The 230,686-nt window shown below is 55.6% G+C and carries 187 protein-coding genes, 2 tRNA genes and 1 rRNA gene (1 of these 190 cut by a window edge); 114 read left to right on the top strand and 76 right to left on the bottom strand.

What is annotated here, in order from left to right; genetic code table 11:
• A protein-coding gene (locus FBR45_RS14200; protein ID WP_138503447.1) for an FAD-binding and (Fe-S)-binding domain-containing protein crosses the window boundary here: on the top strand, positions 1 to 157 show its 3' portion. It extends 2,804 nt beyond the left edge of the window; only the last 157 of its 2,961 coding nucleotides appear in the window; its start codon lies off the left edge, out of view; the stop codon is at positions 155 to 157.
• 65 nt (positions 158 to 222) lie between these two features.
• On the opposite strand, the gene FBR45_RS14195 is transcribed toward FBR45_RS14200, so the two are convergent.
• The 3 genes from FBR45_RS14195 to FBR45_RS14185 all read right to left on the bottom strand — a co-directional run bounded on the left by FBR45_RS14195 (position 223) and on the right by FBR45_RS14185 (position 6,340).
• Positions 223 to 1,377: an efflux RND transporter periplasmic adaptor subunit gene (locus FBR45_RS14195; protein WP_138503445.1), complete on the bottom strand. Its 1,155-nt coding sequence runs from the start codon at positions 1,375 to 1,377 to the stop codon at positions 223 to 225.
• A gap of 11 nt (positions 1,378 to 1,388) precedes the next feature.
• On the bottom strand, positions 1,389 to 5,789 hold the full coding sequence (locus FBR45_RS14190; protein WP_138503443.1) for a CusA/CzcA family heavy metal efflux RND transporter: 4,401 nt from the start codon (positions 5,787 to 5,789) through the stop codon (positions 1,389 to 1,391).
• Between the two features lie 155 nt (positions 5,790 to 5,944).
• Entirely contained in the window at positions 5,945 to 6,340 is a 396-nt protein-coding gene (locus FBR45_RS14185; RefSeq protein ID WP_138503441.1) for a hypothetical protein, read from the bottom strand.
• A 71-nt stretch (positions 6,341 to 6,411) separates the two neighbouring features.
• Here FBR45_RS14185 and FBR45_RS14180 point away from each other — a divergent pair, with 71 nt between their 5' ends.
• Positions 6,412 to 6,966 (top strand): hypothetical protein, encoded by a 555-nt coding sequence (locus tag FBR45_RS14180; protein ID WP_138503439.1) that lies wholly within the window; start codon positions 6,412 to 6,414, stop codon positions 6,964 to 6,966.
• Between the two features lie 231 nt (positions 6,967 to 7,197).
• On the opposite strand, the gene FBR45_RS14170 is transcribed toward FBR45_RS14180, so the two are convergent.
• Positions 7,198 to 8,610, bottom strand: a complete 1,413-nt coding sequence (locus FBR45_RS14170) for an APC family permease (RefSeq protein ID WP_246082240.1) — start codon at positions 8,608 to 8,610, stop codon at positions 7,198 to 7,200.
• Positions 8,611 to 8,801: 191 nt separating this feature from the next.
• Between FBR45_RS14170 and FBR45_RS14165 the strand changes: the two genes are divergently transcribed.
• Positions 8,802 to 9,449 (top strand): hypothetical protein, encoded by a 648-nt coding sequence (locus FBR45_RS14165; protein ID WP_138503435.1) that lies wholly within the window; start codon positions 8,802 to 8,804, stop codon positions 9,447 to 9,449.
• Between the two features lie 62 nt (positions 9,450 to 9,511).
• Here the strand turns inward: FBR45_RS14165 and FBR45_RS14160 are convergent, their stop codons facing one another.
• Positions 9,512 to 12,526, bottom strand: coding sequence for a carboxypeptidase-like regulatory domain-containing protein (locus FBR45_RS14160; protein WP_138503424.1), 3,015 nt, complete (start codon positions 12,524 to 12,526; stop codon positions 9,512 to 9,514).
• Positions 12,527 to 13,243: 717 nt separating this feature from the next.
• Between FBR45_RS14160 and FBR45_RS14155 the strand changes: the two genes are divergently transcribed.
• Positions 13,244 to 14,590, top strand: coding sequence for a Gfo/Idh/MocA family protein (locus tag FBR45_RS14155; protein WP_138503422.1), 1,347 nt, complete (start codon positions 13,244 to 13,246; stop codon positions 14,588 to 14,590).
• A gap of 79 nt (positions 14,591 to 14,669) precedes the next feature.
• Here the strand turns inward: FBR45_RS14155 and FBR45_RS14150 are convergent, their stop codons facing one another.
• Genes FBR45_RS14150 through FBR45_RS14140 form a run of 3 tightly spaced genes read right to left on the bottom strand, consistent with a single transcriptional unit; the run spans position 14,670 to position 16,960 of the window.
• Entirely contained in the window at positions 14,670 to 15,512 is an 843-nt protein-coding gene (locus FBR45_RS14150; protein ID WP_138503420.1) for a hypothetical protein, read from the bottom strand.
• A gap of 16 nt (positions 15,513 to 15,528) precedes the next feature.
• Complete coding sequence (locus FBR45_RS26505; RefSeq protein ID WP_212748629.1) at positions 15,529 to 16,392, bottom strand: hypothetical protein; 864 nt, start codon at positions 16,390 to 16,392, stop codon at positions 15,529 to 15,531.
• Between the two features lie 4 nt (positions 16,393 to 16,396).
• A complete protein-coding gene (locus FBR45_RS14140) occupies positions 16,397 to 16,960 on the bottom strand; it encodes a hypothetical protein (protein WP_246082239.1) in 564 nt (187 codons plus the stop codon).
• Between the two features lie 1,129 nt (positions 16,961 to 18,089).
• Here FBR45_RS14140 and FBR45_RS14135 point away from each other — a divergent pair.
• The 3 genes from FBR45_RS14135 (at position 18,090) to FBR45_RS14125 (ending at position 22,698) form a co-directional block, all read left to right on the top strand.
• Positions 18,090 to 18,827: a LytR/AlgR family response regulator transcription factor gene (locus FBR45_RS14135; RefSeq protein WP_138503417.1), complete on the top strand. Its 738-nt coding sequence runs from the start codon at positions 18,090 to 18,092 to the stop codon at positions 18,825 to 18,827.
• 47 nt (positions 18,828 to 18,874) lie between these two features.
• The gene (locus FBR45_RS14130; RefSeq protein WP_138503415.1) at positions 18,875 to 20,950 is read left to right on the top strand and encodes a tetratricopeptide repeat-containing sensor histidine kinase; all 2,076 of its coding nucleotides are present in this window, start codon (positions 18,875 to 18,877) and stop codon (positions 20,948 to 20,950) included.
• Between the two features lie 389 nt (positions 20,951 to 21,339).
• Positions 21,340 to 22,698, top strand: coding sequence for a sensor histidine kinase (locus tag FBR45_RS14125; RefSeq protein ID WP_138503413.1), 1,359 nt, complete (start codon positions 21,340 to 21,342; stop codon positions 22,696 to 22,698).
• Here FBR45_RS14125 and FBR45_RS14120 read toward each other — a convergent pair.
• Positions 22,691 to 23,671: an FAD:protein FMN transferase gene (locus FBR45_RS14120; RefSeq protein WP_246082238.1), complete on the bottom strand. Its 981-nt coding sequence runs from the start codon at positions 23,669 to 23,671 to the stop codon at positions 22,691 to 22,693. The genes FBR45_RS14125 and FBR45_RS14120 overlap by 8 nt on opposite strands.
• A gap of 86 nt (positions 23,672 to 23,757) precedes the next feature.
• Here FBR45_RS14120 and FBR45_RS14115 point away from each other — a divergent pair, with 86 nt between their 5' ends.
• A complete protein-coding gene (locus tag FBR45_RS14115; RefSeq protein WP_138503411.1) occupies positions 23,758 to 23,964 on the top strand; it encodes a hypothetical protein in 207 nt (68 codons plus the stop codon).
• A gap of 18 nt (positions 23,965 to 23,982) precedes the next feature.
• Here the strand turns inward: FBR45_RS14115 and aroC are convergent, their stop codons facing one another.
• Positions 23,983 to 25,062, bottom strand: coding sequence for a chorismate synthase (gene aroC, locus FBR45_RS14110; protein WP_138503409.1), 1,080 nt, complete (start codon positions 25,060 to 25,062; stop codon positions 23,983 to 23,985).
• Positions 25,059 to 26,378, bottom strand: coding sequence for a BatD family protein (locus FBR45_RS14105; protein WP_246082237.1), 1,320 nt, complete (start codon positions 26,376 to 26,378; stop codon positions 25,059 to 25,061). The genes aroC and FBR45_RS14105 overlap by 4 nt, the downstream gene beginning before the upstream one ends.
• Positions 26,379 to 26,597: 219 nt before the next feature.
• Here FBR45_RS14105 and FBR45_RS14100 point away from each other — a divergent pair, with 219 nt between their 5' ends.
• Positions 26,598 to 26,801, top strand: coding sequence for a hypothetical protein (locus FBR45_RS14100; RefSeq protein ID WP_077923087.1), 204 nt, complete (start codon positions 26,598 to 26,600; stop codon positions 26,799 to 26,801).
• A gap of 74 nt (positions 26,802 to 26,875) precedes the next feature.
• On the opposite strand, the gene FBR45_RS14095 is transcribed toward FBR45_RS14100, so the two are convergent.
• Complete coding sequence (locus tag FBR45_RS14095; RefSeq protein WP_138503405.1) at positions 26,876 to 28,270, bottom strand: MBL fold metallo-hydrolase RNA specificity domain-containing protein; 1,395 nt, start codon at positions 28,268 to 28,270, stop codon at positions 26,876 to 26,878.
• Positions 28,271 to 28,429: 159 nt separating this feature from the next.
• Here FBR45_RS14095 and pbpC point away from each other — a divergent pair, with 159 nt between their 5' ends.
• The 9 genes from pbpC (at position 28,430) to FBR45_RS14050 (ending at position 44,744) form a co-directional block, all read left to right on the top strand.
• On the top strand, positions 28,430 to 30,685 hold the full coding sequence (pbpC, locus tag FBR45_RS14090) for a penicillin-binding protein 1C (protein ID WP_246082264.1): 2,256 nt from the start codon (positions 28,430 to 28,432) through the stop codon (positions 30,683 to 30,685).
• Between the two features lie 67 nt (positions 30,686 to 30,752).
• Positions 30,753 to 31,190, top strand: coding sequence for a nuclear transport factor 2 family protein (locus FBR45_RS14085; RefSeq protein WP_138503401.1), 438 nt, complete (start codon positions 30,753 to 30,755; stop codon positions 31,188 to 31,190).
• A gap of 117 nt (positions 31,191 to 31,307) precedes the next feature.
• The gene (locus FBR45_RS14080; RefSeq protein WP_138503399.1) at positions 31,308 to 36,824 is read left to right on the top strand and encodes an alpha-2-macroglobulin family protein; all 5,517 of its coding nucleotides are present in this window, start codon (positions 31,308 to 31,310) and stop codon (positions 36,822 to 36,824) included.
• 226 nt (positions 36,825 to 37,050) lie between these two features.
• Positions 37,051 to 38,415, top strand: coding sequence for a sll1863 family stress response protein (locus FBR45_RS14075; protein WP_138503397.1), 1,365 nt, complete (start codon positions 37,051 to 37,053; stop codon positions 38,413 to 38,415).
• Positions 38,416 to 38,490: 75 nt separating this feature from the next.
• The gene (locus tag FBR45_RS14070; protein ID WP_138503395.1) at positions 38,491 to 39,000 is read left to right on the top strand and encodes a gamma carbonic anhydrase family protein; all 510 of its coding nucleotides are present in this window, start codon (positions 38,491 to 38,493) and stop codon (positions 38,998 to 39,000) included.
• A 2-nt stretch (positions 39,001 to 39,002) separates the two neighbouring features.
• Positions 39,003 to 39,614, top strand: coding sequence for a HupE/UreJ family protein (locus FBR45_RS14065; protein WP_138503393.1), 612 nt, complete (start codon positions 39,003 to 39,005; stop codon positions 39,612 to 39,614).
• Between the two features lie 116 nt (positions 39,615 to 39,730).
• A complete protein-coding gene (locus FBR45_RS14060) occupies positions 39,731 to 42,148 on the top strand; it encodes a M1 family metallopeptidase (protein WP_138503391.1) in 2,418 nt (805 codons plus the stop codon).
• A gap of 23 nt (positions 42,149 to 42,171) precedes the next feature.
• Positions 42,172 to 44,574 (top strand): M1 family metallopeptidase, encoded by a 2,403-nt coding sequence (locus FBR45_RS14055; RefSeq protein ID WP_138503388.1) that lies wholly within the window; start codon positions 42,172 to 42,174, stop codon positions 44,572 to 44,574.
• Positions 44,575 to 44,670: 96 nt separating this feature from the next.
• Positions 44,671 to 44,744, top strand: a tRNA-Pro gene (locus FBR45_RS14050).
• A gap of 136 nt (positions 44,745 to 44,880) precedes the next feature.
• Here the strand turns inward: FBR45_RS14050 and FBR45_RS14045 are convergent.
• A complete protein-coding gene (locus tag FBR45_RS14045) occupies positions 44,881 to 45,105 on the bottom strand; it encodes a hypothetical protein (RefSeq protein WP_171044894.1) in 225 nt (74 codons plus the stop codon).
• 680 nt (positions 45,106 to 45,785) lie between these two features.
• Between FBR45_RS14045 and FBR45_RS14040 the strand changes: the two genes are divergently transcribed.
• The 21 genes from FBR45_RS14040 (at position 45,786) to FBR45_RS13935 (ending at position 69,198) form a co-directional block, all read left to right on the top strand.
• Entirely contained in the window at positions 45,786 to 46,619 is an 834-nt protein-coding gene (locus tag FBR45_RS14040; RefSeq protein WP_077923076.1) for a MotA/TolQ/ExbB proton channel family protein, read from the top strand.
• Positions 46,620 to 46,689: 70 nt separating this feature from the next.
• Positions 46,690 to 47,316 (top strand): ExbD/TolR family protein, encoded by a 627-nt coding sequence (locus FBR45_RS14035; RefSeq protein WP_138503385.1) that lies wholly within the window; start codon positions 46,690 to 46,692, stop codon positions 47,314 to 47,316.
• Between the two features lie 75 nt (positions 47,317 to 47,391).
• Complete coding sequence (locus tag FBR45_RS14030; protein ID WP_138503383.1) at positions 47,392 to 47,925, top strand: ExbD/TolR family protein; 534 nt, start codon at positions 47,392 to 47,394, stop codon at positions 47,923 to 47,925.
• Between the two features lie 4 nt (positions 47,926 to 47,929).
• Positions 47,930 to 48,754, top strand: coding sequence for an energy transducer TonB (locus tag FBR45_RS14025; protein WP_077923073.1), 825 nt, complete (start codon positions 47,930 to 47,932; stop codon positions 48,752 to 48,754).
• Positions 48,755 to 48,974: 220 nt separating this feature from the next.
• Complete coding sequence (locus FBR45_RS14015; RefSeq protein ID WP_138503381.1) at positions 48,975 to 49,910, top strand: PstS family phosphate ABC transporter substrate-binding protein; 936 nt, start codon at positions 48,975 to 48,977, stop codon at positions 49,908 to 49,910.
• 329 nt (positions 49,911 to 50,239) lie between these two features.
• Positions 50,240 to 52,060, top strand: coding sequence for a tetratricopeptide repeat protein (locus FBR45_RS14010; RefSeq protein ID WP_394344379.1), 1,821 nt, complete (start codon positions 50,240 to 50,242; stop codon positions 52,058 to 52,060).
• A gap of 170 nt (positions 52,061 to 52,230) precedes the next feature.
• Positions 52,231 to 52,818 carry an adenylate kinase gene (locus FBR45_RS14005; RefSeq protein ID WP_138503379.1) on the top strand — a complete coding sequence of 196 codons (588 nt, stop codon included), beginning with the start codon at positions 52,231 to 52,233 and terminating at the stop codon, positions 52,816 to 52,818.
• Between the two features lie 43 nt (positions 52,819 to 52,861).
• Complete coding sequence (gene obgE, locus FBR45_RS14000) at positions 52,862 to 53,872, top strand: GTPase ObgE (protein WP_138503998.1); 1,011 nt, start codon at positions 52,862 to 52,864, stop codon at positions 53,870 to 53,872.
• Between the two features lie 50 nt (positions 53,873 to 53,922).
• Positions 53,923 to 56,892, top strand: a complete 2,970-nt coding sequence (locus tag FBR45_RS13995) for a T9SS type A sorting domain-containing protein (protein WP_138503377.1) — start codon at positions 53,923 to 53,925, stop codon at positions 56,890 to 56,892.
• 224 nt (positions 56,893 to 57,116) lie between these two features.
• The gene (locus FBR45_RS13990; RefSeq protein ID WP_246082263.1) at positions 57,117 to 59,222 is read left to right on the top strand and encodes a T9SS type A sorting domain-containing protein; all 2,106 of its coding nucleotides are present in this window, start codon (positions 57,117 to 57,119) and stop codon (positions 59,220 to 59,222) included.
• A gap of 205 nt (positions 59,223 to 59,427) precedes the next feature.
• A complete protein-coding gene (locus FBR45_RS13985) occupies positions 59,428 to 59,799 on the top strand; it encodes an NADH-quinone oxidoreductase subunit A (RefSeq protein WP_077923066.1) in 372 nt (123 codons plus the stop codon).
• A 64-nt stretch (positions 59,800 to 59,863) separates the two neighbouring features.
• Positions 59,864 to 60,409: an NADH-quinone oxidoreductase subunit B gene (locus FBR45_RS13980; RefSeq protein WP_077923065.1), complete on the top strand. Its 546-nt coding sequence runs from the start codon at positions 59,864 to 59,866 to the stop codon at positions 60,407 to 60,409.
• A gap of 98 nt (positions 60,410 to 60,507) precedes the next feature.
• Entirely contained in the window at positions 60,508 to 61,008 is a 501-nt protein-coding gene (locus FBR45_RS13975; protein WP_138503373.1) for an NADH-quinone oxidoreductase subunit C, read from the top strand.
• Between the two features lie 82 nt (positions 61,009 to 61,090).
• A complete protein-coding gene (gene nuoD, locus FBR45_RS13970; RefSeq protein WP_138503371.1) occupies positions 61,091 to 62,323 on the top strand; it encodes an NADH dehydrogenase (quinone) subunit D in 1,233 nt (410 codons plus the stop codon).
• Positions 62,324 to 62,336: 13 nt separating this feature from the next.
• On the top strand, positions 62,337 to 62,837 hold the full coding sequence (gene nuoE / locus FBR45_RS13965; protein WP_129603173.1) for an NADH-quinone oxidoreductase subunit NuoE: 501 nt from the start codon (positions 62,337 to 62,339) through the stop codon (positions 62,835 to 62,837).
• A 9-nt stretch (positions 62,838 to 62,846) separates the two neighbouring features.
• A complete protein-coding gene (gene nuoF / locus FBR45_RS13960) occupies positions 62,847 to 64,187 on the top strand; it encodes an NADH-quinone oxidoreductase subunit NuoF (RefSeq protein WP_138503369.1) in 1,341 nt (446 codons plus the stop codon).
• 65 nt (positions 64,188 to 64,252) lie between these two features.
• Positions 64,253 to 65,326, top strand: coding sequence for a 2Fe-2S iron-sulfur cluster-binding protein (locus FBR45_RS13955; RefSeq protein WP_138503367.1), 1,074 nt, complete (start codon positions 64,253 to 64,255; stop codon positions 65,324 to 65,326).
• Between the two features lie 92 nt (positions 65,327 to 65,418).
• Entirely contained in the window at positions 65,419 to 66,588 is a 1,170-nt protein-coding gene (nuoH, locus tag FBR45_RS13950) for an NADH-quinone oxidoreductase subunit NuoH (RefSeq protein ID WP_138503365.1), read from the top strand.
• Positions 66,589 to 66,591: 3 nt separating this feature from the next.
• Entirely contained in the window at positions 66,592 to 67,158 is a 567-nt protein-coding gene (locus tag FBR45_RS13945) for a NuoI/complex I 23 kDa subunit family protein (RefSeq protein ID WP_077923058.1), read from the top strand.
• Positions 67,159 to 67,263: 105 nt separating this feature from the next.
• The gene (locus FBR45_RS13940) at positions 67,264 to 67,818 is read left to right on the top strand and encodes an NADH-quinone oxidoreductase subunit J family protein (protein WP_077923057.1); all 555 of its coding nucleotides are present in this window, start codon (positions 67,264 to 67,266) and stop codon (positions 67,816 to 67,818) included.
• 201 nt (positions 67,819 to 68,019) lie between these two features.
• Positions 68,020 to 69,198, top strand: coding sequence for an acetyl-CoA C-acyltransferase (locus tag FBR45_RS13935; protein WP_077923056.1), 1,179 nt, complete (start codon positions 68,020 to 68,022; stop codon positions 69,196 to 69,198).
• Positions 69,199 to 69,305: 107 nt separating this feature from the next.
• On the opposite strand, the gene FBR45_RS13930 is transcribed toward FBR45_RS13935, so the two are convergent.
• A complete protein-coding gene (locus tag FBR45_RS13930; RefSeq protein WP_138503363.1) occupies positions 69,306 to 71,225 on the bottom strand; it encodes a LysM peptidoglycan-binding domain-containing protein in 1,920 nt (639 codons plus the stop codon).
• 273 nt (positions 71,226 to 71,498) lie between these two features.
• On the opposite strand from FBR45_RS13930, the gene FBR45_RS13925 reads away from it, so the two are divergent.
• From FBR45_RS13925 to FBR45_RS13900, 6 genes are all read left to right on the top strand, one after another.
• Positions 71,499 to 73,313, top strand: coding sequence for an acyl-CoA dehydrogenase family protein (locus FBR45_RS13925; protein ID WP_138503361.1), 1,815 nt, complete (start codon positions 71,499 to 71,501; stop codon positions 73,311 to 73,313).
• 166 nt (positions 73,314 to 73,479) lie between these two features.
• Positions 73,480 to 73,974: a GyrI-like domain-containing protein gene (locus FBR45_RS13920; protein ID WP_138503359.1), complete on the top strand. Its 495-nt coding sequence runs from the start codon at positions 73,480 to 73,482 to the stop codon at positions 73,972 to 73,974.
• A 77-nt stretch (positions 73,975 to 74,051) separates the two neighbouring features.
• Positions 74,052 to 75,170 (top strand): Gfo/Idh/MocA family protein, encoded by a 1,119-nt coding sequence (locus FBR45_RS13915; RefSeq protein WP_138503357.1) that lies wholly within the window; start codon positions 74,052 to 74,054, stop codon positions 75,168 to 75,170.
• A gap of 112 nt (positions 75,171 to 75,282) precedes the next feature.
• Positions 75,283 to 76,479 (top strand): L-2-hydroxyglutarate oxidase, encoded by a 1,197-nt coding sequence (lhgO, locus tag FBR45_RS13910; protein ID WP_138503355.1) that lies wholly within the window; start codon positions 75,283 to 75,285, stop codon positions 76,477 to 76,479.
• Positions 76,480 to 76,540: 61 nt separating this feature from the next.
• Positions 76,541 to 77,047, top strand: a complete 507-nt coding sequence (locus tag FBR45_RS13905; RefSeq protein WP_077923051.1) for a Dps family protein — start codon at positions 76,541 to 76,543, stop codon at positions 77,045 to 77,047.
• A gap of 102 nt (positions 77,048 to 77,149) precedes the next feature.
• Positions 77,150 to 77,602: an NUDIX hydrolase gene (locus tag FBR45_RS13900; protein WP_138503353.1), complete on the top strand. Its 453-nt coding sequence runs from the start codon at positions 77,150 to 77,152 to the stop codon at positions 77,600 to 77,602.
• Here the strand turns inward: FBR45_RS13900 and FBR45_RS13895 are convergent.
• From FBR45_RS13895 to FBR45_RS13855, 9 genes are all read right to left on the bottom strand, one after another.
• Entirely contained in the window at positions 77,544 to 78,953 is a 1,410-nt protein-coding gene (locus tag FBR45_RS13895) for a sodium:solute symporter family protein (RefSeq protein ID WP_138503351.1), read from the bottom strand. The two genes, FBR45_RS13900 and FBR45_RS13895, sit on opposite strands and share 59 nt — an antisense overlap.
• A gap of 84 nt (positions 78,954 to 79,037) precedes the next feature.
• A complete protein-coding gene (locus FBR45_RS13890) occupies positions 79,038 to 79,904 on the bottom strand; it encodes an inositol oxygenase family protein (protein ID WP_138503349.1) in 867 nt (288 codons plus the stop codon).
• A gap of 119 nt (positions 79,905 to 80,023) precedes the next feature.
• A complete protein-coding gene (accC, locus tag FBR45_RS13885) occupies positions 80,024 to 81,370 on the bottom strand; it encodes an acetyl-CoA carboxylase biotin carboxylase subunit (RefSeq protein WP_138503347.1) in 1,347 nt (448 codons plus the stop codon).
• A gap of 82 nt (positions 81,371 to 81,452) precedes the next feature.
• Positions 81,453 to 81,944, bottom strand: coding sequence for an acetyl-CoA carboxylase biotin carboxyl carrier protein (gene accB, locus FBR45_RS13880; protein ID WP_138503344.1), 492 nt, complete (start codon positions 81,942 to 81,944; stop codon positions 81,453 to 81,455).
• Between the two features lie 110 nt (positions 81,945 to 82,054).
• On the bottom strand, positions 82,055 to 82,618 hold the full coding sequence (efp, locus tag FBR45_RS13875; RefSeq protein ID WP_077923045.1) for an elongation factor P: 564 nt from the start codon (positions 82,616 to 82,618) through the stop codon (positions 82,055 to 82,057).
• A gap of 92 nt (positions 82,619 to 82,710) precedes the next feature.
• Positions 82,711 to 83,694, bottom strand: a complete 984-nt coding sequence (locus FBR45_RS13870; RefSeq protein ID WP_138503342.1) for a beta-ketoacyl-ACP synthase III — start codon at positions 83,692 to 83,694, stop codon at positions 82,711 to 82,713.
• 74 nt (positions 83,695 to 83,768) lie between these two features.
• A complete protein-coding gene (gene plsX / locus FBR45_RS13865; protein ID WP_138503340.1) occupies positions 83,769 to 84,710 on the bottom strand; it encodes a phosphate acyltransferase PlsX in 942 nt (313 codons plus the stop codon).
• Positions 84,711 to 84,855: 145 nt separating this feature from the next.
• Positions 84,856 to 85,050, bottom strand: coding sequence for a 50S ribosomal protein L32 (gene rpmF, locus FBR45_RS13860; RefSeq protein WP_077923042.1), 195 nt, complete (start codon positions 85,048 to 85,050; stop codon positions 84,856 to 84,858).
• Positions 85,051 to 85,153: 103 nt separating this feature from the next.
• Entirely contained in the window at positions 85,154 to 85,699 is a 546-nt protein-coding gene (locus FBR45_RS13855; RefSeq protein ID WP_138503338.1) for a YceD family protein, read from the bottom strand.
• Between the two features lie 233 nt (positions 85,700 to 85,932).
• Between FBR45_RS13855 and FBR45_RS13850 the strand changes: the two genes are divergently transcribed.
• The 4 genes from FBR45_RS13850 to FBR45_RS26745 all read left to right on the top strand — a co-directional run bounded on the left by FBR45_RS13850 (position 85,933) and on the right by FBR45_RS26745 (position 88,834).
• Positions 85,933 to 86,163, top strand: coding sequence for a hypothetical protein (locus FBR45_RS13850; RefSeq protein WP_138503336.1), 231 nt, complete (start codon positions 85,933 to 85,935; stop codon positions 86,161 to 86,163).
• Positions 86,164 to 86,252: 89 nt separating this feature from the next.
• Positions 86,253 to 87,497, top strand: a complete 1,245-nt coding sequence (locus FBR45_RS13845; protein WP_138503334.1) for an acyl-CoA dehydrogenase family protein — start codon at positions 86,253 to 86,255, stop codon at positions 87,495 to 87,497.
• Between the two features lie 18 nt (positions 87,498 to 87,515).
• Positions 87,516 to 88,604: a phosphotransferase family protein gene (locus FBR45_RS13840; protein WP_138503332.1), complete on the top strand. Its 1,089-nt coding sequence runs from the start codon at positions 87,516 to 87,518 to the stop codon at positions 88,602 to 88,604.
• 98 nt (positions 88,605 to 88,702) lie between these two features.
• Complete coding sequence (locus tag FBR45_RS26745; protein WP_262709527.1) at positions 88,703 to 88,834, top strand: hypothetical protein; 132 nt, start codon at positions 88,703 to 88,705, stop codon at positions 88,832 to 88,834.
• A gap of 134 nt (positions 88,835 to 88,968) precedes the next feature.
• On the opposite strand, the gene FBR45_RS13835 is transcribed toward FBR45_RS26745, so the two are convergent.
• The 4 genes from FBR45_RS13835 to FBR45_RS13820 form a co-directional block, all read right to left on the bottom strand.
• Positions 88,969 to 89,859, bottom strand: coding sequence for a DUF4249 domain-containing protein (locus FBR45_RS13835; protein ID WP_138503330.1), 891 nt, complete (start codon positions 89,857 to 89,859; stop codon positions 88,969 to 88,971).
• Between the two features lie 77 nt (positions 89,860 to 89,936).
• Positions 89,937 to 92,366: a TonB-dependent receptor gene (locus tag FBR45_RS13830; RefSeq protein ID WP_138503328.1), complete on the bottom strand. Its 2,430-nt coding sequence runs from the start codon at positions 92,364 to 92,366 to the stop codon at positions 89,937 to 89,939.
• A gap of 177 nt (positions 92,367 to 92,543) precedes the next feature.
• The gene (locus FBR45_RS13825) at positions 92,544 to 93,425 is read right to left on the bottom strand and encodes a PPK2 family polyphosphate kinase (protein WP_138503325.1); all 882 of its coding nucleotides are present in this window, start codon (positions 93,423 to 93,425) and stop codon (positions 92,544 to 92,546) included.
• Positions 93,426 to 93,463: 38 nt separating this feature from the next.
• A complete protein-coding gene (locus FBR45_RS13820) occupies positions 93,464 to 94,345 on the bottom strand; it encodes a PPK2 family polyphosphate kinase (protein ID WP_138503323.1) in 882 nt (293 codons plus the stop codon).
• Between the two features lie 192 nt (positions 94,346 to 94,537).
• Here FBR45_RS13820 and msrA point away from each other — a divergent pair, with 192 nt between their 5' ends.
• Positions 94,538 to 95,104, top strand: a complete 567-nt coding sequence (gene msrA, locus FBR45_RS13815) for a peptide-methionine (S)-S-oxide reductase MsrA (protein ID WP_077923034.1) — start codon at positions 94,538 to 94,540, stop codon at positions 95,102 to 95,104.
• A 319-nt stretch (positions 95,105 to 95,423) separates the two neighbouring features.
• Here msrA and FBR45_RS13810 read toward each other — a convergent pair whose 3' ends face one another.
• On the bottom strand, positions 95,424 to 97,061 hold the full coding sequence (locus FBR45_RS13810; protein WP_138503321.1) for an ATP-binding protein: 1,638 nt from the start codon (positions 97,059 to 97,061) through the stop codon (positions 95,424 to 95,426).
• Between the two features lie 122 nt (positions 97,062 to 97,183).
• A complete protein-coding gene (locus FBR45_RS26865) occupies positions 97,184 to 97,336 on the bottom strand; it encodes an ATP-binding protein (protein ID WP_394344376.1) in 153 nt (50 codons plus the stop codon).
• Between the two features lie 476 nt (positions 97,337 to 97,812).
• On the opposite strand from FBR45_RS26865, the gene FBR45_RS26380 reads away from it, so the two are divergent.
• The 6 genes from FBR45_RS26380 (at position 97,813) to FBR45_RS26615 (ending at position 101,385) form a co-directional block, all read left to right on the top strand.
• Positions 97,813 to 97,986 (top strand): hypothetical protein, encoded by a 174-nt coding sequence (locus FBR45_RS26380; protein ID WP_171044893.1) that lies wholly within the window; start codon positions 97,813 to 97,815, stop codon positions 97,984 to 97,986.
• A 354-nt stretch (positions 97,987 to 98,340) separates the two neighbouring features.
• On the top strand, positions 98,341 to 98,568 hold the full coding sequence (locus FBR45_RS13800; protein ID WP_138503319.1) for a hypothetical protein: 228 nt from the start codon (positions 98,341 to 98,343) through the stop codon (positions 98,566 to 98,568).
• A gap of 58 nt (positions 98,569 to 98,626) precedes the next feature.
• Positions 98,627 to 99,661 (top strand): HipA domain-containing protein, encoded by a 1,035-nt coding sequence (locus FBR45_RS13795; protein ID WP_138503318.1) that lies wholly within the window; start codon positions 98,627 to 98,629, stop codon positions 99,659 to 99,661.
• A complete protein-coding gene (locus FBR45_RS13790) occupies positions 99,658 to 100,320 on the top strand; it encodes a hypothetical protein (protein ID WP_138503316.1) in 663 nt (220 codons plus the stop codon). The genes FBR45_RS13795 and FBR45_RS13790 overlap by 4 nt, the downstream gene beginning before the upstream one ends.
• 182 nt (positions 100,321 to 100,502) lie before the next feature.
• Entirely contained in the window at positions 100,503 to 100,976 is a 474-nt protein-coding gene (locus FBR45_RS26620; protein WP_246082236.1) for a winged helix-turn-helix domain-containing protein, read from the top strand.
• Positions 100,977 to 101,028: 52 nt separating this feature from the next.
• Entirely contained in the window at positions 101,029 to 101,385 is a 357-nt protein-coding gene (locus FBR45_RS26615) for a transposase (RefSeq protein WP_246082262.1), read from the top strand.
• 173 nt (positions 101,386 to 101,558) lie between these two features.
• Here FBR45_RS26615 and FBR45_RS13780 read toward each other — a convergent pair whose 3' ends face one another.
• A complete protein-coding gene (locus FBR45_RS13780; RefSeq protein ID WP_138503314.1) occupies positions 101,559 to 103,583 on the bottom strand; it encodes a PAS domain-containing sensor histidine kinase in 2,025 nt (674 codons plus the stop codon).
• Positions 103,584 to 104,256: 673 nt separating this feature from the next.
• On the opposite strand from FBR45_RS13780, the gene FBR45_RS13775 reads away from it, so the two are divergent.
• Positions 104,257 to 104,775: a hypothetical protein gene (locus FBR45_RS13775; protein WP_138503312.1), complete on the top strand. Its 519-nt coding sequence runs from the start codon at positions 104,257 to 104,259 to the stop codon at positions 104,773 to 104,775.
• Between the two features lie 66 nt (positions 104,776 to 104,841).
• Here the strand turns inward: FBR45_RS13775 and FBR45_RS13770 are convergent, their stop codons facing one another.
• Positions 104,842 to 106,974, bottom strand: coding sequence for a prolyl oligopeptidase family serine peptidase (locus FBR45_RS13770; protein WP_138503310.1), 2,133 nt, complete (start codon positions 106,972 to 106,974; stop codon positions 104,842 to 104,844).
• A gap of 162 nt (positions 106,975 to 107,136) precedes the next feature.
• Here FBR45_RS13770 and FBR45_RS13765 point away from each other — a divergent pair, with 162 nt between their 5' ends.
• Positions 107,137 to 110,367 carry a sensor histidine kinase gene (locus FBR45_RS13765; protein ID WP_246082235.1) on the top strand — a complete coding sequence of 1,077 codons (3,231 nt, stop codon included), beginning with the start codon at positions 107,137 to 107,139 and terminating at the stop codon, positions 110,365 to 110,367.
• A 2-nt stretch (positions 110,368 to 110,369) separates the two neighbouring features.
• On the opposite strand, the gene FBR45_RS13760 is transcribed toward FBR45_RS13765, so the two are convergent.
• The 3 genes from FBR45_RS13760 to FBR45_RS13750 all read right to left on the bottom strand — a co-directional run bounded on the left by FBR45_RS13760 (position 110,370) and on the right by FBR45_RS13750 (position 113,037).
• Positions 110,370 to 110,891, bottom strand: a complete 522-nt coding sequence (locus tag FBR45_RS13760) for a 3'-5' exonuclease (protein ID WP_138503308.1) — start codon at positions 110,889 to 110,891, stop codon at positions 110,370 to 110,372.
• Between the two features lie 72 nt (positions 110,892 to 110,963).
• Positions 110,964 to 112,475, bottom strand: coding sequence for a S41 family peptidase (locus FBR45_RS13755; RefSeq protein ID WP_138503306.1), 1,512 nt, complete (start codon positions 112,473 to 112,475; stop codon positions 110,964 to 110,966).
• Between the two features lie 106 nt (positions 112,476 to 112,581).
• Positions 112,582 to 113,037, bottom strand: a complete 456-nt coding sequence (locus FBR45_RS13750; RefSeq protein WP_138503304.1) for an ABA4-like family protein — start codon at positions 113,035 to 113,037, stop codon at positions 112,582 to 112,584.
• A 72-nt stretch (positions 113,038 to 113,109) separates the two neighbouring features.
• Between FBR45_RS13750 and FBR45_RS13745 the strand changes: the two genes are divergently transcribed.
• Positions 113,110 to 114,816, top strand: a complete 1,707-nt coding sequence (locus FBR45_RS13745; protein WP_138503302.1) for an FAD-binding domain-containing protein — start codon at positions 113,110 to 113,112, stop codon at positions 114,814 to 114,816.
• Here FBR45_RS13745 and FBR45_RS13740 read toward each other — a convergent pair.
• Positions 114,761 to 115,828, bottom strand: coding sequence for a serine hydrolase (locus FBR45_RS13740; RefSeq protein WP_171044892.1), 1,068 nt, complete (start codon positions 115,826 to 115,828; stop codon positions 114,761 to 114,763). The genes FBR45_RS13745 and FBR45_RS13740 overlap by 56 nt on opposite strands.
• A 241-nt stretch (positions 115,829 to 116,069) precedes the next feature.
• On the opposite strand from FBR45_RS13740, the gene prmA reads away from it, so the two are divergent.
• Positions 116,070 to 116,900: a 50S ribosomal protein L11 methyltransferase gene (gene prmA, locus FBR45_RS13735; protein WP_138503298.1), complete on the top strand. Its 831-nt coding sequence runs from the start codon at positions 116,070 to 116,072 to the stop codon at positions 116,898 to 116,900.
• Positions 116,901 to 117,014: 114 nt separating this feature from the next.
• Positions 117,015 to 122,054, top strand: a complete 5,040-nt coding sequence (locus FBR45_RS13730; protein ID WP_171044891.1) for a hypothetical protein — start codon at positions 117,015 to 117,017, stop codon at positions 122,052 to 122,054.
• A 104-nt stretch (positions 122,055 to 122,158) separates the two neighbouring features.
• Here the strand turns inward: FBR45_RS13730 and FBR45_RS13725 are convergent, their stop codons facing one another.
• The 11 genes from FBR45_RS13725 to FBR45_RS13675 all read right to left on the bottom strand — a co-directional run bounded on the left by FBR45_RS13725 (position 122,159) and on the right by FBR45_RS13675 (position 129,692).
• On the bottom strand, positions 122,159 to 122,560 hold the full coding sequence (locus FBR45_RS13725; RefSeq protein ID WP_138503294.1) for a T9SS type A sorting domain-containing protein: 402 nt from the start codon (positions 122,558 to 122,560) through the stop codon (positions 122,159 to 122,161).
• 205 nt (positions 122,561 to 122,765) lie between these two features.
• Positions 122,766 to 123,440 (bottom strand): outer membrane beta-barrel protein, encoded by a 675-nt coding sequence (locus tag FBR45_RS13720; RefSeq protein WP_138503292.1) that lies wholly within the window; start codon positions 123,438 to 123,440, stop codon positions 122,766 to 122,768.
• A 150-nt stretch (positions 123,441 to 123,590) separates the two neighbouring features.
• Positions 123,591 to 124,184, bottom strand: a complete 594-nt coding sequence (locus FBR45_RS13715) for a hypothetical protein (protein WP_138503289.1) — start codon at positions 124,182 to 124,184, stop codon at positions 123,591 to 123,593.
• A 231-nt stretch (positions 124,185 to 124,415) separates the two neighbouring features.
• Positions 124,416 to 124,817, bottom strand: coding sequence for a T9SS type A sorting domain-containing protein (locus tag FBR45_RS13710; RefSeq protein ID WP_138503287.1), 402 nt, complete (start codon positions 124,815 to 124,817; stop codon positions 124,416 to 124,418).
• A gap of 266 nt (positions 124,818 to 125,083) precedes the next feature.
• Entirely contained in the window at positions 125,084 to 125,470 is a 387-nt protein-coding gene (locus FBR45_RS13705) for a DUF983 domain-containing protein (protein ID WP_138503285.1), read from the bottom strand.
• Between the two features lie 127 nt (positions 125,471 to 125,597).
• Positions 125,598 to 126,467 carry a helix-turn-helix domain-containing protein gene (locus tag FBR45_RS13700; RefSeq protein WP_138503283.1) on the bottom strand — a complete coding sequence of 290 codons (870 nt, stop codon included), beginning with the start codon at positions 126,465 to 126,467 and terminating at the stop codon, positions 125,598 to 125,600.
• A 22-nt stretch (positions 126,468 to 126,489) separates the two neighbouring features.
• Positions 126,490 to 127,365 carry a hypothetical protein gene (locus tag FBR45_RS13695; protein ID WP_138503281.1) on the bottom strand — a complete coding sequence of 292 codons (876 nt, stop codon included), beginning with the start codon at positions 127,363 to 127,365 and terminating at the stop codon, positions 126,490 to 126,492.
• 237 nt (positions 127,366 to 127,602) lie between these two features.
• Positions 127,603 to 128,004 (bottom strand): T9SS type A sorting domain-containing protein, encoded by a 402-nt coding sequence (locus FBR45_RS13690; RefSeq protein ID WP_138503279.1) that lies wholly within the window; start codon positions 128,002 to 128,004, stop codon positions 127,603 to 127,605.
• Between the two features lie 259 nt (positions 128,005 to 128,263).
• A complete protein-coding gene (locus FBR45_RS13685; RefSeq protein ID WP_138503277.1) occupies positions 128,264 to 128,692 on the bottom strand; it encodes a MarR family winged helix-turn-helix transcriptional regulator in 429 nt (142 codons plus the stop codon).
• Between the two features lie 91 nt (positions 128,693 to 128,783).
• Entirely contained in the window at positions 128,784 to 129,215 is a 432-nt protein-coding gene (locus tag FBR45_RS13680; protein WP_138503275.1) for a DoxX family protein, read from the bottom strand.
• Positions 129,216 to 129,275: 60 nt separating this feature from the next.
• Complete coding sequence (locus FBR45_RS13675) at positions 129,276 to 129,692, bottom strand: organic hydroperoxide resistance protein (protein WP_138503273.1); 417 nt, start codon at positions 129,690 to 129,692, stop codon at positions 129,276 to 129,278.
• 166 nt (positions 129,693 to 129,858) lie between these two features.
• Between FBR45_RS13675 and FBR45_RS13670 the strand changes: the two genes are divergently transcribed.
• Complete coding sequence (locus FBR45_RS13670; RefSeq protein ID WP_138503271.1) at positions 129,859 to 130,797, top strand: CPBP family intramembrane glutamic endopeptidase; 939 nt, start codon at positions 129,859 to 129,861, stop codon at positions 130,795 to 130,797.
• 17 nt (positions 130,798 to 130,814) lie between these two features.
• Here the strand turns inward: FBR45_RS13670 and FBR45_RS13665 are convergent, their stop codons facing one another.
• On the bottom strand, positions 130,815 to 131,837 hold the full coding sequence (locus FBR45_RS13665) for an LLM class flavin-dependent oxidoreductase (RefSeq protein ID WP_138503269.1): 1,023 nt from the start codon (positions 131,835 to 131,837) through the stop codon (positions 130,815 to 130,817).
• A 111-nt stretch (positions 131,838 to 131,948) separates the two neighbouring features.
• Here FBR45_RS13665 and FBR45_RS13660 point away from each other — a divergent pair, with 111 nt between their 5' ends.
• Entirely contained in the window at positions 131,949 to 132,863 is a 915-nt protein-coding gene (locus FBR45_RS13660) for a pirin family protein (RefSeq protein WP_138503267.1), read from the top strand.
• 36 nt (positions 132,864 to 132,899) lie between these two features.
• Here the strand turns inward: FBR45_RS13660 and FBR45_RS13655 are convergent, their stop codons facing one another.
• Positions 132,900 to 133,535 (bottom strand): NAD(P)-dependent oxidoreductase, encoded by a 636-nt coding sequence (locus tag FBR45_RS13655; RefSeq protein ID WP_138503265.1) that lies wholly within the window; start codon positions 133,533 to 133,535, stop codon positions 132,900 to 132,902.
• A gap of 72 nt (positions 133,536 to 133,607) precedes the next feature.
• Between FBR45_RS13655 and FBR45_RS13650 the strand changes: the two genes are divergently transcribed.
• Entirely contained in the window at positions 133,608 to 134,246 is a 639-nt protein-coding gene (locus FBR45_RS13650) for a MarR family winged helix-turn-helix transcriptional regulator (RefSeq protein ID WP_138503263.1), read from the top strand.
• A gap of 24 nt (positions 134,247 to 134,270) precedes the next feature.
• Here FBR45_RS13650 and FBR45_RS13645 read toward each other — a convergent pair whose 3' ends face one another.
• Complete coding sequence (locus tag FBR45_RS13645) at positions 134,271 to 135,770, bottom strand: helix-turn-helix domain-containing protein (RefSeq protein WP_138503261.1); 1,500 nt, start codon at positions 135,768 to 135,770, stop codon at positions 134,271 to 134,273.
• A gap of 155 nt (positions 135,771 to 135,925) precedes the next feature.
• On the opposite strand from FBR45_RS13645, the gene pckA reads away from it, so the two are divergent.
• Complete coding sequence (gene pckA, locus FBR45_RS13640; RefSeq protein WP_138503259.1) at positions 135,926 to 137,503, top strand: phosphoenolpyruvate carboxykinase (ATP); 1,578 nt, start codon at positions 135,926 to 135,928, stop codon at positions 137,501 to 137,503.
• 111 nt (positions 137,504 to 137,614) lie between these two features.
• Complete coding sequence (fbp, locus tag FBR45_RS13635) at positions 137,615 to 138,679, top strand: class 1 fructose-bisphosphatase (protein ID WP_138503257.1); 1,065 nt, start codon at positions 137,615 to 137,617, stop codon at positions 138,677 to 138,679.
• Here the strand turns inward: fbp and FBR45_RS13630 are convergent.
• Together FBR45_RS13630 and msrB are read right to left on the bottom strand one after the other, a co-directional pair.
• Positions 138,623 to 141,310 carry a T9SS type A sorting domain-containing protein gene (locus FBR45_RS13630; protein ID WP_138503253.1) on the bottom strand — a complete coding sequence of 896 codons (2,688 nt, stop codon included), beginning with the start codon at positions 141,308 to 141,310 and terminating at the stop codon, positions 138,623 to 138,625. The genes fbp and FBR45_RS13630 overlap by 57 nt on opposite strands.
• A gap of 94 nt (positions 141,311 to 141,404) precedes the next feature.
• Positions 141,405 to 141,812, bottom strand: coding sequence for a peptide-methionine (R)-S-oxide reductase MsrB (msrB, locus tag FBR45_RS13625; RefSeq protein ID WP_138503250.1), 408 nt, complete (start codon positions 141,810 to 141,812; stop codon positions 141,405 to 141,407).
• A gap of 94 nt (positions 141,813 to 141,906) precedes the next feature.
• On the opposite strand from msrB, the gene FBR45_RS13620 reads away from it, so the two are divergent.
• The 20 genes from FBR45_RS13620 (at position 141,907) to FBR45_RS13530 (ending at position 161,017) form a co-directional block, all read left to right on the top strand.
• Positions 141,907 to 143,820 carry a RecQ family ATP-dependent DNA helicase gene (locus tag FBR45_RS13620; RefSeq protein ID WP_138503248.1) on the top strand — a complete coding sequence of 638 codons (1,914 nt, stop codon included), beginning with the start codon at positions 141,907 to 141,909 and terminating at the stop codon, positions 143,818 to 143,820.
• A gap of 328 nt (positions 143,821 to 144,148) precedes the next feature.
• Positions 144,149 to 144,874, top strand: a complete 726-nt coding sequence (locus FBR45_RS13615; protein ID WP_317128616.1) for a M48 family metallopeptidase — start codon at positions 144,149 to 144,151, stop codon at positions 144,872 to 144,874.
• A 159-nt stretch (positions 144,875 to 145,033) separates the two neighbouring features.
• Positions 145,034 to 145,900, top strand: coding sequence for an SDR family oxidoreductase (locus FBR45_RS13610; RefSeq protein ID WP_138503243.1), 867 nt, complete (start codon positions 145,034 to 145,036; stop codon positions 145,898 to 145,900).
• A 23-nt stretch (positions 145,901 to 145,923) separates the two neighbouring features.
• Entirely contained in the window at positions 145,924 to 146,526 is a 603-nt protein-coding gene (locus FBR45_RS13605) for a gluconate 2-dehydrogenase subunit 3 family protein (protein WP_138503241.1), read from the top strand.
• Positions 146,527 to 146,666: 140 nt separating this feature from the next.
• Positions 146,667 to 148,214 carry a GMC family oxidoreductase gene (locus FBR45_RS13600; RefSeq protein WP_138503239.1) on the top strand — a complete coding sequence of 516 codons (1,548 nt, stop codon included), beginning with the start codon at positions 146,667 to 146,669 and terminating at the stop codon, positions 148,212 to 148,214.
• A 38-nt stretch (positions 148,215 to 148,252) separates the two neighbouring features.
• On the top strand, positions 148,253 to 149,584 hold the full coding sequence (locus tag FBR45_RS13595; protein ID WP_138503237.1) for a family 1 glycosylhydrolase: 1,332 nt from the start codon (positions 148,253 to 148,255) through the stop codon (positions 149,582 to 149,584).
• Positions 149,584 to 150,354: an alpha/beta fold hydrolase gene (locus FBR45_RS13590; protein WP_138503235.1), complete on the top strand. Its 771-nt coding sequence runs from the start codon at positions 149,584 to 149,586 to the stop codon at positions 150,352 to 150,354. Before FBR45_RS13595 ends, FBR45_RS13590 begins: the two co-directional genes overlap by 1 nt.
• 42 nt (positions 150,355 to 150,396) lie before the next feature.
• Positions 150,397 to 150,470: transfer RNA gene (locus FBR45_RS13585), tRNA-Pro, on the top strand.
• A gap of 326 nt (positions 150,471 to 150,796) precedes the next feature.
• Complete coding sequence (locus FBR45_RS13580; protein WP_138503233.1) at positions 150,797 to 152,239, top strand: anthranilate synthase component I family protein; 1,443 nt, start codon at positions 150,797 to 150,799, stop codon at positions 152,237 to 152,239.
• Positions 152,236 to 152,802 carry an anthranilate synthase component II gene (locus tag FBR45_RS13575; protein ID WP_138503231.1) on the top strand — a complete coding sequence of 189 codons (567 nt, stop codon included), beginning with the start codon at positions 152,236 to 152,238 and terminating at the stop codon, positions 152,800 to 152,802. Before FBR45_RS13580 ends, FBR45_RS13575 begins: the two co-directional genes overlap by 4 nt.
• Before the next feature lie 66 nt (positions 152,803 to 152,868).
• A complete protein-coding gene (gene trpD / locus FBR45_RS13570; RefSeq protein WP_138503229.1) occupies positions 152,869 to 153,855 on the top strand; it encodes an anthranilate phosphoribosyltransferase in 987 nt (328 codons plus the stop codon).
• A gap of 137 nt (positions 153,856 to 153,992) precedes the next feature.
• A complete protein-coding gene (gene trpC / locus FBR45_RS13565) occupies positions 153,993 to 154,802 on the top strand; it encodes an indole-3-glycerol phosphate synthase TrpC (RefSeq protein WP_077924171.1) in 810 nt (269 codons plus the stop codon).
• Between the two features lie 12 nt (positions 154,803 to 154,814).
• On the top strand, positions 154,815 to 155,453 hold the full coding sequence (locus FBR45_RS13560; protein WP_077924172.1) for a phosphoribosylanthranilate isomerase: 639 nt from the start codon (positions 154,815 to 154,817) through the stop codon (positions 155,451 to 155,453).
• A gap of 35 nt (positions 155,454 to 155,488) precedes the next feature.
• A complete protein-coding gene (locus FBR45_RS13555) occupies positions 155,489 to 155,929 on the top strand; it encodes a DUF6934 family protein (protein ID WP_138503227.1) in 441 nt (146 codons plus the stop codon).
• A 4-nt stretch (positions 155,930 to 155,933) separates the two neighbouring features.
• Complete coding sequence (locus FBR45_RS26375; RefSeq protein WP_171044890.1) at positions 155,934 to 156,104, top strand: hypothetical protein; 171 nt, start codon at positions 155,934 to 155,936, stop codon at positions 156,102 to 156,104.
• Between the two features lie 97 nt (positions 156,105 to 156,201).
• Positions 156,202 to 157,401: a tryptophan synthase subunit beta gene (gene trpB / locus FBR45_RS13550; RefSeq protein WP_138503225.1), complete on the top strand. Its 1,200-nt coding sequence runs from the start codon at positions 156,202 to 156,204 to the stop codon at positions 157,399 to 157,401.
• Between the two features lie 172 nt (positions 157,402 to 157,573).
• Positions 157,574 to 158,365 carry a tryptophan synthase subunit alpha gene (gene trpA / locus FBR45_RS13545; protein WP_138503223.1) on the top strand — a complete coding sequence of 264 codons (792 nt, stop codon included), beginning with the start codon at positions 157,574 to 157,576 and terminating at the stop codon, positions 158,363 to 158,365.
• Between the two features lie 17 nt (positions 158,366 to 158,382).
• The gene (gene hisIE / locus FBR45_RS13540; RefSeq protein ID WP_138503221.1) at positions 158,383 to 158,991 is read left to right on the top strand and encodes a bifunctional phosphoribosyl-AMP cyclohydrolase/phosphoribosyl-ATP diphosphatase HisIE; all 609 of its coding nucleotides are present in this window, start codon (positions 158,383 to 158,385) and stop codon (positions 158,989 to 158,991) included.
• Between the two features lie 73 nt (positions 158,992 to 159,064).
• Positions 159,065 to 159,400 carry a phage holin family protein gene (locus FBR45_RS13535; protein WP_138503219.1) on the top strand — a complete coding sequence of 112 codons (336 nt, stop codon included), beginning with the start codon at positions 159,065 to 159,067 and terminating at the stop codon, positions 159,398 to 159,400.
• A 264-nt stretch (positions 159,401 to 159,664) separates the two neighbouring features.
• The gene (locus tag FBR45_RS13530) at positions 159,665 to 161,017 is read left to right on the top strand and encodes a flavin monoamine oxidase family protein (RefSeq protein ID WP_138503216.1); all 1,353 of its coding nucleotides are present in this window, start codon (positions 159,665 to 159,667) and stop codon (positions 161,015 to 161,017) included.
• Between the two features lie 18 nt (positions 161,018 to 161,035).
• Here FBR45_RS13530 and FBR45_RS13525 read toward each other — a convergent pair whose 3' ends face one another.
• From FBR45_RS13525 to FBR45_RS13500, 6 genes are all read right to left on the bottom strand, one after another.
• Positions 161,036 to 161,617 carry a DUF4082 domain-containing protein gene (locus tag FBR45_RS13525; RefSeq protein ID WP_138503215.1) on the bottom strand — a complete coding sequence of 194 codons (582 nt, stop codon included), beginning with the start codon at positions 161,615 to 161,617 and terminating at the stop codon, positions 161,036 to 161,038.
• A gap of 95 nt (positions 161,618 to 161,712) precedes the next feature.
• Positions 161,713 to 162,807, bottom strand: a complete 1,095-nt coding sequence (gene dinB / locus FBR45_RS13520; protein WP_138503213.1) for a DNA polymerase IV — start codon at positions 162,805 to 162,807, stop codon at positions 161,713 to 161,715.
• Between the two features lie 118 nt (positions 162,808 to 162,925).
• Positions 162,926 to 169,066 (bottom strand): alpha-2-macroglobulin family protein, encoded by a 6,141-nt coding sequence (locus tag FBR45_RS13515; protein WP_138503211.1) that lies wholly within the window; start codon positions 169,064 to 169,066, stop codon positions 162,926 to 162,928.
• 104 nt (positions 169,067 to 169,170) lie between these two features.
• Positions 169,171 to 172,482 (bottom strand): T9SS type A sorting domain-containing protein, encoded by a 3,312-nt coding sequence (locus tag FBR45_RS13510; RefSeq protein WP_138503209.1) that lies wholly within the window; start codon positions 172,480 to 172,482, stop codon positions 169,171 to 169,173.
• A gap of 207 nt (positions 172,483 to 172,689) precedes the next feature.
• The gene (locus tag FBR45_RS13505) at positions 172,690 to 175,725 is read right to left on the bottom strand and encodes a PVC-type heme-binding CxxCH protein (protein ID WP_138503207.1); all 3,036 of its coding nucleotides are present in this window, start codon (positions 175,723 to 175,725) and stop codon (positions 172,690 to 172,692) included.
• 167 nt (positions 175,726 to 175,892) lie between these two features.
• The gene (locus FBR45_RS13500) at positions 175,893 to 176,744 is read right to left on the bottom strand and encodes a sugar phosphate isomerase/epimerase family protein (protein WP_138503205.1); all 852 of its coding nucleotides are present in this window, start codon (positions 176,742 to 176,744) and stop codon (positions 175,893 to 175,895) included.
• A gap of 203 nt (positions 176,745 to 176,947) precedes the next feature.
• Here FBR45_RS13500 and FBR45_RS13495 point away from each other — a divergent pair, with 203 nt between their 5' ends.
• The 10 genes from FBR45_RS13495 to FBR45_RS13450 all read left to right on the top strand — a co-directional run bounded on the left by FBR45_RS13495 (position 176,948) and on the right by FBR45_RS13450 (position 184,646).
• Complete coding sequence (locus FBR45_RS13495) at positions 176,948 to 177,502, top strand: RNA polymerase sigma factor (protein WP_138503994.1); 555 nt, start codon at positions 176,948 to 176,950, stop codon at positions 177,500 to 177,502.
• A gap of 19 nt (positions 177,503 to 177,521) precedes the next feature.
• Positions 177,522 to 179,177 (top strand): hypothetical protein, encoded by a 1,656-nt coding sequence (locus FBR45_RS13490; RefSeq protein WP_138503203.1) that lies wholly within the window; start codon positions 177,522 to 177,524, stop codon positions 179,175 to 179,177.
• 8 nt (positions 179,178 to 179,185) lie between these two features.
• Positions 179,186 to 179,665, top strand: a complete 480-nt coding sequence (locus FBR45_RS13485) for a hypothetical protein (protein WP_138503201.1) — start codon at positions 179,186 to 179,188, stop codon at positions 179,663 to 179,665.
• Positions 179,666 to 179,733: 68 nt separating this feature from the next.
• Positions 179,734 to 180,975: a serpin family protein gene (locus tag FBR45_RS13480; protein WP_138503200.1), complete on the top strand. Its 1,242-nt coding sequence runs from the start codon at positions 179,734 to 179,736 to the stop codon at positions 180,973 to 180,975.
• A 15-nt stretch (positions 180,976 to 180,990) separates the two neighbouring features.
• Entirely contained in the window at positions 180,991 to 181,431 is a 441-nt protein-coding gene (locus FBR45_RS13475; RefSeq protein ID WP_138503198.1) for an META domain-containing protein, read from the top strand.
• 2 nt (positions 181,432 to 181,433) lie between these two features.
• Positions 181,434 to 181,886: an META domain-containing protein gene (locus FBR45_RS13470; RefSeq protein ID WP_138503196.1), complete on the top strand. Its 453-nt coding sequence runs from the start codon at positions 181,434 to 181,436 to the stop codon at positions 181,884 to 181,886.
• A gap of 5 nt (positions 181,887 to 181,891) precedes the next feature.
• Positions 181,892 to 182,320 (top strand): hypothetical protein, encoded by a 429-nt coding sequence (locus FBR45_RS13465; protein ID WP_138503194.1) that lies wholly within the window; start codon positions 181,892 to 181,894, stop codon positions 182,318 to 182,320.
• Positions 182,321 to 182,456: 136 nt separating this feature from the next.
• On the top strand, positions 182,457 to 183,770 hold the full coding sequence (locus tag FBR45_RS13460; RefSeq protein WP_138503192.1) for an LVIVD repeat-containing protein: 1,314 nt from the start codon (positions 182,457 to 182,459) through the stop codon (positions 183,768 to 183,770).
• Positions 183,771 to 183,782: 12 nt separating this feature from the next.
• Positions 183,783 to 184,382 carry a hypothetical protein gene (locus FBR45_RS13455; protein ID WP_138503190.1) on the top strand — a complete coding sequence of 200 codons (600 nt, stop codon included), beginning with the start codon at positions 183,783 to 183,785 and terminating at the stop codon, positions 184,380 to 184,382.
• A gap of 69 nt (positions 184,383 to 184,451) precedes the next feature.
• The gene (locus FBR45_RS13450) at positions 184,452 to 184,646 is read left to right on the top strand and encodes a hypothetical protein (protein ID WP_138503188.1); all 195 of its coding nucleotides are present in this window, start codon (positions 184,452 to 184,454) and stop codon (positions 184,644 to 184,646) included.
• Positions 184,647 to 184,898: 252 nt separating this feature from the next.
• On the opposite strand, the gene typA is transcribed toward FBR45_RS13450, so the two are convergent.
• The 3 genes from typA to FBR45_RS26370 form a co-directional block, all read right to left on the bottom strand.
• Complete coding sequence (gene typA / locus FBR45_RS13445; protein WP_138503186.1) at positions 184,899 to 186,713, bottom strand: translational GTPase TypA; 1,815 nt, start codon at positions 186,711 to 186,713, stop codon at positions 184,899 to 184,901.
• A gap of 291 nt (positions 186,714 to 187,004) precedes the next feature.
• Positions 187,005 to 187,301: a PqqD family peptide modification chaperone gene (locus FBR45_RS13440; RefSeq protein ID WP_138503184.1), complete on the bottom strand. Its 297-nt coding sequence runs from the start codon at positions 187,299 to 187,301 to the stop codon at positions 187,005 to 187,007.
• A 49-nt stretch (positions 187,302 to 187,350) separates the two neighbouring features.
• Positions 187,351 to 187,491: a hypothetical protein gene (locus FBR45_RS26370; RefSeq protein WP_171044889.1), complete on the bottom strand. Its 141-nt coding sequence runs from the start codon at positions 187,489 to 187,491 to the stop codon at positions 187,351 to 187,353.
• Positions 187,492 to 188,059: 568 nt separating this feature from the next.
• On the opposite strand from FBR45_RS26370, the gene FBR45_RS13435 reads away from it, so the two are divergent.
• Positions 188,060 to 188,548: a GtrA family protein gene (locus FBR45_RS13435; protein ID WP_077924194.1), complete on the top strand. Its 489-nt coding sequence runs from the start codon at positions 188,060 to 188,062 to the stop codon at positions 188,546 to 188,548.
• 38 nt (positions 188,549 to 188,586) lie between these two features.
• Here FBR45_RS13435 and FBR45_RS13430 read toward each other — a convergent pair whose 3' ends face one another.
• Both FBR45_RS13430 and FBR45_RS13425 read right to left on the bottom strand, forming a co-directional pair.
• The gene (locus FBR45_RS13430) at positions 188,587 to 189,870 is read right to left on the bottom strand and encodes an Hsp70 family protein (protein ID WP_138503182.1); all 1,284 of its coding nucleotides are present in this window, start codon (positions 189,868 to 189,870) and stop codon (positions 188,587 to 188,589) included.
• 359 nt (positions 189,871 to 190,229) lie between these two features.
• On the bottom strand, positions 190,230 to 190,436 hold the full coding sequence (locus FBR45_RS13425) for a hypothetical protein (protein WP_138503180.1): 207 nt from the start codon (positions 190,434 to 190,436) through the stop codon (positions 190,230 to 190,232).
• A gap of 82 nt (positions 190,437 to 190,518) precedes the next feature.
• On the opposite strand from FBR45_RS13425, the gene FBR45_RS13420 reads away from it, so the two are divergent.
• Complete coding sequence (locus FBR45_RS13420; protein ID WP_138503178.1) at positions 190,519 to 190,917, top strand: gamma-glutamylcyclotransferase family protein; 399 nt, start codon at positions 190,519 to 190,521, stop codon at positions 190,915 to 190,917.
• On the opposite strand, the gene FBR45_RS13415 is transcribed toward FBR45_RS13420, so the two are convergent.
• The 6 genes from FBR45_RS13415 to FBR45_RS13390 form a co-directional block, all read right to left on the bottom strand.
• Positions 190,899 to 191,660, bottom strand: a complete 762-nt coding sequence (locus FBR45_RS13415) for a cytidine/deoxycytidylate deaminase family protein (RefSeq protein ID WP_138503176.1) — start codon at positions 191,658 to 191,660, stop codon at positions 190,899 to 190,901. The genes FBR45_RS13420 and FBR45_RS13415 overlap by 19 nt on opposite strands.
• A gap of 71 nt (positions 191,661 to 191,731) precedes the next feature.
• Entirely contained in the window at positions 191,732 to 192,067 is a 336-nt protein-coding gene (locus tag FBR45_RS13410; RefSeq protein ID WP_212748628.1) for a hypothetical protein, read from the bottom strand.
• A 131-nt stretch (positions 192,068 to 192,198) separates the two neighbouring features.
• Positions 192,199 to 193,053, bottom strand: a complete 855-nt coding sequence (locus FBR45_RS13405) for a dienelactone hydrolase family protein (protein ID WP_138503174.1) — start codon at positions 193,051 to 193,053, stop codon at positions 192,199 to 192,201.
• Positions 193,054 to 193,116: 63 nt separating this feature from the next.
• Positions 193,117 to 194,397, bottom strand: a complete 1,281-nt coding sequence (locus FBR45_RS13400) for a metallophosphoesterase (protein ID WP_138503172.1) — start codon at positions 194,395 to 194,397, stop codon at positions 193,117 to 193,119.
• Between the two features lie 328 nt (positions 194,398 to 194,725).
• A complete protein-coding gene (locus FBR45_RS13395; protein WP_138503170.1) occupies positions 194,726 to 196,051 on the bottom strand; it encodes a hypothetical protein in 1,326 nt (441 codons plus the stop codon).
• Between the two features lie 115 nt (positions 196,052 to 196,166).
• Complete coding sequence (locus FBR45_RS13390; RefSeq protein ID WP_138503168.1) at positions 196,167 to 197,387, bottom strand: S8 family peptidase; 1,221 nt, start codon at positions 197,385 to 197,387, stop codon at positions 196,167 to 196,169.
• Between the two features lie 172 nt (positions 197,388 to 197,559).
• Here FBR45_RS13390 and FBR45_RS13385 point away from each other — a divergent pair, with 172 nt between their 5' ends.
• A complete protein-coding gene (locus tag FBR45_RS13385) occupies positions 197,560 to 198,354 on the top strand; it encodes a carbohydrate-binding family 9-like protein (protein ID WP_138503166.1) in 795 nt (264 codons plus the stop codon).
• 172 nt (positions 198,355 to 198,526) lie between these two features.
• A complete protein-coding gene (locus tag FBR45_RS13380) occupies positions 198,527 to 198,793 on the top strand; it encodes a hypothetical protein (protein ID WP_138503164.1) in 267 nt (88 codons plus the stop codon).
• A gap of 151 nt (positions 198,794 to 198,944) precedes the next feature.
• Here the strand turns inward: FBR45_RS13380 and FBR45_RS13375 are convergent, their stop codons facing one another.
• The 6 genes from FBR45_RS13375 to recF form a co-directional block, all read right to left on the bottom strand.
• Entirely contained in the window at positions 198,945 to 202,391 is a 3,447-nt protein-coding gene (locus FBR45_RS13375; RefSeq protein ID WP_138503162.1) for an efflux RND transporter permease subunit, read from the bottom strand.
• A gap of 69 nt (positions 202,392 to 202,460) precedes the next feature.
• Positions 202,461 to 203,591, bottom strand: a complete 1,131-nt coding sequence (locus FBR45_RS13370; protein WP_138503160.1) for an efflux RND transporter periplasmic adaptor subunit — start codon at positions 203,589 to 203,591, stop codon at positions 202,461 to 202,463.
• Between the two features lie 19 nt (positions 203,592 to 203,610).
• A complete protein-coding gene (locus FBR45_RS13365) occupies positions 203,611 to 205,038 on the bottom strand; it encodes a TolC family protein (protein ID WP_246082234.1) in 1,428 nt (475 codons plus the stop codon).
• Complete coding sequence (locus tag FBR45_RS13360; RefSeq protein ID WP_138503157.1) at positions 204,962 to 205,621, bottom strand: TetR/AcrR family transcriptional regulator; 660 nt, start codon at positions 205,619 to 205,621, stop codon at positions 204,962 to 204,964. The genes FBR45_RS13365 and FBR45_RS13360 overlap by 77 nt, the downstream gene beginning before the upstream one ends.
• A 170-nt stretch (positions 205,622 to 205,791) precedes the next feature.
• Positions 205,792 to 207,162: a glycoside hydrolase family 140 protein gene (locus tag FBR45_RS13355; protein ID WP_138503155.1), complete on the bottom strand. Its 1,371-nt coding sequence runs from the start codon at positions 207,160 to 207,162 to the stop codon at positions 205,792 to 205,794.
• Positions 207,163 to 207,360: 198 nt separating this feature from the next.
• On the bottom strand, positions 207,361 to 208,461 hold the full coding sequence (recF, locus tag FBR45_RS13350) for a DNA replication/repair protein RecF (RefSeq protein WP_138503153.1): 1,101 nt from the start codon (positions 208,459 to 208,461) through the stop codon (positions 207,361 to 207,363).
• A 166-nt stretch (positions 208,462 to 208,627) separates the two neighbouring features.
• On the opposite strand from recF, the gene pdhA reads away from it, so the two are divergent.
• The 7 genes from pdhA to FBR45_RS13315 all read left to right on the top strand — a co-directional run bounded on the left by pdhA (position 208,628) and on the right by FBR45_RS13315 (position 217,214).
• Positions 208,628 to 209,689, top strand: coding sequence for a pyruvate dehydrogenase (acetyl-transferring) E1 component subunit alpha (pdhA, locus tag FBR45_RS13345; RefSeq protein WP_138503151.1), 1,062 nt, complete (start codon positions 208,628 to 208,630; stop codon positions 209,687 to 209,689).
• A 140-nt stretch (positions 209,690 to 209,829) separates the two neighbouring features.
• Positions 209,830 to 210,771 carry a ring-cleaving dioxygenase gene (locus FBR45_RS13340; RefSeq protein WP_138503149.1) on the top strand — a complete coding sequence of 314 codons (942 nt, stop codon included), beginning with the start codon at positions 209,830 to 209,832 and terminating at the stop codon, positions 210,769 to 210,771.
• Between the two features lie 70 nt (positions 210,772 to 210,841).
• Complete coding sequence (locus FBR45_RS13335; protein WP_138503147.1) at positions 210,842 to 211,474, top strand: alpha/beta hydrolase; 633 nt, start codon at positions 210,842 to 210,844, stop codon at positions 211,472 to 211,474.
• A 42-nt stretch (positions 211,475 to 211,516) separates the two neighbouring features.
• Positions 211,517 to 211,813, top strand: coding sequence for a muconolactone Delta-isomerase family protein (locus FBR45_RS13330; protein ID WP_077924232.1), 297 nt, complete (start codon positions 211,517 to 211,519; stop codon positions 211,811 to 211,813).
• 191 nt (positions 211,814 to 212,004) lie between these two features.
• A complete protein-coding gene (locus tag FBR45_RS13325) occupies positions 212,005 to 212,451 on the top strand; it encodes a barstar family protein (RefSeq protein ID WP_138503145.1) in 447 nt (148 codons plus the stop codon).
• A gap of 104 nt (positions 212,452 to 212,555) precedes the next feature.
• Positions 212,556 to 215,909 (top strand): transcription-repair coupling factor, encoded by a 3,354-nt coding sequence (mfd, locus tag FBR45_RS13320; RefSeq protein WP_138503142.1) that lies wholly within the window; start codon positions 212,556 to 212,558, stop codon positions 215,907 to 215,909.
• Positions 215,910 to 215,948: 39 nt separating this feature from the next.
• The gene (locus tag FBR45_RS13315; protein WP_138503140.1) at positions 215,949 to 217,214 is read left to right on the top strand and encodes an SUMF1/EgtB/PvdO family nonheme iron enzyme; all 1,266 of its coding nucleotides are present in this window, start codon (positions 215,949 to 215,951) and stop codon (positions 217,212 to 217,214) included.
• A 55-nt stretch (positions 217,215 to 217,269) separates the two neighbouring features.
• Here FBR45_RS13315 and FBR45_RS13310 read toward each other — a convergent pair whose 3' ends face one another.
• Positions 217,270 to 217,977, bottom strand: coding sequence for a ComF family protein (locus FBR45_RS13310; RefSeq protein ID WP_138503138.1), 708 nt, complete (start codon positions 217,975 to 217,977; stop codon positions 217,270 to 217,272).
• Between the two features lie 65 nt (positions 217,978 to 218,042).
• Here FBR45_RS13310 and FBR45_RS13305 point away from each other — a divergent pair, with 65 nt between their 5' ends.
• The 5 genes from FBR45_RS13305 (at position 218,043) to FBR45_RS13285 (ending at position 226,975) form a co-directional block, all read left to right on the top strand.
• Positions 218,043 to 218,387, top strand: a complete 345-nt coding sequence (locus tag FBR45_RS13305; protein WP_138503136.1) for a hypothetical protein — start codon at positions 218,043 to 218,045, stop codon at positions 218,385 to 218,387.
• A 19-nt stretch (positions 218,388 to 218,406) separates the two neighbouring features.
• Positions 218,407 to 221,718, top strand: coding sequence for a DUF4175 family protein (locus FBR45_RS13300; RefSeq protein ID WP_138503134.1), 3,312 nt, complete (start codon positions 218,407 to 218,409; stop codon positions 221,716 to 221,718).
• Between the two features lie 154 nt (positions 221,719 to 221,872).
• The gene (gene mnmG / locus FBR45_RS13295; RefSeq protein ID WP_138503132.1) at positions 221,873 to 223,732 is read left to right on the top strand and encodes a tRNA uridine-5-carboxymethylaminomethyl(34) synthesis enzyme MnmG; all 1,860 of its coding nucleotides are present in this window, start codon (positions 221,873 to 221,875) and stop codon (positions 223,730 to 223,732) included.
• 68 nt (positions 223,733 to 223,800) lie between these two features.
• The gene (locus tag FBR45_RS13290) at positions 223,801 to 224,679 is read left to right on the top strand and encodes a class I SAM-dependent methyltransferase (RefSeq protein WP_246082233.1); all 879 of its coding nucleotides are present in this window, start codon (positions 223,801 to 223,803) and stop codon (positions 224,677 to 224,679) included.
• 490 nt (positions 224,680 to 225,169) lie between these two features.
• Entirely contained in the window at positions 225,170 to 226,975 is a 1,806-nt protein-coding gene (locus FBR45_RS13285) for a tetratricopeptide repeat protein (RefSeq protein WP_138503130.1), read from the top strand.
• On the opposite strand, the gene thrC is transcribed toward FBR45_RS13285, so the two are convergent.
• Positions 226,972 to 228,279: a threonine synthase gene (thrC, locus tag FBR45_RS13280; protein WP_138503128.1), complete on the bottom strand. Its 1,308-nt coding sequence runs from the start codon at positions 228,277 to 228,279 to the stop codon at positions 226,972 to 226,974. The two genes, FBR45_RS13285 and thrC, sit on opposite strands and share 4 nt — an antisense overlap.
• Before the next feature lie 198 nt (positions 228,280 to 228,477).
• Here thrC and pruA point away from each other — a divergent pair, with 198 nt between their 5' ends.
• Positions 228,478 to 230,106, top strand: coding sequence for an L-glutamate gamma-semialdehyde dehydrogenase (gene pruA / locus FBR45_RS13275; RefSeq protein WP_138503126.1), 1,629 nt, complete (start codon positions 228,478 to 228,480; stop codon positions 230,104 to 230,106).
• 213 nt (positions 230,107 to 230,319) lie between these two features.
• A 16S ribosomal RNA gene (locus FBR45_RS13270) occupies positions 230,320 to 230,686 on the top strand; the annotation flags it as partial.

Genomic DNA, 230,686 nt, shown 5'->3' with positions numbered 1-230,686 from the left:
GAAGATCGGGGAGCTGGTGCTGTTCCCGACGGTTCGTCAGCAACCCGACGAGGTCATCATTGCCGCGCCGGGCACTTCCTGCCGCCACCAGATCCACGACGGCACCGGCCGAACCGCCCAACACCCCGCCGAAATTCTCTTCGACGCGCTGAAATAAAAAAGGTAGTGGTGGTACGACTTGCGGGTCATGCCATCACTACCGTCTTCAGTAAGCACCAGACTCTATTCCTCTTCTTCGCCTTCACCTTTCATCAGCTCGGCTTCGAGCAGGTAGGCTCCTTTAATCACGACTTTTGACAGATCGGCCGGCGTTATGACTTCGAGTCGGCCATTTTCGGCAATGCCCAGCCGTACCGGAATCCGTTTATAGGTTCGGGGTTCGCTGGTAGCTACGAAAACAAAACCGTTCTGCCCTTTCCGGACAACGGCATCTTCGGGCAGGGTCGTGGCCAGGCGCGCGCCCGTCAGGATACGGGCGTTCAGGAACATGCCGGGAATGAGCCGGGCCTCCTGCGCTTCGTTGTCGACATGCCCATGTACGGTAATGGTTCGGGCCTCGCCTTCGAACGCCTTTCCAACCAGATACACCCGACCGCGGAGGGTTCCCGACCCCAGTTTCGGATCGGCAAGCTCGATCACCTGTCCGTTCTTCACCTTGTAGGCATCGGCTTCGTAGACACTCAGTTCGAGGTGCTTGTGCGACTGGTCCATGACCTGAAACAACACATCGGCCGTAGCTACCTGCTGACCCAGATGCACGGAAGACACGGTGACGTATCCCGCCACCGGCGACGTTATCCGCATCACCGGCGACAACTTCCCCGACTGCAACGACTCGACCGACGTGCCCAGCGTGCGGAGCTTGAGCGCCAGCGAGCTGACCAGCGCCCGGTTGCTGCCGTAGTCGGCTTCGACCTGCTCCAGTCGCTTACGGGCGCCCACGTCTTCGCTGATCAGCGTCTGCTGCCGTTTCAGCTCGGCCTGCTGATAGGCTAACTGACTGACCGCCTGGAGGTAGTCCTGCTGCATTTGAATATAGTCGAGACTTTGCAGGGTGGCCAGGGTAGCCCCTTTCCCGACGCGCTGACCGGGTAATACATTTACGCTCTTGATCACCCCGCCAATCAGCGGACTGATCGACGCCATGTACTGCGGAGGCACGTCAACGGTTCCCGTCGTTTTCACCTCGTCGTTTATGGTTGTCTGGCTGGCCGGCCCCAGCTGCAGCCCTATGGCCTTCAGCTGGCCGGGGGTAAGCGTGATCTGGTCGGCGGGCCCGGCGGCAGGCGTTTCTTCGGCCGCACCCTCTTCGTTTTTTTGCGGGGTATTACAGGCCAGCAGGGCCAGGGTCGTATAGAAAATCAGGCTATATTTCATCAATATGGTCGTTAGTCGATGCCCAGCAGCTGCTCAGCCTGGATCACCACGGTGGTATAGTTAAACAAGGCGCTGAGGTACTGCTCTTCAATGGCAAACGCCTGCTGAATCGCCTGAAAAAACTCAACGTAATCGATTTCGCCCGCGCGGTAGCTGCGCAGGGCCGTCGATTGGATCAGCCGGGCCTGGGGCAGCGCGGCTTCGTCGAAATAAGCGAGCGAGGCCCGCAGCGTTTCGGCATTGCGCTGCAGAATAGCCAGCTGGCCCGTCAGCTGCGTTTGCGCGTACTGAAAGTTAGCGTCGGTCAGCTGCTCGTTGATGCGGGCGGCTGCAATCCGGGCTTTGGTGGCCTGTGCGAACAGTGGAAACGACAGCCCGGCCTGCAGCACGTTGAAACTCAGCTCCCGGTTGATCGACTGGTTGTAATAGCCGACCAGCAGATCGGGCTTGAGCCGCTGCCGCTCCAGGTAGGTCTGGTTGCGGCTGATGGTCCGCTCCTGTTGCAGAACTGCCAGCGCCGGGTTGGTATCGGCCACCGGCCCGGCATCGGCCGTAGCCAGTGGTGTTCCGGCGGGCAGGTCGCGCCGGAGGGCTATTGTCGTATCGATCGTTACCGGGTCGGGCGTGTTGATCAGCAGCTGCAATGCCCGGGCGTGGGCCTCTATGTCGGCCCGGAGGGTAAGCTGGCGCAGCCGCACGCTTTGCAGGCGCGTATCGGCCGATACCTGCTCGAGCCGATTGGTTTCGCCAGTTTTATACCGTACACCAGCCGCCCGGGCCGCATTCTGGAACAGGCTGTCCTGCCGGCGCAGCAGCGTGGCAAGCTGGTTATCGAACAGCAGCTGATAATAGGCCTGCTTCACACTGGCGGCCAGTTGCAGCCGCCGGAGAGCCAGCCGCCGTTCGGCCGCCGTGGCGGTGCTCTGGTACAACTGCCGCTGCGCCCGGTAGAACGACGGCAGCGCGAACGACTGCGTAACCCCCACAATGTAATCGGTTGGCTGAGCCTGGGTTTGCCCGACCTGAACCTCAACGCCGGTTTTGGCCGGGTCGAAGGCCGATCCGATCAGGGCCCGCTGGCTCTCGGCTTCGAGCGCACTACCGCGCAGCAGCAAACTCTGCCGACTGGCCGTCTCTACGGCCTGCCCCAGGTTGAGCCGGTTTGTCTGGCCGCTGGCCGAGGTAGCCAGGCCCAGGAGCAGCACCAGTCCCAGGGCGGTGGGCAAAGGTTTGGATAACGGATTCTGGCGTTTTCTTGTCCAACCCGCAACCAGGCTGTATAATACCGGCAGCACCACCAGCGTCAGCAGCGTAGCGGTAATCAGGCCACCGATCACGACCGTAGCCAGTGGCTTCTGCACCTCCGCCCCGGCCGATGTCGACAGCGCCATCGGCAGAAATCCCAGCGACGCTACGGCCGCCGTCATGATCACCGGCCGGAACCGGACCCGCAGCCCGTGCAGTATCCGGTCGTAGACGGTTTGGTCTCCCTGCTTTTCGAGCTCGTTCAGATAACCGATCAGCACGATTCCGTTCAGCACGGCCACCCCGAACAGCGCAATGAAGCCAACCCCCGCCGAAATGCTGAACGGCATATCGCGCAGCCACAACGCCAGCACGCCCCCCACAGCCGCCAGCGGAATGGAGCTAAAGATCAGCAGCGCATACGTCAGCGAGTTGAACGTGGCGAAAAGCAGCACAAAAATCAGGAACAGGGCCACAGGAACGGCAATGCTGAGCCGTTCTTTGGCTTTCTCAAGGTTTTCGAATGCCCCGCCATAGGTGTAGTAATAGCCGGGCGGGAGTTTGATTCGGGGTTCGATCTGGCTGCGGATGTCGTTGACCACGCTCTCCACATCACGGCCCCGGATACTGACCCCAATCGTGATGCGTCGTTTGGTGCCGTCGTGCGAAATCTGCGCCGGGGCCTGAATGTAGCTCACCGTGGCCACCTCACTCAACGGAACGCTTCCGCCCTGCGGCAGAGGAACGTACAGCCCGCTCAGGTCGGTCAGGCCCTGTCGGCTGGTGCTGGCCAGCCGCACCACCATATCGTACCGGCGCTCGCCTTCGTAAACCGGGCCAGTAATTTCGCCCGCAAAACCCGCCTTGATCAGCCGGTTCACGTCGGCCACCGCCAATCCGTACTGCACCAGCCGCGCGCGGTCGTACTGCACGTTGATCTGCGGCAGACCAACCGTCTGCTCGACCCGCAGCCCGGCCACGCCCGGCACCGCTTCGATGAGTCGACCGGCCGCGCTGGCCCGCTCGAACAGCGTTTGCAGATCGTCGCCGAAGATTTTGACGACAATGTCGGACTTAACGCCCGTAATCATTTCGTTGAAGCGCATCTGAATCGGTTGGGTAAACTCAACACTGGCCCCCGGCACTTCCTGCGCCAGCACCGCGCCCATTTTTTCGGCCATATCGTCGCGGTCGGTCGCGTTGGTCCAGTCGGCCCGGTCTTTCATCGTGAGCATGAGGTCTACCTGTTCAACGGGCATCGGGTCGGTCGGGATTTCGGAGGCTCCGATGCGTCCTACAATCTGTTTCAGTTCGTGAAAATGGGTACGGAGGGCTTTCTGCGCTTTGAGCGACGCGTCGATGGTAGCCGAGAGCGACGTGCCCGACGGCATCCGAAAGTCGATGGCCATATCGCCCTCGTCGAGCTGCGGGATAAACTCACCCCCCAGCTGCCCAAACAGCAGCATCACCCCGGCCAGCATCGCCAGCGCCACCGCTACCGTCGTTTTCCGCCAGCGCAGGGCCAGTCTGGCCAGAGGCTCATACTGTCGGTAGAGCCAGTCCATCAGCCGGTCCGACAGGGTACGGCGGGTGTCGAGCGTTTTGGGCAGCAGCAGGGCCGACATCATTGGCACATACGTCAGCGACAGCACCAGCGCAGCCAGGATGGCAAACCCTACCGTTTCGGCCATCGGGCGGAACATCTTACCCTCAATACCCGTCAGCGACAAAATCGGCAGGTATACGATCAGGATGATAATCTCGCCGAAGGCAGCCGACCGCCGAATAGCCGACGCCGACTCGAACACCGCTTCGTCCATTTCTAATTGCGTGAATGAGCGATTGGGTGACTGAGTGAGTGAAGAAGAGCTACCGGCCGAGCCAAGCTTTGAAAAGTGGTGAAGTACGGCTTCGACGATGATAATTGACCCGTCGACAATCAGGCCGAAGTCAATAGCGCCCAGGCTCATCAGGTTAGCCGACAAACCCAGCGTTTTCATCATGCCAAGCGTGAAGAGCATGGCCAGCGGAATAACCGACGCCACGATGAGCCCCGCCCGCCAGCTGCCCATTAGCAGCAGCAGCACCGTTACCACGATCAGCCCCCCTTCAACCAGGTTGCGGGTAACGGTAGTGATGGTTTTACCGATCAGTTTGGTCCGGTCGATGAACGGCACAATTTTGACGCCTTCCGGCAACGACGCCTGGATACGCCCGATGCGCTCTTTTACGCCCCGGATCGTCGTTTCGGAGTCGGCTCCTTTCAGCATCAGCACGATACCACCCACAGCCTCGCCGTTGCCGTTGCGGGTCAGCGCCCCGAACCGGACCGCATGCCCGAACCGAACCGTGGCCACGTTCCCGATCCGCACCGGCACCGATGTGCTGCCGGGGCCATCGTGGCTGGTACGGACAATGATGTTTTCTATGTCTTTCAGCGACGAGACGGCCCCTTCGCCCCGGATAAAATAGGCCTGGCTGTTGCGTTCGATGTACGACCCACCCGTGTTGGCGTTGTTGCGGGCCATGGCGTCGGCCAGTTCGGTGAGGGTGATGCCCGCAGCCCGCAGCCGGTCGGGATCAACGGCCACCTCGTACTGCTTCAGAAAGCCGCCGAAACTGCTGATCTCGATCACGCCCGGAATACCCGCCAGCTGGCGCTTTACGATCCAGTCCTGAATACTACGCAGCTCCGTCAGCGAATATTTGCCTTCGTAGCCCGGCTGCGGCACCAGCGTATACTGATAAATTTCGCCCAGCCCCGTAGTGATCGGCGCCAGGAACGGCCGCCCATAATCGGCCGGAATGTCTTTGAGCGCATTCTGCATCTGCTCCGACACCAGTTGCCGGGCTTCGAGCATGTCGGTTTCTTCGGTAAAAACGACCGTCAGCACCGACAGGCCGAGCTTGGACACTGACCGGATTTCCTCGACGTTCTGGAGGTTAGCCATGGCCAGTTCCAGCGGGGTGGTCACAAACCGCTCGGCCTCCTGAGCGGCCAGGGCCGGCGTTTGGGTGATAACAACGACCTGGTTGTTGGTTATATCGGGAACGGCGTCGATAGGCAGGTTCCAGGCCGAATAGCCGCCCCAGCCCACAAGCGCCAGCACGAAGGCGCCAATGACAAGTTTGTTCCGAATACTGAATCGGATGATAGCATCAAACATGAATACAGGAAAGACACAGACCGGCAGAACGGCCTGATGAACAAGCAGTACAGGTACGCAGGGAGACACAGCCATCGGTCAATACCGAGCGCCATGGCAACGACCGGCCGCATCAACACGACCGAAACCAAAGAAGCAGGATAAACAATACGGAGTCAGGCCAGCGCGCGTGGGGGCTGAAGCAGCGACGTAAACACCTGACGGGCATTCATCAGCCGCAGCCGGAACATCGCCACCGACAATCGTTCCAGTACAAACGGCTCGCTACAGGTCAGGAAAACGACGGGTACAAAATCGTAGGCCGATGCGCTCCCATCGAACGATGGCAGGCGGTTGTGGCTATGTTTAGGTGCTTTGCAGTGCTGCGAATCCGGCAGGTAGTGCTCGGTCAGGAACGACCAGAACGTCAGCGGTTGTCCTTCTTCCCGTTCGTGCTGATGATAATGAGTAAGCAATTCGGGCAGTCGAACCACCTGCTCGGCGCTCATTGGCGGCAGTAAACTCCCGGCAAAGAGCATGAGGGCCAGCGCAACTGACAAAAACTGCTTCATAGACAACGGCTTTTTATTCGCTGATTTTACGGCTAATTTAGCAAAGTTCTGTCCCGATAACGCCATTGATTATGAAATCGTTGTTCGTCCGGATGCTAGCCACGCTATTTGGAATAGGTCTATGGCTCTCGTTTCCGGGCTCAGCCGGGGCGCAGGACTTTCCGCAATCGTGGTACGGCCAGTGGCGCGGGCCGCTGCTCATCCGATCGGCCCAGGGCACCACCCAAACCGTAGCCATGCAGCTCGACATTGGTCCCATAGACGCCGATCGGGCTAGCTTTGTCATTACCTATACAACCGGTAACCAGATCGACACCCGCGCCTACGAGCTCATCACGATAGACGCCAAACGGGGCCAGTACGTAATCGATGAGAAAAATGGGGTTCGGATCAACCAATACCGGCTCGGCAATCGGCTGCTCTGCCAGTTCGACCTGGCAACCAACCGCCTGAAAACCGCCTACGAGCTGACCGGCCCCAACACGCTCACGTTCGAGGTGATGACCAGCGGCCCGTTATCCGGCAGCTCCGCCAGTGGGCCAGTACCGAGAGGGCAAGCTGCACCTTCGTCAGTTTCTAGCTATCCGGCCAACGGGTTTCAGCGGGCCGTGCTGCAACGGCAGTAGCGTTTGTCAGCTCAGAAGTGGTACGGAATCTGCGGACTCGGATGCGGCATCCGCCAATGGTCCGGATCTTCGTACTGGTACGCCTGATCGACCTGATTCAGCCGAACGGCGTATACAACTCTAATGCGTTTGTGGAGTGTTCAGGGCCACAGTCCTCAGTAGTCATACGGAGTAAAGGTAGCCCGGCTACAGTCGTCGACCAGTGTAAATAGAAGTTATGCTACAACATAATCACGTAATTGAAGGAACGTCTGTTTTTGCGAATGGCCATTCCTTCCGGAAGCGCGTCGACAGCAGAAAGGCCACTACACCCAACCCCATAACGATCAGCCCCGAACGCATGAAGGCCCAGCCGGTTGAATAGAAAATAAACAGCCAGACACCGATTGCCAGGAGTACCGGCAACGGGTAGAGCGGCATTCGAAACGGAAAATCCGCGGCCCGGCGCCCCCGTCTGCGGTGCAGCAGCAGCAACCCCACGGCCTGCCCCACGAACTGCACCACAATACGCATGGCCAGAATAGCTGTGATGACATCGCCCAGTCGGAACAGCAGGCTGAACACGAAACCCAGCCCCCCCAGCAACAAGAGCGACACGTAGGGAAACTGCCGCGTAGGATGCAGCCGGGCGAAGATTCGGAAAAACTGCCCATCGACGGCGGCCGCGTAGGGCACCCGCGAATACCCCAGCAGCACGGCAAACAGCGACGAAAACGCCACTATCAGCACCAGCACCGTAGCCAGCCGGGCCGCTCCGGACCCGTAAATTGTTTCAACGAAGGTACTCACGATGAAGGTGCTCTCCTGCGCCTGCCGCCAGGGCACCACGCTCACTACGCTGATGTTCATGAGCAGATACAGCAGAGCGATACCCACTACCGAAATAAACATACTGGCCGGAATATTTCGGGCTGGGCGCTGGATCTCACCACCGAGGTGACAGATATTGTAGTACCCCAGATAACAGTAGATGGTTTTGACCGAAGCCTGCCCCAGTCCGGCCGCCAGCAGCCCGCCACTCAGCGACCCCATGGCTCCGAACGTTTCGCTGAGTGGCACCCGGATATGGGTCAGCCCCCCCACAATGATCCAGCCAAGAGTGAGCAGCACAGCCCCCCACATAACCAGCCCGATCCGACCGACGGAGTCGATCTTGCGGTACAGCAGCGCAATGATCAGCAGCACGACGCCACCCGACACCACCCGATGCTGCCACTCGTTGAGCGGCACCAGATAGGATGCGTACTGCGCAAACCCGATGGCGCCGGACGCCACCACCAGCGGAGCCTGAATAAGCGTTTGCCAGACGTACAGGAACGAGAGCAGACGGCCCCAGCGCCGTTCGCCGTACGAAATCTTCAGGAAGTTATAGCTGCCACCCGCCTGGGGGAAGGCCGCACCCAGCTCGGCCCAGACAAAGGCATCGATCAGCGAAACGACCGCTCCCAGTACCCAGGCCCATAAAAACAGCGGACCGCCCAGCGTTTTTATGACCAGCGGCAGCACCACAAACGGTCCGATACCAACCATGTCGATCATGTTCAGCGCGGTACCCTGTACGAGCGTCAGCTGCCGGGGCAGCGCCCCCCCCGAATCGGGAGTAGGTATGGGACGAGAAGATTCAGAAGGCGTAGAATCGATCAATCCGGTAACGGATAAAAGAAGACAAAAGGATATCTACCGACCAACGGCTAAACCCGCCCCAAAAGTTCGCCGGTGGCGAGGCCGCTACCTCACTCGACTCCAGGCAGCCTGTTGATTAAAGAACAAATACTATAGACTAAGGTTAAATTAGATGAAACAGGTGTTTACGGTTTCGTTCTAACTCAATCGGTATGAAAAAGGCAATCATTCTCAGCGCAGCTCTGGCCATGGGCATAGCCCTCGACTCGGCCGGACAAAGCAAGTCTGGTAAAACGAGCAACGGCGGCATTGTATCGCAACAGGGCGGGGCCACCAAGCAGAGCAGCCAGTCGACTACGGCAACGGCAACGCCCGTTGAGGGTCTGGAGCGTCGGGGCAGTGGCAAAATGTCTTCGGGGGTCAGTCGCAACGGCAACACCAACTTATCGCCCAACCAACCCACCAATGCGCAGGGCAGTACCTCACAGGGCTCAGCCAGTGTACCATCGGGGGGCGGAGCGAAAGGTACGCGCGTAGCCGAATCGAAATTGAAAAGTTCGGCAACAGAAGCCAAGAGTACGAAAAACGGTACCGCTACCGATGGTGGACTAACCAGCGGAGGCACACCTACTTACGGCGGGGCTAAAGCCAGTTCAGCGTCGACCTCGGGGTCTACGGGCGGCTCGCAGCGGCCAACCTCGGCCGCTGGTGTGCAGAAAGAGGCCAAAACCAGCGATAAGAACGTCAGCACGAACGGGCCACAGCCCACCGGCGCAGGCAAACCCGGTACCCCCGCCGGTGCTGCCGCGGGTAAGAAAGCGGGTGGCAACAGCTACCCACAGGGCGGTAAAAATCAATAGACATTCTATTAAAAAAGCCGCTTCCCAGATTGGGAAGCGGCTTTTTTTAGTGTTTGAACAGCTTAGTTGAGCAGCTCGTCGAACGTCAGGCTCAGGTAGTAGGTCGACCCAACGTAGGGGTTACCATAGGCCTGGAAGTACGGCTTGCCGAACAGGTTGGTAGCTCCCAGTTTCACAATCGACTTGATCCGCTGTACTTTATAGTTCACCTGCGCATCGAGGTTGCTGATGGCTGGCACAATGGTGTTGGTATAGAGTGGAATACCGGTTTCCGATGGCTGCGCAAAGCCTTCCCAGGTAAACGAATCCTGGTGCTTGAAGGCTACTGCAAAGCCGATGTTCGAGCCACCGACCGGGCGTTTGTTGAAGCCAACGTTCCAGCGATATTTTGGCGTATTGAACGCAGCCGTCTGCAACTCGGGTGAGGGGGTAAAGTTATTGAGGGTGTTGTTCGCAATGTTACCCGTCAGGCCGTAGCCTTTCGGCAGGGAGTAGTTCAGCCCAATAGCCCAGCCAGACGCGGTAATTTTTTCACTGCTGTTGGCAGGCAGCGAATAGGCCTGCCGTGTGCCACCCCCTAATATGCCCGAAGCCGGAATAAGTCCGTTGGCAAACGCAGCCGTGGGTTGAACCAATATAACACTTCCAATAAAGTTGGTGTACACACTGTAGTAGTAATAAGCATCCACAAAAAGACGCTTGTTAAACACCCCCCGATACCCAATCTCGTAATTAGCCACACGCTCGGGCTTGAATTCCTTCCGCTGGTACGGCTTCAGATTACCAACTACCGTGTTTATAGCCTGGCCCTGTATGGCATTCTGAGCATTGGCAGTTACCTGAGCAGTCACTGCCTGCTGAATAATTGCCGGAGCTGCTGAAGCAGGGATCTGTCCAGCCGCTACACTAGCCGACACAGCAGCCGTAACCAGCGGCAAAATCTGGGCGGTCAGTGCGTTGATTACCTGATTCTGAAAATCCCTGTTTGTGGCCAGCGTTGTTATATCGCTGCTCAGTGTTCCTAAGTCAGAACGCGAGTAGGCGTTTTGCAGACCGTAGCGCGTATAGAACTCGGGCAGACCGCCAATCAGGCGGGCGTTAGGTACCAGCAGATCGATGTACTGATTCTGGGTAGTGGGAATCCGGAAACCGGTCTGGTACGACAGCCGGAAATTGTGCTCCCCAAACGTTGCCACGGCCGATACGCGGGGCGTAAACTGACCGGCAAAGTTCTGGTTCTTGTCGTAACGCAGCGATCCGGTCAGTTTCAGGTGCTCGCTGAACAACGATTTGCTCACCTGCGCGAACCCACCAAACTCCGTAATACCGATCCGACCCGTGCGGCCTTCTACGTTGTCGGCAAACAGGGTTCCTTCCGACCCCAGACTATACTGCCGCAGGTTACCCCCAATCAGCACATCGGCAAATTTGATCTGGTTTTTGAAGTTGTATAATCCTTCAACGTGGTACAGGTTCGACTTGTCCTGAAAGGCACCACCACCCTGGTTGATGGGCGTGTTGCGCACCCGCTCGTAGAGGGTGTTGTAGGCATCGGTACCCGGTAGCGGCCGCCCCTGATCAGCCACGCCCCGCGCCGTCAGGTGAGCCGCGTCATCGGCCTGACCCGCCGAACGAGCCTGCACGTACGCGCCAACGTACTGACCAAACCAGGTTGTGCTTGGCTTCCAGGCTTCGTTGAGGAAGATACTGGCCAGTCCGGCCGTATACGACTTACCCGACCGCTCCTGGGTAGTGTAGGCCCGCAGGGTAAAGTTGTCGCCCCGCAGTTCGAGTTTACCCTGCGCCAGGCTAAAATCACGCAGCGAGTACCGGCCGGTACCCGTATACACCGTTGTGCCGAAGCCGTAATTCACCTGCCCGATCAGCTCTACTTTATCGGTAAGGCGGTAATGAACAGCGCCGTTCACTTTCAGGCTTTTGGTGTTGTAGTCGACCAGATTTACCTCCGGATACCCCGTACGGCTCACGTTCCGGTCGGGCAACAGACCGAGGGCAGCGGCTGGCAATAGCCGAGCCGTCACCAGCGACTGTCCTACCGAACGCAGGTTAGCCTGGGCTTCGTCGCCGTAGGTGTTTGTACCGTCGTAGTTGATAGCCGTTCCGGGACCGCGGTTCGGGTCGGCATTGCCTTCTACTCCATTGAGCGGGTTCAGGTTAGTGTAGTTGTTGGCCTGCCAGTCCTGCGCTTTCAGGTAGGCCAGGTTTACCTTGAACGCCAGCTTGTTGTTAAAGGCTTTGGCGTACCGGATCGACGCGTCGTAGAAGCCGGTGTTCTGCGTTGTGCGGTTCGAGGCACTCATGATTCCGGTCTTTACGTTAGCGCTCAGGCCCTGATACAGGAACGGGCTTTTACTGTTCAGCAGAATCAGCCCCTGAATGGCATTAGGCCCATAGAGCGCCGAGGCCGCACCCGGCAAAATCTCGACACTCTCGATGTCCTGCTCCGGAATACCGGCAATATTGTCGACCGGGAAGTTCAGACCGGGGGCCGAGTTATCCATTCCATCAATCATCTGCACCGTACGCGGGTTACCCGTTGCGCCAAAACCGCGCATGTTGATTGATTTGAACAGCAGCCCCTGGGTAGCGATATCGACGCCTTTTACGTTGGACAGACCGTCGTAGAAGTTTGCCGAAGGGGTGCTCTGAATAGCCCGCAGATCCATTTTTTCGACCGATACCGGCGATTTCAACACGCTCTCCTCAACCCGCGATGCCGATACAACGACCTCCTGGCCCACCAGCACCTGCTCTTTCAGCGTGATGTTCAGGTTGGTTCGGTTCTCACTGATCGTGAACTCCTGCGACTGAAATCCGACGCCGGTGACCTGAATGACAAACGGGCGTTCGGTGTTGGTGGTCAGCGAGAAGTTTCCTTTTGTATCGGTAATTGTGCCGATTACCTTTCCTTTAACGGCGATGCTGATACCAGCAAGCGGTTCTTTCTGGGCGTCATCTGTTATTTTACCAGTAATCGTGCCCTGCGCCAGGGCGGCAATACTGGCTGAACAGATTACCCAAAGCACAAGCAATGAGTGGGCAATAAATTTGCTCATAGGAATTATAAAATAGACGTGGTTTATGAGATAACTGGCTAGTTTGTGCCGATAAAATTAAACATTAGCCTGAGTTTAGTACTAATTTTTCTTGCCATTTATAAATTTTTTCCCTGCTTTTGGCCGATTTGTCGTCATTTATCGATTTTAATTCACTAATTAGTCTACCATGAGTTACATATTTTCCAACTTAGATTGTTTATGGTTTTTAATTCACAGTAACTTAACAACCACACACCACGACTGGCGTAACACCGGACAGCAAACGCTCCGTATTAGTTTATGCATGGATTTAACGCCTGTTTCGGCTAGTCCGCCCCCCCCCATTTACGGCCAATGCCTTCCCACTCACCCTACTATCTATACGTATTATACGGACCGCTTTATACGCACTAACAGGATCAGGTAATTTATAACCATGGTCTGTGAGGACCCAGACCACCAAGGCGACAGCAACAAACCATCCGGATAAAAGACCTAGTACCATCCGGATAAAAGACGCAAAGGGTTGCGTCTCTACAACATGCCCATCACCGTGGTCCGTGGGGGCATGGACCACTACGCGTCAGCAACAAACCCTCCGGGCAGGAACCGCAACCGTCTGCCGAACCGGGCTTTGAGACCAGGGATGTGTAGCCTCATTCTTTGGGGCGGAAAAGTATAATACCCAACCGGTTGCCTTTTCGAATCAGGAATTTTTTCTCCCAGCCAATTGCTATGACAAACGAATCGAACCAGGACCGGCGTGGTTTCCTGAAAACATCGGGGCTACTGACAGGTGGCGCCCTGTTAAGCAGCCTTCCTTTTGGTGCTACGGCAGGTCCGGGCTACCATTTTTCAGTGAACGATACCATTAAGATTGCCCTGATCGGTTGCGGGGGCCGTGGTACCGGAGCAGCTCAACAGGCCCTGAGCACGAAACAGAACGTAAAAATCGTGGCCATGGCCGACGCCTATCGCGATCGGATCGACGACGCGTATAAGTCGCTTATGGAGCGGGGTGCCAAAGCCGCCGATGGTTCTCCTAGGGTAGAGGTGCCCGAGGATCATAAGTTTGTCGGCTTCGAGGCCTACAAGCAGGCGATCGCGCTGGCCGATGTGGTTATTCTGGCAACGCCACCGGGTTTCCGGCCCAGTCATTTCGAAGAAGCCGTTCGGCAGGGCAAGCACGTATTCATGGAGAAACCGGTAGCGACCGATGCGCCCGGAGTCCGGAAAGTGCTGGCCGCAGCGGAAGAGGCCAAGAAGAAAAAACTAAACGTTGTGGTTGGTCTACAGCGCCACTACCAGCCCGTTTACCGCGAAATGATCAAGCGTATTCACGACGGGGCGCTGGGCGACATTGTTGGTGGGCAGGTGTATTGGGTAAGTGGGGGCGTCTGGCAAAAGCCGCGTAAACCGAATCAGACCGAGATGGACTACCAGATGCGGAACTGGTATTACTTCAACTGGCTCTGTGGCGACCATATCAATGAGCAGCACATTCATAACATCGACGTAGCAAACTGGGTCAAACAGGGCTATCCGGTGTCGTGTCAGGGAACAGGCGGGCGGCAGGTTCGAAACGGGAAGGACTATGGCGAAATTTTCGACCATCACATCGTCGACTTCACCTATGCCGACGGCACCACCATCAACAGCCAGTGCCGTCATTACGAGGGCACCTACAGCATCGTTGACGAGAAATTCCTCGGCACCAAAGGAAAAATCGACACGTTTGGCCAAAAGAGCGCACTGCTACCCTACAAAGGAGCCCCCCTCTACGTTCATAACAGCAAAGCCGACGGCAACCCCTACCAGATCGAGCATGACGAACTGTTCGATGCCATTGCCAGGGGACAATACAAGTTTGCGGATGCCGAGAATGGCGCCAAAAGCACGATGACGGCCATCATGGGTCGCATGGCTACCTATTCGGGCAAGGTCGTGAAGTGGGACGAAGCGCTGAACTCGCAGATCGACCTCTTCCCGGCTACGCTTGCCTGGGACGCCATGCCGAAGAGCCTGCCCGATAAAGATGGGCTCTATCCCATTGCCGTACCGGGTAAGACGATTGCGGTCTAGGCCAACGGCCCGACGGCCGAAAACAGAAACGCCCGCTGCTGAATTACTTCGGCAGCGGGCGTTTTCGCAGGTATAAAATTTACTCGCCGATGAGAACCTTCTGGCTGAACTGCTGCCGAAAAGCCGGGCGGTTTACGGTCACGATAAAAAAGGCATCTTCGGTAGTCGGCGCGTTGATTTCGCGGCCGGCCAGCGTCTCTACTTTTTCATCGAACGACTGAAACGGCTTGCCAGACCGGCTGGTCATCTCAACCCGAACCACTTCATCGCGCGGGAAGCCCTTCAGGTACAACCGGAACTTGCCAATGGCGCTCGGGTTCGGATAGGCTACCACCCGAATCGACTTACCGGCCTCGTCGGCATCCAGCGCCAGACCCTCTGCGGTGTTTTTCACCAACAGCGGAACCAGCTGGCTGTTAACCCGCAGGTAGTCATTACCCCGTTGGTCGGCCATATAGCTCTGAAAATCGCCCCCCTTCATACCGGGTGCGCCCGAATTGGGGTCCGTGAGGTTGTCGAACAGGCGAACGTTGGCCACGTAGCCACTCTTCAGGATAAAATCGAACAGCACAAACTCTTCGCCAGCTACCAGGTCAACCTTACCACCCGGACTTGTAACGCCGTGAAAATCGAGCGCCTTTGCCGATTCAGGGCCACAAACGACCGAGTTATCGGCCCAGTCGCCCACATTAGTACTGCGCACCGCCAGCGGTTCGTTGGCGACCTCGGCCGGTAGTACCACCGATACCTGCGACGGCCCCCAGACAAAATTCTTTGCCGAAAAATCGGGCTTGGCCAGCACCTCGTAGCGATTCGACTCGGTGTTGAAGGCCAGTCGCAACTGCACCTGTGGCTGGGCCTCGGCGGCAATCATGGGGCCAGCCAGGCAAAAACTAGTGATCAGTGAATATAATGTTTTCATGTCTTTTCGAACGGGTTTATCGTAAACGACTTACCACCACCGGTACGCAGACAGCTGGCGGACAGCCACAAACCGTTATTGAAACGGCCGACGACCTTACCAGACAGCTGGCGGTTACCTGGTTGAGTGTGTTCACGCCATTAGCGACCAGATTAGCGATGCTCGCATCGTCGGTATAGGTTAATGCGTAGGCCATGTACGTACCGGCTGCCAGATCAGAGCTGTTAAACGAAGGCGAACTGGCCACTTTTACCAACTTCCCCCCCGCATCGGTCAAGACATAGCTGGTCTTGATGCCGGCGCCACTGCTGCCACCGGCTGCCTGCAGCGTGATGGTTTGCCCAACCTGATAATCGCAGGTAACCGGTCCCTGCACACAGGCTTTGAACACCAGTGCGTTTGACCAGTCCAGGCAACTCGCCGTTACAGCGCTCAGCGCGCTACCTACAGTCAGGTTGGTGGCAGCTCCCTCGAAGGTTACGGCCAGCGCCATGTAGGTAGCCGTACCGCTCAGACCCGTAAAGGTGGCGGTTGGGTTGATCTGCAAAATAGTACCATTGTTGCTGGCCAGCACATAACGCGTACTCACCGTGCCACCGCTGCTACCACCCGTACTAACCAGCATGACCGTAGAGGTAGTATAGTCGCAACTGGCTACGTCGGTCGGGCAGCCGTAGGTGTTGACGGGCGTACCGGCAGGCGTGCCTGGACATAGGTCATTGGCATCGTCTACCCCATCCGCGTCTGAATCTGCGATCCAGGTTCTGGTCAGTGACTCATTATCGTTCTCTAAACCGGAGGCCGTCACACGCTGACCGAGTGGCAGCACCACAACGGCCATGACGCTTAGCAGCCAGATATAAACTTGTTTCCTGAACATACATTTATTTGCTTAGGGTGGGTGCTGTCAACGTACAATTAGTACAGACCGTACCTCCATTGGCATAGTTCTGTATATAGAGGTTATTGGCCCCCAGTATATCGTTGGCCGAGTACATGGTATTGGCAAAATCGCCCCCCAGCATACCGGGCACGCTCGAATTCGGATCGACACCGTTGATGTAGAGCCGCAGGCCTGGCAAACAAACGCCCCCCGGCAGGGTAAAGTGAAACAGTAGTGTTTCCTGGTTCGCTGTCAGATCTACTTTCAGACCGGTAGAGCCAACACCGTGAAAATCGGACCCCTGTACATCGTAGGCCTGCGAGTTGTCTGTCCAGCCACCGGCGGCTACACTAGTGACAGTAAATGCCGCGTTGGCCAGGGACGAGGGCGTAACCACCGATACCTGCGCACTACCCCAGTTATACTGACTCTGGGTGAAATTGGGCCGGGCGTACACCTCGTAGCGGGCTTTGGGAATGTCGTACCGCAGTGTGTAATCAACCGTCTGGGCCATTCCGACTAAAGACAGGCTCAGCAGACAGATAGTCAGGAGAACTTTTTTCATGATCGTAAACAACAAATTGAGAGGTATAGGGAGCGTAGCTAAACGCTACGCTCCCGTTTATTGGAATTACGGAATCTGTTCCAGCATGAAATCGAAGTTGTACAACTGTCCGCTATTCATCTGGGCAGGGCTCTGACTGGGAGTTTCGGGGATATTGACCACCTGGTTTCGCTGTAAACTGACCAGGCGTTCCAATGCAAAATGACCAGGATATACGGCTGTAAATCAGTCCGTTGTTACCAATGCTTCTTTTATGTCCCTTGGTCAGTTATTCGCGAAATGCAGTGCTCTCAATGACTGAAATTACCACGCCATAGGCCCAACCAGATACCGATACTGGTTGAGACATGAGCAGAAGAGCTAAACAGCCATAGACACAGTAGGTCCAAAGTGCCATATGTCCATTTTGTAAAACGTCAGTAACCATGTTCATTTCTATGCTGTGTTTATACTTTTCACGTTTTCACTACCTGATGGGACTGGCTTGCCGGCTACCGAAGCCGCAGGGTTTATCTCTCCCGGATAACGGCTAAAAAAGCAGGCACTCGAAAAGGCCCGCTTCCTTCCTAACCCCACCTGACCAGATCTAACGGTATAGCATATACGCATCTCGCCCAATCCCAAAACTTTTCTGCTTTGAGTCTGTATGAACATAATGTTGTGGGGGTTACCCAGTCTGCTGGCTAATAGCTACGCCACTACCGGCATGGACGGAGTTAACATGAAAGAATGTTCATAAAAACCAGGTATTAACCCCAAGCGATCCTTATAAACTTGTTTGTCTTCTTTCCGCACATACAGTAAGCTAAACTATTGCCAACTGTGGCCTGAAGGGGGTTACAGCACTCATATGGGCACAAATACTATCTGAATAGCTTATTTTTTTATCCGAATATTAATTTTCTATGGATGAACATTCATCAGATCAGCTGCCAATCTGTAACCAATAAATACTTACGCCCAATTCCAGTATTTTTACACCAAATAATCTTTTACTAACTATGTAATTCAAATTACGGCTGTCGTAATTAAGTAGTTTTACTTGCCCATTTAGCACTATGCCATGATTTTTGCTAGCTCATGATTAACTAATCGTATTGTAGTCACATATCCGTAACCTGACTCACCCATGTACTGCTGCCTAATCGTTGACGATGACCCGGCTTTTTCTGAGCAGCTCATTACGTATCTGGCAAGAACAGCCCTTTTTTCAGCGCCCCTGGTTTGTCGTACAGCGGAAGAAGCCTTTTCTTTACTGAACACGAATCCGATCAACCTGCTTCTGCTGGATTATGAACTCCCAGACATGAATGGTCTCGACCTGCTGGCTTGCCTGCCGCAGCCTCCGCAGGTCATTATCACAACGGTTCATGTACAGCCGGCGGTGGCCTGTTTCGATATTGATGCGGTGGCCGATTTTATTACTAAACCGTACAGCTACCCACGATTCCTGCGCGCTATCCGTCGTGCGCTGGGGAGCCAGATTCAACCGTTAGCTACTACGACACCTGACAAACCGGCCGCTATCAACGACGACCGGTATATTTACTTCAAGTCCGGTCGGAAACTGAACCGCTTCGTGCTGGACGATATCGTGTATGCCGAAGCATACGGTGCCTATACAAAAATTCATACCCTGACGGGTTCGGTAGCCATTAACCAGCGGTTGGCCACGCTCCAGAATGAGCTGCCCGCCAACCGATTTCTGCGCGTTCATAAGTCGTTCATCATTAACGCCCTGCATCTGAGCAATCTGGAAACCCACCGCCTGCATGTTCTATCGCACAAAATTCCGATTGGTATCACCTACCGGCCGGCCGTGCTCCAGTTTATGCAGCAAGCCGGTATTACAGAAGCTATCAGCTAAGTTCGCCCCACCGCACCGACGACTATCCTCTCCTCTCTCCACCGACCATGAAACTGCTGTTCACGGGCATCGCCCTGCTCGTATTTCAGACTACCTGGGCGCAGTCTTACTCGATTGCCCAACTCCGCCAGCAGCTGACAGAGGCCAGGCACGATACCGTACGCATAAGACTGTATAACGAATTGGCCCAACTGTTCAATCAGCAAAAAACGCCCGACAGCGCCTATGTCATGGCTATGGCAGGCATTAAGCTAGCCCATCAACATAAACTGGCTCTAGAGGAAAGTCGGTTATACATGCATCTGGGTAACTATTATAAACGGTTGAATCAGTACAGGGAAGCCCGGGGCGCTTTTGCAACGGCGATTCAAATAGGGAAACAGACCGGCATCACCCCTCTCCAGTGTAAACTACTGTACCGGCTGGCCTGCGTATATGGTGATCTTGGGGAGTATCATAAACTTGTCGAAACCATTTCGGCTTCCCGTGATATGGCCGAGCAACTCAATGACAGCATTCAATTATTTTATGCCTATGATTTGCTCGCGTCAGTCAATTGGGATATAAACAATCGTCCGCTTGCTCTGCAGTATGTGCGCAAGCTTCACCAGCTAGCCAGACAAATGGTGGCTAATGATCCGGGCAAACAGAAATACATGTTGTTCGCCGAAGAAGTCTTAGCCGATTTATACGAAAAAAACGGACAGTATGCCAGAGCCTACCTTTACCGTAAGCGGGCCTTTTCTTACTACATCGCTCACAAAAGCGTTACGAATTTACCCGTGAGTGTTGTCATGGTTGCCAACAACCTGGTCAGGCAGCAACGGTCCAGAGAAGCAATTGCCCACCTGGATGAGTCGTTTCGGCGCGGGTATATTTCTCCTACTACGTCAACAAACGTCTTTGAGATTTATGCCCTGGCTTACCAGCAACTTGGCCAGTTTGACAAATCTCTATTCTATGCCCGGAAAGCCTATAAACTAGCTCTTCAAAAAAAGCATTCGAAGCACACCATATCCGCCCTGACGACACTCATCGAGCTGGAAGAATATAGGAAGCTGTACACCGATGCGCTAACGCACCTGCGCCAGCTCCATGAGATCAGGGATAGTTTGTTTACGCTTGAGAAAAGTAAGGCGATAGCGCAGGTCGAGGCCCGGTATCAACTCACTGAGCAGAAACAAACCATTGAGCTTCTGCGTAAAGATTCCGCCCTGCGAAAAATCAGTCTGGCCAAAAGTGAAAGTGAATTAACGAATCAGCAGCAGCGGCAAACCATACTGACCCTGTTTGCCTTGTTGTTGGTGGTGAGTGTGGCCTTCCTGTTCACTACCCTCCGGCGCGAAAAGACTAACGCTCGCCTGCTGGCGGCCCAGAAAGAGGATATTGAGGACAAGGCTAATCAGCTACAGGCCGCCAACGCGCTCAAAGATAACCTGTTCACGATTATTGGTCACGACCTGCGCAGCCCCATTGCCTCGCTAAAAGCCCAGCTTACGGGTATCAAAGAAGGATTCGTTTCGCCCGACGCGTTTAGCGCGCGCGTCAGCCTGCTCTCCCAGAAAGTGGACAGTGTCTATACTACCCTCGATAACCTGCTTCATTTTTCACTACTCCAGCAGAAAGGTCTGCATTCTAGGCTGACACAGGTCGAGCTGGCCGAAACCATCGAGTCGGTCGTTCAACTGTACGACGCCGAGATCAGAGCCAAACAACTGATTGTGCATAAAACATACAGCCCAGTGGTAGTCTGGGCCGATGAGCATCAGTTGCATATCATAGGGCGCAATATTCTGCAGAACGCTATTAAGTTTACCCCCGCTGGCGGGTCTATCCAGCTGATCACCCGGCGCCAGAACGACTACGCCGTACTGCTTATTAAAGACTCGGGTGTAGGTATGGAAACCAGCCAACCGGCCGACCAGGCCAACCGGCACCTCTCCAGGCGGGGTACGGCCGGCGAGCACGGTACGGGCCTGGGCCTACAAATCTGCCGGGAACTGGTTCAGCTTAACAAGGGCCAGCTTCACTTCGAAAGCACACCCGGCCAGGGCACCACGGTAACCGTTGGGTTTCCGGAATACCAGCAGGCTACTGTACCAACAGCCGTCCTTCTACAATAGCCAGCCTATATATTTAACTGGACAAATGGCCGACTGACGTTTTCTCCGTTATGGTACTTTTCTTGTCATACTGGCGAAGGCAGCCCCCCGATTACTCACCCATGCGATGCTTCCTTCGTCGGCATGACAAAAAAAAACAGGAGGAGCCGACAAACATAGCAGACCAGAGAACCAGCCACTCGAAAGACTGGTTTGACGCTGTCTGAGCGCCTTAACGACCCATACCCAGCTAACTACCGACCGCCTTGCGAGACAAGGGGCGGCTGTCTTTTTGCGTACATACTGGCCTATCCGCTCCATAGATGAGTTACGTAATGGCCCGGCTAACGTCTACAGTACCTTAAACGAGACCACCTTGTCGGGAAAGGCGTTTACGTTACTCTTTGTACATGCAAAACCAGCTCAATCAGGCTATGCCCTGGCCGTTCAGGCTTCCCCGCCGGATGCTTCTAAACGGTAACTTCTCGTCTTTATCTCCGTTCGACCAGCTCCGGCTGATCACCCTGCTGCATATTGGCTGGTACGGCATGGTCCTGCTCGGGCTCATCGTGTCAGTCAGCATGGCAAACGGCCAGTATGATCGGGCTCAGTATAACCTGATTGCCGTTCCAGCTTTTCTGGTGCCTACGCTCTGGCTGGCGTACCGACACAAGGTGCAACTAGCCTCCTGGTATCTGCTCATCGCCATGTACGTGACCACGATCTGGGGTATTTATGTTCGACTGATCGACAAAGCCGATGTACACGTCGAACTGCTCTTTATCATGATCGGTATTTTTTCGATCATCCTGATCAACAGCCGGGCGTCGCTGATTCTCTGCACTATACTGACCATAAGCTACTTAGCCGCCAGACTGATTACCTTTCAGCAGCTGCAACAACCGGTCGAAATGGGCCAGCTCATTACGGGTGTGGCCACCTTTATAGCGCTTATTTACGTTAGCTATACCGTCAAAAAAACGGCCATCCAGATTCAGCGAACCATAGCGGTTCAGAACCAGGCGCTCAGTGAGTTGAATACGATGAAAGATAACCTCTTCGCTATCATCGGTCATGACCTGCGGAGCCCGGTGGCCGGTCTGAAAACCCAGCTCATGGCCGTGAAGGCGGGCTACACCTCCGGCAATCAGTTTGCGCAACGCATCGATCAGCTGGCCCAGTCGGTCGATAGTGTTTACCTGACCCTCGATAACCTGCTCCACTGGGCCATGCTGCAGCGCGAACGGATCAACCCCAATCCCGTTTCCCTCGATCTGTCGAAAATTGCCGACCCCATACTGCTGTTGTATGTATCGGATATTCAGCGTAAGCAGCTTACGGTAACTACCCACCTCGATGCCGCTCCGGCGGCCGTTGACGAACACCAGCTCTCGATCGTTGTTCGAAACCTGATTCATAATGCCATCAAATTTACCCCCCCGGCCGGCTCTATTCACCTCTCGACGTCGACGAACAACGGGCAGGTCTCGCTGACGGTTCAGGATTCGGGCATTGGTATGCCCATACCGGACCAGGCCGAGTCCAGCGGGTCGGTCGTACAGAGTCGCGGCACATCGGGCGAACGGGGAACCGGGCTGGGCCTCCAAATCTGTCGGGAATTCATACGGCTCAACCAGGGCAACCTTCATATTCAGAGCGAACCCGGCAAGGGCTCAACGATAACGATTTCGTTCCGGCTAGATAAAAGCAAAAAGTCTGCCAATCGATCAAATTCGATAACCAAATTTGACCCGGTAGAATCTATCTGACCGGAAACCCGGCCGAACGCCAGTGCCGCTGCTGCCCATTCTTCATGTCGATCCGGTACAACTCCGTATCCGGAAACCGCTTCAGTAACCGACGGCTCCGGCGCCGACCGGCAACGCTGAATACTTTTGTGAGCGCATCGGCCCGCCAGCCGTCGGGCGCCAGCACGGTAGCCCGCACCGACTGCCGAATACCCAGCCCCGAGCGTGGGTTCATGATGTGGGAGTAGCGCCGGCCCCGGTAGTCGAAATGGCGATACAGGTCACCGGAGGTGGTAATGGCGGCCCGGCGTAGATCTATGGTTGTGGAGTCGACCCCAACCCGCCACGACCCCTCACCTGCTAGCACGTCGCCCCCCAGATCGAGCAGAAAAGCGGTCAGGCCCAGCCGACGCAGCAGCCCGGCGGCTTCGTCGATGGCAAACCCCTGCCCAATACCGCCCACGTCGAGCCGCATACCGGATCGGGTCAGGCGCACCGCCCGACGCCCACTATCCAGCTCCATATACCGATACCCCACCGCCCGGCGCGCCCGCCGGCGTTCAGCCCGGTTCGGCAGCGCCCGTTGCCGGACGGCCCGTCGCCAGAGCTGCGACAGTGGCCCGATGGTGGGGTCGTAGCGCCCGCCAGAGAGCCGGGCAATCAGCCGGGCTTTCCACAACACCCGAAACAGATCAGGCGATACGGGAACCCACTGGCCCGAGCCACTGGTACCGGACAGCCGGTTGATCTCCGACCCGTCGAGGTAATCGCTCATTACCTGATTCAGCGTATCCATCCGGGCACTCACGGCTGCGTTGGCGCGTTGTGCGGTCAGGCTGTCGGGCGCGTAAACAGTAAGCGTAAATTGCGTCCCCATCAGCCCCCGCCGAAACGTAAACCGCTCCGAACGAACTGGCTGGGCTAGCGAAGTATTAGCCAGAAACAGAACGAGCAAACCAAACAACCGCACCGAAAAAACCATTATTCTTAACATGAGGTCATAGCATAGCGTGAGCGGTAGGCAGTGGTGCCACCATTACCTACCGCTCACGCTATACTTACCCCTAATTACGATGTCGCATGATCACGATCCGCAATAAATTTATTCTGCTGGCCGCTGGCTTCTGGCTGGTCGGCATTTTGCTGGTGTTGCTGGGGGCCTACGGCAAAAGCGCGGGCTGGGAAGCCACTGGCCTCCTGCTCACGATTGGCGTCACGGCGCAGGCCATCGGATTCGGTTTCCTGGGCTATGTGCTGATGCAGGCCGTCTTCACCCGAAAGAAGTAACCCAAACATCCAAAATATTTACACCCGGGCGGCTTTGTTGCGGAGCATCATGTCGGCCAGCACCAGCGCAGCCATCGACTCAACGATAGGAACCGCCCGCGGCACGACGCAGGGGTCATGCCGACCTTTTCCCGATACCGTTACCGGCTGACCATGTACGTCTACACTGTCCTGGTCCTGCATAATCGTGGCAACGGGTTTGAAGGCCGTCCGGAAAAAGATATCCTCGCCGTTGCTGATTCCGCCCTGAACCCCGCCCGAATGGTTGGTTCGGGTGCGTACTGCGCCCCGGGCATCGGTATAAAATTCGTCATTATGCTGCGAACCGTATAGCTCGGCCCCGGCAAATCCGCTTCCGTATTCAAAGCCTTTCACGGCGTTGATGCTGAGCATGGCTTTTCCCAGTTCGGCATGAAGTTTGTCGAAGACCGGCTCACCCCAGCCCGCCGGAACACCCGTTACCACACAGTCGACCACGCCCCCGATCGAGTCGCCCCGCTTCCGGGTTTCGTCGATGTACTGAAACATCTGCTCCGCCACGGCCGGATCGGGGCAGCGCACGGCGTTCTCTTCGGCCAGCGCCAGGGTTAGCTCCTGATACGGCTTGTCGAGCTTCAGCGTACCGACCTGCGATACGTACGCCTGGATCTGCACCCCCTGCTGAGCAAGCAGCAGCTTGGCTACCGCACCGGCGGCTACGCGGGCGGCCGTTTCGCGGGCCGACGACCGCCCCCCCCCCCGATAATCGCGGGAGCCGTACTTGGTCTGGTAGGTGTAGTCGGCATGCGACGGCCGGAACTGTTCGGCAATATGCCCATAGTCTTTACTCCGCTGGTCGGTATTGCGAATGATCAGCGCAATGGGCGTTCCCTGCGTCTGTCCGTCAAATACGCCCGACAGCACCTCGAACTCATCGGCCTCGCGCCGTTGGGTCGTGATGCGCGACTGCCCGGGTTTGCGCCGGTCCAGTTCGTGCTGAATGAAATCGGTGTCGAAAGCCAGACCAGCCGGGCAGCCGTCGATAACGACGCCGATGGCGGGTCCGTGCGATTCGCCGAAAGTAGAAATCTTGAATAGGGTTCCGTAGGTACTGCTCATTTTCTAAAAAAGACAAAAATCATTCCCAGGAGCATCAACACAATCAACACGTTGGCGATGGCCCTGATCAACGCTGAGACCTGAATGGGTTGCTCTGTACTATCCAATACATCGATGCCCGCATATAACGACCGCTCACTGCTGTCATCCGTCGGCTGGTTAGCCGTGAGCGTGTCCATAGCCGCATTGGCCGTCGTGTTCAGCGACGCCTGCCCACCCACCAGCAACTGCAGTCGGGAGCGCAGGGTATCATAACGAGCCCGTTGCGGGTCGAAATATATCCATTGAAATTGGTTTGCCAGCGTAACGGACCCGTTTCGGTGGGGCACCAGAAAGTACGAGAACGATTTTCGGCCCGTAATCCGGTCGCCGGTCCGGTTGATGACATGCCGCGATTCGGGTGGAAACACCTCCAGCTCGGTCGGATTACCTGTCGTTGTCGGGTTGGGCAAGGTCGCTATGTTGCCTTCGCCGGCTATGGCAAAAGAATAGCGGACGCTCTGCCCCAGTCCAACCCGCTGTCGGCTCAACCCTTCTTCGAGCCGAAACAGACCAACCGGCACACGCCCCCGCAGCGGATGCGCCGGCAACGCCCGCACCTCTACCGCAACGGGTCGGCTGGTAAAAGAAACCGGCTCGGGCTGGGTAGTGGCCGGGCGAGTCTGCGTGAGCTGGAGGGTAACGGCAGGCACACGCAGCGGCCGGACAGCCAGCGGAAAAAACTCGGCCCGGTATAGCTGATATTGCCGGTATTTTTTCCCGGCTACCAGCACGGGCGAGGGCTTCAGGTCGGTTATGTTCCAGTTCTCCTCCCAGGCATTAACGGGTCTGATCTGCTTAATGATTGTCTGAAGCTGCTTGTCGAGGGCGGTGAAGCTCAACTCGTAGGGGTAGTTGTCAGCTACGAAAAACGACAATGTCATGCCGACCCCTTCGCCCGCGTAGATTGCCGATTTGCTGGTCTGGAGTTGCAGAAAAGCCGCGTTGCCCGAAGGCACCACTGGCGGGGGCAGCGGGTTCTGGAGCGATGACGAAACCACGAGTTCGGCCCCCTCCGATCGAACCGGCGTACCGTTTATGACAATCACAAACGGCGGCAGGCGATAGCGGCCGGGGGCGCGGGCCTGGTAATTCTGGGTAATAATCTGATTGGTAACGGACTTACCCCCCACTTCGGTCGTGGTTACGCTGGCCGAGGTTCCTTTTTTAACGAAACCCGCAATATCCGGAAACGTTAGTATCGGCCGGGTGTCGCTATTGGTAATAGTTACCGTGATGACAAATGGCCGTTCAATCGGAAAATTGGGTTGGCCCAATTCTATAACTGCTGCATTATCAATTTGTTGCCCAAACGACACTATTCGTAAACAAAAATATAATCCAAGAAATTTGCGGAATATTGCAAAGGACATAGCTATTTTTGGGCAACAAATTCGCGAACAAGCCGTTCCATTTTTAGTTAGATACGCGTACCAAGAACCTACAAACCTCTTTTTTCATTCATCGGCTCCTCTAACCAGAAAACGTTTAAACGTATGCTTTCCATGCTCGAGTACATCAAGACGATCCTTCAGAAGGTGAGTTTTGACAAAGCCCTGTTCGAGAAAGAGTTGGCGAAAGCCATTCAGATGCTGATTCCAGATGAAGTCAAACAGCTCAAACGCTGGTGTTATGCCCAATTTGGCAAAGTCTATCGCGCTGTACTGAATCGTTGCTTCGCCCGGGTTCGCTTTACCTGACGACTCTTTCTTTTTCCTGACCGCTCTTAGCCCCCGGCCACCAGGCCGGGGGTTTTTCATGTGTATCCAGTGCCTTACAAATCGACCTTATCCATCATGTCGGGTATCTGCACATCGGCAAACCCGGCGGCTTCGAGCTTTTCTTTCCAGACCAGCTGTTTGTCATACTCGCCATGGACCAGAAAAACGGTTTTGACCCGACCTGGGTCCTGGCAGCCCAGGAAGTCGAGCATCTCCCGGTAGTCGCCATGGGCCGAAAACGAGTCCATCACCTCAACCCGCGCGTTTACGGGGTAGCGTTCGCCGAAGATCGTTACCTCAGCATCGCCCCGCTTCAGCGCGCCACCCAGGCTGTTGGGCGATGCGTACCCAACCAGCAGAATGGTCGTATTCGGGTTCTCGATGTTGTTTTTGATGTGGTGTTTGATGCGCCCGGCTTCGGCCATACCCGAGGGAGCAATAATGATACACGGTTCCCGCTGGTCGTTGATGGCTTTCGATTCGTTGACGTCCGACACGTAATGCAGGTTTGGAAACTCAAACGCATCGCCGTCTTTCTTGATGTAAGCCAGAATCTCGGGGTTGAAATCGTCTTCGTGATTACGCATGACCTCGGTTGCTTTCACCGACATGGGACTATCGATGTAGACCGGCAGCCGCGGCAGCAGGCCTTCGCTCGATAGCTGGTCGAGGGCGTAAATCAACTCCTGCGTCCGGTCAACGGCGAAGGCCGGAATCAGAAGTTTACCCCGTTTTTTTACGCAGGTATCCTCTACAATGCGCAGCAGATGCGCTTTCATATCGGGCTCGGCTTCGTGAATGCGGTCGCCGTAGGTCGATTCGCAGAGGATGTAATCGGCCTGCGGAAACGGATCGGGCCGACGCAGGATTTTATCGTCAGGACGGCCAATGTCGCCACTGAAGAACAGGCGCTTTTCCTGTCCCTGCTCCCGAATGGTCAGGCTTACGGCCGCGCTGCCCAGCAGGTGGGCCGCATCGGTCAGCAGCCCCGTTACGGTATCGCCGATGGCAAAGGGCTGGCCGTACCGAACCGGCTGCATCTGGCTCAGGGACTGCTCAACGTCCTGCTCGTCGTAGAGGGCTTCGAGTTCGGGTTGCCCCCGCCGGGACCGACGTTTGTTGACCCGGTCGAGGTCGCGCTCCTGAATGCGGGCGCTGTCCATGAGCATCACATTGCAGAGATCGATGGTTGAGGCCGTCGTATAGATCGGTCCCCGGAAGCCCTGCTTAACGAGCCTGGGAATAAGACCGGTATGATCGATGTGGGCATGCGACAGGACCATATAATCGACGCGGGCGGGATCGAAGCCAAAAGTCTGGTTCAGCTCGTCGGTATTGATGCCCTGAAACAACCCGCAGTCGAGCAGAATCTGCACGCCACGGTCGGTCGTAATGAGATGTTTGCTGCCCGTCACAGTGCGGGCGGCACCGAAAAATTGAATGGTCATTGGCAGAACAGCCGGGTTTAGGTATCTTTCTTCGTGAATATGTCAAGGCTTAACGAAGCAGATCGACGCCCTAAGTTACGCCGTTGGGTGCAGGAAACAGCAAGACCCTGGCTGAAACGAGTCTGGCAACAGAGCTGGGTTCGGGTTGTGGTGGCTGGTATGCTGCTGGCTACCGGGCTCGACCTGGCCTTCCCGATCCGGACTACGGTTCCGTACGCCACCCTGATTACGGCCCGCGACGGGCAGATTCTGCACGCGTTCCTGAGTCGCGACGACAAGTGGCGGATGTATGCTGAACTGAACGAGATAACGCCCGCCCTGCGCGACGCCATCCTGTTCAAGGAAGACAATTACTTCCGGTTCCACCCGGGCTTTAACCCGGTTTCTATGCTGCGGGCGGCCGGGCGGAATCTTCTCAACGGCCGACGCACCTCCGGGGCTTCGACCATCACGATGCAGACCGTACGGCTGCTCGAGCCCCGCCCGCGCACCTACATTAGCAAGCTGATTGAGCTGTTAAGGGCCGTACAGCTGGAAATTCATTTGTCGAAAGACGAGATTCTGCAACTGTATCTGAACCTGATTCCCTACGGCGGCAACATCGAAGGGCTCAAATCGGCCTCGCTGCTGTACTTCGGCAAGCCGCCCGCCCTGCTGAGTCTGGCCGAACTGACCACGCTGACCATCATTCCGAACCGACCGTCGAGTCTGCGGCTCGGCCAGAATAACGCCCGGATCGTGCAGGAACGCAATCGCTGGCTGGGGCGCTTCCGGTCGGCGGGTCTGTACGATGACGCAACCATTGCCGATGCGCTGGCCGAACCACTCACGGCCTACCGGCGAGCCGCGCCCCAGCTGGCTCCGCATCTGGCGCGACGGCTCCGGGCCGAGTATCCGGAAATTCCTATTATTCGATCGAGCCTCCATCCGGCGGCCCAGGCTACGGCGGAGCGGATTGTTGCCAACTACGCCAACCGCATTCGGGCGCTGAATATTCATAACGCAGCCGTGCTGGTACTCGACAACCGAACCCACGAAACGGTAGCCTATATCGGCTCGGCCGACTTCGCCAATACCCTCGACGGGGGGCAGGTCGATGGGGTGCGGGCCGTACGGTCGCCGGGAAGCGCCCTCAAGCCGCTCCTGTACGGATTGGCCTTCGACGGGGGGCTAATCACACCCAAAACTAAACTAGCCGACGTGCCGACCAATTTTGGCGGCTATGCCCCCAGCAACTATGACCAGCGGTTCAACGGCCCCGTTACGGCCGAGTTTGCGCTGGCCAACTCGCTCAACATACCGGCCGTGGCGCTGCTGAATGACATCGGCACATCGACACTGGTAGCGACCATGCGCAAGGCAGGCTTCTCGACGGTGAAGAAGCAGGCCCGGGACCTTGGCCTGTCTATGATTCTGGGCGGCTGTGGCGTTACGCTCGACGAAATGACCCGGTTGTATGCGGGCTTTGCCAACGGGGGCGTGGTGACCGATGGGCGGCTAACCCCGGCCGTTGCGGGTCAGCAAACGGCCGGATCGCGGATTCTATCGGCCGAAGCGGCTTACCTGATTGGCCACACGCTTACCCAGATCACCCGGCCCGACCTGCCTAATAACTTCGACAACAGCTACCATCTGCCGCGGATTGCCTGGAAAACCGGCACCAGCTACGGCCGACGCGACGCCTGGAGTATCGGCTACAACCAGCGGTATACGATCGGCGTGTGGGTCGGTAACTTCTCGGGGGTGGGCGTTGCCGAACTGAGCGGGGCCAATACCGCTACTCCGCTGCTGTTTCAGCTCTTCAACGCCCTGGACTATAACGCCCCGAGCGGCTGGATACGGCCACCCCGTACGCTGGCCATGCGGCTGATCTGCCCCGAAACCGGCGATATTCCCGGCGACTCCTGCCTGAACCCCATTACCGACTATTACCTCATGGGGGTATCGCGGCACCGGTACTGCCAGCATCGCAAGCCAATCTGGACCAACCCGACGGGTACGCTGGCCTACTGTGCCCACTGCCGCCCCGACAGCGGAGCCGTTCGCCGGATGTATCCCAACCTGGCTCCGAACGTACTGGCTTTCTACCAGGCCCAGCGCATACCGGTGGCCCGTATACCGTCCCATAATCCGGCCTGCGAGCGGGTATTCGGGTCGGGTGGTCCGCTGATTACCAGCCCCAGCGAAGGCAGTGAATACTACATCAACCCCCGCCAGCCCGCCGAACTCGAGCTAAGCTGTCAGGCCCCCAACGATGTGGAAACCATTTTCTGGTACCTGAACGATAAGCTGTACCGCAAAGCCAGTCCGCAGGAAGCCGTATTTTTCAAACCCCGGCCGGGTGCGCTGAAGATTTCCTGCGCCGACGACCGCGGCCGACATACCGACCTGCGCATCCTGGTCAGGGCCGAATGAGGATTTATTCATTTTGCGTTTCCACAAATTCTTCACACTTTTCCGCCCTAAAAGCCAATATCTTCCTATGAAATCCCTTTTATCCGTTCTACTGGCGCTGCTACTGACTAGCGCTGCCTTTGCCCAAACCACCGCTACTGACCCGTTGCAGGACCCAACTGCCTTGACCAATGCGTTCTTCAAAGCCATGCTCGACGAAGACGGTACCATCAGTAAATACATGACTTCTGACTTCACCATTACTAGCTTCGACGGCGCAACGGTAGACGGTGATCTGCTGGCCCAGGGCGTGGGCGGGGGGTATGTCATCATCGAAACCGGTACGCTATCCAACCCCCGGACCCGCCAGTACAACAGCGATGCGGCCGTAACGACCGGCAGCTGGAAAGCCAAAGGCAGCATTCAGGGTCAGAACTTCGAGAATACCGTCTCATTCTCGGTCACGAGCGTAAAGCAGGGATCGACCTGGAAAATTGCCAACGTTCAGTTCACGGCCGCCAAATAGTGACTATCCCTGTTTGCCGGATACTCAATACCTGCGGCAACTTCTTTGAATTCAGTACCCACTCCGCGTAGTTAGAGTGGGTTTTTTCGTTCCCCATCGTACTCTTGTCCTGACTCCATGAAAATTCGTCGGTTACTCCCCGTTCCTTTTTTCTGTCTTCTTCTTGTTCAGTGCGCCCGGCTTTCGTTCAACGAGGTCAGCGTAGTAGGCCGCAACTTCGACGATGAAGTACAACAGACGCAGAACCTGACGTTTACCTTCAATAAAAACGTTGGCCCCACGGCCGCCCTCGACGAATGGGACTCAACCCAGTACGTGCGGTTCATTCCGGCCGTTCGGGGTAAGTTCAAGTGGGTGGCTCCCAACGAATTGATCTTCTCACCCGCTACCGCCTTCGACGCAGCCACCGACTACCGGGCCGAACTGACCGACCAGCTGCTAAACCAGGCGACCGACAAGGACCTGAAAGTCTCGGGCGAGGCCATGGCTTTTCATACGCCTTATCTGCAGCTGACCAGCACCGAAACCTGGTGGGCCAAAGCGCGCGAAACCGGACAGCCCGTTGCCCGTACCCGACTGAACTTCAACTACCCCGTTAGTGCAGGCGAAGTAGCCGGTAAAGTAACCGTCAGCACCGACAACAAAGCCCTCCCGACGCAGCTCAACGCCAGCGACGCCGGCAGCAGCGTTGTTATGACCCTCATGAACGCGCCCGCCGTCCGGAACGAGCAGCCGCTTCAACTGAAAGTCGACAAGGGGCTGAAAGTAGCCAGCACGGCTTATGTCAGTAAAGATGTTATTGACGAAACGGCCTCGTTGCCCGCCCAGACAAGCGTTGATGTGGTGGATGTTCAAACGCGTTTCGAAGCCAGCCGAACGGGCGGCCCGACAGGAGTTGTTCGGGTCATTACCACCCAGGAACTGCAACCGGCCGATGCGGGATCGGGCGGGCTGAGCCAATACTATACCATTCAGCCGCAGGTCGAAACAACGGCTGAACTGACTGAGAACGGCTTCGTTATCCGGGGCAATTTTACCGAAACCGACACGTATGTACTGACGCTGACCGATCAGATCCGCGGCACCCTGGGCACCCGGCTCAGCGAACCCGTTACCAAGGATCTGTTTTTCGGGAAGATGCCCGCCAGCATTGCGTTTGCCAGTCAGAAAGCGCTGTATTTGTCCTCGAAAGGGTCGCGAAACGTTGGACTGAATATCGTTAACGTGCCGAAGGTGCAGGTTAAAATTGCCAAACTGTACGAGAACAACCTGCTCAACTATTTCCGGTCGTACCGCTACGAACAATACGCCGAGAAAGGCGATGGCTCCTGGGGGCCAACCGGCAGTTACAGCTACAACGGCGACGACGAAAACGACCTCAGCCAGGTGCTGGTCAGCAAGACCATCGATACCGAAGACCTGCCCAAAGTGCGGGGCGTTTCGGCGCTGAACATTGCCCTGCCCGATCAGAACAACAACTTCAAGGGTGTTTATCTGGTATCGGTCGGCTCCAAAGACGAAGCCTATCTGCAAAGCACACAACTAGTTTCGGTATCGGATATTGGCCTGGTCGCTCACCAGACCGATACCGACGTGCTGGTATGGGCCAACTCTATCCGAACGACCGAACCGCTGCAGAATGTAGAAGTAACCCTTGTCAGCAGCAACAACCAGTCGGTCTACACACTCAATACCGACGGCAGCGGCTTTGCCCGGTTTGAGAAGGTAGACGAGAAAGCCCCCGGCTTCACGATCCGGATGATCACGGCCCGAACCGACAGCAAAGCAACTGACGGGGGCGATTTCAATTTCCTGTTCCTGCCCGATGCCCAGGTAGAAACGTCGCGCTTCGAAGTAGAAGGCAAACGCGACAACCCCTCGGGTTTCGACGCCTTCGTCTACGGCGACCGCGACATTTACCGCCCCGGCGAAACGATTCATATCAATACCCTGGTTCGGTCGCTGGCGTGGCAGAGCGTGGGCGAGATTCCGGTGCTGATCCGGCTGCTAGCGCCCAATGGCCGCGAGGTACGGGCGTTCCGTAAAACGACCAACGCCCAGGGCGCGGTGTCGACCGATATACCCCTCGACCCGGCCGCCGTCACGGGCAGCTATACCATCGAGATTCTAAACGCCAATAACGTACTGCTGACCGCCCAGCCCATCAGCGTCGAAGAGTTTGTACCCGACCGCATCAAGGTTGACGTGCTGACCGACCGCACCAACTATCAGTCAGGCCAGACCATTACGCTCTCGGCCACGGCCATGAACCTCTTTGGCCCGCCCGCCAGCGACCGATCGTACGAGATAGAACTTCAGCTCAAACGAAAAACCTTCGCGCCCAAAGGCTTCGACGATTATTCGTTTGCTATTCCCAGCGGGCAGGCGGGGGCGCCCGGCACGTTCCCGAAAGAGGTACGGCAGGGCAAAACCAACGCCAACGGGCAGGCCACCGAACGCTTTCAGATTCCGGCCACCTACCAGGATATTGGTCTGCTGGAGGGCAAGCTCTTCGTAACGGTATTCGACGAAAACGGGCGCCCCGTGAACCGGCTCCGGCGGTTCGAGGTACAGACCCAGCCGGTTCTTTTCGGCATTCGCCTGGCCGACTCGTACGTGACTACGAACACGCCCATGGCCGCCGAACTGGTAGCAGTCGATGCCAGCGGGTCGCTGCGTCCGTCGGTGTCGGCCAGCGTGGAAGTCGTTCGGTTCGATTACCAGACTGTTATCGAAAAGCAGGAAAACGATCAGATCAAATACACAACCAAAAAGCGCGAGAAGACGGTCTACACCAACACCCTGCTGTTCAAAGGGGGCAAAGCGTCGTTCCGCTATGTGCCAACGGTATCGGGCGAGTACGAGATACGAGTCCGACGACCGGGTGCGTCGGCCAGCGGGTACGCAGCCACGCCGGTCTACGCCTATGGCTATGGCAGCACCTCGGCCTCGTCGTTTGAGGTCAGTCAGGAAGGGCAGGTGCTAATGACCCTCGACAAACCCGCCTACCAGACCGGCGACAAAGCCAAAATTCTGTTCAAAGCCCCCTTCGACGGGAAGCTGCTGGTGACTATCGAGCGCAACCGGGTCATGGAGCAGCAGTGGTTGACAACCAAAGACAAATCAGCCGAGTGGAGCTTCTCCGTTGGTGCCGACCACCTGCCCAACGTGTACGTAACGGCCACGCTGATCCGGGCCATGGACAACACGAACTTACCGCTCACCGTAGCCCACGGCTTTGCACCGATCCCCGTAACAGACAACAGCACCCAGCTACCCGTTGCGATAACGGCCGCTACCCGGTCGCGCTCCAAAACGAAGCAGACCATCCGAATCAAAACAGCCCGCAACGCGCAGGTAACAGTAGCCGTTGTGGACGAAGGCATCCTGCAGCTGAAGAACTTTAAAACCCCCGATCCGCACGGGTTTTTCTACCAGAAACGCGCCCTTGAAGTCAGCAGCCACGACCTGTACGCCCTGCTCTACCCCGAATTATCCCTACGCTCGGCATCAAGCGTAGGGGGCGACGGCTACGATCTCGAACGGCGGGTCAACCCACTCAGCAACGGCCGGGTCAGGCTGGTGGCGCTCTGGAGCGGTATTCTGGAGACCGGCCTTGATGGTGAAGCCGAGTTTACGGTCGATGTACCCCAGTTTTCGGGCGATCTGCGGGTGATGGCCGTAGCGTACAAAGACAACGCCTTTGGCTCGGCCAATACCAACATGAAAGTGGCCGATCCGATCGTTATCAGCACCGGCTTACCGCGCTTTCTGACCCCCGGCGATCAGCTCGACCTGTCGGTCAACCTCAGCAACACGACCACGCAGCCCGCCGTCGTGACGGCCCGGCTCGGCCTGAGCGGCCCGCTCTCGGCCGACAGCCTCACCACCCGAAAACTGACTATTGCGCCGGGTCGCGAGAGCCGTCTGACGTTCGGGATCGCGGCTAAGCAGGCCATCGGTGCCGGAGCCGTAACGATTACCGTTACCGGGGTGGGGGCATCATTACGGGGAGAAACTTTTACCGAGAAAACCGACGTGACCGTACGGCCGGGCGCTTCGTTGCAGAAAACAAGCACGTCGGGGGCCATAGCCGCCGGCAAAACAGCCACCCTCAACCTGGCCGGCACCAATTTTCTGCCCGGTACGGCTCGGGCTAGCCTGACCCTGAGCCGGTCGCCGGTGGCGCAGTATGGCCGTGAACTGTCGTTCCTGCTGGGCTACCCGCATGGCTGTCTGGAACAAACCGTTTCAAAGGCCTTTCCGCAGCTTTACTTCGCTGACCTGACCAGGCAGGTAGCAACCAACACCTATTTTGTCCGCAACGGCGACAGCGACCTGAACCCGGCCACCAACGTACAGCAGGCGATTCAAAAGATCGGGAGTTTACAGGCCGCCAGCGGTGGGTTTTCGATGTGGCCCGGTATGGAAGGCACCAACGTAGACGCCTGGGCCACAGCCTATGCGCTGCATTTTCTGGTCGAAGCAGGTCAGGCGGGGTACGAAGTGCCGCCAGCGGTGACCAGCAAAGCTATCGACTACCTCACCAACCTGGCCAACCAGCCAGCCAAAGAAGAGCAGGTAACCTACGACGAAACCGGCGGCCGGACGGTTCGGTCGGTAACCAGCCGAACCAGTTTGTACAGCCTGTACGTACTGGCGCTGGCCGGCAAGCCCAACCGGTCGGCCATGAACTACCACAAACAGAACGCTGCTGCCCTCACTACCGACAGCCGCTACCTGCTGGCTTCGGCCTTCGTTCGTACCGGCGACACCCGATCAGCAGGGGCTCTGCTCCCCAAACGGTATACGGATACCATGACCGGCCGCGAAACCGGTGGCAGCTACGCATCTCCCCTGCGCAATCTGGCCCTGTCGCTCGATGCGCTCGTGGCTACGGATCGGGATAACCTTCAGATTCCGGCCCTGGCCCGTCAGCTGACAACAGCCCTCCGCCAAAGTCAGTACCTGAACACCCAGGAAGCGGCCTTTGCTTTTCTGGCGCTCGGCAAGCTGGCCCGGCAGAACGCGGGCAGTACCGCCACGGCTACCGTATCGGCAGGGGGTAACTCGCTGGGTACGTTAGCGGCCGACTACCTGAACCTCAAACGGGTACCGGTTGGTCGGCCTATCACCCTGAACGCCAAAGGTACCGGCAACGTATACTACTTCGCGGCCAGCGAAGGCGTACCGGCCTCGGGGCAGGTAACCGAAGAAGATAACGGTCTGCGCGTTCGGCGGACGTACCTCAACCGCGACGGCGCCCCTATCAGCGAAGTCCGGCAGAACGATCTGGTTGTTGTGCGGGTATCGGTGGCGAGTACCAGCGGGCTGGCCGTTGACAATGTAGTTGTGACCGACCTGCTGCCGGCCGGGCTGGAGGTAGAGAACCCGCGCTTGACCGAGCAGCGCGACCTGAGCTGGGTAAAAGGCGCCAGTACCCCGCAGCATTTCGACCTGCGCGACGACCGCATCAATTTCTACACAAAAGCAACCGGTACCGAACAGGTCTTCTATTACCTGGCCCGCGCCGTATCGAAAGGCCGGTTTGTGGTGGGTCCGGTTTCGGCAGATGCCATGTATAACCATGAGTATCGGAGCTATAACGGTGCGGGTACCCTAACCGTCAAATAAGCGCATTTCAGTTGACGAAACCCTTGGTTTGTGTACTGACTAGGGGGCTGCCGGTTGTGTTCGGTAGCCCCCGCTACAGTCGACGCCACGGGAACATACTCTACGTTTACCGTAGAGAAAAATCCTAACATTTATGTATGTGTGGGGGTTTATAGGTCTGCAAGCGGGTTGGTATGTTTTTTGACCTGTGTAGACTGATCTTACCAACAAAACTCAACGCAACGATATGAAACGAAGGACATGGGTAGTTGCCTCCCTGCTGGCTGCTACCGTAGGTTTATCTTCCTGCGCCACCGTAGAAGGGTGGCTTTATGGTGACTCGAACGCCAGCCGGCAGGAAATGGTACGCAATGACCGCAACGCCCGCGGCCGAACCGCCGACTACCGTCGGGACGAGGACGATCGCAACGATCGGCAAGCCGCCTACAACGACCGCAACCGTTCTAACCGTGACCGCGACGATGATCGCGACAACGACCGGGGCGAAGGTATCTTTAGTCGCAACCGGAACAACCGGAATGACGATCGGCTGAGCCAGAACGACTTCCGCAACAGCCGTTCGTACAACAACCGGTACCGCGATGCTGATAGTGACTACGACCGCCCGAGCCGTATGTCGGGAGGCAGCTCGTATAACAACCGCTATTCATCGGATGATCGGGACGATCGCAACAGTCAGTATAACGACCGCAACGACAGCCGATACGACAGCCGATACGACGACCGGGATGACGATCGGTATAACGATCGCAGCAGTCGGTACGATGATCGCGATAGCCGCCGGGATGATCGTGACCGATACAGCAGCCGTTCAGATAACGACAGCTACCGCTCGCGCGATGATCGGAACGCTTATAGCGACCGAGATCGTAGCCGGTATGATGACCGTGACCAGTACAGCGACCGCCGTTCAGACGATCGCTACGACGACCAGCGCAGTCGCGACCGTTACGATGACCGGGATAACCGCCGGGACGACCGCAACAACGATCGTTATAGCCGCCGGGATGACGAGCGAGATAATCGTCGGGACGATCGCGACAACCGTCGGGATGACGAACGTGACAGCCGCCGGGATGAGCGCGACAACGATCGGGATAACCGCGACGACCGGGATAGCCGCACTGGTATAGCCGGTATTTTCAGCGGTCGCAACGACCGTAACGACGCCGGAGATCGCGACGACAGCCGGACCAACAACCGCCGGGACGATCGCAATAACCGCGACCGGATGGACGATCGTTCGGACCGGGATACCGACCGCAACAGCCGCCGGAATCGCGACAACGACAGCGATTTTGAACGCGAACGGCGCGACCTGGCCAACCGAATTGACGAGCAGATGGACAAACTGGACGACCAGCTCGATGAAGCCAAAGAAGAAGTAAAAGGCGAAAGCAAGAAAGCGCGCAAGGAGCGGGAAGACCGCGTAAAAGACCTCGAAGACAAGCGCCGTCAACTAACCGATTCGTATTATAAAGTGCAGCGGGCGGGCGAAGACGACTTCAAGAAAGTAAAACGCGAGGTGAACCGCTCTGTCGACGACGTTGAAGAAGCGCTCGAAAAGCTGGTCGATAAAATGAAGAAGTAATCAACCAGAAACAACTCCGGAAGAAGCCGGCTCGCAGGAGTCGGCTTTTTTCGTTACAGGAACTACCTTTGCCGCATGGCTTTGATTAAACCTGTACGCGGTATAGAGCCGCAGGTCGGCAACAACTGCTGGTTTGCCGACAACGCCACCCTGATTGGTGACGTAACCATGGGAGATGACTGTACAGTCTGGTTCAACGCCGTTGTGCGGGGCGATGTCAACAGCATCCGCATTGGCAACCGGACCAATATTCAGGATGGAGCCGTCATCCACTGCACCTACCAGAAATACGCCACCACCATTGGTAACTCGGTCAGTATTGCCCATAACGCCGTTGTACACGGCTGCACGATCGAAGACCGGGTCCTGATCGGCATGGGAGCTATCGTCATGGACGGTGCGGTGGTCGGAACGGGCAGTATCATTGCGGCTGGTGCCATCGTCACCCAGCACACGGTTATTCCGCCCGGCTCCATTTATGCTGGTAATCCTGCCCGTTTTCTGAAAGCAGTTTCTACAGAACAGGCCGAGATTTTTGATCGCACCGCCAACAATTACGTCATGTACGCCGAGTGGTTTAAGTAAGTATGGACGAATTTTTCATCTACCTGCGCCTGGGTTTTGACCACATCACCGATCCCGGTGGTTATGACCACATTCTGTTCGTGATTGCACTCTGTACGGTTTATACCCTCCAGCAATGGCGGCAGGTACTGGTGCTGGTTACCGCCTTCACCATTGGTCACTCCATTACGCTGGCCCTGGCCACCTTACAGCTGATCGACTACAGCACGGCACTCATCGAGCTGCTGATTCCGGTTACGATCCTGATTACGGCTCTAACCAATCTATTTTATCAGGAACCCCGCTCCCGACTGCAGCCCACTGCCCAGTCGCCCAATCGCTACTGGCGGTATGGCCTGGCTCTGGTCTTTGGACTGATCCACGGCATGGGCTTCTCCAACTACCTGCGCAGCCTGCTCGGCCGCGAAGCCAGCATTGTTCAGCCGCTGCTGGCGTTTAACATCGGGCTGGAGCTTGGCCAGTTGCTCATCGTAACGCTCGTACTCGCCATTGCCTTTGTGGTGCTGGATATCCTTCGCCGGAGCCGACTCCGGTGGGTACTGGTCGTTTCAGGAATCGTGGCCGGCATGGCTATTTCGCTGATTCTGAACAATGAGTTAGTGGCGGGCAAGTAGTTGCGCGGCTGCTGAACGCCGTGATTATATACGGCTATATAGAAAAAGCGCAATGGGCATATTGCGCTTTTTCTATAATTTTACTCTCCTAATTCAAATTCTGATAAACTCACTTCATGCAAAAGATAATTTTGCTGGCGATCGGTGTTTCCATCGGATTCACAACGGCGCAGGCACAGGCGCCATCAGCGCCAACTCAGAACGCCAACACCCGTTTTGAGCAACTTGGGCCTATGCTGCCCACCCCCAATACCTTCCGTACCGCTTCAGGCGCTCCCGGCAAAGACTACTTCCAGAACCGCGCCGACTATGACATCAAAGCCGAACTCGACGACACCAAACAACGGATAACGGCTTCGGAGAACATCACGTATCAGAACAACTCGTCCGACGCTCTTCGCTACCTCTGGCTGCAGCTCGACCAGAACCTGTTCAAGCCCGATGCCGACGGCAACACCACTGAAACCAACAGCATCAACGCCGAACGGGGGGCGTCGCCCGGCCAGCTGGACCCCAGCGCTGCGCTGCGGAATAAAGAATACGGCTATAAAATCACATCGGTACGCGATGCGGCTGGTAAACCGCTGAAGTATACGATCAACCAGACCATGATGCGCATCGATCTGCCCACGCCCCTGGCGCCCGGCAAGTCGGTTTCGTTCGCAATCGACTGGAATTTCAACATCGTTGACGCCAAATCCGTTGGAGCCCGTTCGGGCTATGAGTTCTTCCCGAAAGACGGCAACTACGTATACGAGATAGCGCAATGGTTTCCGCGGCTTTGCGCTTACGACGACGCGAACGGCTGGCAGAACAAACAGTTTCTGGGGCAGGGTGAGTTTACCCTCATCTTCGGCAATTACAAAGTCGCCATCACCGTTCCGAACGATCACGTGGTGGGCGCCAGCGGTGAACTTCAGAACCCCTCGCAGGTACTGACCGCTACGCAGCTGAACCGATGGAACAGTGCCAAAGCCAAAGGTGACAAGCCCGGCGAAAATCCGGTACAAATCGTGACCCAGGCCGAAGCCGAAGCCGCCGAAAAAGCCGGGGTCGCGCACGACAAACCAACCGGTAAGAAAACCTGGATCTACAAAGCCAATAACGTACGCGATTTCGCCTTCGCAACCAGCCGTAAGTTCATCTGGGACGCCCTCCAGCCCAACGTAGGTGGCAAGCGCGTGTGGGCCATGTCGCTCTACCCCAAAGAAGCCAATCCGCTCTGGGGCCAGTACTCGACCCGGCTGGTGGCGCATACCCTGCGCTCCTACTCGCGCCGTACGTTCGACTATCCCTATCCCGTAGCCTACTCCGTACACGGCCCCATCGGCGGTATGGAGTACCCCATGATTTCGTTCAACGGCGCCCGTCCGCTGGCCGATGGTACCTACTCGCAGGGTACCAAAAACTTCCTGATTTCGGTGGTTATCCACGAAGTGGGACACAACTTCTTCCCCATGATCGTCAACTCCGACGAGCGCCAGTGGTCCTGGATGGATGAAGGGCTGAACAGCTTCCTCGAAGGGCTGGCGTGTCTGGAGTGGGACCCCGATTTTCCGGCCCGGGGTATCGAACCGCAGTACATTGTCCCCTACATGCAGCTCGACTCTACCCAACAGGTGCCCATCATGAGCAGCTCCGACAATATTCTGCCCAACACCTTTGGTCCCAACGCCTACAGCAAACCCGCCACGGCGCTTAACATCCTACGCGAGACGGTCATGGGCCGCGAACTCTTCGACTACGCCTTCAAGGAATATTCACGCCGATGGATGTTCAAATCGCCCACGCCCGCCGATTTTTTCCGGACCATGGAAGATGCCTCAGGTGTTGACCTCGACTGGTTCTGGAAAGGCTGGTTCTACGGCGTTCAGCCCGTCGATCAGTCGCTGGTGAAGGTAGACTGGTTTCAGCCCGCCAGCCAGAACCCCGAAGTGGCGAAGGCCGAAGCACGGGCGGCTGCCCAGCGCCGGGCCAATACCATCAGCAAACAGCGCGATGCGGCTACCAAAGACCAGACCGTGGTGGCTCAGGACAGCACCATGAGGGATTTCTACAACTCCTACGACCCCTACGCCGTTACCGACGAAGACAAGAAGAAGTATCAGGATTACCTGGCCACCCTCACCCCCGACGAGCAGAAACTGGCCGAAGCGGGCACCAACTTTTATACGCTCTCGCTGAAAAACAAGGGGGGCGTGCCCATGCCCGTGATCGTACGGATGCAGTTCGAAGACGGAACCGACTCGGTGGCCCGTTTCCCGGCCGAGATCTGGCGCTTCAACGATGTACAGATCAAAAAGGTCATTACCACCAGCAAAAAAGTGACCCAGTGGACGCTGGACCCTTATCGGGAAATTGCCGACATCAATACCGACGACAATAGCTTCCCGGCCCTGGCCGAGCCGAGCCGTTTCCAGCTGTTCAAGCAACAGCGGGGAGGGGGCGCAACCGCGCCGAACCCTATGCAGCAACAGCGCCAAAGCCAGTCGACACCCCCGCGTCCTGCCGTTCAGGGAAGCGGCCGAAACTAGAACCAAACAACCTGCAGCAAACTATGAGAAAAATCCTTCTTTCCTGCCTGGCCCTCTGGTCGGCAACCGTACTGGCGCAGCAACCCGCTCCGACACAGAACGCTAACTCGCGTTTTGAGCAGCTCGGGCCCATGCTCCCAACACCCAACACCTTCCGTACGGCAGCGGGCGCTCCCGGCAAAGATTACTTCCAGAACCGCGCCGACTACGACATCAAGGTCGAACTGGACGATGCGAATCAGAAGATCATCGGCTCTGAAACAGTTACGTATCACAACAACTCGACCGACGTACTGCCTTACATCTGGCTTCAGCTCGATCAGAACCTGTTTGCCAAAGGTTCGACCGGCAGCGTAACCCGCACCGGTGGCGTGAGCGAAAACGGCATGAGTTTCGCCCAGTTACAGAACCTGACCTCGGTGCGTGAGCGGAGCAACACCCAGGCCACCGACAAGTACGGCTACAAGATCACGGCCGTTACCGATGCCAAATCACGCACGCCCCTGAAGTACACGATCAACCAGACCATGATGCGTATCGACCTGCCGGCCCCCCTCAAGCCAGGCACGAGTTACTCATTCAACATTGACTGGAACTACTTCATTACGGAGTACTACGGCCGCAGTGGCTACGAGTTTTTCCCGAAAGACGGCAACTCTAACTACTTCATTGCCCACTGGTTTCCGCGTTTGTGCGCCTACAGCGACGTAAATGGCTGGCAGAACAAGCAGTTTCTAGGCCAGGGTGAGTTTACCCTCATCTTCGGGAACTACAAAGTAGCCATCACCGCCCCGGCCGATCACATCGTCGGCTCGACCGGCGAATGCCAGAACTACAAGCAAGTCCTGACGGCGGCTCAGCAAAAACGCATGGCCCAGGCCGCAAACTCGAAAACGCCGGTTGTCATCGTAACCCAGGCCGAAGCCGAAGCCGCCGAAAAAGCGAAACCAACCGACGTAAAAGCGAAGAAGACCTGGATTTACAAAGCCGACAACGTACGTGATTTTGCGTTTGCCAGCAGCCGTAAATTCATCTGGGACGCCATGCAAACCGACGTCTATGGCGACGGTCGTAAAATCTGGAGCATGTCGTTCTATTCGAAAGAAGGAAACCCGCTCTGGGGTCAGTACTCAACCCGCGTCGTAGAACATACGCTCAAATCGTACGGTAATCGCACGATCAAGTATCCGTACCCGGTGGCAATCTCGTGTCATGCTACGGCAGGTGGCGGCATGGAATACCCCATGATCTCGTTCAACGGCGGTCGGCCCGAGCCCGATGGCACGTACTCCGAGCGCACCAAAGCCGGTATGATTGGCGTAATTATTCACGAAGTGGGGCATAACTTCTTCCCCATGATCGTCAACTCCGACGAGCGCCAGTGGACCTGGATGGACGAAGGGTTGAACACGTTCTGTCAGTATCTGGCCGAAAAAGAATGGGATTATAACTTCCCGACAAGCCGGGGTGAGCCGCAACAGATCGTCGACTACATGAAGTCTGACAAGTCGGTACTGTCGCCCATCATGACCAGTTCCGACAACGTTATCAGCCTCGGGCCCAACGCCTATGCCAAGCCAGCTACGGCGCTCAACATCCTGCGCGAGACGGTCATGGGCCGCGAACTCTTCGACTACGCCTTCAAGGAATACGCACGCCGGTGGGCCTTCAAGAGCCCTGAGCCAGCTGATTTTTTCCGGACTATGGAAGATGCCTCGGGTGTTGACCTCGACTGGTTCTGGAAAGGCTGGTTCTACGGCGTTGAACCGGTTGATCAGGATTTGGTAGAGGTAGACTGGTTCCAGGTCGATAATCAGGACCCGGTTGTAGCCAAAGCAGCCGCTCGTGAAGCCGCCCAGCGCCGGGCCAACACCATCAGCAAACAGCGCGATGCGGCTACCAAAGACCAGACCGTGGTAGCTCAGGACAGCACCATGAAGGATTTCTACAACTCCTATGACCCCTACGCCGTTACCGATGCTGACAAAAAGAAGTATCAGGATTACCTGGCTACGCTGAGCGAGGACGAGCGCAAAACGCTCGAAACCAATACGAAGACCAACTTCTATACACTCTCGCTGAAAAACAAGGGGGGCGTGCCCATGCCTGTGATCGTACGGATGCAGTTCGAGGACGGCACCGACTCGGTGGCCCGTTTCCCGGCCGAGATCTGGCGCTTCAACGATGTACAAATCCGGAAAGTCGTTGCTACCAGCAAGAAAGTGACCCAGTGGACGCTGGACCCCTATCAGGAGATCGCCGACATTGATACCGAAAACAACTCGTTTCCGCGTTCGTCGCAACCGACCCGCTTTCAGCTGTTTAAGCAACAGCAACGGGGTGGAGGAGCGCCCCCGAACCCCATGCAGCAGCAACGGCGTACTACGCCACCACCTGCCGTACAGGGTACCGGTCGGAATGAGTAAAGCCTGAATAAAGCCAAATGCGCAATGGATATTGATGAGTATCGCTCAATATCCATTGCGCATTTGGCTTTATTAATTACCTTTGCAGACCTCATTCGGGATGTGGCGCAGCCTGGTAGCGTGCTTGCATGGGGTGCAAGAGGTCGTGGGTTCGAATCCCGCCATCCCGACTTAGTCAAAAGCCAATCGATCCGATTGGCTTTTTTTGTGTCCAGCCCCGTTCCGCCTTCTGCGTAACGTTCTCTAAGGTCAAAAAAAGGCACCCGTAGGTGCCTCTTTCACAATCTATAATAAACTTGACCAGGCTTACTCGGTACGCCCTGCCTGCACCGGTTCGTAATCGATCAGGTCGGTAGCCAGATTGGTCCCCTGCCATAACGACAACGCGGCATGAGCTACCAGCACAACCGACAGAAGTACGGCTACCAGTTTACCAATCAACGGTATAGACAGCCCCGGCAGTAGTGCCAAACCCATCAAGCCGGCAAAAACAATAAAAACAGTAATGGTGGTGGTGCGATAGCTGCTCATGGTCGTTTCCAATGAATGGTTTGGGAATGATGGGGAGAGTGAAACTCCTGTTTCTTTTGACGATACAAACATCTCGTTACCAGATTAAGATGACGTTTAGTTCGGGTTAAAGTAGGGTTAAAGTTGTTAGACTGCGCCGTTTGCAATTCGTCATCTGAGCCGGAGAGAATATCCACTTTTTACAGTCACAAACCTGCCTCCGGGCCATTGTGCCCGTTACAGACAACGCTTCTGCAAAAAAATATAGGGTACACCGTATGGATTCTGATACCAATACGCATCTAAAAGGCATAGCTCTGGCTGGACAAACGAGTAGGGAGCAGCAACCTTAACAATTATTTTATGAAGAGAGCCCCGCCCAAACCCGTTGAATGTAGCTCACTCATAGCCATACAATCGTACTTCGGACGGTTGAAAAACAAGGCTTTACCGCAGGAGAGGGTCATTCAGGAGCATTTGTAGTCAGTCGAATATATCCAAGTATTTGTTGATGGATTGCCATTAAAATGAAAATTTTGGATAATAGGAATGCGTTGTATTCATCGGAAAAACTATAGTTTTGTGGAGGTTTCGATCGCTTGCGGTCAAATTTTTGACTGACAAAACCCAAACAATCTAAAATTTTCACTTTTTTTACCGGGCAAACCAACTTTCAATTTTAACCCTACAGTCCAGTTCCAATGAAAACACAAACACCCTCTCCAGCACCAGCCAAAGCAGCTGCACCTAAGAAGAAGTCGGGCGGTCTGAATCCAGCACTCGTGATTCCGGTTCTGCTGTTGATCGGTATCCTGACGTACATGTTTGTCTTCGGCGATGGTAGCCACTTCCAGGAAGGCGACAATACGAAAGAGCCGCTCCCAGGCGATTACTTCGGGACCGTGTACAAAGGAGGCTTTATCGTGCCAATCCTGTTCACATGTTTCCTGACGGTGTTGGTGTTCTCGATTGAGCGCTTCATTACTATCGGCCGTGCCAATGGCTCAGGTTCGATTGATGACTTCGTTCGGAAGGTGAAGAGCCAACTCGACCGCAACGACGTATCGGGCGCTATTGCCGAGTGCGATCGTCAAAAAGGTTCGATCGGTAACGTAGTAAAAACTGCCCTGCTGAAATACCAGCAGCTGTCGACCGATACCGAACTGAACAAAGAACAAAAACTGGTTGCCCTGCAAAAAGAAGTAGAAGAAGCTACGACGCTTGAACTGCCCATGCTCGAGAAGAACCTGACGATCATTGCCACGCTGGCTTCGGTTTCGACGCTGATCGCCCTGCTCGGTACGGTACTTGGTATGATCCGCGCTTTCGCAGCTATGGGTGCTACCGGCCAGCCTGATACGGCCGCTCTGTCGACGGGTATCTCGGAAGCCCTTGTAAACACGGCTCTGGGTATCGGTACGGCGGCTATCGCTACGATCATGTACTCGTACTTCACCAGCCGGATCGACGTACTGACCTACAACATCGACGAGATCGGTCTGAGCATCCAACAGAATTTTGCAGCTCACTACTAGGCCATACGCGCTTAAGGTGACGTTTTCATTAGCCAGTCTGCCCAGCAGATTCGCAGAAACAGATTAAAACATGCCAGCAGTTAAAATCAAACGTGCTAGTTCTTCGGTGGACATGACGGCGATGACTGATGTGGCGTTCCTGTTGCTGACGTTCTTTATTCTGACTGCCCAGTTCCGGGCCCAGGATGCCGCCAGCATTGAAACCCCTTCGTCGATCTCCGGGATCAAAGTCCCTGATAAGAATATCATGACCATCGGCCTGGGTAAAGACGGCAAGGTTTATTTCGGTATCGACAACCAGCAGGAACGCATGGAAATGCTGGAGAATGTCGCGGCTGCCAAAGGCATTACCTTCTCGCCAAATGAGAAAAAAGAGTTTGCTCTGATGTCAAACTTCGGTATGCCCATCGCGCAGTTGAAGCAGTATCTGAACCTGTCGAAAGAACAGCAGGCAAAGATCAAGCAGCCAGGTATTCCGACCGATTCGACCGGTGCCGGTGCAAACAATGAACTGAAAGATTGGGTGTTCAACTCAAGAAAGGCCAATAACGACCTGCGGATCGCTCTGAAGGGGGATAACCTCGCCAAGTTTCCGGAGTTCAAGAATGTGTTGGCTACGCTCCAGGCGCAGAATATCAACAAATTCAACCTGATCACGGGCACGGAAGCGCCCCCGGCTGGTTGGAAGGCAGACTAACAACGTCTACAGTTTACGGTACCTGGCACATCGATAGCCAGGGCCGTAAGCTGTAAACCGAAAACCAAATAAGCCATGGCAGAAATTAACACTGGCGGTGGTGGTGGACATGATGGTGGTAAGGTACGGTCCAAGAAACAGTCGACCCGCGTTGATATGACGCCGATGGTTGACCTGGGCTTCCTGCTGATCACATTCTTCATCCTGGCTACCACCCTGAGCAAGCCATCTTCGATGACGCTCAACGTGCCAGATAAAACCAAACAAGAGGAAACGGAGCCTATCAAGGCTTCTAACGTAATGACCGTTTTCCTGGGCAAAGACAATAAGGCGCATTACATTTTCGGTAAAGCGGCTAACGAAGAACCAGAAGTAAAAACGGTTGGCTACGGGTATGAATTCCGGCAGGCCATTCAGGAAAATGCCCGCAAAGTAGGTGGAGACAAATTTGTCGTGGTTATCAAGCCAACCAAAGAGTCGACCTACAAAAACATGGTCGACGTACTGGATGAGATGGCCATTACGAAAACCAAACGGTATGCCCTGGTTGACCAGTTGACTCCGGATGAGAAAACCCTTCTCAAAGACAAAGTTAAAATAGACGCATAACACCATGGCAGAAACTCCCAAAAACGCAACACTGGATGATATAGTGTTTGCCAACCGGAACCAGGCGTATGGTGCGTACGATCTGCGGAAAGCATATCCGAAGACCGTTACCCGTGCGTTAATTATCGGTGGTGTGCTGTTTACGCTTGGCGTACTGGCCCCAACGATTATTACAGCCCTGACTCCGGAAGTTGAAGAACAGGCAATGGTTGAGGTGGACCTGATGAAGCTCCCCCCCCCACCCATTGACCCTAACGAACCTCCGCCACCGCCACCACCGCCGGTAGAAGTGCCGAAGGTGAACACGGTTAAATTCCTGCCGCCGGAAGTTAAGCCCGACGAGGAAGTCCCCGAAGAAACGCCACCGCCGGCCGTTGAAGAGCTGAAAGAAGCCGTAGCTGCCGAAAAAACCCAGGAAGGTGATCCCAACGCTGAAGAGGTAATTGCTGCCCCCGAAGCGAGTGCCGGTCCAACCAAGGTAGAGGTAGCCGTTGAAGCAGCCCCCAAAGAAGAAGAAATCTTTACGGTGGTTGAACAGCAGCCCGAATTTCAGGGTGGTATGGCCGCTCTTGGTCAGTTCCTGCAGAAAAACCTGCGATATCCGGCCGCGGCTCAGCGTGCAAACGTATCGGGTCGGGTATTCGTAAGCTTCGTTGTTAACACCGACGGTAGTATTCAGGATGTTCAGGTGCTGAAAGGGTTGGGCTTCGGTACCGACGAGGAAGCAACCCGCGTGGTAAAAAGCATGCCGAAATGGCGTCCCGGTAAACAGTCGGGTCGTCCGGTTCGGGTAAAGTATAACCTACCGATCAACTTCACGCTGGAATAAACCAACATGCGCGGACGAAATCGTGGTCTGGCGCAGCTAACACTGTACATCGCAGTGCTGGCTTCGCTGGCATACATGGGAGGAGGCATCGCACTGATAGCCTCCTCTCAGTCTTTTGGCGTGTTCCCCGAGCCGGGCCCTCTCCGGTACGGAATGGCCACACTGTTGCTTATCTATGGTATTTTCAGAGCCTATCGCGCCTATCAACGTTTTCAGGGACATGATTAAGCACCTTCTTTGGCTGGGCGGTTTCCTGACGATGCTGTTCGGCTGTACGAACGAAGCCACCAAGCTCGACAATCCGGCACGGGGCACCATTACCGTGGCGGCTGACGAATCGTTTCGCCCACTGGTTACGCAGCTTACTTCCGCCTACTCCGGAATCTACCCCGACGCGCATTTCAAAATCGTTTTCAGACCAGAGCAGGAAGCGATCAACATGATGCTCCGCGACAGCGCCCGGATTGCTTTTACCACCCGGACGCTAAAACCGAACGAGCGGGGCGTACTCAACCAACTAAAGATCAAGGGCAGTACGACCAAGATTGCCACCGACGGCGTAGCGCTAATCATCAACCGGGCCAATACCGATAGCCTGATAACCATGAACGAACTGCAACGTCTTTTCCTGGGTCAGATAAAAGATTGGTCGCAGCTGAAAGGCGGAAACCAGTCCAGCCCGATTACGCTGGTATTTGACAATAATAACTCCAGCAACCTGGCATCGGTACTGGCTAAATTTAACATAAGCGACGTAAGCAAACTGCGCATCTTTACGACCCGATCGAACCGGGAGGTCATCGATTTTGTTCGTAAAAATCCGTCGGCACTCGGTTTTATCGGTGTGAACTGGATCAGCGACGGCGACGAGCCCCTTACGGCCGAGTTATCGCGCGATCTGCGGGTTGTAGGAGTTTCTGACAAACCCAATCCTACGCAGCGGTCTGATTATTATCAGCCGTTTCAGGAAGATCTGGGTATGTTGCGCTACCCTCTCCGTCGGCCGGTTTACGTACTTAGCCGGGAAGCACATCCGGGTTTGGGCGGAGGCCTGATAAACTACGTGGCGCGGGATGCCGGTTCGCTGATCATTTACAAACTCGGACTTTGGCCTACGATCCCGTATAACCGCGAGATAAATCTGAAAAAGTCATAGTCGGAAAGCCTAAGGCGGGATGGCCTCAGGGGGCCCAGGTTGTAGGTTGAGAGATCGGCTTCTGGCGGGTCGATGTGGAAAATCACCCTTTTTATCATCAGCTGAAATAGTAGGTTTCACGAAAATGAAGCCAGTAAAAAACCAGCTGACCGGCACAGCTGCTCTGCACCTAAAAAGTGGATTTCTGGCTTCTGAGGCTATTGTTCTTAACGTTTAATCGGTAAGTAAAACCTTTTGCTCGGAAAACAGTCTATTGTTTGGCAACTCAACTAAATAGACAAACTAAGTCTAAGTTTTTCGGTTTGTGTGCAATTTTTTAGTTTTGCCTTATGTTAACTAAACACGAAGTACTTTTTCCCATTACCAACCTGAAATACATGATGAACACCCCAAAGAAACTGCTGTTCACCATCTTGTTCGCAGGAGCGTCCTTAACTGCTCCGGTGGTAGCGCAGGATGTTCAGACAGCGCTAAAGGACATAGAAGCTGACCGTTTTCCGAAGGCGGAACAAACGCTGACCCAACTGGCATCGAGTGCCCCTACGGCCGATAACCAGTTTTACCTCGGCTATTTTTACCTGCGTACCGGTCAGATTGATAAAGCAAAAGCTGCTTTCGAGAAAGGCGCAGCGGCCGACGGTAAAAACCAGCTCAATAATATTGGTCTGGCCGGGGTCGCGCTGGCGAAGAAAGACCGGGCAACGGCCAAAACGCTGATCGATAACGCTGTTTCGCAAACCAAAAGCAAGAACCAGGATGTTCTGATTCGTGCCGGCGAAATGTATACGCTTTCTGAAACCAATGATCCAGCCGAGGCTCTGCGTCTGCTGACCATTGCTGATGAGAAAGACAAAAAGAATGAGAACGCCGAGATCGAAATGCTGCTTGGCGACGCGTATTTCCTGAAAAATGACGGTGGTAACGCCATCACGAAATACGAGAACGCGTTGGCCGTTAGCCCCAACCTGGCTGAAGCCAACTACAAGATTGGTCGGCTTTACCTGCGCGGCAAAAACTATACCAAAGCTCAAGAGTATTTCAAACTGGCCATCCAGAATGATCCAGAGTTTGCGCCAACCTATCTGGCATATGCCGATGCGCTGGCTAACTCACGGGCCTATAAGAGTGCAGCCCAAAACTATGAGCTGTACGTACAGAAAAGCGGCACGAACGATCCCGAGCGCTTACTCGACGTAGCTCGTTACCGCTTCCTGGCTCAGGATTATCAGGGAGCTACCACCTACCTCGATCAGCTGAAGGGGAAAGTAAACAACCCGATCGCTGACCGGATGTACGGTTGGGCTTACTACGGTCTGAACCAGCCTCAGCAGTCGGTAGACGCGCTGAACCGGTTTATTTCGTCGGCTCCCAACAAAGTAATCTACGACGATTACAAATATCTGGGTCGTTCGTATGGCTTGCTGAACACTCCGGAAGCTGACTCGCTTAGCATTGTAAACCTGGAAAAAGCAGCTACTCAGGATACCACTGAGAACCTATACCGCGATATCGCCAAGAAATATTACGATATGAAGCGGTATGACAAAGCAGCTGATTACTACACCAAGACGATCCAGAACGACAAAAAGCCGCAGAACAATGATTACCTGTGGCTGGGTCTGGCTAACTACCAGTATGCTCCGCGCGTAGGTCGGGATAGCCTGGCAGCCCCGGTCGATTCGGCTGCTATTCCGCAGGTAAAACAGTCGTATTACCTGCGTGCTGATTCAGCCTTTGCTCAGATGTCGCAGAAGATCGAAGCAGACGGTAAGAAGTATCCGCTGGCTTATTACTACCGCGCTCAGTCGCTTTACTACGCCAACGCTTCCGATCCGATCAAGGCTGGCGAAGCAGCTACGCCGATCTACCAGAAGTTCATCGAGCAAGCCACTGCGCCTGACTCAACGGACAAAACGGATTACAAGCGTTACCTGATCACCGCCTACAAAGCACTGGCAGGCTTCAACATTGCCAAGAAGGATGATGCTAAAGCAAAAGAATATTTCGACAAGGTACTGGAGCTGAATCCGAATGATGCAGATGTTAAGAAGGCGCTGGAAGGACCTAAAGTAGCTCCGACGCCAACGACCCGACCGGGTGCAAAACCGGCTACGAAAGCACCGGCCAAGAAGAGTTCGGCCAGTAAGTAGTCCGCTTTCATACACAAAGAAAAAGGCGCAGGCAAGTTGTCTGCGCCTTTTTCTTTATCCAGAAAATAAATACCCTTAGCGCTGAAGCCTGTAGGTTATTATTTTCTAAGGGGCTATCGTAACTTTGCGGGCGCAATTTTTTACAGAACGACACTACCCCGTAAGGCCGTATGCTTAACCTTGTACTGTTTGGCCCACCGGGTGCCGGAAAAGGTACCCAAAGTGAGAAGTTAATTCAGAAATACAACTTAGTACATCTGTCTACAGGAGATCTTCTCCGCTCGCAGATTGCAGCCGGTACGGAGCTGGGCATGCGGGCCAAGCAGTTGATGGACCAGGGCCTGTTAGTACCAGACGAAGTGGTGATCGGCATGATCGACTATAAACTCCGGGAGAACCAGGAGGCCGCTGGCTTTATTTTCGACGGTTTTCCGAGAACGGTGCCGCAGGCGCAGGCACTTGACCAGTTACTGGCTCAGTACAATACGCAGATCACTACCATGATTGCGCTGGTCGTTGACGATGCCGAACTGATTCGTCGACTGCTGAAACGGGGCGAAACGTCAGGCAGACCCGACGATCGGGACGAAACAACCGCTCGCCGACGCGTTAGCGTATACAACAGCGAAACCGCACCCGTAGCCGATTATTATAATCAGCAACAGAAATACATAGCCGTTGACGGCATTGGTGAGATCGGCGAGATTTTCGAACTGATCTGCCAGAATATTGAAACAGCTGTTACAAAAACAGCGTGACCCCGCCAACCTGATCGGTCTTAAGTTCAGGAAAGCAATTCGTATGGCTTCATCAAACTTCATTGACTACGTTAAAATAAACTGCCGTTCAGGAGCAGGCGGTGCTGGTTCAGTTCATTTTCGGCGCGAAAAGCACGTTCCTAAAGGTGGTCCTGACGGGGGCGATGGGGGCCGTGGCGGGCACATTATCCTGAAAGGCAATGCACAACTCTGGACGTTGCTTCACCTTAAATACCGGAAACACGTCAAAGCCGAGAACGGCACAGCCGGCGAAGGTGGCCGTCGGAGCGGCCAGCAGGGCGAAGATGTTTTTCTGGAAGTACCGCTGGGTACCATTGCCCGCGATCCGGACACCGGCGAAAAGTTGGCCGAGATAACTGAAGATAGTCAGGAACTAATTCTGCTGCCGGGCGGCCGGGGTGGGTTGGGTAACGACCACTTTAAATCAGCTACCCAGCAAGCTCCGCACTATGCCCAGCCGGGCGAGGCCGGGCAGGAAGCCTGGGTGGTACTGGAACTGAAACTCCTGGCCGACGTAGGACTGGTAGGCTTTCCTAACGCCGGTAAGTCTACCCTTTTATCCGCTGTTTCGGCAGCCCGACCCGAAATTGCCGACTATCCATTTACAACGCTTGTCCCCAATTTGGGGGTCGTAGCATATAGAGACTTCAAATCATTCGTAATGGCCGACATTCCGGGCATTATTGAAGGAGCCTCACAGGGTAAAGGGCTGGGGCTGCGTTTCCTGCGTCACATCGAGCGAAACTCGATCCTGCTGTTTCTGGTACCGGCTACCAGCGACAACATTCGACAGGAGTATAATACGCTGCTCGATGAGCTACACGCCTACAATCCGGAGTTAATGGATAAAAAGCGGCTGCTGGCCATCACCAAAATTGATTTATTGGAAAATGAAGAAGCCCTGGCGCTTCTGAAAGAAGATTTACCGAAAAAAGTGCCGGTCACGTTCATATCCTCGGTTAGTCAGCGTGGCCTCACGGAGTTGAAAGATCTTATCTGGCAAAATCTGACAACGACAGCTGAAGCAACCTGATTTACTCTCAATCGATGTGGCGGGCTGCCAACCTGTCATTTAAACTACTTATGAAGAACTTATCCGTAGCGTTTGTTCTGACGGTTTGCCTGTTTATTCCGCTTGCAACGATAGCTCAGATTCAGATTTCGTTTCCGACCACACGGGCGGTGTTTCAGCGTAGTAACGCGAACCAGGCTACCATTCGGGTCTCAGGCTACTATACCGCTCCCATCACACGGGTAGAAGCCCGGCTGATTGCGCGGGATGGCGTTGGCAGCTCTACCGACTGGCGTATCATTCAGGGAAACCCAACGGGTGGCGTCTTTGCCGGTGATCTGTCCGGACAGGGGGGCTGGTACAACCTGGAAGTGCGCGGCATGAGTGGCGATCAGCAGGTAGGTACTGCGCAGGTTGAACGGGTAGGGATTGGAGAAGTATTTGTGATTGCGGGCCAGTCAAACGCGCAGGGGGTTCACCAGAGCGCCCCAAACCCCGGTAATGATCTGGTCAACTGTGTCAACTACCGCTATCCGGACAATGGCTTTCCGAACGACCCGCCTAAACCCGAATTCACGCGGCTGGATAACTCGCCAGGTTTTACCATTGCTCCGCGTGGTACGGGTAGCTGGTGCTGGGGCCAGCTGGGTGATATTCTGGTGAAACGGCTTCGGGTGCCGGTTATGTTCTTCAACGCAGCCTTTACCGGAACCGCCGTGCAGAATTGGAGCCAGAGCGCTCCCGACGGGGGTATCGCCTACGGTGTTTACAACGGTGATCCCTACCCGAACCGCCAGCCATATATTAACCTGAAAATTGCGCTTCAGTACTACGCCAACACGCTGGGTTGCCGGGCAGTACTATGGCATCAGGGCGAAGCTGACAACCTGATTAAGTCGCAGCAGAGCTTCTACGTGAGTCAGCTACAGATTGTGATTAGTCAGAGCCGTCAGGATTTTGGCCGAAACGTGCCCTGGATGGTGGCCCGGGCTACGTATGGCGATTACATCGGCTTGAGCAATCCGACCATCATTGGGGCTCAGAATCAGGTGATCGCATCAACAGCCAACGTATTTGCCGGACCCAACACGGATAACATTCAGGTACCTCGTCTGCGGCCCCCGCTTAACGACATCGAAGGTGTTCACTTCGACAATGACGGCCTGGTTGAGGTAGCCAATGCCTGGAATAATAGCATGACCGATGCGTTCTTTCAGCAGGCCAATCCCATCGGACCGGCCGCAGCCCCTACCCTGTCAGTAGCCTGCGCGTCGAACAACAATTTGACCGTAACGGTCAATGGCGATTTCCCGACTGTTCAGTGGACGTCGGGCGAAACCGGGCGTAGCATTACCCGGGGTGCGGGTCTGTATCAGGCAAAAATCAAAGACGCCCTGGGCAATACATTCTTTTCCGGACAGGTGCGCATATCCGATGCTCCCGTCGCAGCCGTTGCGGATAACCGACCGCCGTCCATCTGTATTGGCAGTAGTCTGGCGCTGACTTCCAATTACGACAATGTTACCTGGTTCAGAGGAGGAGACAATACCGGAACCACCAGCCGTACCTTCAGCACATCGACAGCCGGGGCATACTCGGTTCGCTATGCCGATGTGAGTGGCTGTACTTTTACCTCCAATACCATCAACCTGTCGGTTAATCCGCTCCCGGCAACGCCTACGGTAGCTAACGAACGACCTACCACGTTCTGTCAGGGCGACAATACCGTATTGCGGGCCAGCAGCGATAATGTTCAGTACAACTGGAGCTCCGGCCAGCGGGATAAAGCCATTACGGTAGGCACATCAGGCAACTATTTCCTGACCGTTACTGACCAGAACGGCTGTACCTCCTTCGCGTCGAATACCGTAGCGGTAACCGCCAATCCGGTACCTGCCAAACCGACCGTTGCAACCAACGGCCCGACCACGTTCTGCGCCGACCGAAACGTAACGCTGACGGCTCAGGAAAACACCGCCTATACCTGGAGCAACGGCCAGACAACCCGCGCCATTACGGTGAACCAGTCCGGCAATTACTCGCTACAGGTACGCAATCAGTTTGGCTGTGCTTCGGTCAACTCAGATGTGATCACCGTATCGGTTAACCCGCTACCGCCCACCCCAACGGTTACGGCGGCCGGCCCAACTACCTTCTGCGAAGGCAACCGGGTAACGCTAAACTCGACCAGCCCCTTCGACGTGGTATGGGCCAGCGGGCAAACCACTAAATCGATCACGGTCAATTCGAGTGGTAATTATGCCGTACAGGCCCGCGATCAGAACGGTTGCCTGTCGCCCTATTCGCCCATTATCGTTGTACGGGCCAACCCATTACCTGCTACGCCAACCATCCTGACCAATAAACCATCAACCATCTGCGAAGGTGACCGGATCACCCTGCGCGTCGATGGTCCTTTCACCGTTTTCTGGAGCACCGGCGATTCTACAGCCAGCATCACGACCAGCCAGCCCGGTGGTTATTCGGCTCGCGTACGGGACGTAAACGGCTGTGTATCGGCTCAGGCGGGTAGTCTGACCGTGGCTACCCGTCCGTTACCACCGGCGCCATCCGTCAATCAGATTGGTACCTACACCCTCGAAGCCGTAAGCTCGACCAACGGGACGGAGTTCCGCTGGCGCCGGAACGCTGATTCGCTGGCCGTACAGACGGGCATCATCAAAGCCAATCAGGCCGGCAACTACACCGCGCGGGCGTCGATCGTTTACTCAAACTCGCTAACCTGTTTCTCTGCACCGTCGGCTCCGCTATCGTTCACCATCGACCTCAGCAACGGGGGAGTTAGCATTTATCCTAACCCCAGCCCTGATAAGAGGGTGGTGCTCGAAACGCTGGAAAATCACTCCAACGTGTCAGTAACGGTGTACTCACTAACGGGGCAGATTATTTCGACGTATAGGGTTCCCCTGTTCGACGAGCGGAAGCAGCTCGAATTAACAGGTGTTCCATCGGGTAGCTACGTATTGCGCCTGCAGGCAGCCGACTTCGACATTTCAAAACGAATTATTCTGGGCTTGTAATATTATTGCCAAACTGACCGTTCAATCATTGAAATTAGCCTTATTTTTGCATTTTACCGGGATACGTATTTCCCGGAAGGCCATAGATTGAACAGGGTCTGATTTTTGCTGTGAATTGGCTGGTAAGTATATAGTCTAGCAAGTGAATAGCAGAAATGGCCGCTTACAGGCATCGAATGAACAAGCATTATTTTCTACAGAGATTACTAGTGAGGGGCAGTTTGATGCTGGCACTGGCGGGGCTACAGTGGATACCCACCTTTGGGCAGAGTATCAAAATCACCTATCCTGAGAGCCGGGCCGTTTTCCAGCGGGAGAACGATAACACAAGCACTATTTTTCTGTCGGGTAACTATTACCAGCCCGTCGACAGCGTTCAGGCGCGGGTTCAGGCCGAAGCGGCCGGGCAGGGGGTAAACACCGACTGGGTAACGATTCAACGAAACGTTCAGGGGGGACTGTTCCAGGGGGCTATCCGGGTGCGGGGCGGCTGGTACCGGCTCGAAGCGCAGGCTTTCTACAGAGGGGTGCTGGTTGGCTCCGACGTGGTTCGGAAGGTCGGCGTGGGCGAGGTGTTTATCATCACCGGCCAATCCAACGCCCAGGGCTTCCAGAACTTTGGCGCTACCGGCGCTTCAGACGACCGGGTTAACTGCGTTACCTACGATAACACAACGGCCAACTCGCTCAACGATCCGCCAGCGCCGACCTTTCAGCAATTGAGCGCCACCTCCCTTATCGGTCCCCGCGGCCAAAGTGCCTGGTGCTGGGGCGTACTCGGCGACCTGATTGCCCGACAGTATCAGGTTCCGGTCCTGTTCATCAATACTGCCTGGCAGGCTACCGTCATCAAAAACTGGCGCGAAAGTGCCGACGGGCAGATTACCAAAAACATTTTCGCGCTCGGAACACCCAACGAGAATTTTCCGCCGGGTATGCCCTATGCTAACCTGGTAATTGCTCTTCGTTATTACTGTTCGCTACAGGGCCTGCGGGCTGTACTCTGGCAGCAGGGCGAAAATGACAACGTGCCCCTGAACTCGACCCGACAGGCCTACGGTCGCGACATGCAGTATCTGGTCAACAAGACCCGCTCCGATACCGAGCGTTATCCGGCCTGGGTACTGGCCCGGTCTTCGTACAATACGGGTAAAGTCAGCCAGGACATTATCCAGGCGCAGAACGACGTTATCAACACCTTCAACAACAACGTATTTGCCGGGCCTTTTACAGATAATATTCAGGTCCCCCGGTACGAGGGCGAAGTACACTTCGGGGGCGATGGGCTCCGGCAACTGGGTCAGGCCTGGTTTGAAAGTCTGAACTCCGTATTCTTCGCCAGTTCAAGACCCCTCCCGCCACTCCCTCCGCCGGCCGCTACAGTCACCTGCGCCAGTAGCAACAACGCCCTGACCGTAACGCTGCCCAATCTATACCAGTCGTACAGCTGGAATACCGGCCAAACCGGCCGAACCATCAACGTGACGCAGCCGGGTCGCTATCGGGCAACGCTCAAAGACCGTAACGGCAATACCTACCTCTCACCGGTTATCGATGTGCAGGGAACCATCCAGCCGGGCACCCCAACCATCTCGGTGTCGGGGCAGGAAGGGCGGCCCGCCAGCAGTCAGCTGCAAGTCTGTACCGACTCGTCGTTAACACTCGTGGCCAATACCGCCACCAACAGCATGGCCGTCTGGAGCAATGGAGCCACCACCCCGACTATCCGTCTGACTCAGGCCGGCAACTATTCGCTACAGGCCGTCAACGTCTACGGCTGCCGCTCCGGCCAGTCGTCGTCCGTCAGCCTGACCGTACGGCAGAAGCCGGCCGTGCCTACCATCGAGCAAGTGGGGGCCTATACTCTGCAGGCAATATTGCCCGCGCCCACGGGGGGGCAGTCAGATCTGTTCGACTGGCGACGGGCCAACCAGCTTCTTCCTCAGAATACAGCGACCGTTAAAGTCGTTGTGTCGGCCGACTACGCTGTGCGGGCCCGGACCAACTACGTTCTGGGAACCAGTAATCTGACCTGCACTTCGGATTTCAGCGCGCCCAAGCCTTTTGTATTCGACCTGTCGAACGGCGGACTGACCGTTTACCCGAACCCATCGAGCGACGGTAAGGTAACGATCGAAACGGCCGAAAACCTGCGCAATGCAGATGTTCAGGTCTTCTCGCTGATGGGCCGTCGAATCTTCGGCACGGTTGTTCCTATACTCGATGAACGGAAATCCGTCGACTTATCGAGCCTGTCGCAGGGGGTTTATATCATCCGGGTCCGATCGGCGGGTTTCGACGTGTCGCAGCGGGTAATCATCAATCGATAAGCTGATCCTGTACAAATGCCGAAACGCCTTCCCTGACCGGAGGGCGTTTCGTGTTTCTTCACCGATCAGCGAAGCGCTGTAATTGCGTAAACAACGCTGGTGTCGTATCTTTGGAAGACTATTCGCTGCGGTTGTTGGCGGTTGTGAAGCACAACGCTTAATAGTTTTATCACTACCTTTGCAGGGTTCTCTATCAATAAATTATATGGATACAACCTACGTGCCTGCCGACTATCTGCCGGTGCTGATTCAGCTGGGCTTAGCCTTGGGATTTATCGTTACAACCATGATTGTAACGCACTCGATTGGCCCCAAGCGGAACAGTGTGAAAAAGGACGATCCGTTCGAGTGTGGTATTCCTGTTCAGGGAGATGCCCGCACGCCGATTTCCATCAAGTATTTCCTGATTGCCATCCTGTTCGTTCTGTTCGACGTGGAGGTAATCTTCCTCTACCCATGGGCCGTTAACTTCAAAGGGCTGGGCATGACCGGCTTCATTGAAATGGTTCTTTTTATGGGGCTGTTGCTGGCTGGTTTCTACTACATCATCCGAAAGGGTGTATTGAAGTGGGAATAAGGTCGATAAATGAATTTTCAAACATATTTATTCGTTGTTACAGTAACTAACTGCAACGTAATGTATGGCAACTGACATCAAATTGGCCGAGGCCCCGGCGAGTTACGACGGACCTGGATTTTCGGCTACTTCGTTCGATAAAATCATTGGTCTGGCCCGCGCCAATTCGCTCTGGCCGTTGCCGTTTGCGACCTCCTGCTGTGGCATCGAATTCATGTCGACCATGGCCTCGCATTATGATTTGGCCCGGTTCGGTTCGGAGCGGCCCAGCTTCTCGCCACGCCAGGCCGATATGCTGCTGGTAGCCGGCACAATTGCCAAGAAAATGGCACCTGTGGTGAAACAGGTTTATCTGCAGATGGCCGAACCACGCTGGGTTATTGCCATCGGTGCCTGTGCGTCGAGCGGTGGTATTTTTGATACCTACAGCGTACTGCAGGGTATCGACCGTATTATTCCCGTCGACGTGTACGTACCGGGCTGCCCCCCTCGCCCCGAACAGATTCTGGACGGCGTCATGCAGGTGCAGGAACTGGCCAAGAACGAATCGCTGCGTCGGCGAAATACTGAAGAGTACCAGAAATTGCTCAATTCGTATAGCATTCAATAAACAGCGCCCGATCGGGTTGTCGAGCTGCTCGGTGTGGTAGTACCACGCGCCGACTCTGCCACCAGCCCGGTTGTTCGCTCATTCACCCACTGCCAGAAATGCTGACCAACGAAGAAGTTGCGCAGACCATCATCAATCAATTTGGAGAAGCCGTCGGTGAATTCGACGATCCGTTCGACCTGTTAACCTTCACGGCCAGCCGCGACCAGATCGTTCCGTTGGTTCGGTTCCTGAACGAGCATACAACTTACCAGTTCAGCTTTCTGACCGACATCACGGCTATTCATTATCCTGACTCCGCCGGTCGGGAGTTTTGTGTTGTGTACCATCTGCATAGCCTCACCAACAACTTCCGGCTGCGAATCAAGGTCTATCTGGCCGAAGACGATATTCATATTCCCACGCTGACGCCCCTGTTTGCGAGCGCCAACTGGATGGAGCGCGAAACCTTCGATCTGTTCGGCGTCATTTTTGATGGTCACCCCGACCTGCGCCGGATTTTGAACATGGAGGAGATGGATTATCACCCTATGCGCAAGCAGTACCCGCTCGAGGACGCCACGCGCGAAGACAAGATTGACGCTTTGTTTGGACGATAACTACTGAGTGATTGAGTGGTTGAGTATGGAGTCGCGTTTGCCTCTCACTCAATCGCTCAATCGCCCACTCACTCAATCACACATGGTTTCTGAAGAACTAGATATAGCCAAGAAGAACCTGCCTGCCGAACAGGGACCGGTTCAATACGTCAACGAGTTGACTACGCTCAACCTCGGCCCAACGCACCCCGCTACCCACGGTATCTTCCAGAACGTGCTGCAGATGGACGGGGAGAAAATCGTATCGGGTGAACAGACGATTGGATACATTCACCGGGCGTTCGAGAAAATTGCCGAACGGCGACCCTTTTATCAGATCACGACCCTGACCGACCGGATGAACTACTGCTCGTCGCCCATTAACAACATGGGCTGGCACATGACGGTAGAGAAGCTGCTTGGCGTAGAAGTACCCAAGCGGGCTCAGTACATCCGGGTCATTATGATGGAGCTGGCACGCCTGGCCGACCACTTGATCTGCAACGGGATTCTGGGCGTTGATACGGGTGCGTTTACGGGCTTCCTGTACATCTATCAGGAGCGTGAAAACATCTACGAAATTTACGAAGAAGTTTGCGGAGCCCGCCTGACCACCAACATGGGTCGCATCGGCGGTATGGAGCGCGACCTGTCGCCTACCGCCATCCGTAAGATTAAAGAACTAATTCCGCGCTTTCGGAAAGTCCTGACCGAGTTCGAAAACCTCTTCAATCGCAACCGGATCTTTATGGACCGCGTCGTGGGCGTAGGTGGTATTACGGCCGAGCGTGCCCTGAGCTACGGTTTCACGGGCCCAAACCTGCGGGCAGCCGGGGTCGATTACGACGTGCGGGTCATGAATCCGTATTCGTCGTATCAGGATTTCGAGTTCGATATTCCGGTTGGTCAGAGTGGCGATACTTACGACCGGTTTATGGTTCGTAACGAAGAAATGTGGCAGAGTCTGCGCATTCTGGAGCAGGCCATCAACAACCTGCCCGAAGGTCCCCACTTTGCCGATGCTCCGCAGTACTACCTGCCGCCCAAGCAGGAAGTATATAAAAACATGGAAGCGCTCATTTATCACTTCAAGATCGTGATGGGCGAGATCGACGCCCCGGTGGGTGAAGTTTACCACGCCGTAGAAGGTGGTAACGGTGAGTTGGGTTTTTACCTCATCAGCGATGGGGGTCGCGCTCCGTACCGGCTGCACTTCCGCCGTCCGTGTTTCATTTATTACCAGGCCTATCCCGAAATGTGCAAAGGCCTTACTCTTTCCGACGCCATCGTAATCATGAGTAGCATGAACGTGATTGCGGGCGAGTTAGACGCTTAATTTACGGATACCTATGACAACCGAGAGCAAACCCACCATACAATTCACACCGGAGCGGCTGGCCAAGGTGCAGGAAATCATTGCCCGTTATCCCGAAGGAAAACAAAAATCAGCGCTGCTTCCCCTACTGCATCTGCTGCAGGAGCAGGAAGGCTGGACCAGCCCCGAAGGTATGGATTACGTGGCGAGTCTGCTCAACATCGAACCCATCGAAGTGTACGAGGTTGCGTCGTTCTATACGATGTACCACCTCCAGCCGGTTGGCAAGCACGTAATCGAATACTGCCGGACGGGGCCATGCTGCCTGATGGGGGGCGAAGAGGTCTACGCTCACCTGAAGCAACGGCTGGGCATCGATACCGGTCAGACTACTGTCGACGGGCAGTTTACCCTGAAAGAAGTAGAATGTCTGGCGGCCTGTGGCATGGGGCCGGTCTTCCAGATCCGGGAAAAATATTACATGCACCTGACCAACGAGCGCGTGGACGAAATCATTGACGAACTGTCGAAATAAAACCCACACATGGCTACCAAGATATTAACTGAACATATCAACGTTCCCGGCATCGAAACTTTCGATGTATACCGGAAGCAGGGCGGCTATACGGCCGTTGAAAAAGCGCTGAAGACGATGACACCGGAGGCTGTTGTCGAAGAAGTGAAAAAGGCGGGCGTTCGGGGTCGGGGCGGTGCAGGCTTCCCAATGGGTATGAAGTGGAGTTTTCTGGCTAAGCCGGAAGGCGTTCCGCGTTATCTCGTTTGTAACGCCGACGAGTCGGAGCCGGGTACCTTTAAGGATCACTACCTGATGAAGAACATCCCGCACCTGCTCATCGAGGGAATGATCATTTCGTCGTTTGCGCTCGGGGCCAACAAATCGTTCATCTACGTACGCGGGGAGCTGATGTACGTGATTCATATCCTCGAGAAAGCCATCGCCGAAGCAAAAGCGAAGGGATTTCTAGGTAAAAATATTTTGGGTAGTGGCTATGACCTTGAGCTGGTTGTTCAGCCCGGTGGTGGCGCTTACATCTGTGGCGAAGAGACCGCCCTGCTCGAATCGCTCGAAGGCAAACGGGGCAACCCGCGCAACAAACCGCCCTTCCCGGCCGTAAAAGGCCTGTATCAGTGTCCAACGGTGGTTAACAACGTAGAGTCGATTGCTACCACCGCCTGGATCGTCAACAACGGGGGCGACGCCTATGCCGGTATCGGCATTGGCCGCAGCACGGGCACCAAACTAATTTCGGCCTCGGGTCATATCAACAAGCCGGGCGTGTACGAAATCGAGCTGGGCGTTCCGGTCGAAGACTTTATCTATGCCGACGAATGGTGTGGCGGCATCCGGCCGGGCCATAAGTTTAAAGCCCTCGTTGCGGGTGGCTCATCAGTGCCGATTCTGCCCGCTAACCTCGCGCTGACCCTGGCCAACGGCGAAAAACGACTGATGTCGTATGAATCGCTGTCGGACGGTGGGTTTGCTACGGGTACTATGCTGGGCTCGGGCGGCTTCATCGTGTTCGACGAAACGTCCTGTATCGTGCGTAACACCTGGAATTTCTCCCGGTTCTACCATCACGAGTCGTGTGGTCAGTGCAGCCCCTGCCGCGAAGGCACCGGCTGGATGGAGAAGGTGTTGCACCGGATCGAACACGGTCACGGCCACCAGCACGACATCGACCTGCTGGTCGACGTAGCCAAAAAGATCGAAGGCAATACGATCTGCCCCCTCGGCGATGCAGCAGCCTGGCCAGTAGCCAGTGCTATCCGCCACTTCCGTGATGAATTTATGTGGCATATCACCAACCCGCAGGAGGCCACCCAGCCGGGTGCCGTTTATCGCGGAGACCTGGCCTTAGTTTAAACGAATACGGCAGAAAAGCCGTACTGTACTGATTGACCGGCGGCTTCAAAGCCGCATTACGATACATGGAAGAAACAAAGCCGCAACTGCTGAGAGTTACCATCGACGGTATTCAGGTCGAGGTAGAGCCGGGAACAACGATATTACAGGCCGCCCGCAAAATCGGCCCGGAAGTAGCGCCCCCCGCCATGTGCTATTACCAGCCGCTGAAAGGGAGTGGTGGTAAGTGCCGGGCCTGTCTGGTACGGGTGGCGGCCGGCTCGGAGAAAGATCCGCGGCCAATGCCCAAACTCGTAGCTTCCTGCCTGACCCCCGTTCAGGATGGTATGGTTGTCGAAAATACAACCAACCCGCAGGTCATTGATGCCCGGAATGGGGTTGTCGAGTTTCTGCTGCTGAACCACCCACTCGACTGCCCGGTTTGCGATCAGGCAGGCGAATGCGACCTGCAGAACTTTGCGTTCGACCACGGCAAGGCAACCACCCGCTACGAAGAAGACCGGCGGACGTTCGAGAAAAACGATCTGGGTCCGTATATCCAGCTGCACATGACGCGCTGCATCCTGTGCTATCGCTGCGTCTATACAGCCGATCAGATTACCAACAAGCGCGTACACGGGGTACTGAACCGGGGCGACGCGTCGGAAATCAGCACCTATATTGAAAAAGCCATCGACAACGACTTCTCCGGCAACGTGATCGACGTTTGTCCGGTAGGAGCGCTGACCGATAAAACGTACCGGTTCAAGAATCGGGTTTGGTTCACGAAGCCCGTTGACGCCCACCGCGATTGCCCAACCTGTTCGGGTAAGGTGACGCTCTGGTACCGGGGCGACGAGGTAATTCGGGTAACGGCCCGCAAAAACGAGTGGAGCGAAGTAACCGAGTTCATCTGCAACACCTGCCGGTTCGAAACCAAGAAAACCAGCGACTGGACCATTGAAGGCCCAACGAAGGTATCGCGGGCGTCGGTGATTTCGGCCAACAAGTACCGCGCCGATGCCATCAAACCCAGCTTTGGCCAGCGTCTGGCAGCCGCCGAATACAAACCGATCCACGACGAGCGCGACACTACGCAGCTGAGCATTCAGCAACTGCCGCCCGAGCGTTTCGCCAAGCTGCCATCCGCAGAGAGCTAATCTGTCAGAAAACTAACCAGATTGGGATTGCGGGTGTGGCCTTCCGTACGAACCGAGCCGACACGTAAACCAACCATTGAAACCTACTAAACATGGATTTAACCATATTATCGACCAAAGGGATTATTATCCTGGTCGTATTTGGGATAACGCTCCTCATTGCCATGTACTCGACGTATGCCGAGCGCAAGGTAGCGGCATTTCTGCAGGATCGGATCGGACCGAACCGGGCAGGGCCGTGGGGGTTGCTGCAACCGGTTGCCGATGCCGGTAAAATGTTCTTCAAAGAAGACTTTATTCCTTCGCAGGCCAGCAAGTGGCTGTTTATTCTGGGTCCCTGTCTGGCTATTCTGACGGCTCTGATGTCGAGCGCGGTTATTCCGTTTGGCGATACGATCCGGTTCAGCTGGGATAGCAAGAACTATGAAGTAGCGGTACAGGCCATAGAAATCAACATCGGTGTGCTGTACATCTTCGGGGTTGTATCGCTGGGCGTGTATGGCATCATGGTCGGTGGCTGGGCCTCGAACAACAAATTCTCCCTGCTGGGCGCTATCCGGGCGGCTTCGCAGAATATCAGCTATGAAATTGCGCTGGGTCTGTCGCTGATCGCCATCCTGATGATGACGGGTTCGCTGTCGCTGCGGGCCATTATCGATGAGCAGGCGTCCTTCTTCGAGTGGAATGTGTTTACGCAGCCACTGGGGTTCATTATTTTCCTGACCTGCGCCTTTGCCGAGTGTAACCGGACACCGTTCGACCTACCCGAGTGCGAAACCGAGCTGGTAGGCGGCTACCATACCGAATACAGCTCCATGAAACTGGGTTTCTACCTGTTCGCGGAGTACATTAACATGTTCGTATCGTCGGCCTTTATCTCGGCCCTGTATTTTGGTGGTTTCCACTATCCGTTCATGGATCTGGTTAGCGGAGCGCTCGAAAACTCGCTGGGCGCGGTAGCAGGTCATAACGTGGCTACCCTGATTGGCGTCGTGGTATTCTTCGGCAAGATTTTCTTCTTTATTTTCTTCTTCATGTGGGTTCGGTGGACGCTGCCGCGTTTCCGCTACGACCAGCTGATGAATCTGGGCTGGAAAACCTTTATTCCGCTGTCGATTCTGAACGTGGTCATCACGGGCGCCGGTCTGCTGTTCAACTTCAAATACTCGACCTGGCTTATTGCCATTGTCATGATCGTGCTGGCGGTGATGTCTTCTGCCCGCGCTCCCAAACGGACTGTTGTACCACAACAAACAGTTTAAACGATGCAACTCACGAATCGCTCAAAACAAGTCAGCAATAAGGAAATGACGCTGGCGGAAAAGATGTACCTACCGGCCGTTATTGGCGGGCTGGCCATCACGATCCGGCACTTCTTTCGCAAAAAGCCGACCATACAATACCCAGAGGTCAAGAAGTACCTTGGCCCCATTTACCGGGGTCACCACGTGCTGAAGCGCGATGAGCAGGGGCGCGAACGCTGCACTGCCTGTGGGCTCTGCGCGGTAGCCTGCCCGGCCGAAGCCATTTCGATGGTAGCTGCTGAGCGCAAAAAAGGCGAAGAGTCGCTGTACCGGGAAGAAAAGTACGCGGCCGTCTACGAGATCAACATGCTGCGCTGCATCTTCTGCGGCCTCTGCGAAGAAGCCTGCCCCAAACAAGCCGTTTACCTGCGGCACGATCGTATGGTGCCGGTTTTTCAGGAGCGTGACGAAGTTATCTACGGTAAAGATCGGCTGGTCGAGAAAATGGATGATCGATACGTTCGTATTGCCAGCTCAGAAGTACAGGCCACCCCAACCGAGCCGAGCCTGACCCGGGCCGCTACCTAGCGTTTGTCTGCGAGAATCATGCGTAGCCTGGTTGTGCTAACAGAAAAACAGGCTACGCATGACGATCTTCGATGACAATCTCCGACCATTAACGATTACACGTCCATGACTGAGACTATTACTTTTTTCAAGACACTTACGCCAACAGGCTACCTGTTTCTGGCGTTGACCGCCCTGACCCTGTTGAGTGCCATCAGCGTGGTTACGGCCCGTAACCCGATCTACAGCGTACTGGGACTGATTGCAACGTTCTTTTGTCTGTCGGGGCATTACATTCTGCTGAATGCTCAGTTTCTGGCAGCCGTCAACATCATCGTATACGCCGGGGCTATCATGGTTCTGTTCCTGTTTACGATTATGTTTTTGAATCTGCGGAAGGAAGACGAAGAATCGAAAACGAATCTGACCAAAATGGCGTCCGTTGTGGTAGGTGGCATACTCATGGTCATGCTCATTACCATCTTCAGAGCCAAGAGTGCACAGGTGCCGGTCGTGAACGCTACCACCTTCGACGCCAAAACGGGTCTGGTCGAGAATCTCGGTAACCTGCTCTACAGCGACTATATTTTGCCCTTTGAGCTGGCGTCAGTGCTGTTTCTGGTGGCTATGGTCGGCGCCGTTATGCTGGGCAAACGCGAAGCTGGCGACCGCCATTTCTAAACGATTACGCCTTTCATAAGCGCTAAAGCCACTCTTCAGGGAGTGGCTTTTTTTGTACCCGCTACGCCATCAGATCGGCGCCTGATCGAAACCTGGCCTAAACCGTATGCTTGCATAACAATTTTATGTAGGTTTGTAATTATTCCCCCAGGCAATTAGTTAATAGACTAGATGCCTGCTTAACCAGTAATCTAGACAAACATGGACGCATACATTGTTGCCGGATATCGCACAGCTGTGGGCAAAGCTCCGCGTGGTGGTCTCCGCTTAACTCGCCCCGACGACATGGCGGCTGAGGTTATCAAACATTTGCTGAGCCAGGTCCCCAATCTGGATCCGGCCCGCGTAGAAGACCTTATCGTTGGTAATGCCGTACCGGAAGCCGAGCAGGGCATGCAGATTGCGCGGTACATTGCGCTCCTGTCGTTACCCAAAAGTGTACCCGGCTTTACGATAAACCGCTATTGCGGTTCGGGGCTGGAGGCCATCGCGATTGCTTCCGCCAAGATCCACGCGGGTCTGGCCGACTGCATCATTGCGGGGGGTACGGAGTCAATGTCGCTGGTGCCGGTGATGGGCTGGAAAACCGCCCTCAACTACGAAATAGCCAAACAGAACCCTGATTACTATATTGGCATGGGCCTGACGGCTGAGCAGGTTGCGCAGCAATTTGGCATCAGCCGCGACGCTCAGGACGAATTTGCTTATGAGTCGCACCAGAAAGCGCTGGCAGCTCAGGCCGCTGGCAAATTCACCGATGAGATCGTACCCATCAAGGTCAGCGAAACTTATTTCGACGCGGACAGTAACAAAAAGAAGACCCGTGAGTGGACGGTAGCGCAGGACGAAGGTCCCCGTAAAGACACCAGTGCCGAAGGGCTGGCCAAGCTAAAGCCCGTCTTCGCGGCTGGTGGGTCTGTTACGGCTGGCAATTCTTCGCAAACCTCCGACGGAGCCGCTTTCGTACTGGTCATGTCCGAAAAGCTGGTAAATGAACTGGGGCTAAAACCGGTTGCGCGCATGATGTCGTACGCATCGGCCGGGGTCGAACCAAAAATTATGGGTATCGGTCCGGTAGCCGCTATTCCTATTGCGCTGAAAAAAGCCGGGCTCAAGCAGGACGACATTGAACTGATCGAGTTGAACGAAGCCTTCGCAGCTCAGTCGCTGGCCGTTATTCAGGAGCTTGACCTCGACCGCAGCCGGATCAATCCAAATGGAGGGGCCATTGCGCTCGGCCATGCCCTTGGCTCAACCGGAGCCCGACTGTCTGTGCAGCTACTGAATGAGATGCGTCGGCAGGATCAGACCTACGGCATGGTTTCGGCCTGTGTGGGTGGCGGACAGGGTGTGGCCGGCATTTTTGAGCGACTTAACTAAGCCGGCCCAACCGCGGTATACACATTGGAGACGAATTTTATGGAAGGCGGATCGCTGGGTCGGGTGATGCACCCGACCCAGCGATCCGCCTTCCGTATGCCAGCGTATTATTGTTTTTTCCGGATGATGAGCCGCTGGCCTACTTCTATGGAGTAGTTCTTCAGGTTGTTCCAGCGCATGAGATCGGGGATGGTTACGTTATTGATCAGAGCCACCCGGTACACCGTTTGTCCGGGCTTCACCACATGGTACGTCACTTTATCAGGCCGTTCTACAACGTAGGTATTCACGATGCGCTCCGGTGCGGGCCGGGGAGCCGGTGGCGTAACCGACGGACTTGCCCCCCGGGCGGGGGGTACCGCCACGGCCAGCTCCTGCCCAATCTCGAGCGGAATCTTTTCGGAGAGGTTATTCCAAAAGTACAATTGCTGGGGCGTCACCTTGTACATCTTCGCAATGCTGTAGTACGTCTGGCCCGCTTTTACAACGTGTATCCGAACCTTGTCCTGTGGCTGTTTGATAACGGGAGCTATCGTGGTCGGCACCGGCGTCGGTGTCCTGGCTATGGGTGTGGACACCCGCGGTGCCCCCGCTGAATCGGCAGCTGGCTGCCTACGGGGTACCTGCGTTACCGTAGGCGCTACTAACCCGGGCGGCTGGGCGGTTGTGTCCGCACGCACGGGCTCTTTTTTGGCTACCAGCGTATCGGCAACGGGGGCTGGCTCCGGTTCGGGAAGCGGCAGCGCCTGGTACTCGACCGGCTGGTTACTGGGTCGCTTCTTTTGCAGCCACAGAATACGACCGGCGCGTACCCGTTGCCTGGGTTCGAGCCGGTTGAACCGCAATAACGAGCTCAGCCGCACTCCATACATGTTCGACACATCGCGCAGGGTCTGGTTCTTCTGTACAACATGGAATGGTACTTTGGCCCGCTTTGCCTTTCGCTCCAGGTAATAGACCTGACCCGGCCAGATTACGTCCTGTTCGGCCAACTCATTGTAATCCAGAAATTTTTTCACCGACAGGTCGCCGTAGTAAGCCAGCGTGATTGCGTTCTCACAGGGTTGGGCCTGAACGCCCCGCATGTCGTTGATTTTGTAGAAAACGGCCGACGACCGCAGTCCTTCTTCCCGGTACGGCATTTTGAGTAACAGCGGGAATCCCACGTCTCTGAGCCCCCCCATTTGGCTGGCCGCCCCCGCCATCGACGCAGCCCGTACCAGCGGAAACTCGTCGGTCGTTAGCCGGATCAGCACCGGATAGTCGTCGCCCACGGGTACGGTCTGCTCTTTCAGCCATTTGTTGTAGGGCGAAAACCGGTCAATCCTGAGTTCCAGCTGTTTGGCGATGGTTGCCAGCGCTTTCCCACCGCTGTTCCGGTACGGATAAACGACAAACGAAGCCGCTGGTTTATAGATGGGCTCCTCATGCTCGATAGCTATCTTCCGGGCCAGAATTTTCCAGAGCAGTGGAGGGCTGCCTGGCTCAACCAGCAGCGTAGTAGTGTTATCAGAAACGGGCTCGCTGGTTGCAGCGCGAACGTACCGCAGCAGCAGCTGAACGGCATCGCCCCGACTCCGCTCCTGCAGACGCCTAATGTAGGTAGCAACAGCCTCGGTAGCCAGCATTGGGTGTAATCGGGTATCGACAGCGTTGTCGATGCGCAAGCCTAGCCGCCAGGCCTGCGCCGGCGATAGTGCCCAGTAAGCAGGTTCGGCAGGGCTAAAGGGCAGGGCCGCGTAGCGAAAATCGACGGCCAGATCGGCATCGTCCAGATACGGTTGCAGCAGCGGAGTCAACTGTCGGAGAGCATCAACATCCTGCTCCAGCTGGCTTCGATTGGCATAGATCTGCCGGATTTCCTGCTGAATCTGGTAGCGAACCGGTTCGCTTACGTAGATGGTAGCGCCACCAAAGCGAATCTCAGCAGGCACTTCGGGCAATGACTGGGCAACCACTAATTCACTACATGTAGCTACGACAAGAAAAACTCCTACTACTTTACTTACTGCCCAATGTCTAATCATAAAAAAGTTGATTAGGCGCTAATACCTAATAACTGTGGTAACATACTATTAGCCCTATCACTCAAATGTAATCAGTTTCACTATATCTTACCTGCATGTTAACAGGGCTACACAGCAGTATTTATTGAAAGGCCGGTACCCTCTTTTAGTAACAGAGCCAGATTTTGCAGGACTTTTTTGCGGCTTTTTTTGTTATTAGTATGCTTGCATACCATTAACAAACTTCTTTTCTTTGTACTAAATTAGTATGCAAGCATAACAACCCTATTAACTATGATTGCGACAGAGCCCAAAGCCTCTATAAAAGGTGGTGAGTTTTTGATTAAAGAAACCGATGCTGCCCAGGTATTCATTCCTGAAGAGTTTACCGAAGAGCAACAGATGATTGCGGCAACCTGCCACGAATTTCTGGAGCGCGAAATCTGGCCGCGGCTGAACGAGATCGATACCGCCAAATCACCGGAGTTGATTTCGTCGCTAATGGACAAAGCCGGTGAGCTGGGCTTGCTCGGTACGGGTGTGCCGGAAGAGTACGGCGGGTTCGGCATGAATTTCAACACCTCCATGCTGGTGGCTGAAGTAACCGGTGCGGGTCACTCGTTCTCGGTTGCCCTGTCGGCCCATACTGGTATCGGTACCCTCCCTATTGTCTACTACGGCAACGACGACCAGAAGTCGAAATACCTGCCCAAGCTGGCAACCGGCGAGTGGAAAGCCGCCTACTGCCTGACCGAGCCCGACTCGGGTTCAGATGCTAACTCGGGTAAGACCCGCGCGGTACTGAGCGAAGATGGTACGCATTATATCCTGAATGGCCAGAAAATGTGGATCACCAACGGCGGTTTTGCCGATGTCTACATCGTATTCGCCAAAATAGACGACAGCAGCGGGCAGCCAGACAAAAACCTGTCGGCTTTCATTGTCGAGAAGTCATTCGAGGGAATTACCATGAATGAGCCGGAGCATAAGATGGGAATCAAAGGCTCCGATACGCGCCAGATCTTCTTCAACGACACCAAAGTGCCGGTAGAGAACCTGCTGTCTGAGCGTGGAAACGGCTTCAAGATCGCCGTAAACATCCTCAATATCGGCCGAATCAAGCTGGGCGTTGCCGCCATTGGTGGGTCGAAAGAAGTGATCAACAATGCCATCCGGTACTCGAACGAGCGGAAGCAGTTTAAAACCCCTATTTCGCAGTTTGGCGCCATCAAGCATAAACTTGCCGAGATGGCTATCAAAGTATATGCATCCGAAACGGCCAGCTACCGCGCCGGCCAGAACATCGACGACCTGATCGAAGATTTGAAAGAGCAGGGTATGGACGATGCGTCGGCCAAGCTGAAGGCGCTGGAGCAGTTTGCCATTGAGTGTGCCATCATGAAAGTGCACGGCTCGGAAGTACTCGACTACGTGGTAGACGAAGGCGTACAGGTGTACGGAGGTATGGGTTACTCGGCCGACGCACCGATGGACCGGAGCTACCGCGACGCCCGCATCAACCGAATCTTTGAAGGCACGAACGAGATCAACCGGATGCTGGTGGTCGATATGCTGCTGAAGCGCGCCATGAAAGGTGAACTCGACCTGATGGGACCGGCTATGGCCGTTGCCAAAGAGATTATGTCGATTCCGGATTTCAACGCGGAAGAAGAAGAAGGGCTGTTCATTGCCGAGAAGAAAGTACTTCGGAACCTCAAGAAAGCAGCCCTGATGGTAGCCGGTGCCGCCGTACAGAAATTTATGGCTACCCTCTCCAACGAGCAGGAAATCCTGATGAACGTAGCGGACATGGCCATCGAAATCTACGTGGCCGAGTCGGTGCTGCTACGGATCGAGAAGCTGATCGGTACCAAAGGAGAAGCCGCCGTTGACCTTCAGAAACAAATGGCGCTGGTCTACCTCCACGAAGCCGTTGAGAAAGTAAACAACGCTGGCCGGGCTGCCATTACGTCCTTCGCCGAAGGCGACGAGCTGCGCGGTATGCTGATGGGACTGAAACGGTTCACCAAAATCGAGCCGATGAATCTTAAAGACGCCCGCCGTCAGATTGCCGACGCCATGATTGCCGAAAACAAGTATATCTTCTAGGTCTGACCGCTCTTTTTACGGATCGTTCGGTCATACCGTTTACCACCAAAAAGTCGCTTCCCAGGCAGGGAAGCGACTTTTTTTGTTCGTCGCCGAGCCTACTGACATAGGGCTGTCACTGGTCAGTCCGATCTTTGTTCCAGTCATTTACTAAACACAGATACACATGACAACTGACGTACTTATTCCCGAAAAAGCCCTCGCCGAAAGTAATGTTGTTCCGTTCACCGCCCTCACCGTTGGGTTACGCGCCACCCTGCTCACAGCGGCCGATCGGGGCGGAGCAGCTACCCAGCAGTTGCTGTCCGAAGCCGCCCGGCTGGGCCTCGATATGACCCAGCCCCTTCAGTGGATGTATACCGGTGTCAATGGCGACGAAACCAACGAATTCGATCTGGAGATTGCGTTGCCCATCGGGTCAGCGGCTCCGGTTCTGCCCAACCATCCGTTTCAGATCAAAACGTTCCCCGCTTTTCACTGCCTGCATTACACTTACACTGGCCCCTGGAGCGAGTTTATGCCAGTGTATGACGCACTCTTCGCGCAGGTAGAGGCCGGCAATTACCGCCACAATCAGTGCGTTCGGGAGGTCTACAGCGTTGTAAATCTGGAAGCACCTGACCAGTGCGTTACCGATATTCAGATCGGCCTGATTAAGTAACCGGGCTGGTCGATACCTGTTGATAGAAAAGAGCTGTATACACGGGTAAAGTGCCCGTATACAGCTCTTTTTGTAGTATGAAAACACCGACTCCACTCTCGCGCCGAACCTTCCTCAACACCCTGGGCGCATCGGCCATTACGCTTCCTGCTCTGACCGACGTCCTGGGTCGGCCCATCACGGCCTCGGGCAATCAGGATCGCAAACTGGGTATTGCGCTCGTTGGCCTGGGCAGTTACAGCAAAAACCAGCTGGCTCCGGCTTTGCAGCAGACCAAACACTGCCGCCTGGCGGGCATCGTGACGGGTACGCCCGCCAAAGCCGAGGAATGGATGCAGAAGTACAACATTCCGAAGGCCAACGTGTACGACTACAAAACCTTCGACCGGATTGCCGATAACAAAGACATCGATGTCATCTACGTTGTACTCCCCAACTCGATGCACGCCGAGTTTGTCATTCGCGCAGCCCAGGCCGGCAAGCACGTCATCTGCGAAAAGCCCATGGCCATCACCGAAAAGGATTGTCAGTCGATGATTGATGCCTGCAAAAAGGCCAATAAACAACTGGCTATCGGCTATCGGCTGCATTACGAACCCTTCACAAAAGAGGTAATGCGGCTGGGCCAGGAGAAAGTATTCGGCCAGGTCAAGTTTATCGAGAGCAGCGATGCGTTCCGGATTGGCGACCCAACCCAGTGGCGGATGAAGAAATCGATGGCGGGTGGCGGGCCGCTGATGGACGTAGGCATTTACGCCGTTCAGGGCGCGCGCTACGTAACGGGCGAAGAACCGGTTTCGGTTACCGCCCAGTTTTCGCCGAAAACCGAACCGCAAAAGTTCAAGGACGTAGAAGAGACCCTGTTCTGGCAGTTCCGGTTTCCCAGCGGGGCCGTCAGCAACTCGACAACCAGCTACACGGCAGGTGTGGAGCGGCTCTACGCATCCTGTGAAAAAGGCTGGTTCGAACTGTCGCCCGCTTTCGGCTACGGTCCCCTCAAAGGCCGCACCAGTAAAGGCCCCATCGAACAGCCCGTTGTGAACCACCAGGCCATGCACATGGACGGTGTCTGCAAAGACCTGCTCGACGGCAAGACCCTACCCAGCCACATCACGGGCGAAGAAGGCAAACGCGACGTTCGGCTGCTCCAGGCCATTTATCGCGCAGCCGAAACCGGCAAAACGATCTCCCTATAAGGCCCATATGACCTGATTTCCCGCTGTCGCCGTAGAAGCGGGTCAGACCGAAAGCCGTATCTTTGTAGCCTTGTATCTCCGGTAGCATCCTGCTGCCGGAGATAAGGCTCTTATGACAGACGTAGTAATTATTGGGGGCGGCATTGTGGGGCTGGCTACCGCCCTGCAAATCAAACAGCAGCGGCCCGGCCTGAGCGTTGTCCTCATCGAAAAAGAACCCGCCGTAGCCCGTCACCAGACCGGCCACAACTCGGGCGTCATTCACTCCGGGCTATACTACAAGCCCGGCTCGCTCAAAGCCACCAACTGTATCCGTGGGTATCAAATGCTGCTCGACTTCTGCCAGGCCGAAGGCGTACCCTACGAGCTGTGCGGCAAAATTGTGGTAGCTACCAAACCTGAAGAACTGCCTCAGCTCGATATTCTGTTCGAACGGGGGCAGCTGAACGGGCTGACAAACATCCGCAAGATCTCCGCCGGAGAAATGCGCGACATTGAGCCGCACGTAGCCGGCATAGCGGGCATTGCTGTACCGTATACCGGCATCATCGACTATACCCAGGTCTGCGAGAAGCTGGCCGAAAAATTTCAGCAGCTGGGGGGTGAACTACGCCTGAATGAGCGCGTTGAGCAGGTGACACCGGGTACCAGCCTGAGCATCGTGGTGACCAACCGAAGCCGCTATGAAACCAAACTCGTTGTGAACTGCGCCGGTCTCTACTCCGACAAAATTGCCCAGCTGACGCAGCGCGACCCCGTCGACGTTCGGATTGTGCCGTTCCGGGGTGAGTACTTCAAACTCAAACCGCATAAGGAACACCTGGTTAAACACCTGATTTACCCGGTTCCCGACCCGAACTTCCCATTTCTGGGCGTTCACTTTACTCGCATGGTTCACGGGGGCGTTGAAGCCGGTCCGAATGCGGTGCTGGCGTTCCGGCGAGAGGGCTATACCAAGTCCGACGTGAATCTGAAAGAGCTGTACGAAACCCTGTCGTGGCCCGGTTTTCAGAAAGTAGCCGCCAAATACTGGCAAACGGGTCTGGGCGAAATGTACCGCTCGTTCTCGAAGGCGGCTTTCACCAAAGCACTACAGGCGCTGATTCCGGCCATTCAGGAAGACGACCTTGAAGAAGGCGGAGCGGGCGTACGCGCGCAGGCCTGCGACCGCTCCGGCGGGCTGCTCGACGATTTCGCGATTCTGGAGACCGACAAGGCCATAAACGTGGTCAATGCCCCATCGCCGGCGGCCACCTCGTCGCTCTCGATCGGGCAAACCATTTCGGAAAAAGTGTTGAGCCGATTCTGAGCAAACAATAGCCGCCGGGCGGTGTTTTCTGGTTGTACCTTTCACGAAACTGGACGTAATCATGAACGCCATCAATCCCATCGAAGCCCTTGAAACACCATCTGATCTGGCCGAATCAGGCCGGGAGAAGGTTGCCGAAGCGCTCAACCGGCTGGTAGCCGATTCGTTTGCGCTTTACATCAAAACCAAAAACTACCACTGGCACGTATCGGGTCGCCATTTCCGCGATTATCACCTGCTGCTCGACGAACAGGCCGACCAGATTTTTGCCACGATCGACCCGCTGGCCGAGCGCGTCCGCAAGATCGGTGCCAACACCATCCGCTCGGTAGCCCATATTGCCCAGCTCCAGCGCGTTAAGGACAATGACGATGATTTCGTTGCGCCGAAAGATATGCTGCTCGACCTCATTGCCGAAAACAAAAAGATGGCCGGCAACATGCGCGACACCCACAAACTGGCCGACGAAGCCGAGGATGTAGCTACGGCCAGCCTGCTCGAGAACTTTATCGACGAGACCGAACGCCGGACGTGGTTCCTCTTCGAAACCACCCGCGACCTGAACTAATTTATCATTGCCCTGGTCAGTTTACGGGCTGGCGCGTATATTGGCCAGCCGCGGCCCGTATCGCGACCCGTAAACTGACCATTTATTTCCTATATCCCCACCATGAAAGTTCGTCCTTCTGCGTTGATCTGGCGCTATTTCGAGAACCAGACCGAAGTCCTGCTCATGCGCTACCAATATGGCGGGCAGGATGTTTTTGCGCTGCCCGGCGGCAACTGCGACCGGGGCGAAACCCTGCCCGAAACCGTTACCCGCGAACTCCGCGAAGAACTGGGTGTCTCTGTCGACATTGGCGAGATGATTCTGGCAGGCGAGATGCTGCTGACCGAGCGCAGCGACGATGTGCTGCACGTGGTTTTTGCGGCCCGAAACCTGCAGGGCGAACCCACGCTCAACCCCGCCGAAACGACCGCGCTCGAGCTGGTCTGGGCGCCCGTTGTCGGCCTCGATCAGCTGAACCTATACCCCAACATCGGCGCTAAAATTCAGCCCTGGTTCAGTACTGCAACCTATCTGGGCTATGTGGGTCGGATTGAGCAGCGGTATTTCGGATAAGGCTCCCTCCTGCCATGGCCACGGTGCTGGCCAGCAATCCCCACATCATGGGTGAATAATCCGTCTTGAGCCAGATACAGCCCAGCCACACTACCAGCCCCACGGCCATGGACCACAGGCAGCCGGTCAGGTTGGCGCGTTTCCAGTAAATACCGGCCGTAAGCGGTACGAAGAGTGACACCAGGCTGAACGCCGACGATTCGCCGACGAGATCAAAAATATTGGTGTCGCGGGCGGTGCTCATGACGACACAGATGATAGTAATCACCACGATAGCCCATCGAATGACGCGTAGCAGCGCCTGATCGGACAGGTCGGGCCGGAAGAACTTGACAATATTTTCGCCGAAGACGGTAGCCGGCGCCAAAATGGCCCCGCTCGACACGCTCAGGATGGCCGACGATACCGCTCCGAAAAACAGAATCTGTAACGGCAGGCTCCCGTGCTGCATCACCATGTTCGGAATAATCAACTGATTATCGCCGGGCAGGTTCGGGTGGAGAATTTTGGCACTCAACGCGATGAACAGCGGCAGCATCGCAATGGTCAGATACAGGCCCGACGCCAGGTACGACGCCCGAACGGACGTATCTTCCGTTTTTGCAGCCATAACCCGCTGAAAAATATCCTGCTGTGGTATACTGCCCAGCCCGATGGTGAACCAGGCTGCCAGGTACTCGACCCAGCCTTTCAGTGTCGGATGAGGCAGGAACCGGAAAAAGCCCGGCCGCGTCCGTTGCTGAATGGTTTCCCAACCGCCCACTTCCTGCCAGAGAATGACGCCCAGCACGGCCAGTGCCACCACGATGATCAGGTTATGGAAAAAGTCGGTTACGGAGATAGACCACATGCCGCCCAGCAGCGTATAGACCATAACGACCAGCGCGCTGAACAGAATACAATACTCGCGGGGCACATCGGTTACGACGCTCAGCACAATACCGATGGCAATCAGCTGAGCCGCAATCCAGCTGAAGTAGGACGGAATCATCATGACAGCCGACAGCAGCTCGGCCGGTCGGCCGAACCGAATCCGGAAGTAGTCGCAGAACGTGGTAATGCCCATCCGGTAGAGCGGGCGCGTGAAAAAGGCGCCTACCAGAAACAGACACAGGGCCGACCCGAACGGCTCTTCAATAACGGCCTGAACGCCCCCCTCTACAAACATGGCCGGAGCACCCATGAGCGTCTCGGACCCAAACCAGGTAGCAAACGTTACCGAAGCGGCCAGCACCAGCGGCAACCGCCGACCGGCCAGCACAAAATCCTGCGAGGTTGTTACGCGCCGGGATGCCCATACGCCAACGCCAATATTAGAGAGCAGGTAGAGCGCAATACAAAGCAGCAGCATGGATAACGGAGTAATTATAAAACCACAGCCTGCACAAGGATAAAGACCTTTGTGCAGGCTGTGGTTATCAATACATATGGGCTATTAGAGCTTGAGCGTAGCGGGCAGGTACTTGGCAATCAGATCCTCGTAATACGGCTTCAACTCGCTGACAACCGGTGGCTTCGGACTTTTCGAGTACAGATCGTACGGGTTGAACTTCCGTACCCACTCAAACATCTTGTGGTCGTGCTCATCCATGAGGTGATTATACGCTTCTTCGCGATGCTGGGCGTAGAACGAGTGGTAGCGCATCATATAGAGCGCAGGCTCGGGCATATAGTCCTTCATCATCTGATACAGGTACTCGTCATGGCCCCACGACATATGTACGTTACGAAGGCCGCAGTTGGGCTCGTATACGCCATATTTGGTATTGTAACGCTCGTCGCGGCTGTCAGGATTGTTGGCAAAGTATTCGGGGTAAACCACCCGGTCTGAGTGAGCGCAGCCCACCGGGAACGTATCGCCCACCACGGCCCACTGCGGTTCGCCAAACAGGCAAAGTACTTTACCCATGTCGTGCAGAAAGCCCGTCAGCACAAACCAGTCGGGATGCCCATCGGCCCGGATGGCTTCGGCGGTCTGGAGCAAGTGTTGGAGCTGATCCAGGTCGGTATCCGGATCCGAATCATCGACAAGCGTATTGAGGAACTCCATGGCTCCCCAAACCGGCAGCTCTTTTTTATCAAACGACAGAAACTCACGCTCTTTTTTCAGCACGAAATCATACGTCTGGTAGGTATGATTCAGCCGGTAGAACTCCCGCACTGTATCCCGCTCAGGATTATCATAGTTGCGGTAGTCTTCTTTGGCTTTATGTTCCGGTTCAGGATAGCGTGTCAGCAGGTCGTCTTCCCACTGATCGAGGCTGGCAAGGGGGCTCGGGTTGGCGTCGTTAAGAGCTGTCATGGCAAACGAGTTGATTTACAGCCGTGAATGTACAAAAAAATGCCATGCCACAGAACGGCCTCGTCGGCTCACCCCAGAGAAATCTATGGGACGAGCCGACGAGGCCGTTCTGTGGGTAATTACTTTATCGTACTGAAGTCGAACGTGTCGAGGAAAGCCGTTGTGAACTGACCGGATTTAAAGCCGGGATCGTCCATCAGCTTGATATGAAACGGAATGGTTGTCTTGATACCTTCGATCACAAACTCCTGCAACGCCCGTTTCATCCGGGTAATCACTTCCTCACGCGACTGACCCGAAACGATGAGCTTGGCGATCATCGAGTCGTAGTTCGGCGGAATGGTGTAGCCCGCATACACGTGGCTGTCGACACGGACACCGTGACCGCCCGGCAGGTGCAGCACCGTAATCTTGCCCGGCGACGGACGGAAGCCATTGGTGGGGTCTTCGGCGTTGATGCGGCACTCCATGGCGTAGAGCTTCGGCGTATAGTTCCGGCCCGAAATCTCAGCCCCGGCTGCTACCTTGATCTGTTCTTTGATCAGGTCGAAATCCGTTACTTCTTCCGTAATCGGGTGCTCTACCTGAATACGGGTGTTCATCTCCATGAAGTAGAACTTCCCGTACTTGTCGACCAGAAACTCGATGGTACCGGCGCCTTCGTAGCCAATGGCCTGCGCACCCTTGATGGCCGCTTCGCCCATTTCCTGACGCAGCGCATCCGATACAATCGGCGACGGCGTTTCTTCAACCAGTTTCTGATGCCGGCGCTGGATGGAACAATCGCGCTCCGACAGGTGGCAAACCGTGCCGTACTGGTCGCCAACGATCTGAATTTCGATATGTCGTGGTTCTTCTACGAACTTCTCCAGATACAGACCATCGTTACCAAAGGCGGCACCAGCTTCCGTACGGGCGTCATTCCACGCTTTTTCGAACTCGTCTTCTGACCGGATGATCCGCATACCACGTCCGCCACCACCGGCGGTTGCTTTGATGATAACGGGATACCCCATTTCGGCCGACAGGGCTTTGCCTTCTTCGATGGATTCGAGCAGGCCTTCCGAGCCCGGAATAACCGGCACACCGGCTGCGCGCATGGTGGCTTTAGCCGTGGCTTTGTCGCCCATGCCGTTGATCTGCTCAGCCGTAGCCCCAATAAACTTGATGCCGTAATCGGCGCAGATCTGAGAGAATTCGGCGTTTTCGGACAAAAATCCGTAGCCGGGGTGAATGGCGTCGGCGCCGGTTACTTCGGCCGCCGATATAATGCTTGGTATGCTGAGGTATGACTGCCGACTGGGGGGCGGGCCGATGCATACAGCCTCATCGGCAAAGCGCACGTGCAGGCTGTCACGGTCGGCCGTTGAGTAAACGGCTACTGTCCGGATGCCCATTTCGCGGCAGGTCCGGATGATCCGCAACGCAATCTCGCCCCGGTTGGCAATGAGTATTTTCTTAAACATATAAATTGAGTGACTGAGCGATTGAGTGATTGCGGGATACGATGTACCGTTTCACGCAACCATGTAATCACCCAATCACTAATTAAATGGGTTCGACAAGGAACAGCGGCTGGTCGTACTCGACCGGCGTGGCATTTTCAACCAGTACCTTCACAATCCGGCCCGATACTTCAGACTCGATTTCGTTGAAGAGCTTCATGGCCTCGATAATGCAGACCACCTTACCCTCCGAAACGTTATCGCCGACTTCAACGAAAGAGGGTGTTTCGGGGCTCGACGACCGGTAGAACGTACCGATCATGGGAGACTTGATGGTCACATAATTCGACGTGCTGGCCGGTGCTGCGCTGGGCTGGCTGGCAGTTACCGCAGGCGCAGGCGCTGACACCGCTGGAGCCGGAACCGGCACCGGAGCCGGAACCGGCGCTACAGTAGTGGGCGATAGCTGCGCAACGGGCGAGGCCGTGCCATAGCGTTTCACGCTGATTTTCAGATCAGTCGTTTCGATGTTAACCTCGTCTAAACCCGACTGCGAGATGAAGTCGATTAGTTGCTGAATGTCCTGGGTGCTCATGCTAGTAATGATGAATGATGAACGATGAGTGATGAGTGAGTTATCGAAACAACGACGAACAGGTAAGTCCTGAACCATCGGGGGTCATTCACCATTCATCCTTCCAAACCTTATTTCACTCGTTCTACGTAATCTCTCGTGCGTGTGTCGACCCGAATTTTCTGCCCCGAATCGATAAACAGCGGCACCATGATTTTAGCGCCCGATTCGACCTCGACCCGTTTTTTAGGGCTGTTGGCCGTATCGCCTTTGATACCAGGCTCGGCGTAGGTCACTTCCAGTTCAACGAACGGGGGCAGTTCGCACGACAGCGGAGTTTCTGTATCGGCATTGATTACGATTTCCACTTCCTGCCCTTCTTTCATCAGATCGGCCCCATCAACCAGTTTTTCGTCCAGGTTGATCTGGTCAAACGTTTCCTGGTCCATGAAGTTGAAGCCGGCTTCGTCTTTGTAAAGGTACTGGAACTTCCGGCGTTCTACCCGAACCGGATAGATGGTAACACCCGAGTTGAAGGTGTTATCGATAACCCGGCCCGTTGTCAGGCTTTTGAGCTTGGTACGCACAAACGCTGCGCCCTTACCCGGCTTGACGTGCTGGAATTCTGTTATCTGAAAAAGATCGTTGTTGTAGTTGATGACCAATCCGTTGCGGATATCTGCAGTTGTTGCCATTACTCACTTATGGTTTTCTATTTACTGGGTTCGGTTTCGATAAAGGAAGTGCGTCTACACATCAAACCGAAAACCGAAAACTCTTTACTCACTTAATACGCCCACTTTACGTAAGCGGCTCCCCAGGTGAAGCCACCGCCAAAGGCCGCCAGCACCAGGTTATCGCCTTTTTTGAGCTGCGATTCGTAATCGTGCAGGCACAGCGGAATGGTAGCCGCGGTCGTATTGCCGTACTTGTGAATATTCATCATAACCCGGTCGGCTTCGATACCCATCCGGTTCGCGGTAGCGTCGATGATGCGTTTGTTGGCCTGGTGCGGCACCAGCCAGGCCACGTCAGAGCCCGCCAGGTGGTTCCGCTCCATGATTTCGGCCGATACATCGGCCATATTTTTCACGGCAAACTTAAACACCGACGGACCGTCCTGGTACACGTAGTGCCAGCGTTTCTCAACGGTTTCGTGGGTGGGTGGATAACGACTTCCGCCGGCTTTCTGGAAGAGGTGGTTCTGCCCCACGCCGTCGGACCGGATAATGGAGTCGAGGACGCCAAACCCATCGGTATTGGGCTCCAGCAAAACCGCACCGGCTCCGTCGCCGAAGAGGATACAGGTTGTTCGATCGGTATAGTCGGTAATTGCCGACATTTTATCCGCCCCTACAATGACGACTTTTTTGTATTTGCCGGTTTCGATAAACTGCGTGCCGATGGTCAGCGCGTAGAGGAAGCCCGAACAGGCGGCCTGTATGTCGAAACTACCTACGTTCCGGATACCAACCATATCGCAGATCAGGTTGGCCGTACACGGAAATACGTAGTCGGGGGTGGTGGTAGCGCAGATCAGCAGGTCAATCTCTTCGGGTCGGGTATTTGTCTTCTCGAGCAGGCCTGCCACCGCTTTGGCTCCCATATGCGACGAGCCCATGCCCTCCCCTTTCAGGATATGCCGTTCTTTGATGCCCGTACGGCTGGTGATCCACTCGTCGTTGGTATCCACCATACGCTCCAACTCAGCGTTGGTCAGCACATAGTCAGGAACGTAACCGTGAATTCCAGTGATGGCAGCTTTAGTCATAAGTTGGTGGTAATTCGGAGCAGTAGTCGGTTATGGGGCTCCCTTTTACGAAGGGTCCGCTTAACAAACGGCTGTCAACTCAGTGCTTGTGCAATTTTGGTGTACGCATCAGACTCAACCTGCCGGATTGCCAGTCCAATCATATTTTTGATAGCCAGGGGCGACGAGATGCCGTGGGCAATGATCACGTTGCCGTTTACGCCCAGAATTGGGCTACCCCCTACGGACTCATAATTGGTTTTATCGATAAACTCATCGCTGATACCGCGCCGGGCCGCCATCGAGTAAAACGACTCACCCAGTTTGAACATGGTATTGCCCGTAAAGCCATCGGTGACGATAACGTCGGTTTTACCCGCGAAGAAATCGCCCCCTTCCATATTACCGATAAAATTGATCCGGCGGTTGTCTTTCAGGAGCTGGTGGGCGGCCTGGGCAACCAGAGAACCTTTCTGCTCTTCGTGGCCGATGTTCATCAGCGCCACCCGGGGCCGGTCGATACCGAACGTATGCTGCGCGTAAAGCGAGCCGATTTCGCCGAACTGGGCCAGCATTTCGGGTTTGCAGTCGGCGTTGGCGCCAATGTCCAGAATAACGGCATGACCGCCGGTTATCTGGGGCACGAAGCCGGCAATACAGGGCCTCAGTACGCCTTCTATCGCTTTGATACTGAACAGGGCGCCAACGTGCATGGCACCTGTATTCCCGGCGCTGCAGAAAGCCTGTACCTGCTTGTCTTTCAAAAGCTTAAACCCAACTCCGATGCTGGAATTGGGTTTCTGGGAGAGCGCCTTGGTGGGGTGCTCGCTCATTTCGATTACGTCGTCGGCATTGACCAATTCGATTCGGGCACGGGCGCCAGCGGTGCCCTTGTACACGAACGGTTCCAGTATGGCTTGCTTGCCAATCAGGACAATAGCAACGCTTTCCGGCAATTCAGCAGCGGCTAGCAACACTCCATCCACAATCGCTTCCGGAGCGAAATCGCCACCCATTGCGTCCACTGCAATTTTCATTGACTCGGTCTGTTCAATAACTTACCCAGCTACGCCGGTTAAAAAAAATACGCGTAAAAATAGGCAGGCTACGGGCAATAAAAAAGTATTTCGCGTTCATCTTCAGGAAGACGGCAACGAAATACTTTCTATAAAATGCTGATAATTAAGCCGTTTTGGCGTAATTCTCGATAATCATCTGCCCTTTGTAAAACAGGTTACCCTCGAAAACGTGAGCGTGGTGACGCTCGTGAACTTCGCCAGTCTGGGCGTCGGTCGAGAGGGTTACGGCCGTAGCCTTGTAGTGCGTTCTGCGCTTATCGCGCCGGGTGCTGGAGTGGCGTCGTTTGGGATGTGCCATGTTTTCTGAATTCTATGTTCTAAAGTTGTCTGGTCGTATTTTGTCGAGTTGGCAGCGCCGGAGACAACCAGTATACCCGGAGCGCCCTGCACGCTGTACTTCGTTAATTATCGCTCAACTTGCGCAAGGCAGCCCAGCGGGGGTCAATCGTATCGGGCTGATCGTCCTGATTAGCCTCGGGTTCTGCATCTGACCGATAAACAAGTTTACCCGTCGATTCATCGTCCTCCTCGTCTTCGTTCCGAAACCGGGGGTGAAGGCGTTTCATGGGCAATGAAAGAGTCAGAAAATCAAATATGTACCGGGCCACGTTGATGGTCGCCGTGTTCCGTTCAATCAGTTCAATTTCATCGCTCAGCTCCTCGTTGTGATCACCGAACTTAAGCAGCATCGTTTGCCGGGTATCGACCGGCTGATCATATTCGTCGAGGCTACGATCGCAAACTTGCTCGACCGTGCCGGTACTGTGAAAATCGAGACGGATCATCGTTTCCGACTTATCCAGAACCAGATGCGTCTGTATGTTCCCTTTCTCGATCAAGTCCTGCTCCAGCGCAGCAAAAAACGCATTGTCCGACGCGAAGTCGTACTCATGCCGTTTGTTTTCTAATCCAGCAATATGGATATCGTATGCGCGTAATACGTTCACCTTTCTCTCTCCTCTTAAAACAGGACCGCAAAGGTACGAAACGTTTGTCAATCAGGAAAGTGCTAGCTAAAAAAGTAAAACAGGCTGATTTTTATTCACTTGATTCCCCGCCCGAACCAGCCCCGGCGCGGTCATCTCTGGCCCGTGGCCAGCTGTTACACACGCAGATTGTAGAACAGCGCGCCCAAATGCTAGTTTATCTGGAAACAGTGCTAACTTTAACCAGTACGATTATGGCCCAGTACCAGCTTATCGAAAAACACGACATCGAACACCACAACGAATATTTTGAAGTGCGGACTACGCAGACCGACAATCCGCGCAGCCTGTTTTTTATTACCAACGAAGAAAATCTGGAAGATACGGCCGCCAGCATCATTACAGACCACCTGCCCGATGCCAAACACTGGACCGTTATCCCCCACCGCAAAGACCGCGATAATCTTATGTATGATACACAGTAGTGAATGATGAATGATGAATAACCAGACTGATTTATAATTTATCGTTTATCATTCATCATTAAAAACACTATTCCTTTCCCGCCCGCCCGATGGAACCTTTATTTGCTACTGACCAGACGAAAGCGCTGGTGCCCCGCATCCGGGAGTTCGTACTGAATGAGCTGGTACCGCTCGAAACGAGTGAACACCTGACCGGAAATTTCTCGAAAGTGGCCGCTATTCTCGATCAGAAGCGGGAGCTGGTTCGCAAGGCCGGTCTGTGGGGCCTGCAACACAGTCTCGACGAAGGCGGGCTGGGGCTGTCGCTCTGCGAGTTTGGCCAGGTCAGCGAGGCCCTGGCCTGGTCGCCGTTTGGGCATTATACCTTCAACTGCCAGGCGCCCGACATCGGCAACATGGAGCTGATGCACAAGTACGCGCCCGAGCCTCTGAAACGGCTGTACCTCGAACCCCTGCGCGATGGGCATATCCGCTCGTGTTTTTCGATGACCGAACCAGAGTTTGCCGGGTCGAACCCCACCCGGATGGGAACAACGGCCGTTCGGCAGGGCGACGACTGGGTCATCAACGGGCATAAGTGGTTTACGAGCTCGGCCGATGGGTCGGCGTTTGCGGTGGTGATGGCCGTTACCAACCCCGACGCGGCTCCGCACCGCCGGGCCAGCATGATTCTGGTCCCGACCGACACGCCTGGTTTTGAACTGGTTCGCAACATCAGCATCATGGGCGACGGCTCCGACCACTGGGGCAGCCATGCCGAAGTGCGCTACACCGACGTGCGGGTGCCAGCAACTAACCTGATCGGGGGCGAAGGTATGGGCTTCGTGCTGGCGCAGGAACGGCTGGGTCCGGGCCGGATTCACCACTGCATGCGCTGGATTGGTATCAGCGAGCGCTGCTTCGACCTGATGTGTCGGCGGGCCGCTACCCGCGAGATGGAAGATGGGGTGATGCTGGGCGAGAAGCAGTTTGTGCAGGGTTGGATTGCCGAAAGTCGCGCGCAGATCGACGCGGCCCGGCTCATGGTGCTGCGAACGGCACAGAACATCGACCAGTTTGGGGCGGCTGCGGTGCGCAATCAGATATCGGCAATCAAATTCTTTGTAGCCGACATCATGCTGAACGTGGTCGATCGGGCCATACAGACCTACGGCGCCATGGGCATCACCGACGATGTGCTGCTTCCCTGGTATTATCGCCACGAACGCGGAGCCCGGATCTACGATGGGGCCGACGAAGTGCACAAAACCGCCCTGGCCCGGAGTATCCTGAAGGAGTATGGCCTCGACACCAAACGTAATAAACCCGCAGACCTGGCAACCGCCCGCGCCTAGCGTTCCGTTTTTTTCTGCATGACGATCATCCAACCCGATACGCCGACCAGCACCCGCCCCGGCGAAGAACTCGACAGGGCAGCTCTGCAGGCTTACCTGTCTGACCAGATCCCCGCCCTTGGTACCATTACCAGCATTGCCCAGTTTCCCGGCGGCTACTCGAACCTGACCTACCTGCTGACCACCAGCAAACGGGAGTACATTCTACGGCGCCCGCCGTTCGGGGCCAAAGACATTAAGGGTGGCCACGACATGGGCCGCGAATACCGGGTGCTGACTATTCTGCAGCAGTCGGGCTACAAACCGATTCCGGGGCCCGTCGTTTTCTGCGACGACGAGTCGATTCTGGGTTGTTCGTTTTACATCATGGAACGGGTGCAGGGGGTGATTCTCCGCGCCCAGACGGCGCCAAAACTCGGCATTCCGGCCGATGTGATGCAGCGACTGTCTCTGGCTCTGGTCGATAGCCTCGTCGATCTGCATGCGATTTCCCTATACTCTACTGACCCGACGCGGCTGGGCCTTATTCAACTGGGCAAACCCGAAGGCTACGTACAGCGGCAGGTGGCGGGCTGGCACAGGCGCTACGGAGCCGCTCAAACCGACGTGATTCCGGATATGGACGCGCTGGCCCGCTACCTGACCGACCAGCTCCCGCCCGACAACCCGAATCCGACCCTGCTCCACAACGACTTCAAGTACGATAATGTAGTCCTGAACCCCGACAACCTGCCCGACATCCGCGCCGTACTCGATTGGGAGATGTGCACCGTAGGCGACCCGCTGATGGATGTAGGCACGTCGCTTTCCTACTGGGCCGAACCGACCGACGATCCGTTCCGCAAAACGTTCAACCTGACCTGGCTGCCCGGCAATCTTACCCGCCAGGCGTTTGCCGAGCGGTACGCCGAGCGGAGCGGTCGACCCATCGACAATCTACTTTACTATTACGTATTCGGCCTGTTCAAAAACGCGGTCGTTATTCAGCAGATCTACGGTCGCTACCGGAAAGGACTGACGCAGGACCCGCGCTTTGCGGGTTTGCTGGCGGGCGTACAGGCGCTGGCCCGGGCGGGCGTACGGGCGCTGGAAGCCGGCCGAATCTAGTGTGCCTTCGTCCCCCACGGTTTACCAGCGTGTAGGGCTGTTTCTTAAACCGGCATAGTTCTTGCGATAATTCTGATTACTCTCAAAATCAGATTAGTATGAAGACCGTGCGGTTTATTGTTAAGCTCGTGGTGGCCATTCTGCACATCACCCTAACGCTGGTGCTGGCCATCGGCTTTCTGGCGTTCATCATTCCCGGTGTTCTGGCTCAGCAGTCGCTGAAATCGTAGGGTGCTGACGGGCGAGGGGCGCGATATTGTTGCATCTCTACACCGTGGTCCGTGTCCGCACGGGCCATTTGACTGGATAAGTTGTTGCTGACGCGTATGAGACGCGAAGGCCGGGTCGCCGGGCGGTCTCGTCTCTACCGGCGGACGGCGCTTTCGGTGACTTTGGTGGAACGGCTACGGACGGCTGAAGCTACGAAGAATCCGGTGGCCTGGCGGCCATTCGGGTTAGTGTTCACAATATTGGTCGGTACGTTGGCGGGCGGGGTGGCAAACAGACCGCCATTGGTAATCTGCTGGCTGAACTGCTGCCAGAACTCATACGCTTCGACCGTCAGCGACTGTAGCTCGACCTTGACCGAATCATTCAGCGCGTACAGGCTATCCGGGTTGATCGACTGCCGGAACGGGCGGATGAATACCAGCCCATCGGTATCGGCGCTGCCCGAGAACGACGCATCCTTTAGGGTAATGATGTCGCGGGGTTTGTTAGCCAGCACGCCGTTTCGGTAGTATTTCACCCGATAGTAGTCCGTAGCGCCCCGAAAATCGCGGGCAAAAAACTCGGCCTGGTACCCTTCTGTGGCCGACAGGGGATTAATCTTCTCTTTCCGGAAAATAATCGAGTCGATTGCCGGCACCCGGTTCATCCGTGAGCTGGCGGTGTAGGTATCGCCTTGATAGGTAATCGACAGCCGATACGTTCGGCCGATGCGGCCCAGCGTGTCTTTGGCCGCCGGTGTCCAGGTGTAATACCCGTCGTTGTCGGGATCGGTAAAGGCGTAGGTCTTTCCGGTATTGTCGGTCACGACCACCGTTGCACCCGCAGCTACCGGCGGAGCACTGTTATCGAAATAACCGGCCGTTTGGGTAAGCCGGATGGTCTGCGGGCCGGGCTGGTCGGTTAGTGTACCGTCTACAGACAGCTGGGCCGGACCCGTATCGAGCCGGGCATCGATAACCGTTTCGCAGCTGGCCAGCGTGATACCGGCCAGTATCGTGAGGATGTAGTAACGTGTGTGTGTCATAATAGAGCGCCAGTTTCGGAGAGCTGGCCGGTAAAACGCGTTTTTGCCGAACCAGCCGGAGCCGGTTCGGCACCACCCTAGAATTTGAAGTTATAGGTCACCGATGGAATGGCCGTGGCAAATACCGAATACCGGATAGCCTGCGTCAGGCGCGGGTTATCGGCATCGGGCTGGAAGAACACCGAAAATGGATTCTTGCGGGCGTAGACGTTATAGACCGAGAAAACCCAGTTGTCGGTTTTTCGTTTGCCGGGCCGTTGCCGCCCCTGCAGCGTGGCTGCCAGATCGAGCCGGTGGTAGGGCGGAATACGGTAGTTGTTGCGGCCCGAAATGACCTGTCCCGTAAAGCCACCAAACTCAAACCGGTTGGTCGGGAAGGTAGCGGGCGTTCCGCTGGCCAGGGTAAACGTAGCCGAGAAATTCCAGCGTTTCGCCTGGGGCGGATCGACAAGCAGTACCGTTGTGAGCGTGTGGGGCTTATCGAAACGGGTCGGGAACCAGGTGCCACTGTTGATACCGGCTACCTGCCGCTCGGTGCGGGCCAGCGTATAGCTCACCCAGCCGTTTACCGTTCCGCGGTTGCGCTTAATGTAAAACTCAGCCCCGTAGGCCCGGCCTTTCCCACTGAGCAGATCGCCTTCCAGAAACTTGTTCAGAATCAGATTAGCCCCGTCGATGTAATCGATCTGGTTTTGCAGCCACTTGTAGTACACCTCTACCGACGCTTCGAACTCACTGCCCGACCCGTTCGAGCGGCCAAAGTTTTTAAAGAATCCACCCGCAATCTGGTCGCCGATCTGCGGTTTGATGTTGTTGGTCGATGGGGTCCAGATGTCGAGCGGGGTCGATGCCGTCGTGTTCGAGATCAGGTGAATGTACTGCGCCAGCCGGTTGTAGCTGAGTTTGAGCGAGCTGTTATTGCCCAGTTCGTACTTGGCCGAAAAACGCGGTTCCCAATTGCCGTAGGTCTGAATGGTTTCGCCCCGTTTGTACTGTATGGTCGTAATGGGAAAGCGGCTCGTGCCCAGCGGTACATCAGTCGTGAACGCATAGGCATCGCCGGGTCCGATGTAGTTGAAGAGCGAATACCGGAGGCCGTATTGCAGTTGAAGTTTGGGCGATACCTGCTGCTCATTGCCGATGTAAACCGCGTTTTCGAGCGCGTACTTACTGGTGAGCCCGAAGGTACGAACGTCGCCCGAGCTGGCGGCCGTAGCCGTTCCGGGCTGGAAATCGTGCAGAATACTCTGGCCACCGAACGTAATGGTGCTTTTGCCCAGAAACAGCGTAAAATCGGGTTTGATGCTGTAGTCGACAATGCGCGAATCGGTCCGGAAATAGTCGTTGGCGTTTTCGGGACGGCGTTTCAGGTCGGAGTCGAGCGAGTAGTCGTAGTTGCTGTAATAGGCCGTGGTGTTGAGAAACAGCTTGTCGCTGAAAACGTGGTTCCAGCGGGCCGAGGCTGTGGCGTTACCCCAGTTAAACCCGAAATCGGCCCCGAACACATCGCGCCCGAAATAGCCCGACAAAAACACCGTGTTCTTGTCGTTGAAGCGATAGTTGGCTTTGGCCGTCAGGTCGTAGAAATAAAATTTGGCTCCTTTCAGATCGCTGTTCAGAAACGGCTGGGCCAGAATATCGGCGTACGACCGGCGCCCCGCCACGATGAACGACCCTTTGCCTTTGAAGAGGGGCCGCTCATACGACAACCGGCTGAAGATAAGCCCGATACCGCCGTTCAGCTCCGGTTTCTTGGCGTTTCCTTCTTTGAGCCTGACGTCGAGGATAGACGACACACGACCGCCGTACAGGGCCGGTATGCCACCCTTTACGAGCTTCACATCTTTTACCGCATCGGGGTTGAAGACCGAGAAGAAGCCGAACAGGTGGCTGGAATTATAAACCGGCGCTTCGTCGAGCAACACCAGGTTCTGATCGATACTACCTCCGCGCACGTTGAAGCCTGTAGCGCCTTCGCCCACGGTCGATACGCCGGGCAGTAGCTGAATGCTCCGTACCACATCGACTTCGCCCAGCAGCGCCGGAATCCGCTGAAGGGTCTTCACATCGATGCGGTTGACGCTCATCTCGATGTTTTTGACGTTATCATCGTCGCGTTTGGTCGATACAACCACCTCCTGCAGCTGCCGACCTTCTTCTTTCAGCTCCAGGTCGAGCCGGATATTCTGGTCGGTCAGCGTCAGGGTTTTGTTTTGTTTCTCGTAGCCAACGTAGGTGATAACCAGGTTGTAGGTACCGGCCGGCACCGTAACGGCGTAGAAGCCGTAGCTGTTGGTTACGGCCCCCGTAGCGGTTTCTTTGACGTAAACCGATACGCCGATCAGGCCTTCTCCGTTCGATGCATCTTTTATGTAGCCGCTAATTGTGAATTTGTCCTGACTGGCCGCTCGAGGACTGGCGTTCTGATCAACCTGGGCCTGCGCATGTACGGTGGGTATGAGCAGAACAGCCAGGCATAACAGCCTGATTAATACAGTTTGTTTCATGGTGGTCGTGAGATTGGCCTACCTGCAGGTTAGCAGACTAGGCGTATCCGTTGATGACAACGCAAAAGTAGACCCCCATAAGTTCGGACTAACCGAAAAATAGACAAAGCCGTCTTTTTAGAGGGTGAACGGCACGCTGGTTCGTATGAAGCATCTGTATATATACTCAGCCCGTAATCAGTTACCGGCGTCCTGTTTCTCGATTTTGCGGATCAGGGCAGCGGCTTCTTTGGCGGTTTCCTGCGGAAATTCGGTCGGCAGGTTCTCCAGCAGGTCGGCTACAATATGCCCGATAATGATCTGCTGGTTGAGCCGGTCGTCGCTGGGTATCACGTACCAGGGATTGTTACGGGTAGCCGTGGCGTTGATGGTATCGGCATAGGCGCGTTCGTAGTCGGGCCAGAACCTGCGCTCTTCCAAGTCGTTCTCCGAGAACTTCCATTGCTTTTCGGCATCCCTCAGCCGCGCGATGAGCCGCTGGCCCTGCTCTTCTTTCGACACGTGCAGATACAGCTTCACGATCGGGAATCCGTTCCGAAACAGGTAGTCCTCGAAATGCACGATGTCGGCAAACCGCTGTTTCCAGAGGTCGGTATCGCTTTTGGGCAGCAGGTTAGCCGGAATGTACCCTTCGCGCAGGCGCTCGGGATGCACCCGCATGGCCAGCACCTCTTCGTAATAGGACCGGTTAAAGATGCCGATAAAGCCCCGCTCGGGCAGCTCCTGCCAGAACCGCCACAAAAAGTCGTGCTTCATATCTTCTTCGGCCGGTTTCTTGAAGGGGGCAATCTTGAACCGCGATGGGTTCACTCCCCGGAACACCCGCCGGATACTGCTGTCTTTACCCGCTGCGTCCATGGCCTGAAAAACAACCAGCAGGCCGTATTCGCCGTGGGCGTGCATTCGGTTCTGGGCCTGGTCGATGCGCTCGGCCAGACGGGCCAGCTGCTCATCGCGGTCGGCCTCGTCGGTGTAAAGCGGGTCAGTCCGGGTAGGAACGTCTGGCGAGAATGTCTGGCGACCGTCGTAGCGGAACTGCCTGATGTTGAGTTTTTTCATGGCTGTAGGCGGCTCCTCCGGTTGGTAATAGCCGCGTTTTACTGACCCCGAATAACGGGGATCAGTTTCTGTAGTTCCTCAAACCGCTTTTTGTCGGGCTTGGGCTCTTTGATCGGTAATTTTTTCAGTTCTTCGATGATGATCCGGCCTACCAGGAGCCGCATATTTTTCTTATCATCGGCCGGAATAACGAACCAGGGCGCGTGTTGGGTAGCCGTTTCGTTGATCGCTTCTTCGTAGGCCTGCTGGTATTCGTCCCAGTAGCCGCGCTCTTTCACGTCGCCCTCGTCGAACTTCCAGTTTTTTTCGGCGTCTTCGATGCGGGCAATAAGCCGGTCGGCCTGTTCGTCTTTCGATACGTGCAGGTAAAACTTGAGCGTAACGAAGCCATTGTGATGCAGGAACTTCTCAACGTCGCGGATGCCTTCGTAGCGGTTTTTGAAGAGTTTGTCGAGGTCTTTGGTTTCCGATTCGGGCAGGCGCTGGATCTCGGTCAGGATCTCGGGGTGTACTTTTGTCACGAGCACTTCTTCGTAGTAAGACCGGTTGAAGATGCCGATCGTACCGCGCTCGGGCAGCTCGCGCCAGCTGCGCCACAGCCAGTCGTGATCGAGCTCCTGCTCAGTAGGACGCTTGAAGGAATAGACCCGTACGCCCGTTGGGTTGGTGCCGGTAAATACGTGCTGGATGGTTCCGTCTTTACCGGCCGCATCCAGCGCCTGGAAAACCACTACCAGGCCGTAATGATTGTGGGCGTACATCTTCTCCTGCCACGAGTCGATTTCGGCGGCCTGTTCGCTCCGCCTGCTTTCATAATCGTCTTTATCGGCGTACAAATCGTCAACTTTCGTAGGGGCTTTTTTGATCTTGAACGGCTGGGAGCCATCGTAGCGGAAACGGTCGAGGTCGAAGTCTTTCACGGCAAACTTTACGGGAAGCAGTTACGTTATGAAGATGGTGCTGACAAACTCAGCCTACTTCAATAACCTCTATTCGACCGAATGGTTGCGATCTCCCTTTGTCGGCGCCTGACTGCCTTCTCGATAGCCTTGCTTTCGGCCACCGGACTATTGGCGCAGGCGCAACCGGCCGTTGCGAAAAAATCGATTGTTATGACCACAAGCCAATCAGCAAACGTTGAAAAAGCAACCTTCGGAACAGGCTGCTTCTGGTGTACTGAGGCCCTGTACGAATCGCTCGACGGCGTCTATGACGCGGTATCGGGCTACGAAGGCGGCCAGAAACCCAACCCGACCTATAAAGAGGTATGTACCGGTACAACGGGTCATGCCGAATGCGTAGAGGTCACCTACGACCCAGCCAAAATTACGTACCAGGAGCTACTCGAAGCTTTTTTCCGCAGCCACGACCCAACTACGCTCAACCGCCAGGGCGCCGATGTTGGCACGCAGTATCGGTCGGTTATTTTTTACCACAACGAGGAGCAGAAACGCCTGGCCGAAACGGCTAAAGACGAGCTTAATAAAGCGGGCGCGTATAACAACCCCATTGTGACGGAGATCAGCCCGGCCACCACGTTCTACGAAGCCGAAGCGTATCACCAGAGTTATTTTGCCAACAACCCCGAGCAAGGCTACTGCGCGTTCGTCATTGCGCCTAAGCTCGACAAGTTTAGAAAAGTATTTAAGGAGAAACTGAAAACAGAAGCTGCTCATTAAGCACCTTCCTCTCCTCCAGAGAAAGCCCCGGACTCGGGGCTTTTTTTATATATCACTAAGTAAAAATACGCACTCAGACACCACAGGCCGGGTAGTTAACAAAAAAGCAGACTAACATAATCAGTCTGCTTTCCAATTCTATCCACACCATTGGGGTATGAAGACCCCTTTGATACTGTACACAAGCGATTATTTGTCAAAATTGTTCGATGTTGACCCCATTAGCTCTATAAAAATGCAATATTGACTCACTTAAACCCCTGTCTTAAGGCCTTTCCAGCTGAGTAATAAGTAAGTAATCACACCAGTATCGAGAAGATCAGGCGGGCAGGTACACGTGGAATATCGATCCTACGCCTGGCTGGCTGCTGGCGGTTATGTAGCCACCGTGGTTGGTGACGACTTTCTGGCAAATAGCCAGTCCGACTCCCGTACCTGCATAATCCTGCTTGCTGTGGAGTCGCTGAAATACCTGGAAGATCCGGTCGGTATATTTGTCGTCGAAGCCGATGCCATTATCAGAAATGGTAATCCAGCAGTACACGTCCGACGCCCGGGCCGGGTGAACGGAGGGAGGCAGCTCGGCCGCCTGTACGGACCGGGCGGCAATAGACACCTCCGGACGGACGGACGGGCGCCGGAACTTGAGCGCGTTGCTGAGCAGGTTCTGAAACAGCTGCCCCAGCTGCGTTTCGTCACCTTCTACGACCGGTAAATCACCTACCCGTATCTGCGCGCCACTATCTTCGATGGTGATCGACAGCGTATCCAGCGTTTGCCGGACAATCTCCTGAAGCGACACCCGATTAAGCGTAGCCTGCCGGGTAGCAATCCGCGAAAAGCTCAGCAAATCCCGAATCAGCCGGGACATCCGGTCACCCGAGCGGGTGAGTCGCTCCAGCAGGTCGACCCCGTCGTCGCCCAGCCTGTCGCCGTAGCGCTCCTGCAGGATAGACGAGAACGACTGGATCTTACGCAGCGGTTCCTGCAAATCGTGCGACGCGATATAGGCAAACTGTTCCAGGTTTTCGTTCGACCGGCTCAGGTCCTGGTTGGCTTCGTTGAGCGCCCGGGTGCGCTGCTTTACCCGCTCGTCCAGTTCCTGAGACAGGGCCCGGTAGCGCTCCTGCCCCTGCTCAATGACCTGGCGGGCCAGCACCTGATCCGTTACGTCGATGACGACGCCCATAACGCCGGTAATTTCGCCGTCGACCTCCCGGAGTGGGTAACAAAGATAGTCGAAGTACAGCCGCTGCCGCTGCCCACCGCGCATCAGCTCAACGGGGGCGGCCTGCTGCACGTACGGTACACCCGTGGTAGCCACCTGCCCGAGCAGTTTATCGAACCCCTGGCCTTCCAGGTCGGGCAGGGCGGTGATGAGTGGTTTGCCAATAATCTGATCGAGCGGCCGGTCGACCAGGGCCGCAAAGGCCTCGTTGGCCATTCGGAACACGAAATCGGGTTCGCGCCCTACGATCGACAACACAACCGGCGCCTGTTCAAAGATTTGCTGCAGGCGTATTTCGTTGGCCTCCAGCTGCTGGCGCGCCCAGATCGTCTCGCTGACATCCTGAACGATACCGGCAAACCGAATAATGCGCCCCAGCGAATCGGTTACGGTTCTGCCTTTGGCCTGTACCCATCGGTACCCTCCGGTTTCGGTCTGCGTCCGGAAGGTAATGTTATGTGCACCGGTACCCTGCGGATCGAGCGCCTGTCTGTTGGCTAGTCGAACCGACTCCCGGTCGGCCGGATGAACACGCTCAAGCAGGGTATCGGCCGTGATAGTCGCATCGGGAGGCAGGCCGAACAACTGCTTGCATATACCCGACCACTGGGCCTGATGCGTGTCGAAGTTATAATCCCAGGTACCGACCTGAGCGGCTTCCAGAGCCGCTTTCAACTGCTCGATTTCCAGAGCATTTTCAGGCTCTAACGGTTGGCTCTCGTTACTCATATTCCCACCGGCTCATTCCATCCGGATCATCTGACAGCTAATGTAACACAATCAGACCAAGCGACTCTATAGTTAAAATAGATTTTAACTATACGATTAACCTTCCCCCGTACCGTAACGGATTATACCGGCAGAAAAACACTGAAGATAGCGCTCTGGCCGGGTTCACTGGCGGCCCTAATGGCCCCGCCACGGCTGGCAGCCCCTTTTTCGCAGATGGCCAGTCCTGTGCCCGTACCGGCGCAGCCGCGCCTGGTATGCAGCCGCTGAAACACCTGAAAATACGATTCAGGTACTTTTCATCGAATCCAATGCCGTTATCGACCACATCGATTCGATAGTAGTTGCTGGCCAGCCGCGCCGGTTTAACAGAGGGCAGCAGCCCGAACGCCGACAGCGTCTCCGGCCAAACATCGACCTGGGGTACGCGTCCGGGCTAGGTAAACTTGAGCGCATGCTGAGCCCTGACCAGATCGTCGGGATACCGCGAACGGCCTGTTCGCAGGATAGTGAATCCGTATTTGTTACGCCAAGCAGACGCCAGGCACCAGGCTATTTTGGCGGATCTTACCGATCAGGGTACATTCATTCAGAGACCGTTTTCAGATCTGTCTTTTCTCGTTCTATCGTGACCCTATCTGCAAAGACGACTTACAAAAACAACAAAATTACTGATCCTCACTATTTTAATTGGCAGTTAATTTGCTCATTACAATTTACGTACACATTTGCGTAACTAAACATACCTGTCATGAATCACTTTGCAACTTCTAAGCCTTCTGCTGATTTTCATGATTTACTGGCCACCTATGTGGAACAGGTGCGTCTGGCTTATCAACTTCCCAAACAATCGGCGCTACTGCCTTCTCTACAGGCACGAAACAAGTCAGGTAAACAACTGAATACCAAACGAAAGATAAATTAAGCTCGTTATCGGCAGTCCCTTTCCGGTCTAGCCATACTATGTCTTTACTGGCCTGTCCGGCTCATTCTGACTAACTGGCCAGCTGTAAAGCTGTACGGCTCATCGTAGCAAGATTAGTTTCTATCAATAGTCATACCGTTTACTAGTATAACCACCAGGTTACCCACCGTTCAATTAATTTACCAATCTGGCAATCCCGAGAGCCAGCGACCTTAGCGCTTAACAACAACAGCCCTGGTTGTAATCGGTTGTACCTATCGTTCACGAATCAACCAATCAGGCTGCTAACTCGCTGCTGGTATGAATGGGTTGCCGAAGACGACGGGATTCCGGCTCATAAGCTGTCTGATAGCTATGAACGTTGGGTATTGGCAGGGTACCACGCCCCAAACGGACCGGCACAAACCCGCTTTGCGACCGGCTACCGCTACGGCAACCGTGTTGATCTGCGAAAGTCGCAGCGCCTATGCCTACCACAGTCACGAGTGCCACGGCCTGGCCCGCTGCCGATCAACCATAAGCCGGGTCAGTACAGGCAGCGCCCGCAGCCTTGGCTACAAACCCTGCCGGATTTGCTACTGAGATAGATGGTTTATACTCTATTTTTACCAGAATTAGTGACAATGTACACCATATTCTTATGTTGGAAATTCCTGTTCTCGATATCTCGGACTGGTCTTTTAAACCTTGGTATCATACTAAGGGAACTAGAGAGAAACTGATTGTTGAAGACAATCTTGGAAGAGAATACTACTTTAAGACATCATTGGAGAAGCCAGACAGATGTTATCCTTTTGAATTCTGGTCAGAAATTATAGCTAGTCATTTAGGATTGATGCTTGACGTTCCTGTATTAGAATATAATGTTGCAATTCGGGGTAATATGATCGGCTGTATCTCTGCATCAATGGTTAAAAACAATCAGCAACTTATAGAAGGCATACAATATATACAGGCATTTGATAAAAATTTCAATCCTGAAGAAAAGACATCTAGGAAGCGGTATTCTTTTCAGCTAATTGAAAAATCTTTACAGTACTCAGGCTTATCTATCTTCATGAAGGAAATTATTAAAATAATAATTTTCGATTCAATCATTGGCAATACAGATAGACATCAAGAAAATTGGGGTGTATTAATAGAGTATGTTTCCACAGATACCTATAATTCTTCTGAAATTGTTAGACATGATTACAGCAAGCGATTGTCACTAATAAGCAAAAATTGGGGCTATAGACTTCAAGAAACGCAAGAATACAAAGCGTATCAGGACCTATCATTTAAAAATATACAAAAATTTGCCCCTATATATGATAGTGGAAGCAGTCTAGGACGAGAGCTAGATGACAAAGCGGTTTATACTCTATCAACAGATAGTACCAAACTTCAACGATACATACTTAAAGGAAAGTGTGAAATTAGATGGCATAGAGATCAATTAAACCATAAAGATTTAGTTCATCGAATATTAACAGAAACGGACTATGCCGACTCCATCAATACTGTAAGATCTGTAGTAAACAGATACAGCGAAAAGAACTTTAGACACTTTCTATCATTATTAGATAAGAATATTCCTGCTAACTTTGCCCAAGTAAAGGTTCCAGAGAATCGTAAAGAATTCATTGCTAGGCTAGTATCTGCTAGAATAGATTATTTAAAAACACTACTATGAGCACCGCTTCGAGACACATATACCTGAGTTGGAGAAAAGGGCGATCCTCAAGGAGACATATTGTAGGGTTATTGACAGATTCATATGATAACCAGGTCAGGTTTTCCTATTTGCAAGATGGTGTTAATGGAGCAAAACAAGACGGGTTTCAAGGCTATACTGAATTCAAAGATTATACTAAAGAGTATAAGCATAACGTATTAGAAGTATTTGCACAGCGCCTAACTCCAGCAGTACGCTTAAAATCTTCGCACACTTCCATATTCTGGGCCATTCCTGAAGATAAAATATTAGATACATGGTCTATTTTAGCATACACTCAAGGATTACTGTCTACCGATAATTTTGAATTACTTGCAGATTTTGAACCTTACAAAGGTTTGTCATTCATTTCTGATTTAGCGGGACTTTCACACATTGAAATTCCCATTAATTTACTAAATGTAGGTGATGTTTTGAGATGGGAATTTGATCTTGAAAATAAGTTTGACGACAAAGCTATCTCTGTATATAAATCTAACACTAAAATTGGTTATATAAAAAAGGTGCACTGTAATCTATTTCATAAATGGGATTCTAGGAATATAGAAATAAGTACACATGCAATAGAAAAAAACGGTTCTATTAAAAACGTATTTATCAAAATACATTTAGCATGATACTGTAAAAACAGTTTAATACTTTTAGCCCATTAAACTGTTTTCACTTAATCACATTTCATTATATACGCGTGTTTATTTTACTTTACCATAAGAAAACTTTATTTGCGCTCGATTAAATTTTTCCTTGTAAAACATTATTGATCCGTGAGTAAGTCCATTACTTTTCTGCTTTGTTTTTCATGGCTAACTACAAACAAGCAGACTACGAAGCTTTACGGCATCGCTGCGTCGAACTCAAACAAGCAGGTTGGAAACAGATTGACATTGCTCGGGCGTTCGGTCTGACACCCGCTTGGGTTAGTCAGACGCTCAAAACCTTTCGCCAACAGGGGGAGGCAGGACTGATGACTGGTAAACGAACTGGAGCCCCACCCAGGCTGACGATGGAGCAACTTGATGAGCTAACCACGGAGTTGGCTAAAGGCGCTCAGCATCACGGCTTTTCAGGTCAGGTCTGGACCCGCCCGCGCATCAACCAAGTTATTGACAAACTCTTTGGAGTCAACTACGATCCCTCTCAGATCGGTCGCCTGCTCAAGAAAGTGGGCTGGAGTCGTCAGAAACCCGCCCGGCAAGCTCGGCAACAAGATCAACGAGCTGTTGCCAACTGGCAAGAAGAACGCTTACCCGCCCTCAAAAAAAGCCCAAGATGAAGGGCGGACAATTCTTTACGTAGATGAAGCCGCCTGTTATTTGTTGCCTTTTGTGGCCCATAGTTGGGCTCCCCGGGGCCAAACACCCCTGTTGGTCGAGCAGGCTGGACGGGCACACCTCAATCTGATTGCTGCCATTGCGCCTAATGGACGATTGTATCTGGCAGGCCAAGATGTTCCCTTTGATAGCGAAGACATTAACTGGTTCTTAAGTAAGCTCTGCTGGCATTACCGACGTCAAAACCTACTCGTGATCTGGGATGGAGCGGCCATCCATCGCTCGCAGTCAGTTAGAAACTGGCTCCACCGCCGACCCGGTCGAGTCCATCTAGAGCGTTTACCCGCTTACAGTCCTGTACTTAATCCGCCGGGCCGCCGGGGCGGTGGAATTAGTGTGGAGTCAACTTAAACGAGCCCTGAAAAATCAGGTCTTTACGAGCCTAGAATCGCTCCAAACTTCCATATTGAAAGAAGTTAATTACTTACAGGCGGATCGCAAACGAATCTGTTGTTTCTTCCAAAAAAAGGAAGTTGCCTTCTTCATGGACTAATTCACGGATCTATAATTGTGAATAGGTGCTTTCAGGCCGGGAGGTACAGGCTGAATGTAGCGCCCTGGCCCAGTTTGCTGGTAGCGGTAAGACCTCCCCCGTGGTTTTCGGCCACTTGCTGGCAAATGGCCAGTCCAACGCCCGTACCCGGAAATTCGCTCTTGCTGTGGAGCCGCTGAAATACCTGAAAAATGCGATCCAGGTACTTCTCATCGAACCCGATACCCTGGTCAGTCACGCTGATCCGATGAAAACGCCCGGCTTCGCTGGCTACGCTGATCGTGGCTGGTAGCTCGCTCACCTCACAAATGCCATACGCTATCTGTACGCTGGGGGCGCGATTGGCGGGGGTAAATTTGAGCGCGTTACTGAGCAGGTTCTGAAACAACTGTTCCAGCTGCGACTGGTCGCCGTTGATTATCGGCAGCGGGTCGATCTGGATGCTGGCGCTTCGCTCGTCGATGGTTACCTGTAGGGTGTTAAGCACCGTACTGATGACCTCGTTTAGCGAAACCGTTTCCAACACCCGCTTGCGGGTCGTAATGCGCGAGTAGGTCAGCAGATCGTGGATCAGGGTAGACATCCGCGAACCGGCCGCAGCCATACGCTGAAGCAAATCTTTTACCTCGTCACTCAGCTCGGTCTGGTAGTGTTCGGTCAGCAACGAAGAAAACGATTGAATTTTGCGGAGCGGCTCCTGCAGGTCGTGGCTGGCTACGTAGGCAAACTGCTGGAGGTTGTCGTTCGAGCGTTTCAGCTCCTGGTTGATGTGGTGTAACTCCTGAGTTCGTTCCTGCACGCGCACCTCCAGCTCAGCCGCCAAATTCCGGTAGCGACTCTCGCTCTGCTCAATCTGCTGCCGGGCCATCACGCGTTCCGTTACATCGACCGCCATATTCAGAATGGCATAAACGCGGCCATCGAGGTCGGTCAGTGGCTGGTAAACGAAGTTGAACCAGAACGTCTGCAACTGACCACCAACAATCAGGTCGGCCGGCTGCTCGTTGGTACGGTAAAGCTGACCGGTCTGAAACACGTTATTCAGCAGCGGAATAAACGGCTGGCCTTCCAGCTCAGGCAACGCTGTAGCCAGTTTCTGCCCGATTACAGCCGGGGTTTTACCCCAGATTCGAATCATCGACTCGTTGGCAACCGATATGATCAGGTCTTCGGATTCATAGACCGCTACCGCAAAAGGAGCCAGCTCAACAATATTCCGAAAACGGGCCTCGCTGTCTTCCAGCCGACGCCGGTCCTGTAGCTGCTGCGTAATCTCCAGGCTGAAATCAACGATGCTGACGCTGCCGTCGGGCTCCTGAACAGGTTCAAAACTGGCGTAGAAATAAGCCGTCTCCAGCTGCCCGTTGCGTTCGAGCATGACCGGTAGTTCCGGCGCCACAAACCGCTGCCCCGTCTGGCGCACGGTATCAAAAATAGCCTTCAATCCCTGCTCCGACAGTTCCGGCAGCGCTTCGAGCAAAGGCCTGTTTTTCAGCTGACCCGATGGGCGACCCGCCATCTGAGCCAGCTGCTCGTTAACCAGCTCGAACGTAAAGTCGGGCCCGCTCAGTAGTCCCAGTCCGATAGGCGCGTGCTTCAGGATGGTTTGCAATCGGTCCTCGCTTCGTTGCAGGGCCTCCCGATCCAGGATCTGCGAGGTTACGTCCTGTACGATACCACTCATCCGATAGGCGATCTGCTCGGCGTTGAAGTAAGCCTTTCCCTGACAGTGAAGCCAGCGTAGCTGACCATCGTTGGCCGCCACGGTACGAAACCGGACATCGTACTGCCCCCCCGAGTCGGGGTTTATGGCCCGCGTCAGCGCGTCACGAAGCCGGGGCAGATCATCGGGATGAACCTGATTCAGCACATGCTCGTACGGCACCAGATCATCGCCCGAGAAGCCGTAGAGGGCCTTACATCGTTCGTCCCAGCGAACCCGTTCGCGGATCGGGTCCCAGTCCCAGGTACCTACACCAGCAGCCTGTAAGGCAAAGCTCAATCGCTCATTCTCAGTTAGTGAATCAGGATTAAAAAATTCAGTATCGCTGGCCATAACGTGTAGATATACTAGTCGCTAAATTATACAGATTTAGTCATATAACTAAGGCCAGACCTGTGACTGGTCTGGCCCGAAGCAGTTTTGGGCTTCATGTATCGAACCAGATTCAGGCCGAAGAGTTCGGATCAGATCAATAGCGAGCCGATTGGGTCAGAAACCTATTGACAGGGTCTCGGTTAAGCTGGCTGGCTACCTATAGCCAGCGTCCCCTGCCCGGTTTGGTAGTGCCCTAAGGCGTGATTCGGTAAAGGCAGCCGTAAACCTGCCGGCAAACGGCTGCCTCGTAAACGACTTCCTGTCGATATGGTTCAGGCTGGTCAGTAATCTGTTCGTAGCTACCCCGTAGTTTCCCGCTGTCGGCCGCGTATTTCCCTGCCGGGTTCAGAACGGATTAACCCGGAATTATTCATGTAGCCTAACTTTCTTCAGTACAGGGATATAGGGACCTTTGAGCGCATAGAAAGGAAGGAACTACAACCTAATCATCTGATTAAAAGCCACTTCATATATTACTCTGTTCGTCTATTCGTTTACTCAACACTGTTTGCGCTTAGGGTACACATTTGGGCATCGTACCGATAAATAAGTGGCTCGCAGGCTGGTTTGTTAGCTGATAGAAATGCCCATTACTTTGCCCTCGAATTCTACTTTAAATCAGATTTGTGACATGAAAAAATTCAACTTATTAATGCTGCTGGTCATTGGCTTGCTGGCGGGCACCCAGTCGTATGCACAAATGGCCATTGATAAAGGGACTAAGTTTGTTAACCTCGGCATTGGCGTTGGTGGCTACGGCTATTTCAATGGAAGCGGTATCGGCTTAAACGCCGGACTTGACGTAGGCATAATGAAGAACATCACAGTTGGCGGGGTATTAGGTTACCGAAGCTACGGTAGTGGTGTGAACTCGTTCGATATTGGCGCTCGGGGGTCTTACCACTTCAACGAGCTGTTGAGCCTGTCTACCGACAAAGCTGATCTGTATGCTGGCCTGGGCCTGTCCTTTTACCGGCTTTCCTATGGTGACACCTATCTGCGGTCGGTCGGAATAGATCCCACTTATACAACGGTTTATGTGCCAATCCACATAGGAGGCCGTTATTTCTTTACTGAGTCATTGGGAGGCTTTGCCGAGTTGGGTTCCAGCCTGGCTACGCTAAAACTCGGCGTAACGCTCAAGCTGTAACACAGTCTGTTTCCAACAAAAAACGGCTCCCTGACATCAGGGAGCCGTTTTTTGTTGGTCGTGCGGTTATTTACCAGCCACTTCCTTCAGCGTTGTTATGCCCATATTCCAGAGGATGAACGAATAGATATCGGCCGTTGTCTCGATGTTCTTTTTGGTGTTGCTGGCCCCGTGCCCGGAGTTAACATCGACCCGGATCAGCACCGGGTTGGTGCCTTTGTACACCTCCTGCAGGGTAGCCGCGTATTTGAACGAATGGGCCGGCACAACCCGGTCGTCGTGATCGGCGGTGGTGATCAGGGTAGCGGGGTAGTTAAGGCCCGGCTTCAGGTTGTGCAGGGGCGAGTAGGCATACAGCGCCTTGAACTCGTCGGCATTGTCGGCGCTGCCGTAGTCGGCAATCCAGTTCCAGCCAATGGTGAACTTATGGAAACGAAGCATGTCCATAACGCCCACCTGCGGAATAGCCACCCGGAACAGCTCGGGCCGCTGGTTCATAACAGCCCCGACCAGCAAACCGCCGTTCGAGCCGCCCTGGATAGCCAGCCGGGCCGGGCTGGTGTATTTCTGGGCAATTAGGTACTCGGCTGCGCCGATGAAATCGTCGAACACGTTCTGCTTCTTTAGCTTCATCCCCTGCTCGTGCCAGGTTTCGCCGTATTCGGAGCCGCCCCGCAGGTTAACCTGCACGTAAATACCGCCCTGCTCGAGAAACGGAATCCGGAGCGGGTTGAAGCCGGGAGGCAGGCTGATGTTGAACCCACCGTAGCCGTACAGTAGCGTTGGGTTGGTACCGTCCAGCTGCAGGCCCTTACGATAGGTCAGGAACATCGGCACCCGCGTACCGTCTTTGCTGGTGAAAAACACCTGTTTGGTTTCGTAGTCGGTCGGTTTGAAATCTACTTCCGGCGCCCGGAACACCGTACTTTTCCGGCTGGCCAGATCGTAGCGGTAGATCGTTGGCGGGAAGGTAAACGACGTAAAGGTGTAGAACACGAACGAGTCGTCTTTCTCGCCCCCGAACCCATCGGCCGAGCCGAGCGTAGGCAGCTTGATTTCGTTTTCAAGTTTGCCCTGGTAGCTGTATACGTATACCCGCGAGGTAACGTCTTTCGAATATTCGGCGAAGAGTTTACCACCAGCCGTCCGGGCGCTGACGAGCGGTTCGGGCTTTTCAGGCAGCACCGGCGTCCACGTCTTCGATGCGGTGCTGTAGCGCATGATTTTATTGTTGGGCGCGTCGGCGTTGGTTTCTATGAGCAGGTCGGCCCCGTCGTTGTCGAGTACGCTGTAGGTGAAGTTGGTCACCTCCCCAATCACCGGCACAAAGCCCGTGGTTTTGGCTCGGGCGTCCATCACCAGGAGCGCGTTGCCGTCTTTTCCTTTACCGCGGTCGCTTATCGTCAGCAGCGCAAATCGCTCGTCGTCGGTGGTGCCGACAATATGAAACCGCTGCGGATTGGCAGCATCTTCGTAGACCAGCCGGTCGGCGCTTTGGGGCGTGTTGAGGGTGTGAAAGAAGACCTGATGGTTTTCGTTCTTAGCCGCCAGCGCCGACCCCTCGGGTTTGGGATAGCGGCTGTAATAGAAGCCATTGCCCTGCCAGGCGGCCCCCGATACTTTTACCCACTCGAGGGTTTCGGGCAGGTAGGTTTTGGTCGCCAGATCCATGATGCGGTATTCCTGCCAGTCGGAACCACCCTTCGACGTACCAACAACCGCGTAGGCGCCATCTTTCGAGAGCGAGAACGCGCCCAGCCGGGTTGTACCATCGGTCGAGAGTTTATTCGGGTCGATGACCACTTCGGGCTTACCGTCGAGGCCCCGCTGCCGGTACAGCACCGCCTGGTTCTGCAGGCCGTCGTTCTTGGAAAAGTAATACCAGTCGCCCTTGCGGCTGGGGGCCGAGTATTTGGGGTAGTTGTAGACCTGCTCTAGGCGGGTCTGAAACTGCCGGCGATACGGGATCTGGGCGAGGTAGTCGAAGGTAACTTTGTTCTGGGCCGTCACCCAGGCCGCTGTTTCTGCCGAGCGGTCGTCTTCGAGCCACCGGTACGGGTCGGCTACTGATGTGCCGTGATACGTATCGGCCTGGTCGGATTTTCGGGTAGCCGGATACGATAAAGACGGGTTTGTCTGGGCCTGAGCGGCCGATGAGCTGAGCATAAGCAATACGGAAAGCGAAGCAGGAAGGCGCATGATGAAGTATTGATGAATACCAGCGACAAATATAGCTTATAAGTCCAGGCTGGCGCTTCGCAAGGACGATGGTATCAATACATTCGTTTTTGTTTGTATCCTCTTGCAATTACGATAAATACTTATCTCATTTACTAAGAATTACTCATCTCCTCCTTCCTCATGTTACGATTATCGGCTGGCACTCTGATTGGCCTGATGTACCTATGGTGCGTCCTGACGGGTCAGGTGTTGGCACAGGCGGCAGGCGGAACCAATCAGGTTCATTTTCGGGTCGACCATATCAGTGTCGACGACGGGCTGACTCAGGGCTCAGTGTATTACATGCTCAAGGACAGCCGGGGGTTTTTATGGCTCGGCACCCAGGACGGTCTGAACCGCTACGACGGACATCGCTTCCGAACCTACCGTCCCGCCCTCGACGAGCGCGGCACCCCGCTGCCCGGCACCCTGCGCGGAGTCAATATCTTCGGCATCATCGAAGCCCCCAACGGCGACCTGTGGGTTGGTACCGAAGCCGGCCTGAACCGCTACGACCGGCGCTGCGACCGGTTCGAGTTCATGAATTCGCCGGGCAAACAGCTCATCGCCAGCCGTACCCTGCCTTTTTTTGTCGACACCACCAGCCTGCTGTACCTCAGCGACCGCGAGGGGCTGGTGCATTTCGATTACCAGACCCGGCAGCGAACGGTGCTGGACCCCAGCCTGCATCCGACCAAAGAGTATGATCTGCAAAGCTCAACCGTTCGCACACCCGAGGGCGACATCTGGCTGCACGAACCCAAAGGCCTGCTCCGCTACAACCTGCGAACCCGCTTGTATACGCGCTATTTCAGCGACCGCCCCGGCAATAAACTCGGGTCTGTACAGGCCGTTTTCTCTTTTCTGATCGACAAAGACAGCGTAGCCTGGATCGGAACCGCCCAGGGGCTGATTCGACTCGACTACCGGCATAATACGTTCCAGACCTACGAAACGGCAGGTGCCAAACCGATCAGTGCCATCTACAGCATCAGCGCCGATCAGCGGGGGCGGCTCTGGCTTGGTACCCAGCGCGATGGTGTGCTGTATTTCGACAAGCGGTCGCGGTTGTTTGGCCGGGTGAACGGTTCGCTCGACAACGCCCGCCCGCTCACCGATTTCAAGATCACCAAACTGTACGTCGACGATCTCGGCATCGTCTGGGCCAATGTCGACCCAGACGGGCTGGCGCGTATCGTTCCCGATGCGTTTCAGTTCAGCGGCCTGATCAAACGGCTGGCCGTACCTACCCTTCCCCCCGATCAGACTCTGAGCAACTACACGATCCGGGGGTTCCTGGAAGAACGCTTCGACCGGCTCTGGATCGCTACCGAAAACGGCATCGAGGTACTCAATCCACAAACGAACCGCATTGTTCAACGCTATCTGACCAATATAGGCCGGAACGATCTGCCGGTAAACACCTTCGTAAAATGCCTCTACCGCGACCCGCAACGCCGGATCTGGGTAGGCACCACCGGTGGCGTGATGGCCTATAAACCCCAGAGCCAGACCTTTGACCCGATCCGGTTCGAACCGACAACGAGCCTGGTAGCCGGCAACTACGCCCGAAACCTGGTCAGCGTGGCCGACTCCCTGCTGATTGCCGCTACCGAAGACGGCATGTACGCGCTCAACACCATCCGGAAACGCTGGAGCCGGGTAACTCACCTGGCCGGGCAAAACATCTTTAGCTTCTGGTACGATGCGCCAGTGCGCCAGCTCTGGATCGGTACGTACCTCAACGGTTATTTCTGCTACCAGCTCCCGTCGGCAAAACCCGGTGCCGGACCGGTCAACCCGCTGGCCTGGCGACTGATCCGGACTGGTCTGAACGGCTATACTATTCTGCACATCCGGCCCGGTCCGAACGGCAAAACCCTCTGGCTGGCGTCTGACCGGGGGCTCGTAGCGCTCAAGCCCCATACGGGCCGTTTTCAGCTGTATGCCGAACCGCAGGGGCTGGCTAACTCATTCGTGTATGGCTCCCTGACCGATGTTCAGAATCACATCTGGCTCAGCACCAACCGGGGGCTGTCGCGGATCGATCCGGCTACGCAGACCGTCAAGAACTTTACGCCCGCCGACGGCATTCAGGGCTATGAGTTCAACGGAAACGCGTTCGTACGCGCGGCCAACGGCGACATGTATTTTGGTGGGGTCAACGGCTTCAACCGCTTTCAGCCCGATCTGTTTCGCAGCAGTTTTTTCAATCCACTGGTTCATATTTATTCGTTTTCCGTCAACGAAATGCCCCTGGCTGCTTACGCCTATGTGGATGAAGTAAACCGGATTGACCTGACCCACGATCAGAACACTCTCTCGCTGGAGTTTGCCGCGCTCGACTACGTCAGCAACGGCCGCAACACCTACCAGTACCAGCTGAGTGGATACGATGAAAAATGGGTATCGGCGGGCGAGCGCAACTACGTCCGGTATGCCAACCTGCCCCCCGGCGACTATACCTTTCAGGTGAAAGCCGCCAACCGCGACGGCCACTGGAGCAACCACGTCCGGAAACTGGCCATTCACATCAGCCCTCCTTTCTGGCTACGGTGGCCATTCGTGCTGCTGATGAGCCTGCTGGCCGCGCTGCTGATGCTGGGCTGGATTCGACGGCGCGAAAACGCCATCCGCACCCAGCAGGCCGAACGGCTCCGGCTGGCGTACGATATTCAGGAACAGGTTAAGAAAGATATTGCCCGCGACCTGCACGACGAGATCGGCACCCGGCTGGCTACGATCAAACTGTACACGACCCAGCTTACGCAGCAGGTCGGCGAAACGCCGGGTATCTTATCCCTGAAAACCACCATTTTCAGCCTGATCAACGACACCATCGGCGACATTCGGAACCTGCTTCGCAAGCTGAATCCGAAAACCCTGGAGCAACATGGTTACCTGCCTGCTATAGAGGAGTTGATCAACCGGATCAACGCCAGTGGTATCGTACAGGCGCAGCTCCTGCTCGATCCGTCGACGGATGGCTCCCGCCCCAATGCGGTACTAACCAACCGGTTGCCGACCGACGTAGAAGTGATGTTATACCGAATTACGCAGGAGCTGCTCAGCAACTCGCTCAAGCACGCCAATGCCCGCTACATTGCGCTGCGGGTCCATCAGTCGCAGCACATGGTGACACTGGTTTATACAGACGACGGCAACGGGTTCGATTACGACGCCATCCAGCAGAAAGGAAACGGCCTGGGTTTGGGCAGTATTGAGTCGAGGGTGGCGCTTCTGAACGGGAAGATTGACTGGCAGACGCAGCCGGGCAAGGGCCTCAGCGTAACCATTACGATTCCGATCGGGGCCTTACCCAGTCGGCGACTCTACCAAACGCTGATTAACTTATCGGGGCTGGAAAATTAGGTTTACTTCACCCGCGGAATCAGGCCGTTTTTGTCGTGCTGAAGCAGCATCTCGAACAGCAGTACCGTGGCAGCCGCATCGCCCTGGGCGCGGTGGCGGCCGTTGAGCGGAATCTCCAGCGCCTGACAGAGTTTGCCGAGGCTGTAGGAAGCGTGGCCGGGAATCAGTTTGCGGCTGGTCCGAACGGTGCAGAGCGTACGCCGGAAATAATCGTACCCCAGCCAGCTCAGCTCTTTTTTGATAAAATTGAAATCGAAGGAGACATTGTGAGCCACAAACACGGCGTCCTGCGTGATGCGGAGCACGTCGGCAGCCACATCGGCAAAGACCGGAGCGTCGGCAACCATTTCGTCAGAAATACCGGTCAGGTGACGAATAAACGGCGGAATCGGGCAGCCGGGGTTCAGCAACGAGTGAAATGAATCAACTACCTGCTGGCCATCGTGGCGAAAGATCGCGATTTCAGTAAGTCGGGACGGTCCGTTTATACCCCCGGTGGTTTCAACGTCGACAATGCAATACACGGGTTAAAGATAGGCTTTTTTCGCGAAACAAGGATCGCTCAGCTCAGCTACCCGTGGCGGTGTCTTCACACCTTAGCGCGATGCCTGCAGGGGGCGGGTTTTGAGAGCGGGCTTGTCGAGGCCGGGGCGGACAACGACGCCATCGCGGATAAGCCGGAGGGTGTAGTCGAGGATGTAATCCCGGTTAGTCATCAGGTCGTCGTAGGAGCGGGTTACTACAAAATCGGGCTCTACGGTAAAGCCATTGGCCCGGCCGGGGTCAACAGCATGGTACAGCTTTTTGAGCGGAATACGAACCTGTATGCGTGAATTGGGTAGCGTAACGGTTTTGAAATGGCCCGCAAAATCACCCCAGTAGGCGCTGCCGCTGGCCTCCCCGACAAACGTACCCAGACCGGCATCCAGCGTTTTGGCCAGCACCGAGGTCGTGGCCGAGAACGATGCACCGTTCATCAGGAAATAGAGGTTGCCGCGAAAAGCCAGCCGCTGGCGGGGCCGGAACCGCTTGTGGCCCGACCGGCTGGCAAAACCACCCCGCTTATCCTGACGGTAGCGCAGGCTGAAGTTCAGCGCCGACAGCGGATTCCAGCGGGTAACGAGTTCGGCACGGGCCGCCCGCTTCATTTCTTCGTGCTGCATAATGGTAAACGGCTTCGGCATCCAGTAGCGCAGCAACCGGGCCGAGTTCAGCACGATGCCTCCGCCGTTGCCCTGCATATCGACGATCAGGTTCTGCACATTATCCTTCCGCAGCTGCCGAAACGCTTTTTTCAGCTCGCGGTTAAACGCCAGCTGCAGCGGGTCCGTTTTTTTCAGGCCCATGAACGTCGACACACGCAGTACGGCCGTCTGGGTCAGGGTGTCAACGATGCGGACGGACAGGTTGGGCCGGTTGCTGATCTCGTGGCGGTAGCGTTTGTGGAGTACAGCCCGGAAGCCGTTCAGCGTGGGGCAGCGCAGGCTGGTATGCCGGATCAGGGTATCGTCGGGAAAGCGGTAGGCGATCCGGATGGAATCGGCCGAACCGTACCAGGCCGCGTAATAGTCGGCAAACTGTACCAGACTCCACTGTCGGCGACCGGTCAGGTTATCGCCGTCGGAGCCGGAATGGTCGGCATTCATCAGCTCCCGGTGCAGATCAGCCACGGGCCGGCCGTTGATGGTGAGCAGTTCGGTACCGCGCCGAAGCGTGGTATCGGGCGATACGTTATGGCTGATGAAATACTGATCGCCAACGGGCCGGATGTAGAATGGAATGAACCGGGTTGAGCGGCCAATGTATGCTTTGCGGTGGTTGAGGTTGGTATGCCCGTCTTTGATGGCCGTAACGAGCGGACTAACGTGCCGGTAGAACGCCAGATAGTCCATGGGGTCGGTCAGGCGGTTATAGAGCGAATCGTACAACTGCTCCATGCGGGCTTCGGACGTGTAATACCCCATGCCGGGATGCAGCATATCGAGCTTCCGCTTCAGAAACGTCAGGTCAGCGTGGGTTTGCGCGGGGGTTAGTAGCTGGGCGGGGGCCGTCAGGCGGCCAAATACAACAAGTACGCTTACAATCAGAATAACTCGGCCAATCTTCATCACTTGCAGTCACGGTATAAACTGACCCTCACAAGCCAGGCGTTATTTGTAAGGTGAAGATAAAATCAACCACAACTAATTGCAAGCATTTTTGTTCAAAACCCTATTAAAATTTTGTATCCGATAGATTAGGCAGAAATAAACGCAGCAGACCGTACAGCAGGAGCCCGACTGGCCCGAGCAGAAAACAGAAAAACAGGCAGGGAATCAGCCACCCGTGCGCGATGCCCCGCTCCTGCCCGTCACGCAGCACGTAGCTCCCCGCCACCAGATCGAAAGCCAGGTAGTGAATCCAGCTGGCCAGCACAGCCTCTTTGGCGCCCGTAAACAACGCCTGCACCCCGGCCAGCGTCGAAAACGCCTGCAGATCGAAGCCCGGCCCGCCACCGGCCGGGGGCGAACTGTTGAACAGCCAGTAGATATACATGACCCCGAGCGTCATCGGAATGGGTAGCATCCGCGCCAGCATCTGGGTAACGCGCCAGCGGGGCGCAACGATCATCAGAACCCACTGGGGCAGCACCAGCAGATTCGCATATTGAAAAGCAGCTTCGGGGGTCATAGACGGGCTTGGTTTTGGTTCAGTGAAGCTAAACAAATTAGCCATACAGATGCTTGTATCAGGCCCGGCAGTATGAATACTAAACCAGCCATCAACGTCCTCTGGCTCAAGCGCGACCTGCGCCTGCGCGACCACGCTCCGCTGGCGGCCGCCCTCTCGGCCAACCGCCCGCTGCTGGCGCTGTACTGCTTTGAGCCAACGGTCATGGCCGACCCCAACTACGACGAGCGCCACTGGCGGTTTGTCTACGAATGCCTGACCGACCTGAATCAGCAGCTACGGGCCTGGCAGCCGACCCCGGCGGCTCCACTCGTTCACGAATGGCTTCCCTTCACGTTCGATGACGAACTGGCCGGGGCCGTAGAAGCCGGTCCGCCCCAACTCTGGGTTTTCTTTCGCGATGCGCCCGATGTGCTGCGGGCGTTGCTGACCCACTATCGGATCGAGACGCTTTTTTCGCACGAGGAAACCGGCCTGCGGGTTACCTACGAGCGCGACAAAGCCATTACGGCGCTGTGTGGGCAGCACGGCATCCGCTGGCAGGAGTTTCCCAGCAATGGTGTTATCCGCCCTCTGCGCAACCGCGAAAGCTGGGCCGACGACTGGCAGCGAACCATGCGCGCCCCCCAGCAACAGCCCGACCTTAGCCGCTGGCAACCGGCCCGGCTGTCGGTCGACTGGTACAATGCCGAGCGGGGCCCGTCTCTTCCCGATGCCTGGAGTCAGCCCAACCCGCTGTTCCAGCCCGGTGGTGAACATAACGCGCACCGCTACCTGAACAGCTTCCTCAACGACCGGATTACCCAATACGCCCGTTCCATCTCGAAACCCCTCGACAGCCGTCGGGGCTGCAGTCGGCTGTCGCCGTATATAGCCTGGGGTTGTCTGAGTATCCGGCAGGTATTTCAGGCGCAGCTGGCGGCCGCCAAACAGCCACCGGTGCCCGGTCTGGGCCGACAGTACGGGGCGTTTGCGTCGCGGCTGCGATGGCACTGTCATTTTATTCAGAAGTTCGAAAGCGAGGACCGGATCGAGTTCGAGAACGTGAACCGGGCGTTCGATGCCATTCGGAAGAACAGCAATCCAGCCCATTACGCAGCCTGGCGCGATGGCCGTACAGGCTACCCGCTGGTCGATGCCTGCATGCGGTGCCTGGCTGCTACGGGCTACATTAATTTCCGGATGCGGGCCATGCTAACGTCGTTTTTGACTCATCATCTGCTGCAGCACTGGCAGGAAGGCGGATGGCATCTGGCCCGACTCTACACCGACTTCGAGCCGGGTATTCACTACGCCCAGATTCAGATGCAGGCGGGCATGACCGGCACCAATACGGTTCGGATTTACAACCCCGTCAAACAATCGCAGGATCACGACCCGGAGGGTGTGTTCATTAAACAGTGGGTACCCGAACTGGCCAACTGCCCGGTGGCCTACATCCACGAACCCTGGACCATGCCGTTGCTGGAGCAGACCATGTACCATTTCCAGGTCGGCGTCGATTACCCCGCTCCGATCGTCAACATCGCTGAAACCGCCCGCCACGCCCGCACCGAGCTACACCAGCCCCGCCAGACCGACATCGGTAAAGCCGAGCAGGCCCGCATCCTGAAAACCCACAGCATTCCGAAACCACCGGCCGCGCCGAAGCCCAAAAAGTCCCGCTCTTCCGCTGGCAAGCAAGCCCGTAAACCATCGGCCCAGCCGCCAGTGCCCAACCTTCTTAGCGCAGCAGCGCCTGCACCGTCGGCCGATACCGGCGCGTCTGGATACAATTGATCAGGAACGTGTTCAGATTCTTCTGCAGCAGCGCATTTTCGCTGGGTGTCAGGTTGTTGAAAAACACGACCAGCTCTGATCGGTTACCGGCTTTATCGGTAGCGTAGAGCGCATTGGTCAGCACAAAGGCCGTGGAGCCTCCCTTCATGCCAATATGTTCGTAGACCTGCCGGTTACCGGGGTTGACCGCAAACGGCCATTCCATTATCTGATCGAGCAGCGCCTGCACCGCGGGCTCGAAATAAACCCGGCGATTGAGTTTCTGCATAATGGAGGTGTACTCGCGGGCGGTCGAGGCCGTGAGTCGGTCAGACCACGCTTTCTGCAACTCCAGATCAGGAAAGATAAACTGCTTCCGGAGCGAGCTGTCGGCATCAGCTTTGAGTTGTGCGTGCAGGGTCATACTCTGCGCTTCGTAGTCACGGCTCTTCATGGCGCGCAGCCGCGCCAGCGTAGCGGCCTTGTCGGTAGTGGAGTACAGCAGCAGCGGGGCTACCATCGGCAGAACCGGCTCGTGTTTGGGCAGCTTCAGGCTGCGCCGGTTAGCATTGACGGCCCTGAAGCCGAGCCGGTCGGAGAGGTACTCGGTATTGGCGTTACTGCTGTACCGGATCATGCCTTTAGCCGCGTCGAGCAGCGTGACCCGACCGTTCTGTATCGCCTGCCGGGCCGTCAGTTCTGCTTTCCAGGCGGGTTGAGCGCCCCCATCGGTATTGGGCAGGTAATACCGGTCGATATCGCTCAGCAGGACCAGCTCATCGGCGCGTATTTTTCCGGCGGCTGCCTGCCAGGCAAATTCGATAGCCACCATGATTTTGACGGTGCTGGCCAGTGGAAACAGCTGATCGGCCCGCAGGCTCACCAGTGTGGTATCGTTGCGCACCAGCATCACCGCCGACCGCTCCGGATTGGCCCGGATAAACGCCACCACCGGGTCGTCGGCGACGGGTTGGGGCTGGGCGGGCGGGTAGCTGCCCAGCAGCCAGACGAGCGGTACAAGCAAACTGATCATAGTGAATGCGGGAGACGGGTATGTGCTGGGCAAAGATATCAGCTCTGTCAATCGACTCTTCTTCCATCGGATAACCGGTGTCAGGTCAGGATTTACGGAAAAAGCCCCTCTACCAACAGCGGGCCTTAGGGCCCGCTCCCATAAGAAACGGCGGCCCCTCATAACGAACATCTGCTTCGTACAGTAGTCAGTATACCAAAGGGCAGGCTAACCGGCTTGCCTTTTTTTGTTACTTTGAGGTATGAATTATATAGAACTGCAACTGACGGTTTCGCCCGACTATACCGACATCCTGACCGCCGAGCTGGCCGAGCTGGGATATGAATCATTCGTAGAAACCGACGAGGGGCTGAATGCCTACATTACCGAAGATGAATTTACCGAAACACCGGTTGGGGAAATAGTCGCAAAATACGCCGATCAAACGGCAATAGCCTATACGTTCAGTTCGTTAGAAAAACGAAACTGGAACGCCGAGTGGGAGCGCGATTACGAGCCGATAGAAGTTGCTGACCAGGTTCGGGTCCGGGCGTCCTTTCATTCATTGGACGCCCGGTTTCGTTACGACATCGTGATCAACCCCAAAATGTCGTTCGGAACGGGCCACCACGAAACCACGGCCATGATGCTCCAGCAGCAACTCAGCCTTGATTTTGTCGGGAAAACCGTCCTCGATGTCGGCAGCGGCACGGGCATTCTGGCTATTCTGGCGGCCAAAATGGGCGCCCGGTCGGCCTTGGCGTTCGACATTGAAGAATGGGCCGTTGAAAACGCCCGCGAGAACGCCCAGCTGAACGACTGTCCGCAGGTTACCGTGTTTCAGGGAACCATTGCCGACGTTGACCCTACCCATCGCTACGAGATTATTTTGGCTAACATCAACCGCAATGTGCTGCTGGCTGAAATACCGACCTACGTACAGCGGCTAACCCCCGGCGGGCACCTGCTGGTCAGCGGTTTTTACGAACATGACGCCCCTGATATCGAGCAGAAAGCCCATGAAACGAATTTAATCACAAAAGATCGGCTCGTTAAAAATCAATGGACCTGTCTGTCGTTTTATAAACAGTGAACAAAAGTCGTGCTGACGCACGACTAGTCCATGGGCGCCACGAACCGCCGTGAAGAACAGATTCATAGAGACATCGATACACAGTACGCTGGACCGGCACCGGTCTTATAGATGATGAAACGCTGCGTTTACCTTATTCTGCTTCTGACCGCACCCCTGGCTACGTTTGCCCAGGCCGTGCGTATTTCCGACAAGCCCGATCAGTTCATGACCGACGTACAGAAACTGATGGCCACGGGCGGACCGGCAGCCGTACGCGCGGGCACGAACCTGCAAACGCTCTGGTCCGAAAACCGACTGTCGGCGGGTCAGCAGGAACGGGTCATGGCCCTTAGCCGCCGGATGAATCAGAAACGATTACAGGCCGCTACCCACTTTGCGCCGTTCTACGACGCCCTCTATCATGCCGTTTATACCCAGCAGCCCGCCCTGTCGGCCAGCGGTATCGACGGTATGCTGACGGTGGTCGAAAAACTGTTCGAGACAACTGACACCCGCACCCTGGCCCGTACCCTCGAAACCACCCGCCGGTTTCTGGAACGGCGCGAACTCTACAGCGGCAACGTCAATAAGCTGGCTACCCAGGGCGGCACCTTCCAGTTTCGGTACATAGACAGCGCTCCCGTCAGCACCACCTCGGGCGCCCCGGCCACGCCGGCCGACTCGCTGGCCCTGGCGCAGGCAGCCGCCGAGCGGTCAAGGTTCGACGGCTGGGACGATCCCATCTCGCCCGATTCTACCCAGCCGCGTCAGCTGGGGCCGCGGTATATTCCGCAGCGCCGACCCATTCCGACCGTATCGGGAGCGGTCATCACCCTCACGGGCGCGTCGCTGGCGATGATTGCCAATGGTGATTCGGCGGTGCTGGCCAACACCAGTGGTGACCTGCTGCTGAAAGAAGGTATTTTTGTCGGCAAAGGGGGCAAGTTCAGCTGGGAAACGGCCGGGCGGCCCGACATCTTCGTCACCCTGGCCGACTATTCGCTGGTGGCCATGAACCCGCGCCTGCAGGCCGACGACGTTACGCTGACCTACGAGCAGGCGAAACCAATCAAAGGCACATTTGAGTATGTCAGCAAAAAACGCAGCGGTCCGGCGGTGTACCCGCGTTTCCTGTCGTGGGAAAACAACGTGACTATTCCCGGTCTCGGCACCGACATCGACTACCGGGGCGGGCTGGCGCTGGCCGGAGCCCAGATGGTCGGCTCGTCGGCCAGCGGACAACCGGCGCTGCTGATCGTTAAACACAATGGCAAGCCCGCCTTCAAAGCCAGCAGCCGCCGGTTCGACTTCCGCGACTCGACCATTACGGCCCAGGCCGCTGCGTTTGTGGGCTATATCGAGACTGACTCCATCACGCACCCGGCCGTCCAGTTTCGTTTCGACAAAACGCAGCGGGTGGCCTGGCTGAACCGGCCCGACCGTACCGAGTACATGCGCGTACCCTACGCCGACTCGTACCATAAATTCTATATCCAGCCCGAGGTGATGCGCTGGGACGTGCTGCGCCGGAAAGTCGACTTTTACCAGGTCGGTGCCAAACGCGAGGTGCCCGTCCGGTTCGAATCGTTCGATTACTTTCAGCCCCAGCGCTATGCCGACCTGACCCTCGATTACGGTTTCCACCCGCTGCAGATCGTGGCGAACTACGTGTCGACCAAAAAACAGCAGAGCTTCTTCGACGACGATATCATTCAGTTTGCCAAAGGGAACCCCAAAGCCAGTCCGACGGCCCTGCGGGGGGCACTGAACCGGATGGTGCTGGAAGACTACCTCGACCGCGACGCCAGCGGTATGCTCCGGCTGAGTCGGAAGGGCGTGCTATACGTGCTGGCCTACACCAACAAACGCGACTACGACAACTTCCAGATCCAGTCGACCTTTGCCTCGAACGACAGCACCAAAAACGCCACCATCAACCTCGACGACAAGATCATGACCATTCGGGGGGTCGACCGCTTCACCCTGTCCGACTCGCTGAAGATTTTCGGGGTTCCGTCCGACAAAACTATCCGCGTGGGCAAAGGCCGGGCCTTCACGCTCAACGGCCAGCTCAAAGCCGGTACACTGCGCTACGCGGGTCGCGACATGCGGTTCGACTACGACAAGTTTGCCATGAACCTCAACAAGATCGACTCCATCACGTTCTCGTCGCAGAAACTGGCGGCTCAGGGCAAAGACGGCGAAGTAGGGGGCGATATCAAGTACGAGAATCCGGGCACGGTATTTCTGGGCAGCGCCGAAAACAAATCGGGCAAGATCAAAGGCAAGAAAACCACCCAGCGACTCGTGATGCCGCAGGGTATGACGGTCTATTTCGATCAGCCGGTGCGGGGTAATCTGGTCTATAACCGGAAAGTTTATTTCAAAATACCAGCCATTGACAACGACAGCATCGGCAAGGGCGACATTTCTTTCATGGGTACGTTCTACTCCGACGGCATCTTTCCGCCCTTCAAAGCCGAGCTGAAAACCATGCCCGACAATACGCTGGGCTTCGTTCAGAAACCACCCGCCACAGGCTATCCGGTCTACGGCAGCAAATCGACCGTAAAGCTCACCAGCGATATCGTCATGGACAAGAGCGGACTTCGCGCCGAGGGTGTGCTCAATCATTTGACGGCCAGCCTCAACACCCAGGGCATTCTGTTCATGACCGACTCGCTGCTGGCGTCGGGCGAGAAAGGCGAGGTTAAGGAAGGGCTGGTTGGTAAAGCCTACTTTCCGCAGGTGCAGCTCAATAACTTCAGCCTCAAATGGTGGCCTAAAGCCGACAGCATGGTCATCACGACCCAGAAGAACAACTTCAATTTCTACGGCGCCACTACCAATCTGGACGGTAGCCTCGTGATGCGGTCGGTGGGTCTGTTCGGCAACGGCACCCTGCGCCGGAAAGACTCCGAAGCCATCTCGAACAGCATCAAATTCAACAAAGAAGGGTTCATTGCCGACAACGCCAAATTCACGATCACCTCAGACAAGGAAGGCAACAAACCCATTCTGGTCGGCAACAGCGTAGACGTGGATTTCAACCAGACAAAGGGCCTTGTTGGGCTGGCCATCAACAAACAGCAACAGAGCATCAGCGACACGCTCAGTTCGAGCATCGAGTTTCCGTTTGCAGCCTACAAGACCAGCATCAACAAGGCGCAGTGGAACATCAACGGCAAAACCATTGCCATGAAAGCTGGTCCCACGGCCGGCGACGTGAAAAGTTCGGTCTTTACCGCCACCGGCGACGAGCAGGAAGGGCTGACCTTTAACGGTGCCGCGGCCCTCTACGACGTGGAGAAGATGGTGCTCAACATCAGCGGGGTGCCGTACGTTACCTCGGCCGACGCCCGTATTTACCCCGACAAAGGGCTGGTCACCATCCGGCGCAACGGCGAAATGCTGGCCCTCAAAAACGCCCGGCTCGAGCTGGATACGGTCAGCCTGTTCCACAAACTCAAGAACGGCAATATCCAGATCGTGTCGCGAACGCGCTTTGCGGGCGATGCCAGCTATCAGTTTGCTACGATGAAGGGCGATACGGCCATTATCAAAATGCAAAGCTTCGAGCTGAAGGAGGCCCCGGCCGTGGCCGGTGCTTCATTGACGGCCGACACCAAAAAACCGGCGCGCGGTAAACGAAACGCAGCCAGCACCAAAGCGGCCGCGACCTACTTTACGGTAGCGCGCGCCGAAGTCGACGAAGACGATAACCTGCAGCTGGCGCCCAAAATGCTGTACAAGGGGCTGATCACGATGCAGGCTCCTGAAAAAGATCTGGCGCTGGACGGCTATATCAAACCGGCCCTCAAAAAGCGAAAAAATCTGGTGGGCGACTGGCTGCCTTTCAAGGAAAAAGTAGCCGAGCGACTGGAGATCAAGGTCGATAAAAACCTGAAGAACGAAGGTGGGCAACCGCTCGTGGCCGGTATTCATTTCAGCGTGGGCGGTACCCTCTACCCCACCTTCCTCTCGCCCAAAGAAGACAACCGCGACCAGGATCTGTTTGCCGCCACCGGGGTGATGCGCTACGACGAAAAAGACAAGCTCTACCGGATTACCTCGGGTAGCCCCGACGAAGCCCAGGCCGTTGCCGACAGCACCAGCGACGAGGTAGAGAACGCCTTTACCTTCAACGATGCCCGTGGCCTGATGACCTACAAAGGCAAGCTGAACCTGCTCAACACCAGCCCGGCGCCCTACCTGCTGGCGGCCGGGTCGGCGCGGGTCAACATCGACAGTGCGCTCTATCGGTTCAATACCCTGCTGGCATTCACTTTCCCCATTCCCGAAACCGTGAGCAGCTCTATTGCGAGCAAGCTGATCACGACCAACCAGGACGAAAAAAACGACGAAGCTGCCGACGATGACCTGAACCGGCTGTCGGACAAGCTACTGCCGCTCATTGGCCAGCCCGCCGTCGATGCCTACCGGACCAAAGCCCAGAACCAGCACGTGCCGCTCAACCAGGCCTCGTCTAAACTGAACGCCATGCTCGTGCTGGCCAACGCCAACCTGCGCTGGTCCGATAAGTTCAACGCGTTCTACAGCATTGGCCGACTGGGTGTGTCGAATATGATGAGCGCCGACATTAACGCCCAGATGGACGGGTTTGTCGAAATCCGCAAGGGAGCCGCCGGCGACGAAGCCAGTATCTACCTCGAAGCCTCGCCCGATGTTTGGGTCTTCTACGACTATAAACCCGGCAACGGCCCGTCGGCACCGGGTCAGCTGGCCATCGTAACGTCGGAGCAGGAAATCAACGACCGGCTGCTGGCGGGTTCAAAAAATAGCAGTAAGGCCGCGCTGGAGCTGGTTCCGGCTACCGTTGATGAGAAGGAGCTGTTCGTTGACCGCTACCTCGACCAGTACAAGACCCGGCCCAAAGCAGCCCCCCGCCCGAAAACCCAGCCGAAAGCCGCCACCCCAACCATTGCCGCCACGCCCGCCGTCGATCCGAACGACGAAACGGTAGAGCCCGCAGCCGAACCGGAAGTCGCACCGGCCGCTACCAAACCCGGCACAAAAGCGAAGGCGGCAACCAAAAAGGGAAAAGCCGGGGCCTTACCGCCCGCAGCCAAGCCCGCGCCCAAAGTGGCGAAAGAGACGCCGAAGCCTGCCGAGAAGAAGAAAGACAAAGAAGACGAACGCGAAGGTTTCTAACAGCAACAGCCCATCTGCACCGTGCGGATGGGCTGTCTGGTTAAGGGAGAGGAAGGTAAGAGGTATTATCGGTTGCCCGGCCGGGCCGGTTGGGTTACTCTCGTTTAGTTCATAGCGATCCGGCGGGTGCTTTCCGTGGGCTGGGCCGTGGCAATCGTCAGGGCGTGGCTCGTCGTCTCTACCCCGTTGCTGATCAGCAAGGTGTACGAGCCGTCGGGCAGACTACTCACGTCCAAACGACGACGTACCTGCTGCTGGCGCTTGCCCACCTGCTCCTGGTAGACCTCCTGACCCTGGCTGTTGACCAGCCGGATGGTGACTTTGCCTCCCAGCTGCTTGTCCAGGCCGATCTGCACTTTGCCTTCGGCTGTGGTGTAGACCCCGCTCTGGTAGCTGGCTACGTTGGCGGGGCGGGTAGGGCGGGTGATGGGGTTGGCGCTGGCCGGAGCCACACTGGCAACGGTGAGAGACAGGGCAAGGGCGAAGGCGGTGATGAGCGTTTTCATGACTAGTGGTGTTTATGAGGTTGGTGATTTGTGGCTGTTTTGATGAATCAAAGGTCGCCACCACCCCGCCCCGGCTCTGTCACAAATGAGTCAACTCCTGCCACTTTTGGGAAATAACCGAAAACCACAGCCGAATTGCTGGTTCAATACCGGTCTCAGCCTTGATCCGGCGACCCGTCTAAGCCCTTATTCATAGCTGCTTGGGTTAGCGACGTTTAGTAAACTGGTAGCCAATCATAGCGCGCACGCCTTCATACCCCGTGTTGAAAGAAAACGATTGATTCTGGGCAGCTATAGCCCGATTGAGAGAGGTCATGGTTTGCTCCCATGTCGTTGTCAGACTCCAGCGATCGAGCCGTATAGCCATCCCGGCCGCATAGGCTAACGAAAACCGGTTTAAACTTTCGAAAACAGCCCTGCGGTACGGATCAGCAACGTTTTGATCCCGCGAACCATACCAATTCAACGAAGGCGTAAGCCCACCAAAAACGTCCAGGTGCAGAGCCGATCTGTTGCCAACCTGAAACCCGGCGTATACCGGCAGCTCTATCTGACGAAGCCCCAGCCCAACCCCCGGTATCGCTTCGTCGGGAGCAGGCAGATCAGGACGTGTATCCGTAAACTGGACGCCCATATGCTGATTTGAGAATCGTAGACCGGCCTGCCCGAAGAAAGCGCCAGCCGTTGAAAACCGAGCATTTGTTCCAATTGAAAAACCCGTGGGATCTACCGGCTTCAAGACGGTCAGCTTATACCGATGCAGCTGACTGCTACCGTACTGTCTGTAGCCAAATCCGCCAACCTCGGCGGCTATACCAATGCGCTGCGCCCGGGCAAATACGGGTAGCAGGAGCAACAAAATCAACCAGAATCGAGTCATAGCGGTCTTTTACTGACGTTTTATTCCCAACCTGCTTTGCCCATCCCCGCAAGTGCAGTTCGTCTAATGGGGGAAGCCCGGAGTCTGGTCCGGCTGGGTGCTGTCTGTGATGGGTTGTTCAACGAACTACGGTTTCGGCCGCAACAGTGATTACAAAGCCGACTGCTTCAGCGTTACTGCCATGTTGTTGTACCGCAGAAGCCCCTTCCATTTTCCAGTCAGCCTATACCGTTGACCTGTTGTCGTATTCTCTACCATTCCGTCGAATGAACAGGTAAGTTGGTACGCATCGATCTGACGACTGATATCAATGCGGGATCGGGGCGGAACGTTTATATCTATCGTACGGCCAGGGTCAGACACATACGGTTTTTGCTGCCGGGTAGTACTGAGCGGATACGTCTCGACCGTGTGGCCGAATAAACCATTGCCGTACCAGTGCTGCGGTACGCTTACGGCGAACGTGCTCAGGTCGATTTCTTCGGGTAACCGAACGGAGGAATCGATCATGAAATGGGATGTTTTAACCAATTCGCCAGGCTCTTCTTTAATCGACTGGGTAACCAGGCTGACTCCCGGATTCTGCACGCTTGCGCCTGTAAGCTGTATCGTTGTCGTATCAACATAATCGCCCTTGTCCAGAAAATACCGGATGTTCGTAAGCACGTACCGATGCGGGGTAGAGGCACCGGGAGCAACCGGTTCGGGTCTGGTGCAGCTACTCAGAAGAGCAGCAACGATCACAATCAAAAGCGGGTAGCAGCGCTGATGCGTTTGAGTCGACCTGATAACCATGTATGTCTATTGGATTGATAAAGTTAATTAAGCGCAAGAATCATACTTTATACTGGCTTTACCCAACAGGCGGGCAATAACCAGTGCTTTCTGTATGGCCGCGCTCCCATCAAAAAAGCGGTGCCAGCTTTTACTGACACCGCCTGGGTAAGTTGATGAGTACGTAATCAAACCGCCCGCTTAATTCATGGCGATCCGGCGGGTGCTTTCCGTGGGCTGGGCCGTGGCAATCGTCAGGGCGTGGCTCGTCGTCTCCACCCCGTTGCTGATCAGCAAGGTGTACGAGCCGTCGGGCAGATGGCTTACGTCCAAACGACGACGTACCTGCTGCTGGCGCTTGCCCACCTGCTCCTGATAGACCTCCTGACCCTGGCTGTTGACCAGCCGGATGGTGACTTTGCCTCCCGACTGCTTGTCCAGACCGATCTGCACTTTGCCTTCGGCTGTGGTGTAGACCCCGCTCTGGTAGCTGGCCACGCTGGCGGGGCGGGTAGGGCGGGTGATGGGGTTGGCGCTGGCCGGAGCGACACTGGCAACGGTGAGAGACAGGGCAAGGGCGAAGGCGGTGATGAGCGTTTTCATGACTAGTGGTGTTTATGAGGTTGGTGATTTGTGTCCGTTTTGATGAATCAAAGGTCGCCACCACCCCGCCCCCACGCTGTCACAAATGGGTCAATCCCTGCCACTTTTGGGAAACGAAGACCATACAGGCCCGTTCCGGGTCGATTCGCCGGTTTTTTACCGCCATTTTACGTCTACTGTGATCACTGTTCAGTCAATTGGTACTGCCCAAAAAAAGCCTGTACTTGTCATAAGCACAGGCTTTTTTCCGTTTCGGGTGGGTCGTCCTAGCTTAGTTTGCCCGGAGTCGGGTTCGGCAGGGGTTTGATGAAGATAGTCAGCCAGGTCCGGCGCGCCATCCGGAAGAAATAAGGCGTCAGTATAATCAGCGTAGGCACCAGCCCGACGAGGTAGTAGTTCAGATCGATTTTCAACCCGATTACGACAATAAAAAAGGTTAGTAGGGTCCAGATCGTGAAGAACGCGTAACTCACGAACATGGAGGCCCAGTAAAACCCCGGCTCAGGCATGAAATTCGTTCCGCAGTGCGGACAGTGGTCGTGCATCTGGTCAAAATGCCGGCTGAAGGCACTCTTCGTCACGAAGAAATCGCCCTCATGGCAACGCGGACATTTATTGAACAAAATACTGGTTAATCGGCTATCGGAAGACATGGCTATTGGCGTAGTTAGCGAGGCTGTCAGAGCGGTTATGGGCTCTTAATCAACCCCTATTGATAAGACAAAGGTACGCCCGCCCCTGGCCCGATGCCATGACAAATTAGCCCGGTTATGGTACAAATCAACGATGCTGGCGTATTGCCTGCCGGAACTCGGCGGGGGTCAGTCCGGCCTGCTTCCGAAAAAACCGGACGAAATACGACCCATCGTCGAAGCCGAGCTGGTACCCGATTTCCTTGACCGACCGGGTCGTATGCGTCAGCAGACGCTGGGCCTCGATCAGCAGGCGGTCGTAGAGTAGCTGACTGGCCGTTTTGTTCAGTACCTTTTTACAGATATGGTTGAGGTAGTTGGGGCTGACTCCCATCTGGTCGGCATAGGCGCTGACTTCGCGGGTACGGACAAACTGCGCTTCCAACAGCTCTTCATACTGCCGGATTCGGTCGTAGAGGTGCCCTTCTGTTCCGCTCAGCTGCTGGCCGTAAAGCCGGTTGGCCGACTCGAGCAGGATATGAACAAACGACAGAAATACCTCGGCCTGATGAGCCCGGCGCTGTTCGTATTCCTGATAGGCATAGGCAAACAATTCACTGAACAGAGCCGCCTGCTGACCAACCTCCAGCAGGGGCAGATGCTGGTAAGAATGATAAAACGGATATTGATAGAGCCGGTTTCCGAAGCGGGCCCGGAAAAAGCCCGGCTCGAAAAACAGGTTGAAACCCCGAATATCGGCCGACAGCTGCCAGCTATGCACCTGGCCCGGCGTCAGGAAGTACAGCTGGTGTCCGGTAACAGGATAGGTTTTGAAGTCGATCGTATGGGTGCCGCTGCCCTGGCTGATCCACATCAGCAGGTAGAACGTATGCGAATGCGGCTTGTCGATGCCTTTGAACTCCTGAACCAGTTTTTCGAGCCGGGTCATGTAGAAGAGCGTGTCAGGCTCATGACGCGGAAACGACTGAAGTTGATAAACAGGTACCGATGCAGACATGACAGACCGGGCGGGCCGGGGGTTACTGACCGTAGTAAAACTGGTGCTCTAACGTCCAGGGATCGTTGGGCGTCAGGCGAATAGAGCGGGCAGCAATCCGGCCAGCGGCATCGTAATCCAGTTTATATTCGCGCCGATACACCCCAAACTGGCCTTTGGTTTCGACCAGGTTACTGGCATAGCCCATATTAGACGGATCGAGGCCCGGAAAGTACAGCCCCGCGTAAGGATTGAGCTTATCGTCGTAAGTATACTCGGTAGCGTCGTCGAGCGTGCCCTGCCGGCTGAAGCGTTTGGTGCTGGCTGGCTTTCCCTGACTCCAGGTGGTTATTTGATAGCTGCTGTCGGCCAGGGTTGTCCGGCGGTTTGTCGCTACGCTGCCTGCTGCGTTGTACTGGTATTCGTCGACCTGTATAAGCCGATACAGCCCCTCGCCGTCTTTCAGCCGCTGGTAGTGCAGCACCTGACCGATCTGGTTTGCGCCGTTGTAGCGGTAGCGGATCACGTTCTGCGAATAGCTGGCGGGGCTCAGAGCCGACTGATTGGTGGCCCAATACACCTGAGCCAGCCGGTTTTGCTGGTAGACGCCCAGGTAGTACTCGTACCCAAAGACGGTGGGTTCCAGGCTGGCCAGCAGCCGCCCCTGCGCGTCGTAGGTGAATGTTTTCCGGGTCGGCTGGGTTCCGCGACTTACGGCAATGGGTTTGTTGGCCGGGCCACGGCCGTTGACGGCAATCTGGGTCACATCAGGGCGCTCGAACCGGGCCAGGGTGTCGGGCCTGGCAGTTAGTTCGGTAGCGGCAATGGCAACTGGCTGATCGGCTTCGGGCACCGAGCAGCTGGTCAAACCCAGCAGAATCACGGGCCACATAAGCACCTTACTGATTGTTGGTTGCATAGATACGTTGAGTCATGAAACGATAAAGCGATACGGATAGAACTACTGTGTTGCTAAAATCACAATAGCTGTCCTATCTACTAAACAGCAAAGAAAGTAAATCGGTTGATTATTCCGTGGTTGGCGCGGTAGTTTATAAAACAGGTCAGCCCCAGATACAGCCGTTGCGTTGGCTATATCCGGGGCTGATTCCGTGTTCAGGAAAGTGGATGGTAGAAGCGGAGCCGCGTCTGTTATTTAGTTCATGGCGATCCGGCGGGTGCTTTCCGTGGGCTGGGCCGTGGCAATCGTCAGGGCGTGGCTCGTCGTCTCCACCCCGTTGCTGATCAGCAAGGTGTACGAGCCGTCGGGCAGACGGCTCACGTCCAAACGACGACGTACCTGCTGCTGGCGCTTGCCTACCTGCTCCTGATAGACCTCCTGACCCTGGCTGTTGACCAGCCGGATGGTGACTTTGCCTCCCGACTGCTTGTCCAGACCGATCTGCACTTTGCCTTCGGCTGTGGTGTAGACCCCGCTCTGGTAGCTGGCCACGTTGGCGGGGCGGGTAGGGCGGGTGATGGGGTTGGCGCTGGCCGGAGCGACACTGGCAACGGTGAGAGACAGGGCAAGGGCGAAGGCGGTGATGAGCGTTTTCATGACTAGCGGTGTTTATGAGGTTGGTGATTTGTGTCCGTTTTGATGAATCAAAGGTCGCCACCACCCCGCCCCCACGCTGTCACAAATGGGTCAATCCCTGCCACTTTTGGGAAAACTACCCCATACACCCGCCTGAAGGCGCCAACCAGCCCCGAAAAAGCCGCGTTGGTCTGCCCCGCCCGCAACAAATGGCCCCTGCCCGTTGTAGTGCCGTATACCGCCTGGCTACGAAGTTGCGAAACGGACGACGGCGGCTGTACTACATGGCTATACTGCCTATTAGTTTATACAACAACCGGTGCAGCTGCTGCGCTTCCTCCAGCGAAATGCCCAAGTTACTCGTCAGTCGACTGAGTACTTTAGGAGCTTCGGTGGCCAGCTGTTGCCCTTTGGGCGTAAGCGAAATAATCACGCTCCGTTCGTCTTCCTGAGAGCGAACCCGATCTATCAGGCCCGTGGCCTGCATCCGCTTGAGCAGCGGGGTCAAGGTGTTGGACTGTAAATGCAGCTTTTCTGACAGTAGCTTCAGATTGACCCGGTCCGTTTCCCACAGGATCAGCAGAACCAGGTACTGCGGATAGGTCAGTCCCAGCTCATCCAGAACCGGCTGGTAGCACTGGGTCACGAGCCGGGATGCCGCGTAGAGGGGAAAACACAACTGGTTTTCCAGCTTGAGCGATTCATTCATGAGTACAGCGCTGGATTTACATTTAGTTAGTAGCGGGCCATCTTGGTTGATCGCCCGCCCTGGGCTGGCTGTCTTTTTCTACGGACCGCCGTCACTCCGCAGCTGCTGTTTGTCGATGCCGCCAGTAGGAAAGGCCACCCGTTGACCACAGCGCCCATAAAATTAATACCGGCTGGAAGAAAAGCCGAATGAGCCGGGCCTGATCGGAGTCGAGACCAAACGCATTCGTTCCATTCACGTACTGGGCAATGTTACCCGGAAAAATGAGCACATAGAAGAGCGCCAGCGCCAGACCAACGTTAACTTTCTGTTTGGTCCAGAAGACCATCGCCAGGCCGAGGGCTATTTCAACCAGACCCGACAACAGCACGACACTATCTTTGCTGAAGGGAAGCCAGCCGGGCACCTGCGCCTGAAACTCAGCCCGCTGAAATGTCAGATGACCAATACCGGCCAGCAGCATAAAAATTCCCAGCAGGATTCGGAAGCCATTTTGCAGCGCACTCGTTTTACTTGTTTTCATGGTGGCAGGGCTAGGTTGAGCAGCCAGCGCCCCGCATCAGCTACGGGACGCTGGCTATGATTAGATGATCTGTAATTGAACGTCGATATTGCCCCGGGTGGCGTTTGAATAGGGGCAAACCAGGTGCGTCTTTTCGACCAGTTGCCGGGCCTGCTCTTTGTCGATGCCCGGAATCGTAACGGCCAGCGCCACCTGCAAGCCGTATCCACCCTGACCATTCGGAATCAGGCCTACCGTTGCCTTTACGCTGGACGGAGCCTCCGGTTTCACCTTAGCCTGCCCCATGACCAGGTTCAGGGCACTGTCAAAACAGGCCGCGTAGCCGGCTGCAAACAGCTGCTCGGGGTTGGTATGTCCACCGGCTCCACCCAGTTCCTTTGGTGTACGAACCTGTAGATCAAGAATGCCATCTTCACTTTGTACGTGCCCGTTCCGACCGCCGGATACATGCACGCTCGTTTCATACAACGCGTTCATAATTTTATATCGCTAAAGATTATATCGTTTACGATACAAATGTAACAACGGCCGTCTTCCAATCCAAACCTGTTTTTTTACGGATCATGGTTATGTACCCGTAGTAGCGGCTCAACCTGCTGGTCTACTGCGTATTTTTGAGACGAACTGCCCTCTTCCTGCTGCTGTGAAAGCCCTCTGGCACGACCTGCGCCACTACCTCCGCACCGACTACCGGCCCGATCTGTACGGCGCTACGGCGGTCTGGCTACTGCTGCTACTCGCCGTCAACTACACCCTCGATTTCGAAGACTCGTACATCGACATCTACCAGGGACGGCCCATATGGCCGGTGCTCTACGCTGGTCTCTACGCGCTCTGCTATTACGGCAGTGTCTGGCTCTGGACCCATTTCCACCAACGCACCGACCTCTGGCGAAGCCGCGATTTCTGGCTACGCAGCAGCACAGCACTGGTCTGCTACTCGATCTATTCGGGTTTCTACGGGCACGTGGCGCTGAGCCGACAGCTATTCGGGGGCGAGGTATTCGTTTTTCTGTACTACTGCCTCCACAACCTGCAATCGGTGCTGACCATCGTGCTGCCGCTGTACGTTTTTTACCAGCTGGTCGACCAGCGTCTGAACCCGTCGGCTTTCTATGGCATGGCCCCCAAGCGTAAGGGACTGGCCCTGTACGCGCTGCTGCTGGCGCTGATGGTACCGCTGATCACGCTGGCGTCGTTCCAGCCCGATTTTCTGGCCTCTTACCCCACCTATCACGACACCGGTGCCAACGCGTTTTTCGGGGTACCGGAATGGGTTACGGCGCTCGTCTACGAGTTCTGCTACGGCTGGGACTTCGTACCGACCGAGCTGCTGTTCCGCGGGTTTCTGGTCATCGGCATGAGCCGGGTCATGCGCGGGCCCGTATTGCCGATGGTGGTCTGGTACTGCGCCATCCACTTCGGCCGGCCGCTGGGCGAAGCAGTTTCATCCATCTTCGGGGGTTACCTGCTGGGCGTACTGGCGCTGAGCACCCGCAGCATCTGGGGCGGTCTGCTCATCCATATCGGCATTGCCTGGGGTATGGAACTGGCCGCTTTTCTGCAAAAGACCGGGCGCTGACGAGCAGGCGGTGGCCTTTACCGAAGCAAGGGAGATACGCGGGTGCCGATCAGGTCGATAGCGTTCATGAGCTGCTGATGGCTCAGCCCGGCATTGTCCATCTGGAACGTAACCCGCGAGATACCACCCAGCGCTTCGCTGTGCCGGAGAATTTTCTGCGCCACTTCTTCCGGACCGCCTACCAGCAGCGCCCCGCGTTCGCTGTTCATGGCGTCGAAATGCGCACGGGTAACGGGTGGCCAGCCGCGCTCTTTGCCGATACGGGTGAATGTTTCGGCATAGCCCGGGTAAAAATCGGCAATGGCTTCCTGCGTCGTGTTGCCTACGTACCCAATCGAATGCAGCCCCACCTGCAACCGCTCCGGCGCATGACCCGCCCGCCGTCCGGCTTCACGGTACAGGTCGACCAGGGGCCGGAACCGGTGCGTTTCGCCACCAATAACGGCTACCATAAGCGGCAGACCGAGCACCCCCGCCCGAACAAACGACTGGGGCGTGCCGCCCACGCCGATCCAGATCGGGAGCGGGCTCTGCAACGGCCGGGGGTAGATACCCTGTCCGGTCAGGGCCGGCCGGTACTGACCCGACCAGTGTACGGCTTCGTTATCGCGGATGGTGAGCAACAGATCGAGTTTTTCGGTGAAGAGTGCGTCGTAGTCGTGCAGATTCAGGCCAAAGAGCGGAAACGATTCGGTAAAGGAGCCCCGCCCCACAACGAGTTCGGCGCGCCCTCTGGAGATCAGATCGAGGGTAGCAAACTGCTGAAAGACCCGCACCGGATCGGCCGCGCTCAGGACCGTTACCGCGCTCGTCAGCCGGATCTGATGGGTACGGGCAGCCGCAGCCGCCAGAATGAGCGTAGGCGCCGAGTCTAGAAACTCCGGCCGGTGGTGCTCGCCAATACCGAACACATCCAGCCCCGCCTGGTCGGCCCGTTCGATCCGGTCAATCAACTGATTCAGAGCCTCCGAATCATTGGATACGGGGCGGTTACCGGCCTGCTGAAACGCAGCCGCAAAGCTATCTATACCTACCTGCATACGACAGATTGAAAATAAGCTGTTATTTTCAGCTTGTCTGGGTAATGCTTTCGCCGGATTTGTAGTTCATTCGGCAGGAGGGTTACGGTCTGTTCGTTACTTTTGACGCCCATGTTAGATCTGATTATTGACGCCCGCCCCGCTTCGCTCGGAAATGGGTTTACCGTAAAGCGCATTCTGCCCTACCGCCTGCGCCGTATGCTGGGGCCATTTATCTTCATGGACCATGGCGGGCCGGTCAGCTTCAGCCCCGAGCAGGCACCCAGCATGGACGTGCTGCCCCACCCCCACATCGGTTTATCGACGGTTAGTTACCTCTTCGACGGGCAGGTTACCCACCGCGATAGTCTGGGTGTGCAGCAGATCATCCGGCCGGGCGAAGTCAACTGGATGACGGCGGGCCGGGGTATTGCCCATTCCGAACGGTTCGAAGACCCGGCCACGCTGGCGGGTGGTTCGCTCGAAATGATACAGACCTGGGTGGCCCTGCCCGAAGCTGATGAAGAAAGCGCGCCCACGTTCGAGAATTACCAGCCCGAGCAGCTGCCAATTTTTACCGATACGGGCGTCTGGCTCCGGCTTATTGCGGGCGATGCCTTCGGACTCAAAAACGGAGTCAAAACCCATTCGCCCCTGTTTTATGCCCACGTTGTTCTGCAACCGGGGGCGCGTTTTGGCCTGCCGGTGGGCTTTCCTGAGCGGGGCGCTTACGTGGCGAAGGGAAGCGTGGAGGTAAACGGCCACACGTACAGCGCCGGGCAACTGCTGGTGTTTACCCGCGGCATCGACCCGATTCTGGTGGCGAAAGAAACTTGTACGCTCATGCTGCTGGGGGGCGAACCGCTGGGCGAGCGCTATATCTGGTGGAACTTCGTCTCGTCGCGGCTCGACCGGATCGAGCAGGCCAAAGCCGACTGGCAGGCGGGTCGTATTGCGCTGCCCCCCAACGACAATGCCGAGTTTGTGCCGCTGCCCCAGGACAAGTCAAGGCCCGCCGGTACGCCCCCTCCGCAACCGCTATCCTGAGTAACGGTCTGGCTACTGATGACCACACATACTGACTCAGTAAGAAATCGCTACCGTAGATCCGGGGTATCTGTTCTGTTCAACTTCCTGCAAAAGAAAATGCGCCAGATCGGTCCGGGAGAGATCTTTGTCGTCCGAAAAATTTCGGTTCACAGCCACCCGATACTGACCCGTTAGCGGCCCATTGGTAAGGTAAGGCGGCCGAACGATGGTATAGGCTAATCCGCTCGAGGTCACTTTCTTCTCCAGCTGGGCCATATCTTCGTACATCTTCTTCAAAAAAAGGGGCTTGAGGAGATACCTGAAGAAAAAGTTATCGTTTTCCTGTGGTTCTACGCCTGATGAAGTAACGACCAGGAGCCGTTGAACGCTGGTTTTCGCCATCGCTTCTATAACATTTCCGCCCCCAACCGAATACAGCCCCCCTGGCTTTCGGGCTTGCCAGAGTCCTGCAATGCCAAAGGCAGAAACAACCACTTCTACGCCCTGAAACAAAGCCGTTAATGAAGAAACGTTGAAAACATTACCAGCCATTATCTCCAGATTGGGGCTGTTTATGGAAAGCGCCAGTGGATTGCGAGCCAACGCTTTAACTTCATGGCCATTGGCCAGCGCTTGGTCTATAAAGGCAAGGCCGGTACCTCCGGTTGAGCCTAACAGTGCTATTTTCATCTGATCAATACGGTTTGATCAGCCAACAAGCATTGCTACAAGTTTGTTCTATTTGCTACAATATTGTTATAAATGAAAGATAATACAGCGTTAATTATTGATTTGCTGACTCATTGGCAGGTTTATACACAGAGTGATGCCCAGCCGACGTTAGCTTCATTCAGCAGATGGCTATACGAAAAAGCCAGTACGCCCAGCGAGGTTTCTCTTTATCAGAACGATATACAGCAATTCATCCCCGAAGCCGATCAGAACGACTTACTGAATGCGGAGATCAGCATGTTATGGGGCCAGATTGACAACTACAGAGCACTCCTTTTCAAGCATATCCTGAAAGAGCTCGATATAAACGGCATCGATGAATATACGCTCCTGTTATTTGTTGAATTGCACCAGAATCCCAGCAAGAAAGAATATGTACAGAGATCGCTGCTCGAGCCTACGACCTCTTTCGAAATGATCAGACGATTACAGCGCAAAGGGCTGCTGGCCGAAGCACAGAATCCAAAAGACCGGCGAAGTGCGCTTATGACTATTACACCCGAAGGGGCCAACCGGCTGAAGCAGGCCAAACAACGGCTGGTCAGGGTAAATCAGCTCCTATATACCAGCCTGAATCCAGTTGACAAACCGGCCCTGCTCGCTACCCTCCAGCGCATGATCACCGACGTGAGTCATGCGCTGGAGATAACCCTGAGCAGTGGAAAATAAGACATCTTACGGCCCCTACTCGACCTACGGCTGCGCCAGCCCCAAATCGAGCAGGGTTCGCTTGATGGCCGCAATCCGCTGCTGGCGTTGCAGCACATGGGGCGGAGCGACTCGCTCCAGGCAGTCGGTCAGGCGGCAGCGCTCGCAGGATTCGTTCACTTCCCGACGATTGAGGGCCGGATCGTTCAGAAACCGGATACGCGCCCGCGAACTTTCATCGACCAGTACGCCCAGCGCTACGCTGTGGTTCAGGTGCCGGATAGGGGTCAGCGGCCGGGTGAACGACATGATCAGGTACGTATTCTGCGAGTCGATGTAATCAGACAACTGCGCCCGTACCAGGGGCGTCTGGTAGGCCCTGGCCCGCAGCACCTCTTCCAGCTCGTGCAGACTCGTCAGCGACACCCAGCGCCGGCAGTAATGCTCGTCGGTAGTGCCGTGCGGATTGTGCAGCCGCGACAGGTGAATCTCGCGGGTCAGGTTCACCACGGGGCTGTTGGTTTCCTGCTCAAACCGCAGAAAAACCAGCTGATCGACCCCGAAGTAATGCGGCAGCAGGTTGCTCATCCGCAGCAGGAGCGTTTCGGGCGTGGCCTGAAACTGGTCGAGCATAGCCGTCAGAGCCGCCGAAGCCTCCGCCCAGGTCGACAGATTCAGTAACTCGTCGAGCCGGGCGCGCAGAGCCTCCCGCCGAATCAGAATGGCCCCGGCAAAGTACGACGCCTGAAAGTTGTTCAGCACCTGCTCAAACGAGTTCACCTCCACCCAGGTCGACGTGAGGGGACGGGCCGTCAGGTTCATGTACTGAAAGGCCAGCTCGCGGCCCAGTGTAAACGCCCGCTGATCAGTAGTGAGGGTCTGGTTCAGCAGCAACCGTTTTTCGTGCGGTATATAGACCGACCGGAGCCGCGTCAGGGCGGGCTGGGTTTTCTCGTTAAACAGCTCGATATGATAGCCGTAGTGGTTGCTGAGGTAGTCGCTCAGGAACGTATCGCTCACGATAACCTCTGTTGGCAACCCGCTCTCGCGCAGAAAGGCATCGGCCGCTTCTTCAATGTCGGCGAAGTAATTATCATGCATCTCCTGGTAGGTTCGCATGACGGTGAAGTAAAAATGAGGCAGGTCTACGTTGTAGTTCCGGGCCATTTCGACCACAGTGCTGATAAAAGCACTCAGCTTAACGGGAGCCTCCGACAGCAGCTCCAGCAGATCGCCCGGCTCCACGCCGAACATGTTCAGAGGCAGTTCGGTCAGTAGATTGGAGCGGAGCAACTGGTAAATAGGCTCCATTTTTTTATTGAGCTGAAGCGATACCAGCGACTCATAGGTCGTATCCATCGCTTTGGCCAGCCCAATGATCTTCTCGGTTTTGGGGTATTTCTTCCCTTTTTCGATCTCGTTGATATATGACTGAGATACACCTGCCCGCTCAGCCAATTCAAACTGCGTCAGCGATTTATCGAGCCGCATCTGCCGAAGTTTCAGCCCGAAAAGCAACCGTATGTTGCTGGAATTAAGGTCCATTCGCTCAAAAGTTGAAGGAATAAAGGTACGGATTTGCTGATTTATAGCAAGTTTTCAAGATTTAGCGATAAATCGCTTGTTTGATGTATTATCGCAAAATATATTTGACACACTTCATCACATTGTCTCAAAACATCACCAAAAACCAGTCATCTATGGAAGCTTTACTCGTGCCCCCAGTAGCGTTTGCCAGTGATCATTCATGGCTCCGTTTACCTACCGACGTTCACCTGCTCGAAGATCTCGCTCCTGATGACCTGGTCGCCGAAATTCTGGCTAACGGCGAGGGGCAGCTAGCCGACACCGGCGCACTGGTTTGCCAGACCGGCCGTTTTACCGGCCGTACCCCCAAAGATCGGTACATTGTCCGCGACGCTCAGACGACGGATACCATCGATTGGGGCGACGTTAACCAGCCGTTCTGCGCCGATGCCTTTGATCAGTTGCAGGAGCGGATGCTGGCCAGCCTCAGCGGTAGAAAGGTATACACCCGCTACGCCCGGGCCGGTGCGCTGCCCGACTACAGCGTTCGGCTGCGCATCATTACTACACTGGCCTGGCACAATCTGTTCAGTTATAACATGTTTCTGCGGCCAGACGCCAGCGAACCGACTAACGGCCCCGTTGACTTCACCATTATTGTGGACCCGGCATTTACGGCCAGCCCGGCCATCGACGGCACCCGCAACGCCAACTTCACCATCCTGAACCTGTCGAAAGGGGTTATCCTGATTGGCGGTACGGGCTATGCCGGCGAGATCAAGAAGAGCGTTTTTTCGGCACTCAACTACAGCCTGCCGCTGCAGCACGGCGTACTACCCATGCACTGCGCGGCCAATATTGGCAAAAATGGCGATACGGCCCTGTTTTTCGGCCTGTCGGGAACGGGAAAAACAACCCTTTCGGCCGACCCGACCCGCCACCTCATCGGCGACGATGAACACGGCTGGGCTGATAACGGACCAGACGAACCGGCCATTTTCAACTTCGAAGGCGGCTGCTACGCCAAGGTCATTAACCTGACTCGCGAGAACGAACCCGAGATTTATGACGCTATCCGGCCGGGGGCTATCCTGGAAAATATTCGCTTCGTTCCCGGTACTAACACCGTTAACTACGCCGACGGCTCGGTTACCGAGAATACGCGCTGCTCGTACCCGATCGATCACATCCGCAACGCCCGGCAGCCCGCGGTTGGGCCCGCCCCCAAACATATATTCTTCCTGTCGGCCGACGCGTTTGGGGTGTTGCCTCCGCTGTCGCGGTTAACGCCCCAGCAGGCGCTCGACTTCTTCCTGCTGGGCTATACGGCAAAAGTGGCCGGTACCGAACAGGGTGTCAGCAGCCCTACGGCGACCTTCTCACCCTGTTTTGGGGCCGCTTTTCTGCCCCTGCCCGCCCGGCAGTACGCAACCCTCCTGAAGCAACGCATCGAACAGTACGGTACGCAGGTCTGGCTGGTCAACACGGGCTGGAAAGGGGGCGGCTTTGGCGTTGGGAAACGAATGGCCCTGTCTCACACCCGCGCCATGATCCAGGCGGCCCTGACCGGCGCGCTCGACGATGTTCCGTTCGGCCAACATGCCGAATTTGGCCTGTCTATTCCTAAACGCTGCCCCGGCGTGCCGACGGAGTTACTCAACCCAATCGATACCTGGCCGTACAAAGGCATGTACACGGCCGCAGCCAAACGGCTCGCCAATGCCTTCGCCGAGAAGCTGAAAGAAATCTAACCGTTCGCGGTATAGATGCCGGGGCCATGATCTGACGCCGGCATCTATACCACTTTTTCCGTTGACCGTAACGAAACCTTGCTGGTAACAGACGCATAACCCTATTACAACATGACGGTTCAACACACGCTTAACGGCTCGGATACAGCCGCGTTCGGGTTGCCCATTGGCATTACCCTCGACCGGTTCATCAAACGGCAGCAAAGTCAGTTTCCATCGGCCGTGGGCGACCTCTCCCAACTCCTGCGCGACATTGCGCTGGCCAGCAAGATCGTAAACCGCGAGATAAACCGGGCCGGACTGTCGGGGCTGGCCGGTACGGCGGGTAGCACCAATGTGCAGGGGGAGATGCAGCAGAAGCTCGACCTGGCGGCTCATATCCGTTTCGTACGGGCCTTCAACAACGGGGGCGAAGTGGCGGGCATTGTTTCGGAAGAAGAGGAAGAGATCATCCATACCGAATACCCGAACGGCAAATACGTAGTGGCGCTCGACCCGCTCGATGGCTCGTCGAACTTCGACACCAATGTATCGGTCGGCACCATTTTTTCGGTCTACCGGCGGGTAACGCCCGTTGGCAGTCAGCCCACCGAAGCCGATTTCCTGCAGGGTGGTCGGCGGCAGGTAGCGGCCGGGTATGTGCTTTACGGCCCTTCGACCATGCTGGTGTTTACGACCGGCAACGGCGTCAATGGCTTCACCTACGACCCGTCGCTGGGCGAGTTCATGCTGTCGCACCCCCTTATTCAGTGCCCGGCCGAGGGACGAATATACTCCTGCAACGAAGGCTATTTTTCGACCTACGACGAGTCGGTACGCGCCTACCTGAACCGGTGTCGGGATCGGGGTTGCTCGGCGCGTTACATCGGCGCGTTCGTAGCTGACTTTCACCGCAACCTGCTCAAGGGTGGTATTTATCTGTACCCCGGCACGAGTACCCAGCCCGACGGCAAAATCCGGCTTTTGTACGAAGCCTACCCGATGGCCTGGCTGGCTGAACAGGCGAACGGACAGGCTATTTCGGTCAGCCAGCCCATCCTCGATGTCCGGCCCGACGCGCTGCACGCTCGTACGCCCGTTTTTGCGGGGTCCACGCAGATGGTAGCCGAGCTGGCCGGGCTAGTGAGCAATCAGAATCTGCCGGGTCAGCACCGCATCGCCCAGGTTGAGCTGTAGCCGGTAAAGGCCGGTTGGCAGCGAACTCAGGTCGATCTGGCGGTTGAGCGACGTACCGGACGCGGGCAGCGTGGTACGCCATACCAGTCGACCGGTCAGGTCGGTGACGCGCAGCTCGGCCCGGCCAATGGGTTTGTGGTAGTCAGCCCGAACGGTGAGCAGGCCACTGGTCAGGGGGTTCGGGAAAACCGTAACCGAGGCCGCGCTGATGGGTTCGTTACCCAGCACGATAGGCGGGGGCGGCACCTGAATGCGCAGGTTGTCGATGGCCCAGCCCCAGCCATAGTTGATCCGATCAATAAACAGCCTGAACCGGATCAGGATCGTCTCGCCCGCCCGGAACCCGCCCGCCCCGATCAGCGGAATGGTCCGGCGTTTGTAAAGCGCGGGCAACCCGACCGTGTTCGAATTTCGCTCGCCAATCAGGGTACCGTCGACCAGGCTGCGGTTATAGGCCGCCAGCCAGTCGGTCTGGTCGAGGGCGTTATAGCCATCGACCAGCGGTCGCCAGCTGCGGCCGTTATCGGCCGAGCCTTCAACGATGGCATAGTCATTAAAGCCAGGCTCGCCAAACTGGGTGGCATAGTCGGCGGGTTGAATCAGCGCAATCTCATCGAAGCGGATCACCGCACTGTCGGGGTTGGCGGCAATGCGGATCGGGACCAGCAGCGTGGCTTCGGCCTGGGTGCGACCCAGATAATCGGCGCCGTTGCGATAGGGGTGATCGGAGTGCAGCGCCGGATCGCTGAATCCCGCGGGCTGGTTCAGATTCAGGCCCGCCGTGGCGAAATCGCTGGCTACCGTAGCCGCTTCCTGAAAAGACGTCACGTACCGATCTCGCGCTGGCTGCGGAGCTACGACCCGTAGTTTATACGTACCCGAGGCCGGGCTGTAACCCAGGTTCCGGTTTCGGGAGCCATCGCGGGCCACAATCCGGTACGTAATTCGGTCGCCGGCTTTAAGCGAATTGGCCGGAAAACTGAGCCGACTCGTGTAGAGGCTATCGTATCTAACACCGTTAATCGTGGCGGGGCGGAGCGGTAGCGGCAGGTTGGGCTGCGCCACCCCGTTGATCTGGTACTCGACAAATGCGGATTCGACTCCCGTAATGCGGTCGTCGGCAATCAGGGCGCTGATGGGCAGGCTATCGGCTACGGCGGTGTTCAGAATCAGGTGTTTCGAGGGGCTGTAGCGGATCGTAGGCGGTACCAGGTCGGGGCCAGCCAGCACCCGGTAGAGCGCCTGCGCCCCCGCCGGTAACTTGCCGGGGTTGGTAAACGTCCGGCCCGACACATCCTGCGCCGACAGGTAGTACCAGACTTCGCCCTGGGCCTGGGCGGCCGGGAGTGTGGCTCTGAACTCGCCCGTTGTGCCAACCTGCGTCATAGGTACGGCCGTTACAGCCGTGTCGCCGGGCGCCGGTCGGGATTTCCGGTAGAACAGCCGTACGGAATTGGGTGCGTAGGCCGTATCGCTGACAATACGGGCGCTGAAGACCAGATCTTTGGGATCTTCGCTATTATCGAGCGGGGTATGCAGCACCGAGGTTGTTTTCCACTCCAGATCGGCCAGGGTGGTGAGGGTAATCTGGCCCGGGCTGTGGGTAGCCTGACCCAGCTTCAGCCGAGGCCGCATGAGCCGGTTGAGGCTATCGTTGCTGTAGCTGTCTTCATTCAGGTGGTAGAGGCTGACGGCGCGGTCGAACGGGCTCTGGGCCGACAGTCGCGGCAACCGACGGCCAAACTGACGAACCAGCTGCGGTCCGTTCAGAAACAGGTTGTTATTGGTCAGAAACGAACCCAGCGCAACCGACCCGCCCGGCATCGAACTCATGTCGGCCACCGGTCGTACGGCCGGGCCATTGTCGATCCCGTTTATGATCAGGTGATCGTAGACCGAGGGAAGGCCCGCCGAGTAGTACCCCACGCTGTTGACCACATCGAAGAAACCAATGAACCCCAGCCCATGCGCTATTTCGTGTAGCGCAGCCGTAACGAGATCGGGCTGGTTGGGGGGTGTTTTGCCATCGGTGCCGTAGTACCACTCGTTGTTGCGGTTAAACTGCGCTACGATATCGGGTTCGCTATCACTGTTAAGCGCCCGGCGGGCCACTTTTTCGGCCAGCGCCACGGGGTAATACCCGTATCCTTTCTGCACCCCGTCAGCACCGGCCCGGTAGCTGGATGGCCCGGCCGCGCCCAGCACACCCGGCTCCTGGCTGATCCAGCTGGCCTGAATCCGGATTGGTACGGGCGAGGCAATCTGCGTAGCCCAGATGTCAACAGCGTACTGAAACGCCCGTTGGGCTTCGGGGGTGAAATTTCGATAATCGACGATAAACTGCGCCGTTGGAGCCGCCTGCCGACCGTTCGACGCTTGGCGGGCGCGGAGAAAAGCCTCGGGGGGCGGCACCGAGCCCGACCCGTTCTGCCCCGACAGGTAACAGACCACCCGGGGGGCCGTAACCGCACCGGCATCCGATGTCCGTAGCTGCCGCACAAACGCCTGGTACGGGATCGACGGATCTGGCGGAGTAGCGCCTGCCGACTGTGCCGACGCCTGGAAAGGACAGAATAAACCAATCAGCAACAGAACGCCGACTGGCGCGGTTACTGGTTTCCATTGGAACATAAGCGTGAGTAGAGGGAGCACAAAGCGGGTTGAATATAGCGGACAAATCCCGCAAAGCAGGCATCAGCCCCTCTACTCCGCCGTTTACCTTATCTTACGACACCTCGGCCGAGCGCTTCAGTACCAGCGCCACCGAGTTCAGACAGTAGCGCATGCCCGTTGGCGGAGGCCCGTCGTTGAAGACGTGACCCAGATGCGCATCGCACACATTGCAAAGCACTTCGACCCGGATCATGCCGTGGCTGAAGTCTTTCTCCAGCCGGATGCGCTCGGCCTCGATGGGCTCGGTAAAGCTGGGCCAGCCCGTGCCCGACTCGAACTTGGTGGTCGACTCGAACAACTCCGTGCCGCAGCAAACGCAGGCATACAGGCCGGGGTCGTGGGCTTCGCAGTACTCGCCCGTAAACGGACGTTCGGTGCCTTTGGTACGGGTAACGCGGTATTGCTCCGGCGTCAGTTGCTGCCGCCATTCGTCGTCGGTCTTGATGACTTTCTGAATCATGTTTGCTCTGGTTTGTTGAATTATGGGTACAAACCAATAACCGAAAGGGGTCTGATTTGTGTTCATACGGTCGTAAATTTGCCCTATTACTCGCATGACGACCCGCCAGATACTTCAGCAATTTTGGGGATACGACACCTTCCGGCCGTTGCAGGAAGAGGTTGTCGACACCGTGCTGGCCCGGCAGGACGCGCTGGTCCTGATGCCGACCGGAGGTGGCAAATCGATCTGTTTCCAGGTGCCGACGCTGGCCATGAAAGGCGTTTGTATTGTGGTCACGCCCCTGATTGCGCTCATGAAAGACCAGGTCGAGCAGTTACGCCGACGGGGTATTCCGGCCGCGGCCATCTACTCGGGCATGCATTACCGCGAGATCGATACGGTGCTCGACAACTGCATCTACGGCAATACCAAGTTTTTGTACCTGTCGCCCGAACGGCTCCGGACGGAGATCGTGATCGAGCGCGCCAAACAGATGACGGTCTGCCTGCTGGCGGTCGACGAAGCCCACTGCATATCGGCCTGGGGCTACGACTTCCGGCCCCCTTACCTGCAAATTGCCGAGTTCCGCGACCTACTGCCCGACACGCCCATCATTGCCCTGACGGCGTCGGCCACCCCCGACGTGCAGACCGATATTGTCGAGAAATTGGCCCTGCGCGAGCCCCGCGTGTTTCGGCAAACCTTTGCCCGGCCCAACCTGTCGTATTCGGCCCTGTCTGAAGAAAACAAGGAAGACCGGCTGATTCGGGTGCTGGAGCGGGTGCCGGGCTGCGCCATCGTCTACGTCAGAAGCCGGCGGCAAACCCAGCAGATTGCGCAGCTGCTGCAACGCCAGAACATCTCCGCCGATTTTTACCATGCCGGGCTGACCACCCAGCAACGGACCGACAAGCAGGACGCCTGGATTCAGGACCGGACCCGGGTTATGGTAGCAACTAACGCTTTCGGGATGGGCATTGACAAACCGAACGTTCGGCTGGTGGTTCACCTCGACGTACCCGACTCGCTCGAAGCCTACTACCAGGAAGCGGGCCGCGCCGGACGCGATGGGCAGAAAGCCTATGCCCTGATGCTCTACACCCAGAATGATCTGGAGAACCTGCGCTTTCGTACCGAGCAGCTGTATCAGCCGGTCGAGATGCTGCGCCGGGTGTATCAGGCGCTGGCCAATTACACGGCCGTGCCGGTTGGCGGGGGCGAGTTTGCCAGCTACGATTTCGACCTGGCAACCTTTACCAATACGTTCAGCCTCCCTCCGCAGGAAACCCATTACGCGCTCAAGCAGCTCCAGCTGGAAGGGTTCATTCAGCTGAACGAAAACTATTTCCATCCGTCGCGGCTAACGCTGTCGCTGGATAACCGGCAGCTGTACGAGTTTCAGGTGCTGAACCCCCGCTTCGATTCGTTTATCAAACTGCTGCTTCGGCTGTATGGGGGCGAGCTGTTTACGGATTTCATCACGATTTCGGAAACCACCCTGGCCCGCGCTTTCCTGATCGACCAGCGCGAGATTGAGGCCCTGCTGACCCAGCTCGACCAGCGGGGGGTTGTTATTTACGAGAAGCAGAAAGATAAGCCCCAGCTCACGTTCCTGACGCCCCGCCACCACGCCCCCGACCTCCCAGTCAACGTACCCGAGCTGAACCGGCGCAAAGAACTGGCGCTCCGCAAAGTACAGGCCGCTACGATCTATGCCGAACACCCAACCCAGTGCCGCACGCGCCTGCTGCAGGCCTATTTCGGCGAAAAAACCGGCGACGCCTGCGGCATCTGCGACAACTGCATCCGGAAGAAAAAGAAAGCCAATACCGCCACCACCGCCGTCCGCGACCAGGTCCGCGACTATGTGGCGCTGGCCAACGGACCGGGCATATCGCCCAAACAGCTGGCCCACTATTTCGCCCAGACTGACGCCGACACCCTGGCCCAGACCATCCGGCAGATGCTGGCCGAAGAAGAAATTGCCTATACCAAAAGCGGCAACCTAACCCTCAAAAGCCAATAACCCCAGCCAGCGCGTCACTCCTGCCCCGCACAAACTTACCGTGATCCGTGCGGTTGGTCACCGTGATCCGTGGGGACACCGGGACGCGTAGTCGGACTACTCACGCTATAGCAACAGTTGACTATCCACCAGCTCTTCGACCTCAGCGAAGGTAAACGGATCTGGGTGGGCCTTCTGGAAATGTAGCCGATTAGCCGACGCTCGATAGGGCGCTAAACCTTTTGTAGGTTTATCTAGTCAATAGGTTAACTGCCAGCGATCCCTGATCAGGCAGATGACCAACGAAACAGACAATCACATGATACGAATAGCGCTTATAACCTTGTCTTTGAGTAGCTTATCCGCAGCCGCACTGGCCCAGGGCAACTCTTCACTGGTACAGGCAGGTATGGAACTGATCAGTGCGTATACCCTCAACGACGCCCAGGTAGCCTCGGTGGCCAAACAGGCGGTTCAGCAGATGGATGCCAAATATCCGGTGGCAGCCGCCAACGATCCGTATACCCTGCGGCTGAACCGCATCGTGGCCAGACATAAGAAAGTAGGCAACATGCCTATCAATTATAAGGTCTATAAAACCGCCGATGTCAACGCGTTTGCCACGGCCGATGGCAGTGTGCGCGTCTTTAAGGGATTGATGGATCTGATGACCGACAACGAAGTGCTGGCCGTCATCGGGCACGAAATCGGCCACGTCGCCAACCGCGACTCGCGCGATGCGATGAAAGCCGCGCTCAAACGCTCGGCCATCCGCAACGTAGGCGCTTCGCAGTCGGGCGTAATTGGTCAGATATCGCGGTCGCAGCTGGCCGGGATGACCGACTACATTGTCGGAGCCTCGTTCAGCCGTAAACAGGAAACCGAAGCCGACGACTACAGCTATGCTTTCCTGAAACGAAACGGTTACAGCGTAATGGCGCTGGCTTCATCGTTCGAGAAGCTGGCTCAGCAGGGCGGCAGCGGAGGCCCCGCCTTTCTGTCGAGTCACCCCGATAGCAAAGCCCGCGCCCAGCGCATCCGCGACCGGGCCCGCAGCGAGGGAATTGCCCGCTAGGCATTCCTGCCAATTCATAAAGCCCGATCTCGTTCGTGGCCCCTGCTGACCCCCGTGGTCCGGCAGGGGCCTTATTTTTTTGTGGCTGACTGGCTCAACAAAATATTGGCACACTCAGTTACTTACCCATGCCACAGCGGCATTTCTACTCAACGACTTATGGAAACAACCGAATTCCGGCCCACATCAGAGGAAATTCCAGGCCAAAAATTACCCTATCCGGCTCGTCAGTCCGACATGGACCCGGCGCCCGACTCCGACCTGTCAAACTACAAACCCGCTGGTAAACTTACCGATCAGGTGGCCCTCATTACGGGTGCCGACTCCGGCATTGGCCGGGCCGTAGCCCTGGCTTTCGCGATGGAGGGCGCCAGCGTGGCGATCGTCTACAACGAAAATACCGACGACGCGAAGTACACCCAGCGGATGGTCGAAAGTAAAGGCCGCCCCTGCCTGGTTATTCAGGCCGACGTGCGCCAGAAAGCCGCCTGCGAAGACGCCGTACGGCAAACGGTCGAGCGATTTGGCAAACTGAACGTACTGGTCAACAATGCGGCTTACCAGATGGCGCAGCAGAAACTGACCGACATCAGCGAAGAGCAGCTCCGCCGTACGTTCGACACCAACATTCTGGCTTATTTCTTCATGGCCCAGGCCGCCCTGCCGCACCTCCAGAAAGGCGATGCAATCATCAACACCGGCAGTATTGTAGGCATCGTCGGCAACAAGATCCTGGTCGATTATACGGCTACCAAGGCCGCGATTCACGCGTTTACCAAATCACTGGCGCTGCAACTGGGCGACCAGGGTATCCGCGTCAACTGCGTAGCACCCGGCCCCGTCTGGACACCCAACATTCCGGGAACGATGCCTATCGACGAGGTGAATAACTTCGGTCATGAAGTAGCCCTGGCCCGGCCCGGTCAGCCCGAAGAGCTGGCACCGGCCTATGTGCTGCTGGCTTCGTCAGATGGCTCGTTCATGACCGGCAGCATCGTTGAAGTTACGGGCGGAAAGCTCGGCTAAGCTACTCAAAACCAAACGCTCTTATGTCCCACCCAGCCAACACCGTTCGATCGTTGTTACAAACTGACCTGGTTACCGCGCCAACCCGAGAGGCACTGAACGGCCGGTTGAACGCACCACCGCGCCGACCCACGTTTTTCTCCGCCGATGAGTTTGCCCTGCTGCAGGCCGTATGTGATCGACTGGTTCCGCAGGAGGGACGGGAGCCGTCGCAACGCATCGACATCGCCAGCGGTATCGACCTGCGGTTATCCGAGAACAAGTCGAACGGCTGGCGGTACGATGACATGCCTCCCGATGGCGAAGCATATCGGCTGGGGTTGCGGGGGTTCGATGAAAGCGCGCAGGCCTGGTTCGGGCAGTCCTTCCGGGATCTCTCGCCCGAACAGCAGGACGAGGTGCTAACGGCCGTACAGGCGCTGGAAGCCCCCGGCTCTACCTGGGATATACTGCCTGCTGATCATTTTTTCGAGGAGTTGCTGGCCGAAGCCGTCGAGAACTACTACAGCCATCCTCTCGCTCAGGAAGAGATCGGCTACGTTGGTATGGCCGACGCCCCCGGCTGGCAACGGATTGGGCTCAATAACCTCGAAGATCGCGAAAAGCAAACCGATGCCTCAGCCTGAACGCTTGCCTGTCGGTCACCATATTCCGTGCGCTCGGCGCTTTCGCCGTGGTCCGTGGCAACAACAACCCGACAGGCAGAATCAATGCAACTGTAAATCAACCACAAACGCATACTTTACAGGAATACATTAGCCACCACATGACCACTACTCATGATATTGTCGACGCCGTCGTGATTGGAACCGGGGCGGGTGGCGCTCCGTTGCTGGCCCGGCTCGCCAGGGCTGGCCTGCGCGTCGTTGCGCTCGAAGCGGGCCGACACTGGAACCCGAAACTGGATTTTGCGACCGACGAGCGGGCGCAGGATAAGCTCTTCTGGAACGATGAGCGACTGAGTGCCGGCCAGGACGCGCTGGCGTTCGGCAACAACAACTCCGGTACCGGCGTGGGCGGCTCTACGCTGCATTATACCGCCTACACCCCCCGCGCCCAGCCCGATGATCTCCGCATCCGAACCGAGTTTGGCGTGGGCGAAGACTGGCCCATCGACTTTGCCGACCTGGCCTCGTATTACGAAGAGGTCGAACAGTTTCTGGGCGTGTCGGGCCCTTCGCCTTACCCGTGGGGGCCAACCCGCAACCGGGGGTATGCCTTAGGGCCACTGCCCGTCAACGGCGCCGGTCAGCTGATGGAGCGGGGATGCCGGACGCTGGGTATCCGAACCTCGCCAGCGGCCAATGCAGCGCTTTCAGTCGGATATTATCAGGAAGGCGTTGGTCACCGGCCGGGCTGTACGAACCGGGGTTTCTGCCAGGCGGGCTGTACCGTGGGTGCCAAAGCAAGTATGGACGTGACCTATATTCCGCTGGCCATCCACTACGGGGCCGAAGTCAGGCCGGAGTGTTTTGTCACGCAACTCGTCCGTAACGCGTCGGGCCGAATCAGCGAGGTAGTTTATATCCGCAACGGGCAGGAAGAGCGGCAACGGTGCCATAACGTGTTCCTCTGCGCCGGGGCCATCGAAACGCCCCGATTGTTGCTGCTCAACGGCATCGGCAACAGCAGCGGGCAGGTTGGCCGCAATCTGATGGCCCATACCGCCCTGCAACTCTGGGGCGAGTTCGACGAAGACATTCGGCCCTATAAAGGCATTCCCGGCGCTATTATCTCCGAAGATACCCACCGCCCCACCAACGCCGACTTTGTGGGTGGTTACCTCCTCCAATCAATCGGTGTGATGCCCGTAACGTACCTCAGCCAGATGGCACGGGGACGCGGGCTATGGGGATCGGCGCTGAAACAGGCGGCTTCGGCCTACAACCACGTGGCGGGTATCAACATTCTGGGCGACTGCCTGCCCTACGAGCATAACTACCTCGAGCTATCCGACGAAACCGACAGCCGCGGCCTGCCCAAGCCACGCATTTTTTTCTCGAACGGCGAGAGCGAAGAACGCATGACGGCCCATGCCGATCAGCTCATGCGACAGATCTGGGACGCGGCCGGCGCCCGTAACGTCTGGACCTTTCCGCGCAATGCGCATATCATCGGCACCTGTCGGATGGGCAACGACCCCGATACCGCCGTGGTAAACGCCGATGGCCGGTCGTTCGACATTCCGAATCTGTACATCAGCGATAATTCTACATTCCCGAGCGCACTCAGTGTCAACCCGGCTTTGACGATCATGTCGCTGGCCCTGCGTACCGCCGATAAATTTTTAACGAGCCAGCGAAGAACGGCCTGATCGGTCGGCAGATGCCTGCTCTCTTATTTTTTGCACGTATGAGTTTTCTGGATAACATAAAAAAGCGCTTCGGCGACGGCAATTACGACGGTGATGAGTTCGGCGGAGCGGGTGGCCACGATGGCAGCGGACTTCCTGACGGAAACCCGGGCAACTTCATGTTCGCTACCGGCATCGAATGTTCGTACCCGACCATCAAAAACGGCACCGTTCGGCGCGATCAGCTGCGCGAGTGCGGCCACTACGACAGGTACAAAGAAGACCTGGGGCTGGTGAAAGAAATGGGGCTGAACGTACTGCGCTACGGCCTGCCCTACTACAGCATGCACAAAGGCCCCGGCCAGTTCGACTGGGAGTTTGCCGATCTGGCGATGGCCGAAATCAAGCGACTCGGTATCACGCCGATTCTGGACCTGATGCACTTCGGCGTTCCGGACTGGATCGGCGATTTTCAGAATCCCGAGCTTCCGGTTCATTTTTCCGATTTCTGCGCGGCCGTTGCCGAACGCTACCCCTGGGTGCGCTACTATACGCCCGTCAACGAGATCTACGTGACGGCCCGGATCAGCGGCAAAGACGGCGTCTGGAACGAGCAGCTAAAAACCGACCGGGGCTTTGTTACGGCGCTGAAACACTGCGTAGCTGCCAGCATCATGGGTAATCAGCAGATTGCCAAGCGCCGGAACGACTGTGTCATCGTGCAGAGCGAAAGCGCTGAATACATCCACGAACTCTGCGCCACGCCCTCGGCCGCTACGCAGCTCGACAACGAACTGCGGTTCCTGTCGCTGGATCTGCTCTACGCCAATCCGCCCTCGACCACCGTGGGCATGTACATGATGGATAACGGCCTCACCCGCGACGAGTACAACTGGTTCATGGCCGGCAAACCGCCGGGTTACCAGATCATGGGCAACGACTACTACGGCCGAAACGAGCGCATCAAACTGCCCGACGGTCGGGTCGAAACGTCGATGGACGTACTGGGCTGGTACGAAATCACCCGCGACTACTACGAGCGGTACCACATGCCCGTGATGCATACTGAAACCAACGTCTTCGAAGCGGATCAGGCGCCCATATGGCTTTACAAACAGTGGGTCAGCATCATGCGCATGCGTCGCGACGGGGTTCCGGTGCTCGGTTTTACCTGGTACAGCCTCATCGATCAGATCGACTGGGATTCGCAGCTGGGCGAGCTGAACAACCACGTCAACGAGTGTGGCCTGTTCGATCTTGACCGGAAGCCCCGGCCCGTTGCCGAAGCCTACAAGAGCCTGCTGAAAGAGTTTGGCCAGATCACCATCGTTCCCTACGGCGAAATTCTGGAGGTGACCGACCGGCCCGCCCGCTTAAAAGTACCTGTCTGATGCGCCACCCCGTCAATTCTATCTACCTGAACGTTCGCGAGCAGGGTCAGGGCAGCCTGACCCTGCTGTTCATGCATTACTTCGGTGGCTCATCGATGGAGTGGCAGCGGGTCATGAATCAACTGGCCGACCGTTACCACTGCGTAGCCCTCGACCTGCGCGGTCACGGTCACTCCGACGCGCCCGGAACGGGGTATTCGGTAGACGACATGGCCGATGACGTAGAGGAGCTGGTTAGCACAATGGGCATAGGCCCCTACGTACTGGTCGGGCATTCGATGAGCGGCAAGGTAGCCCTGGCCGTAGCCGCCCGGCAGCCTGCCAGCCTGCGTCAGCTAATACTGGTATCGCCCTCGCCCCCCTGCCCCGAACCCATTCCCGACGACGAACGGCAGAAACTCCTGACCGGACACGGCCAGCGGGCATCGGCCGAGAAGACACTCAAGAACATTACCGAAATAGCCGTTTCGGGCGATGCGAGCGAGCAGATCATTACCGATGACCTCCGCACCGCCCAACCGGCCTGGGACGCCTGGCTGCAACACGGCAGCAACGAAGACATTACGGATCGGATGCGCCACATCGCGGTTCCGGTCGCCATCATCGTTGGGTCAGAAGACCGCGCACTCCCGCCCGACGTACAGGAAACCATGGTAAAGCCGTACCTGCCGCAGGCCACCATCACCCGCTGCGACGGGGCCGGCCACCTCCTGCCCTGGGAAATACCCGACCAGTTAGCGGCTTTTATCGCAAAAAAAGTTACCGAATAATTTTCGCAAGAATAGGTAATGTATTTACCTTTGTGGCCCATTCGGGGTGTAGCGCAGCCTGGTAGCGCGCTACGTTCGGGACGTAGAGGTCGTGGGTTCGAATCCCGCCACCCCGACAAATAAACGAAGCGTTGCCTGACAGCGCGCTACGTTGGGGATGTAGAGGTTGTGGCCGGGGGCGCGTTCGCCTTCGAATCACGCAGGGCCATTCAGGCCACCCCGACAAATAAACGAAGCGCAGCCTGGTGGCACGCTACGAAAACGACATAACAATTGTGAACAAGGCATCTGTAAGCATGATTTGGTGGTGGCACTCTTCCTATCCGGGATGAGGGTTGCCCCTATGCTGTTCATAAACGAACATACACAAGGCTCACCGTCATCCCGGTGAGCCTTATTTTTTTGTCCTAATCGCTAACGAATCACTCTTAACAACGCTACAATGACCCTTTCCGCCCCGCCAGCAACTACCTACCGTGTAGTGACCCGATACAAGCGGATGCTGGCCGACATCATTACCCCCGTCAGCATCTACCTCCGTATCCGCGATCGGTTTCTGAACAGCATCCTGCTCGAAAGTTCCGACTACCACGGGAACGACAACTCCTTCTCCTACATCGCCTTCGACCCGGTAGCGCGGTTCTCGTACGAAGGGCAGCAGCTGACGGTTCAGCTCCCCGGCCAGTCGGAGCAGGTTCGTACGGTCGAGTCGGCCGACATGCTCACGGCCCTGCAGCAGTTCAAAGACAGCTTTCAGCATGAGAAGCTGCCGTTTTCGTTCATCACCAATGGGCTGTTCGGCTACTTCGGTTACCCGGCCGTACAAAGTTTCGAAGACATCCGGCTACAGGCCCCCGTTCCGGCCGAAAACCAGATTCCGGCGGCCGTTTTTGCGGTGTATCGGTACGTTATCGCCATCAACCATTTCAAAGACGAGCTATACCTTTTCGAACACAGCTACCTGCAGGCTAACGAAGCAGAACCCGAGACCTCTACCCTCAACGACATCGGCGACCTGATTACGGGCCGCAACTACCCAACCTATTCGTTTAGCCCGGCCGGGCCCGAACAGTCTAACTTTACGGACGATGAGTTCCGGGGCGTGGTGCAGAAAGGGAAAGACCACTGCCAGCGGGGCGACGTGTTCCAGATCGTACTGTCGCGCCGGTTCGAGATGCCGTTCGTGGGCGATGAGTTCAACGTGTACCGGTCGCTGCGGTCGCTCAACCCCTCGCCGTATCTGTTTTACTTCGACTACGGCAACTACAAACTCTTCGGTTCATCGCCCGAGTCGCAGATTGTGGTGAAAGACCGCAAAGCCACCATCTACCCCATTGCCGGCACCTTCCGGCGCACCGGCGACGATGCGCACGATGCGGAACTGGCTCAGAAACTCTACGACGACCCCAAAGAATCGGCCGAGCACGTGATGCTGGTCGACCTGGCCCGTAACGACCTTAGCCGCAACTGCGACGTGGTAAAAGTCGAAACCTTCAAGGAGGTTCAGTACTACTCCCACGTCATCCACCTCGTCTCGAAAGTAGTCGGCGACCTGACCGAAACGGCCGACCCGCTACAGATCGTGGCCGAAACCTTCCCCGCCGGTACGCTCTCGGGCGCGCCGAAACACATGGCCATGCGGCTCATCGACCGCTACGAAAACCTGAGCCGGTCGTTCTATTCGGGCAGCATCGGCTACATGGGTTTCGACGGTGAGTTCAACCATTGTATCATGATCCGCACGTTCATGAGCAAAGACAATACGCTCTATTACCAGGCGGGGGCCGGTGTGGTGGCCAAGTCAGTCGTAGAGAGCGAAGTGCAGGAAGTACACAACAAACTGGCTGCCCTCCGGATGGCCATCGAACAGGCAAAATCCTTATGAAACTCTTAGTTTTGGATAATTACGACTCGTTCACCTACAACCTGGTTTACATCCTGCGGGAACTGGGATACCGGCCCGATGTGGTCAGGAACGACAAACTGACCGTTGAGGCTGTTGGTCAGTACGACAAAATCATGCTCTCGCCGGGGCCGGGTATCCCGTCCGAAGCGGGTATCATGCAGGACCTGGTTCGGGAACACGGCCCTACGAAAAGCATCCTGGGCATCTGCCTGGGCCACCAGGGCATCGGCGAAGTGTATGGCGCCACGCTCGAAAACCTGGGCGACGTGCTGCATGGCGTGGCGCACCGGGCCACCGTGACCGACACCGCCGAACGACTCTTTGCCGGCATCCCCGCCGAGCTGACCGTAGGCCGCTACCATTCCTGGACGGTTGTTCCGGCGTCGATGCCCGCCGACCTGCGCACCACCGCCATCGACGAAAACGGCCGCGTTATGGCTCTGGCCCACACGCGCTACGACGTACGGGGTCTACAGTTTCATCCCGAATCGGTACTGACCGAAAACGGCGTAAAAATGATCCAGAACTGGCTAACCCATTGAGCGAATGACCAATTGAGTGAATGGGCGAATAAGCCAGCGACCAAACACTCATTCACTAATTGAAAAATGAAAGCAATTCTCAATCACCTGTTCGAGTACAAAACGCTCTCGAAAGATCAGGCCCGGCAAACCCTGATCGGTATCAGCCGGGGCGACTATAATACGGCTCAGATAGCCTCCTTTCTGACCGTTTACATGATGCGGAGCCTGCGCGTGGAAGAACTCGAAGGCTTCCGCGACGCCATGCTGGAACTCTGCCTGCCGGTCGACCTGGCAGCCTATGACCCCATGGACCTCTGCGGCACCGGGGGCGACGGTAAGGACACCTTCAACATCTCGACCCTGTCGGCCTTCGTAGTGGCAGGAGCCGGGCAGCGGGTGGCCAAACACGGGAACCACGGCGTTTCGTCGCTGGTCGGGTCATCGACTGTGCTGGAGCGGCTGGGTTACCGGTTTACCAACGACGTTGGCGAGCTGGAGCGCAAGATCGAGACGGCCGGTATCTGTTTCCTGCACGCTCCGCTGTTTCACCCCGCCATGAAAAACGTAGGCCCTATCCGGAAAGACCTGGGCGTAAAAACCTTTTTCAACGTGCTCGGTCCGATGGTGAATCCGGCCAAACCCCAAAAACAGCTCGTAGGGGTGTTTAGTCTTGAATTGGCTCGACTTTATGCGTACCTTTATCAGCAATCGGGTAAGCAGTTTACGATCCTTCACGCCCTCGACGGGTACGACGAGATTTCGCTGACGGGAGCGTTCAAGATGATAAGTAACCAGGCCGAGCAGGTACTGGAACCCGAACACCTGGGAATGAACACGTTGACCCCGGAATCGCTGGCGGGCGGACATACCCTCGACGAGTCGGCCCAGATCTTTCTGGATGTGCTCGACAACAAGGGTACAGCGGCTCAGAACCAAGCCGTTCTGGCCAACTCGGCGATAGCGTTGCTCACCGCCGGTAAGGCCAGCTCCCGCGAGGAGGGCGTCCTGATGGCCCGCGAATCGCTGGAGAGTGGCCGGGCCCGGCAGGCGTTTGACCGGCTGATTGCGTAGAACCAGTATATAGGGTCGTGGAGCCGGGAGGTTTTCACGACGAACGAATAGTTTTCGATAGCAGAACCAGAATAGTAATACGAACGAGTTACTTAGCCTAGCGGCTGGACAGACCGGGAGGTCTGCCTGTTTATGAGATGACAATTCTTGACGAAATCATTGCCCAGAAACGAATCGAAGTAGCCCAGCGGCAGGCCGAAACACCCCGGTCGGCGCTGGAACAGATGCCTGACTTCAAACGCCCCACGCTGTCGGCGCGCGATGCGGTACAGGACTTTCGATCAACCGGCATCATTGCCGAATTCAAACGCCGGTCTCCCTCTAAAGGCCTCATCAACGGTACTGCCGACGTGGCCACCACCACCCGGGGCTATGTACAGGCAGGCGCAGCGGTACTGAGCGTACTGACCGACGAGCCGTTTTTTGGCGGTACGCCCGCCGACCTGCAGGCCGCCCGGGCCGCCAACCCCGGCACGCCCATTCTTCGCAAAGACTTTATTGTCGATACTTACCAGCTCCTCGAAGCCAAAGCCTGGGGAGCCGACCTGGTCCTGCTGATCGCGGCCTGCCTGACGCCCGACGAGGTATCTACCCTCAGCATGCAGGCGCAGGATCTGGGTTTACAGGTATTGCTGGAAGTACACGACGAAGACGAGCTGGACCGTTCGCTGACGCATACCGTCGATCTGGTAGGCGTCAACAATCGAAACCTGAAAACCTTCGAGACATCGGTCGAGACCTCGCTGCGGCTCGTGGAACGGATTCCGGATACGTTCGCCAAAATCACCGAAAGTGGCCTGCACGATGCTCAAACCATGCGAACGCTGTTCCGGGCCGGGTTCGACGGATTCCTGATCGGCGAAGCTTTTATGAAAACCACGGACCCGGCGGCTGCGCTGGCCACACTTATTCATCAATATACGTTAACGTCTGCTGTACCCATCTAACTCGTTTCTACCATGAAAATCAAAGTGTGCGGTCTGCGCGATGCCGACAATCTCCGTGAGGTTGCCGCCCTTGGTCCCGACTTTATCGGGTTTATTTTCTACGATCAGTCGCCCCGCTTCGTGGGCGATACGCTGGACGAGACGGTGGTGAAAGAACTGCCCCGCTCGATCCGGAAAGTAGGCGTCTTTGTCAACGCCAGTCCGGACTTCATTCTGCGAACGGTTAAGAAATATGACTTCCAGTACGTACAGCTCCACGGCAACGAAACGCCGGAGTACTGCCGGAGCCTGCGCAACCGGGGCATCAGCCTGATCAAGGCTTTTCGGGTCGATGGGTCGTTCAACTTCTCGATGCTGAACAACTACAAAGCCCAGTGCGACTTTTTTCTGTTCGATGCCAAAGGCGATCAGCCCGGCGGCAACGGACATACCTTCGACTGGAGTATCCTGAGCCGCTACGACAACGAAAAGCCGTTTTTCATCAGCGGAGGCATCGGCCTGCACAACCTCGACCAGCTGGATGCGCTGAAAGGCATGAAGCTGTACGGTGTTGATGTCAATAGCCAGGTTGAAATCGCCCCCGGCATCAAAGACGTGGCGCAGGTAAAAGAACTGATTGACCGGCTAAGACCCGTAGAGGAAGAAGTTTAGCGCTACCCAATGCCGACAAAAGTATATTTGCCGGCATGAACGAACCCGCCTATCCGTTTAGCAGCCGTAACCAGGGGCTCTATTACAGCTTCTACAGTGTAAGTGACAGTAAAATTGTTACAAAGCTTGTCATCTACTCCCCTATCAGTAGCTCCGTTTATAATCTTGCCCTTGTAGATGTGCAGGCTGACGGGAGCCTCGCCGATGATGTTACGACTAATAATCAGGATATAAATCAGGTGATGGCCACCGTTATTCAAACCATGCTGGCCTTTTCAGACCAGTATCCAGACAAACTGATTTATGTCCAGGGGAGTGATGATAAGCGAACTCGTCTTTATCGGATTCTGATAACAAGAGAACTCGATGAGGCTCAGCGGTTGTTCACCATTTATGGAAAACGGAACGACCAGCAATACGAACCTTTCGTCAAAGGACATCAGTACGTTGGTTTTCTGTTTCAACGAAATCAATAGGCTTATGAAAACGTCTGAGGAAACAACAGCAGAGAAATTCTCTGTACCACCCATTCCTGATAAGCTTCACCCTACCGTACAAGCCTTTGTCGACAAAAAGGTGGAGCAGGCTCGGGAAAGCCTGAAAGAGGCTGACCTGTCGGCCATTCTCCGCGACCGCCAGGGCAACCAGTAGCCAGAAAACGTAAGCCACTCCGGGCCTCCTCAACCGCATAGACCACATGGCCGATTATCGGCCTTCACCCGCAGGAGCCCGCTAATTTTAGTCAACGATGCAATCTACCCTCGAACCGCAAACCTCGTTTGCCGTTACTGATAAAGGTTTTTACGGCCGCTTCGGCGGGGCGTTCATTCCGGAAATGCTCTACCCGAACGTTGAAGAACTGCGGCAGAGCTACCTGCAGATCATGGCCGATCCCGCATTTCAGGCCGAATTTCAGCAGTTACTCGAAGATTACGTGGGTCGCCCAACGCCCCTGTTTCTGGCCAGGCGGCTGTCGGAGCAGGTCGGCGCTACGGTTTACCTCAAACGCGAAGACCTTTGCCATACGGGCGCTCACAAGATCAACAATACCATTGGGCAGATCCTGGTGGCGCAGCGGCTCGGCAAAAAACGAATCGTGGCCGAAACCGGGGCCGGTCAGCATGGCGTGGCAACGGCAACGGTCTGCGCGCTGATGGGGCTGGAATGCATCGTTTACATGGGCAGCATCGACATGGAGCGGCAAAAACCGAACGTTGACCGGATGCGGATGCTGGGCGCCGAAGTGCGGCCTGCTACCTCGGGGAGCCAGACGCTCAAAGATGCGACCAACGAGGCCATGCGCCACTGGATCAACAACCCCGTCGATACCCATTACATCATCGGCTCGGTCGTTGGCCCCCACCCGTACCCCGATATGGTTGCGCGCTTTCAGTCGGTTATCTCGGAAGAGATCCGGAAGCAGCTGTTTGCCAAAACGGGTCGTGAGAATCCCGATTATGTAGTGGCCTGCGTAGGGGGCGGCAGCAATGCAGCTGGCGCGTTCTACCACTTCCTGAACGAACCGGCCGTACGGCTGGTAGCTACCGAAGCCGCCGGACTGGGCGTATCGTCGGGCCATTCGGCTGCGACCACAGCGCTCGGCAAACCGGGCGTACTGCACGGCAGCCGGACCATTCTGATGCAAACCGAAGACGGACAGGTTACCGAACCCTATTCCATTTCGGCGGGGCTCGACTATCCTGGCATTGGCCCGCTCCACGCTCACCTGTTCGACACGGGCCGGGGCGATTTCTACGCCATTACCGACGATGACGCCATGCAGGCTGGCTTCAACCTCAGCAAACTCGAAGGCATCATTCCCGCCATCGAAACCGCCCACGCGCTGGCAGCCCTTCCCAAAATGGGCCTTACCCCCACCGACGTGGTCGTGGTTTGCCTGTCGGGCCGGGGCGACAAAGACCTGAGCACCTATTCGAAATATTTGTGAGTTGGCTTTGTCTGCCCAAACCCTGTCCGTGGTCGCAGACCCAGACAGTGGTTTGGGCAGACAAAACCAAAGCCCCGGCCCGGGTCTGCGACTACGGGCCGGGAAAAGCCCCACACAGGCGACTGTACCTGACCGCTTCGCCCGCCTACTGATGACTGTTTAACGACTTGCCATGACCAGTTCCATTACCCGAAACCGGATAACCGACCTCTTTGCCCAGAAAGGCGACCGACTGCTGAACGTTTATTTTACCGCTGGCTTCCCCAACCTCGACGATACCCTGACCATACTGCGCGGCTTGCAGGCTGCCGGCGTCGATCTGGTCGAGATTGGCATGCCCTATTCCGACCCCGTTGCCGATGGCGAAACCATCCAGCAGAGCAACGGGAAAGCGCTTGAGAACGGCATGTCGCTCAGGACGTTGTTCGCGCAGCTGGCCAGTTGCCGCCAGGAGATTTCGGTGCCCATTCTGCTCATGGGCTACATTAACCCGGTGCTTCAGTTTGGGGTCGAGAACTTCTGCCAGCAATGCCGCGCGGTAGGTGTCGATGGTGTTATCCTGCCCGACCTGCCGCTCGACCTGTTTCTGGCCGAATATGCCGAGACCTTCCGAGCCTACGGTATTCTGAACGTGAATCTGATTACGCCCCAGACTTCAGATGAGCGCATCCGGCACATCGACGCCGAATCTGACGGGTTTATCTACATGGTCTCCTCAGCCAGCATTACGGGCTCGACCAAAGGCATCAGTGAACCGATGCGGGCCTATTTTGACCGGATTCGCGCCATGCAGCTGCGCAACCCCCGCCTGATCGGATTCGGGATCAACGACCACGAGACCTTCGATACGGCTTGTCAGTACGCCAACGGCGCCATTGTGGGGAGTGCCTTTATTCGCCATCTGCAGGATCATGGCACCTCACCCGAGAGCATCCGTGCCTTTGTAGGGACGATTCGATCCTAAGCCCCTACCTTTGCAGTATGAATTCCGACATTAACTTCGACAAATCGACCGATGGGCTGATTCCGGCCGTGATTCAGGATGCCGATACGGGTAACGTACTCATGCTGGGCTACATGAACCGCGAGGCTTACGAAAAGACCCTGGCCGAGCAGGTCGTTACGTTTTTCAGCCGCAGCAAACAACGGCTCTGGACCAAAGGCGAAACGTCGAATAACTTTCTGCACGTGCGGGAGATACGGATCGACTGCGACGGCGATACGCTCCTGATCAAGGTTCACCCCGCCGGGCCAACCTGCCACACGGGTGCCGACACCTGCTTTGATGAAGTCAACAAAGGGCAGGGCCAGTTTCTCAATTACCTGCAGCACATCATCCACGACCGGAAAGTCAATCCGGCCGATGGGTCGTATACGGCGTCGCTGTTCCGAAAAGGCGTCAACAAGATTGCGCAAAAGGTAGGCGAAGAGGCTGTAGAGCTGGTCATTGAGGCTAAAGACAATAACGACCACCTCTTCAAGGGCGAAGCGGCCGATCTGCTCTTCCATTTTCTGGTGCTGCTGGAACAGAAAAACATAGACCTCGACGATATCATTGCCGTGCTGCAAAGTCGTCACGTTAAACAATAGTTTTCCGTTGTCGGTTAAAATTTGCAGTTTCGACTTTCCGAAACGAATAACCGATCACTGAAAACTTTCCACTATGGGTCTCATCATTCGCATCCTTATCAGCGCCGTAGCTGTTTACGTCGCCAGTATGTTCATTCCGGGCATCACCGTATCGGGCGGGCCAGCTACCTACCTGATCGTGGCCATTGTACTGGGTTTCCTGAACGCCTTTATCAAGCCGATCCTGACGGTTCTTACCATTCCCATTACGATTCTGACCCTGGGTCTGTTTCTGCTGGTGCTGAACGTGCTGATGGTTTATCTGACGGCCTACCTGGTTCCGGGCTTTGCCGTGAGTGGTTTCATAGCCGCACTGCTGTTCAGTATTGTCGTCTCCATCATTACGGCCCTCATCGACGCCATCGTATAAACTGACCGGCGGTTCGATTGCCATCCAGCTGACTCGCCGACGCCAATTCATTTAGTATCCTGATCGCCCCTGCCAGCACCTAAGCCCGGCAGGGGCGATCTGCTATCAGCCCATAGCGATAGGAACCATATACAGCCCCAGCGGGGCTAAATCTTGAATGGCATTGGTTGCGGCTATGGACATGTCGCCCCGCTGGAGCCAGGCGTGATTTCTTTACCAGGTCATGGTTTTTGTGTAGGTTAGGGTACGATTCCTGAACCAACCATGACCGATGATAAAAAGCCGTACGACGTACTTGTCGTGGGAGCGGGTTATGCGGGTCTGACCGCGGCCTATGAACTCATTAAAGCCGGCAAAACCGTGCTGCTGCTCGAAGCCCGCGACCGGGTAGGCGGTCGGGTGCATACGCAACGCTTCGATGACGGCTCGTACGTCGACCTGGGCGGGGCCTGGGTTGGTCCAACGCAGGATCGGCTGTATGCGCTGGGCCGCACGTTCAGCGTCGACACGTTCCCCACTTACGATACCGGCAAAAGCACCCAGTATTTTCGGGGAAAGGTCAAACGCTACAAAGGCCTCATTCCACCCCTGCCGCTGTTTTCGCTGCTGAGTCTGGACGCGGCCATCAAACGAATCAATAAACTCTCGAAAACGGTTGACCTCGCCGAACCCTGGAACACGCCCAATGCCCGCCAGCTCGACAGCCAGACGCTGGCCGACTGGATGAACGGGCAGATGGGCTACGAAACGGCCCGCCAGTTCTTCACCATTGCCGTAGGCGCCATCTGGGCCGCCGATCCGGCTGATTTCTCGCTGTTACATGCGCTGTTTTACATCCGGTCGGGTCGGGATCTGGATACGCTCATGAACGTAAAGAACGGCGCGCAGGCGGAGCGGTTTGTGGGGGGCGCGCAGACCATTGCCGACCGGATGGCCGCTACCTTCGCCGACCGGATCGTGTTCAACGCCCCCGTACGAACCATCAACCAGACCGACGCACAAGTAGAGGTCACCACCGACACGACTACGTACAGGGCCAGCCGGGTTGTTGTCGCCATTCCGCCCGCGTTACAGGCCGACATCCGGTTCGAGCCCGCCCTGCCGCCCCAGCGACAGCAGCTGATGACGCAGCTGCCGATGGGAGCCGTCTGGAAATGTTACGCCATCTACGACCGGCCGTTCTGGCGCGACCAGGGCCTGAACGGCCTGGCCGCTACCCCCGACGGACCCATCAGCGTTACCTTCGATAACTCGCCCAGGGATGGCAGCCAGGGTATACTGATGGGGTTTGTGCTGGGTAGTAAAGCCCGGGACTTCTCGCTGCTGTCGGACAACGAACGGCGAGCATCAGCCCTGCAGTCGTTTGCGACGTTTTTCGGCCCGGAAGCCGCCCGCCCGCGCCGGTACCTCGACCATTCGTTTCTGAACGAAGCCTGGAGCAAAGGCTGCTACGCGGCCGTGCCGCAGCCCGGTTTCTGGACCAGCGCGGGCCCGGCCCTGCGGCAACCCGTCGGGCGAATCCACTGGGCCGGCACCGAGACGTCCGATGTCTGGAACGGCTATATCGAGGGGGCCGTACGCTCCGGCGAGCGCGTGGCCCGCGAGGTTACGGACTGACGGCTTTTACGAACCGGCTCAGTCAGGGATAAACGTAAACTCCGGATAGCCGTACAGTTCGCTTTTCACATTCTGTACAGCGTCGGGAAACAGCGCCGGGGCCGTTAGCCGGTAGCAGGCATTATAAACCAGAATACTGCCTTTGGTAAACGGCATGAACTCGCCACCCCCCGTTTTGTAGGCCGCTCCGTATTTCTTGTTGGTGCCGCCCGACTGGCTGTTGATGCTGATTACGTATTTCTTGTTGGCAACCAGGGCCAGCGATTCGATGTCGGCCATGGTCAGTTTGTCGGGGGCGGTTTGTTCTACAGTCTTTTGCCGTACCGATTGTTTGGTATCAAAATCCCAGATGATGACGCGATACGTGCCGGGCTCGGGCATTTTGCTACCTACCTGGGTAAGCCTCCCCGCCACCGACGAGCTGAATACAACCCCCAGTTCCCATGGGCCGGAAGTACGTACGCTGGGAGTTAGGGTACTCTCAGCACTCATAAAGCTGGTCAGTGCCTGTTCGGATGGCTTTACCGTTTCTTTGTCGCCACAGTTGGTCAGGCCCGTTGCCATCAGCAACGCCAGCCCGGTAGTCAGTATAGTTTTCATCGTTCAGCTATGTTAATCTGAACCCTTAGTCGAAGCCAGCCCGCCCGGGCTAACAGCCGAAACGGCCCATTGAGCGAACGGTCATCGGCGCGATCCTAGTCACCAAACAGGGTTAGCTGACCACTGCCCGTGGTTTCTTCCGTATTCAGCCCCGAGAGCGACACCCCCAGCAACCGAATTCCCTGGCTAACGGGCAGAACGCTCTGCAAGAGCTCACCCGCCACCTGCGCCAGCACCGCCTGCGACGGAACGGCCGATAACAGCGTGCGGCTGCGGGTAATCTGCCGGAAGTCGGCAAACTTAATCTTGACCGTGACGGTGCGCCCCCGGATACCCCGGCCCTGGCAGTACTGCCAGACCTCCTCGGCCAGGGGGTGCAGGCCGTCCAGCAGCTCGGGTACCTCATGCAAATCCGTCTCGAAGGTATTCTCGGACCCAACCGACTTCCGGACCCGGTCGGGGTTGACGGGCCGGTCGTCGATGCCGCGCGCAATCTGGTAGTAGTACTGGCCCGCCTTGCCGAAGTGGCGCTGCAAAAACGCCACCGACTGCTGGCGGAGGTCGAGCCCGGTGAAGATGCCCAATGCGTTCATTTTTTGCGCCGTCACGCGACCGATCCCGTGAAACTGCCCGACCAGCAGGGTTTCAACGAAGCGGGGGCCATCGGCGGGTTTGATCACAAACAGCCCGTCGGGTTTCTGATGATCGGATGCCAGCTTGGCCAGGAACTTGTTATACGACACCCCGGCCGAGGCCGTCAGTCCGGTGGTTTCGCGGATTTTTGCTTTGATCTGCCGGGCCATGTCCGTTGCCGACGGCAGGCCAGCCCGATTTTCGGTTACGTCGAGGTAGGCTTCATCGAGCGAGAGCGGTTCGATTAGGGGTGTATAGTCCGCAAACACCGCCCGGATCTGGGCCGATACGGCCTTATACACCTCGAACCGGGGCTTGACGAAGATTAGCTCCGGACACTGCCGGATGGCCGTTACCGACGCCATGGCCGACCTGACTCCATATACGCGGGCTTCGTAACTGGCCGCGGCCACCACACCCCGCGCCCGCGAACCCCCTACCGCCACCGGTTTACCCCGTAATTCGGGATTGTCGCGCTGCTCGACCGACGCGTAGAAGGCATCCATATCGATATGGATAATCCGGCGAATGGCGGGCTGTTCGGGTTGAGCAGGCATCCGACAAATTTACACATTTTACCGCGCCAAACCCGGCCCCAGGCCCCGCAGCTTCCGCGGCAAAAATGGCCTGAACAGCCGTTGAACGCTGTTAACCGCCTGCTCAGGCCACCGCTTCTCAACGCCCGGCGGGGGCGGGTACATGCACGCGCGTACCGACCGACCGAGCCGCGAGCTCGGGTGCGTAGAAACACTGGATCGTAGCAACCCCACTCGCATAATCGCCGGTATGCACCACCCGCAGGCCATACTCGAACACGTGGGTACCGACCGGCAGCTGGTCCAGGTAGAAGTCCGTGCTGGCGTCGCGGGGGGCTTCGTAGTAACCCAGTCCATTCTGATACCGGTAGCCCGACAAAACGGCCCCGGCGCCGTCGGCCGCTGGTTCAAAACCCGACGCGCGGCTGTCTTTCAGGTGTACATACTGCATGTCCCGATCGGTACGCACTTCGAGCCGAACCCGCAGCCGATCGCCGGGTTTCAGGGCGGTTTTGTCGGTGACGAGCGTGCTGACGGGGCCAGCCGGGCTGTCGCGTTCCAGAAACAGCTGCTTCGTTACGGTCAGGTTGCCCATGGCCGTTTTGATGGCCGACGAGGGCGTTACGCGGTCAAGGGGTTCGAAGTGCTGGTAATAGATACCGCCCCAGGCCGGGCCGCTGCCGGTTTTGCTGACGGTGACTACGCCCAGCTCCGGTTTGATCTCGGCGGGCTGGTACGTTACTTTCTGGTAGCCTACCGGGCCCGCTGCGGCCACATCGACCGGTCGGCCACCCACCCGCAGCTCCGTTGTGGCCTGAGTGTTCAGCCAGTCATCACCGTTGAGCAACAGCGCATAAATAGCCTCGGTGGTGGCTTTGGTACTTGGCCAGGCCTGCGTCCGTTTCTGGCTCAGCAGCCATTGCTTCATGGCATTAACCGATTTGGTATCGTTCAGAATTTCCTGAAACGCTTCGATCAGCAATGCCTGCGTTTCGATGGGAGCCTGCTGCCAGGCATAGCCCGGTTTGTTGGCGGGCCAGTACATACCCAGCTCGTCGGACTGCGCAGCCCGTTCGCCGAGCGACTTCAGGATAGCTACCGGGGTTTGACGATCGCCCAGCCGGTACAGGGCCAGCGCCGTCAGGGCCTGCTCCTGAATACCCATTGTTGACCAGTTTTTCGTGATGTGGTTCTGAATATAGTCCCGAACGGCTTTGTCGGCTATGGGCTGAGCCGGGTAGAACGACCGGGCATAGAGGTACTGAACAGCCCAGAACGTATCGTAACCAGCCTGTTTCCGCTGTTTGTGCATCTGCACCCACTGCCGGGCGGTTTCATCGACAAAGGGCAGGGCTCGCGTTTGCAGCCCGGTAGCCAGCTGCTGCTGACTTTCGGGCAGGGTTACCCCCAGTCGGGTCAGGTGGCCGAAGCCCGCCAGCAGATGCAGCGAAACGGTTCGGTCGATGGGCATACCCGCAAACCAGACGAAGCCGCCGTTCGCGGCCTGTAACAACTGAAGTTTCCGCAGGGCCTGTTCCTGCCCGGCCAGCAGATTGTCTGCCTGCAAAAACCGGCCGATCTGCGCCTGTTGGCGGGTCTGGTCGCGGGCATCGCGTCGCCAGGGGGTTTCGTCGAGGGTGACGCTTTTCAGCTCGGAGTTCGTTTCGAGCGGGTTGGCCGGTGCTTTTTTGGCCCAGGCGTCGGCTACGGCCCGAATCTCGGGGCGGGCGCTGACGATGCGGCTGGCCAGCGCATTGGCGTAGAACCGGCTGAACAGCTGCTCGGCACACTCGTACGGAAATTCGTTCAGGTACGGCAAACTTTGCAGGGCGGTCCAGACCGGGTTGCTGGTCAGCTCAACCGTCAGCCGCTCGGCCGACAGCGGCAACTCGGGCGACTGACTGGCCAGTGCATTCAGCCGTACTTCTTTTTTGCCTCCTCCGTTCACGTAGAACGGCTGGCTGTCCAACACGAGCATCCGGTTGGGCAGCACGGGAACGGTTCGCTCTTCGGCATCGGTAAAGTCGCCGGCCGAAGCCGATTTGCGGATCGTTACGTTCTCCAGCCCGGGAGGCACGATGACCGTCCAGGCTACGGCTGCGCTCAGTCCTTTAGCGGCCGTAAACGCCTGATTGGGCGAAACCCGGCCCGGCCCGAAGAGGGCGGTGGTGAGCGACTGGCCGGTAACGGGGTCGATGGCGTCGATCCGGGCCGTGCCGCTGAGCGATTTGTCGGACAGGTTGTTGACGCGGGCAGTTAGCCGGAGCGTGTCGCCTTCGCGCAGGAAGCGGGGCAGGTTACCCGTGATCATCAGCTCTTTCTGCGTCACGACGGTACGCTCGAACGAGCCGGTTTTCAGGTCGGGCGTATGCGCAAACGCCAGCAGCCGCCAGCGCGTGAGGGCTTCGGGCATGGTGAAGCTGAGCAGCACCCGACCCTGCGCATCGGTCTGTAGTTTGGGGAAGAAGAACGCAGTTTCGCTGAAGTTACGGCGCGGTGAAACCGACGGGCTGGTGGTAGTCGATGTCGGCCTTTCGGCGGCTATCGCTTCGCGTAACTCCACCACATTATCACTGGCCTCTTCCATCGTCGCTACCTTAGCCACGGCTCCGCTTAACGACTTGCGGGGTGCCGCTGCCCGGAGAACACCCGCCCCGCCCCGGCCGTAGCCTGCGGATATACCCTCCTGCAATGTCCGCAACGAAGGCAACCTGTCTCCGCCGAAGCTGGCCAGCGCGTCATACCGGCGGCCGATCGGCTGCCGGTCCCGGTAGTTATACCAAAACAGATTGCTCGTAACAGTTTTGAAGTTGGCTGGCATCCACTGTAAACCACCGTCATGGAAAAGGATCGGGTTTTCCGGACCACTGGGCCAGTTGAGCGGCACAAACGCATCCAGCGATGCGTCATACAAAGTAGCCACCAGTTCTGACAGCACCTGTTCGTTACCCGGCCCGCTGACCCGGAGCGTCCATTGCTCGGCCTGCCCGGGTTTAAGCAAATCGCGGAACGTCAGGGTTTCGATCCGCAGCGTTCGGTCGGGTTTCGACAGGGTGATGGGTTTGGCTACGTCCAGCTTGCGGCCGTCCTGCACTTTTGTAAACCATACGGAAATTCCGTTCTGGTAGTCGCTGATGATGGGCACCTCGACCCGGGTGGGTTCGTCGGTCAGTTTGATCCAGCGCTCCTCCCGAATTACTCCCCTGTTTGCTACCCGCATCAGCACCGGGCCGGGGCCTCCCCCCAGCAGAAAAGCAACCGACTGACCGGGTTTGCCTTCAGTGTTCAGCGCCTTCACCCAGCCGTCGGGCCGGGCCATAACGAACGGCTGGGCCTCGGTTGTAATGGTAACGTACTGCGTCAGGGTAGTGCTCTCGCCAGCCGCATCGGTCACGCGGAGGTCGGCGGCATAGATACCGGCCGGATAGCGGCTCAGGGCCAGCTTCAGCGTGTCGGTCTGGTTGATCGACACCGTCTCGACGGCAGCGCCTTTGGGCCAGTTGGTCAGCTTGTCTTCATCGGCATAGACATCCGTAGGAAACAGTTTTTTAAAGGCCTCCCGGCTCAGCGCATATCGGTCGGGCGCTTCCCACAGGCGTTTGCGCAGGGCTTGCCGGGGCGGAGTCAGGGGCGACAGGGTTAGCTGACCGCTTACGGGTACGCGCTCGCCCCCGGCGTTGGTCACGCGGATGGATACGGACTGGTCGCGGTTGTCGAGCTGCGGGGGCAGGTTGAGCGTAGCCGTCAGGGCCGAGTACCCAATCGAGAGGCTTTGCTGGGTCGAACGGGTTTCGCCGGTCGCGTCAGTTACGTCAATGATGACGACGAAGTTGAAAGTCGGATTGGTCTGTCGATCGATGAGCGAGTCGGGCTGAGCCACGAACGTGAGCGACACCGCGCCGGTAGCATCGGTCGTGAGCGTACCGTTGGCAATTTCGGTTTCGGGCCCGACCGGCAGGCCCTGACGACCCGTCGGTATGTAGTTGCTCCACTCCCACCAGATCCAGCGCGGTTTGAGCTGGCGCGTAATCCGGTAGCGTACCGAAGCGCCGTCGACGACTGCCCCCGCAAAGGTTTTAGCCGTAGCCGTTACCGATACTGGCTGCCCCAGTTTATAACTGCCTTTCAGCGGGGCGGCTTTTACCTCGAACGTGGGGCGTTTATATTCTTCGACCCGAACGCTGGTCTGGCTGTTTTCGATCCGGATGCTCATGTCGCCCGTCAGCCGACCGGTTGGGGCCGTAAACTGACCATCTACCGTACCGAAGGCGTTGCTGGTCAGCGTCAGGGAGGATACCGTTTCGCCATTTACATCGACCAGCGTGGCCTGCGTTTGCGTACCTGCCGCTACCCGGTAGTCATCGGTTTTGCCTTTGTACAGCACGCCCTTGAAAAAGATCGGCTGCCCAGGCCGGTAGATGGCCCGGTCGGTGAAGAGCAGCGCCCGGATCTCGTCCTCGCCGGTGTTCGATTCGGTCCGCTGGTAGCCGGGCCAGTATATGGGTTCGGTATCGATGGTATCGAGTCGGGTAACGATCCGGAACCGGTAACTACGATTGCCCTGTACAACCTTGTCAGGTACCACCAGCCCGCCCGTAGCGTCGGTGCGCATGGTGTTGAGCCGCCGATGCTCCTGGTAATTGTTGACATAGACCTGCTCGAACAGCTCGACCCGCGCGTTGGGCAGGGGCTGGCCCGTTTGCCGGTTCAGCACATACAGCTTGGGGTCACGCGTGTAATGATTGTCGAGATCATCGGACTGGCCCGACCCAACGGGTTTAACCGGCACCGGCCGATGCCCGATCAGGTACCCGATATGCGTCACGTGAAGCCGCGTGTAGGTCAGCACCTCAGTAGCCTCCGACATATCGGGTTTGTTGGCAATCAGCACCACATAATGCCCCAGCGGCAGGGCAGGCAGGGCTATTTCGGTCCGGTGTGACTGCAGATCGCCATCGTCGGGCAGGCTGACCGAGCCCTGGAGTAAAACGGGCCGTTTCAGATACTGCCGCGCCAACCCTTTGCCATCGTCGGGATTCTGCCGACGGTCGACCCGGTTCTGATCATCGACACTGGTTTTAATCAGGCGGTAGTAGAGGGTCGGCACGTTCTGGTACGTGACCGACGCCCGGATGGGTTTGTTGGGCGCGTTGCCTTCTTCGACCTGTACAGTGACCAGCGGGGTTCTGAACCGGTCGAGCAGCTGCCGCAGGTTAGTGGTCTCGGGCGTAGTCTGGGGGAATCGTTTGAGCAGATCGGCCGCCAGATCAGCCGCCCGCCGTCGCCAGCCACCGGCTGGGCGCTGGTTGCTCAGTTCGCTCCATAACGTGACCAGCGCCAGCCCATAGAACGGCTCGGCTGGCTGGTTACGAATGGATTTGAGCCGCTGCTCCAGCGCCTGCTGGTAGCGCAAATCTTTGTTGGGCAGGATGCTGTACTGATGCACGAACGCCAGCCGGTCGGCATCGAGCACCGCCAGCGGCAACGGATTGGTATCGGCCTCATGAAACGCCATCAGACGCTGATAAAGCTGCAACGCCCGGAATCGGAGCGAGAGCGTATCGGAGCTGGTGAGCGGTGTTTTCAGAAACGTGGCCGCATCGGCCAGGTAAGCCGGTTGGTCCAGCGCGAACCGGTTGGCAGGCCGGATGATGTCGGGTTCTGTGTTCCGGTAAAAAGTCAGCGCCCGATGCGCCAGAAAGTCGTAAAGCGTTGGCCGCAGCAGCCGCGACTCCGCATCGCCTTTCTCAATAATTAGATCGAAAGCGGAAACGGGCGTTTTCCGGAGCAGATCGAGCGGCTTCAGCGAGGCTTCGTAGGCGGTGACGGATTCGGCCACCAGTCGGCGCAGATCCCAGGTACGGGGGTCGGCCGAGGCCCGATCGTCGGTTCGGCGGCTCTGGAACTTCCAGCGGTTTTGCTCATAGTACTGCCAGTACGTTTCGGCCAGAATGGACTGGAGCACATTGCGGGCGGGCGCGGGCGACTCGGCCACATCGCGCCGGAGCGACTCGATCAGTTCGGCATGGACATCTTCGGTCGAGTAGGGCTGGTGGGCCAGTCGGTACATAGCCGCTTTTACCACCTGCGGGTGGTTTCGGTCGGCTTTGGCGCGGGTATAAATCCGGTTAACGATCTCGAGTGCCGATTGGGGCAAGCCTTTTTTCAGGAGTGAATCGGCCTGTTTCCAGTCCTGGGTAAAGGTCGGATCGGGTCTATTTTTCTGAGCAACGGCCGATAGGGCGGTCAGCAACAGCAGTACGGTGAAGAAACGGTTCATAGTTTGTTGGCCTGTGGGATTCGTACCCGATGAGATGAAGGTACGCGGACATTTCCACACGCGGTGTAGCTAGGATACCGTTTCGAGCCAAAGGGTTTAATCAGCTATTGCTTTACCACCCGCCGAACCTCCGTCCGGTCGCCTACCCGGATCCGGAGCAGGTAAACCCCCGTCGGGAATGGGCTCAGATCGACCTCGCGCGAGAAAGCCCCAAACGAGCGCCCCGCCGACTCATCCAGCACCGGCCGCCCCGATGCGTCGATCAGCTGGAGCGTTACGGCCGGGCCGCCCTCCCACTGGCCGCTGATGCGCAGGTAGCTGCTAGTCGGATTCGGGTAGACCGATACCGAGAGCGGAAGCGCCGGTTCGCTGGCGGTCAGGATGGTTACCGTAATGACAGCCGTGCCGCTGGCGATACCCGTACCGCACTGACCGTTCGAAACCCCCGCCAGCCAGTACGTAACCGTGGTATCGGGCCGAATGCGAATGCGGTAGGGCGACTGACTGGTCGTAAGGGTCTGGTTGCCGCCCGGCCCGCTCACCGTAAAACTCCAGGGGGCGCTGCCGGTCAACGCCACGCTCACCTCCGCCGAGTCTCCTTTGATGACACTGGCCGTGCCGGTCATCGATGCGGTGGGCAGAGCCCGAACTACCAGCCTGGGGCCAGTGTTGACCAGCGTCAGCGCTGGCGAGGTAGCTTCGACATGCAGCGAGTACGAGCCCGCTTTCTGCACCCTCGGAATCGGCAGCGTCAGCTGGCCCTGAACGGCCGTTGTTTCGGATAGCCGGGTCAGCTGGCCGGTACTGTCGCGCAGGGAGAACACAAACCGGTTATCGGCCGCCAGCTCCCCTACCCGCTCATACCCGACGGTCCAGGAACTACCGGCGCACAGCAGGCTATCGGTAGCGGTCAGCCCCCGCAGCCCGGGTTTGTAGCTCACCCGTACCTGTCCCGTGGCGGTACCGTATCCGCAGACGTTGTATACGCGCTGAATGGTAAACGTACTGGCGGCCGTGGTGCTGGCGGGCGCCACAAACAGGCTCCCGTTGGCAAACCCGTCGAGCAGCTGATTATCGCTCAGCCGTACCGAAAACACATCCCGGGCTTTACTGGCCACTTTCAGTTCGGCGCTGGTCTGATTGGGTTCCAGCTGAACGGCGGTCTGGCCGTCGGGCGTGGTCAGGGTAACGTTGGGCGCGCTTCGAACGGTTATCGGGTTGGCTGTGGGCAGGCTGGTCAGCGTCAGGCTACTGGTTTTGGCAACCACACGCAGAAACAGGTTTTTCCCGATCATGGCGGTATCTACCGTTACCCGCAGGCCGGGCAGCAAACCGGCCGTTGGCAGGTCGCGGTAGGTTCCGGTGGCGCTGTCGGTAGCGGCCTGTACAACCAGCGTGGCGCTGTCCGGAACGCGCCCTGCCGTTATGATCGGGACGGGTAGTTCGTTACCGATGCAGGCGTAGCTGTTTATCGTTCCCATCTGCATCAGAAACGGCTGTACGGTCAGGGATACGGTATTGCTGGCTGGCGCGGTACTACAGCCGTCGGTCAGGGTTTTGAGGTAATATGTGGCCGATGTCTGCGGAAACCGCTTCAGCGATACGAAGGTGGCGTTGGTCTGGCCTTTGGTGCCGTCGGAGAGTTCATAGCGGAACGGCGGCTGCCCCTGGAAGCCAAGCACCAGCTCGGCCGATGCGCCCGGCAGCACTACGGTTGTAACGCCGTCGGTATAACCCGCCCGTCGATCGTCGGGGGTGATAGCCAGCGTTGCCTTTGGGGCAAACTCAGATACGTAGAAGCCCGTCTCGTTGCTGACCACGCCCGAGTCGGTAGCTACCAGCCGTAACTTATAGAAACTGGCCTCCTGCGGCACCCGGAACTGAAGCGTATCGGCCGCCGTACGAACCGTATCGACATAGTTACCGTAGAATGTACCCAGGCCGTCCGACAGTTCGAGCCGGAACCGGTTAGCGGCCGTATAGGTGCCCGACAGACCGAAACTTACCCGCAGCAGGCTCCCCGGGCAGTAAAGACTGTCGGGTCGTTTCAGGTACAGCACCCGCTGGTCCGGCTGGCGAACGTTGATCGTTACCTGCCCCTCGGTGGTGCCGACGCCACAGCTGTTGCGAACAGACCGAACGGTATAGGTCGTAGTTTTGTCGACAAACAGGTCGAAACGGGCTACCTGGGAATAGAAATCCTCGTCGGTTTTGACGCGTCGGGTGGTACCGTCGGACAGGGTGATCTCGTAATCGCGTCCGCCCGTTACCGTAACCTGGAAGTTAATGCCCTGGGGTTTGTCCAGCTCGGTACTGAAATTGGCCGGTAGGATGGCTCTGGGCACCGTACCGACATGAACCCGCCGGTTATGAACAACGCCGAACTGCGCCTGTTCGGCCCGGTCAGGGTAGCGAACCTGCACCGCATAAACGCCCGAATAGATATCGCCCTGCCCCGGGCCGGGCAGCACCACCGTCATAACCCGGTTCTGGATGCTGAGCACCGTTCCGTAGCCGGTATATGAGCCTAGGTTACCGGTAGCGCTGGTGGGTGGCCCGATCAAAAACGCCCAGGCCGCCGGATTAGTCCCGAGCGCAGCCGAGTCGACCGACAGATACGCCCGGATGGTATCGCCCCCGCAAAACCGGTAGCTCGACAGCGAGTCGATCCGTACACTGGGTTGCACCGTAACCACCGCTGAGCCGCTGATAGTCCCCGCCGTGCCGCAGCCCGAAGCCAGACCGGTAACCCGGTAGGTGGTGGTCGTGTCGGGAAACAGGCTAACCGGTCGGAATATGGTCCGTTCCAGCCCCTCGGTCGGTACCTGACTTCCATCGCTCAGGTTGATAGCGATGGGACCAATGCCGGTTACGTCGAGCGTAACAACGGCCGGTTCGCCCCGGCGGATGGTCGTTGATCCGCGCAGGTTGACAATCGGCAACGGGTTGATGTTGATAGCCCCCGCGTAGGTGCCAGCTGCATTTGCCGACCGTAGCCGCAGCCGGTACGAACCCGGTACCAGCGTATCCGGTACGGTTAGCCGGAGCGGGCTGGCGGTACCGCTTACGGGAATACTCACGACGGTCGTGCTACGCCGGTTGATGAGGTCAGCCGTAACGACGCCGGTAGCGGAGAGCGGTTTTTCGGCCGAGAAATAAATCTGTAGGGAACCGCCGGGGCAGAGTGCCTGGGTCGATAGCTGGGTAATCAACAGGCCGGTCGTGTCGGCGACTGGCTTGACAAGACTGTCCTGTGGCGCGGCCATGGTTATAGGTTTAACCACGCCAGTCGCTTGTATCGAGAGGTTTACTCGCTGCAGCCCGGGCGTCGAAGCCGCCGAATGAGCCTGTGTGTTAGCACACAGCAACCCAACCAGCAACCACAGTCCGCTGCCAACTTGTAAAAAATTTTTCATTTTGAATAAAGCGAATACCTATAAAAGGATTTTACACCAAATATTACACCAAAAAGTAACTTGGAGCAATATATTATGATAAAATATCCATTAAGGTAACACCCTAGTCAAAATCGACACGCTATTCCGAAATGTACCTGAGTAACCGGTAGATCAAATGTACAGCCCGGCCGGTCCTGATCTGCCAGACCGGCCGAACCACAACAACTATTGCTTAAGCAGAAAGGCCGTTAGGTCAGCCAGTTGCTGATTGGAAAGGCCCATCGCTTTGGGGTCGGGCATGAGGCTCGTCTTATACTGTCGGCGCGAGTAGACCTGATCGGTTGGAACCGTATGTTTTTGTCCCGTCACCCCCTTCACGACAACCGACTGCTGCCCATCGCTCACCAGAAACCCGTAGTAGGTCTGCCCTTTTTTGGTCGTGATGAGCCAGGGTTCGTAGCCAAAGGCAATCCCGGCGCTGGGGTTCACGATGGCGTCGAGCAGGGCATTTTTGTCGAATTTCTGATGAATCTGGGTAAGTTCGGGCCCCACATCGTTGCCCTGCTGCTTGTAGCGATGGCAGGTTGAGCAGTTGTTTTTGAAAACCGTCAGCCCGGATCTGGCGTCGCCGGTCAGCATGGCGATCTGGGTAATCGACTCGCTACTGGCCGGACTGGCCGACGGCGCACTAGCCACCGACGAAGCCGCACTGGCGGTCTCTGCGGGGGCGGCTGGTTTGGGCGCGGACCGGCGGCTGAAGTATTCCTTCGCCATGGTTCGCACACTCTGGTCGGGATTTTTCAGGATGGCATCGGCTACGTAGGTACGCAGGTTGTCGGGCAATTTTTTGTCAGCGGCCAGACCAACCAGTATCTGCCCACCGGCCGCCGTACGGGCCATTTCCATCGCTACTTTCCGCTTTTCGGCATCGCTCTTGTACTCGTCCAGCAGAATTTGCCGCTTGGCCAGCATCTTTTGTTCATCGGCCGATAGTTTCACCGGCATCACCTCATCCCAGTTCAGCAGCGAGGCCCAGTCGTTACCGCGCCGGAAGCCCGTCCAGTAGCGGGCCTGGTCGGCCACGTCTTTCTCCGGCGATTTGATCAGCTCAACCATGGTCAGGGCAGCCGACCTGTCGTTAATGAACCCGAGTGCCGTAATGGCCTGCCGCCGGGCGTCGGCGGTGAGCGTCTGGGCTTCGGCGCGTTTTTTCAGCAGGGGAACCGCCGAGGCCGGATGCAGCTCCCAGACGAGGCTGGCTACGCGCTGATCCCACTGGGTAGGGTCTGGGGGCAGGGTCGGACGCAGATCGGCGAAGAGGGCTTCTTCTTTTCCGCCAGCGGCTATGCCGAGGGCATGCAGGTAGTAACGATCCTGCCCGTCGTAGCCTTTGACCAGGTTCAGGAGTATGAAGCGGCAATCGGTATAGGGTACATCCCGGATGGCAATGGCCACCTCGCGCCGAACAGCCGCGCTGGGGTCGAGCGACAGGTTACCCAACAGCGGCAGCAACGCCCGCTGCGAGGTAGTCAGGCCCGGGTTGGACCTGGAGTTTTCGGGGGTGATGCTGCGCAGGGCCCGGATGGCGGCTATCCGCATGGGTGCATCGGCAGCTTTGAGGAGCCGTTCAACTTCGAATTGGCCTTCGGAGCCCAGGTGCGCCATCATAAAAATTGCCCGCGCCCGATGGTATGGATTGCCCGACGACAGCAGAGCTTTTACCGGTTCGATCACATCGTCGCCCTGTTGTTTGAGCGCTTCGAAACCGAGCATCCGTACGTTCACGGCCGGGCTGAGCAGCGCGGCAATCTGCCCCTGGGTGGTGCGTAAATCGAGCCGGGGCGCTCTCAGCCGACGCCCGCGCGGAGTTATCCGGTAGATACGCCCGTAGCCCTGCTGGTCCTGCATCTGGTGACCACCCACAACGGGGTCGTACCAGTCGGCAATGTAAAGAGCCCCGTCGGTACCTACGGCAATGTCGCTGGGGCGGAACCACTTGCGGGTATCGCTGGTCTTATCGTTCCATTTGTAATTCTCGTCTACTTTGGGAAAGGTGCTGATGAAGTCGGTGCGGGGCAGGCGGTACCCGGCTCCCCAGACGTCGGGTTTGTAGCTGAATATCACGTTCCGGCCCGCTTCGGCGCTCAGCAACATGCCCCGGTAGGCAGGCCCCAGTTCGTCGCCTTCGTACACAACCACCCCCGTGGGCGAACCCGCGCCGGTAATATCGCCTACGGGCATCACGCCGGGGTCGTCCTGGTGCCAGTGGGCGGTCTGGATCGACTGATCGGGGCGCTGATCGCCCTGCCAGTAGCGGGTGCCGTCGCTGCTGAAGTAGCCCGCGTTGCCTCCTTCCATCAGCCAGCTCGTTCGGCAGGCCACCACCTGGTCGTCGTTATCGTTCTGCCACATGTTGCCGTACGAGTCGAGGGCGGTTTCGTAGTTGTTGCGGAAATTATGACCCATCACCTTCAGGCCCGACCCATCGGGGTTGATACGCATGGCCAGCCCACCCACCCAGACGCGGCCATCGTCGCTAATCTGATTACCGTGGTTGATTTTGTTGTAGGGCGTACCGCCAACATAAAGGCTTCCCGAGCGGAGTGTCCAGCCGTCTTTGTCGGTGACCACGTGCGGCCCGGCATTGCCCGTGTTGAAGTAGTACTTACCATCGGGGCCGGCTACCAGGGCGTGGAGCGCATGGTCATGATCGAGGCCACCGAAACCGGTCAGCAGCACCTCTTTGCGGTCGGGCTTATCGTCGCCGTTTTCGTCGGTATATACCACCAGGCTGGGCGCGCAGGAAACGATAACCTTGTTGCCGATAACCGCAATGCCGAGGGGCGATACCAGGTCCGGATCAGTAACGAACACCTTACTCGCGTCGGCCTTGCCGTCGCCATTGGTATCTTCCAGGATGATGACGCGCTCGCCTTCCGGGTGGTTCAGGCGCTGGTCGGCCTTGTTGTTGAACTTCCGGTAGTTGACCGCTTCCGTAACCCACACCCGGCCCCGGGCGTCAATGTCCATATTGGTCGGGTTGTAAAACATCGGCGATTCGGCCCACAGCGTCGCTTCGAGGTCGTCGGGCAAATACAGGCGGCTCGAATCGTCGCCTACCACAACGCTGTGCTGTCGGCTGGGTTCGGCCGATGGAACCGCAGTCGTCGTTAATTTCGGCTGAACAACCGGCGTCGCTACGGTCAGCAAACTCGCAACCAGCACAACCGGAAAAAGAGATTCGGAAAACGTTATTTTCATACGTACGTTAAGATTCAAATCAAGGAACCGCGACCGCCCTACATGCGCATCACCCTGAACCATCTGGACAGGTAGATACGCGACCGCACTGGCGCCCCGGCCATCGCGTCTCCTATGCGCCAGCCATACCATCCGGCCAAGAGACGCGATGGGTCGCGTCTCTACAACTAGCCAAACAGGGTTCGGACGGTTCGGTTGTTTTCGATGTAGCTGGCCAGAATCGGTTGCCCTTTCGGTACGGCTCCTTCGATCTGAAGCCAGCCCGTGTAGCCGATCTCATCGAGCGTCTGGCGAACCCTGGCCAGGTCGATTTTGCCTTTGCCCAGCAGGAAGCCGTTCTCTTTCAGGTGTACTTCGCAGATCAGGTCGGTACCCAGTTCGCGCATCTCCCTGAAAATGTCGTAGCCCTCTACCGTTGCGTTGCAGACATCGTAATACACTTTTACTGCCGGTGAACCCACGGCTTCGATCAGCGCCCGATGATCCGGCGCCGACAGCCACGACTCAATGCCCAGCGTTACACCTGCTTTCTCTGCCTTGGGAGCTACTGCTTTCAATTTATCGATAACTACCTGTTGACCTTTTTTGTCATTACGCAGATCATTATTCGAGAAAAAAGCCAATAATACGGTTTTGACCCCCAGCGCCCGGGCCACGTCGATACTATCCTGCACCCAAATGTCGGTTCGGGGATCTGACTTGTACGGAATAGTGTTCAGTAGACCAATGGCCAGCCCGCCAAAACCGACACCAGCCTGCCGGGCAGCTTCTTTATAGGCCTGCAGAACCTCGGGTTTGCGGAGATGTTCATGGTCGGTGGCCATGTTGAGGCTGACCTGCACGCCGTCGAGACCGATCTGACGAGCTACGGCGAAGGCCTCGATCGACCCCGGCGGACCGATGGACCAGTCGCAGGCACCAATGTTGAAGCGGCTGGCAGCGGTTGTTGCCAGCGCAGGCCAGGACAGCGCAGCTACGCCGAGGCCCAGAGAATAACGCAGTGCATCACGACGATTCATGAAGAATAAGGCATATAGGGTAAGGGTTTCAAATATACATAGTTCCGTCAATCTGCCTGACAGACAGCCACTGCTCGCCAGGCGCGATGGGTATATAAGGGATCAGGGTGACCAACTTACCGCTTTGACAGGAAGACAAAAAATTTTACCTGACTTCCAACCGTTTGCTAAAGCAGCGGGTCTTTGGAATTGTCAGCGTTGATATGCAGGATGAATATGCATTAGTCGAAGGGTGCCGTCGGCAGGACCGGATTGTACAGCGACAGCTCTATGAGCGGTTTGCCGGGAAGCTCTTTGTCGTGTGCAAACGGTACGTCAAGGACCCTGACGAGGCCGAAGACGTGTTGCAGGATGCGTTCGTGAAAGTGTTTCGGCACATCGACTCGTTCCGGTTCGAGTGTCCGCTGGAGGCCTGGCTGAAGCGGATCGTCATCAATACGGCGCTTAAGCACATCCGGAAACAAAAACCCTGGGAGCATGCGGCCGACGTGCAGGAGCTGGCTCCTGTTTTACCCCAGGCCGACCAGAGTCTGCCGACACTGAACTATAAATACCTGCTGGAACTGATTCAGGAACTGCCGCCGGGCTGCCGGACGGTGTTCAATTTGTACGCCATTGAGGGTTATAATCATCCGGAGATTGCCGACATGCTCGACATTGCCGAGGGAACCTCAAAATCACAGTACGCACGGGCCCGGAGCCTTCTTCAACAGAAACTACAACAGGATGGCCGAACCGCCGAAGGCCGGCCAATCTGAATGAACAACAGCATAGAGAATGAGTGACGAACGAAACATACCGGACGATCTGTGGCGGAAGGTGTTCGACGAGGCCGACGACGCACCCCCACCCCGCGTGTGGGATGCTATCGAACGGCGTTTGGACGAGTCCGATACAACCGGCATCGTCCCACTCTGGGGGGCGGGACCGGCCCTGTCGCGTCCCTTTGGCTGGGCCGCTGGCCTGGCAGCCGCCGTGGCGCTGGTATTGGTGGGCTGGTGGGTCATACCTACCGGGCAGAGCAGCGAGTCCGTCGCCACCCGTCAGTCGGCGGCTCCGGCTACCCCGACGGCGCAGCCCAACCGCCAGCAGCCGGGTCAGCCTTCCGGTATCGGTTCGGCAACAGACGGTATTGCATCGACCAGCGCGCCAGCCAGTTCGCCAGTCGGGGCCGACCAGCCCGGGGCCGACCAACCTACCTTATCAGCCGCGTCTGAACCGGCCCCAACAGGATCGATCGGCGGTCGTCGATTATCCCGTCAGATGCCGACGCTGGCGCTGAAGAGACCGCAGCGATTTGCTCGGTCTACCCGGTTAGCATCAGGCGTTTCCGTAGCGGAGACGGACAGTCCGGAGTTGGCGGCAGGGCAAGCAACTACCGGCACTACCCCACCGGCTCTGGCCCTGACAGCCAGTCCGATGCCCGCCAACGCGGTTGACCGTCAGTCTACCATCCAGTCCGCAAATCCCGCATCGGCTGACCAGCTGGCTTCGGCGAATTACGATCGGCTCGAAGGCCGGGGGCTGAAGCTCCGCGGCCCGGGCGCGATTCAACGAATTGTCTGGTTCCGGCCCGCCGACCCGGCCGACGACAGGCCGCTCGAGCAAACCACGAAACGGGCGGAGCGGTCGTTATGGGCGTCGGTCAGTGTGATGCCGGGCGCGTTCGACCCGGCCGTATCGACGCAGATTCCGTCGGTTGTGCGGATGTCGGGTGTGGCTGCCAGCGCAACCTCGCCAACGGTATCGAGCCGGGCCAACTTCTCGATTGCCTACCAGGCTGCGGCCGGGCTTCAGCTCACCGAACACTGGTCGCTGGAGTCGGGCGTGGGGTACCTGGCCGGTCGGTCGACGGTCGACAGCCCCCGCCCCGCTAACGTCTATAGTTTACAGATGGTTAACAACACCAGCAGTGCGGCCACCGTAGTCGGTACCAGCTCGCTCTACACCGATCTGCTGCGGAGTCAGCTGGGCCAGCCCTCGGCCACCAAGAATGGCAGCACCGCCCAGTTTGCCTATGACAATCTGATGAGCGCCAACCGGGCCGCCGATCCGAATAACTACGATATCCGCAACAGCCAGGCCGTTACCAACGACTATCAGTACATTCAGGTTCCGATGCAGGTCGGTTACCAGCTTCGGCCGCGCAAACGGCTGAGCATGGCCCTGCTGGGTGGTCTGCTCACCAACATCTTTGTTCGGAACACCGTAGCCGACGAACTGGTTATAACGGCAAAAGACGGCCTGTACCGACCCGTATCGCTGGCGGCCACGATGGGAGCCCGGTTCCGCTACCGCCCGTCGCAGCGCTGGTCGGCCTCGGTGGCGGGGGTTTATCAGCCCTCGCTGAGCCCCGGTACGCCCGTCGACTCACCCATACAGACCCGGCCAACCTCGACTGGTATGACGTTTGGTGTCGATTATCATTTCTGAACTGAGCCATGATCAAGCTACTTGTAACCGCGTTTATATCGGCGCTCCTGTTCGGTCAGTGTTCGAGCGTAGCGGAGCAGCCGCTTAGCGAAACAGCCCCAATCATGATCCGGACAGGCACCTCGTTCGGCATGTGCGTAGGCAACAGCTGCCGCAAAGAGTATGTCTTCAACGGCACCAGCGTTACCCTTACCCAGGGCGGAACCCGTTCGCAAACCCAGACGCCCGACAAAACCTGCGAACGAACCATCAGCGCGGCCGACTGGACCAGCCTGCGCGCGGCTGCGGCTGACCTCGATGCGTTTCGTAAACAGCCGAACGTGATCGGCTGCCCCGATTGCGCCGACGGCGGGGCCGAGTACATCGAGCTGGAACAAAACGACAGTCGCCATCGCGTTACCTTTCCGTTTGGCAAGACCATTCCGGGGTTCGAGCCGCTGGTCAACGCCCTCCGACAGCAACGCGAGGCTTTCGGCGACTGCCCGTAAGTATGAACCTGGCCGGTATCGGGTTGATCAGTATATGACCAGATGCCTGCCCCTAACCCCTGTTAGCTATGAAAACGACCTCATTCTCAACACTTGCCCTGGCCACGGCTGGCTTTGTGCTGCTGGGGATTGGCTGTACCGATTCAACGCTGGCCCCCGATACCCAAAATCAGACTGGCCAGCTGAAAGTGCCGGCCGCCTTTGCCGATCAAACAAACCGCTTTGCCTTCGATTTTGCCAAACGCGTAAGCCTGAAAGAAGGAACCGCCACCAATACGTTCGTATCGCCACTAAGCCTGCACATGGCCCTGGGTATGATTCTGAACGGCGCCAACGGGCAAACGGCTCAGGAAATCCAGAAAACGCTGAACCTCGACGCTCAGACGCTCAGCGAGGCCAACGCTACCTACCAGAACCTGATGGAAAACCTACCCACCGTTGACCCCAAGGTGACGCTGGCGCTGGCCAACTCGGTCTGGAGCCGCAACACCTTTCCCGTCGAACCCTCGTTTCAAAACCTGCTGAAGCAGTCGTTCAGGGCCGAAGCTCAGGTCGAAGACTTTACCAGTCCGGCTACCGTGGGTAAGATCAACGGCTGGGCCAGTCAGAAAACCAACGGCCGGATTCCGAAGGTGATCGACCAGATTTCGGATCAGGACGTGCTGTTTCTGATGAATGCGCTGTACTTCAAAGGCGACTGGAAAACGGAGTTCAAGCCGGACCAGACCATCGATGCGCCCTTTACGCTGGCATCGGGCGGTCAGCGCACCGTTCGGATGATGCGGCTTAACACCAACCTGCGCCGGGCCTTCAAACCAACCTACACGGCGTTTGAGCTGCCCTACGGCGCCGGCAATTACGCCATGACGGTTTTGCTACCCAGTCAGAACACCTCTGCCGATGCCCTGATTCAGTCGCTGAACGGCGCCAGCTGGACCAGCCTCCAGAGCGAACTGACCAGCGGCACTATCGACATTGGTCTGCCTAAATTCACCCTCAGCTATGAAATCAAGCTGAACGATGTCTTGACGGGGATGGGTATGCCAACCGCCTTTACGGATCGGGCCGATTTTACGAAGATAAACGCCAATGGCGGGCTGCTGCTGAGCTTTGTTAAACAGAATACGTTTGTGGCGGTTGATGAAAAAGGCACAGAAGCCGCAGCCGTCACGACCGGTGGCATCTCGGTCACGTCAGCGCCCCTGTCGTATCTTTGCGACCGGCCGTTCGTATTCGTCATTCACGAGAAAACGAGCGGCACCGTACTCTTTGTCGGTAAAATCGCCGACCCGACCCAAACGGCTCCCTAACCGGGGGCTTACTGCATGAAATCGCTTATCCTTCTGTCGTTAACCTGGCTGCTGATCGGCGCCTGCCAACGGGGTGAACACGTACTGCCCGAGAACGTGGCCCAGCTGGTAGGAACCTGGCAACTCCGCGAACCGGCGTCGCCCTACCCGGTAACGTTGCAGCTGGCGCTCGATACAGCCAACCCACCCGACGATGTAACCCCGTTCATAACAAGTGGTAAGTCGGCGATTAACACCTACAACGGTCGAATGTCGGCTGCGCTGGACGGGATGATGATCGTTACGCGGCTGAGTACTACCGAAATGGCAGGTTCGGCCGATGCCATGCAGTTTGAAGACGTGTATTTCAAGAACCTGAAGTCCGTAGTTCGTTTCGACATCACCAGCACCAACCGGCTCCGGCTGTACTTCGGTACTCCGCAGCCGGGCGTGCTGGAGTTTGACAAAACACAATAGCCATGAAAGCGCTGGTATTCGTATGCCTCGCTGCTCTGACCATGTCATTTTCGGGCTGTGAGGGCAACAAAGACACCGTATTTCCCGCCAACGCGGAGCAGCTGACCGGAAACTGGACGCTGATCGAGGCCGATTATCCGGTAACGCTCCTGATCGAGCGCGGTCTGCAAACCTGGGAACGGGAGCCCGACAAGGCGTTCCGGCTGTCGGGCGAGTCGTCGGTTAACCTGTATACGACAACTCTGACGTATAAAGACCCCGCTGCTGCCGACATAACGATAGGTCCCGTGTCCAGCACCAAACGCGCCGGACCACCCGAAGCACTGGCGTTCGAGCTAACCTATTTCAACCGGCTGCAGGCAGTTACGCGCTATGAACTGACCAGCCAGAACCGGCTGCGGCTGTTCTATACGCAGGAAAACGGAAGTGGGGTACTGGTATTCGAAAAACGCTGATCGGTATGAAACAGACACGCCTGATTCTGTTCCTGTTTCTGCTCGGTACGCTCCTGGCCTGTACGCAGACGAAGAGCGCTGACCCGATTGATAGCCAGCTGCCGGGTACCTGGACGCTGGTTCGGACTACCTATGGCTTAACCCAGTTGAGTGTTACTCCCGCGCAGACCGGACGCTCCGAAACGCTGACCTTTAATGCCGATGGTACCTATCGGCGGGTAATCAGCGGCACCAGTCCGCAACCCGAGCAAAGCGGTCGGTATTATACGGGCAGCAACCCTGGCAGCACCGCCGAAAAACAGGCAATTTTTTATCCGGACGAACAGACCGCCCAGCCCTACTCATTCCGGGATGGCCATCTGTTTCTGTACGAACGACAGCCGATAGGCGCTACCATAGCCGACGGCTCGACCTACGAGTTTAAACGACAATGATTTCTGTACTTTTTGTGTAAGATTACGATTGCCCGGCCGTAGTAAAGACAGCCGGGCAATTTATTTTCCAGTCGGTTCCAACGGTTCTATTGGGTTCAGAGTCATGGGGGTTATAAACCTGATATCCATCCCTTCTATGAAACCGAAACCTTTACTCTTCCTGTTGATCCTGCCCTGGCTGGCCATGACCAGCTGCACCGACAACTGCCGCGAAACCCGCACTTACCGGCGCTACACTCCCGTTTCGTTTACCGGCACCCAGATTCGACAGGGCGTTGGCGTCGAAGCGGCCCGCGCGCTGGTCAAGCCCGGCAAAATCTACACGAAAGATGGCTACCTGTTCATCAACGAGCTGAAAGAGGGTATCCACCTCATCGACAACCGTAACCCATCGGCTCCCAAAACGGTCGCGTTTCTGCGCGTGCCGGGCAACGGCGACATCGCCATCCGGGACAACATACTCTACGCCGACAGCTACATGGACTTGGTCACGTTCGACATCAGCAACCTGGCCGCTATCCGGCCCGTTACGCGCCTGGCCAATGTGTTTCCGAGCGGCATGTTTGAGGGTGGCTACTGGTCGTATAACAGCCAGAACGATATGGTTTACGACCAGCGAGTAGACTACGTAACCGAAACCATTTCGACCAACTGCGAAGAAGAGCCTACGCCTAACGGATTCTGGCGCGGATGGGGATGGCCTGTCATGTTGTTTGCGCAGACGGCCAGCTTCGATGCTACCAAAGCCGCCAATCCCTCCAACGGTGTAGCCGGCTCGATGGCGCGGTTTGCCCTCTACGACAACTACCTCTACGCGGTCAGCAACTCCGATATGCAGCTGTTCAATATCCAGAACCCGGCCGAGCCAAAACTGGGCCATAAAATTCAGATGGGCTGGGGTATCGAAACCATCTTCCCCTATAAAGACAAGCTGTTCATTGGCTCGCAGTCGGGCATGTATATCTACGACAATGCCAACCCCGAAAAGCCGGTTCAGTTGTCGGTCTTTCAGCACGCCCGCGTCTGCGATCCGGTGGTCGTGAACGATAACATTGCCTACGTGACGCTGCGCTCGGGCACCACCTGCCAGGGATTCACCAACCAGCTCGACGTCGTCGACATTTCGAACCTGACCAACCCGCGTCTGATCAAAAGTTACCCCATGCGCAATCCGCACGGACTGGGTATCGATTACCCGAACCTGTTCATCTGCGAAGGTGCGTACGGCCTCAAATCGTTCAACGCCAGCGATCCGCTCGCCATTGACCGCAACCAGCTTCAACACCTGGAGGGCATGAACGCCTACGACGTAATCCCGATGGGCGGGGTGTCGGCCAGCAAATCGCTGCTGATGATTGGTAAAGACGGCTTCTATCAGTACGATTATAGCAACCCGCGCCAGCTGCGGCTGCTGAGCCGGATTCCGGTTAGCGCTCCCTCCTATTACTAACCCCATCCCACCATGAAATTCATTACAGGCATAGGCCTGGCGGGTCTGATCGGGCTGCTGGGTGCTCCGGCAGCGGCCCAGATCGATCTACCCCGCCGACCGTTTGTCAATTATACCGAGCTGGGCGGCCTGTTTGGGCGGGTAGCCTACACCCAGACAGCCACTGGTCCCGACGTAACGGTCGAGAATAAAGTCAGCTTCACGGCGCAGACGTTTAACGGTGTTCAGCTAACCAGACAGCTGGCCGTTGGTGGCGTGGTTGGCATCGACTGGTACCGGGCGGCTCTGCTGATGCCCGTTGGGGCCGGTATCCGGTTCGATTTTGTCCGGCATCCGCGCAAAAACGTACGCCTGTTCGGTATGGCCGATGCGGGCTACGGATTCGCGTGGCTGCACCAGGGGTCTACGGGCTACGAGACCGAAGGAGGGCTGATGCTCAATCCCGGCCTGGGCCTGCGTCTGGGCAGACCAGCCAATTCGGCCTTTATTTTGACCGTTGGCTATAAACGTCAGTATGTTTTTGTGCAGAAGCCGATTAGCGGTGACGTAATCAGCCGGAATGAGTCCAGATTGTATAATCGCCTGACCATTCGGGCCGGTGTGTCATTTTAAAGAAACAATATCTGTAACTATGCGTTGCTTTACATAGTTGCCAGCAACTAGCATCACTACTCGACGAATATGAAGAAGTTTATTATGGCAGTATGTGGCCTCGCGCTCTTCGCTACAGGTTACCAGTATACGCGCCGACAGGCGGCTTTTATGGCCGCTCACACCAATCCGATTCAGGCTACGTATAATGACGTCAGCTCGACAACGGCCCCGCCCGATCAGTTACGGAATACGCTGACCTTCCGGCTCATCAAACCGTCTTGAATGGCTGTTGAGGAGGTCAGGAATAAACCCACTCACGCATCAGATTTTCGGCTTCCATGCCTCCAAAGAGGATAAAACCGGCTTTCAACACGTCGGCAGTGGTCAACCATTTCCTCCGAGGTATGGAGCTTAAGAGGCTAAAAAGAACGCCTTTGGAAGAATACAGTCATTGGCGAACCTACATAATCAGCTACATAAAAAAGGGAGAACCACAGTGGTTCTCCCTTTTTTATGTAGGAATGGCTTGATGACTTAGGCCATGGCAAACTTGTTCTGATTCCGTTTGCGCTCGTTCTCGTCCAGGAAGATCTTGCGTATCCGCATCGACTTCGGCGTAACTTCCAGATACTCGTCTTTCTGAATGTACTCCATCGACTCTTCCAGCGACAGGGCGATTTTCGGCGCAATCTTCACGTTCGTATCCGAACCCGACGCGCGCATGTTGGTCAGCTGCTTGGCGGTTTGTACGTTCACCACGATGTCGTTCTGGCGGTTGTGTTCGCCGATCACCATACCGGTATAAACTTCGTCGCCCGGCTCGATGAAGAACACACCCCGATCCTGGAGTTTGTCGATCGAATAAGCCGTAGCGGTGCCGCTGGTCATCGAAATCAGCGAGCCATTGATCCGCTCGGGAATAGGTCCTTTGAACTCCTGGTATTCCTTGAACCGGTGCGACATAACGGCTTCCCCGTAAGTAGCGGTCAGCACGTTGGAACGCAGTCCGATCAGCCCCCGCGACGGGATATCGAACTCTAGGTGTTGCAGGTCGCCCTTCGGCTCCATGATCAGCAGTTCGCCTTTCCGTTGCGTAGCCAGCTCAATTACTTTACCGGCGGTTTCTTCGGGAACGTCAACGACCAGCGTCTCGATCGGCTCCAGTTTCTGACCGTTTTCGTCTTCTTTGTACAGCACCTGTGGCTGACCGACCTGTAGTTCGTATCCTTCGCGACGCATGGTCTCGATCAGGACTGACAGGTGAAGAATACCCCGGCCATAAACCAGGAAGCGGTCTTCACTGTCGGTGGGTTCAACGCGCAGGGCCAGGTTTTTCTCGATCTCTTTGTACAGGCGGTCACGCAGGTGACGCGAGGTCACGAACTTACCTTCCTTACCGAAGAAGGGCGAGTTGTTGATCGTGAAGAGCATGTTCATCGTCGGCTCATCGACCGAGATTCGATCCAGCGCTTCGGGGTTTTCGATATCGGTCAGCGTATCGCCAATCTCGAACTCTTCCAGACCCGTTACGGCGCAGATGTCTCCGCAGGCTACTTCGGCTACTTTCAGTTTACCAAGTCCTTCAAACGTCTGAAGTTCTTTGATTTTCACTTTCTTGATCGAGCCGTCTGCTTTTGCCAGGGCCATGTTGGCGCCTTCTTTCAGCGTACCGCGATGCACCCGGCCGATGGCAATCCGACCTACGAAGGCTGAATAGTCGAGCGAGGTAATCTGCATCTGGGGCAGCCCTTCGTTCATCGGTGCTGCCGGAATGGTATCAACGATGGTGTCGAGCAGGTAGGTAATATTGTCGGTCGGTGTTTTCCAGTCCGGTCCCATCCAGCCCTGTTTCGACGAGCCGTAAACGGTCGGGAAGTCGAGCTGGTCTTCGGTAGCGCCCAGGTTGAACATCAGGTCGAACACCTGCTCGTGAACCTCGTCGGGCCGGCAGTTTTCTTTGTCGACTTTGTTAACGATCACGATTGGTTTGAGACCAAGCGCCAGCGCCTTGCCCAGCACGAAGCGGGTTTGCGGCATCGGCCCTTCAAAGGCATCGACCAGCAGACAAACGCCGTCGGCCATTTTCAGCACGCGCTCTACCTCACCGCCGAAATCGCTGTGGCCCGGGGTATCGATAATGTTGATCTTAACGTCTTTGTACCGCACCGATACGTTCTTGGAAACGATGGTGATACCCCGTTCGCGTTCGAGATCGTTGTTATCGAGAATCAGGTCGCCAAATTCCTGATTGTCCCGAAAGAGCTTCGACGCATGAATAATTTTGTCGACCAGTGTCGTTTTGCCGTGGTCAACGTGGGCAATGATGGCTATATTGCGGATGGATTGCATACTCCTCTGTTTCAAACCGCAAAGATACGAAAAAGTAAGCTGAGAAACAGATTTTTACAATTTATTAATGTCATTTGAGCGGATAAGGGCCTGTCTCTCTTTTTATTGTTCTATTTTACTATTTTTCTAGATTATACCAGTACGTCAGCTCCGGGCAGGTAAGCCAGTATCATCGCCTGGGCACCAGCTGATCCTGTTCCGGGGGCAGGTTGGGCCGCCGAACCGTTAATCACATCAACCAGCCCCATCTGGCCAGTCGGCAGCCGCTGGTTGACTCCAAACGCCCGGAACTTACGGAGCAGGCGCGGTAGCCTCGATAAGCTTTTCACGAAGCAGATCATCCAGAAACTGCGTTAACTCCTGCTGACACACCACCGCATCGACTTCGAACTCATCGAGCAGTTTTTGTCGGATCTGCCCGACCGTCATTCCCTTGCTGGCCTGAAGCAGCGACCAGATAAACCCACCCATTTCGTTCAGCTCGTAATACATACCGGCCTCGTACTGCAAAACAATGGTTTCTTCGCCAAGAACAGACGATGACTGGCTCGACACGAGTTGAACAGGGGTATCAGACTGTAAGAACATGTTCGTAAAGAAGCGGGAAAGTTCAGGTGGGTTGCGGCCGGTTATAGGGCTATCCAAATGAGCCGAAACCATCGACATTGGACCCTACTTTTAGGGTCAGTTTTTTGACACTCCCCAGCGTTTTCAGCCTGGGTGTTTTGTACACTTTTTTGGGCGACGCGCCGGGCGTCCGGGTCTCTTTTGGGTGCATATAGCTATAAGTGGCTGATAAACCTCATTTTCTGTACTCGTTCAGCGCGCCGGTGATGATGTACAGCATCGCTGGCGGGGTTGCCGCCGGATCATTCGGGCTATTCAGAAAACGATCAGCTTTGGCAGGCGGGTAGGCGAGTACCGTGCCGATCCGGACGCAACAGCACTGAGACGGCCAGATGAGCGGTAAGTTTCCCGTTGGGCTCAGTTTCTGTTAACCGATATGAGATGAATTCACCGGCGGGTTGTGGGTTCGTAACGCTCATCCCGTCTAACCAATGCGGCTACCCGGCGCCGGCGTTTGACAAGCTGCGTAAGGGGGGCAAATTGCTTTACGGGTCGGCAAAAGCAGGAAACATAGGGCTCTGAATTGAGGTTAGCTTACTAAGTTTGTCCCGTCAATGGACTGGTGGCAGCGATAAACAGGGTGAAGAGACGGCCCCTGTCACTCACAATCTAATGTTTATCGGCACCACAACGGGCTTAGTTAGCCTGACTAGTAATGATTTATAACCGAGTGCTAATGACTTTTTTTCGTTCGTTCACTTGTCTTCTCCCGCTTCGTTATGGCAAGTGAGCTTTTTAACCGCCGGGATGTTCTAGCGTATTTTATTGTGGCGGCTATCGGAGCCACGGTGCAGCTGCTGGCGGGCAGTTTATTGCAGGAGTGGTTTCGGGTCAGTTACCGCGAGGCCCTGTTTATTGGCTACATCGTCGCTTTTCTGGTCGGGTTTGTGCTCACCAAGCTGTTTGCCTTCAACGCCCGCAACTCGGCCCAGACTCAGCGCGAAGCCATCAAGTTCACGATGGTTTCTATCGTTTCCTGCCTGATTACCGTTTACGGGGCGTCCTGGCTCTACGACTTTTCGGTCAGCCGGGCAGAGCCGTTCACCCTCCTGATTCCGTTTTCGGTGAAAGCCGTCAACCTGAATAAACTGGGTTCGCAGGTCTTTGGGATGGGGCTCAGCTTTATCAGCAACTACATCCTGCACAAACGATTTACGTTTCGCGACACGGGCTTTTACGACAAGCTGAAAGCGCTGCTGAATCTGTAGTTAGCACAATTTTTCTTTCATTCCAACCTGTCTTCCTATCAGGATAGGCTAACCGATTGTCGGGGCTGCCCGAATTTGTAGTGGCTGTCGTAGCCCAGGCCCAGGCCAACGCTGGAGAGTTTGTTCTGATCGGCAATGTCGGCCTTTGGAAACAGCTGACCGAAGGCTGCCTGCACCGACCGAACTTCGGTAGAGCCGCCGGTGAGGATAACCAAATCGATATCGGCCGCCCCCACACCAGCCTGCTGCAAACACGCCCGGGCCGAATCCATAATCTGCTCAACCTGTTCGTCGATAGCCTCTTCAAACAGGCTTCGACCAATGGGTAATACAAAATCCGGCTCGATAAAATCGAAGTGGGCCTGGTGAGACGGCTCGTCCGACAGGGCAATTTTAGCGTCTTCGGCGGCCGCCAGCAGCATATGTCCCGTTTCCTGCTCGAGTACCGATACCAGCCGCCGGTAACGTGGCTTATCGTGCGACTCATGGAGCAGCTGCCGCGTCTGCATCAATACTTTAGGGGTATAGAGGAAGTTTACCTTACTCCACTCGGCCAGATCATGAAACGGCTTGAGCGGCACCTCCAGGTGTTTGGTGCCGTAGGTAGTGCGGTACCCCAGCTCGGGCATGATCCCCGCCAGGCTCAGCGCTTTATCGAAATCGTTGCCCCCAATCCGAACGCCGGTATTAGCCAGAATATCGGACGACCGGTCGGGCTTATGAATGTACTGCTTCGATAGCCGAATTACCGTAAAATCAGACGTACCTCCGCCCAGGTCGGCAACGATGGCTAGTTTCTCTCCGCTGATCCGGACTTCGTGAGCAAAGGCAGCCGCAATTGGTTCGTACTGAAAATCAATATGTCTGAATCCGATCCGGCGGGCAATAATTTCCAGTTCGGCCTGCGCCTGGGTATCGGCCGAGGGGTCGTTATCGACAAAGTGAACGGGACGACCCATCACCACATTTTCGATACTGCTGCCCGCCTGGGCGTCGGCCTTATCTTTCAAATGCCGGAGAAAAGCGGTGATGATAATGCTGAAATTCATGGGCGTGCCGTTGACCTGCGTACCCTGTTTCATGAGCGACGTGCCCAGCACCCGTTTCAGACTTCGCATAAACCGGCCGTCCTGCCGGTCGAAGAAGGCGTTGACAGCGGCCCGCCCATACAGCGCCCGGTTGTCGGTGCGCCGAAAAAAAATAGCACTCGGAATAGTTAGGTGTGATCCTTCGACCGGTACCAGAGTGATTGTACCGCCCTGGTCGATGGCGATGGTTGAGTTGGAGGTACCAAAATCGATTCCGCAGGAAATTGCTGTCATTCGTTTACGCTAAACGCCTTTTCAGATAACTGGCCCGTTTTGTTCTGCTTACCCGATTGGGCAAGCTTAAAATTAACCACTACGCGCCAAAGTCAGCGTGCTGGTCAGAAGAATTACCACGGGGCAGTGGTTCAGCACAGCCGCTACTGACTAAGACTTAGCACTTTAGGCAAAAGAGCTGGCCAGAAGACGTTCGGCTTCGGGTACCAATGCTGTAGCGGGCAATGGGCCTGCCGGAGGCCGACAGGCGGGGAGAAGGGCGCTTTGAACGGGTAAAAAAAGACGAATGAACACAACTCATCCGGGTTAACGTCCGGCTAACACCGGATCCACGGCATAATCCGCTAGCCTGGATACGGCTAGTGGTTAGGGCATCCGCAGGGGTTTTTCTTGCGAAACAGACCCGTATTGAACAGGCCGCCCCGTTTGGGTTTATAGCCTTTACGCTTGCGTTTGAAGATGGCCGCTTCGGTAGTGACCTTACCAGCCGAGGCCCTGGTTTCGAGCGGGACCTCCACCAAAATAACCGAAGCCACCAGGGCTATCAATAACGTTGTCTTCTTCATAGTATCAACCTGTTTTGTCAGTAACGAAATTAGGAGCATATTAGTCCTGAATGATAACGTAAATTTATGATTCACAAGCCACATGGATCCAACTTATCTGTTCGTCTACGGCACGTTGCGCCCCGGTTTCAACAACCCGTTTGCCCAGCTCCTGCGCGCATCGGCCCAGTACATTGGTGATGGCACTCTGCCCGGACGGCTCTTCGACCTCGGTCAGTACCCGGGTGTTGTTCACGATCCCAGCGGCCCCGCCCTGGTTCGGGGCTCTGTCTATGACTTCGGCAAAAATAAGACCATACTCGACCAGCTCGACCATTATGAGGGCGTCAGCAACCCGCCCGACCCCGCCGATGAGTACAGGCGGGGCGTTGTTACGGTGGTCTGCAACGGTACTCTCCTCGACTGCTGGGTGTATCTGTACAACTGGCCCGTTGACAAGGCCCGTCTGGTTGCGTCAGGCACCTACAACATGAACGAATAAAACAGGCAATGGGCCAGCTGCCGCAGTACGGGGGCCGTCTGAGCCTGCGCTACCGGGTGTTTCTGGCTAAGCTGGTACCAGAACGGCGGCAGGCAACTGGCACGTGCGTTCATACCGTCATCGGGCCCGGTCGTTACGTAGCGCGTATCGACACCCGCTATCGACACCCGAACGAAACACATAGGGCAGGGTTCGGCAGAGGTGTAGAGCCGAAGCTGCTCGGTATAGATGGTGGTGCCGCCCCCGGTGAAGTTTCCTTTCGACTGGTATTTTCGGAATTGGGGTAGGGTTTCAAAATCGGTCAGCAGCGCCATCTCCCCGTGCAGGTCTGACCGACCGGTCTGGCGTTGCCGGTTGTAGGCGCCATGCAGAATATGCCCCCGGCCGTCGACCAGTACCGCCCCGATGCCGTACCCGCCGGCCAAAACGCCTTTCAGGGCCCAGTCGACAGCGGCTTTGGCATACCGATCTTCTGGATAAGCCGCGTCGGGCTGGTAACGATCCAGGTAGTTTTTGATTTTCCGGAAAATGATAGCTTTGGTATCGGCAGGGGTGATGCCGCAGGGGAGGGCCGTCAGTTCCGCCATCAGGGCGGCCCGGCTGGCCGGGGTTGCGTTTTCGATGCGCCCGGTATCGGCCCTGGCCCGGGGGGTTTGGGGGTGGTCAGCCAGCGCCACATCGGCCAGTACCCACATAAGTAGTTGACATAGAGCCGTAAACAGAAGCAGGTATTTGTGTTTCATGGGTCTGAAACTACAAAAAAATACCGACCCCGCGGGGGTCGGTACTGGCCATTGTCAGGCACTATCTATGCTTACCTGGGTCCGCGTGAGCGACCGTATGCGTTTCCGTTACTCCGGTAGCCATTGTTGCCCCGGTAGCCGTTATTGCTCCGGGCGTTGGGGCTATATGAGGGCCGGCTGTTGTAATACCGGCCGCGAGGCACCACGTAGGTCCGGCGTTGTACGATCACCGGCGGACGGCGGTAGTAGCCGGGCGGGTAGGGGCGAACCCCGTAATAAGGCCCGTACCCATAGCCATAGTTAGGAGCAGGAGCCGTGCGAACGCCAACATACGAGGGACCACAGCTAGCCATCACCACGACCAGCATCAGGGCCGTTAGCAGTGGCATGGGTTTTATCGTGTTCATAGTCGAGTGCGTTTAGTGTTCAACCTTTACCTGTTAGACAACCGAACCGGCGAAAGGTTTACTCTATCTTTAAAAAACAAACCCCGGAGTCGTTTAGTGCCCCGGGGTTTGCGCAGATGGGTTACAGCCTCTTAGGCCTTCAGTTTATCTTTCAGGTAACCTAGGGCCAGCTTGTAGGCATCGGCAGTGGCTTCTTTGTCGTAAACGGGGTTACTGGGGTTAGCAAAGCCGTGGCCCGCGTCGTACATCTTGACGGTTACTTTTTCGCCAGCCTTTTGCATGTTCTCTTCGAACTGCTTCACCGACTCAGGCGAGATGCCTTTGTCACGGCTGCCGAAAATACCCAGTACGTCGGTTTGAAGGGTTTTGAGCTTCTCTACATCCTGCTCTGGCCGGCCGTAGTACATAACGCACCCTTTGGCCTGTTTGCCTGCCAGCATAGCCGACTGCAGCGAGAGCATACCGCCGAAGCACCAGCCTACCGACGCAAATTCCGCCTTCGGACCGGCATACGCAATAGCTCCTTTCATGATGCTCGTCAGCCGGTTTTTGTCGGCTCCCTGCATCAGTTTACCGGCCTCAGCCGGCTCGGTGGCCACTTTCCCGTCGTACATGTCGACGGCCAGCACGTTCACATCGCTCAGGTCGTTGTAGAATTTCTCGGCTTCCTGCTTGATATTATCGTTCAGGCCCCACCACTCCTGATACACCAGCAGCCACTTGTTCGAGGCTTTCTTTGACTTGAGCAGGAATCCATTGGCCGACTGGCCGTCGGGCGTCGAGAATTTGATCATCTCCCCCGCGCCGGTATAGGTAAAGGGTAGGGGAGCCCGGTGGAGTTGCTGGAAAGCCGGATCAGCCGCCATAGCCGACATGTCGTTTCCACCATGGCAAACCGGGATTCGGGTTTCTTCGCGCTTCGTTGGCGACAGCATCGAGAAGAAAGAGGTCAACAGCGTGATGCCGGTAATGATAATTGTTTTCATGGAGTGTTTTGATTGGGATGAATCAGGAACGTAACGAAACGAGCAAGGTCGTGGTTTTAGCCATCAGGCTTTGGTAAGCTCAAAAATGGTGATTTCGGGCAAAATACCGACCCGGCCGGGGTAACCAATATAACCGAAACCCCGGTTTACATACAGCCGCTGATTGCCTTCCTGATACAGACCGGCCCACTGCTTGTAAAAATACTGCGCCGGGCTCCACCGTACGTCGCCAAGGTCAACACCGAACTGGGCGCCGTGGGTGTGGCCGCTGAACTGCACGTCGATATCGGGATACTGGGGGCGTACCTGGGCATCCCAGTGCGTCGGGTCGTGGGAGAGGAGCAGTTTGACCGGCGCATCGGCGGTTCCCTGGTACGCTTTGGCCAGATTGCCCGCCCGTAGTGCGGCTGGCCCAAATCCCAGGTTCTGCACCCCGATGAGCGCCAGCTGATCGCCGTTTTGTTCGAGCATTCGGTGTTCGTCCAGCAGGATGTTCCAGCCCATCTGTTTATGAGCGGCAATGACGTTCAGTACGTTCTGGCGTTCGGCCTGCGCACTTGGCCACTGTACATACTTACCGTAATCGTGATTACCCAGGGTCGAGTAAACACCCAGCGGGGCCTTCACCTTGTCGAAAATCGTAATGAACTCGTTGACTTCGTCGGCATGGCTATTGACCAGATCGCCCGTGAAGAATACGACATCCGGCTTTTCGCGCAGCAGCATATCGACCCCGCCCCGAACGGCCGTCCGGTTAAAGAAACTTCCCGAATGGATATCGGACAGCTGTGCAATGGTCATGCCATGGAAGCCCGACGGCAGGTTTTTGAGCGGCAACTTCACTCGTCGGATGCGGTAGTCGTGTGCGCCGGACAGGATTCCCCAGGAAAAGCCCACCAGCGGTACCGCGCCGACCACGAGGGCCGTTTTCATCAGAAAATCGGACCGGGAAATAGTGTCGGTAGGGGGTATGGTCTGGCGGGTAGGATCTACGACCGTTTCACGCACTTCCGGCTTGTAGAACAGCGACACGACCCAGCGAAAGAACCGCCCGATATCGTCGATGAACAGAATCAGAACGGCGAAGATTTTGGAAAAGTACGGAATAGCGATGGTAGCCCAGAGAAACGTGCGCGTGTTCTTACCGAACGAGTCGGGTGGCAGGTACTGCATGGCTACGTAGATCAGCAGCGACAGGCCCGTGAAGCCCCAGTACGCCATGGCGATGATACGCTGTGTGTTCTCAGTCGTTGATCGGCTGAGGGTTTTGACAGCCTGCCAGACATACCAGTCAATCAGCAGCATTATGGCAGGCAGAACAAAAAAGAAGGCAGTGCGATTCATGAAGAAAACCAGTGAGGGATTGCCTTTGGCTAACGGAATAGGGGTCTGTAAAGTTTTACATCCATTTCTCTGATGTTGTGATGTATTCCGGTATGCTCCGGCCGACCGTTTTTCGATACCCGGTTTGAAAACCGGGCCTATTCATTCGTCGCCGTTGATTAGACCTCCTTATTCATTATGATCATGAATAGTATGCCCCGGCCTGAAGGCCGGGGCATACTATTCATTGATCGCCGTTGATTAGACCACCTCATTCATTATGATCATGAATTGCCCTGGCCTTCAGGCCGGGAAAAATCAGAAAATCGGGGCATACCGTATCACGGCATCATTTTACGAATTCAATGATGTGTTCCGATTTGTATTCGCTCTTTTCGGGTTTGATATTTTTCACGAACAGGCGGGCACGCTGGCCCAGGCGCAGGCAGGTATGCTTGTTGGCAACATCGTCGGGGGTGTTCATGGGCTGGAGAGACGGGTACCAGAGGAAATAGCCGGGTTTGTCGAGCAGCAGTTTGGGCTTCGACCAGGCCTGCGATTGCATGGCTTCGCCCAGGTCTTTGTGTGGATTGAACGAAATATGGATGCTACTCCCCGCCCAGGACGAGCCCGTTACCTTACCCATCAGCATGACCCAGCCATTCAGATAGGTGTTCCAGCTCACCGACGGCCCCCAGTGAAAACCACCCGTTGGCGAAGAGGCTGCACCGCCACCCGCATCGCGCGGAATCTGTAGAGCCGCAATAGGCGCTCCAATGCCGTTGTGGGGGGCGTTAAACCCCTTACCGTCCCAGCGTCGGGCTTTACCAACCGGATTATCGAGATCGCTCAGCCGGATACGAGCCACGCTGATGCACTGGCCACTCCATTCTTTCTGCGCGTCGTAGGCTTTCTCTTCGTACTGACCGGGATAGCCGTACTCGCCGTAGAACAGGTACAGATAGTCTCCGCTAGCCACCGCCGACGGGTCGCCGACGCCCCCCGCAAACGTTTTGGAGGTGTTGTGCGGCTTCAGGATCAGCCGAGGTTGCAGATCTTCAATGAAAATACCTTTGTTCTCCCAGGCTTTACCCCCGTTTGTCGATTTCATGATGCCGATCCGGCAAACCGCGGCCGGCGAGGTGGGTCCCGTCAGGCCCTGCGGCCATTTTTTGTCGATATATCCTTCGCCCGTTGCAGAATCGTAGGGGAGGGTGGCCGGGTAATTTTCGTTGTGGTAAACAGCGTAGAGCGTCCTACCCGACTTGTCGGTTGGGTCCTGGTAGACCGTCTCGAACCAGACTGCTCCGTGTAGACCGGGCGTACCAACGGGTACGTTTTTAGGCATGGCAGGCTCGGTAAAATCACTGGCTTTACTCGCAAAAGCCTCTTCGGCATGTTTCCCGTCGGCGTATTTCAGGTCGCGGGCATTGCCCCAGAGCGGATCTTCGCCGTACTTTCCCGGAAAGATTCGGAACGTATCGCCTACCCAGGCTTCGGCCATATTGCAGTCGACGAACGAGTTGAACAGGACTTTTTGGGCGGGTATCAGCTTATACGTGGGCGGGGCAACAGCCGTGTTGGCCGTTTCCTGGTTGCCCGAGCAGCCGATCAGGCTCAGACTGGTTAACGCCAGCAGGCCCAGCGTGGTAGTTAGGTGGTTTGTTGTTCTCATACTGGCTGATAAAGAGTTGGCTGGTAAGTTCTCTACTTTTCAGTCCACACAAAAGCCGCGCCCAACCCGGGCGCGGCTTCGTAAGCAACTAGTCAGCTCAGTAAACGCGGCCGGCTCAGTCCTGAAGCGCCAGCTCCGGTACTTCGTATTCGACCAGCATCTCCGTTTTCGGGTTAGCCGTTTGTTGCTCATTGAAAGGCAGGAGCAGGTACCGGCGGAAGTAGCGACTCATCCGGCGAAGCGCCAGTAATGCATCCAGCCGGATGTAGGTCAGGCCGGTGTTAACTACGTTGTCGTCCTCATCATCGCCGTCTTTTATGGCCACACCCCCTTCGCGCAGGCACTGGACCAGCAAGGGAACAGACGGCAGGAAAGGCGCCTTGAACGTTGCCGGATACCGCGCGGCCAGCGTTTTGGCAACCCGCTGGTAATACTCCTGCAGCAGCAACACTACCCCCGCCGTTACGGGCGACGCCTGGCTGGTTCCATGCTGAATGGAGAACGCCGTATCGGAGGTGATTCCCGACGAAGTAATCGGCGCTCCCGGCGCGAAAATGTCCGTACGGCAGGCAGCGTGGCTGGTTTCGTGCAGACGCTGGGTAAACGGCGTCAGGCGACCCGGGCCCGTCGAAAACGCTTTGGCCCCGCTGAGGTAGCTGAAAGCGCCTTCATTAGCGTCATAAACGGCTCCAACGCTGATGGCTTCGCGGCAGATGCCGGGGTAACCCATACCCTGCTTGCTGTTATGTTTGAAGAAATCGTTACCGGCGGCAATCACCACAGCGACCCGTTTGGCCGACAGTTTCTTGATCAGATCTCGCACGCTATCGGCCGCAAACGCATCATCGTTCGGGTAGTTACCCGAATCGCCCAGCGACAGATTCACGACCGATATCTTGTGCGCTACGTGGTTATCCAGCACCCACTGAAGCGCATCTCTCACCGCCGTAAAGGAACCGCCACCGGTGTTCGACAAGACCTTGAGCGGCACAATGTTCGCTCCGGGGGCAATGCCGATGTTGATCTTGTTGGCCACGATGATACCGCCTACGTTGGTGCCGTGTCCGTTGCCATCGCTGGCGTTGTTGACGTTGCCCCCATTATCAGCCGTGAAGTTCCGCTGTGCCACGACCTTACCGGCAAAATCGACATGGGTCGTGCGGAGACCGGTATCCAGTACGGCGGCCGTCAGATTTTTACCGCTCACGTTGAACGAACTGCGCGCCGTAGTGGCCTGAATGAATGAGCTGGTCTGGATCAGTTCCAGCATAACATCGACCTGCTGGGGCCGTTCGACCGGGGCGATGGGTTGAGGTTGTCCGTTTAATGGATTCATTGGTTTACGAGGGTTTAGGAAGTGATTATTCCGATGAAAAAGTAGGGGAGATACCCAACCGTCCGAAGCGGGTTAGTTGGTTTAGTCGATTTGTCGGAAAAAGCGTCGGGTCCGGAAACAGGCAACCTGATTTTTTGTCAACTTGAGCGCTCCAACCCGTATAGCCAGTCTTATGCAGCCATTTTCTGCCCAAAAAATTTCGGATACCATCCAGGTCGATGGTGATCTGAGCAAAGCCGTCTGGCAAAACGCCACCTGGAGCCCTCGTTTTGTCGACATGGTAACGGGCGGCCAGACGCTGTACAACACGCAGGCCTCTATCCTCTGGAACGATACCCATCTGTACATCGCCTTCCGGGCCGAAGAACCGAACGTCGAAGCTCACCTGACCGAACGCGATTCGATCATTTTCCTCGAAAGCGACCTCGAACTCTTCATCGACGGGGGCGACTGCTATTATGAGCTGGAGGTAAACGCCCGCAATACGATCTACGAAGTATTTTTTATCTGGAAAGATGCCTACCAGCGCGGCAGCCGGTTCGACGTACCCCAGTTCGATGTGTTTCACCCGCAGGCGCTGACGTTTGGGGGCGATTATGACCGCAGTGGCGCATCGTTCTGGTACGGCACCCACCCGCGCGGCCTGCGGTGGGCCTTTCTGAATTACGACCTGCCGGGCCTCGAAACGGCCGTACAGATCGACGGTACCCTGAACGATGCCAGTGACGTAGATCAGGGATGGAGCCTCGAAATCGCCATTCCGTGGGCTAGTCTGACCTGGCTGGCCAACGGCCGGAGCCTGCCCCCTCGGCCCGGTGACCTATGGCGTATGTTTCTGGGCCGGTTTCAGAAGATTATGGTTTCGGGTACCGAGCTACAGCCCCACCCGGCTATGGTCATGAGCCCACACGGCCAGTACGATACCCACCAGCCCGATAAATGGAGCCAGATTATTTTTAAGGAATAAGACAGCTATTGATTGATAAGCTTGTAATCTCCAGCCAGCCCCTATGTTCAGATTTTACCAGCCGCGACTGAGTTATCCGCCCTGCAAAAGCTGAACGGAAAGAACGTAACTCACTTTGTGTTTAACTCGCTTTTGTCAATATTCGCTTTCCGAGTCAAACCAATCATTTGCTATGTCCACTACAACCAATTATTCAACCTTCACCACCGACGAACTGCTGGCCGAGCAGGCAAAGATCAAAAAACAGCGAACGTTTTGGGCTTTCGTTCTGGGCGCGTTTCTGGGTGTTCTCTTTTGGGCAGCTATAAGCGGGGCGTCTCTGATGAAGCTGCTGGTGCTGTTTGTCGCCTTTGGCATACTGGGAAGTGGTGGCAAAAAGAACGAAGACAAGTACAAAGCCATTCAGGCCGAAATCAGTAGCCGTAACCTTCAGGCATAACTATCGGTTGCCTTTCATCGTCACGTCCGGGCCGCTTCGACAGCCTTATACGCTAAATTGTTTGTTCCCTGAATGCTATAAACGAAGCATGGACGCCGGTTGCCCGCGTCCATGCTTCGTTTAGACTCTTATGGTATTGTTTAGCAGCCGCTTAGGATACCAGCTCTTCGGCTGGCTTCTGTTGCTGCTGCATCTCCAGCGCAGGGTCTTTCTTACCGAACCACTTCATCCGGATGCGCTCGTTGACCCAGTACATACAGGGTACAATGACCAGCGTCAGAATCGTTGAGAACGTAAGTCCGTAAATAATCGTCCAGGCCAGGATGTTCCAGAACACGGCGCTGTCACCACCAATGATGATGTTTGGAGCCAGGTCGCGGAACAGACCCACGAAATCGACGGTAAGACCGGTTGCCAGCGGAATCAGACCCAGTACAGCCGCCGATGCCGTGAGCAATACCGGCGTCAGACGCGTGGCTCCACCCTCGATGATAGCTTCCCGAAGCGGTACGCCCCGGCCTCGTAATTCATCGATAAACTCGATGAGCAGAATCCCGTTTTTCACCACGATACCCGCCAGCGCAATGATCCCTACGCCCGACATGATCACCGAGAAGGTTTTGCCCGTAGCCATGAAGCCCAGCAGTACCCCAATCAGCGACAGCAGAATGGTGAAGAAGATGATCAGCGGTTTCACGACCGAGTTAAACTGCGTGGAAAGGATCAGATAGATCAGCAGAATAGCCACGCCAAAGGCCGTAACGAGGAACGTAGCCGACTCCTGCTGGTCTTCCTGCTCACCACCCAGCTTCACCGAATACCCGTTCGGAATCTCCATCTGGTTAATAACCTGCTGAATCTGTCCGTTGATGACGTTGGCATTGGCGCCCGGCACCACATCGGAACTCAGCGTAACGAGCCGCTCCTGATTTTTCCGGTTAATCTGGCTGAACGTGGTCGAGTAGCTGATGTCGGCTACGGATGAGATCGGCACCTGACGCAGCTGACCGCCCAGATTCATATCGCGGTAAACGATGTTCAGACTCAGCAGCTGCTCAATCTGGCTCCGGTCGTTCTGCTTCAGCCGGACCATAATCGGGTACTCGTCTTTGGCATCGCGGAACTTCGATATTTCCGAGCCAAACAGGGCCGTACGGATCGAAAACGCCACCTGCTGAGCCGAAATACCTTCGCGCTGAGCCTTCTCCTTGTTGATATTGATAACGATTTCGGGCTTGTTGGTGATCAGGTCCGATTTCAGCTGGTCGATTCCTTCGATACCAGCCTGCTGAATATTTTGACGAACCGCTTTCTCCAGTTTGGTGAGTTCGGCAAACTCTTCGCCCGCAATCTCGATTGATATGGCTTTACCCGTTGGCGGGCCGTTGGCTTCGCGCTCAACCGATATTTCGGTACCCGGAATGCCCTGTACGGCCGCCCGGATCTTTTCCAGAATCTCGGCCGACGAACGACCACCCCGATCCTGCCCCTTCACAAACGCCACCGTTACTTTCGACTTCTGGGGCGTAGCGTTTCGATCAGGGTTGAACGGGTCGCCCGCGTTCTTACCCACGTTGGCAATGACCGAGTTCACCATATCTTCCGCTTTCTCATCCTTGAGGACTTTGAACACCCGTTGCTCAATGACCCGGGTTACCGAGTCGGTTACGCGGGCATCGGTCCCTACCGGCATCACGTTATAGACATAGGCATAGTCAGGATCACCGCTGGGGAAGAAGATCACCTTAGGCTGCACAATGCCCATCAGCACGAACGTCACAATCAACAACACGAACATACTGCCGATGGCAACTACCGGCCGCCAGCCTGTCAGCACCCACGAGATCAGCCGGCGGTACCCGCGCATTAGCTTGGGCAGCCATTTGTTCTGGAAGGGCACGATAATGCGTGGCGTCAGTATGTAATGGTTGAATACGTACAGGATGATAAACAGCACGAAAAGATTACCGATACCCCGGTCAATGACGTATCCTACGCCAGCCAGCGCGGTCATGATCATCAGCGGACGCTTGATCGTGTCGAAGCTGGTATCGGTTTCGTCGCCATGCTCCTCGTCGTGACGCTTCATGAACGATACCGCAAAGACGGGGTTCATGACGTAAGCCACAAACAGCGAAGCAAACAGGGTCAGAATCAGCGTCAGGGGCAGAAATTTCATGAACTCACCCACAATACCGGGCCAGAACAGCAGCGGGAAGAACGGGGCAATGGTCGTCAGCGTACCCGACAGTACCGGCACGAATACTTCGCCGGCCGCGGCTTTTACAGATTGTTTGATATCCCAGTCCTTATGCTGGTTGAACAGCCGGTGGGTGTTTTCGATCACCACAATAGCATCATCCACGACCAGCCCCAGACCCAGCAGGAAGGCAAACAGCACGATGGTGTTCAGCGTAAACGCAGCGCCCACAACCGGCCCAACGACCGGCATCAGTACGAAGGCCACCAGCGCTGACAGTGGCACCGACAAGCCCACGAAAATAGCGTCGCGGATACCCATGAAGAACATCAGAACCAGCACTACAAAAATGAACCCGAGTACAACGGTGTTGACCAGGTCATTGATCTCGGCCCGCGTCCGCTCCGACTGGTCGGCGGTAACGGTTACGTCGAGCCCCGGCGGGAAACGGTCTTCCTCAAACTCATCGATCGTGGCTTCGATCCGGTCCGAAGCGGCAATCAGGTTGGCCCCCGCCCGTTTGATCACGTTCAGCGTCACGACCGATTTGCCGCTCAGCCGGGCAAAATCCTGCTGCTCCTCGAACGAGTCGCGGACGTCGGCTACGTCGCCCAGGCGGATGGTAGCCCCTGTGGCGGTCCGGATTTGCAGGTTCTGCAGTGCCTGAACGTCAGAAAACTCGCCTTTTACGCGCAGCGTGCGCCGAACCCCTTCCAGGTTCAGTTCTCCGCCCGATACGTTTACGTTTTCACCCTGTACGGCCTGCTGAATATCAGTAAAGGCCAGACCCGCCGACTGCATTCGGGGCAGATCAACATTGATCTGAATTTCGCGCTTCAAGGCACCCACAATATCGACCCGGCTAATTTCGGGCATGGCCTCGATGGCGTCCTGCATGTCCTCGGCATAGGTCTTCAGCTGGTTCAGCGAGAAGTTACCGGCCAGGTTGATGTTCATAATCGGAAACTCCGAGAAGTTCACATCCTGCGCCGTTGGGCCGTCGTCCATCTTCTGGGGCAGGTCGCGCCGGGCTTTGTCGATGGCGTCGCGGACTCGTTGCAGAGCCTCGGCCGTTTCAACGTCGGGGTTGAACTCTACCGTGATCAGGGAAAAATCCTGCAAGGCGTTCGATTTCAGGCGTTTTACGCCCGAAATAGACTTGATCTGCTTCTCGATCGGTTTATTGATCGTATTCTCGATATCGGCCGGTGCCGTTCCGAAATAAGCCGTCGTCACGATGATCGTCGGCACTTTAATGTCCGGAAACTGCTCCTTGGGCAGGTTATTGTATACCAGCAAGCCGCCCAGGGTAATGATGACGGTAAAGATGTAGATAGCCGTTCGGTTCTCTACGCACCAGTTCGTGAAACCGAGTGTTTTTATGTGTTCTGCTTTCATCGAGAAATCAGTTTTTGGTTTTTCAGGCAGCGTGATGGGCGTTACCCCGTATTGACGCCCGAAAATCCATTAGTAGTTGATCGGTGTGCCGTCGGTCAGTTCCTGGTAGCCCTGGGTAACCAACTGGTCGCCGGGTTTCAGGCCTGCGATAATCTCAATCTGCCCGCCGTAGCTCTGACCCGGCGTAATTTTCCGCGACTTGGCCACTTTCTTGCCGCCTTCGTTCACGGCCACGTAGACCAGCTGACCCGATTCGGTGTTCTGAATCAGGTTTTGATTGATGACCAGCGCGTCGGCTTTGTTTACGTCATTGATCTTGATCTGCGCCAGCATGTTCGGTTTCAGCGACCGGTCCGATGGCAGCGGAGCTTCAATGGTAAACGTCCGGCTCAGCGGATCAACCGTTGTCGACACGAAATTGACGCGGGTTTTCAACTCCCGGTTCACGTCGGGGAAGCGTACAATGACCTCATCTCCCTTCTTCACACTACCCGCGTAGGTGTCGGCCACGTTGGCTTTCACCTTCAGCTGCGACAGGTTTACGATCTGAAACATGGGCATACCCGGCGCTGCCGATGACCCCACCTTGGCCAGTACTTTATCAACGACCCCTGAGATGGGCGCCGTTACGTTCGACTGGCTCAGCTGCGAGTTCAGGGTAGCCAGCCGACGCTCCAGCGACTCTTTGTTGTTTTTGGCCTGCAGGTACTGAATTTCGGTGCCGATCTGCTGTTTCCAGAGGTTGGCCTGCTTTTCGAAGACCGTGTTGGCCAGCGACAACTGGGTTTTTATCTCTTCGAGCGAGGTCCGCAGAATCTGATCGTCGAGCCGCGCCAGCACCTGGCCAGCCCGCACCGATGAGCCTTCTACCACATAAACCGCCGTTACCGCCCCGCCCGACTTGGGCGACACCTGTACGTTGTTTTTAGCGTCGATTGTACCCTGAAGTTCTACGTACCGCCGGAACGTACTGGCCGTTATCGGCGATACCACGACGTCTTTTACCCGGGCTTCTTCTTTCTTCTTCGGATCGAGTTTGGCCACTTCGCCTTCCAGCGTTTTGATCTGGGTGGCCAGTTCGGCCTGCTTGGCTTTCAGCTCGCTCAGCTCGGCGCGTTTGCCTTCCAGGTCGTTTTTCTTTTCTCCCCCACAAGCCATCAGCAAACTCGTGGTCAGGGCAATAGCGTAATATGCTTTCATGATTCGGTGTTGTTTGTCTTTAATTGCCTGTATACAGCTTACCCGTTGCTTTGTCGTAGTCAACTTTGGCCAGCATGAAATCCAGCAGCGATGCGAAGTAGTTGGTCTGCGCTTCGCGCGATGACGATTCGGCGTTCAGCACCTCAATATTCGACCCAACGCCTTCTTTGTACTTGATTCGGGTAACGCGCAGAATTTCCTGGGCCAGATCGAGGTTCCGCTTCTGCGTCCGGAGGGTCTGCAGGCTATTCTGAATCGTAATCTGCGACTGCCGGATCTGCAGGTCGATCGAGTTTTTCAGCAGGTTGCTACCCAGGCGGGCCTTATCGAGGGCAATCTTCCTCTGCTGGGCGGCATAGCGTTTCTGAAATCCGTCAAATACCGGCACCTGAATCTGCAGGTTGATAGCCGCCGAATTGAACCAGGTCGTCGTAAAAAAATCGCCCAGGTTATTCCGACCGTTGTTGTGACCATACGTTGCCGACGCCACCACCCGCGGAAAATACTGCTTGGCAATACTCTGGTAATCGAGGTCGGCCAGGGTGATCTGACTTTGCAGCACTGAGAACTCGACCCGCTGGCTGTAATCGAACTCCGGCGTAAACGCAACCGACCGTTCGAGCTGGTCGGGGTTGAGGTCCTGAATTTTGTCGGTCAGCACCACCACATCGTTCGTACCCAGGCCCATCTGAAATTTGAGCAGGTAATAGCTCAGCCCGATCAGGTTCTGAACGTTCTGCCGCTCAGCCTTCAGGTTGTTCGATTGTACTTCCAGACGGTCGACATCGATTTTCTCCACGAACCCCTGTTTATTCAGGGCCTGTGTTTCCTTGTAAAGCGAGTCGATGCGGCTGATGTTGTAATCGAGCAGCTTGATACGCTCTTCGCTGACCAATACATTATAATAGGCTTTGGCCACCTGCTCAGCCACGTTGATTTTGGAGGCCGTCACGTTTTTCTGACTCAGCTCCCGCAGGGTGGCCGCTGCTTTCAGCCCAATTTTATACGAAGCATCGAACAGGAGCTGGTTGACCGTTGCCTGTACGTTACCCTGAAAGTTTACCCCGAACGGGATCGCCGTTACAGCTGCATCTTCGGGCTGGGTGCCACTGCCCGCCGTTGTCGACGAGGGCGCCCCGAAACCACCCGCTGGTAAGATAAAGCGCTGAATAATGGCATTATACGTCAGTAAGCTTCCTATACTGACCTGCGGTAACGTGGTCGACTTTACTTCTTTGATCCGGGATTCGGCAGACGCGGCATCCAGACGCGATGTTTGCACATTGATGTTGGCCGAGGTGGCAAACTGAATGGCTTCCTGCAGCGAGAACTCTTGTCGCTGGGGCTGCTGGGCCCATACCAGGCTGGTACTACTCAGTAGGGAGAGTAGCCAGACCGCTAGTATCCGCCTTGTGTTCCTGAACGTCATGATTGTATAGATTGACATACTGATTGTAGATGGTGAAGCCCTGTTCCGTAAGCATCCCCCTAACGAAGTGATGGATCAGCTCCCGCTGCACGTCGATCATGGAATACTCAGTGGTTGGAAAAAAATCGTTATTGAACGCCAGCTCGATTTGCTCAACTCGCATCCGGGCCAGAATAGCCGGATTGATATCGGGTCTGTATAAACCGAGCGAGATTCCTTTTTGTATATTTTCAAGAATCGATTTCAATATATGCCGATCCATGTGCTCGCGGAAAAGCGTAAATGCTTGCGGATAATGACGCTTCACGTCCATCACCAGATTAGGACTAACCTGATCCTGGTGTTTATGCATCATTTCCAGCACAATCAACATTTCTTCTATCGGATTGCTGGTTTCCGAGACTACACACTGCATTTCCGTAACGTCGGTACTGATTTTGTCCTGAATGACCTGGTACAGAATCTGTTCTTTGTCACTGAAATGCTGATAGATCGTCTTTTTGGAGATACCCAGCTGCCGGGCAATGTCGTCCATTGTTACCGAGCGCACCCCGTATCGCCAGAATAGCCGTTCGGCCTCCGATAAAATCCGTTCCTTCATATTGGAATTGTACTTTATCGGGTAAAACCGCGGAAACTCCGCAAAGGTTCGGAGTTTCCATTATATATTTTCAGATAAAATGATGAACGGCCAAAATACGCGTGCGAACCAACGTAAACGCCCGACGAAACCGAAATTTCGCCGGGCGTTAGTGGCTTACCTTAACTGACTTACTGCACCCCGTCGAGCACCAGCACCCAATCCTGACCATAGCCGGAAGCGGGCGGGGCAAACCGTTGCTGACCCGTGTTGGTTATGGTGCTGTGCTCTTTTATTTCTCCGGTACGCGGGTTTAGCCAGGCCGTTTTTACCTTCGAGCCGCTGATTTTGCCCAGGTTGACCGTAAACGGTTTTCCGGCCGCTGTATATACGAACGCATAAGCCCGGCCCCGCGTGGCCTGTATCCGCTCGGCGGGCGGGTAGTTATTCTCGACAATCAGCGACTGATCAGGCACGCGCTCCAGCATTGGCCGCGACTCCATCAGCTGCCGGACAAATTTCATCTGGTTGGCAGCGGGCAGCTCGAGGGCCTCTGACCAGGGCATACGCGCTCCGTTGACCGACTCCCGACCCGGCGCGTACATTTGCCAGATATCGTGGCAACCGTAGGTATGGCCGTGGGCCCCGGCAAACAAATCGAGGTAAGCATACTTCCGGACGTCGTAGGCGTTGGACAGGCCGAGGTCTTTGGCGTTGAAGCAGACTGGATGATCTTCGTAGATGGGTTCGGCATCCATCGTGGGCCGAACGGGGGTTTTGTTGTACGACACGCTGATATGATCGTACATGGGCGTGTCGCGGCAGTGTCCGTTCTGGTGCATGTTGAAATCCAGCCAGGTGTCGTTGCCGAACCATTCGGTGGCTCCGCCTTTGAGTCCGTTCGGCTGCGGGTGATAGCTGATCAGGGCTTTGTCGGCTCCGCTAACCCCCGTTTCGATACCGCCGGCCATAGCCTGCCAGACCGCCACATCCTGCGAGTTGGCGCGGGGGTTTCGGTCGCCCCCGATAATCCAGATAATGTTTGGCCGGTTTTTGTACCGGTTGCCGATCCACTGCCCGTAGGTTCTGGCGTTGCCGACTGTAAAGATTTCGGGACCTTTACCCCAGCTGCTTTTGAAGAGTTTGTCGCCCCAGGTAGGCAGAAGGCTAATAACGATACCGTACTCGGCGGCTTTGTCGATCACGTAATCGACGTGTTTGAAGTACGCTTCGTTTGGCTTCGTAGGGTCGTTGTTAAGCAGGGGTTTATCACCGTTGGCGTTGGGTGTATCCAGGCCATCCAGCTCAGCCAGAGCAACGGCCTGAACGACCGTAAACCCCTGCTCGGCCCGGCGTTTCAGATACTGGTCCGCTTCGGCGCGGTTGAGTCGGTGAAACAACTCCCAGGCCGTATCGCCCAGGTAGAAGAACGGTGTACCATCCGCATGAACCAGGTAACGCCGGTTCTCCGACACCCTGAGCGGTCCACTCGAGAAGGGCTGCTGACCAAAGGCCAGCCCACTAACCAACAGTACGATAATAAGAGTAAGGGCTCTTTTCATGAAAAGTTATAATTACGGGTTTAGGCTACACCCAGTTGGCTGGCCCAGCGACGACAAGGCACGACCAGCCACCGCATCGCAACTCGGCTTCGGGATCGATGCAGCCAGGTTGCGTAGAGTAAAAGGAAGGTTTCTGACCAACTTACTACCGAGCTGTTCTGCCAGGATCAGCAGCGGGGTGGCCGGTGGGGAGAAGCATCAGAGCGGGTTGGTGTCGCCTGTTTCGAAGAACCGGACCTCGGCCTTTACCTCACTTAATAAATCGCGGGTCCGTTCGGCGCGGGCGTCGGTAACGAAGATCTGCCCAAACGCACCTTCGTCCATCCGGGCAATCAGTTTGCCGATGCGCTGGTCGTCGAGTTTGTCGAAGATATCATCCAGCAGCAGGATAGGCTTAATGCTTTTGACCGATTCGAGCCAGTCGAACTGAGCCAGTTTCAGCGCAATCACGAAGGTCTTCTGCTGCCCCTGCGAACCGAACTTTTTCAGCGGTACATCGCCGATCAGGAAATTGTAGTCGTCTTTATGTATGCCCATTGTAGTCCGTTGCAGTACCGTATCGCGCCGTCGAAAATGGCGGAACTCCTCGGCAAACCCCGGATTGCTCACCTCCGATTCGTAGACGATATTGACTACTTCGCGCTCGTTGCTGAGGTACGCATAATGCGACTGAAAAAAGGGGAGGTACTCGGCGATGAACTGCTGCCGCCGGTCGTGAATCCGCTGACCGATAACAAGCAGCGGCTCGTCGTACGTATCCAGCATGTCGTTGTCGACCTGATTCCGCTCGGCAAACAGTTTGAGCAGGCTGTTACGTTGTTTGAGTACGTGCTGGTAGGTCAGATAATCCTGCAGATAATCGGCGTCGAGCTGCGACAGAACCCCGTCGAAAAAATGGCGCCGGTCTTCGGAATGTTCGCGCACCAGATCGGTATCGTTCGGCGCAATCAGAACAACCGGGAAGCGGCCAATGTGGTCACTGATTCGTTCGTACGGCTTTTTGTCAGCCATGACTACCTTTCGCTGGCCGCGTTGCAGACTAATCGTGATCTGGGCGTGGTGATGTTCGGTTTCCTGGAAAACCCCGTCGATGATAAAATAATCGGCCCCGTGCAGTATGCTGAACGCGTCCTGATTCTGAAAGGCACTTTTGCTCAACGACAGGAAATAGACCGCATCGAGCAGATTCGTTTTTCCGCTGCCGTTTGGCCCAACAATTACGTTTACCTGCCGCCCAAACGCATATCGCCCGTCTTCATAATTCTTAAAATTGGTCAGGCTCAGCTTTTCGAGGTGCATAGGTGGTGTATAACGCGGGAATGCGTAATTTCGCGGTCAATTGTCGGTTTAACGCATAACTGTAAGCCGTCGATATTGGCAACAAAGATACGGTCGCTTTGTTAGGTTAATAAACCCAGAGTGAGCCGCTATCGGCGTCTGCCCATTTCAATAGAACTCATTTCTCATGGCAAGCGTAAAAGACAAAAACCCAGCCGCAGCCAGTCAGCCCAAGAATGGGAAGGCCCCGGCCCCGGCCAAAACGCAGCACCCAAAAGAGCGTTACCTGTATTGGTACGAATCGATGCAGCTGCAACGCAAGTTTGAAGAAAAAGCCGGGCAGCTCTACGGGCAGCAGAAAATCCGGGGTTTTTGCCACTTATACATTGGGCAGGAAGCCGGCTCATCGGGCTCGTACACCGCGCTTACAAAAGACGACAAATGGATCACAGCCTACCGCGACCACGGTATCCCGCTGGCGCTCGGCTCTGATCCAAAAGCCGTCATGGCCGAGCTGTTTGCCAAACAAACGGGCTCTTCGAAAGGGAAAGGCGGCTCGATGCACATCTTCGATAAATCGGTCAACTTCATGGGTGGCCACGGGATCGTTGGTGCGCAGATACCAATGGGCGCCGGCATCGCCTTTGCCGAGAAGTACAACAAGACGTCTAACCTCTGTATCTGTTTCATGGGCGACGGAGCCGTTCGGCAGGGAGCACTGCACGAAGCGTTCAACATGGCCATGCTCTGGAAACTACCCGTCATCTTCGTGGTAGAAAACAACGGTTATGCCATGGGTACCTCCGTAGCCCGCACCTCGAACGTAACGGAGCTGTATACCCTCGGCGAATCGTATGACATGCCCGCCGAACCGGTCGACGCGATGGACGTTGAAGCCGTTCATGACGCCGTGAGCCGCGCAGCTGATCGCGCCCGGTCGGGAGAAGGGCCTACCTTCCTTGAGTTCCGGACCTACCGCTACCGGGGCCACTCGATGTCCGATCCGCAGAAGTACCGCTCTAAAGAAGAAGTAGAACAGTACAAACAGCGCGATCCGATCGAAATGGTGAAGAGCCGCATCCTCGAGCAGAAACTGGCAACCGAAGACGATCTGGCCGCCATCGACCAGAAAATTAAAGGTATTGTCGATGAGTCGGTTAAGTTTGCCGAAGAGTCGCCGTACCCGCCAGCTGAAGAAGCTTATAAAGACGTCTACGTTCAGAAAGATTACCCATTCCTTATGGAGTAATCCATGCTGATTTTCATTTTTAAGCCCGGCTTTTATGAGTCGGGCTTTTTTTGTTGAACAAATTCTAAAAATTAAATGTATATACATCAAATACATCTACACGTATTAAACAAAGACGCTCACAATTAACTTTTTGCACTATGGAAACCCTTATCAATGGCCTGCACCACGTAACGACGCTGGCTGGCGACACGCAACGCAACGTTGATTTTTATACCGACATCATGGGCCTGCGGCTGATCAAGAAAACGGTCAACTTCGATGCGCCTGATGTGTACCATCTCTACTACGGGGACGAAGCCGGATCGCCCGGTACCATTCTGACGTTTTTTCCCTACGGCAGCGGATTACCCCGTGGCCGGAAAGGCGTAGGTCAGCTGACGTACACCGCGTTTTCGGTACCTACCGCTTCGTTGCAGTACTGGATGGATCGGCTCAACGAGCGCAGTATTCCCTACGCAGGACCCTACAAACGCTTTTCCGAATCGGTTCTTCGGTTTGAGGATGGCGACGGGGCTGGTATCGAACTCGTTTTCAACAACGAAGATCAGCGCCCGGGCTGGGACAATAAACACATCCCGGCCGAGTACGCCGTTCGTGGTTTTCATACCGTTACGCTGAACGAGCAAAACCCCGACCGGACTATCAAACTGCTGACCGATACCATGCAGCATACGCTGGTAGGGGAGGAGCAGGGCCGCTTCCGCTTCAAAGCCGGTACTGGCGGCCCCGGCAACTATGTCGATGTGCAGGTATCGCCGGGTGATGTCAGGGCACTGCAGGGTGCCGGTTCGGTTCACCACGTAGCTTTCTCGACCGATACGGACGAGACCCAGCTGGCTATCCGCGATGAGCTGATGCGGGCCGGTTTTCAGCCAACTACGGTCCTGGACCGGAATTATTTTCATAGCATTTATTTCCGCGAGCCGGGCGGTATCCTGTTTGAGATTGCGACCAACCCGCCGGGCTTCACCGTCGACGAACCCCTCGCGGAGTTGGGTCAAAACCTGAAACTGCCCGCTCAGTACGAAGCCCGCCGGGCCACCCTGGAACAGGCGTTGCCCCCCATCGTTGTCCGGTAAATGATCAGTGCCCGGACGCAGCTGCTCATTAAGTCAGCAGCTGCGTCCGGGGCCATAAACAGGTTCTTCTATGATACACAACCCGAATAATATAGTGACGGCTGGCAAGCCGCTCGAAGAAGCCAGCAAAGTGATGATCATGGTACACGGTCGGGGCGGCTCAGCGCGGGACATACTATCATTGTCGGAGTATATCAAGGCCGATGATTTTGCGTTCGTTGCTCCCGAGGCTAACGGCCGTACCTGGTATCCGTACTCGTTTTTGCGGCCCATGGCCGAGAACGAGCCTTACCTGTCGTCGGCGCTCGATGTACTAACCAGTTTGCGCGCGCGGCTACAGTCCGATTTTAATTTTAAACTCCCCCAGATTTACTGGTTTGGCTTCTCGCAGGGGGCTTGTCTCATGCTGGAATACGTTGCCCGAAACGCGACCGAGTACGGGGGTATTTTTGGTCTGAGCGGTGGCCTGATCGGCCCCGACGGGACGCCCCGCCAGTACGAAGGATCGTTTGGCAATACGCCCGTTTTTCTGGGTTGCAGTGATGTCGATTCGCACGTTCCGAAAGAACGCGTACTCGAAAGCGAGCGTGTTTTTTCGGAGATGGGCGCGTCTGTTACGGCCAGACTTTACCCGAATTTTGCACACTCGATCAACGAAGATGAGCTAAACTTTGTTAATTTGCTTATAACCGGGGGCGCCTAAGAAGCCCATCCCACAACCGGTTTGCAATTAACAGCAATGCTTATGAGCCAGTATATGGTTGAATTTGACCTCCCGGCTGTTATGGATGAAGAGTTTACAAACCGGATTCCAGCTCAGCGGCTTAAGGTAGAAGAATTAATGGAGCGAGGCTTTCTGTTGTCTTACTCGCTCTCGGTCGATCGCCAAAAACTCTGGTGCATTTTTAAGGCCGATTCTGAGCTGGAAGTGATGGAATCGATCTCCGAATTTCCGCTCGTCAAGTACATGACACCTCTTATTACCGAGCTCATGTTTCACAACATGGTGGCGGCTCGGATCCCGCTGTTTTCGCTGAATTAACCCGTGAAAAACCCTCTCTCGAAGAGGGTTTTTTTATAGATTAAAATTGTACTTTTGCGGGTATGGTATACCCTAATATGCATAAGTAACCAGGGTTTAACTGGTTACATACGTTTATAACTTGCTGATTTTCAATTTTCACGTGGAACAGTTTCTATAGACTAACCACCCCTTATTTTTAGTAGAATTACATGAGTCCGAACATACTAATCAGCCAGTCAGAAGCCGATCTGAAGCCCCTATTCGGGAGCGATTTTATCGCCCATATTGACGGGGCAAAAACGCTTAGCCTGAGACAGTTTTACGAGGCCATGGCTCACGTACTGGAGATCCCTGATTTCGGTTTCAGCCTCGACGATCTGAGCGATTCGCTGAACGATTTGCACTGGCTGGAAGACGAACGAATTGTTCTTTATATCACCGATACAAATAGCTTTATCAGCAAAGAACGTGACCCCGCCAAGATGGCCAGTGTTCTGAACATGCTTGATGCAACGGCCGAGGATTGGAAATGGGTCGATGATGAAGAAACCGACGACAAGAAGGAAATCATCATTGTTTTTGAGGACAGTGAGCGCATCCAGAAACTATTGCAAAAAGAGCAGATCGACTACAAACGGATTGCCGACTTAAACTAGGTTCCGCCTGTAACAAATCGCCGAAACGTGCTGTTATGCTACCGTGCCGCCGGAACATTCTTCCAGCGGCTTTTCGTGTTTGACAATACAACCTGCTGGTACGTTTGAAACCTAACGAATTGCTTGGCTTATATGCCGACGATAGCTTCATAAAATTACTGGCCGAACCCTTTGGCCGGAAACCTGACGGCGAACCCCAACGCCTTCAGATTAAAGGAATGGCAGGTAGCCTGGATGCCGTGTTGGCCTCGGCCGTGTTCAGGTCGGTGGGCGGTAATCATCTCTACATTCTGACCGATCGCGACGAAGCCGCTTACTTCTTCAACGATATCCAGAACCTGCTTGAGCGCGATGTACTTCTGTTCCCGATGTCGTACAAAAAGCCGTACCAGTACGAGGAGATTGAAAACGCTAACGTACTGATGCGGGCCGAAGTCCTGAACAAGCTGAACCCCGCTCCGAAAGATGGGCTGCTGATGGTAACGTATCCCGAAGCGCTGTTTGAAAAAGTAATCAACAAGCGTTCGTTACAGGCCAATACACTAACCATCCGGGTAGGCGAGAAGCTGGACACTAACTTCGTTGCGGAACTGCTGCAGAATTACGAGTTTGAGAAAACAGATTTCGTCTACGAAGCCGGTCAGTTTTCGGTACGAGGTGGTATTATCGACGTATTCTCGTTTGCCAGTGAGTTTCCCTATCGCATCGACTTGTTCGGCGACGAGGTAGAGAGCATCCGGCAGTTTAACCCCGAAACGCAGCTCTCGACCGAGGCCGTTGAGTTCATCAACATTATCCCGAACATCCAGACCAAGCTCGTTGAGGAAACCCGCGAGCCTTTCTTCAACTTCCTGCCCGCAGCCACAACCGTTTGGGCCAAAGACATCGAGTTCACCCTCGACATCGTCGAAAAGTGCTACGAAAAAGCCGAACAAAGTTTTGAGTCGACGGTAGCAAGCAGTGGCGGCATTCAAATCGTGTCCGATCCGGGTGAACTGTTCGAGACCCGGCGGTCGTTTCTGAACGAGTTGAAACGGTTTCGGACGGTTGAGTTTGGCCGTAAATTCTACTTCAAAACCGAAGGCCGGCAGCAGTACCCCTCCAAGCCGCAGCCATCATTCAACAAAGATTTCAAACGGCTGGTCGATACACTGGGCGACAATCAGGCTAAGGGATATACCAACGTCATCGCGGCTGAGTCGTTTAAGCAACTCGACCGGCTCCGCACTATATTCGAAGAGCTGGATCCGTTTGTCAAGTTTCAGCCGCTGAACATTGGGCTGCGCGAAGGTTTTCTGGACGATGCGCTGAAGATTGCGGTCTTCACCGATCATCAGATTTTTGACCGGTATTACAAGTACCGGGTACAGGATAAATTCTCAAAATCGAAGGCGCTGACCCTGCGCGAACTGAAAACGCTGCAACCCGGGGATTACGTAACCCACGTCGATCACGGCATTGGCCGGTTTGCCGGTTTGGAGAAAGTGGACAATGCCGGCAACGAGCAAGAGGCCATACGTTTGATTTACCGCGATAATGACATGCTGCTGGTCAGTATCCACAGTTTGCACAAGATCGCCAAATACAGCGGCCGTGAGGGCACTCCACCGACTATGAGCAAGCTGGGCTCGCAGGAGTGGGAGCAGAAGAAGTCCCGCATTCGTAAGCAAGTCAAGGACATTGCGCGCGAGCTGATTGCCCTCTACGCCAAACGCCGAACCGCACCGGGTTATGCCTATAGCCGCGACAGTTTTCTGCAGGCCGAACTTGAGTCGTCATTCCTGTATGAAGACACGCCCGATCAGGCTAAAGCTACCAACGACGTTAAAGACGATATGGAACGGCCGCACCCCATGGACCGGCTCGTTTGTGGCGACGTGGGTTTCGGCAAAACGGAGATCGCGATACGGGCGGCCTTCAAGGCCGTTACCGACAACAAACAGGTAGCCGTGCTGGTCCCGACCACAATCCTGGCGATGCAACATTTCAAGACCTTCAGCGAACGCATGGCCGACTTCCCCGTGAAGATCGAGTACATTAACCGCTTTCGGTCGGCGGCCAAGGTAAAAGAGATTCTGAAAGATGTAGCCGCGGGCGAGATCGGCATTCTGATCGGTACCCACCGGATCGTCAACAAGGATATTAAGTTCAAAGATCTGGGTCTGCTGGTGATCGATGAAGAGCAGAAGTTTGGCGTGAAAACCAAAGACCGGCTTAAGGAAATGCGCGTGGAGGTCGACGTACTTACGCTGACAGCAACGCCCATACCCCGAACCCTGCACTTCTCATTGATGGGCGCCCGTGACCTGTCGGTCATCGCTACGCCCCCGCCCAACCGACAGCCCGTAACCACCGAAGTACACGCTTTCAACGAAGCCACCATTCGCGATGCGGTCAGTTACGAGATCCGGCGGGGCGGGCAGGTGTTCTTCGTTCACAACCGGGTCAATGATATTGAGTCGATCGGAAACCTGATCATGCGGCTGGTTCCTGAAGCACGGATCGGCGTGGCGCATGGCCAGATGGAAGGCGACAAACTGGAACGAGTCATGACGCGCTTCATCGAAGGCGAGTACGACGTGCTCGTATCGACCAACATCATCGAATCAGGCCTCGACATATCGAACGCCAACACGATTCTGATCAACAATGCGCATTACTTCGGCTTGTCGGATCTTCACCAGATGCGGGGCCGCGTGGGTCGGTCCAACCGGAAAGCGTTCTGTTATCTGCTGACTCCACCTCCTTCGGTGCTCACCGCCGATGCCCGGAAACGGCTTCAGACGCTGGAGGACTTCTCAGACCTGGGCGAAGGCTTCAAGATTGCCATGCGCGATCTCGACATCCGCGGAGCCGGTAACCTCCTGGGAGCCGAGCAGAGCGGCTTCGTAAACGATTTGGGTTTCGAGATGTACCACAAAGTGCTGGATGAAGCCGTACAGGAGCTGCGCGAGAACGAATTCCGGGATCTGTTCGAGACCAAACCCGGCGACCTCAAGCTGGCCCTGCCCGACACCGTTATAGAAACCGACCTGACGGTCGTTATTCCTGAACGGTATGTTCAAAACATATCAGAGCGGCTTGCGTTGTACACCCGGCTGGATACCCTTCAGAGTCCGGACGAACTGCTGGCGTTCCGTCAGGAAATACTCGATCGGTTTGGGCCATTACCCGAAGAAGTCGAGAACCTGATCAAGATGGTGAACGTACGGTGGAAAGCCGAGCGCTTGTACCTTGAAAAACTGACGCTTAAGAATACTATTCTGAAAGGATACTTCGTTTCTAACGGGAATGATGCCTTCTTTACCGGCGACCAATTTGGCAAGGTAATTGACTACATCAAGCGAAACCCAGCCCAATGTTCTCTGAAAGAGTCAAAAGGCCGCCCAATTTTCACCCATACGGACGTTCACTCGGTCGAACAGCTGGATGAAATTTTAGGGGCAATGTCGATTTAATACCCAACTTTGTATCTACGTTTTACACAAAATACAGCAATGATTCAGAAGTATCACCTGCAACGAGTGGCTTACGTGCTACTGGCTACGGCGGCACTGGCATCCTGTAAGTCCAAGCATCCGACCAGCGTACAACCCGGCAAGAAAAGTACGGCGACAGGAATTGCTTACAACCAGAAGGATGGCTTCCAGGTAAAGAAATTTGCGGGGCAGAAAGCAGGCCCGAACCTCGTCTTCATTGAAGGTGGTCGGTTCACGATGGGGGCGCTGGAAGAAGACGTGATGAACACCCGCGATAACCGCGAGCGTACGGTGTCGATCCAGTCGTTTTATATGGATGAAACCGAGATTGCCAACGTTCACTACCTCGAGTACCTGAACGCCATCTCGCGCGACTCGTCAGAGGAAGTAGTGCGGGCTGCCTTGCCCGACACAACGGTTTGGGCCAATCCCCTGTCGTTCAACGACTCATACGTTACCCAGTACCTGCGCTACCCGGCTTTCCGATACTACCCGGTCGTTGGTGTTTCCTGGGTTCAGGCCAGCGACTACGCCCGGTGGCGGACCGACGCGGTTAACAATGAGTTAGCCAAAGGCGGTGGTGATAAAAAGAAAAAAGGGGGTGGCTTTTCGCTCAAGCGTAAATCGAAAAAAGAAGCGGCTGAACCCGCCCTGGCCGAAGCCACTTCAGCCGCTCCGACCAAACCAAGTCTGGAAAGTGGTATGATCCTGCCCGATTACCGGTTGCCAACAGAGGCTGAGTGGGAATATGCCGCTAAAGCGCTCATCGGTACCCAGTACATGGATGAGAACCAGATTAACCAGCGTATTTACCCCTGGGATGGTTCATCGGTGCGGAACCCCAAGAAAGGGCGTAAACAGGGTCAGATGCTGGCCAACTTCAAACGCGGTCGGGGTGACTATGCCGGTATTGCCGGTCGTTCGAACGATGGCGCCATCATTACCGCCGAGATCTACGCGTATCCAGCCAACGATTTTGGTCTGTATAACATGGCCGGTAACGTAAATGAGTGGGTGTATGACGTATACCGCCCGCTGTCGTACGAAGATGTAAATGACCTGAACCCCATCCGGCGGAACGGGTACCTTGATGACGCCAAGAATTATGATAAGAAAGGCAACAATAGCCTGATTGACGATAAGCTTCGGGTCTACAAAGGCGGCTCCTGGAACGACGTAGCGTACTGGCTCTCGCCCGGTACACGCCGGTTCCTGGATCAGGATTCAGCCACGGCTATGATTGGTTTCCGCTGCGCCATGATCGGCGTTGGTCGTAACAAATAAGCCACCCGCATCGCCTTCCGGAAGCGGCTACTCCAGCGGGGTAGCCGCTTTTTTGTTAGCGTGTAGCCGCCAGCGTTAGCACACTAACTGACGCACAACCCGCCTGTAGCAACGCAACGGCACAGGCCTCCAGCGTGGCGCCCGTAGTCAGCACGTCGTCGATAAGCGCCACCCGGAGCCCCTGCAGGCCGACGCCCTGCCGAACGGCAAATTCGTTTTTCACATTCTCCCAGCGCTCGATCCGATTCTTTCGGGTTTGCGAACTACGAAACCGTTTCCTCATCAGTACATCCGCCTGCATCGGTACAGCCAGTGCTTCGGAGAGACCGGCTGCAATCCATTCGGCCTGGTTGAACCCCCGTTGTTGCATCCGCGCTTTAGACATCGGCACGCTGATCAGCAGGTCGAGTTCGGGCAGCTGACTTCCTTCCCGTTTCAGCAATTCACCGTACCAGAGCGCCATTTCGCGGGCCGCTTCCTTTTGGCCTTTGTATTTAATACGATGGATTAATTTTTGCACGATTCCACCCTTAGAGAAGTGCAGGTAGGAGGCCACGAACTCGATAGGTACTTTGCCGGCAAACTTATTCAGGATGTGATCTTCGTCGGCCCGGCGGTGTTGCCCCGTCTCCGGCAGGTTGATCCGGCAGCGCGTGCAAAGGATTTTTTCGTTGGCCGTCAACGATCGCGTACAGCCCAGACACAGGGTTGGAAAAAGCAGGTCGGTAAAGTCGGAAAGGGCTATGCGAATAAACCTAAACACAGTGACTGTTCGTTAGTTAGCTAAAAATAGTGTAATTTAGAGAGAACAATAAACAGGCAAGTCCCGTGAATGAAAAAGATGTAGATAAGCAGTGGGAAGGCTTGCTCGATCAGCTACAGCTACTTGTTGGCAAACGGCCTGCAGACCTGAATGCGGTGTTATTTCTGATCGGCGTACAGGAGTTGGGAAAAGGCCCGATTCGTTTCTCCAAGGAAGCCAAACAGGACCTGATGCACATTGCGGTTTGCAAAGTGCTAAGCCAGTCAGGGTACTATACGTTTGATGGTCTGGACAAAGATGGCTGGCCTCAGTGGACCCTCGCTAAGCCCGTTCCCCCCGGCGATTTGCTAACCCAGGAAACGTTTTTAAAGGAACACGTTATTGAATACTTCCAGTCAGCGCTGGTATAACGACTCAACATGTATTCATATGCAATCGATAAACGCTTACACCACGCTGATTCAGCGCATTGATGAGTACAAGAAACGGTATTTCCTGAATCAGCTGGTTAAGGGGAGTTTACTCTTCGTAGCGCTGATGGGGAGTGGCTACCTCCTGATCAACACGGCCGAGTTTATTGGCCGGTTTAACTCTGTGGGTCGGGGAGCCTTATTCTTCGGCTTCATCCTGATGGCTCTTGTCAGTTTGTATCTGCTGATTGTACGGCCTTTGATGAGCCTTTATGGACTCAACAAACCGCTCAGTAACGATGAAGCCGCCCGGCAGATCGGTACCTTTTTTCCGGAAGTAGGGGATAAGCTCCTGAACACACTGCAGCTTCAGCGGATCTCGTCCGACCAGAGTGATCTGTTACAGGCCAGCCTGAACCAGCGGTCTCAACAGCTGTTGATTAACCGTTTTGCGAACGCCATTCAGATCAGTCGTAACCGGCAGTTTCTAAAATATGCCATTCCGCCACTGGCGTTGATTCTGCTGATTCTGATCGTAAATCCAGCTTTTTTTACGAAGTCATCGACCCGGCTGGTCAACTATAATAAAGAGTTTGTTGAAGAGGCCCCGTTCCAGTTTGTCGTCGAGAACAAATCGCTGAAAGCCTTCCGTAACGAAGATTTCCCGTTATCCGTCAAGCTTACCGGCAGCGCCATTCCGCAGGCTGTTTATGTAGTTACGAACGGTACCCGGTTCAAGCTCGACCAGTCGGGCGATCGGTTCACCTATACCTTCGATAATCTGCAACGCGATCTGGATTTTCATCTGGAAGCCGCTGGTTATAACTCGTCAGCTTATACGGTTGCTCTGATTGACCGGCCTGCTGTATTGTCGTTTAATGTCAAGCTCGATTATCCGGCTTATCTGAACAAGCCTGGCGAACAGCTCGCCAACGTAGGAAACCTGCTCGTTCCGCAGGGAACGGTAGTCAACTGGGAGTTTATCGCTGACCACACCGACTCGCTGCAGCTTCGATTTAATACCGACAAACAACCGATACCGACTCGCTTAATTGATGACAATACCTTTGTCGTCAATCGGCGGTTGATGCAGAATACGGTCTACACGGTTTCCTTACGAAACAGTCAGATTTCGGCGCCTTCGTCAATCCAGTATAACGTACAGGTAATCCCGGATCGCTTCCCCCAAATATCCGTCGATCGGATTCAGGACACGGTAACCTACAATTATATTGCTCTGTCCGGGCTGGTTTCAGATGATTACGGATTCTCAAAACTGAGGCTGAACTATACTATTAAACGTGGCGATAAATCGTCGCCCACGTATACCAAAGACATCCCAATCAATCGGTCTACCACCTCGCAGAATTTTGTTTACAACTGGTCCCTGGACAGCCTGAAACTGGGACAGGAAGACCGACTGGAGTACTTTGTTCAGGTATGGGATAATGATGGCGTAAATGGCCCCAAATCAAGCCGTTCCAATCAGCTCAATTTCGTTATCCCATCACAGGCCGAGATTCAGAAACAGGTTGATAAATCGGCCGAGAAAACAGAGTCTGACATTAACAACGCGCTCAGCAAAACCCAGGCTATCAAGAAAGAGCTAAGCCAGATGGAGGAGCGGATGCGCACCAAAAAATCGTCTGATTTTCAGGATAAAAAACAACTTCAGGACGTACTCCAAAAGCGGGAAGAACTGCTGCGGGAAGTACAGAAACTACAGGAGCAGTTCCAGAAGACGAACGAAACCCAGCAGCGATTTGCTGAAAAAAATCAGGCTGTCCAAGAGAAACTAGATCAACTTCAGAAGCTGTTCAACGAGCTGCTCGACCCGGAATCGAAGCAACTTTATGAACAGCTCAAGCAACTATTGGAGCGTAAACAGGATGAGAAAGCTTCTGAGCTACTTGACCGGCTAAGCCGAAAAGAGAAGAATATGGAGCGCGACCTCGACCGTGCGTTGAAGCTGTTCAAGCAGATGCAGCTTGAACAGAAAGTCAACAACGTAGCGGAAAACCTGGAGAAGCAAGCTGAGAAACTAGAGAAGCAGGCCCAGGAAGACGCTAAGAAAGACGAAACCACACAGGAGCAGCAGAAGGAGTTGGAGAAGTCACAGGAGGACTTCAAAAACACGGAAGAGCAACTGAAAGAGATTCAGAAACAGGCTGAAAAAGATGAGCTTACTAAGCCTGAGATGTCTGAGCAGGAGCAAAAGGAGATTGAAAAAGCTCTGGAAGAAGCGATGAAACAGATGAAGCAGAATCAGGGCAAAAAGTCAGCTTCATCGAAAAGTAAGGCGGCTAAGTCTATGCGTTCTATGAGCAAGAGCATGAAAGAGTCGATGGAGTCGGCTGAGATGGAACAGCTTCAGGAGAACATGGATGACCTGCGGAATATCCTCGAAAACCTCATTACCCTCTCCTTCGGCCAGGAGCGGGTGATGAAAGATTTTAAGGGAATGAGCTTGCAGGACCCTCGCGTTACCAAGCTGTCGCAGGAACAATTGAAGCTGCAGGACGATGCCAAAATCATTGAAGATAGTCTCAACGCGCTGGCTAGTCGGGTCGTTCAGATTCAGTCTTTTGTTACACGGGAGCTGACCAATATGAAATTTTATATGGACGAAAGCACCCAACAGTTGAAGGAACGCCGGCTAAGCATGGCCGCTTCTAAACAGCAGTTTGCCATGACGTCTATTAATAATCTGGCGTTGATGTTGAGTGATGTGCTGAAGAATATGCAGCAGCAGATGAACGCCATGGCTATGCCCGGGTCAGGTTCGGGTGGTAAAAAAGGGAAAAATCCGAAGGACGGTGAAGGCATGAGCGAGATGCAGCGGAAGCTCAATGACCAAATGAAACAACTCCAGAAAGGCGGTCAGTCGGGGAGGGGACTCTCCGAAGAGTTATCGCGAATGGCGGCTCAGCAGGCAATGATTCGGAATATGCTGAAAAAGATGGAAGAGAATGCCAAAGGCACTGAGGTTGGTAAACAGCAGCAGAAGCAGGTCAATGAGTTAATGGAGAAAATGGATGAAACTGAAACAGATCTGGTCAACAAGCGGATCAATCAGAACACCATTAATCGGCAGAACGAAATCATGACCCGTTTGCTTGAGTCTGAAAAAGCGCTGAAACAGCAGGAGGAAGATCCGAAGCGGCAGGCAGAGACGGCTAAATCATTGAAAAAAAGCACTCCTTCTTTTTTCGATACTACGTCACTGCAAACGAAAGCGAAGCAAGTAGAAGTGCTGCGTTCCGTTTCTCCTAATTATAATCTCTTTTATAAAAAAGAGGCAAACCAGTATCTGCAACGAGTAAACAAGTAAATTTTCCAGCCAATTATATTCAACCGTACCTGTGGCACAAACAGGTACGGTTTTTTGTTACCCACACATCCGTATAATTTTGGTGTAAAGTTTGGGCACCAGCCAATTTTGTGAAAAGTTTCCACGTGAAACATTTTTTAAAATCTAACAAAGAATGCACGCTTCGTACGATGTTATAGTTGTGGGCGCTGGACATGCCGGTTGTGAAGCAGCACACGCTGCGGCTACGATGGGCTCGCGTGTGTTGCTGATCACCATGAATATGCAGACCATCGCTCAAATGTCCTGCAACCCGGCCATGGGCGGAGTTGCCAAAGGGCAAATTGTGCGTGAAGTGGATGCACTCGGTGGTATGTCTGGTATCATCAGCGACAAAAGCATGATTCAGTTTAGAATGCTGAATCGCTCAAAAGGCCCTGCCATGTGGAGTCCGCGCTGCCAGAGTGACCGAAATATGTTTGCCTGGGAGTGGCGCAAAACGCTCGAAAGCAATATCAATGTTGATTTTTGGCAAGACATGGTGAATGAAGTTCTTGTCAAAGACAACCGAATTGTAGGGGTAAAAACTGGATTAGGCGTCGAGTTTACAGCCAAATCGGTCGTACTAACGAACGGTACATTTTTGAACGGGCGGATGTTTATTGGCGAGAAAGTATTTGGTGGAGGCAGAACAGCCGAGCGTTCAGCAACCGGACTTACCGAGCAATTGACTCAGTTGGGCTTCGAAGCAGGTCGAATGAAAACCGGAACGCCCCCCCGAGTCGACGGCAGGAGCCTGAACTATGACTTGATGGAAGAGCAACTTGGCGACGAAAAACCAGGCAAATTTTCCTACACGTCGACGCCCACATTAACCAAGCAACGCAGCTGCTGGATCACGTACACAAATCAGGATGTACATGATGAGTTGAAAACAGGCTTCGAACAATCGCCTATGTTCACCGGTCGTATCAAGGGCTTAGGCCCCCGATACTGCCCGTCAATTGAAGACAAAATCAACCGGTTTGCCGACAAAGACCGGCATCAGATTTTCGTAGAACCGGAAGGCTGGGACACCGTGGAAGTATATGTGAATGGATTCTCCACATCATTACCGGAAACGGTACAGTATGATGCTCTACGAAAAATTCCGGGTTTCGAACAAGTGCGCATGTTCAGGCCGGGCTACGCCGTTGAGTACGACTACTTTCCGCCGACACAATTAAAGCCAACGCTTGAAACGCGGCTTGTGCAAAACCTCTTCTTTGCCGGCCAGATTAACGGAACAACTGGCTACGAAGAAGCGGCTTGTCAAGGTCTGATGGCAGGCATAAATGCACATAGAAATGCGCATGAAGAAGCGGAATTCACCATCAAACGCTCTGAAGGATATATTGGCGTACTAATCGATGATCTGATCACGAAAGGGACGGAAGAACCATATCGTATGTTTACGTCAAGGGCTGAATACCGAACGCTGCTTCGGCAGGATAACGCCGACATTCGCCTGACCGAGAAAGGATATGCGATCGGGCTAGCCTCGCAGGATCGCTATGATTCGATGGTTAGCAAGCGAACAGAAGTAGCTACGCTGACGGAAGCCATACGTAAAGTAAAGCTTAAACCAGAGGATGTAAATGGCTGGCTGGAGACGAAAGGCAGCTCGCCCTTGCGGGAAAAAAGTAGTCTGTATACCTTACTGAAGCGCCCCGAAATTGAGCAGGAAGATGTCATTTCTTTATTTTCTCAGATCACTGACCTACCCAGGGTAGGGGAGGAGTCACTGGAACAGACCGTCATCGAGATTAAGTACGAGGATTATCTGAACCGGGAAAAACAGAATGCCGAGAAGCTCGACAAATGGGAAAATCTGTCAATCAACCCTGCTTTCGACTACGATCAGTTAAAGGCTCTGTCCTTTGAAGGGAAGGAAAAGTTGAAGCGTTTACGCCCATCTACCATTGGACAGGCATCGCGCATTAGCGGAGTGAGCCCATCCGATGTATCTATATTACTGGTATATATGGGTCGATAATAACCACAGGCTCCGGATATAGCATGTATTCGGAGCCTCATTGTATCTACTTTTTTCTGTTTATCATTTTGGAGACTGTAACAACCTGCCCCGTTTGTGGCAATTCTCAGTTTAAGCCTTTTCTGGTTTGTAAAGATTATCTGGTAAGTCAGCAGGAGTTTACCATTCAGCAGTGCCAGTCGTGCAATTTCCGCCTTACAAATCCGCGCCCGGATCAGTTGTCGATCGGAGCCTATTATAAATCGGATCAGTACGTGTCTCATAATGATCAGGGAGGAGGTTTAATCAATTCGGTATATCGCTTTGTACGAACAATCACATTAAAACAAAAGCTTCAATTAATCACAACATTGACTGGAGGAACCGGAAAATTACTGGATATTGGTTGTGGTACCGGTGCTTTTCTGGATGTGAGTCAACAGGCAGGCTGGACAATAAAAGGAGTTGAGCCTGACCCGGATGCACGCGCCATAGCCAGCCACAAAACAAAAATTTCTATCCAGCCCGATCTGGCGGCAATCGATCAGGAGCAGGTAGACATGATTACGATGTGGCATGTCCTCGAACATGTACCCACGTTAAACGAGACAATAGAGCAGATTCATTCCCGACTGGCCCCCAACGGTACATTGCTTATTGCTGTACCGAACAGCGACTCCTACGACGCCAGTTATTATAAGCAGTACTGGGCTGCCTATGATGTTCCCAGACATCTTTACCATTTCACGCCCGATACAATAGAGAGGCTGTTTAATAAGCATGGGTTCAACCTGACCGGCAAACGCCCCATGATCTTCGATGCCTTTTACATTGCCATGCTGAGCAGCCGGTATAGAAGCGGCCAGACACATTTTGTGGAGAGTCTACGGATCGGCCTTGTCTCCAATATGAAGAGCGGACGAAAGGGCCACTCGTCCAGTCAGATATACATATTCAAAAAGGCATAATAGTTGTTGATAAGATCATTAAGGGCTCGTCTGTCAGCAGGGGTGGAAAACAGGTCTATTCTAAATTAAAAAAGTGAAACTTTTCTGTGAATATCTGTGTGCATAACTCTGCCCTGTGTGTGGGAAACAGGTTGATAAGGAACCGGAGCCGTGTGGACTAGTAGATGAGTAATTCACATTCGAAAATCGGGCAGCTGCCAATGTGGAAATACGGCAACATATCTACCACCTATGTCCTGTCTTTTCCTCACTCCACTCTGTGCATAAAAATTATACACAAATTCACAAAGAGATTTCAAACATTTTGTGGATAAAATGTTATTTACTTACTAATCAATGGATTTAATGTTGATAACTGGAAAGTGTTAAGTGGATTACCTACCTTTCTTATCCACACCCGAGCGGGCAAGAAGTGGACAAATTATTTATACACTTATCAACACCCTTAATAAGAGTAATAACGTTTTCTTAAAAAGACTTTTTATATAAAATGTTAATAAGGTCTAACGTTGTTGTGCTGATTTGGCTGCTGGCTATATGCGTGGCTAAAGGACAGGGGGGAGGCATGCTGGCTGACGAGTACTTCAAAGCCGGTGAGTTCGAGAAAGCGGCCAACGAGTATGGCAAGCTGTTGAAAAACGATGTAAGCTGGTCTCGGCTGTCGCGCTATGTATACAGCCTGCAGAAAAGCAACAAAGCAGATGACGCGCTGAAGTATCTGCGCAAGCAGCAGCGGAGTGATGAAGCCAACCGGTCTTACTACGATCTGCTAATCGGCCAGGCGGCCGCCCAGCAGGGCGATACGGTGCAGGCCGCCAAACAGTACACCGCGGCTCTCCAGTCCAGCAAAGGGTCGACTATCAAACTGGAAAAGCTGGCAACTGCCTTCTCAGAGGCCGGAGAGACCCGCTGGGCGCTTCGTTCGCTCGAAACGGCCCGAGAGGTCAGCAAAGACCCAACGGCGTACAGCGAAGAACTTATAGCCCTCTACCGGGCAACGGGACAAACCGAAAAAACCGTAGAGGAAATTATTACCACGAGCAAACAGCCCGAGAAGAAAGAAATGGTGCTGGCGGCTTTGCAGCCTTACCTGAACACCAAAGAAGAGCCAATCATAGAAAAAGCGCTGTACAGTCGGATTCAGCAGGAACCCAATGAACTGGCATATAACGAGCTTTTAATATGGTACTTCGTCCAGAAACAGAAGTTCAGCCGAGCCCTGCTTCAGGAAAAAGCTACCGATAAACGAATGAAGCTGAACGGCAGCCGGGTTTACGATCTGGGAATGCTGGCGCTGAACAATAAAGAACATAAATCAGCGGCCGATGCGTTTGAATACATTACCCAGACCTATCCACAGGGGCAGCTCTACCCGTTTGCCCGTCGATTGGTGATCAACGCCCGCGAAGAGCAGGTAAAAAATACATACCCAATCGACAGAGCTGAAATCCGTAAGTTGATAGGCGACTACCAGCGAATGCTCCAGGAAATCGGTACCAACGTAAAAACGCTCGAAGCTCTGCGAAGCACCGCCAACCTATACGGGAACTACCTGGACAGCAAAGACACCGCCCTGACGGTGCTTGACCTAGCCATTGATTTGGGGAAAACTGACCGAAATTTTGTGGATAAGTGCAAGCTGGACAAGGGTGATATTTATTTGTTGAAAGGAGAACCCTGGGAGTCCACCTTGTTGTACTCGCAGGTGGAGAAGTCGCAGAAAGAAGAACTGCTCGGATACGAAGCTAAACTTAAAAATGCCAAGCTACACTATTACAAAGGTGATTTTGCCGTATCGAAAGATATTTTAGACGTATTGAAACTGGCCACATCCCGCGAGATAGCCAATGACGCAGAACAGCTTAGCCTGTTGATTGTGGATAACACGGGTATGGATAGCACAGAAGCTGCCATGCGTGAGTATGCCGCTGTTGACTTGCTGTTATTTCAGAACAAAACCGACGAAGCTGTGGATAAACTCAACCAGATGTGGAAAAAATATGAACAACACAGTCTGGCCGATGAAGTACTCTGGCTCCGTGCCAATACCTACTTGAAACAGGGCAAACACACGGAAGCATTGGACGATCTGAAAAAGATAACCGCTTCGTTTTCAACGGATATACTCGGCGACGATGCTTTGTATACTCAAGGCAAGATCTATGAAGAGCGGCTGAAAGATAAACAGGCTGCTATGGAAGCATACCAGAAACTACTGACCCAGTATCCCGGAAGCATTTACGGAGCAGACTCCCGTAAACGATTCCGGCTATTGCGTGGCGATGTAATTAACTAGTAAGTTTGAAGAAGCGACTCTTTGAACGCATCATACTCAGCCGGAATGCGGATGCTCTGTTTGGGGCGGTCAGCCAGAATTGCCAGCCGGTTAGGAACTTCTACTGACTTACCCAATACCTCTTCGACAAGAGGCTTGAATTTTGCAGGATGAGCCGTTGCCAGCGCAATGCCATAAACGTCTTTCTTCGACTCATCTAGGTAAGCCTCAAGGCCCATGATGCCGATCGCCGTGTGGGGGCAAGCCACATAGCCATACAAGTCGTCGATTCGTTTCATACCGGCCTGGGTTTCTGCATCATCGTAGAAAAAACCAGATACGTTATCCACAAACCGGTCATAGTTATCCCCATACAAGTGAGCTAGGCGGGGGAAGTTACTGGGATTACCCACATCCATAGCATTCGATAGCGTAGCTACCGATGGTTTAGGGCTATAGGCTCCGGTCTTGAGGTAGGTAGGTACAATATCGTTAAGATTGGTTGCCGCAACGAAGTGTGCGACGGGTAAGCCCATTTGTTGCACCATAGCACCGGCGCTGAGATTGCCAAAATTGCCACTAGGCGTAGAAAAAACGATTGGTTTATTGGCCTTCCGCACCTGGCCATACGCACTAACGTAATAAAAGCCCTGGGGTATCAGTCGGAATATATTGATGGAGTTAGCCGATGATAATGATAGGCTTGCATTGAGCTCGGCGTCCACAAACGCTTGCTTAACTATAGCCTGACAATCGTCAAACGAACCATCTACTTCAAACGCCTGGATATTACCGCCCAGGGTAGTCAACTGTTTTTCCTGCAAATCACTAACGCGTCCGCTCGGGTACAATATAGACACCCGAACCCCTGGTACGTTATGAAAGCCCATCGCGACAGCGCCACCGGTATCACCTGAGGTAGCGACGAGAATATTCACTTCCTGCTCATTCCGATCAGAATAATAAGACATCAGAGCCGCCATATAGCGGGCACCAACATCTTTGAAGGCAAGAGAAGGACCATGAAAAAGCTCAAGCACGGAAACTTTACCAGGCTCCAGGTCAACTACGGGAGTCTCAAACGGAAACGCTTTATGAGTTAATTCTTCCAGATCAGCCTTACTGATTTCATCGCCGAAGAGGGCTTTACTAAGGGTAAAACCAATATCGGCTAACGACTCTCCGGCTATACCATCAAAAAACGCTCTGCCCAGAACAGGCAGGGGAGTTGGCATGTACAGCCCCCGATCAGCGGGCATGCTGTTAAAAAGAGCCTGTTCGGCCGACACAGTAACCTGTGGATTGTTGGTGCTGTAGAAACGCATACGAAATAAGGATACCGAAAGACAAAGTACGGCAAATCAGCTCAATGAAAGGAGAAGGTGAACTTGAAATGTGGAAAACTGGCGTTCATTGTGGATAAGTTTGGGTTTTTGTAGCTTTGTACCCTATAAAACGCTTCAAAACAAACCGGTAGACCCATTTTTCGTGTTCAAGACGTCTACCAGAACTCACGCATACATATGTCTTTCGGACAGTCAAATGTGCCAATGCCGGTAAATGAGCCGGTAAAAGAATACCGTCCGGGATCGCCCGAGCGAAATGCAGTAAAACAGGCGATTGCCGACTTTCGTGCTCAAGAGACGGATATACCCATGTATATAGGCGGGCAGGAAGTTCGTACCAGCCGTACGATACGGGTTGCTCCGCCCCATGATCACAAGCACACGCTGGGTTATTTTCACGAGGGTGATGCCGAACATGTCCACCAGGCTATCGAGGCAGCGTTAGCGGCCAAAGAGGCCTGGGCGAATCTGAGCTGGGAACAGCGGTCCAGTGTTTTTTTGAAAGCTGCTGAGCTTATTGCCGGACCATACCGAGCCCGAATCAATGCCGCAACCATGCTGGGTCAATCCAAGAATGCGTACCAAGCAGAAATAGATTCTGCCTGCGAGCTAATTGATTTCTTGCGATTCAACGTCCACTACGCCGAAGAGATCTACCGGCAGCAGCCAAACTCATCGGCCGGAGTCTGGAACAGACTCGAGTATCGTCCGCTGGAAGGGTTCGTCTTTGCATTGACTCCCTTCAATTTCACTGCCATCGCTGGTAACCTGCCTACATCGGCAGCATTGATGGGTAATACTGTAGTATGGAAGCCGGCCTATACACAAGTGCTATCGGCAAAAGTGATCATGGAAGTGCTGGAAGAAGCCGGTCTGCCTGCAGGGGTGATTAACCTGATTTACGTAGATGGACCTGTAGCCGGAGAGATTATTTTCAACCACCCTGACTTTGCTGGTATCCATTTCACGGGAAGTACCGCCGTATTTCAGCAAATCTGGAAGACAATTGGTGAGAACATTAGCAAATACAAATCATATCCGCGCATAGTGGGCGAAACAGGCGGAAAAGACTTTGTATTGGTACACGAGTCGGCACATGTCGATGAGGTGGCTACGGGTCTGGTTAGGGGTGCTTTTGAGTATCAGGGACAAAAATGCTCTGCAGCTTCCAGGGCTTATATTCCGTCTTCATTGTGGCCAGCAGTAGAAACGAAGATTAAATCGTTTCTGGCGGAGATGAAAATGGGTGGTACAGAAGATTTTGGCAACTTCATTAACGCCGTAATCGACGACCGGTCTTTCAGGAAGATCACGGCCTACATTGATGAAGCAAAGCAAAACGCCCAGGTGTCTGTAGTAGCGGGTGGCGCGTATGACGATTCGATAGGTTATTTCATAGAGCCAACTGTATTGCGTGTCAACAACCCAACTTACCGAACCATGTGCGAAGAGATATTCGGTCCCGTACTATCCATATACGTGTATGAACCGGCCGACTTTGACGAAATTCTCAAGCTCGTTGATCGTACCTCACCTTACGCTTTGACCGGATCTATTTTCGCCAAGGACAAATACGTTATTGAACGGGTCGCCCAGGCGCTGCAAAATGCAGCTGGTAACTTTTATATCAACGACAAACCAACAGGAGCGGTAGTGGGTCAACAACCCTTCGGAGGAGCCCGTGCATCGGGAACAAATGACAAAGCCGGATCAGCTTTAAATTTATTTCGATGGGTATCGGCACGTACGATAAAGGAAACCTACGTGAGTCCCAGGCACTTCGGGTATCCGTTTTTGGAAAGCTGAAAAAAAACAGAAAAAAGTTTGAAGCAAGTCTTGCGTAACGCAAATCAAACTGCTACCTTTGCAGTCCCAAATCAATAAGGAAGGCCGACAACGGTTGGCCTCAATCACCCCCGAAAGGGATGTGAGACAGTTCTTTGACGTATTGATATCAATAGGTTAGCACCAAATAAGGCTAATGACAACGTATCTGATTTATCAGGTACACACTAATTTACGATGGAGAGTTTGATCCTGGCTCAGGATGAACGCTAGCGGCAGGCCTAATACATGCAAGTCGAGCGGGTAGCAATACCAGCGGCAAACGGGTGCGTAACGCGTAAGCAACCTGCCCTCAACTGGGGGATAGCCCTGCGAAAGCGGGGGTAAACCCGCATAGTCCCTTGGAGTCACCTGACTTTTTGGGTAAACATTTATGGGTTGAGGAGGGGCTTGCGTCTGATTAGCTAGTTGGGGGGGTAACGGCCCACCAAGGCGATGATCAGTAGGGGTTCTGAGAGGATTGGCCCCCACACGGGTACTGAGAGACGGACCCGACTCCTACGGGAGGCAGCAGTAGGGAATATTGGGCAATGGAGGCAAC

The sequence above is a fragment of the Spirosoma lacussanchae genome, assembly GCF_005870035.1.
Lineage (GTDB): Bacteria > Bacteroidota > Bacteroidia > Cytophagales > Spirosomataceae > Spirosoma > Spirosoma lacussanchae.
Note: the sequence above shows the minus strand (reverse complement) of the source record. Positions and strands in the feature narration are given on the sequence as shown.

What these genes read in the sequence shown, in the direction of transcription:
- FBR45_RS14195 (WP_138503445.1), bottom strand. Translation starts at nt 1,377, where the DNA reads ATGAAATATAGCCTGATTTTCTATACGACCCTGGCCCTGCTGGCCTGT.
- FBR45_RS14190 (WP_138503443.1), bottom strand. Translation starts at nt 5,789, where the DNA reads ATGTTTGATGCTATCATCCGATTCAGTATTCGGAACAAACTTGTCATT.
- FBR45_RS14185 (WP_138503441.1), bottom strand. Translation starts at nt 6,340, where the DNA reads ATGAAGCAGTTTTTGTCAGTTGCGCTGGCCCTCATGCTCTTTGCCGGG.
- FBR45_RS14180 (WP_138503439.1), top strand. Translation starts at nt 6,412, where the DNA reads ATGAAATCGTTGTTCGTCCGGATGCTAGCCACGCTATTTGGAATAGGT.
- FBR45_RS14165 (WP_138503435.1), top strand. Translation starts at nt 8,802, where the DNA reads ATGAAAAAGGCAATCATTCTCAGCGCAGCTCTGGCCATGGGCATAGCC.
- FBR45_RS14160 (WP_138503424.1), bottom strand. Translation starts at nt 12,526, where the DNA reads ATGAGCAAATTTATTGCCCACTCATTGCTTGTGCTTTGGGTAATCTGT.
- FBR45_RS14155 (WP_138503422.1), top strand. Translation starts at nt 13,244, where the DNA reads ATGACAAACGAATCGAACCAGGACCGGCGTGGTTTCCTGAAAACATCG.
- FBR45_RS14150 (WP_138503420.1), bottom strand. Translation starts at nt 15,512, where the DNA reads ATGAAAACATTATATTCACTGATCACTAGTTTTTGCCTGGCTGGCCCC.
- FBR45_RS26505 (WP_212748629.1), bottom strand. Translation starts at nt 16,392, where the DNA reads ATGTTCAGGAAACAAGTTTATATCTGGCTGCTAAGCGTCATGGCCGTT.
- FBR45_RS14140 (WP_246082239.1), bottom strand. Translation starts at nt 16,960, where the DNA reads ATGAAAAAAGTTCTCCTGACTATCTGTCTGCTGAGCCTGTCTTTAGTC.
- FBR45_RS14135 (WP_138503417.1), top strand. Translation starts at nt 18,090, where the DNA reads ATGTACTGCTGCCTAATCGTTGACGATGACCCGGCTTTTTCTGAGCAG.
- FBR45_RS14130 (WP_138503415.1), top strand. Translation starts at nt 18,875, where the DNA reads ATGAAACTGCTGTTCACGGGCATCGCCCTGCTCGTATTTCAGACTACC.
- FBR45_RS14125 (WP_138503413.1), top strand. Translation starts at nt 21,340, where the DNA reads ATGCAAAACCAGCTCAATCAGGCTATGCCCTGGCCGTTCAGGCTTCCC.
- FBR45_RS14120 (WP_246082238.1), bottom strand. Translation starts at nt 23,671, where the DNA reads ATGTTAAGAATAATGGTTTTTTCGGTGCGGTTGTTTGGTTTGCTCGTT.
- FBR45_RS14115 (WP_138503411.1), top strand. Translation starts at nt 23,758, where the DNA reads ATGATCACGATCCGCAATAAATTTATTCTGCTGGCCGCTGGCTTCTGG.
- aroC (WP_138503409.1), bottom strand. Translation starts at nt 25,062, where the DNA reads ATGAGCAGTACCTACGGAACCCTATTCAAGATTTCTACTTTCGGCGAA.
- FBR45_RS14100 (WP_077923087.1), top strand. Translation starts at nt 26,598, where the DNA reads ATGCTTTCCATGCTCGAGTACATCAAGACGATCCTTCAGAAGGTGAGT.
- FBR45_RS14095 (WP_138503405.1), bottom strand. Translation starts at nt 28,270, where the DNA reads ATGACCATTCAATTTTTCGGTGCCGCCCGCACTGTGACGGGCAGCAAA.
- pbpC (WP_246082264.1), top strand. Translation starts at nt 28,430, where the DNA reads ATGCTGCTGGCTACCGGGCTCGACCTGGCCTTCCCGATCCGGACTACG.
- FBR45_RS14085 (WP_138503401.1), top strand. Translation starts at nt 30,753, where the DNA reads ATGAAATCCCTTTTATCCGTTCTACTGGCGCTGCTACTGACTAGCGCT.
- FBR45_RS14080 (WP_138503399.1), top strand. Translation starts at nt 31,308, where the DNA reads ATGAAAATTCGTCGGTTACTCCCCGTTCCTTTTTTCTGTCTTCTTCTT.
- FBR45_RS14075 (WP_138503397.1), top strand. Translation starts at nt 37,051, where the DNA reads ATGAAACGAAGGACATGGGTAGTTGCCTCCCTGCTGGCTGCTACCGTA.
- FBR45_RS14070 (WP_138503395.1), top strand. Translation starts at nt 38,491, where the DNA reads ATGGCTTTGATTAAACCTGTACGCGGTATAGAGCCGCAGGTCGGCAAC.
- FBR45_RS14065 (WP_138503393.1), top strand. Translation starts at nt 39,003, where the DNA reads ATGGACGAATTTTTCATCTACCTGCGCCTGGGTTTTGACCACATCACC.
- FBR45_RS14060 (WP_138503391.1), top strand. Translation starts at nt 39,731, where the DNA reads ATGCAAAAGATAATTTTGCTGGCGATCGGTGTTTCCATCGGATTCACA.
- FBR45_RS14055 (WP_138503388.1), top strand. Translation starts at nt 42,172, where the DNA reads ATGAGAAAAATCCTTCTTTCCTGCCTGGCCCTCTGGTCGGCAACCGTA.
- FBR45_RS14045 (WP_171044894.1), bottom strand. Translation starts at nt 45,105, where the DNA reads ATGAGCAGCTATCGCACCACCACCATTACTGTTTTTATTGTTTTTGCC.
- FBR45_RS14040 (WP_077923076.1), top strand. Translation starts at nt 45,786, where the DNA reads ATGAAAACACAAACACCCTCTCCAGCACCAGCCAAAGCAGCTGCACCT.
- FBR45_RS14035 (WP_138503385.1), top strand. Translation starts at nt 46,690, where the DNA reads ATGCCAGCAGTTAAAATCAAACGTGCTAGTTCTTCGGTGGACATGACG.
- FBR45_RS14030 (WP_138503383.1), top strand. Translation starts at nt 47,392, where the DNA reads ATGGCAGAAATTAACACTGGCGGTGGTGGTGGACATGATGGTGGTAAG.
- FBR45_RS14025 (WP_077923073.1), top strand. Translation starts at nt 47,930, where the DNA reads ATGGCAGAAACTCCCAAAAACGCAACACTGGATGATATAGTGTTTGCC.
- FBR45_RS14015 (WP_138503381.1), top strand. Translation starts at nt 48,975, where the DNA reads ATGATTAAGCACCTTCTTTGGCTGGGCGGTTTCCTGACGATGCTGTTC.
- FBR45_RS14010 (WP_394344379.1), top strand. Translation starts at nt 50,240, where the DNA reads ATGTTAACTAAACACGAAGTACTTTTTCCCATTACCAACCTGAAATAC.
- FBR45_RS14005 (WP_138503379.1), top strand. Translation starts at nt 52,231, where the DNA reads ATGCTTAACCTTGTACTGTTTGGCCCACCGGGTGCCGGAAAAGGTACC.
- obgE (WP_138503998.1), top strand. Translation starts at nt 52,862, where the DNA reads ATGGCTTCATCAAACTTCATTGACTACGTTAAAATAAACTGCCGTTCA.
- FBR45_RS13995 (WP_138503377.1), top strand. Translation starts at nt 53,923, where the DNA reads ATGAAGAACTTATCCGTAGCGTTTGTTCTGACGGTTTGCCTGTTTATT.
- FBR45_RS13990 (WP_246082263.1), top strand. Translation starts at nt 57,117, where the DNA reads ATGCTGGCACTGGCGGGGCTACAGTGGATACCCACCTTTGGGCAGAGT.
- FBR45_RS13985 (WP_077923066.1), top strand. Translation starts at nt 59,428, where the DNA reads ATGGATACAACCTACGTGCCTGCCGACTATCTGCCGGTGCTGATTCAG.
- FBR45_RS13980 (WP_077923065.1), top strand. Translation starts at nt 59,864, where the DNA reads ATGGCAACTGACATCAAATTGGCCGAGGCCCCGGCGAGTTACGACGGA.
- FBR45_RS13975 (WP_138503373.1), top strand. Translation starts at nt 60,508, where the DNA reads ATGCTGACCAACGAAGAAGTTGCGCAGACCATCATCAATCAATTTGGA.
- nuoD (WP_138503371.1), top strand. Translation starts at nt 61,091, where the DNA reads ATGGTTTCTGAAGAACTAGATATAGCCAAGAAGAACCTGCCTGCCGAA.
- nuoE (WP_129603173.1), top strand. Translation starts at nt 62,337, where the DNA reads ATGACAACCGAGAGCAAACCCACCATACAATTCACACCGGAGCGGCTG.
- nuoF (WP_138503369.1), top strand. Translation starts at nt 62,847, where the DNA reads ATGGCTACCAAGATATTAACTGAACATATCAACGTTCCCGGCATCGAA.
- FBR45_RS13955 (WP_138503367.1), top strand. Translation starts at nt 64,253, where the DNA reads ATGGAAGAAACAAAGCCGCAACTGCTGAGAGTTACCATCGACGGTATT.
- nuoH (WP_138503365.1), top strand. Translation starts at nt 65,419, where the DNA reads ATGGATTTAACCATATTATCGACCAAAGGGATTATTATCCTGGTCGTA.
- FBR45_RS13945 (WP_077923058.1), top strand. Translation starts at nt 66,592, where the DNA reads ATGCAACTCACGAATCGCTCAAAACAAGTCAGCAATAAGGAAATGACG.
- FBR45_RS13940 (WP_077923057.1), top strand. Translation starts at nt 67,264, where the DNA reads ATGACTGAGACTATTACTTTTTTCAAGACACTTACGCCAACAGGCTAC.
- FBR45_RS13935 (WP_077923056.1), top strand. Translation starts at nt 68,020, where the DNA reads ATGGACGCATACATTGTTGCCGGATATCGCACAGCTGTGGGCAAAGCT.
- FBR45_RS13930 (WP_138503363.1), bottom strand. Translation starts at nt 71,225, where the DNA reads ATGATTAGACATTGGGCAGTAAGTAAAGTAGTAGGAGTTTTTCTTGTC.
- FBR45_RS13925 (WP_138503361.1), top strand. Translation starts at nt 71,499, where the DNA reads ATGATTGCGACAGAGCCCAAAGCCTCTATAAAAGGTGGTGAGTTTTTG.
- FBR45_RS13920 (WP_138503359.1), top strand. Translation starts at nt 73,480, where the DNA reads ATGACAACTGACGTACTTATTCCCGAAAAAGCCCTCGCCGAAAGTAAT.
- FBR45_RS13915 (WP_138503357.1), top strand. Translation starts at nt 74,052, where the DNA reads ATGAAAACACCGACTCCACTCTCGCGCCGAACCTTCCTCAACACCCTG.
- lhgO (WP_138503355.1), top strand. Translation starts at nt 75,283, where the DNA reads ATGACAGACGTAGTAATTATTGGGGGCGGCATTGTGGGGCTGGCTACC.
- FBR45_RS13905 (WP_077923051.1), top strand. Translation starts at nt 76,541, where the DNA reads ATGAACGCCATCAATCCCATCGAAGCCCTTGAAACACCATCTGATCTG.
- FBR45_RS13900 (WP_138503353.1), top strand. Translation starts at nt 77,150, where the DNA reads ATGAAAGTTCGTCCTTCTGCGTTGATCTGGCGCTATTTCGAGAACCAG.
- FBR45_RS13895 (WP_138503351.1), bottom strand. Translation starts at nt 78,953, where the DNA reads ATGCTGCTGCTTTGTATTGCGCTCTACCTGCTCTCTAATATTGGCGTT.
- FBR45_RS13890 (WP_138503349.1), bottom strand. Translation starts at nt 79,904, where the DNA reads ATGACAGCTCTTAACGACGCCAACCCGAGCCCCCTTGCCAGCCTCGAT.
- accC (WP_138503347.1), bottom strand. Translation starts at nt 81,370, where the DNA reads ATGTTTAAGAAAATACTCATTGCCAACCGGGGCGAGATTGCGTTGCGG.
- accB (WP_138503344.1), bottom strand. Translation starts at nt 81,944, where the DNA reads ATGAGCACCCAGGACATTCAGCAACTAATCGACTTCATCTCGCAGTCG.
- efp (WP_077923045.1), bottom strand. Translation starts at nt 82,618, where the DNA reads ATGGCAACAACTGCAGATATCCGCAACGGATTGGTCATCAACTACAAC.
- FBR45_RS13870 (WP_138503342.1), bottom strand. Translation starts at nt 83,694, where the DNA reads ATGACTAAAGCTGCCATCACTGGAATTCACGGTTACGTTCCTGACTAT.
- plsX (WP_138503340.1), bottom strand. Translation starts at nt 84,710, where the DNA reads ATGAAAATTGCAGTGGACGCAATGGGTGGCGATTTCGCTCCGGAAGCG.
- rpmF (WP_077923042.1), bottom strand. Translation starts at nt 85,050, where the DNA reads ATGGCACATCCCAAACGACGCCACTCCAGCACCCGGCGCGATAAGCGC.
- FBR45_RS13850 (WP_138503336.1), top strand. Translation starts at nt 85,933, where the DNA reads ATGGCCCAGTACCAGCTTATCGAAAAACACGACATCGAACACCACAAC.
- FBR45_RS13845 (WP_138503334.1), top strand. Translation starts at nt 86,253, where the DNA reads ATGGAACCTTTATTTGCTACTGACCAGACGAAAGCGCTGGTGCCCCGC.
- FBR45_RS13840 (WP_138503332.1), top strand. Translation starts at nt 87,516, where the DNA reads ATGACGATCATCCAACCCGATACGCCGACCAGCACCCGCCCCGGCGAA.
- FBR45_RS26745 (WP_262709527.1), top strand. Translation starts at nt 88,703, where the DNA reads ATGAAGACCGTGCGGTTTATTGTTAAGCTCGTGGTGGCCATTCTGCAC.
- FBR45_RS13835 (WP_138503330.1), bottom strand. Translation starts at nt 89,859, where the DNA reads ATGACACACACACGTTACTACATCCTCACGATACTGGCCGGTATCACG.
- FBR45_RS13830 (WP_138503328.1), bottom strand. Translation starts at nt 92,366, where the DNA reads ATGAAACAAACTGTATTAATCAGGCTGTTATGCCTGGCTGTTCTGCTC.
- FBR45_RS13825 (WP_138503325.1), bottom strand. Translation starts at nt 93,425, where the DNA reads ATGAAAAAACTCAACATCAGGCAGTTCCGCTACGACGGTCGCCAGACA.
- msrA (WP_077923034.1), top strand. Translation starts at nt 94,538, where the DNA reads ATGACCACAAGCCAATCAGCAAACGTTGAAAAAGCAACCTTCGGAACA.
- FBR45_RS13810 (WP_138503321.1), bottom strand. Translation starts at nt 97,061, where the DNA reads ATGAGTAACGAGAGCCAACCGTTAGAGCCTGAAAATGCTCTGGAAATC.
- FBR45_RS26380 (WP_171044893.1), top strand. Translation starts at nt 97,813, where the DNA reads ATGAATCACTTTGCAACTTCTAAGCCTTCTGCTGATTTTCATGATTTA.
- FBR45_RS13800 (WP_138503319.1), top strand. Translation starts at nt 98,341, where the DNA reads ATGAACGTTGGGTATTGGCAGGGTACCACGCCCCAAACGGACCGGCAC.
- FBR45_RS13795 (WP_138503318.1), top strand. Translation starts at nt 98,627, where the DNA reads ATGTTGGAAATTCCTGTTCTCGATATCTCGGACTGGTCTTTTAAACCT.
- FBR45_RS13790 (WP_138503316.1), top strand. Translation starts at nt 99,658, where the DNA reads ATGAGCACCGCTTCGAGACACATATACCTGAGTTGGAGAAAAGGGCGA.
- FBR45_RS26620 (WP_246082236.1), top strand. Translation starts at nt 100,503, where the DNA reads ATGGCTAACTACAAACAAGCAGACTACGAAGCTTTACGGCATCGCTGC.
- FBR45_RS13780 (WP_138503314.1), bottom strand. Translation starts at nt 103,583, where the DNA reads ATGGCCAGCGATACTGAATTTTTTAATCCTGATTCACTAACTGAGAAT.
- FBR45_RS13775 (WP_138503312.1), top strand. Translation starts at nt 104,257, where the DNA reads ATGAAAAAATTCAACTTATTAATGCTGCTGGTCATTGGCTTGCTGGCG.
- FBR45_RS13770 (WP_138503310.1), bottom strand. Translation starts at nt 106,974, where the DNA reads ATGCGCCTTCCTGCTTCGCTTTCCGTATTGCTTATGCTCAGCTCATCG.
- FBR45_RS13765 (WP_246082235.1), top strand. Translation starts at nt 107,137, where the DNA reads ATGTTACGATTATCGGCTGGCACTCTGATTGGCCTGATGTACCTATGG.
- FBR45_RS13755 (WP_138503306.1), bottom strand. Translation starts at nt 112,475, where the DNA reads ATGAAGATTGGCCGAGTTATTCTGATTGTAAGCGTACTTGTTGTATTT.
- FBR45_RS13750 (WP_138503304.1), bottom strand. Translation starts at nt 113,037, where the DNA reads ATGACCCCCGAAGCTGCTTTTCAATATGCGAATCTGCTGGTGCTGCCC.
- FBR45_RS13745 (WP_138503302.1), top strand. Translation starts at nt 113,110, where the DNA reads ATGAATACTAAACCAGCCATCAACGTCCTCTGGCTCAAGCGCGACCTG.
- FBR45_RS13740 (WP_171044892.1), bottom strand. Translation starts at nt 115,828, where the DNA reads ATGATCAGTTTGCTTGTACCGCTCGTCTGGCTGCTGGGCAGCTACCCG.
- prmA (WP_138503298.1), top strand. Translation starts at nt 116,070, where the DNA reads ATGAATTATATAGAACTGCAACTGACGGTTTCGCCCGACTATACCGAC.
- FBR45_RS13730 (WP_171044891.1), top strand. Translation starts at nt 117,015, where the DNA reads ATGAAACGCTGCGTTTACCTTATTCTGCTTCTGACCGCACCCCTGGCT.
- FBR45_RS13725 (WP_138503294.1), bottom strand. Translation starts at nt 122,560, where the DNA reads ATGAAAACGCTCATCACCGCCTTCGCCCTTGCCCTGTCTCTCACCGTT.
- FBR45_RS13720 (WP_138503292.1), bottom strand. Translation starts at nt 123,440, where the DNA reads ATGACTCGATTCTGGTTGATTTTGTTGCTCCTGCTACCCGTATTTGCC.
- FBR45_RS13710 (WP_138503287.1), bottom strand. Translation starts at nt 124,817, where the DNA reads ATGAAAACGCTCATCACCGCCTTCGCCCTTGCCCTGTCTCTCACCGTT.
- FBR45_RS13705 (WP_138503285.1), bottom strand. Translation starts at nt 125,470, where the DNA reads ATGTCTTCCGATAGCCGATTAACCAGTATTTTGTTCAATAAATGTCCG.
- FBR45_RS13700 (WP_138503283.1), bottom strand. Translation starts at nt 126,467, where the DNA reads ATGTCTGCATCGGTACCTGTTTATCAACTTCAGTCGTTTCCGCGTCAT.
- FBR45_RS13695 (WP_138503281.1), bottom strand. Translation starts at nt 127,365, where the DNA reads ATGCAACCAACAATCAGTAAGGTGCTTATGTGGCCCGTGATTCTGCTG.
- FBR45_RS13690 (WP_138503279.1), bottom strand. Translation starts at nt 128,004, where the DNA reads ATGAAAACGCTCATCACCGCCTTCGCCCTTGCCCTGTCTCTCACCGTT.
- FBR45_RS13685 (WP_138503277.1), bottom strand. Translation starts at nt 128,692, where the DNA reads ATGAATGAATCGCTCAAGCTGGAAAACCAGTTGTGTTTTCCCCTCTAC.
- FBR45_RS13680 (WP_138503275.1), bottom strand. Translation starts at nt 129,215, where the DNA reads ATGAAAACAAGTAAAACGAGTGCGCTGCAAAATGGCTTCCGAATCCTG.
- FBR45_RS13675 (WP_138503273.1), bottom strand. Translation starts at nt 129,692, where the DNA reads ATGAACGCGTTGTATGAAACGAGCGTGCATGTATCCGGCGGTCGGAAC.
- FBR45_RS13665 (WP_138503269.1), bottom strand. Translation starts at nt 131,837, where the DNA reads ATGCAGGTAGGTATAGATAGCTTTGCGGCTGCGTTTCAGCAGGCCGGT.
- FBR45_RS13660 (WP_138503267.1), top strand. Translation starts at nt 131,949, where the DNA reads ATGTTAGATCTGATTATTGACGCCCGCCCCGCTTCGCTCGGAAATGGG.
- FBR45_RS13655 (WP_138503265.1), bottom strand. Translation starts at nt 133,535, where the DNA reads ATGAAAATAGCACTGTTAGGCTCAACCGGAGGTACCGGCCTTGCCTTT.
- FBR45_RS13650 (WP_138503263.1), top strand. Translation starts at nt 133,608, where the DNA reads ATGAAAGATAATACAGCGTTAATTATTGATTTGCTGACTCATTGGCAG.
- FBR45_RS13645 (WP_138503261.1), bottom strand. Translation starts at nt 135,770, where the DNA reads ATGGACCTTAATTCCAGCAACATACGGTTGCTTTTCGGGCTGAAACTT.
- pckA (WP_138503259.1), top strand. Translation starts at nt 135,926, where the DNA reads ATGGAAGCTTTACTCGTGCCCCCAGTAGCGTTTGCCAGTGATCATTCA.
- fbp (WP_138503257.1), top strand. Translation starts at nt 137,615, where the DNA reads ATGACGGTTCAACACACGCTTAACGGCTCGGATACAGCCGCGTTCGGG.
- FBR45_RS13630 (WP_138503253.1), bottom strand. Translation starts at nt 141,310, where the DNA reads ATGTTCCAATGGAAACCAGTAACCGCGCCAGTCGGCGTTCTGTTGCTG.
- msrB (WP_138503250.1), bottom strand. Translation starts at nt 141,812, where the DNA reads ATGATTCAGAAAGTCATCAAGACCGACGACGAATGGCGGCAGCAACTG.
- FBR45_RS13620 (WP_138503248.1), top strand. Translation starts at nt 141,907, where the DNA reads ATGACGACCCGCCAGATACTTCAGCAATTTTGGGGATACGACACCTTC.
- FBR45_RS13610 (WP_138503243.1), top strand. Translation starts at nt 145,034, where the DNA reads ATGGAAACAACCGAATTCCGGCCCACATCAGAGGAAATTCCAGGCCAA.
- FBR45_RS13605 (WP_138503241.1), top strand. Translation starts at nt 145,924, where the DNA reads ATGTCCCACCCAGCCAACACCGTTCGATCGTTGTTACAAACTGACCTG.
- FBR45_RS13600 (WP_138503239.1), top strand. Translation starts at nt 146,667, where the DNA reads ATGACCACTACTCATGATATTGTCGACGCCGTCGTGATTGGAACCGGG.
- FBR45_RS13595 (WP_138503237.1), top strand. Translation starts at nt 148,253, where the DNA reads ATGAGTTTTCTGGATAACATAAAAAAGCGCTTCGGCGACGGCAATTAC.
- FBR45_RS13590 (WP_138503235.1), top strand. Translation starts at nt 149,584, where the DNA reads ATGCGCCACCCCGTCAATTCTATCTACCTGAACGTTCGCGAGCAGGGT.
- FBR45_RS13580 (WP_138503233.1), top strand. Translation starts at nt 150,797, where the DNA reads ATGACCCTTTCCGCCCCGCCAGCAACTACCTACCGTGTAGTGACCCGA.
- FBR45_RS13575 (WP_138503231.1), top strand. Translation starts at nt 152,236, where the DNA reads ATGAAACTCTTAGTTTTGGATAATTACGACTCGTTCACCTACAACCTG.
- trpD (WP_138503229.1), top strand. Translation starts at nt 152,869, where the DNA reads ATGAAAGCAATTCTCAATCACCTGTTCGAGTACAAAACGCTCTCGAAA.
- trpC (WP_077924171.1), top strand. Translation starts at nt 153,993, where the DNA reads ATGACAATTCTTGACGAAATCATTGCCCAGAAACGAATCGAAGTAGCC.
- FBR45_RS13560 (WP_077924172.1), top strand. Translation starts at nt 154,815, where the DNA reads ATGAAAATCAAAGTGTGCGGTCTGCGCGATGCCGACAATCTCCGTGAG.
- FBR45_RS13555 (WP_138503227.1), top strand. Translation starts at nt 155,489, where the DNA reads ATGAACGAACCCGCCTATCCGTTTAGCAGCCGTAACCAGGGGCTCTAT.
- FBR45_RS26375 (WP_171044890.1), top strand. Translation starts at nt 155,934, where the DNA reads ATGAAAACGTCTGAGGAAACAACAGCAGAGAAATTCTCTGTACCACCC.
- trpB (WP_138503225.1), top strand. Translation starts at nt 156,202, where the DNA reads ATGCAATCTACCCTCGAACCGCAAACCTCGTTTGCCGTTACTGATAAA.
- trpA (WP_138503223.1), top strand. Translation starts at nt 157,574, where the DNA reads ATGACCAGTTCCATTACCCGAAACCGGATAACCGACCTCTTTGCCCAG.
- hisIE (WP_138503221.1), top strand. Translation starts at nt 158,383, where the DNA reads ATGAATTCCGACATTAACTTCGACAAATCGACCGATGGGCTGATTCCG.
- FBR45_RS13535 (WP_138503219.1), top strand. Translation starts at nt 159,065, where the DNA reads ATGGGTCTCATCATTCGCATCCTTATCAGCGCCGTAGCTGTTTACGTC.
- FBR45_RS13530 (WP_138503216.1), top strand. Translation starts at nt 159,665, where the DNA reads ATGACCGATGATAAAAAGCCGTACGACGTACTTGTCGTGGGAGCGGGT.
- FBR45_RS13525 (WP_138503215.1), bottom strand. Translation starts at nt 161,617, where the DNA reads ATGAAAACTATACTGACTACCGGGCTGGCGTTGCTGATGGCAACGGGC.
- dinB (WP_138503213.1), bottom strand. Translation starts at nt 162,807, where the DNA reads ATGCCTGCTCAACCCGAACAGCCCGCCATTCGCCGGATTATCCATATC.
- FBR45_RS13515 (WP_138503211.1), bottom strand. Translation starts at nt 169,066, where the DNA reads ATGAACCGTTTCTTCACCGTACTGCTGTTGCTGACCGCCCTATCGGCC.
- FBR45_RS13510 (WP_138503209.1), bottom strand. Translation starts at nt 172,482, where the DNA reads ATGAAAAATTTTTTACAAGTTGGCAGCGGACTGTGGTTGCTGGTTGGG.
- FBR45_RS13505 (WP_138503207.1), bottom strand. Translation starts at nt 175,725, where the DNA reads ATGAAAATAACGTTTTCCGAATCTCTTTTTCCGGTTGTGCTGGTTGCG.
- FBR45_RS13500 (WP_138503205.1), bottom strand. Translation starts at nt 176,744, where the DNA reads ATGAATCGTCGTGATGCACTGCGTTATTCTCTGGGCCTCGGCGTAGCT.
- FBR45_RS13495 (WP_138503994.1), top strand. Translation starts at nt 176,948, where the DNA reads ATGCAGGATGAATATGCATTAGTCGAAGGGTGCCGTCGGCAGGACCGG.
- FBR45_RS13490 (WP_138503203.1), top strand. Translation starts at nt 177,522, where the DNA reads ATGAGTGACGAACGAAACATACCGGACGATCTGTGGCGGAAGGTGTTC.
- FBR45_RS13485 (WP_138503201.1), top strand. Translation starts at nt 179,186, where the DNA reads ATGATCAAGCTACTTGTAACCGCGTTTATATCGGCGCTCCTGTTCGGT.
- FBR45_RS13480 (WP_138503200.1), top strand. Translation starts at nt 179,734, where the DNA reads ATGAAAACGACCTCATTCTCAACACTTGCCCTGGCCACGGCTGGCTTT.
- FBR45_RS13475 (WP_138503198.1), top strand. Translation starts at nt 180,991, where the DNA reads ATGAAATCGCTTATCCTTCTGTCGTTAACCTGGCTGCTGATCGGCGCC.
- FBR45_RS13470 (WP_138503196.1), top strand. Translation starts at nt 181,434, where the DNA reads ATGAAAGCGCTGGTATTCGTATGCCTCGCTGCTCTGACCATGTCATTT.
- FBR45_RS13465 (WP_138503194.1), top strand. Translation starts at nt 181,892, where the DNA reads ATGAAACAGACACGCCTGATTCTGTTCCTGTTTCTGCTCGGTACGCTC.
- FBR45_RS13460 (WP_138503192.1), top strand. Translation starts at nt 182,457, where the DNA reads ATGAAACCGAAACCTTTACTCTTCCTGTTGATCCTGCCCTGGCTGGCC.
- FBR45_RS13455 (WP_138503190.1), top strand. Translation starts at nt 183,783, where the DNA reads ATGAAATTCATTACAGGCATAGGCCTGGCGGGTCTGATCGGGCTGCTG.
- FBR45_RS13450 (WP_138503188.1), top strand. Translation starts at nt 184,452, where the DNA reads ATGAAGAAGTTTATTATGGCAGTATGTGGCCTCGCGCTCTTCGCTACA.
- typA (WP_138503186.1), bottom strand. Translation starts at nt 186,713, where the DNA reads ATGCAATCCATCCGCAATATAGCCATCATTGCCCACGTTGACCACGGC.
- FBR45_RS13440 (WP_138503184.1), bottom strand. Translation starts at nt 187,301, where the DNA reads ATGTTCTTACAGTCTGATACCCCTGTTCAACTCGTGTCGAGCCAGTCA.
- FBR45_RS26370 (WP_171044889.1), bottom strand. Translation starts at nt 187,491, where the DNA reads ATGCACCCAAAAGAGACCCGGACGCCCGGCGCGTCGCCCAAAAAAGTG.
- FBR45_RS13435 (WP_077924194.1), top strand. Translation starts at nt 188,060, where the DNA reads ATGGCAAGTGAGCTTTTTAACCGCCGGGATGTTCTAGCGTATTTTATT.
- FBR45_RS13430 (WP_138503182.1), bottom strand. Translation starts at nt 189,870, where the DNA reads ATGACAGCAATTTCCTGCGGAATCGATTTTGGTACCTCCAACTCAACC.
- FBR45_RS13425 (WP_138503180.1), bottom strand. Translation starts at nt 190,436, where the DNA reads ATGAAGAAGACAACGTTATTGATAGCCCTGGTGGCTTCGGTTATTTTG.
- FBR45_RS13420 (WP_138503178.1), top strand. Translation starts at nt 190,519, where the DNA reads ATGGATCCAACTTATCTGTTCGTCTACGGCACGTTGCGCCCCGGTTTC.
- FBR45_RS13415 (WP_138503176.1), bottom strand. Translation starts at nt 191,660, where the DNA reads ATGAAACACAAATACCTGCTTCTGTTTACGGCTCTATGTCAACTACTT.
- FBR45_RS13410 (WP_212748628.1), bottom strand. Translation starts at nt 192,067, where the DNA reads ATGAACACGATAAAACCCATGCCACTGCTAACGGCCCTGATGCTGGTC.
- FBR45_RS13405 (WP_138503174.1), bottom strand. Translation starts at nt 193,053, where the DNA reads ATGAAAACAATTATCATTACCGGCATCACGCTGTTGACCTCTTTCTTC.
- FBR45_RS13400 (WP_138503172.1), bottom strand. Translation starts at nt 194,397, where the DNA reads ATGAATCGCACTGCCTTCTTTTTTGTTCTGCCTGCCATAATGCTGCTG.
- FBR45_RS13395 (WP_138503170.1), bottom strand. Translation starts at nt 196,051, where the DNA reads ATGAGAACAACAAACCACCTAACTACCACGCTGGGCCTGCTGGCGTTA.
- FBR45_RS13390 (WP_138503168.1), bottom strand. Translation starts at nt 197,387, where the DNA reads ATGAATCCATTAAACGGACAACCTCAACCCATCGCCCCGGTCGAACGG.
- FBR45_RS13385 (WP_138503166.1), top strand. Translation starts at nt 197,560, where the DNA reads ATGCAGCCATTTTCTGCCCAAAAAATTTCGGATACCATCCAGGTCGAT.
- FBR45_RS13380 (WP_138503164.1), top strand. Translation starts at nt 198,527, where the DNA reads ATGTCCACTACAACCAATTATTCAACCTTCACCACCGACGAACTGCTG.
- FBR45_RS13375 (WP_138503162.1), bottom strand. Translation starts at nt 202,391, where the DNA reads ATGAAAGCAGAACACATAAAAACACTCGGTTTCACGAACTGGTGCGTA.
- FBR45_RS13370 (WP_138503160.1), bottom strand. Translation starts at nt 203,591, where the DNA reads ATGAAAGCATATTACGCTATTGCCCTGACCACGAGTTTGCTGATGGCT.
- FBR45_RS13365 (WP_246082234.1), bottom strand. Translation starts at nt 205,038, where the DNA reads ATGTCAATCTATACAATCATGACGTTCAGGAACACAAGGCGGATACTA.
- FBR45_RS13360 (WP_138503157.1), bottom strand. Translation starts at nt 205,621, where the DNA reads ATGAAGGAACGGATTTTATCGGAGGCCGAACGGCTATTCTGGCGATAC.
- FBR45_RS13355 (WP_138503155.1), bottom strand. Translation starts at nt 207,162, where the DNA reads ATGAAAAGAGCCCTTACTCTTATTATCGTACTGTTGGTTAGTGGGCTG.
- recF (WP_138503153.1), bottom strand. Translation starts at nt 208,461, where the DNA reads ATGCACCTCGAAAAGCTGAGCCTGACCAATTTTAAGAATTATGAAGAC.
- pdhA (WP_138503151.1), top strand. Translation starts at nt 208,628, where the DNA reads ATGGCAAGCGTAAAAGACAAAAACCCAGCCGCAGCCAGTCAGCCCAAG.
- FBR45_RS13340 (WP_138503149.1), top strand. Translation starts at nt 209,830, where the DNA reads ATGGAAACCCTTATCAATGGCCTGCACCACGTAACGACGCTGGCTGGC.
- FBR45_RS13335 (WP_138503147.1), top strand. Translation starts at nt 210,842, where the DNA reads ATGATACACAACCCGAATAATATAGTGACGGCTGGCAAGCCGCTCGAA.
- FBR45_RS13330 (WP_077924232.1), top strand. Translation starts at nt 211,517, where the DNA reads ATGAGCCAGTATATGGTTGAATTTGACCTCCCGGCTGTTATGGATGAA.
- FBR45_RS13325 (WP_138503145.1), top strand. Translation starts at nt 212,005, where the DNA reads ATGAGTCCGAACATACTAATCAGCCAGTCAGAAGCCGATCTGAAGCCC.
- FBR45_RS13315 (WP_138503140.1), top strand. Translation starts at nt 215,949, where the DNA reads ATGATTCAGAAGTATCACCTGCAACGAGTGGCTTACGTGCTACTGGCT.
- FBR45_RS13300 (WP_138503134.1), top strand. Translation starts at nt 218,407, where the DNA reads ATGCAATCGATAAACGCTTACACCACGCTGATTCAGCGCATTGATGAG.
- mnmG (WP_138503132.1), top strand. Translation starts at nt 221,873, where the DNA reads ATGCACGCTTCGTACGATGTTATAGTTGTGGGCGCTGGACATGCCGGT.
- FBR45_RS13285 (WP_138503130.1), top strand. Translation starts at nt 225,170, where the DNA reads ATGTTAATAAGGTCTAACGTTGTTGTGCTGATTTGGCTGCTGGCTATA.
- thrC (WP_138503128.1), bottom strand. Translation starts at nt 228,279, where the DNA reads ATGCGTTTCTACAGCACCAACAATCCACAGGTTACTGTGTCGGCCGAA.
- pruA (WP_138503126.1), top strand. Translation starts at nt 228,478, where the DNA reads ATGTCTTTCGGACAGTCAAATGTGCCAATGCCGGTAAATGAGCCGGTA.